Source organism: Phenylobacterium glaciei (assembly GCF_016772415.1).
Taxonomy (GTDB): domain Bacteria; phylum Pseudomonadota; class Alphaproteobacteria; order Caulobacterales; family Caulobacteraceae; genus Phenylobacterium; species Phenylobacterium glaciei.
In genome coordinates this window covers 55,299-279,966 of record NZ_JAGSGD010000001.1, presented here as the reverse complement: position 1 = coordinate 279,966, position 224,668 = coordinate 55,299, and the positions used below count along the sequence as shown (strand labels likewise).

Genomic DNA, 224,668 nt, shown 5'->3' with positions numbered 1-224,668 from the left:
CGAGGTCCGCTGCCGCCTGCGCGACGGCCTGAAGACCGTCTTCTCCAAGTTCGATGTGATCCTGGCCCCGGTCAGCCCGGTGGTGGCCTTCCAGCACAACCATCGCGCCTTCGCGAGCCGTAAGCTGGTCTGTTCCACGGGCCAGACCCTGCCCTACGCCGCGATGCTGGACTGGATCGCCCTGGCCACCGCCTGCTACCTGCCGGTGACCACGGTCCCGGCCGGCCACGCCATGTCAGGCCTCCCGGTGGGCGTCCAGCTCATCGGCCCCCAGGGCGGCGACGCCAAGACCCTGGCCATCGCCCAGGCCATTGACGAGAACATCCGCGGCTTCGTCGCGCCGACGATAGATTTCTGAGGATCAAGCGGCCCCAGTAGACCCGAACCCGCCAGCGCCGCGCGCCGTCTCGTCGAGGTCGCTGACCTCGGCCACCGTCGCCTGGATCACCGGGGCGATGACCATCTGGGCGATGCGGTCGCCTCTGCGAACGGTGAAATCTTCTGCGCCGAGGTTGATCAGGATGACCTTCACCTCGCCCCGGTAGTCGGAATCGACGGTGCCGGGCGTGTTCAGGCAGGTGATCCCGGACTTCAGCGCCAGGCCCGAGCGCGGCCGCACCTGGCCCTCGAAGCCGCGGGGGATCGCCATGGCCAATCCGGTCGGCACGGCGAACCGGTCGCCCGGGCGGATCACCACCGGCTCGCCCTGCGGCACAGCGGCCCGCAGGTCCATGCCGGCGGAATCGGCGGTCTCATAGGCCGGCAGCGGCAGTTCCAAATTATGCGCCAGGCGCTTGATAGGCAGGTTCAAGAGAGCTCCTCGGCCATGCGCGTCGCCAGCTTGCGGGCGACGTCGGACTTTGCGGTCCGCTCCCATCGCTCGATTCCCTGGGGCGTGACGATGGAAACGGCATTGTCGTCGCCGCCCATCGTGCCCGTGATGCTGACGTCATTGGCCACGATCCAGTCGCAGCCCTTCTTGGCCAGCTTGGCCTGGGCGTAGGCCTCCACATTGTCGGTCTCGGCGGCGAAGCCCACCACCAGCTTGGGGCGGGGGAAGCCGTTGGAGAGGGTGGCCAGGATGTCGGGGTTCTCCACCAGCGTCAGGGCAGGCGGGCCATCGGCCCCCTTCTTCATCTTGGAGCCGGCCTCGGTTTCGGGCCGCCAGTCGGAGACCGCCGCCACGCAGACACAGATGTCGGCCGGAAGGGCGGCCTCGCAGGCGGCCAGCATCTCGCGGGCCGTCTCCACGTCCACGCGCTTGACCCCCAGCGGGGTCGCGAGCGCCACCGGACCCGCCACCAGGGTGACGTCGGCCCCGAGTTCGGCCAGGGCGGCGGCGATGGCGAAACCCTGCTTGCCGCTGGAGCGGTTGGTGAGCACGCGGACCGGGTCGATAGGCTCGGCGGTGGGGCCGGCGGTGACGATGGCCCTGCGTCCCGCGAGCGGCTTCGCCGCGGGGCCCTCCAGGGCCTTCATGATGGCGGCGAAGATCTCCGGCGGCTCGGCCAAACGGCCGGGCCCGAACTCGCCGCAGGCCATGGCGCCTTCATCGGGACCGACGAAGGCGACGCCATCGGCGGCCAGGGTCGCCAGGTTCCGCCGGGTGGCCGGGTGGTTCCACATGCGCACGTTCATAGCCGGCGCCATCAGCACCCGCTTGTCGGTCGCCAATAGGGTCGTCGACGCCAAGTCGTTGGCCAGACCATTCGCGGCCTTGGCCATCAGGTCGGCGGTGGCGGGCGCGACCACCACCAGGTCAGCGGAGCGGGAGAGCTGGATGTGGCCCATCTCCGACTCGTCATCCAGCGAGAAGAGTTCGGAATAGACGCGGTCTTCGCAGAGCGCCGAGAGGCTGAGCGGCGTAACGAACTGGGCGCCGGCGGCGGTCAGGATCGGCCGCACCGCGACGCCGGCCTTGCGCAGCAGCCGCACCAGTTCGAGGCTCTTATAGGCCGCGATCCCGCCGCCCACGATCAGGAGAATTCGCTTTTCCGACAAGGCTTCGCGCCCCCTTGGTGAAGGTCCCCGGTCATAGGCCAAACAGACCGGCTGGACAAACCCGCCGATCTGTTCTTAATTTGTTCCAGCTTCACTTGGCCGTGCAGGGAGAGAACACGATGGCTGGGTTCAAGGTCTGGTTCAGCGCGGGCGCCGCGCTGCTTTTGCTGGCCGCCTGCGAGCGGCCCTCGGCGGTGGCGAGCAAGTCCTCGGACAACGCATCTTCGACATCCTCATCTTCCGCCTCCGACAGCGGGCGAGATGCGAACACCACGGTCAGCGCCGACCGCCGGGACGAGGCCGTGCCAGAGGTGGACGGCAAGCCCATGTGGTCCTCCAGCCGCAAGGGCACGGCGCAGGAGAACGCCGCCAAGAGCTTCGAGCGCAACGGCGAGGCCTTCGGCGCCGACAATCTGGACGCCTTCGTGAAGAAGGCCCACGCCTTCGTCGATCATCCTCCGGCCGGGACCCAGACGCTGAAGCGGTCCAACGGCGACACCCTCTTCTATGACCCCAAGAGCAATGTCTTCGCGGTGGCCAACAAGGAGGGCGCGCCGCGCACCATGTTCAAGCCGGACGAGGGGCAGGCCTACTGGGATGAGCAGAAGGCCCGCGAGGCCAAGCGCCAGACGGCCAAGTCCGACCGCCGAAACCGCGACGATGGATAGGCACATCATCCGCACCCGCGACCTGGACTGGTCGTCCCTGCCCTCGGGCCGCCATCCGTTCAATCCGGACTCGGAAATGAAGATGGCCCGGCTGGGCGACCAGACCGGGATGAAGCGGGTGCTGACCAACCTGGTCCGCCTGCCGCCCGGCAAGGAGAGCTTCATCGCCCATAGCCACGCCGTGGAGGAGGAGTTCATCTTCGTCCTGGAGGGGACCGGCGAGGTGACCCTGGACGGCGAGGCCCATGCGGTGGGGCCGGGAGACTTCGTAGGCTTCCCCACCGACGGCGTGGTGCATGGCTTCCGCAACACCGGGGCCAGCGACCTGCTCTACCTCACCGCCGGGGAACGGGCGCGGGTGGAGATCGCCGAAATGCCCAGCATCGGCAAGACCACGGTCTTCCGTCCCGGGCGGATCACGATGTTCGGAGACGGCGGCGTCGAGGAACTGACCCCCGAGGAATGGGGCGCGCGGACCAAGCTGCCCTAGAAGAGCCAGGACGCCAGCAGGAAGACCGCCGCCGCCGTCAAGGCCCCGAAGGCGAACCAGCGGGCCGGATGTGACGCCTCGACCTCCACCACCGCCACGGCGGGCTGCGGTGGGTTTTCCAGCAGGCGGGCGAGGTTGCGCAGGGCCTGCAGCCCCTCGTCGGCGAACCGCTTGACCTTGGCGGCCGGAGACAGCTCCCGCAGCATCCAGCGGCGCACCACCGGATCGGCGGCGGCCCAGATGTCGTGATCAGGACAGATGCGGCGGGCGACGCCCTCCACGGTCATCATGGTCTTCTGCAGCAGCACCAGTTCGGGCCGCAGCTTCATGTCGAACAGGGCGGTGATCTCGAACAGCTGGATCAGCACCCGGCTCATGGAGATCTCGTTGGCGGGCCGCCCGAACACCTGTTCGCCAACCGCCCGCAGCGCCTGGGCGAAGGCCGCGGGGCTGTGACCGGCCGGCACATAGCCCGCCTCGAAGTGGACCTGGGCCACCCGGTCGTAGTCCTTTTCCAGGAACCCCCAGAGGATCTCGGCCAGATACCGCCGCTCGGGCGCGCCGAGCCGGCCGATGATCCCGAAGTCGACGGCGATCACCTTGTCCGGCGCGGCGACGAACAGGTTCCCCTCGTGCAGGTCGGCGTGGAAGACCCCGTGGTCCAGAGCCTGGGCCAGGAAGGCGCGGATCAGGTTGTCGGCCAGGGCCTGGCGGTCGAGGCCCGGCAAGGTCAGGGCCGCCTCGTCGGAGAGCGGCGCGCCCGGCGCCCATTCCTGGGTGAGGACCCGCTTGCCGACCCCTTCCCAGACGATCTTCGGCGTCGACATATAGCCGTCGCGGGCCATGACGCCCGCCAGTTCGTCGGCCCCGGCGGCCTCGAGGCGCAGGTCCAGCTCCAGCTCAGTGGCGCGGATGACGGTGGCGGCCAGGGCTCTGGGTTCAAGCCTTCGCGCCACCAGGCTCCAGCGCTCCACCAGCCGGCCGGCCAGGGCCATGACCTCGGCGTCCTGGGCCACCCGCAGGGCGATGCCCGGCCGCAGCACCTTCACGGCGACCCTGCGACCGTCCAGCAGGGTGGCCTGGTGGGCCTGGGCGAGGGAGGCGGCGGCCACCGGCGGACCGAAGCTGGAATAGAGGCTCTCCACCTTGCGGCCCAGGGTCAGCTCCACCTCGCGGCGGGCCTGGTCGGTGGGGAAGGGATCGAGCTTGTCCTTCAGGCGGGCGAGGTCAAGGGCGAAGGTCTCACCGAAGATGTCGGCCCTCGTGGAGAGAAGTTGACCCAGCTTGATGGCCACCGGGCCCAGCCGTTCCAGCGACCGCGCCAGGCGTTCCCCCGGGCGGCCGAGGCGGGCGGACGGACCGGCGGCGATCCGCGACAGATTTGCGAGGAATTTCAGGCCCGGCGGATAGAGGGCGGCCAGTTCACGGGGCAGGAGGGCGTCATTGCGCGCCAGCAGCAGGCCGGCCGACATTAGCCGACAAGTGGCCGTCAGGGTCCCCACCGATCAGACAGCCCAACCGTGGTGCAGGGCCGCGACCCCGCCGGTGAAGTTGGTGTAGCCGGCGCGGCTGAACCCGGCCTTGGTGATCAGGTCGACGAAGGTCTTCTGGTCGGGGAACCGGCGGATGCTCTCCACCAGATACTGGTAGGAGGCGCGGTCCTTGGCCACCAGTTCGCCGATGGCCGGGATCACCTTGAAAGAATAGGCGTCATAGGCGCGGCGCAGGGCCTCGGTGGCCGGCTGCGAGAACTCCAGGCACAGGAACCGGCCGCCGGGCTTCAGCACCCGTCGCGCCTCGCGCAGGGCCGCGGAGATGTCGGTGACGTTGCGGATTCCGAAGGAGATCACATAGGCGTTGGCGCTGGCGTCCGGCAGCGGCAGGCGCTGGGCATCGCCGACGGTCCAGGTGATCTCCGGCTCCCCGCCGCGCTCACGGCCCGCGGCGATCATCTCGGCGTTGTAGTCGATGATGTGGATGGCCGCGTCGTCCCCGCCCCGGCGCAGCTGGGCGGCTCGCGCCATCTTGGCGAAACGGCGGGCCATGTCGCCGGTGCCCCCGGCGCAGTCGACGATCACCTCGCCCGGCTGCGGGTTCAGGCGCGCGGCGACAGCGTCCTTCCACAGGCGGTGGACGCCGGCGCTCATCAGGTCGTTCATCAGGTCGTAGCGGCTGGCGACCTTGTCGAAGACTCCGCGCACCAGACGCGGCTTCTCGGCGGGGTCCACGTCGCGGAAACCGAAGGTGGCGGCAGGTCCTGTCATGGCCTTGGGTCTTAGACCGCAAGCCCCGCCCGCGCCAGCCTCCCGCTTGAGCCACAGGGCGACCCGTGCCACTCCAGCGTCATGCCTGAACTTCCCGAGGTCGAGACCGTCCGCCGCGGCCTGGCGCCCGTGCTGGAGGGCGCCAGGCTCTCCCGCGTCGAGGCCCGCCGCGCCGACCTGCGCTTTCCCTTCCCCGAGGGCTTCGTGCAACGTCTGACCGGGGCGACGATCCAGCGCCTGGACCGCCGGGCGAAATATCTGATGGGGGAGCTGGACCGCGGCGAGACCCTGGTGATGCACCTCGGCATGAGCGGCCGCTTCGAGATCGCCCGGCCGGAGGGGACGATCCGGCCCGGTGAATTCGTCTACGCCCAGGACCCGGACCCCAAGCACGCCCATGTGGTGTTCGAGACGCAGGCCGGGGGGCGGGTCACCTATTACGACCCCCGCCGCTTCGGCTACATGGCGCTGATTGAGACCGCCAAGCTCCAGGAGCATCCCTGGTTCGCCGGCCTCGGCCCTGAGCCGTTGTCCGACGCTTTCAATGCGGATCGGCTGAAGGCCGCCTTCGCCAACCGCAAGCAGGGGCCCAAGACCCTGCTGCTGGACCAGCGGGTCGTGGCGGGACTGGGCAACATCTATGTCTGCGAGGCGCTGAACCGGGCGCGGATCTCCCCCTTCAAGCCGGCGGGCTCCATTCCGGCCAGGAAACTGCCGGGCCTGGTCACCATCATCCGTGAGGTGCTGGAGGAGGCGATCGCCGCCGGGGGGTCCACCCTGCGCGACTATGCGTCCGCCGACGGCGCCCTGGGCTATTTCCAGCATCGGTTCCGGGCCTATGGCCGAGAAGGGCAGCCCTGCTTGAACGAGGGTTGTACGGGCGTCATCGCCCGCGAGGTGCAGGCCGGCCGCTCGACCTTCTTCTGCCCCGTTTGCCAGAAATAACCCCGCTCATCCCGGCGACGGCCGGGACCCAGATTCACCCAAGGCGCCTGGAGGTGATCCCAGGTCCGCCCGTCGGATCGTCTCGGAAAGCCCGTGGGCCTCACCTGGATCCCGGCCTTCGCCGGGACGAGCGGAGGGGTAAGGTGATCGGCGAGCCATTCCACTGCGTCTGAAAGCCCCCTAGATTCCTCCCATGTTCAAGCTTGGCCTGCTCGCCCTGGCGGCGTTCCTCGTCTCCGGACCCGCCCTGGCCAAGCCGCCGGTGTGGATCGTGCGCGACGCCGATTCCGAGGTTCTGATCTTTGGCTCGGTGCACGTCCTGCCGCCGGGTCGGGACTGGCGGCCCACCAAGCTGGACTTAGCCCTGACCGCCGCCGACGACCTGTGGTTCGAACTGCCCATGGGCCAGGCCACAGAGGCGGAGATCGCGGGCCTGGCGGCGTCCAAGGGCGTCCTGCCCCCTGACCAGCACCTCAGCGCCCTGCTGTCGCCGGCCGGCGCCGCCGCGCTGGCCAAGGCCGGCCAGACCTACGGCCTCATGCCAGGCTTCCTCGACCGGCTGGAGCCCTGGTTCGCCGAGGTCGCCCTGGCCGGCGCCCAGTTCCGCGCCGAGGGCGCCGACACCGACTCCGGCGTCGAGAAGTCGATCAACGGCACAGCGCCCGCTACCGCCCAACGCCGCGCCTTCGAGACCGCCGCCCAGCAGATCGCCCTGTTCGACGAGGCGCCTGTGGCCGCCCAGGTCGCCTCGCTGGAGGACAGCTTGACGCAAATGGACAAAGACCCCGACGCCTATGACCGGCTGATCGCCTCCTGGATGGCCGCCGACACCGCCGCCCTGGAGAAGGATGCGCTCACCCCGCTCAAGACGGCCTCGCCGGTGCTCTATGCGCGGCTGGTGAGCGACCGGAACGCCGCCTGGACCAAGGTGCTGGATGAGCGTCTCAAGGGCCACGGCCACACCGTCGTCGTCGTGGGCGTCGGCCACCTGCTCACCGCCGACGGCGTGCCCGCCCGGCTGCGGGCGCTTGGCTATTCCGTCGAGGGGCCGTAATCCGGCTTTCTACCCTCTTACAAGGAGCCGGCCATGGCCTATGAGACCCTGATCGTCGAGACCACGGACGCCGTCACCCTGATCCGGCTGAACCGGCCCGAGGCGCTGAATGCGCTCAACAGCCAGCTTCTGTCCGAACTGACCGCCGCGTTGGACGCCGCCGAGGCCGACGAGACCGTCCGCTGCCTGGTGCTCACCGGGTCGGACCGCGCCTTCGCCGCCGGCGCCGACATCAAGGAGATGTCGGACAAGACCTACGCCCAGATGTTCGCGGCCGACTTCTTCGGCGCCTTCGCCCGGCGGATGGAGCAGTTCCGCAAGCCGATCATCGCCGCCGTCGCCGGCTACGCGCTTGGCGGCGGCTGCGAACTGGCCATGCTGTGCGACTTCATCATCGCCGCAGAGACCGCCAAGTTCGGCCAGCCTGAGATCAATCTTGGCGTCGCGCCGGGCATCGGCGGCACCCAGCGCCTGACCCGCTTCGTCGGCAAGTCCAAGGCCATGGACATGATCCTCACCGCCCGGATGATGGACGCCGCCGAGGCCGAGCGTTCGGGCCTGGTTTCCCGCGTTGTCCCTGCCGACAAGCTGATCGAGGAGGCCATGGGCGCCGCGACCAAGGTCGCCAGCCAGTCGCCCCTGGCGGTGATGATGAACAAGGAACTGGTGGAGGCGGCCTACGAGACCACGCTGGCCACCGGCGTGGCCCTGGAGCGGCGCCTGTTCCACTCCCTCTTCGCCTTCGACGACCAGAAGGAGGGCATGGCCGCCTTCGTCGAGAAGCGGAAGCCCAGCTTCAAGGGATCGTAGTCTAAACCCTCCCCCGCTCGTCCCGGCGAAGGCCGGGATCCAGGTGAAACCCCCTACGGTTTCAGATGAGGCCATGTCGGAATGTCGGATCACCTCCCCCCGCTCAGGATAAATCTGGGTCCCGGCCTTCGCCGGGATGAGCGGTTTTTGGGGAACGCGATTGAACCTGGAATAGCGGCATGCGGCTGATCGCGTTCGGAGAGTCCTTCGTCCAGGGCGCAGGCGACCCCGACCATCTGGGCTGGGTGGGGCGGGCCATCTCGGGGCGGCGCGAGATCAGCCTCTATAACCTCGGCATCCGCCGCGAGACCTCGACACAGCTGCTGGCGCGCTGGGAGGGCGAGGCCCGCCTGCGGCGGGTGGACTATGAGCCCATGCGGATCGTCTTCTCCTTCGGCTGCAATGACAGCCACCTGGAGGACGGCGCGCCGCGGGTGGCGGTGGCGGAAACCCTGAAGAACGCCCGCGCCCTGCTGACGGGCGCCCTGGCCTTCGCCCCGGTGCTGATGGTCGGGCCGCCGCCGGTGGCCGATCCCGGGGTCTGCGCCCGCACCGAGGCGCTGAACGCCGCCCTGCTGGCGCTGTGCGCCCGGCTGCAGGTGCCCTTCATCGACGTCTTCCAGCCCCTGGAGGCCGGCGGTCTCTGGCAGGCGGAAGCCGCCGCCTGGGACGGCGCGCACCCCGGCGCGGCGGGCTATCAGCAGATGGCCGACCTGGTCTCCGCCCACCCCGCCTGGCGACGTTTCATCGAAGGTGGCGAATAGCGTCGCGACCGCATTGACCCGCAAGGAACCTTCCCGTATATCCGCGCCTCCAATTTACCCGCCCGAGCAAAGGTTCGGGCGAGAGCCGTTTTGAGAGCTGAAGCATGGCCAATACGCCTGGCGCCAAGAAGGCCGTTCGCAAGATCGAACGCCGCACCGAAGTCAACAAGGCCCGCCGCTCGCGCGTGCGGACCTATCTTCGCAAGTTCGAAGAGGCTCTGACCTCGGGCGACGCCGCCGCCGCCAAGACCGCCTTCGTCGAGGCCCAGTCGGAACTGATGCGCGCCGTCACCAAGGGCGTCGTTCACAAGAACACCGGCTCGCGGAAAGTGTCCCGCCTGGCCGCCCAGCTCAAGAAGATGGCCGCTGCTTAAGGTTGCGGCGCCGAACGTCTAGCTCGGCCGCTAAGCGCCTGAAATAGCTATATTTTACAATGCACCCGCTGGTCGAAAGACCGGCGGGTGTTTTCGTGCGCTGCAGCATTTCATCCACAGCCCTGCGGCGAATCTTCTCAGTTAACGGAAGGTCGAAATCCAGATTCCCTTGCCGCGCGAGGGGTCGATTTGAGTCAACGAAAATATCGACTTGAGCTGCGAAGAATCTGCGTTGACCGCCTCGGCCCGCTGACTAGTGTTCAGGTCTTAAGCGCGTTCTTCCATCCCATCTCGGATGAAAAACAGCGGCGGGAGGAGTCTACCCTCTCGCCGGGTAAGAACTTGTGTTTGTTGAACAAAGATCCGGAAAGGCGCGGGGCCTCGATCCGGACGGGCAGGTGATGGTTGGTGATGACGATGACGACCGGGGGCATTGCGGGCAATATGGCCGAAGCTGCGGCTGGCGCGGTCTGGACTAAGACCTGCGTGGCGCTGAAGCGCGAACTTGGCGACGCCACCTTCGGGTCTTGGCTGGGCCAGGCGGCGCTGCGCGAACGCGGCGATGACGTCTGCCTGGTGGCCGCCACCGGCGTGGCGCGCGACTGGATTCGCCGTCATGCCTGGCGCCGTATTGGCGAGCTGTGGGCCCAGAACGACCCCATGGGCCGGGCTCTGGACCTGAAGTCTCGCATGGAATTCGACCAGGCCGCTCCGGCGTCGCCCATGGTCACGGCGTCGGGCCTTTCGGCGGCTGTCGCCGTCACGCCCGTGGAAACCGGTGTCACCGGAAATGTCATTGAAATCGAGGTCGACCTGACCGCGCCCCGGGCGGCGCGTCAGCAGGGCCTGCAGGAGCGCTTCTCCTTCGACACCTTCGTCGCCGGCCCCGCCAACGAGTTCGCCTTCGCGGTCGCCCGCCGGGTCGCCTCCTGGGCCGACGGCCACTTCAACCCCGTGCTCTTCCACGGCCCCTACGGCTTCGGTAAGACCCACCTGCTGAACGCCATGGCCTGGGAGGCCATGCGCACGGCGCCGGGCAAGCGGGTCGTCTATCTGACCGCCGAGCGCTTCACCTCCACCTTCGTCAAGGCCGTGCAGGACCGCCAGACCGCGGCCTTCAAGGAAGAGCTGCGCAACGCCGATTTGCTGCTGATCGACGACGTGCAGTTCGTGGCCGGCAAGACCTCCACGCAAGAGGAACTGTTCCACACCCTGATGGCCCTCATCGAGGACGGCCGCCGGGTGGTGATGACCGCCGACCGTTCGCCGGCCGAGCTGTCGGAGATGGAGCCGCGCCTGCGCAGCCACCTGCAGGCGGGGCTGGTCTGCGGCATCGAGCCCGCCGACCGCACCCTGCGTCTAGGCATCCTGGAGCGGAAGCTCGCCACCCTGGCCGGTCAGGGCCGCTTCGTCCCCTCGGCCAAGGCCGAGGTGCTGGAATTCCTCGCCGACCGCTTCACCGACAGCGTGCGCGAGCTGGAGGGGGCCCTGAACACCCTGGTGGCCCGAGTGGGCGGCGAGGTCGCCCGCCTGTCGCTGGACGAGGCCCAGGCCATCCTGCGCCCCAACCTCTCCTGCACCGAGAAGCGGGTGACGGTGGACCAGATCCAGAAGGCCGTGGCCGAGCACTATGGCCTCAAGCAGGCCGACATGATCTCCGAGCGCCGCGCCCGCGCCGTCGCCCGGCCCCGCCAGGCGGCCATGTGGATCGCCAAGCAGATCACCACCCGCTCCCTGCCCGACATCGGGCGCAGGTTCGGCGGCCGCGACCACACCACCGTCCTGCACGCCGTGCGCCGCATCGAGGCCCTGAAGGCCGACGACCCGGTCCTGGCGCGTGATCTCGACACCCTGCTGCGCAAGCTGCGCAGCTAGGCTTCAGCCCGATCTCCGAGGTTGAAACGAAGGCCCGCCACCCCCGGCGGGCCTTTCGCTTTGGGTAGCGCTAGGCACGATGCGAGCGCCGCTCGCGTGGCGGGGCATAACGAAGTCTTTATGTGACGAATACTGTGGATGAGGCGCTGGACTCGATTGGTCGAGGCGCCGTATCTAATAGCGGTTGACGGACGAAGATGGATTCGTCCGTCCCGGGCCACGCTGATCCTGCAAGATCGCCGTGGTTCGCAGCGGCAAAGTCCGTACCGAGCTAACTGAAGCGGATTCGTTTACGAGTCCGCTTCTTTTTTGTGCGGTGTATGCACAGCGAATTCTGTCCCACATTCGTGGACTCTTCGTCAAGAGTCGCTTTCTAAGAGCGTCTCTTTAAAGGCGCTGCGTTTTCAAAACTGCTGCGACAAATTTCAGGCTCTTTCGCAGGCCCGGTGACCATGAGGACTCGTACGAATTCGGAGCGAGGAAACTGGCTCCAGATTTCGGAGTCCTATTTGGAATTCGAGAGCCCTTTAGAAGAGGGAATCTCCCTCGTTCGCTGATAGCGAGAAGCGCTGACAAAGATCTCCGCCCGGCGAGAGGTTCTACGCCAGCCACGAGGGAGCATTTGCACGTCGCCCAAACAAAAAGGGCGGCCGCATCGCTGCGGCCGCCCTTCGATGTCTACAGGTGAAGAGCGCTTTACGCGTCTTCGCCCTGCTTGAGCGAGAGGTCTTCGCCGGTTTCCTGGTCGACGACCTTCATGGACAGACGGGTCTTGCCGCGATCATCAAAGCCCAGGAGCTTGACCTTCACGGACTGGCCTTCGACGAGGACGTCGGAGACCTTGGCCACGCGGTCGCTGGAGATCTGGCTGACGTGCACCAGGCCGTCCTTGGCGCCGAAGAAGTTCACGAAGGCGCCGAAGTCGACGATCTTCACGACCTTGCCGGTGTAGATGGCGTTCAGCTCGGGCTCGGAGACGATTGACTTGATCCACTCCTTGGCGGCGTCGATCTTGGACTGATCCGACGCCGAGACCTTGATGGTGCCGTCGTCCTCGATGTCCACCTTGGCGCCGGTCTTTTCGACGATCTCGCGGATGACCTTGCCGCCCGTCCCGATCACTTCACGGATCTTGTCGACCGGGACCTTCATGGTCTCGATCTTCGGGGCGAACTCGCCGAGTTCCTCACGCGGGGCTTCCATGGCCTTGGCCATTTCGGCGAGGATGTGCTTGCGGCCACCCTTCGCCTGTTCCAGCGCCTGCTTCATGATCGCTTCGGTGATGCCGGCGATCTTGATGTCCATCTGCAGGGAGGTGATGCCGTCCTCGGTGCCGGCGACCTTGAAGTCCATGTCGCCGAGGTGGTCTTCGTCACCCAGGATGTCCGACAGAACCGCGAAGCCGTCCTTTTCGAGGATCAGGCCCATGGCGATGCCGGAGACCGGCTTCTTCAGGGGCACGCCGGCGTCCATCAGGGCCAGGGACGAGCCGCAGACCGAGGCCATCGAGGACGAGCCGTTGGACTCGGTGATCTCGGAGACCAGGCGGATGGTGTAGGGGAAGTCTTCCTGGCTCGGCAGCATCGGCCGGATCGCCCGCCAGGCGAGCTTGCCGTGGCCGACTTCGCGGCGGCCAGGGGCGCCCATGCGGCCGGTTTCACCCACCGAGAAGGGGGGGAAATTGTAGTGCAGCATGAACTTCTCGTAGTACTTGCCTTCCAGGGCGTCGATCATCTGCTCGTCGTCGCCGGTGCCCAGGGTGGCCACGACTAGGGCCTGGGTTTCACCGCGGGTGAACAGGGCCGAACCGTGGGCGCGGGGCAGGACGCCCACTTCCGAGACGATCTGGCGGACCTTGTCGACGGTGCGGCCGTCGATGCGGATGCCGGTGTCGAGGATGTTGCGACGCACGACGTCGGCTTCCAGTTCCTTGAACACGCCGCCGAGCTTGTCGGGGCCGATGCCGGCGGGATTGGTGTCGGACTTGCCGAACTTTTCCGTCGCCTTGGCCTTGGCCTTGCCGACCGCGTCCTGGCGTTCGCCCTTGGCCACGATCTTGTAGGCGGCGGCCAGGTCCTTGCCGATCAGCTTCTTCACTTCGGCCTTGATGGCGTCGGTGTCGTCGGGGGCGAAGTCGAAGGGCTCCTTGGCGGAGTGCTCGGCCAGTTCGATGATCGCGTCGATCACCGGCTGGATGCCGGCGTGGGCGAACATGACGCCCTTCAGCACTTCGTCTTCGCTGAGCTCCTGGATCTCGGACTCAACCATCATCACCGCCTCGTTGGTGGAGGCGACGACCAGATCCATGGTCGACTCCTTCATCTCGTCGAGGGTCGGGTTGAGGACGTATTCGCCGTTGATGTAGCCGACGCGGGCCGCGCCGATCGGGCCCATGAAGGGGGCGCCGGAGATCACCAGGGCGGCCGAGGCGGCCACCAGGGCGACGATGTCGGGATCGTTTTCCAGGTCGTGGGCCAGCACGGTGCAGACCACCTGGACTTCATTCTTGAAGCCCTTGACGAACAGCGGGCGGATCGGACGGTCGATCAGGCGGCTGGTGAGGGTTTCCTTTTGCGACGGCGCGCCTTCGCGGCGGGGGAAGGAGCCCGGGATCTTGCCCGCGGCGTAGAACTTCTCCTGGTAGTTCACGGTCAGGGGGAAGAAGTCCTGGCCCGGCTTGGCGCTCTTGGCGAACACCGCGGTGGCCAGAACCATGGTCTCACCGTAGGTCGCCAGCACGGCGCCGTCGGCCTGGCGCGCGATGCGGCCGGTTTCCAGGGTCAGCGTCTTGCCGCCCCACTCGATGGTCTTGCGTTTGATATCGAACATTTTGTTTCTTTCTCATCCCGCGGGCGTATTCCCGGCGGGGGCGGACAGGGCGGGGTGTCCCGAAATCCTCTCCAGTCAAACAGGCGGGGGTGAGGATCACTTTGGAACCCTCGGCGTGTTTGGGCGCCCACCGAAAGGGGCGGCCCGGACCGCTTTTGATCCTCCGGCCTGTCGCGGAGGAAGCGGGAAATAGATAGAGCCTGATACGCAAAGCCCCCGCTTTCGCGGGGGCTGGACTTGGTGTCCTAGCGGCGCAGACCCAGCTTCTCGATGATGGCCTGATAGCGGCCGGTATCGGTCGACTTCAGGTGATCGAGAAGGCGGCGGCGCTGGGAAACCATCTTCAGAAGGCCCCGGCGCGAGTGGTTGTCTTTCTTGTGCATCTTGAAGTGCTCGGTCAGGTTCGCGATCCGCTCGGTGAGGATCGAGACCTGCACTTCAGCCCCACCGGTGTCCGCCTCGGAGCGGCCGTGGGTCTTGATGAGTTCGGCTTTGCGTTCGATCGTAATCGACATCGGTTAGTCTCCGCTCTTTGTCAGATGAAAGACTCGCGACGGCTCGAGCTTGCCTGCGCGCATCTCGCAGAGCGCCACCATCATCCCCTCCGACAGCACTGAAACGGTTCGAGAACCCAGAGTGAACCGGGCTTTCAGGGCTTCAACCTGTCGGGGAACGAGAACGATGGGCCGTCCCTGCTTAAGTCTGAAAGCGTCTTCGGCGGTCACGGCCAGCTCCGGGATGTCGTCCAGGGCGGTCTCGACCGGAAGCAATGCCTCCAGATGGCCGGGCTTATGCCCCAAATCCTCAAGCAATTCCAGTGTTATCGCCCGGTCTTCGGAGAAGGCCCCGACCCGGGTGCGGCGCAGCGCGCTGACATGGGCGCAGGCCCCCAGCATTTCCGCCAGATCGCGGACGATGGCGCGCACATAGGTGCCCTTGCCGCAGCTGACCTCGATCTCGATGTGGTCGGGATCGGGGGCCTCCACCACCCGGGCCGAATGGATGGTGACCTTGCGGGCCGCCAGCTCCACCTCGAGGCCGGCGCGGGCCAGGTCATAGGCGCGCTCGCCGTCCACCTTGATGGCGGAGAAGATCGGGGGCACCTGCGAGATCTCGCCGACGAAGGCCGGCAGCCTGGCCTCGACCTCCGCCACGGCCGGGCGCACGTCGGAGGTCGCCGTCGTGGCGCCCTCGCGGTCGAAGCTGGCGGTGGTGCGGCCCCACTCGATGACGAAGCGGTAGGTCTTGTCGGCGTCCATCAGGAAGGGGACGGTCTTGGTGGCCTCCCCCAGCGCGATGGGCAGGATGCCGGTGGCCAGCGGGTCCAGGGTGCCGGCGTGGCCGGCCTTCTGGGCGTTGAACAGCCGGCGCACACGGCCGACCGCGCTGGTGGACGTCAGGTCATAGGGCTTGTCGAGGCAGATCCAGCCCGAGACCGGATCCCCCTTCTTGCGTCGCGCCATGTTGTAAAATCAGTCCTGGTCAGAGGAGTCGGCGGCGAGGTCCTGGGCGACCTTGGGGTCGTCGAACAGCGCGTTGATACGGCTGGCCTCGTTGAAGGTCTCGTCATGGACGAACTTCAGGTCCGGCGTGAACTTCATCTCGATGGCGCGGCCCAGGCAGCCGCGCAGGAACTTGGTGTGGCGGTTCAGGGCGTCCACCACGACCGAGGCCTTCTCGCCGCCCAGGGGCTCGACGAAGCAGATGGCGTGACGCAGGTCCGGGCTCATCCGCACCTGGGTGAGCGTCACCGGCACCCCGGCCAGGTCCGGATCCTGGATCTCGTGGTCGCGCATCACCTCCACGAGGGCGTGGCGGGTGAGTTCGCCGGCGCGCAGTTGGCGCTGGCTGGGGCCGGAGGGCTTTCCGGGACGTTTCATGGCTCTACCTTCGCAGGCCTGGCTCACGGATCGGACGTGGAGCTCAGGGAAGCGCGGGCTTCTAGTGGTCCGGCGCGGCCAAGTCCAGCCCTAGGCCCCTGTGCGGTCCCTGAAGAAGGCGATCACCCGCTGCTCGGCGGCCTTCGTGGGGCCGTCCGGCCGCAGGTGCAGGGTCAGCACCGAGTGCGGGGCCATCTGGGCGGGAGCGGCGTCTTCGTCGGCCAGCTCGATAGCCTCGAACCGGTCGCCGAACTCGCGGCGCAGCGTCTCGAACCGGGCGTCAGGGACAAAGGCGTCGCTGGTGAAGCGCAGGCCGATCATCGACAGGTCCTCGTCCTCGAACCGCTGCCGGGCGCAGGCGATCTCCTTGGGCGAGACTCCGATCGCCGCCCCGCGCCTGGCGTTCTTGCCCGCGAGCGGCAGGGAGGGCTGCGACAGGACCGGGGCCACGACCGACGGCTCGGTCATCATGGCGAGCGCGAAATTGCCGGTGAAGCACATGCCCACGGCCCCCACCCCCTTGCCGCCGCAGTCGGCGTGGGCCTGGCGGGCGAGCGCGCGCAGCCAGTCGACGACGGGGCTCGACTTGTCGGTGGCCCAGACATTGAACTCGCGACGGATACAGATCGTCCAGGCGATGGTGGAGAGCGCGTAGCCTGGGCTGACGGGGCGGCCGGGCTCACCGAACAGGCTGGGGCAATAGACGCTCATGCCGGCGGCGGCGACCCGGTCGGCGAAGGCGATGACCAGGGGATGCAGGCCCGGCATCTCGTGGATGACGATGACGGCGGGGCCGGAGCCGCGTCGGTAGACGTCACGGACCAGACGACCGTCGCCGAACTGGAACTTCTCGTAGTCGCTCAGCGCGGCGTCGTAATCCATGGCGTCCCCCACCTGTTGGGGACAGCCTAGCCTGCTAGAGCTTGAGGCGCAGGGACGAAATATCGCCCTCGAAACCCGAGAGCTTCCAGACGCCCTCCTCCTGGGTGAAGACCAGGACGCAGGGGCCGTCCTTGGACTTGGTCGCGCAGACCCGGCCGTCGTCCATGGCCTTCAGCGATCCGGCGATGGCCACCCGGTTGGGGATCGGCTGGCCGGCCTTGTAGCCGTAGGATTCCGCCACCTTGTGGAAGACCTTGGGCTGAACGAGCGCGTCGCCGGCGATGTCGGCCAGGGCGGGCGCCAGGATGGCGCCCAGCGCCTGCCAACCCTTGTCCACCTTGGGGCTGCGGGCCTCGGCGGTCAGGCGGGCGGAAATCTCCTGCTTGAGCGCCGGGCGGTCGACATGGGCGTCGAAGGCCGCCTGGTCCTCGTCGCGGATGGAGACCAGCAGGGCGTGGACGTCGCCGGCGGCGTCCAGGCGCTGGGCCGTGGCGCAGGCCGAAAGTCCCATCGCCAGGGCGATCACCAGAAAGATGCGCATCGTCGTCTCCGCTCTGCAGGCCCGGCTGAATGGGCGGAAAATGGGGTGTCTTGATGGCCTTGGCGAGGGGCTAATCGCAGGCGCGCGAACTTCGACAGCGGTGGCGCGCTGAGCGGCGCGCCGCTGAACAGGCGTAGATCAAGCCTGGGCCACGCCAACATCAAAAAAGCCTCCCCGTCGCCAGGGAGGCTCTGATGAATTCGCGGCGACGCCAGACAACGGCGCTCGGCGGCGAGCCCTAGAGGCTGCGCTTGACCTCTTCGAGGCTGAAGCACTCGATGGTGTCGCCTTCCTTGATGTCCTGGAAGCCCTGGAAGAACATCCCGCACTCCTGGCCGGCGTTGACCTCGTTGACCTCGTCCTTGAAGCGCTTGAGCGTCTGCAGGGTGCCGAGTTCGAGGACCACGATATCGGCCCGGATGATGCGGACGCGGGCGCCCTTGCGGACCGTGCCTTCCGTGACGCGGCAACCGGCGACGCGTCCGACCTTGGTGATGTCGAAGACCTGGAGGACTTCGGCGTTGCCGAGGAAGGTTTCGCGCTGTTCCGGCGCCAGCATGCCCGAGAGCACACCCTTGATGTCGTCGATCAGGTCGTAGATCACCGAATAGTAGCGGATCTCCACGCCTTCACGTTCGGCGAGCTGGCGGGCCTGGCTGGAGGCGCGGACGTTGAAGCCGAGGATCGGCGAGTTCGCTCCCTTGGCCAGCATCACGTCGCTCTCGCTGATGGCGCCGGCGCCCGACAGGATGATCCGCGCGCGGACCTCGTCGGTGCCGAGCTTGTCCAGCGAGGACACGATGGCTTCCGCCGAGCCCTGGACGTCGGCCTTGATGATGACCGGCAACTCGGAGATCTTCTTGTCCTGCAGCTTGGCCATGAAGTCGGCCATGGTGACGCCGCCGGCGACCGGCGAGCCGGCCTTTTCACGCTTCACGCGGGTGCGGTAGGCGGTCAGCTCGCGGGCGCGAGCTTCGCTCTCCACCACCGCGAAGGGCTCGCCCGGCGAGGGCGTGCCGTCGAGGCCGAGGATTTCCACTGGCACCGAGGGACCCGCCGCGTCGAGTTGCTCGTCGCGTTCGTTGAACAGCGCGCGGACCCGGCCGAAGCTGGAGCCGGCCACGACGATGTCACCGCGCTTCAGGGTGCCGCGCTTGACCAGCACGGTGGAGACCGCGCCGCGGCCCCGATCCAGCTTGGCCTCGATGACGGTGCCGTCGGCGGTGCGGTCGGGATTGGCCCGCAGGTCCATGACCTCGGCCTGCAGCAGGATACCCTCGATCAGGTCGTCGAGGCCGAGCTTCTGGGTCGCCGAGACCTGGATGGCCTGGGTGTCGCCGCCCAGGCTTTCCACGACGATCTCGTGCTGCAGCAGCTCATTGATCACCCGTTGCGGATCGGCGCCGGGCTTATCGATCTTGTTGATGGCCACGATGATCGGCGCGCCGGAAGCCCGGGCGTGATGGATGGCCTCGATGGTCTGGGGCATGACGCCGTCGTCGGCGGCCACCACCAGGATGACGATATCGGTGACGTCGGCGCCGCGGGCCCGCATCGCCGAGAAGGCGGCGTGGCCAGGGGTGTCCAGGAAGGTGACGGCCTGGCCGCTTTCCAGGCGCACCTGATAGGCGCCGATGTGCTGGGTGATGCCGCCGTGCTCGCCCTTGGCCACGTCGGCCGAGCGAAGCGCGTCCAGCAGCGAGGTCTTGCCGTGGTCGACGTGACCCATGACCGCCACCACCGGAGGCCGGGGCAGCAGGTGATCGTCGACATCCTCGTCGCCGATGAAGCCTTCTTCGACGTCAGCTTCCGACACGCGCCGCACGGTGTGGCCAAACTCGGTGGCCACCAGCTCGGCGGTGTCGTTGTCGATGACGTCGTTGATCTTCAGCATCACGCCCTGACGCATCAGGAACTTGATGATCTCCACGCCGCGGGTCGCCATCCGGTTGGCGAGTTCCGCCACGGTGATGACGTCGGGAATGATGACTTCGCGCGCGGCGCGGGCGGCTTCCTGGCCGCCGCCCTTGCGCTTTTCGCGCTCACGCTCGCGGGCCCGGCGAACCGAGGCGAGCGAACGCATGCGTTCGACGGCGCTCTCGTCATCCCCGGCCACGGCCTGGATGGTGAGACGGCCCTCGCGGCGCTGCTGAGCGCCCTTGACGCGGGAGATGGCCTTGGCCGGCGCGGCGCCGGCCTTGCGGCGGGAATCCTCTTCATCGTCACGGCGGGCGATGGTGTCGCCGCCGGGCCGCGGGGCCTGGCGGGTGGCGCGCTGAACCTCAGGCGTCGCGGGCGGCGCGTTGGGGGTCGGACGACCGGCGCCGGGACGCGCGCCGCCGGGGCGGGCGCCGTCGCGGGGCGCGGCGGGGCGGGGCGCGAGGGCCGAATAGCGGACGGTGTCGCCGCCGGCGGCCGGGGCCGGAGCCGCCGGACGCGGGCCGCGATCACCCTGGGGACGGTCGCCGCCGGGACGGGCGGTAGCCGCGGGGCGGTCGTTCTGCGCAGGACGGTCCTGACCGGGACGCGGGGCGCGCTGGCCGAAACTGGTGTTCTCGAACCGGCCGGGCGCCCGTTCAGGGCGATAGGTGGTGGTCGAGGGCCGGTCATCGCGGCGTTCGCGCGACGGCTCGTAGGTCCGGGTCTGACCGGGCTGGACAGCAGCCGACGGCGAGGCCGGACGCGGCGCGGGGGCTGACGCCACCGGCTGTTGCGGGGCCGGTGTGGCGGGCGCAGGGGTCGGGGCCACGGGCGCGGCAGGCGCCGCGGCCACGGGGGCGACCGGGGCCGGAGCGGCGACGACGGGCGCCGGAGCCGGAGCGGCCGGAGCTTCAGCCACCGGAGCCGGGGTCGGTGCGGCGACGGCGGGGGCCGGGGGCGCGGCTTCCACCGGCTTGGGCGCGGCGGCCTGGGCGCGAGCGCTGGCCTCACGGGCCGCCTGCTCGGCGGCCTGACGGGCCTGATGTTCGCGGGCCAGCTCGATGGCGCGCTGACGGGCGCGTTGTTCCTCGGCCGACAGATTGCCGTCGGCGCTGGGGCCGCCGGCCGGACGCGGCGCCGACGGCGCCGGCGGGGTGAAGACCCGCTTCTCGGCGGGCGAGGGCGCGGCCAGGTTACCCTGGGGCGCGGAGTGGGTGCGGGCGCGCTTGGTCTCGACGACCACGGTCTTGGACCGGCCGTGGCTGAAGCTTTGCTTCACCGTACCCGCGCTCACCGAGCCTGCGACGCCACGCGGCTTCAGGGTGAGAGGTGTGCGTCCGCCAGGGGCGGGGGGCCGGCCGTTGTCGTTCTCGTCGCTCATGCGCTCGCTTTACATACCGGTCGGGCGTTCCGACTACGTTCAATAGCTTTAGGCGCGCGGAACGAAGTTCGTTCCGCCCGCCTCTTCAGGGCTCCTCGCGCCAACTCTCGGGAAGGAGCGGGCGGAAGCCAGAGAGTCTGTGGACATCGAATGTCCACTGATCGGCGCCGCGCCCCGCAAGGAAGGCGGTGTGTATCACATTCTCTCCGCCCAAGGCCAAACCCAATTCCTCATTGGAATAGAGTCCGAGAAGCTTGGGCGCCCGCGGTGACTTGCGGGCCACATTGAGGATCTTGCGGCGACCGTCCGCCGCGCCGTCGGCGGCCTCGATCACCCAGGCCGCGCGGCCGGCGTTCAACGCCGAGGCGACCTTTTCATAGCCAGAGATAAGATCGCCGGCCCGCTTGGCAAGACCCAGCCCATCCAGGACCCGGCGCCGCAACAGGCTGTCCACCTGGTCGGCGAGATCGGGGCTGGCGTTGAGCTTGGCCTTGGCGGAGCGGGAGAACAGGCCCTTGCGCGCCGCGGTGTCCACCGAGGCGCGATCGGCGGCGACCCAGATCCCCCGGCCCGGCAGCTTGCGCGCCAGGTCCGGGACCACGATCCCGCCTGGACCCGCCACGAAGCGGATCAGGCGGTCCTCGGCCATCACCTCGCCCGTGACGATGTCGCGCCGTTCGCGCGCGACCTGCGCCAGGGTGGTGGGGACGGTGGAGGCGGTCACGCTGAGGCTTACGCCTCCTCGCTGTCGGCGGCGGGCGCTTCGGCTTCGGCGTCAGCCTCGATCTCGGCGGCGGCTTCCACAGGAGCCGGGGCCGGGGCATGGGCGCCGCGGACACCGAACACCTGTTCTTCTTCCGAGAGCACGACCTCGGGCGCCTCCTGGACTTCCGGCTCCGGCGGGGCCTCGACCCAACCCATCACCACGCGGGCGCGCATGATCAGGGCCTCGGCGTCGGCCGCGTCCATGTTGAAGGCTTCCAGGATGCCCGGCTCGCGGACCCGCTCGCCGTCCTTGCTCTCAAACCAGCCGCGCAGGTCGTCGGGGATCAGGCCGGCCAGGTCCTCGACGCTCTTCACGTCGCCGGCGCCCAGGGCCACGGCCACCGGCAGGGTGACGCCCTCGATCTCCAGCAGGCTGTCCTCGACGCCGTATTCGCGGCGCTTGCCGTCCAGCTCGGCGGCTTCCTTTTCCAGGAAGTCACGGGCGCGGGCCTGGATTTCCTCGGCGGTGTCCTCGTCGAAGCCCTCGATGGCGGCGACTTCGGCGTTCTCGACGTACGCAACATCTTCAACGGTGGCGAAGCCCTCGGTGACCAGCAGCTGGGCGATGACCTCGTCAACGTCCAGGGCTTCCTGGAACAGGGTGGTGCGCTCGGAGAACTCGCGCTGGCGGCGCTCGCTCTCCTGGCTTTCGGTCATGATGTCGATCTGCCAGCCGGTCAGCTGGCTGGCGAGGCGCACGTTCTGGCCGCGGCGGCCGATGGCGAGCGACAGCTGCTCGTCGGGAACCACGACTTCGACGCGCTCGTCCTCCTCGTCCATGACAACCTTGGAGACTTCGGCGGGAGCCAGGCCGTTGACGATGAAGGTGGCCTCGTCCGGGCTCCACTGGATGATGTCGATCTTCTCGCCCTGCAGCTCGGCCACCACGGCCTGGACGCGAGACCCGCGCATACCGACGCAGGCGCCGACGGGGTCGATGGAGCTGTCGTTGGAGACCACCGCCATCTTGGCGCGCGAACCCGGATCGCGGGCCACGGCGCGGATCTCGATGACGCCGTCGTACACTTCAGGAACTTCCTGGGCGAACAGCTTGGCCATGAAGCCGCCGTGGGCGCGCGACAGCAGGATCTGCGGGCCCTTGGTCTCGCGCCGCACGTCGTAGATGTAGCAGCGGATGCGGTCGCCGATATTGAAGTTCTCGCGGGGGATCGACTGGTCGCGGCGCATGATGCCTTCGCCGCGGCCCAGGTCGACGACGGTGTTGCCGTACTCGACCCGCTTGACCACGCCGTTGACGATCTCGCCCACGCGGTCCTTGAACTCCTCGTGCTGGCGCTCGCGCTCGGCTTCGCGGACCTTGCCGGTCACCACCTGGCGGGCCATCTGGGTCTGCACCCGGCCGAATTCGAAGGGCGGCAGCACCTCTTCGTAGGTCTTGCCGACGAAGGCGTCCTTGTCGACGCTGAGGGCTTCCTTCAGGCGGCGCGAGCCCATGGGTTCGCTGGGGCCGTCCTCGCTGTCCTCGGCTTCATAGACCAGATCGTCGGGGATCACGGTGATCACGCGCTTGATGATGGTCTCGCCGGTCTTCGGATCGATATGGACCCGGATGTCATGCTCGGCGCCGTAGCGCGAGCGGGCGCCCTTCTGGATCGCCTCCTCGATCGCCTCGATGACGATCTCCTTGTCGATCGACTTCTCGCGGGCCACGGCCTCGGCGATCTGCAGGAGTTCAAGCCGGTTGGCTGAAATGCCGGTCAGGCTCATGATCTTATCCTCTTACTCGGGCGTCTGTTGTGGGGTGTCGGCCAGCCGTGCGGCGCGCTCGTCGGCGCCGCGCTTCATCAGCTGGTCGGTCAGGATCAGTTTGGCCTCGACGATCCAGGCGAAGGGGACCAGGGCGGTCTCCGCCTCCCCCTCCAGATCGATGGCGACATTGTCGCCCTCGACGCCCGCCAGCAGGCCGCGGAAGCGCTTGCGGCCGTCGGCGACGCGGTCGAGTTCGAGGCGGGCCTCGTGGCCCTCGTAGTTGGCGAAGTCCTTCATCCGGGTCAGCGGCCGGTCGACGCCGGGGGATGAGACTTCCAGGGTGTATTCGCCGGTGATCGGATCGGCGGCGTCCATGATCTCGGAGATGGCGCGCGACAGCTTGGCGCAGTCCTCGACCACCATCTCGCCATCGGGGGTCTCGGCCATGATCTGCAGCCGCCGGGCATGCTCGCCGCCCATCAGGCGCAGGCGGACGATCTCGTAGCCCGCGGCCTGCGCGACGGGGTCTAGCAGCTCCAGGAGCGTCCTATCTTCTGTAGTCTTGCCTCGCATGGGCTCGGCGGCTCTCCGGCAACAAAAAAGCGGCCGGGCCGAAGCCTGCCGCTCATAGGCGCTATCCAGCGCTTACGGACGATGTGAGCGCTTCTATAGCACTCCGTCAGGAGCTTGTCAGCCCCAGGGCGCGCGCCATCTCCGCGGCGATCCGCGCCGGCGACTCCGGCTCAGGGCTTGCGGTTGGACCAGATGCTGACCAGCAGGGTGGTGATGATCAGCGCCGCGAAGCTGACAACGACGAGGCGAGCCATACGTCCTTTCCCTGGCGGGTACGCGTTTACTCGGAAGGGGTTGGTCCGGCGCGCCGAATAGTCCAAAGACCGCGCCTATTCTTCCCGTGTGTGAAAAGGCCATCTCCCCATGGACATTTCCAAGATCTCGGTGGGCTTCAATCCGCCTTACGACGTCAACGCCATCATCGAGATTCCGCAAGGCGGGGAACCGGTGAAGTACGAACTCGATAAGGAAAGCGGCGCGATCTATGTCGACCGCTTCCTGCACACCGCCATGTTCTATCCCGGCAACTACGGCTTCATCCCCCACACCCTGTCGGGGGACGGCGATCCCATGGACATCCTGGTGGTGGGCCCGACCCCGGTGGTGCCTGGCGCGATCATCCGCTGCCGTCCGATCGGCTGCCTGATGATGGTGGACGAGGCCGGCAACGACGAGAAGATTCTGGCCGTCCCGGTGGACAAGCTGCACCCCTTCTATGCCGGTCTCGACAGCTGGCGCGGCCTGCCCTCGATCCTCACCGAGCAGATCGCCCACTTCTTCCAGCACTATAAGGACCTGGAAAAGGGCAAGTCGGTGGACATCCTGCGCTGGGCTGATCCGGAAGAAACCGGCGAGCTGATCCGCCAGGGAATTGAGCTGCACAACCAGACCGAGGCCGCCAAGCCAGCCAAGCTCCTCAAGTAGGGTCGGCTAGGCCTTCACGAAGTCCAGGAACACCGGCGCGCAGTCGCCCAGGCGCTTTTCCTCGTAGCGCGTGGTGATGTGGTCGGCGGGCGGGACGCGCCAATCCTGCGCGCGTTCCGCCGGCCAGGCGAACTGACCGCCGGCCAGCACCCGCTCCAGGGTCCAGTCGGCATAGTCGGCCCAGTCGGTGGCGAAACGCAGCCGCCCGTCGGGTTTGAGCAGGCGGGCCAGCTCGGCGATGGTCTCGGCCTGGATCAGTCGGCGCTTGTTGTGCCGCGCCTTGGGCCAGGGATCGGGGAACAACACGAACACCCGGGTAAGGCAGGCGTCGGGCATCCGCGCCATCAGCTCGCGCACATCATTGTCGTGGATGCGGACGTTGCTCAGCCCCGCCTCGTCGACGTGCCGCAGGGCGCTGGCCACACCATTCAGGAACGGTTCGGCGCCGAGGATGAGAGTGTCGGGCGCGCGGGCGGCCTGGACGGCCATGTGCTCGCCACCGCCGAACCCGACCTCCAGCCAGACCTCACGGGCCGTCGGCATCAGAGCTTGAGGGTCGAAGTTATCCAGCGGCGCGCGGATGGACGGCAGCAGGCTATCCATCAGGGCGGCCTGGCGCGGCTTGATCGGCCGCGACTTGAGGCGGCCGAAGGACCGGAGGGGCGGGTGACTTTCCATTTGCTCCGGCTCTAGCCCAGGCGCAGGTGGCGAGCCAGCAGCATCCCGCCTCCGACGGCGAAGGCCAGCCAGATGAGGATCACAGCGCCGGCCGCGACCTTACTCACCGGGCGACGCGCCGCGGCCTCGGCGGCGGCGCGGTGATCGTCCATCACCTGCTCCGGGATCATGCGGATCGCCAGCCAGAGGCCAAGCGGGACCAGGATCAGGTCGTCGAGATACCCCAGGACCGGGATGAAGTCTGGGATCAGGTCGATCGGCGACAGGGCATAGGCCGCGACGGCCAGGCCCAGAAGCTTGGCGGCAAGCGGCGTGCGCGGGTCCCGCGCCGCCAGCCAGACGGCGTGGGCGTCCCGCCGCAGCGAGAACGCCCAGCGCCGGAGCGCCTCGATCAGAGCGCGGCCCTCAGCTTTTCCACGAGGTCGGTCTTCTCCCACGAGAAGCCGCCGTCCTTGTCGGGCGTACGGCCGAAGTGGCCGTAGGCGGCAGTGCGGGCGTAGATCGGCTTGTTGAGACCCAGGTGCTCGCGGATGGCGCGCGGCGTGGCGCCGCCCACCAGCTCGGGCAGGATCTTTTCCAGCTTCGCCGCATCGACTTCGCCGGTGTCGTGCAGGTCGACATAGAAGGACAGCGGATTGGCGACGCCGATGGCGTAGCTGATCTGGATGGTGCACTTCCGGGCCAGGCCCGCGGCCACCACGTTCTTGGCCAGGTAGCGGCAGAGATAGGCCGCCGAGCGGTCCACCTTGGTGGGATCCTTACCGGAGAAGGCGCCACCGCCGTGGGGCGCGGCCCCGCCGTAGGTGTCGACGATGATCTTGCGGCCCGTCAGGCCCGCGTCGCCGTCCGGCCCGCCGATCAGGAACTTGCCGGTCGGGTTGACGTGCCACTTGGTCTTCTTGGTCACCAGGCCGTCAGGGAAGACGCCGAGCACATAGGGCTTGATCAGCTCGAGGATGCGCTTGGACGAGGCGGAATTCTCGCCGATCTTCTTGGCGTGCTGGGTGGAGACCACGATCTGCATCACCTCGACCGGGCGGCCGTCCTGGTACAGCAGGGTCACCTGGCTCTTGGCGTCGGGCTCCAGGCCCTTGGCTTCGCCGGAGTGACGGACCTGGGCCAGCTTGCTCAGGATGTTGTGCGAGTATTGCAGGGTGGCCGGCATCAGTTCCGGCGTCTCGTCGCAGGCGTAGCCGAACATGATGCCCTGGTCGCCGGCGCCTTCGTCCTTCTTGTTGGACGAGTCGACGCCCTGGGCGATGTCGGCCGATTGGGCGTGCAGGTGGTTGGCGAACTTCGCCTTGGCCCAGTGGAAGCCCTTCTGTTCGTAGCCGATGTCCTTGACCGCGGCGCGCACCAGGGGCTCCAGCGTGCCAAGGATATCCTTGGTCATCTGCTTGTTCTCGGCCTTGGAGGCGCCCGGCTTACCGGCGCGGACTTCACCGGCCAGGATGATGCGGTTGGTGGTCACCATCGTCTCGCAGGCGACGCGGGCCTCGGGCTCCGCGGCCAGGAAGGCGTCGACCACGGTGTCGGAGATACGGTCGGCGACCTTGTCCGGATGGCCTTCGGAAACGCTTTCCGAGGTGAAGATGTAGGAGGAACGGCTCAAGTGAAGGCTCCGGGAAATGCGCGATCGCCACCGGCAGGGGCGGCGATCTGGAACGTCGCGGAAATCCTATAAAGAAATCTTTATATCCCGCAAGCGGCGCCTCGCAACGCGCGACGGTTTAACCCAAAGAGCCTTCCCGGCAGGTGAATCTCGGGCAAACCGTCGGTTTCCCCTTTGTCGGAGGGATTCGGCGCACGCTAGATGGAGGTCGCCTTCCTCCACCCTGGACCTCGACCCCGCATGCTGAGCTGGATTCACTCGACCCTGGGACAGGCCTGGGGACCGCTGCGCCTGTTTGATTCCTTCTTCTTCCTGGCGGCCATCGGTTTCGCCACCAGCGCGCTGGCCACCTGGCTGGCCCTGCCCCGTCTGTGGTCGCGCCTGCCCACCGACCGGGGCCGCGCCTTCGCCGTCAACGCCGAGCTGAGCGTCGGCAAGCCGGTCAGCGCGGGCCTGATCTTCGTCAGCATCTTCGTGCTCGCCTGCCTGATCTTCGTGCCCTTCGGCGCGCGCTGCCTGCTGACCCTGCCCCTGATGCTGGCCGCCATGCTGGTGGGCTATTTCGACGACCGGCGGGGCGGCTTCTCAGAGTACCAGCTGGCCCTGATGGACGCCGTCATCGCGGTCGGCGCGGCCATGGTGATCTGCGGCTTCGAGCCCACCACCATCTGGCTGCCGATCTGGAAGGGGACCCTGACGCTCGGCCCCTGGCTCTCCATTCCCCTGGCCACCGGCCTCATCTGGCTCTCTATCAACGCCACCAACTGTTCCGACGGCGTCGATGGGGTTTCGGGCAGCCTGACGGGCACCGCCATCCTGCTGCTGGGCGGCCTGCTCTACGCCGTTCTCGGCAACGAGGTGGTGGCCGGCCACCTCAACGTCCCCTTCACCCGCGAGGGCGCCAACTGGGCGATCATGGCCTTCCTGATGGTGGGCTGCGTGGCGGGCTATCTCTGGTACAACGCCGCCCCCAGCCTGGTGCTGATGGGAGATGCCGGATCCCGACCGCTGGGCCTGCTGATCGGCATGCTGGTGGTGGCCACCAACAACCCGCTGTTCCTGCTGCTGGTGGGGTCGGTGATCCTGATGAACGGGGCCACAGGCCTGGTGAAGGTGGCCCTGCTGCGGTTCTTCGGCCTGAAGATTCTGGCCGGTGTCCGCTTCCCCCTGCACGACCACTGCCGCAAGGAGCTGGGCTGGTCCAACACCCAGGTGCTGGTGCGGTTCATGCTGGTCCACCTGGGGCTCTCGGCCCTGCTGGTGATCCTGGCCCTCAAGGTCCGCTAGCAGGCGGACACGAAGCCCGCGAAGATGCGATTGCCGGGATGGTCGGTCCCGGCGAACAGTTCCTGATGCCACTGAAGGCCCAGGGCGAAGCCTGACCCCTCCAGTTCCACGGCCTCGATGACGCCATCCGGCGCATGGGCGACAGCCCGCATACGGGGCCCGAGCTCGGCGATGGCCTCGCGGTGGAAGCTGTTCACCGACAGGGTCGAGGCGCCGATCAGGCCAGCCAGCCGGGAACCAGATTCAATGGTGATGTCATGCGGGGCGTCGCGGTTGTCGTGGTCCAGCACCTGCCCCAGGGTCTTCACGTCGGCGGTGAGCCGCGATCCGTGCAGGCAGGCCAGCATCTGCATCCCGGCGCAGATCCCCAGCACCGGCTTGCCCGCCGCCAGGAAGCCCGACATCAAGGCCTGCTCCACCGCCAGCCGAGGTGACTCCGGGGCGAAGGAGGCCTCGCCCTCGCGATACCACGCCGGCGGATAGGCGAAGCGGCCGCCGACGCTCAGCAGGCCGTCGAAGTCGGCGACGACGCCCGGGACCATCTCGGCGAAATAGGGCAGACCAAAGGGCGCGGCGCCCGCACTGCGCAGGCCCTGGAAGTAGCCCTTGTGGGCTTCGTAGCGGGTCGCGCCGCTGCTGGTGTTCTCATCCAGCAGGACGGCGATCCGCGCGGCCATGGTCAGGCGGCTTGCGCGGGCTCGCGGGGCGCGGCCGGTTCGGGTTCGCCGTCGTCCTCGTCGACCATGGCGCGGACCAGGTCGAGGATGCGGCGGCGCACGCGGGCGCGGCGCACCTTGGGGAACACCGCGGCCAGTTCCATGCCCTCAGGCGTCATCAGGAAGGCGTGGGCCGGCGACGGACCGTCGCTGGAGGCCGGCGCATTCAATTCCGCGTCCGGCAGGCCGTCGAAGAAATAGGAGATGGAGGTCTGCAGCGCGCGGGCCATATCCCACAGCTTCGAGGCGCTCACCCGATTGGCGGCGCGCTCATATTTCTGGACCTGCTGAAATGTCAGGCCGATCGAATCCGCCAGCTTTTCCTGGCTGACTCCCAGCTCCTTGCGCCGGAGCCGGATACGCAGTCCCACGTGAAGATCGACCGGATTGGGGGATCGGTCGACGTCGAATTCCTTAGCCATGTGCTTCCCAGTAGACGAGGTCGATCGCCGTCGTCAAAAATGATGACGCCTGCGTCAACTCAACGTGCTCGCCGAATACGTCCCGCCACTGCGATGGACGCGGATAAGAGCAACATGATGGCGAATCCCCCGTCGCCGAAACGCGAATACACCGTACGGGCGAGCGCCGAAGGCAGCCGAACGTCGATATTTCCTTCTTCGCCAAGGGTTAAGCGGGCGCCCAAAATGGGGCGCCCATAGGCGTCGATCATGGTCGACACCCCAGTGGGAGTGGCGCGCGCGATCGGCAGGCCCTCCTCGATGGCGCGGTAGGAGGCGATATTGAGGTGCTGCCAGGGTCCGCTGGTGGCCCCGAACCAGGAGTCGTTGGACACGTTCAGCAGCCACTCGGCTCGCCCACCGCCGCGCCGGGCGGCGTCCGACGCAAAGCCCGGGAACAGAGCCTCGTAACAGATCAGCGGCTGGAGGGCGGGGACGCCGTAGGGGTGGATCGGCCGGGGCGGCGGGCCGGCGGTGAAGTCCTCGGGCATGTGCACCAGACTGCGGATGCCGAGCTTCCCCGCCAGGTTTCCCAGGGGCAGGAACTCGCCGAACGGCACCAGGCGGTGCTTGTCGTAATAGCCGGTCACCCGCAGGCCCGGCGCCTCGCGGCGTAGCACCACCAGGCTGTTGAAGTAGGAGACCCCGCCAGAGGGCGTCGGCTCCACCCGGTTGGCGCCCATCATCAGGGTCTGGCCGGGCGCAAGGGCGTCGGTGAGACGCACCGCATAGGGGCTGCCCGGCGCCAGCAGGTCATCGATCACCGCAGGCAGGGCGCCCTCGGGCCAGACGATGATGTCGGGACGGGTCTTGGAACCTTGCGTGCTCAGCCGGACATAGGTGGAGAACACCATATCCAGGTTCTCCGGCCGCCACTTTTCCTTCTGGTCGATATTGCCCTGGACGATCCGCACCAGGGGCGCGTCGGGACGGGCGGCCACGCCGTCCGACAGCCGCAGGGCGCCGAAACCATAGAGGCCCGCCAGCATGGCGACGATGGCCACGGCGCCGACGATCCGGGTCCTTCCGGCCTCCCACAGCAGGGCCACGGCGGCGCCCAGGGCGATGGTGATCCAGGACAGACCATAGGTCCCCACCACCGAGGCGGCCTGGGAGGGGGCCGACCCCGCCCGCCAGGTCTCGCCGGGCAGATCCCAGGGGAAGCCGGTCAGCACGTGGCCGCGAAGCCATTCGCAGAGCGCCAGGGCGCCGGCGAACACCAGCACCCGCCACGGCCCCTTGATCCCGGCGGCGCGGTAGATCAGGGCCGCCAGTCCCCAGAACAGGGCCAGGCCGCCGGACATGGCGATCAGGGCGAAGGGCGCCATCCAGCCCTGGTTGGCGGCGTCCACCAGAAAGGGCTCGGTGATCCAGTGGGCGCCGACCGCGAAATAGCCGACCCCGGCCAGCCAGCCCCGGAAGAAGGCCGAGCGCAGGGGCTTAGGGCCGTCGGTCTCCGACAGCCACATCAGCAGCCCATAGGCCGCGACGCCCACGATCAAGCCGAAGGGCGGATGGGCCAGCCCCGCGCCGACGCCAGCCAGGACCGCCAGGATGCGCGCGCGCCAGGCCGCCGTCAGGGCCACGGTCAAATGATGATGTCCGGCTCGGGCAGCTTGCGCACCCGCACCCGCTTCACCCGGCGCGGATCGGCGTCGGTGACCTGGAACTCAAAGCCGCCCGGATGGCTGATCACCTCGCCGCGCTGCGGCACCCGGCCGGCGAGCGCCGTGACCAGGCCGGCCACGGTGTCGATCTCTTCCTCAAGGTCGGGCGGCGCCAGGTCGGCGCCCACGGCGGCCTCCAGCTCCTCCAGGGGCGCGCGGGCGTCGACCTCGAACACCCCGCCTGGGCGGGCGACCACGCCGGCCGTCTGGGCGTCGTCGTGCTCGTCGTCGATCTCGCCGACCACGGCCTCCACCAGGTCTTCCAGGGTCACCAGGCCGTCGGTGCCGCCGAACTCGTCGATCACCAGGGCCATGTGGATGCGGCTGGTCTGCATGCGCAACAGCAGGTCGGCGGCGCGCATGGAGGCCGGGACATAGAGGGCGTCGCGGCGCACTTTCTGCAGGATGACGTCCTCAGGCGCCGGCGGCTTGCCGCCCTTGGTCTTGGGGCTGGCCAGCAGCTTGAAGACGTCCTTCACGTGGACCACGCCGACCGGGTCGTCGAGGGTCTCGCGATAGATCGGCATGCGGCTGTGCTCGGCCTCGACGAACCGCTCGATGACGCCGGCGAAGGAGGTGGTGAGCTCCACGGCGACGATGTCGGCGCGGGGGGTCATGACGTCCTCGACCCTCAGGGTCTGGAAGGCGTGGGCCTGGTCGACCATGCGGTCGCCCACCAGGTCCACCGGGGTCGGCGCAGGCTCCAGGCCGCCCGTGCCGCGCAGCCGTCTCAGGAAGGCCCGTATGCCGCGGCTCTTGCGCGCGGCTGCGGGCGGGTCTTCGGAACTAGCCATCGTCTCCCTGTTCGGCGCCGTAGGGATCAGGCGCCCCCAGACCGGCCATGACCACGCGCTCCAGACCTTCCATGTCCTCAGCCTCGTCGTCGGTTTCGTGGTCGTACCCTACAAGATGCAGCACCCCATGCGCCACAAGGTGTTGCAGATGGTGGGCGAGGCTCTTGCCCTGCGCGGCGGCCTCGCGCACGCAGACCCCGTGGGCCAGGGCCACGTCGCCGAGATGATCCTCGGGATTCTCCGCAGCAGGGAAGGACAGCACGTTGGTCGCCATGTCCTTGCCCCGAAAGCGGCTGTTGAGGTCCTGGACAGCGGCATCGTCGGTCAGCAGCACCACGACGGCGCCTTCGCGCTGAGCGGCGGCGAGGGCGGCGTTGGCGGCGGCCGCGACCAGGGCTTGAGCGTCGGGTAGGTCCCGCGCCCAGGCCTCGTCCTCGATCTCGATCTCGATCAAATGGCGCGTCCGCGCTTGGCGGCGTCGGCGTCATAGGCCCGCACGATGCGCTCCACCATCGGGTGGCGGACCACGTCGTCGGCGGTGAAGCGGTTGACGCCCACGCCCTTGACCCCCTCCAGCAGACCCACGGCGTGGGCCAGCCCCGAGTCCGACGAATTCACCAGGTCGATCTGGCTGGGGTCGCCGGTCACCGCCATGCGTGAGCCTTCGCCGATACGGGTCAGGACCATCTTCATCTGCAGGCGGGTGGTGTTCTGGGCCTCGTCGACGATGACGAAGGCGTGGCTCAGCGTGCGGCCGCGCAGGAAGGCGATGGGCGCCACCTCGATCTCGCCCTTCTCGCGCCGGCGCTTGAACTGGTCGGCGCCGAGGATATCGGTGAGCGCCTCCCAGACCGGGGCCATATAGGGGTCGACCTTTTCCGACAGGTCGCCGGGCAGGAAGCCGAGGCGTTCACCGGCCTCCACCGCCGGGCGGCTGACGATCAGGCGCTCCACCTCGCCGCGCAGCAGCATGCCTGCGCCATGGGCCACGGCCAGGAAGGTCTTGCCGGTGCCGGCGGGGCCGAGGCCGAAGACCAGCTCGCAGGCGGCCAGCGCCTGGAGATAGCGGGCCTGGCCCGGGGTCTTGGGGGCCACCTGGCCGCGCTTGCCGGTGGGCAGGCTGCCGGGGGCGCCGCCGCGACCCACCCGTCCCTGGCCGATGGCCACCCGAATATCGGCCTCGGTGATCTCGAGGCCCTGGTCGGCGCGCTCGGCGATCTGCTCCACCACCCGCCGGGCGGTGGCGCGGTTCTTCGACTCGCCGGTGATGGAAACCCCGCCGCCGGGGGTTTCCATCAGCACGTCGAAGGCGTCCTCGATCAGGGCCGCGTGCCGGCTGGCCGTCCCGCCCACCGCGCGCACGGCGATGTCGGACAGGGGAATGAATTCAGGCGCCTTACTCACGCAAACTCCAATGCCAGGGACCCGGCGAGGCTCATCTTGGCCGCGCTGTCGATACGCACGGGAACGATCTGGCCGATCAGATGATCGGGCCCGCTCACATGCACCGCCTGTAGATAGGGGCTGCGGCCGGAAAGTTGACCCGGGTGACGGCCGGCGCGCTCGAACAGCACCGGCAGGGTCCTGCCCGCCTGGCTTTCGTTGAAGGCGGTCTGCTGTTCGTCCAGCAGGGCGTTGAGGCGGGCCAGCCGCGCGTCCTTCACCTCGTCGGCCACCTGGCCCGGCAGGGCGGCGGCCGGCGTGCCGGGGCGGCGGGAATATTTGAACGAGAAGGCGCCGGCATAGCCCACCTCGCGGACCAGCTGCAGGGTGGCCTCGAAATCGCTGTCGCGCTCCCCCGGGAAGCCGACGATGAAGTCCCCGGCCATGGCGATGTCGGGCCGCTGGCTGCGGATCTTCTCCACCAGCCGTAGGTAGCTGTCGGCGGTGTGGGCGCGGTTCATGGCCCGCAGGATTCTGTCGGAGCCCGCCTGCACCGGCAGATGCAGATAGGGCATCAGGGCCTCGACCTCGCCGTGGGCGGCGATCAGGGCGTCGTCCATGTCGGCGGGGTGGCTGGTGGTGTAGCGGATGCGGTCCAGGCCCTCGATCTTGGCCAGCCTGCGCGCCAGACCGGCCAGGCCGCCTTCGCCGGAGTAGGCGTTGACGTTCTGGCCCAGCAGGGTGACCTCGCGCACACCCTGGTCGGCGAGGCTGCGGGCCTCGGCCAGGATCGCCTCGACCGGCCGCGAGAACTCCGCGCCCCGCGTATAGGGCACCACGCAGAAGGTGCAGAACTTGTCGCAGCCCTCCTGGATGGTCAGGAAGGCGGTGACCCCGGAGGGATTGCGGACGGCGCCCAGCCGATCGAACTTGGCGTCGGCGGCGAAGTCGGCCGACAGCCGCTCGCCCTTGGCGCGGTGGGCCCGCGCGATCAGTTCGGGCAGCTGATGATAGGCCTGGGGTCCGATCACCAGGTCCACCGCCGGCTGGCGATGCATGATCTCCTTGCCCTCGGCCTGGGCCACGCAGCCGGCCACGGCGATGGTCATGGACTGGCCGGCCGCCTGTCGGGCCAGCTTCATCTGCTTGAGATAGCCGAGCTCGGAATAGACCTTCTCTGTGGCCTTCTCGCGGATATGGCAGGTGTTGAGCACCACCAGGTCGGCGTCCTCCGGACGCTCGGTCATGGCGTAGCCCAGCGGGCTGAGCAGGTCAGCCATCCGCTCGCTGTCATAGACGTTCATCTGACAGCCGTGGGTCTTGATGTAGAGACGCCGGGTGGGCGCGGGGTCGGACATGGCGTCAGCTTATGCGGCTGTGGAAAAACGCACGCAAGCCGCCAGCCGGACCCTATTCCTCGACCGGGACGCCGTAGAGCTCCAGCCGGTGATCCACCAGCTTGTAGCCGAGCTTGCGGGCGATGGCCTCCTGCAGGGCCTCGATCTCGTCGTCGACAAACTCGATGACCTTGCCCGACTTCATGTCGATGAGGTGGTCGTGGTGCACCTCGGTGGCTTCCTCATAGCGCGAGCGGCCGTCACGGAAGTCGTGGCGGGCGATGATGCCGGCCTCCTCGAACAGCCGCACCGTGCGGTAGACCGTGGCGATGGAGATGTGCGGGTCCACCTGGTGGGACCGGCGGTACAGTTCTTCCACGTCGGGGTGGTCATGGGCCGCCGACAGCACGCGCGCGATCACGCGGCGCTGCTCGGTCATGCGCATGCCCTTTTCGACGCAGAGATTTTCGATCCGGTCCACGAACCGACTCCTGATTTCCAACTACCGTAGGGGTAGGTCTAGAGGGACGTGCCGCCAAGGTCGAGACGCATGACGGCCGCGTCCACATAGATGCCGCCACCGCGATCATAATAGCTTGGCCGCCGGCCGGCGCGAACAAAACCGTGGGCCTCGTACAGGGCGATGGCTGGGTCGTTGTCCACGGCCACCTCCAGGAACATCGCCGCCGCGCCTGCCGCCCGCGCGGTAATGGCGGCGGCGGCCACCAGGGCGCGGGCCACCCCCTGGCGCCGGGCGGCGGGATCGACGGCCAGGGTCAGGACCTCGGCCTCCCCGGCCAGGGCTCGACAGAGGATCATGCCCAGCGGGGTTTCGGCTTCCACGATCAGGCCGAAGGCGCCGGGGCCGCTGGCCAGGTCGGCGATCTCCTCAGGCCCCCAGCCGGGGGTGAAGGCGCGGCGATGCACCGCCGACAGGGCCTCGAGGTCGGCCTCTTCGGCGGCGCGGAGCTTCATGCCGGCAGGTCACGGCCGCCCGGCAGCTTGGCGTCGGGGGCGCGGAGATAGAGGGGGCGAGGCGGAACCGCGGGACGGCCGGCGGCGATCTGGGCCACAGCCACCGGATCGGCGTGGTCGGCCGCGACAAGGATGGCGCCCGGCAGCAGGTCGCAAACCAGGGCCGCGCCGGACCCCACCAGGGTCACGTCGCCCGCGCCAAAAAGTTCCGCCAGCCGCGCGGCGGCGGTTCCCAGCGGCAGGGCGTCCGGCGCGCTGACCGCCACGCCGTCGGCGAAGGCCTGCAGGTAGACCTGGTCACGCTTGGCGTCGAGGACGGCGAAGACGGTTCCGGTAAGCGGCTGGGCCAGGGCCTCCAGCACGCCGACCCCGATGACGGGAATAGAGAGCGCCGCGCCCAGGCCCTTGGCGAAGGCGAGACCGACCCGCAGGCCGGTGAAGGAGCCGGGACCGACGGTGACGCCGACCCGTTCAAGCTGGGAAAATTCAACGCCGGCTTCCGCCATGACCTCCGCCACCAGCGGCGCGAGCCGTTCCTGGTGGCCCCGGGCCATGGGCTCGACGCGGGACGCCAGCACACGCACGCCGTCGAGGACGGCGGCCGAGCAGGCGCCCAGGCAGGTATCGATAGCCAGCAGGATCAGAGGGTCTGCTCGACCCGGGTGACCTCGGGCACATAGTGCTTGAGCATGTTCTCGACCCCGGCCTTCAGGGTGGCCGAGGAGGACGGACAGCCCGAGCAGGCGCCGCGCATGTGCAGCCACACGACACCGGTGTCGGGCTCGAAGCGGTTGAACAGGATGTCGCCGCCGTCCTGGGCCACGGCCGGACGAATTCGAGTGTCCAGTAGATCCTTGATCTCGGCCACCACCTGGGCGGTGTCGGCGTCGTAGACGGTCTCGTCGTCATGGCCGCCGCTCTCGGCATCAGCGGCCACCGTGAACAGCGGCCGGCCCGAGGCGAAGTGATCCATGATGGCGGCCAGGACCGGCGCCTTCAGGTGCGGCCAGTCGGCGTCGGGCGCCTTGCCCACCGTGACGAAGTCGTTGCCGAAGAACACCCGATCGACGCCGTCGATGTCGAAGAGGTCTGAGGCCAGCGGCGAGGCCTCGGCCTCAAGCGGACTGCGGAAGTCCCGCGAGCCCTCGGCGAGGACTGTTTGTCCGGGCAGGAACTTCAGGACCTCGGGGTTCGGGGTGGGTTCGGTCTGGATGAACATGGGCCAGATGTGGCGTTAGAACAGGCAATGCGCAAGCTTTGGCGAACCTGTGGACCCTCGCGGGCGTTCAGATCGCGACCAGCCGCCGCATGAGGGCGTCAAGCTGCGATTGAACGGCGGCGGGAAAGGGTGTATCGCGCCCGCCGCACAACGGCATCGTGCCGACCAAGGGCGCCGCTTTTTCGGTCCCGGAGACTTTGGATGGCTGATCCGGCCAGCGTCGCCACTGAGGCGACGGAGGATTCGCTGCACGCCCCCCACAAGGAGAGCTTCCGCGCCCTGGCGCTGGGGGCGATCGGCGTGGTGTTCGGCGACATCGGCACCAGCCCGCTCTACGCGATGCGCGAGGCGCTGCACCACACCCGGGGCACCGTCTCCAACGAGATCGCGGTGCTGGGCGTCGTGTCCCTGGTGACCTGGGCGCTGATCCTCATCGTCACCATCAAGTACGTCGTCTTCCTGATGCGCGCCGACAACAAGGGCGAGGGCGGGACGCTCGCCCTGATGGCGCTCGCCCAACGTTCCCTCGGCCGCCGTTCGACGGCGGTGTTCTTCCTGGGCGTGATCGGCGCGGCGCTGTTCTATGGCGACGGCATCATCACCCCGGCGGTGTCGGTGCTCTCGGCCATCGAGGGCCTGAAGGACGCGCCGGGCGTCGGCCACAGGATGGCGCCCTTCGTGGTGCCGATCTCGGCGGCCATCCTGGTGGCCCTGTTCATGGTCCAGGCCAAGGGCACCACCAGCATCGCCAAGTTCTTCGGGCCGATCACCGCCCTGTGGTTCCTGGTCCTGGCCGGCCTGGGCATCTACCACATCATCGAGGACCCCTCGATCTTCCGCGCCCTTCTGCCGCACTACGGGCTGATCTTCCTGTGGGACAACGGCCTGCTGGGCTTCATCATCCTGGGCAGCGTCTTCCTGGCTGTGACCGGGGCCGAGGCCCTCTATGCCGACATGGGCCACTTCGGGAAGAAGCCGATCCAGGCCGCCTGGGTGATCCTGGTCCTGCCGTCCCTGCTGCTGAACTATCTGGGCCAGGGCGCCCTGGTGCTGGCCCATCCGGCGGCCCGGGCCAATCCGTTCTTCGCGATGATCCCCGAGGTCATCTACTGGCCGGTGCTGCTGCTGGCGACGGCGGCCACCGTCATCGCCAGCCAGGCGGTGATCACCGGCGCCTTCTCCATGACCCAGCAGGCGGTGCAGCTGGGCCTGTTCCCGCGCATCGACATCCGCCGCACCAGCGAGACCCAGGCCGGCCAGATCTTCGTGCCCCAGGTCAACACCATCCTGATGATCGGGGTGCTGGTGCTGCTGTTCACCTTCCGCAACTCCTCCAACCTGGCGGCCGCCTACGGCATCGCGGTGACCGGGGCGATGTTCGTCGACACCCTGCTGTTCTTCGTGATCATCAAGCACATGTGGAAGCGGCCGACCTGGCAGGCCTGGCTGGCGGCCATCGGCTTCGGCGCCCTGGACGTCACCTTCATCTCCTCGAACCTGCTGAAGATCCCGCAGGGGGCCTGGCTGCCCCTGGTGCTGGGCCTGGCCCTGGTGATCATCATGTGGACCTGGACCCGCGGCGCCCAGATCCTCACCGACAAGACCCGCCGCGACTCCGTGCCGCTGCTGGAACTGTCGGAAATCCTCAAGGCCCGCGCCCCGCACCGGGCGCCCGGCACGGCGATCTTCCTGACCTCAGACCCCGACATGGCTCCGGTCGCGCTCATGCATAATCTCAAGCACAACAAGGTGCTGCACGAGAAGAACATCATCCTGACGGTCCACACCGCCGAGACCCCGCGGGTCAAGGAAGCCAACCGCGTGGAGATCACGCCGATCAACGATGACTTCAAGCGGGTCACGATCAACTACGGCTTCATGGAGAGCCCCAACCTGCCCAAGGCGCTCGGTCTCTGCCGCAAGCTCGGCCTGAAGTTCGACATCATGGCCACCAGCTTCTTCCTCGGCCGCCGCTCGGTGGTGGCCTCGGCCCAGAGCGGCATGCCGCTCTGGCAGGACAAGCTGTTCATCTTCCTGATGCGCAACGCCGCCAACCCTACCGACTTCTACAAGATTCCCCCCGGCCGCGTGGTCGAGCTCGGAACCCAGGTGACCGTCTGATGCTGCTGTCCCTCGTCGGCGACGCCCTGTGGATCATCGCCATGTCGATCATGGCCTCGGCCACCCTGGCGGCCTGGCGACGGATCGACCCCGAGACCCGGGTGCCCCTGCAGTTCGCCCTCAGCGGCGCGCCGACCTTCCGGCTGAAGCGCAACATCGCCCTGCTGCTGATCCCCGCGGCGGCCTTTGTCCTCGGTCTGGGGCTGGTGGCCTTCAATCGCAACGCCGCGGCCAACATGGAGCAGGCGGTGATCCTGTTCGGCGTGCGGGCGACCGCCGCGGCCCTGATCACCATCGGCCACCTGCGCTGGCTGAAGGCGGCCATGGACTTGCTGCAGAGTGAAGGCGCGCTCAAGCCTTGATACGGCGGGCCTTTGGCCCCTATACGCCCGCGACGTCCATTTCCTGCCGAAAGTCCGCACGCCCATGTCCAAGCCCGCGATCAAGAAAGTCGTCCTGGCCTATTCCGGCGGGCTGGACACCTCGATCATCCTGAAGTGGCTGCAGACCGAGTACGGGGCGGAGGTCATCACCTTCACCGCCGATCTCGGCCAGGGCGAGGAACTGGAACCCGCGCGGGCCAAGGCGCTGGCCGCCGGGGTGAAGCCCGAGAACATCTTCATCGAGGACGTGCGCGAGGAGTTCGTGCGCGACTTCGTGTTCCCGATGTTCCGCGCCAACACCGTCTATGAGGGCCAGTACCTGCTGGGCACCTCCATCGCCCGGCCGCTGATCGCCCAGAAGCAGATCGAGATCGCCCGCAAGATGGGGGCCGACGCCGTCAGCCACGGCTCCACCGGCAAGGGCAACGACCAGGTCCGCTACGAGGTGGCCTATTACGCCCTGGAGCCGGACATCCACGTGATCGCCCCCTGGCGGGAGTGGGACTTCAAGAGCCGCGAGGCCCTGCTGGAGTTCGCCGAGCAGCACCAGATCCAGATCGCCAAGGACAAGCGCGGCGAGGCGCCCTTCAGCGTCGACGCCAACCTGCTGCACTCCTCCTCCGAAGGTAAGGTGCTGGAGGACCCGGCGGTCGAGGCGCCCGAGTTCGTCTATATGCGCACCATCGCTCCGGAGGACGCCCCCGATAAGGCCACCGTGTTCACGATGGACTTCGAGAAGGGCGACCCCACCGCCATCGACGGCGTAAAAATGAGCCCCGCTACCCTGCTCACCAAGCTCAACGAGCTGGGCTACGCCAACGGCGTCGGCCGGCTGGACCTGGTGGAGAACCGCTATGTCGGCATGAAGTCTCGCGGTGTCTACGAGACGCCCGGCGGCACGATCCTGCTGGCCGCCCACCGGGGCATCGAGTCCATCACCCTGGACCGCGGGTCCATGCACCTGAAGGACGAGCTGATGCCGCGCTATGCGGAGCTCATCTACAACGGCTTCTGGTTCACGCCGGAGCGCGAGATGCTGCAGGCCGCCATCGACCACAGCCAGGCCATGGTCAACGGCCAGGTGACGGTGAAGCTCTACAAGGGCAACACCACCATCATCGGCCGCACCAGCCCCTACTCCCTCTACGACCAGGACCTGGTCACCTTCGAGGAGGGCAAGGTCGCCTACGACCACAACGACGCCTCGGGCTTCATCAAGCTCAACGCCCTGCGCCTGCGGGTCGCCGCCAAGCGGGACAAGCGCGTCAAGGGCTAGCCCCTATCCTTGGGATCGTCATGGCCGGGCTTGTCCCGGCCATCCATGATCTCCGAGATTCAGCAAGCCTCCACGACGCCCGCCGCAAATCCTGCGTCGCGGCGGAGATCATGGGTCCCCGGGACAAGCCCGGGGATGACGATGACGTTGTGGCTTAGGGCTGGGCCGGGCGCAGGACCCTAGGGCCGAGGTTGTCCATCACCGCGCGGGCATCGAAGGCGTGGGTGTCGCCTTCGGGCTTGGCGCCCTTGTGCATCACCACTTCCGCGCTGGCCTCGAACTTCTCCACGGTGCGGACGTCCATGCGGTCGCCCCAGAAGGGGTCGCCGAAGAAGGGATCCCAGGAGCGCCAGCCGTAGCCCGCGCCGTAGTAGCGCCAGGACGGACGCCAGAAGCCGTAGCTGGGGCCGTACCAGGGCCGGTAGAAGGGATCGGGCTCGACATAGGTCCGCGCGTCGCGGTCGGTCTGGCGGTCCACCACCGAGAACCAGTCATAGCCCTGGGCCACCGTCAGCTCGGCCGAGCGGTAAAGCAGATAGCCCTCCACCGTCTCGCGCGAGGTCAGGCTGTTGCCGGCGAAGTTCACCCGGAAGCGGTCGGCCTCCAGGCGCACCTCGGAGAAGCCCCCAGAGGTGGCCTGGCCGCGGACATTGGGCTGGTAGGGGGTGGCGGTGGCGCAGGCCCCGAGCGTGGCCAGCAGCAAGGCGCTGGCGGCGAGGGCGGCATATCGGCGGGTCATGTCTGTGGGCCCTAGTGAAGCGTCTGGAACATACCAGCCGAACAGATGGGCTTTATTTTGGTTGCCGCCAAGGGTTTGATGTCAAAGTCGAAATGCGAAAAAGTCGGGGCGCGCCTGTCTTGAATCAGGCGCGCCCCAGGTTTTTCCTCGGGGGAGGAAACCCGCACCGACGCTGGGGAGCGCCGGGTCAGGATCTCGTCAGACCAGAGCCTCAGGGTCAGATGAAATCATCTGACCCGTTGGAAGGGCTCCTGCTCAAAGTAGGGATCAGAATTCCTCCCAGTCCTGGGTCTTGTGCTGGGTGGCCGCAGCGCCGCCGAAGTTGGCGCGGATCTTCTCGGCCATCCGGCGCGGCGGGGAGGCCGCGGGACGCGAGCCCGGTCCGGCCGCCTGGGGCCGCGACGCCCGCGGCGGAGCGCTCTCGGCGCCCGTGCGGAAGTCGCCCATCAGCCGGCGCAGCTCGGTGGCCTCGCCGTTCAGGGCGTGGGCCGCGGCGGTGGATTGCTCCACCATGGCGGCGTTCTGCTGGGTCACCTGGTCCATCTTGTTGACCGCGGCGTTGACCTCGTTGAGGCCGACAGCCTGTTCCTTGGCCGAGGCCGCGATCTCCCCCACCAGGCCGTCGATCTCATCGACCTGGGCCACCAGCATCTCCAGGGCCTGACCGGTCTTGCCGACCAGTTGTACTCCTGAGCCGACCTGGGTCGACGAGGCGCTGATCAGGGCCTTGATCTCCTTGGCCGCTTCCGCCGAGCGCTGGGCGAGCGCCCGGACCTCGGAGGCGACGACGGCGAAGCCCTTGCCGGCTTCCCCGGCCCGGGCGGCCTCGACCCCGGCGTTCAAGGCCAGCAGGTTGGTCTGGAAGGCGATCTCGTCGATCACCCCGATGATCTGGCTGATCTGGGTGGAGGACTTCTCGATCTCGCCCATGGCCAGGACGGCCTGGCGGACGATATCGCCGCCGTCCGCCGCGCCGGTCTTGGCGGTCTGCACCACCGCCCGGGCGTGGCTGGCGCCTTCCGCGGACTTCTTCACCGTGGCGGTGATCTCGTCGAGGGCGGCGGCGGTTTCCTCCAGGCTGGCGGCCTGCTGCTCGGTGCGCCGCGAGAGGTCGTCGGAGGCGCCGGCGATCTCCTCGGAGCTGGAGCCGATCTGCGAGCTGGTGGCGACGATGACCTGCATCGCCTCCCGCAGCTTGTCGACCGCGGCGTTGAAGTCAGAGCGCAGGGCCTCGTATTCCTCGGGGAAGGCCTGGTTGATGGAGTGGGTCAGGTCGCCTTGGCTCAGGCGCGACAGGCCATCGGCCAGGGTGCTGACGACCGCGGCCTGGGCGGCCTGGGTGTCGGCCCGTTCCTTTTCCGCCTGGGCCCGGGTCGCCTGTTCACGGGTGGCCATGGCTTCCTGCTCCTCGCGCATGGCGGTGAGGCGCAGCTGGTTGTCGCGGAAGACCCCCAGGGAGCCGACAATGGCCCCCAGCTCGTCCCCGCGGGCGATCTTGTCCAGGTCCTGCTGGTTGTCCCCGGCGGCCAGCTTCTCGGTGGCGCCGGCGATGCCCTGAATGGCCCGCTTGACCCCCAGGATGGTGGCGATCGAGATCCCGGCGACCGCCAGCAGCGTGATGAGCGCCCCGCCCATCGCCAGCTTTCCGGTCATGGCGGCCTCGTCGGCGCTGGCCTTGGCGTGCGCCTTGGCTTCCTTCTGGACGAGCGCCGTGGCGCCATCCAGGGTCTCGGTCATGCGGTTGTACTGAACCTCGAAGGGTTCGACGAAGGCCGCGGCGGTGGCGAAGTCGATGCCCAGCATGGAGCCCACAACCTCGATCCCGCCGCGATAGTCGGTCAGGTCCTTGATCAGCGAGTCGAAACGCTTCTGCTCGGCGGGCGGCATCTTGCCCTTGAGCTTGCCGAGGTCGGCCTTGATGGAATCCACGTCGGTCATCAGCTTCTGCAGCTGGGCGGTGGGGTCGGTCCCCGGGGTGGCCGCCGTGTGGGTCATCAGCAGGTAGAGGTCGCCGTGCACCGCGGTGATGCGCTTGGAGATGCGCGCCAGGTCAAGGCTGACGGCCATGTCCTGGGACACGATGCGGTCGATGGCCCTGGACTGTTGCTGCTGGCTCCAGACAGCCCCGCCGGCCACCAGGGCCAGCATGAGCACGGCGAAGGCAGGAGCGAACGCCATCTTCACCACGAGTGAGAGGTCGGCGAGGCGGAAGGTCTTCATCTCAATTCTCCGAAGGAAGCGTGACCCCGCCGCGGCGCGGCGGGGTCGGCTTGGCTCACCAGGTCTTGCTGACGGTGAAGAGAACCCGGCGCTCGGCTTCAAGGCCGCCGGTCTGCTTCTGACGGGCGCTGGTCAGGTTCTGGCCCGAGATGGCAAGGGTCAGGCCGTTGTCGAGCTGGCGGCCGAGGCGGGCCGAGAGGCTGGCATAGGCCTTGACCGGGGTCAGCGTGCCCGAAACCACATCCCAGCCGTCATAGTCGCCGACATAGTGCAGGTTGGCGTCGGCTTCCCAGCCGGCCTTTTCCCAATCCATGCCCAGGTTGCCGCGGCCCGAAGGGGTCGTGCGGGCGAAGGCCACGCGGCGGTTCAGCGGATTGATCCCGGGGAAGTAGCTGTCCTTGACGTCCGTCCAGGTGTAGTCGGCCCGCCAGCCGAGTTCCGGCGTGACCTGGCCGGAGGCGGTCAGTTCAGCGCCCTTCAGCTTGGAGTCTGAGGCGTTGATATAGGTCGCCGCGCCATTGGTGGTGGCTGTCGGCATGATATCCAGCCCCGCCGTGGAGATGGCGCTCTTGATATCCTTCCAGTCCTGGGCGAACAGCCGCACGCCCAGCTTGGCCTTGATAGGCGCGAAGTCGTGGTCATAGGCCAACTCGTAATTGGTCACGATCGACGGTCGCAGGTTCGGATTGCCGATCAAGTCGATGGTGAAGCCTGGCGCGATCGCGTAGGGGGCCTGGATCCCACCCAGTTCGATCAGGCTCGGGGGCTGGACGCCGCGGGCGTAGGACAGGCGGAAGGTGTCGGCGCTGGTCGGCCGCCAGGCCGCCGTGGCGTTGGCGCTGGTCTCGGTGATGTCGCGGTTCCAGAGGCCATTGTTGGCCTGGGGCGCGCGGGGCGCAAAGACCCCGCTGCGGTCCAGAGACATCTTGTCGACACGCAGCGCCGCGGTGGTGGTGAACTGGTCGGTGATCTGCCAGTTCCACATGCCTGACAGGGCGGCGACGTCGTAACTGACGTCGGCGCCGCCATAGGGCGCGACATTGAGCGTGTTATGGCGGAATTCCCCGCTCAGCCGCACCGTATGGGCGGTGCCGATCTTGAAGAGATCCTGCAGGCTGGCGACAGTGATGGTGTTGTCCCACCGGATTCCGCCGACCAGATTGTAGTTCACCTTCAGCTTGTTCTGGTAGACCTGGGCCTGAATCGAGCCAAAATCGGTCTCAGACGTCAGAGTCGCCTTGCCGGAGGTCGTGATCATCTTGGCGATGGTGTAGTAGGCGCCGCCGGTCAGCGAATCCTGCTGGGAGTTCGACCAGGAGCCTTCCATCCGCAGCTCGGTCTTGGGGTTCAGCTGGGCCACCAGATCCAGGTTGGCCGAGGCCCTCTTCGGATCATGTAGCTCAGACTTCTTCGGGCTGGCGCGGGTGGCGCGCCATTCGTCCGCCGATTCACCGCCCGCCGACAGCCGACCGAAGATCGCCTCGCCCAGCTTGAAGGTGGCGACCGCCGACCCGCCCGTTGCGCCGCCATTGCCGGCATGGGCGGTAACGATGTTGGTCGCGTCGAACTTCGGATTGTAAGTGATGATGTTGACGACGCCGGAGACGGCGTTGAAGCCGAACAGGGCGCTGTTGGGGCCCTTGACCACCTCGATCTGCCGGATTTCCGACAGCTGCACCGGGATCGCCGCCCACTGGGTCAGGCCGTAGTGGTCGAGATAGACTTGGCGGCCATTGACCAGCACCAGCAGGCGCGGCGAGCTGATCTGATTGTAGCCACGCACGTTCACGTCCGACTGTCCGGCGGAGTGGTTCAGCACGTCGATGCCGGCGGCCCGCTGCAGGATGCCGGGCAGGCTGGTCTCGCCGGAGCGGCGAATCTCGTCGGCCGAGATGATCTGCATGTCGGCCGGGGCTTCGGTGGAGCGCTGCGGCGAACCGGTGGCCGAGGTGGTGACGGCCTCGCCGAACAGCTCCTGCAGGGAGCCGTAGTCGATGGACTGGGCGTTGGCGGCGGAGGCGGCGAGCGCGAGGCCCGCGGCGGCGCCGGCCAGAAGAAATTGCTTTTTCATGGGTGCTTGTTCCAAGCCGGTTCGGCTCAGACCTCCTTGATCATCATGCGGAAGGCGGCCTTGAAGGTGGCCCCCACGGCGGCGGCGGCGGCGCGGTTGACGGTGATGTCGACCTTCGGGTCGGTGGAGACCCCCATGACGCAGGCGCCGGAATTCACGCAGGCCGGGTCGGACCCGATAGTCACCAGCTTCTTGGCCTTGCCCGCCGCGCCGACCGGGCCGTAACCGACACCAGTGGTGACGTAGAGGGCGGCGACGCCGCTGGCCCCGCCGACGGCCGAGGCTTCGATGGGCTTACCCGTCAGGGTGACCGCGCCAGCCGCGTAGCCCGCGCCCAGAGCCGCCATGATGGCGTTCTTCTCGGCGACGGATCCCGGCTTGCCCGGATCGAACACGACCCCCAGCACGGCCCGGCCCGTGGGGCCGTTCTCAAGGAAGGTCAGGGCGCGGCCGGCGACCGCCAGGTCCTTGGCCGGGTCGGCGTGGCCGACCATCGGCGTCGCCAGGACGAGGGTCATGGCCCCCGCCGACAGCAAGTGTTTCGTTGAAATAGACATTTAGCCCCTCTGTCTTGGTCCCGCGCCATTCTGGCGACGGTGGGTGGTTCGTTCGGGAAGGAAGCCGCCGATCACTCGGCGGGCGGGTTTTGGAGTTTCACCCGGCCATGCGGACCGGGAGCAGCGCCTGCCGTTTGGCTGCGAGGCCGAACGGGGAGGTGTGGGATCGGGCGGCGGGGTCCTGCACGGAACCCGCCCAGCGCGCAGCGGGGATCGATGGAGCCAAGGCCCCAGTCGCGATCAGGTTTTCATCGTGTTCCGACATCGTCGTCCCCTCGCCCACCGTGGGCTGAACGAGGGCCGTTCTGGACATCTCAATGGTAAATAGAAGTTAAGGCGCTTTGACCTGATGCGGCAAAACGCGTCGTAATTCAGACTGGTTATGTGTATAATTCGGCAATACTATAATATATGCTCGTGTTGTTCAGTCGGCAATACCGCAGAATAGAGGCTAATATTAATGCGGATGACCATCGAATACATGATTTTGAATACGACTTTTCCTGCGATGAACTCTGGAATTGAGCTTGGATAGCGGTCTTTATCCTTGGCCCTACCGCGGTAGGGCTGCCCTTGAGAACTGGCGCCGAAGCTTAACCTTACTGGTTTGGAGCCTTTTGTCGCACCCACCATGGTGGCGGTTTGTCGCAGCCTTTAAGGCGCTGAATTTCCTGCGATATACCCGGATCGGGGATGTGGCGGCGCCCCTAGGGATCCGACGTCCTGACGGAGCGGTCTGACTCTAGTGGCGCAGGGCCATGAGCGCCGCCGCCGTGATCAGCAGCACCCCCACGACGAGCTGGAAGCCCCGCCGGAAGCGCGGTTGCGCCATCTTCCGGGCCAGGGCCGCGCCGCCCAGCCCGTAGGCGCTCATGGAGATCACGTCGAAGCCGATGGTGCCGCAGGCGAAGCAGGCCAGCTGCGGGGCCAAGGGCCTGTGCGGGTCCAGGAAGGGCGGCAGGACGGCGGTGAAGAACAGGATCGCCTTGGGATTGGAGATCTGCACGGTGAACCCGTCGCGCCAGGCGCGGGCGCTGGGCTGGATGGAGGCGGGCTTGAGCTCGCCCAGGGTCTCGATGCGGGCCGCCAGCAGGCTCTTGAGCCCCAGCCAGGCGACATAGGCCGCCCCGGCGTAGGCGATCAGGTGGAAGACTTGCGGAAAGGCCAGGACCGCGGCCCCCAGCCCCAGGGCCGCGACCCCGAACCAGACCAGGGTGGCGCTGTTCATCCCGGCCACGGCGATCAGGGCGGCGCGCTTGCCGCGCTCGGCCCCGATGGCGATGGCGAAGACGTTGGCGGGCCCCGGCGTCACCGCCATCACCGCCATCACCCCCAGGAAGGTGGCGTAGCGGGCGGGGTCGACGGGAAGGATCATGGGGCGGGGCCGGCGGCGATGGGGTTCAGCGCCCAGCTAGCCGCTTCGCCGCCGCCGCGAAAGCCCGGCGCGGCGAGTCCGGGGGCCGCAACCCACGCGGCGCGCAATAAAAGGGCTCCAGGGCGGGGAGCCCTGGAGCCTTGGGGACGCGGCCGAGAGGCTGCGTCCAGCCGGGGATCTGCCGGCCGCCTGGGAGGGCGGCGGCGGCCGTCAGATCACCAGGTCTTGCTGACGGACAGCAGGATGCGGCGTTCACTTTGCAGCCCGGTGGTCTTGGCCAGGACCTGCCGTTCGCGCAGCAGGTTCTGCCCGCTGAGCGAGACGGTGACGCCGTCGGCGCGTTCATAGGCCACTCTTCCGGCAAGGGTCGTGTACCCCTTCACCGGCTCGAGGGTCTGGTTGCTGGTATAGGAGTTGAACTTGGAGACGCGATGCAGATAGCCGTCCGCCGTCCAGCTTCCGTGGGTCCAGCCAAGGGCCAGGTTGCTGCGATACTTGGGGCTGGTGTCGCCGAAGGCCACCAGGCGGCGCACAGGGCTGTAACCGGCGACGGGCGTGTCGGTGATGTCGGTATAGGTGGTGTCGGCGCTCCAGCGGAAGCCCGCCTGAAGTTGGCCGGAGGCTGACAGTTCGACCCCCTTCATCTCCGAGTCGCCGATGTTGAGATAGGTCAGGGCGGCGTAGGTCGTGGCGGTGGCCGGCACGTCGATCTGGAACTTGCTGACCCCGCTCTTGACGTCCTCGGTGCGCTGCGCGAACGCCTTGACGCCGATCCGGGCGTTGAGTTCCGGCAGGGCGCGTTCATAGGTCAGCTCATAGCTGGTGACTATGGCCGGCTGCAGGGTCGGGTTGCCGACCGTGGCCACGCCGACCGGCGGCGCGGTGGTAGGGAAGACCTGGCGCGAGCCCAGCTCCACCAGGGTCGGCGCCTGGACGCCCCGGGCGTAGGTGGCCCGGAAGGTGTCGCGGTCGGTGGCGGCGAACACAGCGCCCAGATTGAGGCTGACCTCCTCGATCGATCGGTCCCAGTCGCTATTTCGGTTCCGCGGCATCCCGGCTGGGAACGTCCCCGAACGGCGCAGGGTCAGGCTGTCGAACCTCACAGCGGAGGTGACCGACACCTTGGGGTTGATCACCCAGTTCCACATGACCGAAGGGGCCCAGACCGAGTACCCGACCTCGGCGCCCTCGACGGGCGTCGTATTGACCTTGTTGTCGCGGTACTCGAGGCCAAGCCGGAGGGTATGCGCCGTGCCGATCTTGATCAGATCCTGCACCTTGGCCACGGCGATGGTGTTCTGGTAGTGCAGGGGCGTGGCCCGGGAATCGAGTTTGTTCACATAGGCCTGGGCCTGGATGGTCCCAAAGCCGGTGTCGGCGTCCAGGGAAACCTTGCCCGAGGAGGTCTGCACCCGGTGCCGGGCGTAGGTGTAGCCCGAGAGCATCTCGCTCTGGCCCGAGTTCGACCAGGAGGCCTCGACCCGCAGATCGGCCTTCGGCGAAAGTTCGGCCACGGCGTCCAGGGCGGCGCGGACACCCCAGGGATCGGAGAGCTGGGCGGCGGTGATGGCCGGGTTGGTGTTGGCCCACTCATCCTGCTTGTCGGTCCCCGCCGAGACGCGCACGGCGATCTTGTCGCCGAGCTTGAGGGTCTTCACCACCGTGGCGGCGCTATAGCCAAGGTTGCCGGCCTGGACGGAAACGACGTCAGTGGCGTCGAATTTCGGATTGTAGGTGATGATGTTGACCACGCCGGAGACGGCGTTGAACCCGAACAGGGCGCTGTTGGGACCGCGCACCAGTTCGATCTGGCGGATCTCCTCCAGGGCGACCGGCAGGGTGTGCCAGTCGGTATAGCCGAAGTGGTCGAGATAGACCTGGCGGCCATTGATCAGGACCAGCATGCGCGGTGAACGTGACTGGTTATAGCCCCGCACGCTGATCTCCGAGGCGCCGGCCGCGAAGGGCAGGATATCGACCCCGGCCACCCGGCTGAGGATGGTCGGGATGTCGGTGGCGCCCGAGCGCTTGATGTCGGCGGCGCTGATGATGGTCATATCCACCGGGGCCTCGGTGGACCGCTGCGGCGAGCCGGTGGCCGAGGTGGTGACCGGTTCGTTGAACAGCTGCTCCAGCGAGCCGTAGTCGATGGACTGCGCCTGGGCGGCGGTGGCGGCCAGGGCCAGACCGGCGGCGGCGCCGGCCAGAAGGATTTGCTTCTTCATGTGGGTTTGTTCCAAGCCGGCTCGGCTCAGACCTCCTTGATCATCATGCGGAAGGCGGCCTTGAAGGTGGCGCCGACGGCGGCGGCGGCCGCGCGGTTAACGGTGATGTCGACCTTCGGGTCGGTGGAGACGCCCATCACGCAGGCGCCGGACGTCACACAGGCCGGGTCTGATCCGATGGTGACGATCTTCTTGGCCTTGGCGGCGGCGCCGACCGGCCCGTAGCTGACGCCGGTGGTGACATAGAGGGCGGTGACGCCGCTGGCGCCCCCGACAGCGGAGGCTTCGATGGGCTTGCCGGTGAGGGTCACGGCCCCGGCCGCGTAGCCCGCGCCGAGCGTGGCCATGATGGCGTTTTTCTCCGCCACCGAGCCCGGCTTGGACGGGTCGAAGACCACGCCCAGGACCGCCTTACCCGTGGGGCCGTTCTCGAGGAAGGTCAGGGCCCGGCCGGCGACGGCCAGGTCCTTGGCCGGGTCGGCGTGGCCGACCATGGGCGCGGCCAAAGCCAGGACCAGGGCCCCCGCTGGCAGAAGTTTCTTGTATCGGTTGAACATGGTGCTCCCCTCGCCCGGCGGGCTGAATGACAGAAGGGGATAGCAACCTTGCGGCGCTTGGGTAGTCGTTGCGACAAAATGACCCTTGTGTAAAAGGATACGGTCCGTGACTGCTGAATGTATTAGCGAGAATATTTGGTTAAGTTACAGTATAGCTTTTGGTACTACTTATTTTCCTTAGAGGTATGAAGCTGTTTTTCCTGAATTCCAACGCGCGGCGCAGCTTCGTCTCCTGCCACTTTCCAATCGCTGCCGGTCTCATGCCGCATGGCGACCTAGCCCTACCGGGGTAGGGCCACGGCTCGAAACTGACGCTGTTGTGAAATTCTACTGTGAAGGTTCATAGTGTCGCACCCGCGCAGGCAGGGCCCCTGAAAGGGCTTAAGCCACTGATTTTGAGAGAGAATATCCCCGATCCGGGTATAGCCCACCGACCTGGTCGGTGGCTTTCGTCAGGCTCGGGATAGGCGTTACGGGGCGATTCGGGGGTACGCGAGAGCGATTCGCCGGGCGCGCGGTGCGGGCGCCCGGCGTGACGCCTTCGCCTAGACCGTGCCGGTGGTGGCCATGATCCAGATGATGCGGCCGAGCGCCCCGAACAGCAGGACGGCGGTGGCCAGGGCCTGGATCATGAAGCCCGCCTCGCGCTTGCCGGGATCGGCCACATAGCCCAGGGCGTAGACGATGCGTCCGACAATCCAGACCAGACCTACCGCGGCGGCGATGCGATCATCCCAGTAGATGGCGAACAGCCACAGGCCGGCCAGGAAGACGGGCAGCCATTCCAGGGTGTTGTAGTGGACCCGGATGTTGCGCTCCAGGTGCGGATGGCCGTGCATGGCCGGCGCGGCGATGCCGGAAACTTTACGGGCGCCCCCCACCCGGACCCCCATCCAGAGGTAGACGAGCAGGGCCAGGATGGTGACGATGGCGACTTCGTAGTGCGGTTGCATTGATTTCCCCCGAAAATTGGCCAGCGCGACGCGCCGCCTTTGTCCCTCAGGGTGACACGCGTCGAGGTCGGCGGGAACCATCCCCCACGGCTGGGGTGTTTTAGGTCGTCAACGGAGACTTTGGAGGTCCCGGATGCAGGTCGAATCCGCCGCTATCAGCGATATCCGCTATGACGAAGGCCGCGCCAAGCTGTTCGTCAGGTTCCTTGATGGAGACGAATACGTCTATGTCGGCGTGCCGGGGGAGGTGCACCGCAGTTTTGTCGACGCCGACTCGAAGGGGCAGTTCTTCGCCTTCGAGATCCGCGACCAATATCCCTACAACAAGATCCGGGCCTGACCAGGCTCGGCGGCGAGCCTTCTTCAGGTCAGGCAGGGTCAGGCCGCTCCGCGCCTGGGCGAGGGTCAGAACTGCGCGCAGATTGCGATGCGGCGTGCAGATCTCGGAGTGCGTCACGTTGGATCTTGGCCATGGCGTTGCGGGGGATTTCCGCCACGCGCATCAGCTGGGGGTCACGCCCTCCCAGCGCGCGGGTCACCAGAATCTTCAAGGGGGTTAGGTCCAGGTCCCCGGCCGCCACATAGGCAATGTGCGGGATGTCCAGGCCGTCGGCGTCGGGCGCAAGGAACACCCCAGCGTCCGATACCCCTTCTACCCGCAAGACCAGGGCCTCCAGGCGCGAGGCCAGGAATTTCGCGCCGCCGATGTTCAGCAACTCGTTGGTGCGGCCCACCACCTTCAGCAGCCCGTCGGGAGACAGCACCCCCAGGTCTCCCGGCCAGAACCAGCCGTCTCGGAACATCTCGGCGGTGGCCGCCGGATCGTCAAGATAGCCGCCGGCAAGGTCCCCAGCCCTGAGGCGAAGCTCTCCCACCTGGCCTGGCGGCAGGCGCGAGCCGTCCGGGCCGAGAACCTCGATCTCAGCCCAGGGGCAGAGGAAGCCCGCCGCGTCGTCGGCTCCGCCCAGCTCATTCAGCCGTCCGATGGCCACCGTGCCGGCCTCCGCGGACCCGTAGTTGACCACGATATTCGCGGTCAGGCGCCGGCGGGCCTCGGCGGCCAGGGCGGGAGAGAGCGAGCCACCCATCAGGCCCAGGGTCAGGCCGGGCTGGGGGGCGAAGTCTTCAGGCAGCTCGCGGAGCAGGCCCTGAAGGTGGAAGGGCGCCAGGCGGATCAGGGTGATCTTGCGGGTCGCCAGGTCCTGCGCCCAGCTGGATCCGGAACTGAGCTCGTACATTGCGCCCCCCTGAGCCCAACAGCGCAGGCGGGTGAGGAAGCCCCCCACCGAGCCGACCCCGATGGTGGAGACGGCCACCAGGTCGGGGCTGGCGTACATCTGGGCCATGATCAGGTTCTGGATGCGCTCGTCGATCATCGCCCGGGTCAGCAGGATCTTCTTGGGGACTCCGGTGGTGCCCGAGGTGACGATGATCCGGCACGGATCCTGCGGCGCTGGGGGCCGGCTCCGCGTCCAGGCGGCCGGTTGGTCCGCCAAGGCGTCGATCCAGGGCTGATCGATGAGGTGCAGGGGAACGTCTAACGGCTTGTCCGGCGCCTGGCTGGAGAACACCAGGTCGGCGCGCAACAGGGCCGCGTCGCCGGCGATCTGTCCGGCCAGGGCTGTGGAGGCCGTAATCAGTCCATGCTGTTCGAGCCCAAGCGTCACGATCCAATGGGCGTAGGGGTGGGGAATATGCAGCAAGGCCCGCCCCTCTGGTGGCAGGTTCAGGGTGGCCAGCCAGTTGGCGCAACGGCCAATGTCGGCGGCCATCCGCGCGAAGGTGAAACTGTCCTGCGCCTGGGCCAAGGCGACCCGTTGAGGGAATTGGCCTGCGTTGAAGGCGATCAATCGTTCGAACATGCGATACCGGAACGCGCGATGGCGTGAAGGCGACCATCATAGCGTGACATGGCGCGTGGACAGTGAACGCCGTGCACCCCCGGTCTGGGCCAGCGGGGTCGGCGGAATGAAAACGCCCGCGTCCTTGCGGAGGCGGGCGTCGGGGTCCGGGGCTGCAGGCCCTCGCCTACTTCCGCTTTTGCTTGCGGGCGGCGTAGCGCAGGTCGCGGGCTTCTTTCTGCTTGGCGCGCAGGTCCAGGTCGCGGGCTTCCTGGGTGATGGCTTCGTCCTCGATGCGCAGGCGTTCCAGCTCGGCGGCGGCGGCGCGCTTGGTCTCGCGCTCAGCGTTGCGTTCGGCGCGGACCTTTTCGAGCTCGGCGGCCTCGGCGGCCTTGCGGGCTTCGATATTGGGGTCGGTGACGGTGGGCTTGGGCTTGAAGCGTTCCAGCAGCGCCTTCTTGGCCGCGGCGGAGGTCGCCTGGCGGTCGGCGTGCTTCATGCCTTTAGGTTCGAACATGCGGTCTTAAAGTTCCTAGTCAGGGCCCGGTTCCGGTTCGCCGTCCCGTCCCCCGGATGGGGAGGTACGCCGGGCCTGCGGGTCGTTCGAATTTCTGGAGCGGGCGAAGAGATTCGAACTCTCGACCCCAACCTTGGCAATCGAGAGGGCGATACGTCTCGGTATTTCAAATGGGTGCTGGGAATTACCGATAATTGCAAGGACACGTCGTGACGACCACTTGCAGCGCAACGGAGTTGCAGGATTTGAACGATTGGTGAAGGCTGCAACCAAGGTGGAATTTTGAGCAGCAGCCAAACTGCGACCCGGTTGCAGCCAAGCTCGTCCTCGCCACCTCAGTCCCGTCAGCCTGCCAGGTCGCTAGCGCTTAGCTATCAGCGGTCATCGCGCCTGAGACTGCAGTAGTTGCTCAGGACCCAGGAGCAGTTCCCAGCCACCGACTCGCAAAGCGGCCGCGATACGCTCGATGTTGTCGATCGAGACGTTTCGCTCTGCGCGCTCGATGGACCCAATATAGGTGCGGTGCAGGCCGCAGGCGTCGGCGAAGGCTTCCTGGCTCAGGCCGGCGGCTTTGCGAAGTCGCCTGACGTTCGCAGCGAACACCTTCCTGAGACTGATTGAGGGCCCGTCCACGTTCCGGACGGTCGAGAAATGATGACTTTACATCTACAGACGATACGTAGCATCTCGTTGATGACTATAGGTAGCGAATGTCCGTTTGTCCCTCTCAGCCATAGCCCCCTCCAAGCCGGAAAAGTACCTGGTCGTGCGGTCGGCCGCTGACGTGGATCAGCAGTTGGACTTGATCCGGGCCTCTGCTGCGCGGGCGCAGTCATGGGTCATATCCCACCGTGGTGATGCGCTCGATCTCCTGCGCCAGATGAAGTTTCATCCGGTCGGCTTCCATCCCATCGAGGATCGCCCGCTCAATTTGGTCGAACAGTTGAACCAGACGTGGACCTATACAGTCGCCCTAATCGCTACTCGCAAACTCCTTGAGCTTCATCCGGACGCGGGCGGCTTCAAGGTGGCCCCTGGCGCTCACATGTCCATTCCGCTGGACATTATGAGCATGGAAGACGGGTTGGTCGGGGCCGAGACCTTCGCGGTCACCCGCCCGAGTAGCAACGGCAAGCTCGCCGCGGATCTGACCAAATTGGCCACCCGGCCGGAGCGGCACCGCTACGTGTTCTTTTGTGCGCCAGGTTTTGTTCTAACCGAGCGACTGACCCAGTTCGAGCGGAACGGCGTGCAAGTCTGGTCCGTCGAGATCTAGGCGGTGCCTGGCAAACCGCTGCTGGAAAAGGTGTCGCCGTTGCTATTCGCCCCAAGAGGCATGGGAGGCCGGGGATCGTAACCCAGGGCCATTTGAAACCGGGGATATACGGGGCGATTCGCTAGGCAGCGGAAGTCCCCCCTAGGGCGCCTCCGTCCCAAGCGAAACGAATCAGGTTGGATATGTCGGCTCCTCTAACAGGAGCCTCCAATGTCTACGACGATCCTTAAGCCCTCCCCGAGCCGGGGACCCACCCAACACTGTCACGATCTGAGCAAGGATCAGCCCAGCTATGGGGCTGGTGGCCCCCCGGCCGATGCATTCCAACGCCTCTACACCATCCGCGAAGCCGCGGAGCTGACCGGCCTGAAATATTGGCTTCTGCTGCGTGCGGTGAACAGCGGCGGCGTGCCGAGCTATCAGTTCAGCAACGCCCGGCGGCGCGTCCGCCTTCCCGATATCGAAGCCGCCATTGCCACGGCCGGCCAAACCCGGGGGCGCGCGTAATGGCTACCCTCAACATCACGCCGCGGACGATGATCGAAATGATCTATGGCCCCAACTTTGAAGGCTTTATCGCGCTCTGGGAGCGGCAAGGAAAGACCACACAATTCTTCTCCGCCGCTCGACTGGAGCAACTGGAGCAGGAGATCGAGAGGCTCGCGCCTACCAACGACCTCTACGTCGGCGTAGCGACGCAGGAGCAGGATCTAGGCCCCAGGAGCCGCGGAAAGGCGAGCACCACCGTCACGGTGGGGAGCTTCTTCGCTGACATCGACTTTGCGTCGAGCAAAGAGGGCCACAAGGCCTATCCCCCTGACGAAGAGACCGCCCTGCGCGTTTTGGACGGTTTCGTGCACCGACCCACGATGGTCTTCTGGACCGGCAACGGCCTTCACGCACACTGGGTATTCAACCAGCCGCTTTCGTTTGAGGACGCCAGAGGCAGGAAGGCTCACGAGGCAAGCCGCCGGGCTTTCGCGCGCGAACTCAGCCGAGCCTTCAAGGCCGAAGGCTACGAGATCGACGCCGTCTATGACCTGGCTCGAGTGTGCCGCATTCCGCGTACCTACAACCACAAATCGAAGCCCCCCAAGCCCGTCGAGACGATCATCTTCGACCCCAACGCACGAATCGATCCTGCGCTCTACGAGACGCTCGCCGCCCGTGAGAAGAGGTCCGGAGCGAGGCGGGAGGCGCCGCCCGCACGCCACGATCGCATCCGTCAGCGTTGCGGTTGGTATGCGCACTACACCGGCCCCGGGGCGGCGCATTGTCCCGAGCCGGACTGGTATGCCCTGGCCTCCATCACGAGCCGCACCATCGACGGCGAGCAGAACTTCCACGCATACAGCCGGCAGCACCCCGGATATGACGAGCGTGAAGCGACGGCCAAGTATGCGCGAGGCCTTAGCGAAGCCGGACCTAGAACCTGTCAGGCGGTCCGAGATGGCGGAAACGAACAGTTCTGCGATCAATGCCCCGCTTGGGAGAAGATCACCTCACCGATCGAACTCGGCCGCGCTTATCATGCAGGCGAGCGCGGACCGGTGGCGATGGGCTTCACCAGCCATGGCGACTACGCCTTGCTGGATCAGCAGCGCCAAATTCTCTTGCTGCTATCGGCCAACCAGTTGCTGGATCACCGCACCTTGCTCGGCCTCGCCGATCGCGGCTTCTGGGAAGCCAGCTTTCCACATGACCGCAGAGGCTACGATGCCCAAGCGGCGGGGGAGGCGTTGATTGCCGCCTGCAAAGCCCGCGGGCCGTTCGATCCGGCCAAAGTCAGGGGGCGCGGCGTATGGCTCGAAAGTGACCGGGTCATCGTCAATCTCGGCGACAAGATTCCGGACGATACGAAGTACGTATACCTGTGCTTCGAGCCGCTTGATGTGCCGATTTCGACGGGTTTTCCCGCGGATCGCCTCCTCGCCCTGCTCCGCAAGTTCCCCTGGCGCCACCCTCAAGACGCCTTGCTTCTGTTCGGTTGGTTGGCGGTCGCCGCCATCTGCGGCGCTCTGCCTTGGCGGCCTCACAGTTTCGTCTATGGGCCGCCGAATTCCGGCAAGACGACCATACACGGGCTTGTTAGCGACATCCTGTACCCGCTTGGCCTGCCGGCCGACGGTCAAAGCACCGAAGCGGGGATCAGGCAGAACCTGGGACCCGACAGCAGAGCGGTGATCCTGGACGAATTTGAAACCGACCACCGCCAAGAAAGGCTGGCGGCCGTAATGAGGTTCGCCCGAAGCGCATCGTCTGCGCAGGTTCCAGTCTTGCGGGGCACCCAGAGCGGCCAAGCCCTGCAATACAGCGTGCGCACATCCCTGTTCTTCTCGGCCGTCAACGTCGGCAAAATGAGCCCGGCCGACGAAACCAGGGTGCTCATGTTGGAGCTTGTGGCTCACGGCGACGATCCCGAGGCCGGGCGGACGATCACCAGGGAGCGGCAATTCTTCGCGTCCATGGGGCCGCTCTGGTGTTCGTGGATGGTCAAGAATGTTGGGCACATCGCCGGCGCCATCGCCGCGTTCGAGGTGGCGCTTGCCAGGGAGAACAGCCGGCATAGGACCAATATGTCCACGCTATTGGCTGGTGCCTACGTCGCACTGCACGGGAGGTTGCCCACGCCTGAAGAGGCTGAGAAATGGGTTTCCGATGCGGCAGGCGCGGTCCGCCTCCATGCCCAATCTCATGAGCGCGACGACGCGGGAGACGCCTTGTCGCACCTCTTGGGATACCTGGTCTCGGACAACAACGGGATCACCTTCCCGCTCGGCCACTGGATCGCTTGCGACCTTGCCGCCCACAAAGGGAGCAAACGGCCGAATGACCTAGGAGAACCCGGACGCATCGTCGCGATCCACGACATGCGCTTCAGCCCCGAAAGCGAACGTGAGGGGTTGATGATCCGCCATGGGTCCCCGGCCATCGACAGGGTCTTCCAGGGCACCAAATGGGCCAATGGCGGGTGGATACGAGCACTAGGCCAAATTCCAGGGGCCTTCACCCCAACGAATCCGATGCGTTTCCCGAACACGCCAGGAAAGGTTCGCGCCGTCGGCCTTTCGCTCGACCTGATCCCGCCGCCCCTCGATTACCGCCCGAACACAGAGGACTACTGATGGGGACGGGACGGGACGGAGGCATAGGGGTGGAGAGGGGGGAGTAGGGTAGCGGCTACATGCCTCCGCGCCGCACTCCACACCCTGCGCCATGTCTCTGCGCCGCCCGTCCCGCCCCGCGTCCCGTCCGCGATTTCACCCCCTGCGAGGTTGAAATCGCCGGCCCGGGTGGGGCTCCGCGCCCCAGAGAGACGCGTTCCGCCGCCCCGCAGAGCCATCCGGTTGCTGCCTTGGTTGCAGATCGGAACCGTCCTGAACATTGGGGGAAATTATGTGGCGGCCTTCGATGTGTTTTAATTTCAATGGGATAGTGGCCCGTGATGCGCGGCCGGTCCCTGAACCGGAGTTTGAAAATGACGATCATCGCCCACCCCGCCAGCGCCGCCAGCGGCGACCTCGAGCAGGCCCGTCAGGCGGCCGTGGAGGCCCACGAGGCGGCCTGCGCGGCCTGGGGACGCGCCGCTGCCCCCGAGGACGTCATAGTGGCCCGTCGCCTCAGCCGCGCGGCCGTCGTACTGGCCTCGATGGACGCCGACTGGCTGGAACAGCTGCACGCGGCCACGCTCGACTGCGAGGTCGAGCACGCCGCGGATCTACATGCTGAGGCCGCGGCCCGCCTGCAGACCGCGTGGGCTCCGCCCTACCCGCCGGTGGGAAGCCGGTAGGCGGTGCACCCATGAACGACTTCAAGATCACCATCACCAGACGCGAACGCCGCCGGCCTACGGCGGACGGGGGCAAGGTCAAGCAGGTCCGCTACTTCCTGAACTACAACGACCCCAAGACCGGCCGCCGCATGCAGCCGTCGTTCGAGCGGCGCGGGGACGCCGAGGCCGCGCGGAACAAGGTCGTCGCCGCCATCCACGGCGGCACCTACAACGACCGGCGCGGCTCGCCGACCATCCGCATGCTGGTCGATCACTGGCTCAAGTTCAGCGCCGGCCGGGTCAAGCCCAGCAGCCTGAAGGGCTACGAGATCGTCGGCGACGTCATCAGTGGTCCGCTACTCGTGGGCACGCCGAGGGAGCGCTACGCCTACAGCCGCTACGGCGAAACGGCCAAGGACGCCGTCTTCGAGCCTATGCTGGGCGACATTTTGGCGACGGACCTGACCACATCGGAGATACGCATGTGGCACACGCTTCTGAAGGATCAGGTGGGCTACTACACCGCCAACCGCGCCAAGTCGGTCTTGAAGAGCGTCCTGGCGTTGGGAGAAGAGGATTTCGGCATCCGGCCGCCCTCCATGCCCACGTTGACGGGGCGCAGGGCGTCGCGTCCGCGAAAGACCATCCTGACGTCGGACCAGATCGCGACGGTGCTGGAGGCCGCCCAGGCGGACCCCGAGCGGGGCGTCTACTATGCCTTTCCCTTCCTAGCGGGGACGCGGGCCAGCGAGCAGCTTGGCCTGCTGTGGGAGGACGTGGACTTCAAGGTCGGCGTGATCCGCATCCGCCGTGTCCAGGAGCGCGACGGCTCCCTGTGCAATATGACCAAGACCGCGGCCGGCAGCCGGGAGATCCCGATGATGCCGATGCTGCGTAAGTTGCTTGCTGACTGGCATGGGCGATGCCCCAGGGACCCGGAGTATCCCGACCGCGTCTTCCCGTCTCAAGGTCGTCCTCAGCCCTGGCCCAGGCCGCGGATCATGGGTGGGCGGCCCTTGAGCTACCAGAACTTCAGAAGCCGCTTCTGGGGCCCGATCTTCGCGGAGCTGGGCCTGCCATATGTCGGCCTACACACCGCCCGCCACAGCTTCATCTCCACCCTGCAGGCGCAGGGCGTGGAGGTGGGTCTGGTGGCCAAGCTCGCCGGCCACGCCAACCCCAACGTGACGCTAGGTCACTACACCCAGGCCGTTCGGGGCGGGGGCGAGGCCGTAGAGCTGCTGCAAGAGGCCTACAGCGGCCCGAACGCCGCCGCCGCATAACACTCAGAATGGAGACCCACGTGGACATCGACGACTTCGTCAAACTGCCCGCCCGCCAAGCTGCCGAACTCTACAGCGCCGCCCGTGACGCGGGCGATGACGCTGAGGCTTCGCGCCTGCACCAGGCCTATTTTGAAGCGCACCGGGTTCGGCTTTCCGCCGACCGGCAAGTCGCGGAGGCGATGGTCGTGCGCCCGCCGCCCAACACAGGCGCGGCGCGATCCGCGGCGCATCAGCGATCGACAATACGGCGCGTTGGCATTGTCCTGACGGCGCTAGGGGTCGCCTTCGCCATGTTCAGTATGGCGGCAGGCATCGGCGGTACTGGCCTCGCCTTCGGCCTGGCGTTCACGAGCACGGGCTTCATGTTGTGGCTGGTCGGGGTCGTAGAGGATCGCCTCATTGAGATCCGACAAGCGGTCGCTACTGGGCCAACTTGGGCGGCAGTGGGAGCGCCGCACGAGGCCCCCCGCGGCCCGTAGCGCGGGTCGGACCCGGACGCGCGCCCAGCACGGCCGATCTACCCCTCCGGCGCCACCTGACGACCAGAGAGGGGTGGGGGTCCGTCCCCCTATACAGCCCGCCCCCTACATAGGTCATCGACCGTTGGAGACTGTGCAGGTTGTGCAACATGTGCTGCGCAAGGGGGGCTATTGGCGGACGACCAGGCCAGCTTCTGTTGCGAGACTCAGCATCGTAGCGAGGCGATCCGGCGTGGCGTTCGGAAGGCCCGGTTGTGCGCCTGGCGACCTGGCCCAACCACCTTCCTCGAGCACTACCCTAAGGCGAAGCAGCCGCCGCCGGCCCGAGCGAGCGTCCGCCAAGCCGCGTCCGACGCTCCAATACACATGCTGACCAAATACCCACGCCTCGATCACATGGGTCATAAGGGAAGCTGACGAGGCATCTAGGCGCATACGGACATCCCGAGCGGCTACCGTTAGTGGGAGCCGATCTAGACTTTCTCCTGCTGGGGTCTCTGGCGCTTCTGCGACACACAGGGCCATAGCCCGCCGGAAAACGGCCGGAAACGCCTCCCGGTCTTCCGACCAGACACAGGCTTGTAGCTCCTCCATCAGTTCCACCGGCCCCGTCTCTGGCGGCACGTCGAGCCACGTCTGCACGTCGGGGTCATCTTCCCCTGCGGATTTCAAAAACATCGCGACAAGACGCTCGGTGTGCATCGGCGCGTCGAGTTTGGCGACGCACCAGGAGAAGAGCCCCTCAAGAGCGAGGCGGAAGAGTTGTCGCACCTGAAGCGTGCGCCACGCGGCAGTAGCGCTGGAGACGCCTTCGGAGGCGGGGAGCGAGCCTGGCAGGGCGCACATCGCGCGGCGCACGTTTGCCTCTTCCAGCGTCGCGGAGGCTGAACAGGTTTGGATCAAGAGTTCGAGGCCATTGCGGCGCGCGGCATTCGCGGCCGGGCCGGCAAGTAGATCCGCCATCACCTCCCGCTCATCAGGCGCAAGGTCGTCAAGCGCCCATGCACCGCTCCAGGCCTTGACGTCCAACTCCGTCACGATGACGGGCCCCAATTGGGAAAAGGCTTCGTGGCCCAAGTGCGGACGTAGACGCTCTTCCAAAGCGTCGATCGCGCGCGCCACACCCGATCCAAGCTTCAACGCGCCGCTGTGGAGCAAGTCCGGGGTCAGCCACCCCAGGCTCCGCGTTGCGGGGCCGTAGTTGATTGGCGCGCTCAGCGCGGTTGAAAGCTCCCGCACGTTTCGCCGGGTCGTCCACTCGGCACCGCCGAACTCGTAGATGCCATTTGCGAGGATAGGGGCGAGTACATCTCGGCCCGGCAGATCAGTGCTGGGATTGCTCGCGAACTGCGACCACACGAAGATCACTTCAATACGGTCTACGAAGTCCTGCAAAATCTCGGCGGCGACCTGATGCATTCCCGATCGCGCGGCCAGCTGCGCTGCACGCCGCCAGGCCCAGGTCACCACTACAAACGGTCGTATATGTCGTGCGACGTTGTTCACGCCGGGGAACACGCGGTCCATCAGATCAAAGTTGATGGCTCGAAGCCCAAGAGGGTCCACGCCGCCTGGCTTTATCTGACTTGCCGCCGTCCGCCGGGCCTCGGTTGCCTCGCGCGCCGCGGCGATAAGGTCCCCCATGGTGGCCACGTTCAGAACTCCTCCGAGAGGAGTACATGGTCGCAAGGCGTGGTCACGATCGCGGCGCTGCGGAGTTCAATTCGGACGCCGCTTGGCAGGGCCGTGTAGGAGCAGGGGCAGCGTAGCGCGTCTGCCGATACAAAGTAGATTTCACGCCGGGCACGTGCGGAGCCCTTCAGGGCGCTCTCTAGCCGGGCCCATTCTGGTCGCAGGCGGAGGATGGGGTATTTGTTAGCCAGCCCCCCGGCCTCCATGTCCCGTTTGAAAGCCCGCACTTCCTCCTGGGTGGTAGAACAGCCAACCACCTCCGCCCAAAATTTGTCGGTGTCGGTCTCAGGACACAGAAGCGCTCGGAATCCTGAAGCCCGCTGCAAGTCAGGGGGCGCAACCTCTGGCACCCATCCCCGCGTCAACAACCTGCGCCGCGCGACCCGGGCACGAATTGGCCAACTATGGCCAACGTCGCTTATTGCGTCGACGACCACGACCGCCGTGGCGGCATCCCGATCTATATCGCCATCTCGAACCATGGCCGACACTAACGCCTGCAAATACCCGCGAGTGCGGCCCTCGCTCGCTCCCAGGGCGCCGCAAATATACTGGGTTATTGCAGCTAAGGACTCGAGGCCGCCTTGAGCGGTTGGGTTTCCTATCACGCGCTCGAAGTGGCGCTCAAAGTTCGCGAAGGCCTTCTTTTCAAAGGCTACGCGCCGTCGCCGCCGGTCCTCGGCGCGTTTTCGTGCCGCTTCAAGTTCCTTAGTCGTAGGCGCGTCGCCCGTCTCTTCCTTGTCATCGTCATCACCGGCATCATCGCGAACCGCGAAGGTTTCGCGGGGGGCCGTCAAAGCGGCGAACATGTTGTCGAGGAAGCGTCTCCACGCGGCGTCGTGTGCGGGCGACCCGTCTGACGGCGGTCTTCCGGGCAGGTGCGATCCGGCCGGTGAGAGCAGTTCGTGGGTGTTGGCAAGCGGGCGCGCACGTGGTTCCGATGGCCCCCAACCACCGCCGCTGGCCGGGCCACGAGAGAGCGCCTGAGGGTTGTCCCAAACCCACGCCATGAGCGCGGCAGCGTCTTCGGGGGTGTCGGTATGTGCTAGCACAGCGAGCAGCCTGGCAGCGGCCGATCCAGTACGTCGGCGAATCTCGGCCAGATCGGCAAAGGCCACGAAGCCTTGGGCGACCTTCGAGTCCCTCACCAAGCGAAGCACAACACGACCCACCGCCCAGCCCTGGCCTTCCAAACCATCAGCCTGCCAGGTGAACCGCCCTTCAGGGTCGATGTCTGCGAAGCCCAACTCATGCACGACGCCCCCGGCCAACATCTGAAGGTGGGCAGGCCCGGTCGGGAATGAGGTCAAGACACGCCCGTCTACCCGGCCTGCGCTCAGCCGGGCTCGCAGGACTCCATTGACCGGTTGCTCGTCCGCTTCGGCGTCCTTTGTCGAGGTCGGTGGCGTGGGCGGAGCTGCCGCAACCCATGTCCACCCAACCTGGGGAGCGCGCGACATTCGAAGGACGCCAGCTTCAATGTTACGCCCACCACCCAGCGCAGCTGCTGTGCCATTGGCGCTGCCTGAAAATAGCAGCCGCCCGCGCCTACATTGGATCTCGAAAACCTTCGCATGAAGGTGCCGCTCGTCGGCCGCCAGCCATTCCACGGCCACCGGATGCACCGGCAGGGCGCACCCGCGAGGCCAGTTGTCCACGCCCAGGCCTTCCACCACGGGCTTAGGGTGGGCATGCGCGAAGGCCTCCGAGAGACGCAGGCGCCTGCATAGGGTGGCTAGGGCAGCCCCATCGTCCCAAAATGGTGATGCGGCAACCAGTCGGGTCGCGCCCCCCAGTTCGTCGGCCCGCGCGACCAGTTGGCGCGTGAGGTCTTCGGTCAGATTGTGCAAAAGCCGAACGTCGCCATTGCGAACGCCAGAGGCTGCCCCGGTTTCAAGGGCAGTCGCCAGCAGCTCCAGCCGGTCACCCGCGTCGTGCGTTGCGCGATCTGTTGTGGCGAGAGCGCGAAAGAAGCCCGCCGCGTCGTCGAAAGCGTCGGCCGCAAAGCTAGGGTGCAGGTGCTCGGCGACCTCAAGGTTTCCGCCCCACCCACCGAAGGTCAGGTTGCCTGATCCGACAACGAGATGAGCGTCATCCGACGACACAAGCGCGGCCACCTTCGCGTGGAGCACCCCATGCTTCACGCTGACGGGCTCGATATCATAGTCCTTGCCGACGACCCGCGCACCATACTCGGCAAGCGCGCCTCGAACCCCCATGACGTCTGCGATGATTAGCGGCGGCGCCGATCCGGCGCGCACCAGCGCGTCTAGGGCCACGGCCTCGAAGAACGAAAGGCTTAGCGCATAAGTCGTGAAGGCAGCGTGGTCCCACCGTGCCGCCCCCAACAAATCCAGTGCCGACAATTCTTGGGCGGCCAATTGCCCCTCGATCTTCACCACTTACGCGCGTAGAGACCAACGGGACCGAGCCGGGCCACTTGGTCAAGCCTCAAAGAGTCAGACCACCGACCGCGCGATCATCGCTTCGATCAACTTGGCCCTCTCAAGCGGCGCACCGTCCAGCTTCACCTCGCCAAATGTATCGTCAACGATCCGGCTGGTTCCGTCGTGGACGTGGACATGGATGCCGAATTCTTGCGGCCGTTCGGCCGTCCAGACGATGGCAGGCGTCGAGGCCCAGACCGTGTAGTGGCAGCCCTTGTACTGATCCAGATCGAGGGTCCGAGACGGCGTCTCGTACTTCAGGTTCTTCGCAAAGGTATCGTGGAGCGGCTTCAGGGGCGTTGAGACGATAGGCCCTTTGCTCCAGGTGCTGTCCCTCCCGCAGTTGCCGCAGAAATGCTTGCGGTGTGGCGTTCGCGCGAAGTCGGCCAGATCCAGGTGAGGGTAGCCGCACGATGAGCAGTTGATGCAGTCCATCTCCTGGCCGCGCTCGACCGCGTAGACATAATCAAACGCCGCCGGGGGCGTGATGTTTACGCGGGTGATTTCCTGATTGCCGAACAAGCCAAGGCTGCTGCTGTAGAGCGTCGCTATGGCGTCGAAATCCTTGTCGATAACCTTCTTCTCACCGGCGACCTCCCTCACGTGAACATGGATTTTGGGCGGCCTGGGCTTGATCTCTTCCGTCGATAGAGCGGCCGGAAGTGAGCACCAAATACCCACTTCAGCATGCTGGTTGACGTTCACCGTCAAGGGCGAGACGACATAGTTCATCTGTTGGGCGTGGTTGGCGCACCGCATCTCGCCAGCTTGGTCGTAGGCCTCCAGGTCGGCCTTTGTGCCCCAATGGGTTTGGTGGGTTCGGCACCAGAGGCGATCCGCGCCGTGTCGGAACTTCCCCGCGTGGGCGAAGTCGCACGGCAATACGGCGTCGTTGCCCGACCTTCCGGGGAAGTGCCCAAGGAGAGATGGCGAGAAGACGGCGATATTGCCAAGCGTGCGCCCGTACGCCCAGCAGATCGCGGCCTTCTCAGAAAGGCCGCCGTCGGCGTCTGGGTTGATGGGCTGCTCGTCGCAGATTTTGCTGAGATAATGTTTCTTCGCGGGGCTGCCCTCATGGTTTTCCCACTGGCAGCGCCAGAGTTCGACCGCGCCCGTAGAGGTGTTGACCCGACGTTCAATGAACATGATTTCAGCCCTTCCGAGCCTTCCAGATGGCGTCCATTCCCACGTCGGTCAGGGCCGCCTTCATCGCTGTCACCGCGTTGTCGGAGAAGCAGGGGAACTTTGATTTTCCGAACTTGAAGACGTGCCGGCAATTTTGGTCATCGTCGATTTTCAAATGCGCCCGGACCGCTGCAGCCTTAGGCGTGGTTAGCCCGACCACCTTTGCAAGATGCGCCGGCGTCAGGTGATATTTCTTCTGCAAGTCGAGTTCGCGAACCGCAGCCGCATCCCCCGGATCATTCGCCGGTACGAACTTTACGGGCGCGCCGTGCTTCTTGGTGAAATGAACTTTGACGTCGATCCCCTCACCCTCCGTGGCCGTACCCAATGCGGTCAGCCGGGGAAACACATCCGGGAATGCTTTCTTGGCGCGGACCGCCTTCTCGATGCGGTCAATGTCCTTCTCGGACACGTTCACCTCGTCAACAATGTGCGCCTCCATCGCCAAGAGCGCACGGATGCGGCCCCGGGCCTCGTCGCGCGCGCGGCGGCCAGGCGCCAGCAGCGCGGTGATTTGGGCATATTCCTGGTCCATCAGGACCTCGATATTGACCGGCGGCGTCGTGGATACCGGCAGCACCCGGGTCGGCAGGTGGTTGATGAGGGCGTCGTCGAACGACCGCTTCAGGACAGTGTCGATCACCGTCACCAGCGCCTGGGCGTGCATATAGAGAAGCTGTTCTGCGACGACGACGAACCAGTGCTGTTCCGCGTCTCGGAGTGAGTCGACGGCGCGCATCGCCCCGGCCTCTTCGGGCGTCACGCCACAATGCGCCTGCGCGAGGGCCAGGCATTTGCCGAACCCCAACGACGTCGCGCTCTTCTTGTCGAAAATGGCGACCCGCTTCTGGACCAGAGCCGCCTTGATCAGCATCTCGCAGGTGTGTTGGAGGTGGAGGAGGACCGCCGTCGTTCGTCCGTCCTCCTCATAGGAATTGAAGGCGGACAGACCGCGACGCAGGGAGCACAACGCCTTCGTCTTCAGCGATTTCGCGTCTCGAACCAGCTTCATGGTCACGCCCTTGACGATCTAAGTTTCACAGCTCATATAGCAAACATGACAAACATAACAAGTGTTCCAAACCTGATGCGCGCCATTCGCTCGGCGCTGGACCTGACGCAGGAGCAGCTCGCCGACCGGCTCGGCGTGTCATTTGCAACCGTCAACCGATGGGAGGGCGGGGCCAACAAGCCTCAGAAAGCGGCGCGAGAAACCATCCTGACTCTGGCTGCGGAGGCCGGCATCGACGTTGGCGCTGATGCCGAGGTTTCGGACGGCGCGGCCGACATCACACGCCGCCGACGAGGCGCACCAGCGGGCGCGCCATCGACGAAGTCCATGGAGCAGATGCTTTGGGACGCAGCTTGTTCGATCCGCGGGGAGAAGGACGCCCCAAAGTTCAAAGACTACCTGCTCCCACTGCTCTTCCTAAAACGGTTGTCAGATGTCTTCGACGACGAAATCACCCGCTTGTCGGAGGAGTATGGTGATCTCCAAACGGCGCTGGAGATCGCTGAGAGCGACCATTCCCTTCTTAGGTTCTACATGCCGCCCGAAGCCCGTTGGGCCGTGATCAGTGGCCGCGATAATTTCGAATGGCCACTTGATAAGGATGGCAAGAGCACCCGACCCAAGGACATAGGCGAGCATTTGACCAAGGCGGTGCGCGCTGTCGTCAAACAGAACCCCGACCTGGCCGGCGTTATCGATGTTGTGGATTTCGCGGCCGAGCGTAACGGCGAGCGTGACGTCAACCCCGCGAAATTGAGGCTCGTCGTCGAAACCTTTTCCGGTCCCCGCTATCGGCTCGGATTGGCGGACGTGCAGCCAGATTTCCTCGGCCGCGCCTACGAGTACCTGCTGCGCAAATTTGCCGAGGGCTCGGGCCAGAGCGCGGGCGAGTTCTTCACGCCGACTGAGGTCGGTTTTCTCATGGCGCACATTATGCGGCCTCGGCCGGGCGAGGAGTGTCACGACTACGCATGCGGTTCGGCAGGCCTTCTAGTGAAGCTCCAGCTTGTAGCGCGCGAACTGGATCCCACCAGCAAGGTGCCCCTGAAGCTGTACGGCCAGGAACTCCAGGCCGAGAGCTACGCCGTAGCCCAGATGAACGGGATCATCCATGACATGGAGATCGCCATGGCTCGCGGCGACACCATGATCAATCCGAAATTCCGAACGTCAGACGGTAAGATAAAAACCTATGACATCGTGGTCGCGAATCCGATGTGGAATCAGCCGTTTGCCTCAGAGGTCTTCGCCAACGACCCCTTCGACCGATTTCGAACGACCGGCGGCGTCACCACAGGCCGGGGCGATTGGGCCTGGTTGCAGCACACGCTAGCCTGCATGGGCGACAACGGTCGGGCGGCCGTCGTGCTCGATACCGGCGCCGTTACTCGCGGATCGGGATCGAAAAACGAAGATAAGGAGCGGAATATCCGCAAATGGCTCGTCGATCACGATCTGATCGACGGAGTAATCCTCCTGCCAGACAATCTTTTCTACAACACGAATGCGGCTGGCGTCATTGTCATTTTGAATAAACGCAAGCCGGCCGCCAGGAAGGATAAGATTTTCCTTCTCAACGCGAGTAAGCGTCTAAAGAAGGGTAAGCCGAAGAACTACATCCCCGACGACGCCATTCGCCCGCTTGCAGCCGCCTATCTCAAGGGCGAACCTGTGGACGGAGAGATCGCTGTTGTCACCCGCGAGCGTGCAGCAGAGGCAGACTACAATCTTAGCCCTAGCCGTTGGGTTGGACACACCGAGGCGAGGGAGTTCGGCTCAGTGAGCGAACTGCTTCGTGAATTGGTCCAAATTGAAGATGAGGCCTCGGTACTGACTGCTCGCTTGGCGAGTCTCCTGAAAGGAGCCCGAGATGCTGCCTGATGCGTCGGCGCCTCCTCCCGGCTGGGCAATGACCCCATTAGCTGACCTCTGCAGGATTATGAGCGGAGGCACCCCGCCCAAGTCTGAATCCCGCTACTGGACCGGAGATATCCCTTGGGTTTCTGGCAAGGACATGAAGTCGCCTCGGCTCGTCGATTCAATCGACCATGTTTCGCCGGAGGCCGTCGGCGCTGGCACACGCATCGCGCCCGCCGGAGCAGTATTCCTGCTAGTTCGAGGCATGGGCTTGGCGAAAGACCTGCCGATAGCTGTCGCGACACGCGATATGGCGTTCAATCAGGATATTAAGGCACTTGTTCCGAACGAGCTAGGTACGGGTGCATTCCTCCGTGCGGCCATATATGAAAACCGAGCCCGGTTACTCGGGCGGATCGTTCCGTCCGCACATGGAACGATGACGCTGAACCTCGATGACATCGAGACTTTCTCAATTCCCGTTCCGACAGATACTGCCGATAGGATTGCCATCGGTGATGTTCTTGATTTCCTTCAAGACAAAGCAGAGCAAGCGAGTATCGAGCTTACGGCCGTGGAAGCCGTGAAACGTGCAGCGGTCCGTGACCTATTCACAAAAGGCTTGCGTGAAGAATCACAAAAGGAAACTGAAATTGGCCTTATTCCGGAGAGTTGGAATCTAGTAGAATTCGAACATGTTCGCGAATGGCTCCAGTATGGGACGTCAATTCCGTGCACCTACAAACACACACCATTTCCTGTACTACGTATTCCAAACATCCAAACTGGGCGCGTCAACTCCGGTGACATAAAATACGGTAACCTCAGAGAGGAGGAAGCCGTCCGATACCGCCTGACAAACGGCGATCTGATCTTCATTCGCACCAACGGTGTCATCGAAAGGCTGGGGACCTGCGCGGTTTATTCTGGGCAGCCGGCGGATGCGCTGTTTGCGTCCTATCTAATCCGCGCCCGATTAAAGCTTGATCGAATTGACCCCTACTTTGCAGCTCAATTCTTTGCGTCGGAGCCTGGCACACAGATAATAGGTGGACGCGCCACACCTGCGGCAGATGGCAAATACAACCTGAATACTGGGACAATCGACAGCCTTCCAATCCCGTTGCCACCGACGCTGGACGAGCAGCGAGAGATCGTCGAAATCCTGGACGCACTCGACCGCAAGATTGATCTTCACAAGCGCAAGCGCACCGTCCTCGAAAGCTTGTTTAAGGCGCTGCTGCACAAACTTATGACCGGTGAAATCCGTATCGCCGATCTCGATTTATCGGCGCTCGCCAAAGCTCCTCTTGAAGGAGCCGCCGCATGAGCGATCTTAAGATAAGCGAAGCCGGCACGGTCCAATTCCCGATGGTGAAGCACGCCATCGAAATCGGCTGGACGCCGCTCACTCCTGAGGTCGCCAAGCAGAAGCGCGGTGGCGAAGCTGGGATGCTGATGCGGGACGAGCTTGAGGCCAAGCTTGTTGAGTTCAATCCATGGCTGAGCCCCGACTCGGTTCGTTCAATCATCGAGACCCTCGACGCCCTCCCGGCGACGGTAGATGGCAATCGCGAAATCCTTATGTGGTTGCGCGGGGAGCGGGGCTGGTACGACGAGGAAGAGAAGCGCCACCGATCTGTCCAGCTGGTCGACTTCGAGAACGTCGGGGACAACGCGTTCCACGTCACCTGGGAGTGGGCATTGAAGCCGCCGGCCCGGAAGGGTAATCGGGCGGACGTCATGTTTCTGGTGAATGGCGTGCCCGTGTGCATCGTCGAGCACAAGAATCCTAAAGACGGCGATGCCATCGAGCGGGGCATCAAGCAGCTTCGACGCTATGAGATTGAGACGCCGGAGTTGATCGGCGCGCCACAGCTGTTCAACGTCACCCACCTTCTCGAATACTGGTACGGCGTGACGTGGAATGCTTCGCGTCGCGACATGGCGCGTTGGAAGGAGACCAGAGACGAGACCTATCGCTTCGCGGTCCAAGCTTTCTTTGAGCGCACCGACTTCCTACGCACCCTCCAGCACTGGATCCTGTTCTACGTTCAGGACAGTGAGACGCGGAAATCTGTCCTGCGCCAACATCAGCGGAGGGCCATCGACGCCGTCGTCGCGCGCTGCGCCGACCCCGTGAAAACGCGGGGGCTCGTCTGGCACACCCAGGGCTCAGGCAAGACCTTTACCCTTCTGACGGCTGCCCGGTTGATCCTGGAACAGAAGGAGCGGTTCAAGAACGCCACCGTCATTCTCGTGGTGGACCGGACCGAGCTGGAGGGGCAGCTCAAAGGGTGGGTCGAGCGGCTGCTTGGAGAGATGCAACGCCAGGACATCGCGGTGAAGCGCGCCGATACCAAGGCGGTGCTTCAAGGCCTGTTGGATGATGATTTCCGAGGCCTCGTGATCTCGATGATCCACAAATTCGAGGCGGTCCGGAAGGACAGCTCTACGCGGGACAATGTCTTCGTTTTCATTGACGAGGCCCACCGGTCGGTCGCGAAGGACCTGGGGTCCTATCTGATGGCGGCCGTGCCCAACGCGACCATCATCGGCTTCACCGGCACCCCAATCGCGAAGACCCACCAGGGCGAAGGTACGTTCAAAATCTTCGGCCAGGACGATGAGCGAGGCTACCTCGACAAATACGCGATCCGGGAGTCGATCGAGGACGAGACAACCCTCCCCATCAAGCACGTGCTGGCGCCCAGCGAGATGACGGTCCCGGTGGATCGTCTGGATAAAGAATTCTTCGATTTGGCAGCGTCGGAAGACGTGACCGACATCGACGAATTGAACCGAGTTCTGGAACGCGCGGTCAATCTTCGCGCGTTCCTCAAAGCGGACGACCGGATAGCCAACGTCGCGGCCTTCGTCGCCAACCACTTCAAGGAGGCCGTGCTTCCGCTGGGCTACAAGGCCTTCGTGGTCGCGGTCGACCGGGAGGCGTGTGCGAAATACAAGCGCGCGCTCGACAAGCTTCTCCCGCCAGAATGGACCGAAGCGATCTACACGGAGAACGCCGCCGATGTCATCGATCGGCCCCTGGTCGCGGAACTCCAGCTTACGGATGAGCGCGAAGAGGACGTCCGCCTACTGTTCAAGAAGGCCGATCAGGACCCCAAGATCCTGATCGTCACCGACAAGCTGCTGACCGGCTACGACGCGCCGTTGCTCTACTGCCTGTATCTCGACAAGCCGATGCGCGACCACGTCCTGCTTCAGGCCGTCGCGCGCGTAAATCGCCCATACAGCGACCCTGAAGGCATCCAGAAGAAGATCGGACTGGTCGTCGATTTCGTAGGCGTCTTGCGGGAGCTGAAAAAGGCGCTCCAATTCGACTCGGAGGACGTCAGCGGGGTCATCGAAGACCTTGACCTCCTCCTCCAGGACTTCCTCGGCAAGACCGCCAAGGCCAAGACCGACTATCTCGATGCGGGCGAGGGCGGCGATGCCGACGAGAGGCTCGAGCGCCTGGTGTATGGCCGGTTTCTTGAGATCGACGCGCGCAAAGAATTCTTCGAGGCCTACAAGGACATCGAGAGCCTCTGGGAAATCCTCTCTCCGTCGAAGGAGTTGGTTGACCACATCCCGACCTTCAAACGGCTGGCACAGCTCTACGCGACCGTTCGCAACGCCTTTGCGGAACAGGTCGGGTTCATCGCCGACCTCGCCCACAAAACCCGGCGTCTCGTTGAGGAGAACGCGACCCAGGATGGCCTTGGCCGCCTGACGAAGAGCGTCACGTTTGACGTGAAAACCCTGGAGGGGCTCAGAGGCGAGAAGGGCACCGATGAAGGCAAGGTCTTCAACCTGGTTCGTGGTTTTAGGCGTGAGCTCGACGAAGACCCGAACGCCGCCGCGGTGCTTCAACCCCTCAAGGAGCGCGCAGAGCGTATCCTAAAGGGCCTTCAGGAGCGAAACACCACTGGTCTTGCCGCAATGGACCTATTGGCCGCGCTGGCGGCCGAGAAGGAAGCGGCGGAAAGGGCGGCAAGGGACATAGGTCTCTCTCCGCAGGGCTTCTCGGTCTATTGGCTGGTGCGCGAGAACGCTGACCTCAAGGCCGCCAATGTTGCCCCCCTCGACCTTGGGAGAGAGGTGGAGAAGCTGCTTGAGCGTTTCCCGAATGCTCGGGTTAATCCAGACGAACAGCGGCAGTTGCGGGCGGCGCTCTATCGCCCACTGGTGACGCTGGAACGTGAGGCGCGAAGCGCATTGGTCGATTTGATCGTTGCAACGATCCTGCGATGAGCGAGCCGCCCTGTCCGGAGGTAGAAGAGCTCAAGGCCAAGGTTGCGCAATGGGCTCAGCGCCTGGGGGTTCAGCCAAGGGCCGTGCGTGTTCAGAAGATGACGAAGAAATGGGGTTCGTGCTCCACATCAGGCACGATCTCGTTGGCGCTCGACCTGTCGGACCAGAGCCTAGAATTTCAGGACTTCGTGATCGCCCACGAGCTGCTGCATCTGAAGATACCAATGCACGGGCGGCTATTTCACGCGGTCTTGGGGGCTCACCTGCCAGGCTGGCGGGCCCAGGAGTCGGTGCGACGCGGTCACAGGCCCTGAACCCTTGAATTTCGTCGTGCAACCGAGCTGCAACCCGGGAGGCCGAACCCCCCAACGAAAGGGCGTCTGGTGGTCTCGGAGGCGAGGCTCCCGCCTACTTCCGCTTCTGCTTGCGGGCGGCGTAGCGCAGGTCGCGGGCTTCTTTCTGCTTGGCGCGCAGATCCAGGTCGCGGGCTTCCTGGGTGATGGCCTCGTCCTCGACGCGCAGGCGTTCGACCTCGGCGGCGGCGGCGCGCTTGGTCTCGCGCTCGGCGTTGCGCTCGGCCCGAACCTTTTCCAGCTCGGCGGCCGCGGCGGCCTTGCGGGCTTCGATATTCGGGTCGATGACGGTGGGCTTGGGCTTGAAGCGTTCCAGCAGCGCCTTCTTGGCGGCGGCCGAGGTGGCCTGCCGGTCGGCGTGCTTCATGCCTTTAGGTTCGAACATGCGGTCTCAAAGTTCCTAGTCAGGGCCTGGTTCCGGTTCGCCGTCCCTTCCCCCGGATGGGGAGGTACGCCGGGCCTGCGGGTCGTTCGAATTTCTGGAGCGGGCGAAGAGATTCGAACTCTCGACCCCAACCTTGGCAAGGTTGTGCTCTACCACTGAGCTACGCCCGCACTCCGTGAAACCGATCCCCGTGAGGATTGGCCCCGAAATTCGAGAGCGGGCTTATGGCAGAGGGTCCGGGGCTTGGCAAGCGGGGCTGGCGTCTTTCTCAGCCCATGAAGCGCGGGGCCTTCAGCCGGCGCTTGTTCACGTGGTCCTTGGGGGCCTCGTTTTCGATCTCCGGCGGGAACTCACCCTTGAAGTAATAGCGCTGCCAGGCCTCCTTGGTGGCCTCCGGATCCAGGCGGAAAATCTTGGCGTTGAACTCCGCCCGGTGCTTCTCCCAGACGTCGTACTGGTCGCGCAGTTCCGGGTTGCGGGCCATCGACCGGATCACCGGCTGAACATCGGCCAGGACCTTGTCCTGGGTGAGCGTGATGAAGCAGAACGGCTCGCCCTTCTCGAAGCGCACCTTGCCCGGCCGGGTGAAGATCCAGTTCATCGTGAAGGGGAAGGGCAGCCAGTCGGTCTCCACCAGGCCCGCCAGGGGCTGGATGCCGTCCTTGACGTGGTTGGGCGGGCCCTGGGCGATCATCGACCAGCCGGGCGGGGTACGGAACAGGTAGCCCGGGTGGAAGGTCACCACGCCATGGCTGAAATGGCTTTTGACGAAGTTGTGGAAATCCGGGTGCGGGTAGTCGGTCTGCAGCTTGATGTCGTCCTGGTGGCTGCCCCCGGTCCATTCGGCGGTGAAGGCCATGGGGCAGAGGATTTCCCAGCCCGTGGTGTTGGCCATGGACAGCGGCAGGCAGCGATAGGGGTGGCGCTCGGCGAAATGGTCCATCCAGGCGCGTTGCGGGCGGCCCGGCACGATCTCCGGCGGGCGCTCGGCGGTGGGGTAGCACTCAAGTTCCATGGCGGGCTCTCAACGCAATGACCAGAGTCCTGGTCTAGCCAGCCTGTCGCACCCGCGTCCAGTTCGCTAGTTATTGGGGATGCAGACTCGCCCCGACCTGATCGCCTTTTTCGACGCCCACGGCATCGACCACGCCACCACCGAGCACGAGGCGGTATTCCGGGTCGGCGAAGGCGAGGAGATCAAGCACGGCATCGCCGGCGCCCACACCAAGAACCTGTTCCTGAAGGACGCCAAGGGCCGCCTGTGGCTGATCTCGGCCCAGGACACCACGGTGATCGACCTCAAGCGCCTGCACCCGGTGATCGGCGCGGCGCGGCTGTCCTTCGGCAGCGCCGAGCTGATGGTCGACACGCTCGGGGTGACGCCGGGCTCGGTCACCGCCTTCGCCATGATCAATGACCCTGACCGGCGGGTGACCTTCGTTCTGGATCAGGCCCTGGCCCGGTCCGAACGGGTAAATTTTCACCCCCTGACCAACACCGCCACCACCAGCATGAGCCAGGCGGGGCTGCGCAAATTCCTTGCGGCGCTTGGGGTTGCGCCCCTCGTGGTGGATTTCGAGGCGATGTCGGTGGTCGAAGACGGTTTCGTCCGTTGAAGACCGCGCCGCTTGGGACCATTTTAGCCGCCACGACGTTCAACCCCCTGAGACGGGAAAGACCCAGACCATGACCCTGATCGGCGAGACCGCGCCCACCCCCGGCGGCGACCTCATCAAGGACGGCAGCGACGCCGGCTTCATGGCCGATGTCATTGAGGCCTCCAACGCCGTCCCGGTGATCGTCGACTTCTGGGCGCCCTGGTGCGGCCCCTGCAAGCAGCTTGGCCCCTCCATCGAAAAGGCGGTGCTGGCCGCCAAGGGCAAGGTCAGGCTGGTGAAGATCGACATCGACCAGCATCCGCAGTTCGCCGGCCAGCTGCGCGTGCAGTCGATCCCCGCCGTCTTCGCCTTTTCCGGCGGCAAGCCCATCGACGGCTTCATGGGGGCCCTGCCCGACAGCCAGGTGAAGGCCTTCGTCGACCGCATCGCCGGCCAAGGCCCCGCCAACGAGACCGATGAACTGCTGGCCATGGCCAAGGAGTCCCTGGGCCTCGGCGACCTGGGCGGCGCGGCCCAGGCCTTCGCCCAGGTGCTGCAGGGAGACCCTGAGAACCTCAAGGCCCTCGGCGGCCTGGCGCGGGTCTACCTGCAGGGCGGCGAGCCCGAGAAGGCCCGCGAGATCGCCGACATGGCGCCTGAAGGCGCCAAGGACCCCGACCTCGACAGCGTGCGTGCGGGCCTCGCCCTGGCCGACGCCGCGCCGGAAGAGACCTCCGACCTGGAAAAGCGCCTGGCCGCCGACGCCAACGATCATGAGGCCCGGTTCGAGCTGGCCGCGGCCCTGGCCGGCCGCGGGGCCTGGGAAGCGGCGTCGGATCATCTGCTGAAGATCATCGAGGCCGACCGCGCCTGGAACGACGAGGCGGCCCGCAAGCAGCTGATCACCATCTTCGAGGCGGCAGGGCCCGGCTCCGACGTGGCCCGCAGCGGCCGGCGTCGACTGTCAGCGATCCTGTTCTCATGAAGGGCGAGCGGGCCATACCCGGCGGCTATCAGAGCCCCAGCGACCTGCCGCAGGTGATCCCGGTCTTTCCGCTGGACGGCGCCCTGCTGCTGCCCGGCGGCGACCTGCCCTTGCGCATCTTCGAGCCGCGCTACCTGAACCTGATCGATGACGTGATGGCGGGCGACCGCATGATCGGCATGGTCCAGACCCGGGCCGGCGGCGAGCGGGCGCGGCCGAACCTCGCCCACGTCGGCTGCGCGGGCCGCATCACCAGCTTCAACGAGACCTCGGACGGCACCTATCTGATTACGCTGACCGGGGTCTGCCGGTTCGAGGCGGGCGAGGAGCTGGCGGTGAAGACCCCCTATCGCCAGGTGCGCACCAGCTTCGCCCCCTTCTTCGGGGACCTGGCCGACGAGGAGGTCGATCCCGATGAATTCGACCGCAAGCGCTTCGCCGCGGCCCTGAAGAAGTACCTGAACCGTCGCGAGCTCGACATCGACTGGGACACCGCCGAGACCGCGCCCCTGGAGAGCCTGGTCACCAGCCTGGCCATGGGCCTGCCCTTCGAGCCCCTGGAGAAGCAGGCGCTGCTGGAATGCCCCACGCTGGTCGAGCGGGTGGACGCGCTCACCACCCTGCTGGAGATCGACGCCCTGGATGACGGCGATGACGCCGGCCATTCCATGCAGTAGGGATGGCGCCCATGACGCAGCCTCTCCCCGCCCTCACCGTCGACATCGATCCGCGCCTGCTGGAAATTCTGGTCTGTCCGGTGACCCACGGGCCGCTGACCTATGACCGCGAAAAGGCCGAACTGGTCTCCAAGTCCGCCAACCTGGCCTATCCGATCCGCGACGGCGTGCCGATCATGCTGCCGGAAGAGGCGCGCGAGATCGCCGATTAGGTCCAATTCACTGGGGGGCGGCCCTACCGCAGCCAGAGGCGGAAGGGTTCAAGGAAATCGGCGACCCTGGCCGCGTGGCTCGGCGCGCCGGGGGCTCTGACGTCAAGGGTTCGGAGGTCCTGAAACCCCGCCAGCTGCGCGGGATTCAGCCTGCTGGTGCGCACCAGAGACATGCTCCATTGCGGAAACAGCCGCGCCTCAATGGGCTTGTCGTGGACCTGGATGATTCCGGTGTGGCGCTCATCCCTTCGGATCTTGCCCATCAACTCGTCGAGGGACGACCGCGCGCCCTCGATGAACTGCAGGAATGTGCCATCGTGGTAGCAGAGCATGCCCGTCACCTGGCGCGTCTTGTTGGCGTGCGACGCCTGGGCGACCAGGGCGGTGACCGCGAGCGTGGTGAGCAGCTCCCGCGAGGTGCTCAAATATCCGATACAGTGAAGCATGAACGACTCTTTCTCCGGCATTGTTTGGCTCCCCGTGCCGGGCCGGGAACAGGCAAATCAACCTTGGCGCCTCACCCTGACCTCACCCCCGTGATCGGGTCAGCAGGACAGGCCGCCGATCTCGCAAGAGATCAGCGCCCGCAGGACGCCAGGGCCTCCTTCAGAACTCTTCCCATTCATTGGCCGAGGGCGCCGGCGCCATGGCCGCCGCCAGGCGGCCCTGGGCGCGGGCCACCGGATTGGCGGCGGGCGCGTGGCGGCCGGGCTGGGCGACCACCGGTCGGGACGCGGCCCTCACAGTGGGCTTGCCGGTCTGGAAGCGCGCCACAAGCCGGTTGAGGTCGTCAGCCTCCGAGCGGAGGCTGGAGGCTGCGGCGGTGGCCTGCTCCACCATGGCGGCGTTCTGCTGGGTCACCTGGTCCATCTGGTTGACGGCGGTGTTGACCTCGGCCAGGCCGGTGGCCTGCTCCTGGGAGGACAGGGCGATCTCGGAGATCAGGCCGTCGATCTCGGTCACCCGGCTGACGATGGCGGTCAGGGCCTCGCCGGTCTCGCCCACCAGCCTGACCCCTCGCTCCACCTGGGAGGAGGAGGCGGCGATCAGGGTCTTGATCTCCTTGGCGGCCTCGGCGGAGCGCTGGGCCAGGGCGCGAACCTCGGAGGCGACCACCGCAAAGCCCTTGCCGGCGTCCCCGGCCCGGGCCGCCTCGACCCCGGCGTTCAGCGCCAGGAGGTTGGTCTGGAAGGCGATCTCGTCGATGACGCTGATGATCTGGGTGATCTGACCCGAGCTTTCCTCGATCTCGCCCATGGCCGAGACGGCCTCAGTGACCACCTCGCCGGAACGGGCGGCGTCACTGCGGGCGGTGGCGGCGGCCGACGAGGCCAGTTTCGCGCCCTCGGCGCTGCGGCGCACCGTGGCGGTGATCTGGTCCAGGGCCGCGGCGGTCTCCTCCAGGCTGGCGGCCTGCTGCTCGGTGCGGCGCGACAGGTCGTCCGACGCCGTGGCGATCTCGTCGGAGCCGCCCTTGATGCCGTCGGTGGCGGTGGTGATGGCCGCCATGGCCTGCTCCAGGCTTTCGACGGCGGCGTTGAAGTCGGTCTTGATCTGCAGGTACTGGCCGGTGAAGTCGGCCTCGATGCGCGAGGTCAGGTCCCCCTGGGCCAGGCGGCCCAGGTTGGCGGCCAGGGTGGAGACCACCATGGCTTGTTCGGCCTCCACCTTCTTGCGTTCGGCCTCGGTCATGACCCGCTCACCCTCGGCGGCGGACCGCAGCTCGGTGGCCTCGGTCTCCAAGGCGCGCGCCCGCAGGCCATTGTCCTTGAACACCTGCACGGCCTTGGCCATCAGCCCCACCTCGTCGCCGCGGTCCTGGCCGTCGACGTCGACCTCCAGGTCGCCGCCGGCCAGACGGCCCATGCGCTCGGCCAGGCGGTTGAGGGGAACCGAGATCTTGCCGTTGGCGATCCAGACGCCGAGCCCCAAGCCGGCCCCGATGCCGATGACCGCCATCACGATATTCGTGGTCAGCGTCCTCCTATTGGCGGCGGAGAGCTTCGCCGTGGTCTGAGCGTCCGCGGCGGAACTGGTCTCATTGAAGGCCCGCAGGTCCTTGGTAAGGGCGGCGATCTTGGGATCCAGCGCCCGCAGGACCGCGTTGCCGGCCTCCGCCTGGTTCTGCACGCCGAGCTCCACGGCCTTGCCGCCCTCGGTGATGATCTCTTCGGCGCGGGTGCTGAACTCCGCGATCTTGGCGGCGTCCTCGGGTTTCAACTTGGCGGCCTTGTCGAGATTGTCCCGCAGCTTGGTCACGGACTCCTCGTAGGCGGCCTTGGCCTCCTGGGCCTCGGCGCTGGCGCCGTCATAGGCGATGGTGCGGTAGCCGGCATAGCCGATCTGGTTGATCCGGCGGTTGGCCCGCGCGATCTCCAGGGCGGACGGCGCGCTGTGCTGGGTGAGGGCCTCATAGGCCTTCTCGGTCTTCAGCATCTCCAGGCTGCTGAAGGCCGCCGAGGCTGCGAAGGCGATCGAGACCACCAGCAGCGCGCAAAGGATTTTTGTCGAAATCTTCCAGTGATCGAGGAACTTCATGTCGCTGCCTCTGCGATCCCTGGCGCGAGTCAGCGCGGCGGATCCTGTGTCAGGCATCCAGAGCAAAATCACGGTTTAGAACGGGTTAACGCAAGGTCTTGAGCCTCGGTGCGGTCAGTAATCCTACCCGATACGAGTATATCGCCGGGAGGCTTTTCCTGCTTCTGCTTGCCTGATTTTGAGGCGCCCGCGCCCGCTGTCAGGTAGACTGGCGTGCAAACGCTCGCACGATGCCTTGAAAACCAGTGGTTTATCAAACCAACAGGGCGCCCCTTGGCGTTGCGCGCTCTGAGCCGCACCGCAGCGCACCTGCCCAGAATAGAGCGACCTTTTGACGCACGACACCTGAAGTCTTGTCCGGACCCGGTCAGGTGGCGGCCAAGACCCGCGCGACGCTCGCCTCCACGCTCGGCGCATCCCTGATTTCCAACACCGGACAGGCCACGGTCGAAAGCCACGCCCTATGGCTGGCCAGACTGCGGCCGCCGGTGGAGCCGTCGTCATAGCCCCGCGACCAGGTCATGAACGTCTGGTGGGCCTCGTGCATGTCGCCGCCGGGCGCGATCCGGGCGCCAAATCGGGCCTGTTCCCGGGCGATGCTGCGGGCCATGCGGATCTCGGGGTCGAGGTAGAGGAAGACAATCAGGTCGAACCGATCCTCAACCTCCCGCCCCCAGGAGAGCAGGGAGCCGGAGATCACCCAGCTTTCGTCGGCCGGCAGGGCGGCCTTCAGCATCGCCACCCGCTCCTCCTGCGACCGCTGGGTGGTGAAGGGCGGATCGGTGGGCAGCCAGAAGAAGTGGTCGCTATCCTGATGCGGCACGCCCATCGCCTGGGCCAGGGCCGCGCCGAGGGTGGTGGTCCCCGAGCCCGAGGCCCCGACGACGTGGATGCGCCCCGCGGTCATGATCGTCCTCCCCTGGCCTTCCGATACCCAGGCCGGCGGGTTGGCGCAATTGACAGGCGCCCAGACCCCGCGCACCGTTCCGACCTCGATGGCGATCAGGGAGCGGTTTCATGAAGGCTCGTTCGTCCAAGCGGACTGTCCTGCGCGCCTAGGCGCCCATGCGACCTCCGCAGGTTTTCGTAGCGCCCGGCCGCCCTTCTCGGGGCCCGGCGCATGCCCGACACCTCGCGACGACGAGACATCATGACTGAAACTCTCAACCGCTACGGAAGCCTCTGCGCGGAGATCTACGACCTGGACAAGCCTGTCGGGTCACTGTTCGACATCCCCTACTATTCAGGCCGCCTGAAGGAATTGGACGGCCCGGTCCTCGAGGCCGGGGTCGGCACGGGCCGGCTCTACGTTCCCCTGCTGGAAGCCGGGCTGGACGTCACCGGCTTCGACCACTCCCCCGACATGCTGGCGGTCTGCCGCCGCAATGCCGAGACGCGTGGCCTGACCCCGAAGCTGACCCAGGCGCGGTTTCAGGACTTCGCCCTCGACCGAGCCTTCACGGCCGTCATCGTCCCCACCAGCTCCTTCACGCTGGTGGACGACTTTGCAGACGCCCTGGCGGTGCTGAGGCGGTTCCGCGAGGCCCTGGCGCCCGGCGGCCTGCTGCTGGTGGACCTGCCGCCCCTGAGCTTCTTCGAGGCCCCGAGCGGCGTGCGGGCCTGGACGGCGGTCAATGGCGATTTGCTGCGGATGCGGTCCGAGCGCGTGGTGACCGACCCCATCGGCCAGCGCCGGGTCAACCACGACACCTATGAACGCTGGCGGGACGGCCGGCTGATCGACAGCCAGCTGGAGCTGTTCGCCTACCGTGTCTGGGGCTGGAAGGAGTTCGAGATGGCGCTGGCCGTCGCGGGTTTCACCGATATCGAGGTCGCCGCCAACTACCGGCCCGGACGCACGCCCAAGCCGAATGACGGCATCCTGAACTTCGCGGCGCGGAGGCCGGGCTAGAGCCCTTTCCCTTTAGACGGACTCGTCCAAAGGGGATAAAAAGGGCTCTTATTCAAAATGTTAGAGCCTGTTTCGATCCGATAACCGGTTCCCACTTATCGGAACAGGCTCTAAAGCGCCTCGCCCCGCAGCAGCCGGGGCAGGTCGCCGGAGGCTCCGCCCGCATCGTGCATGAAGAAGCGGCGGGCGGGGCCAATACGGTTGACCACCGACATGCCGGCCCCGCGCACCAGGCGCAGCAGGGGATTGTCGTTCGAGAACAGCCGCACGAAGACGTCGGTGGCCGCCGCCAGCATGGTGTTGTCGAAGCTGCGCCAGCGGGCATAACGCTGCAGCACCAGCTCCGAGCCGATGTCCTCGCCCAGCCGCGAGGCGTCCACCAGCACTTCGGCCAGGGCCGCGGCGCCCTTCAGGCCCAGGTTCAGCCCTTGGCCGGCGATGGGGTGGATGCCGTGGGCGGCGTCGCCGAGCAGGGCCACGCGCGGCGCGCAGAGCCGTTCGGCCAGCTGCAATGACAGGGGGTAGGTGAAGACCGGCCCCTCGACGTTCGCTTCCCCCAGGAAGGCGCCGAACCGGCGCTGCATATGGGCGTGAAAGATTTCAGGCCGGGCGGTCTTAAGCGCCGCGGCCTTGGCCGTGGTCTCCGTCCACACCAGGCTGGCGCGGTCGTCGGTGAGCGGCAGGATGGCGAAGGGGCCGCCCGGCAGGAAGAATTCGTGGGCCACGCCCTCGTGAGGCCGTGAAAGTTTCACCGTCGCGACCACGCCGGTCTGCGGATAGTCCCAGCCGATGGCGTTGATCTTGGCCGCGGCGCGGACCACCGAATTGCGGCCCTCGGCGCCCACCACCAGGGGGGCGGTCAGGACGCGGCCGTCCTCCAGAGTGACCCGGGCGCAGTTCGGCTCGAAGTCCACCGAGGCGACCCGGGCCGGCGCCAGCACTGTGATCCCCGCCTTGGCGATCGCCTTGGCCAGGGCCGCCCGTGACCGGCGGTTCTCCAGCAGGTAGCCCAGGGGCTCGCCGTCGGAGCGGTCGGCGATCTCGGCGCTATCGAAACGCAGGTAGAACGGTGAAGGATTACCCGCCGAGGCCCCCGGACTGCGGCCGTCGGTCACCAGGATCTGCTCGATCCGCTGGGCGTGGGGCTCGATGTCGGCGGCCAGGCCCAGGGTGCGCCACTGGCGGAAGCTGGCGAAGGCAACCGCCGAGGAGCGCCCGTCGAAGGTGGGCGCCAGCTGGGCGTCGAAGATGATCGGGTCGATCAAGATCGGGGTCAGGCCGCCCTGTTTCAGGGCCAGCGCCAGGGTCGCCCCGGCCATGCCGGCCCCGGCGATGATGACATCGGCGTCGTAGGTCTCGCTCATGTCGCGATATGCCGACGAAGCGGGCTTGGCGTCCAGCCCCGGCCGGCTCTGGATGATTTTTGGACGGCTGCGTCCATTTTATCCATTGCCGCGCCCCGTCGAACGCTGTTTCCTGGACGCTCGGGTCTAGTTTTGCGCGCCCGCGGGTTGGGGAATGAACGAATGGCGGGCGTGCCGGGCAACAGACGCGTTCCAATCCTGGTCGGGGGCGTCGTCGCCCTGGCCCTGATCATCGGCGGCGCATTCTGGTGGACCAACAAACAGCGCTATGAGGCCACCGACAACGCCTTCATCGCCGCCGACAAGGTGGTGGTCGCCCCGCAGGTGGACGGCTATGTCGCGCAGGTCCTGGTGAGCGACAACCAGCGGGTCGCCGCCGGCCAGGTCGTGGTGCGGCTGGACGCCGCCACCTCCCAGGCCAAGCTCGCCCAGGCCATAGCCAATGCTGCGGCCCTCGACGCCGCCGTGCGCGGGGTCGACGACAGGTCGGCCCTGGAGACCGCCATGATCGCCCAGAAGGCCGCCGGCGTGGATTCCGCCCATGCCCAGGCCCAGATGGCCGCCGCCGAGCTCGACCGCTATGGCGTGCTGGCCAAGCAGGGCTGGGCCTCGCCGCAGCGGGCCCAGTCGGCCAGGGCCGCCGCCGGCGCCGCCGCGGCCGGAGTCGCCCAGGCCCAGGCCACCCTGGAGGCCGAGCGCCAGACCGCCCAATCCCTGGGTTCCGCCCGCGCCCAGACCTTCGCCCAGGCCCAGGCCGCCCACGCCGCTGTCGACTCCGCCCGCATCGATGTCTCCCGCACCGAGATCCGCGCGCCCGTGGCGGGCGTCGTGGGGGCCCGCGCCGTGCGGCCGGGCCAGTATGTCCGCCCGGGATCGACCCTGATGAGCGTCGTGCCCCTGGGCCAGGCCTATGTGGTGGCCAATTTCAAGGAGACCCAGGTCTCACGCCTGCGCATCGGCCAGCCGGTGGAGATCCGGGCCGACGCCTTCGGCAAGCAGACCATCAAGGGCCACATCGACTCGTTCGCCCCGGCCACCGGCTCGGAATTCGCCCTGATCCCGGTGGAGAACGCCGTGGGCAACTTCACCAAGATCGCCCAGCGCCTGCCGGTGAAGATCGCCGTCGATCCGAAGGAGCCCCTGGCCGGCGCCCTGCGGCCCGGCCTGTCGGTGGAGGTGAAGGTCGATGTACGCGGCCGCTCGGGCCAGGGCTTCGCCGACGCCGGGCCCCAGGCCGAGCTCGCCCGCCGCGGCATCGCGCGCTAGAGCATGTCAGGCGCAAGCGGGAACCGGTTCGCCGCCCGGACATGCTCTAACTTCAAGGAGATAGACCCTTTTTGTCCGGTCAGGTTGATTCAACCTGATCCGGAAAGGGTCTAGGCGCTCGCCGTGGCCGACGCCACCCTCACCCAGGCCCCGCCCGGCGGCCATCTCATCCAGGCCGGCGAGATCGACTGGCTGAAGGTCTTCCTGGGCTTTGGCGGCATGGTCATCGGCCAGTTCATGGCCGTGCTCGACGTGCAGATCGTCGCCTCGTCCCTGTCGCAGATCCAGGCCGGGGTCGGCGCCAGCTCCGACGAGATCAGCTGGGTGCAGACCATCTACCTGCTGGCCGAGGTGGTGATGATCCCGCTGACCGCCTATTTCTCGAAGATGTGGGGCACCCGGCCCTTCTTCATGGCCGCGGTGGCCACCTTCATCGTCGCCTCTATCCTCACGGGCCTGTCGACCACCTTCGAGATGATGATCGTCACCCGCGCCCTGCAGGGCCTGGCGGGCGGGGCCATGATCCCCCAGGTCTTCGCCTCGGCCATGACCGTCTTCCCGCCCGAGCGCCGGGTGACGGCCAATGTGGTGGTGGGCCTGATCGTCACCCTGGCCCCCACCGTCGGGCCTACCATCGGCGGCCACCTGACCGAGGCGCTGGGCTGGCGCTGGCTGTTCTACATCAACGTCATTCCGGGCCTGCTCTCGCTGTTCCTGGTCAGCCGCTACGTCAATTTCGACAAGGGCGATCCCAGCCTGTCCAAGGGCATCGACTGGATCGGCCTGGCCCTGATGGCGGTCTTCCTGCTCTCCATGCAGTACGTGCTGGAGGAAGGCGCCGGGGACGGCTGGCTGAAGGAGGGCAAGATCCTCTGGCTCAGCGTGCTGGCCCTGCTGGCCGGCGTCGCCTTCGCCTGGCGGCAGCTCACCTATCGACAGCCGATCGTCTCACTGGCTCCGTTCACCGACCGCAACTTCGCGCTCGGCACGGTGATGAACTTCGTCTCCGGCATGAGCCTCTATTCCGGCACCTTCGTCCTGCCGCTCTATCTGGCCCAGGTGCGCGGCTTCTCGCCGGCGCAGGTGGGGACCACCATGCTGGTCTCCGGGCTCACCATGTTCCTGGCCGCGCCCATCGCCGGGCGGCTGATCCGCACCATGGACCTGCGGATCGGCCTGGTGGTGGGCTTTTCCCTGGTGGGGATCGGCCTCGGTCAAGGCCTGCATGTGGGCGCCGACTGGGGCTTCAACGAGTTCCTGGTGCTGCAGGTCTGCCGGGGCCTGGGCGCCATGATCGGCATGATCGCCGCCTCCCAGATGAGCATCTCCACCCTGCCGCTCAGCATGATGAAGGACGGGTCTGGGCTGCTGAACCTGATCCGCAACGTTGGCGGCGCCGTGGGCCTGGCCATGGTGACCACCATCCTGGCCCACCAGAGCGCCGTGCACCTTGGCGAGCTGTCGGCGTCGCTCAACAGCAGCAGCCTGGAGGCCCAGGGCATGATGACCCAGCTGTCGGGGATGATGCAGGCCTCCGGCGCGCTCGATCCCGACGGCGGGATGCGCAAGCTGATGGGGATGATGCTGCGGCGTCAGGCCCTGGTGATGGCCTTCGCCGACGTCTTCATGTTCCTGACCGCCGGCTGCGCCGTGGCCGTGGGCCTCGCCCTCCTGGCCAGGCCGGCGCCCGCCGTGCCGGTCCAGCCCCCCGGCGGCGGCGGTCACTGATGCCCAGGCTGGCCGGACAGATCGACCTGGCCAAGGGGGAAGCCATCCTCGACGCCGCCATCGCGGTGCTCGGCGAACGGGGCCTGTCGGCCTCCATGGAGGAGGTGGCCCGCCGCGCCGGGGTCTCCAAACAGACAATTTATAACCACTACGGGTCCAAGGCCGAGCTGATCCGCGCCCTGGTGGACCGCCGCGTCGCCGACATCACCGCGTCCCTGGAGACCCCCGGGGCCGACGAGCACCCGGAAGAGGCCCTGGCCGGCTTCGCGCGCACCATGCTGCAGGCCATTGTCAGCCCCCGGGCGACGGCCATGATGCGGCTCTATATCCAGGGAGCAGCCGACGCGCCGGACGTGGCCCGCGCCGTCTTCGAGGCCGGGCCCAAGGCCTCGCGCCTGCGCCTGGCCGCCTTCCTGGCCAAGGAGACCGCCGACGGCCGCCTGGCGGTGGACGATGCGGCCATGGCGGCGGAGTTCTTCGGCGGCATGGTGGTGGGCACCTACCAGCTGGCCGATCTGCTGGGAGTGGACCGGGGCCTGACGGAGAACCAGATCGACGACATCGCCGCCAAGGCCGCCCACCGCTTCATGCGGGCTTATTCGGTTTAGGTCTCGGACTTGTGGCGCCAGGCCTTTTCTTCCAGGCCCGAGCGGCCCTCTCGGCTTTCCAGCCAGGTCGCCACGTCGTCCAGGCTGACCCCCGACGCGGCCAGCACCACCAGGAAGTGATACATCAGGTCGGCGCTCTCGGCGGCCAGGCCGTCGCGGTCCTTCTGGACGGCGGCGATCACCACCTCGACGGCCTCTTCGCCCAGCTTCTTGGCGGCGCGCTCGACGCCGTCGGCCAGCAGCTTGGCGGTGTAGGAGCTTTCAGGACTCGCGCCCTTTCGCTGTTCGATGGTGGCGGCCAGCCGCTCCATCGTCTCGGAAAAGCGGCTCATGCGACAGCCTCCGTCAGGCGAACAGGAATGTGGGCGTCGGCCATGGCCCGCTTGACCTGGCCGATGGAGACTTCCCCGAAATGGAAGATCGAGGCGGCCAGGACGGCGTCCGCGCCCCCCTTGGTCACCGCCTCGACCATGTGGGCCGCGCTGCCCGCGCCGCCCGAGGCGATCACCGGCACGTTCACCGCGCCGGTGATGGCGGCCAGCAGGTCGATATCGTAGCCGGTCTTGGCGCCGTCGCGGTCCATGGAGGTCAGCAGGATCTCGCCCGCGCCACGCTTCACGGCCTCGACGGCGTATTCCACCACGTCCAGCCCCGTCGCGGTGCGGCCGCCATAGGTATAGACCTCCCAGCCGTCATTGCGGCCGCCGGAGCCCGCGCGCGCCGTGCCGTGCTTGGCGTCGATGGCCACCACCACGGCCTGGGACCCGAAGGCGTCGGCGCAGGCGCTGATCAGGTCGCGGTTCTCCACCGCGGCGGTGTTGACGGAAATCTTGTCGGCCCCGGCCAGCAGCAGCCGGCGGGCGTCCTCCACCTGGCGGATGCCGCCCCCCACCGACAGCGGCATGAAGCAGACATCGGCGGTGCGGGCGATGACGTCGAGGATGGCGCCGCGCCGCTCGTGGCTAGCGGTGATGTCCAGGAACATCAGCTCGTCGGCGCCGGCCGCATCATAGGCCGTGGCCTGTTCGACCGGATCGCCGGCGTCGCGCAGGGCCACGAAGTTCACGCCCTTCACCACGCGGCCGTCCTTGACGTCCAGGCAGGGGATGACGCGAACCTTGAGCATCAGGCGGCGACCTTCAGGGCCTCTGACGGCGTGATGGCGCCGTTGTAGAGGGCCCGGCCCAGGACGGCGCCGGCGATCGGCACGCCCTTGCGGGCCCGCAGGCGGACGATGTCGTCGACGCTGGCCAGGCCGCCGGCGGCGATGACCGGGATGTTGACGGCGTCGGCGATGGCCCCGAAGGCCTCGACATTGAAGCCCATCACCGTGCCGTCGCGGTCGATGTCGGTGATGATCAGGGCGCCGACGCCGGCATCCTCGAAGCGCTTGGAGACGGTGACGGCGTCCAGGTCCGAGCTCTCGGTCCAGCCCTGCGTCGCCACCTTGCCGGCCCGCACATCGACGCTGACGGCGATCTGCTCGGGCCATTCGCGGGCCGCGGCCTTGACGATCTCCGGATCGGTGACGGCGATGGTGCCGAGGATGACGCGAGAGACCCCGGCCTCGATCCAGCGCTCGATGTCCTTCATGGAGCGGATGCCGCCCCCCAGCTGGACAGGGATGGAGACGCTCTCGAGGATCGCCTCGACGGCCTTCTCATTGATCGCCCGGCCCTGCACGGCGCCGTTGAGGTCGACGACGTGGACCCAGTGGAAGCCGGACTCCACGAATTGCCGCGCCTGGTCGGCGGGCGAGGAATTGAAAACGGTGGCGGTGGTCAGGTCGCCGTGCAGGACGCGGACGCACTGGCCGTCCTTCAGGTCGATCGCGGGATAGAGGATCAAGGTCGCCACTCCAGGAAGCGCGCCAACAGGGCAAGGCCGGCGCTCTGCGACTTTTCAGGGTGAAACTGTACGCCCGCGACGTTGCCGTTGGCGACTGCTGCTGGGAATTGTCCCCCGTGATCGACCCAGGCGGCGACGTCGTTCTCGTCGTCCGGGTAGAAGGCGAAGGAATGGGTGAAGTACATGGGCTGATCGCCGATCTTGGCGATCATGTCGGGGCCGCTGGCTCCGACCAGGGTGTTCCAGCCCATGTGCGGGATCTTGATGGCCGGATCGAGGCTCTCGATCTTGCGGACATCGCCGCCGATCCAGTCCAGGCCGCGGGTCTCGCCGAACTCCAGGCCCCGCGTGGCCAAGAGCTGCATGCCGACGCAGATGCCCAGGAAGGGGCGGCCCTTGGCGCGCACCGCCTCGGTCATCGCCTCGATCAGGCCGGGACGTTCCGACAACGCGGTCATGCAGGCCAGGAAGGCCCCGACGCCGGGCAGCACGATGCGGTCGGCGGCAGCCACGATGTCGGGATCACAGGTGACAACGATCTGGCTCGCGCCATCGGCGGCCTTGCGCAGGGCCTTTTCGGCCGAGCGAAGGTTGCCCGACCCGTAGTCGATCAGGGCGACAGTCTGCATGGATCAGATCCTACAGGACGCCCTTGGTCGACGGAGCGTGACCATGGGTCTTGGGGTCGAGCTCGACGGCGGCCCGCAGCGCGCGCGCCAGAGCCTTGAAGCCGCTCTCGGCGATGTGGTGGCTGTTGTCGCCATAGAGGGTTTCCAGGTGCACGCAGGCGCCCAGGTTCATGGCGAAGGCGTGGTGGAATTCCTTGAACAACTCGGTGTCGAACTCGCCGATCTTCGGGGTCTTGAACGCGACCTTCCAGATCAGGTACGGGCGATTGCAGAGGTCGAGGGCGCAGCGCGTTAGGGTTTCGTCCATCGGGACATAGGCGTGGCCGAAGCGGTAGATGCCCTTGAAGCCATCCAGCGCCTGCCGGATCGCCTGGCCGATCGCGATCCCGGTGTCCTCCACCGTATGGTGGAAGTCGATGTGCAGGTCGCCCTGGGTGCGGACCTTCAGGTCGATCCCGCTGAATCGCGTGAAGGCGTCCAGCATATGGTCGAAGAAGCCAATGCCGGTCTGGACATCGGACACGCCGGACCCGTCCAGATCGACACTGACGCTGATCTGGGTTTCCTTGGTGTTGCGGACGACTTCGGCTGTGCGGGCCATGGGCTTAGAGTCCTTTCGACGCCGCCAGGTCTTTCAGATTGACCAGGGGGCGCGGGCCGTAGTGCGAGATCACTTCCGACGCCGCCAGCGAGCCGAGCTGGCCGCAGACATTCAGCGGCCGGCCCTTGGCGAGACCGAACATGAAACCGGCTGCGTATTGGTCGCCCGCGCCGGTCGTGTCCACGACTTTTTCCACGGCATAGGCCGGAACGTCGAAGGTTTGCCCGGCCGCGGCGATGGTGGAGCCGGCCGCGCCCCGGGTGACAGCGGCGATCTTCACCTTGCCGCGCATCTGGGCCATGGCGTCATCGAAATCGGTGGTCTGGAACATCGCCATCAGCTCGGTGTCGTTGGCGAACACCAGGTCGACCTGGCTCTCGATGAAGCCCAGCAGGGCCTCGCGATGGCGGTCGACCACAAAGCCGTCGGAGAGCGTGATGGCCATCATGCGGCCGGCGCCCCGGGCCAGGCCGGCGGCCTTGGCGAAGGCGCGGCGGGCGGCCTCGGCGTCGAACAGGTAGCCTTCGAGATAGACGATCTTGGCGCCCTCGATCACCGCGGCGTCGACGTCAGCGGCGGCGAACTCGGTCGAGGCGCCCAGATAGGTGCACATGGTGCGCTCGCCGTCGGGGGTGACGTTGATCAACGAGCGGGCCGTGGCCGGGCCGCCGGTAAGCGGCGGGGTGTCGAAGTGGGCGCCGATGGCGCGCATGTCGTGGGCGAAGACATCGCCCAGCTGGTCCTTGGCCACCTTGCCCAGATAGGCCGCGCGGCCGCCGAAGCTGGCGACGCCGGCGATCGTGTTGCCCGCCGAACCGCCCGAAGCCTCGATGCCCGCCGCCATCTTGCCGTACAGTTCCACGCCGCGCGCTTCGTCGATCAGCATCATCGCGCCCTTGTCCAGCGCGTTGGCCGAGAGGAAGTCGTCGGTCGCCGGGGCGATCACATCGACGATGGCGTTGCCGATGGCGGCGACGTCGTAGAGTTCGGTCATGAGGCTTTCCGGGGAAACGTAGGCGCGCTGACTACAGGGAAAGACAAGCTTGAGCAACGCGGTGACGGCTTTAGACAGGGTATGGCATGCGGCTTTTTCACTTCAGCGACGATCCGGGCATCGCCTGCTTTGTCCCCAGGCCGGTCCTCGTCCCCTCGACGCGGCCGCCGGGTCGCGACTGGCTGAACGGCCCGCTGGTCTGGGCGATCGATGAGACGACCCAGCCGCTCTACTTCTTCCCTCGCGACTGCCCGCGCATCCTGCTGTGGCCGACGCCCGCCACCACCGCGCAGGATCGGGACCGATGGTTCGGGACCAGCGCGGCAAGGATGATCGCCCATGTGGAGTGGGCGTGGTTCGACCGGCTGAGCCGCGAAAGCCTTTACCGCTACGAGTTGTCCGCCGAGACCTTCGAGGATCTGGACGACGCCGGCATGTGGGTCTCGCGCCAAGCCGTCACGCCCCTCGCCGTCGAAACTCTAACCGATCTGCCGGCCATGATGGCGGCGCACGGGGTGGAATTGCGGCTGGTGGAAAGTCTGGTTCCCCTGCGCGAAGTCTGGTCCACCAGCCTGCACGCCAGCGGAAACCGCCTGCGCAATGCTCAAGGTTGGGCGGCAACTCCTGACGCGCCCACACGTTAGGTGCCCAAGGCGGACCATCCGCCAACAGTTCGGAGGACCTGCACATGGGCATTCTCAATCAAGACAAGACCAAGGACGCCAACCGCGCCGCCAGCGACAAGCAGAGCATCAAGGACGCCGAGGTCCCGCACGCCCGTAAGGTCGCGCCGCTGAAGGAAGGCGAAAAGCCCGACCAGCTGGCGCACAAGGAACACGAGGCCGAGGACCGTCAGGAAGCCCTGCTGGACGAGGGTCTGGAAGAGAGTTTCCCCGGCAGCGACCCGGTCAGCGTCAAGCGGATCACCTGATCCAAAATCCTCTGAGTTAGGGCCTGTCTGAAAAGATCGGCTTGGCGAGGGGCGGCGGAGAAGCTTCACTGGATCGCATGATCGGTAAGCTCTCCGCCGCCCTTTTCGCGTTTGGCCTGCTCGGCGCCGCCCCCGCGCCAGACTGGCGCCCCCTTGATCCTGAAAACCTGCTGGTCATCGACACCACCAGGGGCCGGATCATCGTGGAGATGGCGCCGGCCATGGCGCCGCAAAGCGTGGCCCGGGTGACGCTCCTGGCCCGCGAAGGCGTCTATGACGGCCTGCAGTTCCACCGGGTCATCGAGGGCTTCGTCAACCAGACCGGCAATCCCAACAACAAGGACGGCGGAACCTCCAGCCATCCTGACCTGCCGCTGGAGGCGACCTTCAAGCTGAAGATGGCCGGCTACCGGGCGGTGGCCGCGCCAACGGACGGCACTGTCGGGTTCCTGGGGACGGTTCCGATCCAGACCGTGTCGGGTCAGGAAGCGCTGCGCTCAAAGGACGGCACGGTCCGCGCCTGGGGCGCCTATTGCCCCGGCGTCGCCGGGATGGGGCGGCAGGCGGGCGAGGACACCGGCAACAGCGAGATCTTCTTCATGCGCGGATCGAGCCGACGGCTGGACCGCGACTATGCGGTCTGGGGCCGGATCGTGGTGGGGTCGGACGTCAACAGCGTCATCGCGGTGGGAGAACCGCCGGCCAAGCCCGACCTGATGCTGAAGGTGCGGGTGGCGGCCGACATCCCGGCGGCGGAGCGGCCGCATCTCTCGATGCTCAGCCAGGACAGCGCCGCCTTCCGCACCCTGGTGCGCCAGACGCGCATCGCCAGGGGTGCGGACTTCTCGATCTGCGACCTTGAGGTCCCGGTCAGGGTCGACCCCTAGACCGGTTCCACCGACCGCTCATCGCCCCACGAACAGGCTCTTCGACGGGCAGAGGTCGTCGATGGGGCAGTCCTCGCACTTGGGCCTTCGCGCCACGCAGGTGTAGCGGCCGTGCAGGATCAGCCAGTGGTGGGCGCGGGTCAGGTAGGGCTCGGGCACGATGGCCATCAGATCGGCCTCCACCTGGTCCGGAGTCTTGCCCGCCGACAGCTTCAGCCGGTGGGAGACCCGGAAGACGTGGGTGTCGACGGCGATCGCCGGCTCGATGCGCAGTTCGTTGAGCACCACGCTGGCGGTCTTCCGCCCCACGCCCGGCAGGGCCATCAGGGCCTCGCGCTCCAGGGGCACCTCGCCGCCGTGCTGTTCCATCAGGATCGCGGCCGTGGCGATGACGTTCTTGGCCTTGGTGCGGAAGAGGCCGATGGAGGCGATGAAAGGGATCAGGCCCTCTTCGCCGAGCGCCAGCATCTTCTGCGGGGTGTCGGCGACGGCGAACAGCCGGGTCGTGGCCTTGTTCACCGAGACGTCGGTGGCCTGGGCCGACAGGGCAACGGCGGTCACCAGCTCATAGGGGCTGGCATAGTTTAGCTCGGTGCGCGGATCGTCGCTGAGGGCCAGGAAACGGTGAAAGATTTCCTCCACGCGGGCCTGTTCGGCGGGACTGACGCGCTTCTTCCTGGGCTTCGGGGCTTTGGCCATGGCCGACCATCGCCCGGCGGCGCCTGCTTCGCCAAGAGCCCGCGCACGTGGCGCCTGTTTGCAGGTCCGCAAATCGCCTAGGTTGATGAGGTCATGGATGATCTGGTCTTCATGGACGCCGAGATTCGCCCCAACCGCAGCCTGTCGCAGCGGGGGTTCATGGTGCTGATCACGGTGGTGACGGTTCTGAACTGCGCCTCGGCCGCGGTCTTCATCTCCATGGGCGCCTATTTCGTGCCGATGTTCCTGGGGTTGGACCTGATCGCCATCGTCGTGGCCTTCCTGGCCAGCTTCGCCGCCGCCAAGCAGATCGAGCGCGTCCTGGTCACCGACCGGCGGGTCCAGGTGTTCCGCGAGACGCCCAACTGGCGAAAGCTGATGTGGGAAAGCCCCACGGCCTTCACCCGCGTCACCCTGCTCACCGAGGACGACCACGCCGTCGATCTGCGCCTGGCGCTGTCGGGCAAGGAGGCCCAGGTGGCCGCGGCGCTCAGCCCCTCCGAACGCGCCGAATTCGCCCGGGCCCTGGAAGACGCGATCTACAAGGCGCGCCGAGGTTAATCGAGCCTCTTGCAGAAGCTTTAGCTCTAAACTATATAGTTGAGATCTCAACGAAACGGAGCCAGCCCATGCCCACCCGCCGTGGAATCCTGCACTGGCTGGCCGCCGCCGCGCCCTTGACCGCCGCCGGCTGCTCGGCGACCTCCGCCACCGACCCCGCCGCTGCGTGGCGAGCTCCGGGTCTGGGCGAGCGCGATCCCCGGCGGTTCGCCCTGGCCCACGCAATTCTGGCCCCCAATCCCCACAACCGGCAGCCCTGGCTTGTGGACCTGGTGGGTGCTGACGAGATCGTCTTCTACGCCGACACCGCCCGGCTGCTGCCCTTCACCGATCCGCCCAACCGTCAGATCACCCTGGGCTGCGGCGCGTTCCTGGAACTTCTGAGCCAGGCTGCGGCCGAGGCTGGGCATCGCGCCGAGATCGCGCTGTGGCCGGAGGGCGAACCGCAGCCCACCCTGGACGCCCGCCCGGTCGCACGGGTCCGGCTGGTCCCCGACGCCGCCGTCGCCCGCGACCCGCTGTTTGGCCAGATTCTCAATCGCCACACCAACCGCGCGCCCTTCCAGATGGACGCCCCGCCCAACCCCGCGGAGCTGACCGCCGTGATCGCGGCCGCCAGGAGTCCGGGCCTCGCGGCGGGCGCGGTGACGGAGGACCGCGCCCGCGCGCGGCTGATCGATCTGGGTTGGCAAGCCTGGGAGGTGGAGACAGCGACCCCCGCCACCCACATGGAGTCGGTGCGGCTGATGCGCATCGGCGCCGCGGAGATCGCCCAGCACCGGGACGGCATCGCGCTGGACGGCCCGATGATTGAGGGGCTGAAGGCCTTGGGGCTGATCAGTCGCGAGAGCCTGGCCGACGCCAACTCCTTCGCCTCGAAAAGCGGCGCCGACATGTGGCGCGACATGCTGAGGGCGACCCCCGCCTTCTTCTGGCTCAAGGGCGGCGACAACAGCCGGACCACTCAGATCGCCGCGGGCCGGGCCTATGTCCGCGCGCAATTGGCGGCGACGGGCCAGGGGCTTTCGATGCATCCCTGGAGCATGTCCCTGCAGGAGTTTCCACAGATGGCGGGGCTCTACGCCGCCACCCAGTCGGCGCTGGGGGCGACGCCGTTGGCGCCCCTGCAGATGCTGGTGCGGATCGGGCGGGCTAAGCCGGCCGGCCCCGCGCCGCGCCGCGGCCTCGCCGCCCATATCCGCCCATGAGCCTGGCGCCGCCGACGGTCTTCGTATTCTTCAACGAGATCGCGATCATCGAGCACCTGTCTCGAACCGCTTTCGAGCGCGTCCTGCCGCGGGGTCTGTCCCTGGCCGGTTTCACGGTGCTGAACCATCTGATCCGCCTTGACCATGGGCGCCGCGCCCCGGCGCAGATCGCCAGCGCCCTGCAGGTGACCCGGGGCGCGATAACCGGAACCCTCAAGCGGCTGGAGAGCCAGGGCCTGGTGTCGATTGCGCCAGACCCGACCGATGGCCGCGGCAAGGGCGTCAGCGTCACCGCCGCCGGTTGCGCGGCACGGGACGCGGCGATCGCGGCCCTGGACCCGGTGTTCGCCGAGTTGTTGGGGTCCATCGCCGAGACGGACCTTCAACAGCTGCTGCCAACCCTGCAGCGGGTGCGCCAGATCCTCGACGCCGCTCGCGACTAGAGGATGAACCGCGACAGGTCGGCGTCCTTGGCCAGGTCGCCGACGTGGGCCTTCACGTAGGGCGCGTCGATGCTGATCGTTTCGCCCGAGCGGTCCGAGGCGGTGAAGCTGATCTCCTCCAGCACCTTTTCCAGGATGGTCTGCAGCCGGCGCGCGCCGATGTTCTCCACCGAGCTGTTCACCGCCACGGCGGCGTCGGCGAGGGCGTCGATGGCCTCAGGCGTGAAGGTAAGGGTCACGCCCTCTGTGGCCAGAAGGGCCTGGTGCTGGACGATCAGGTTGGCCTCGGGCTCGGTGAGGATGCGGCGCATGTCGTCGCGGCTGAGCGGCTTCAGCTCCACGCGGATTGGCAGGCGGCCCTGCAGTTCGGGCAGCAGGTCCGAGGGCTTGGCCACGTGGAAGGCGCCCGAGGCGATGAACAGCACATGGTCGGTCTTCACCGGCCCGTGCTTGGTGGAGACGGTGGTGCCCTCGATCAGCGGCAGCAGGTCGCGCTGCACCCCCTCGCGGGAGACATCGGCGCCGCCGGAGCGCTCGCGGCTGGTGGCCACCTTGTCGATCTCGTCGAGGAAGACGATCCCGTTGTTCTCGGCCAGCTCGATGGCCTCCTGGGTCAGGGCCTCCTGATCCAGCAGCTTGTCGCTTTCTTCCTGGATCAAGGGCGCGTGGGCTGCGGCGACGGTGGTCTTGTGGGTCTTGGTCCGGCCGCCGAAGGCCTTGCCCATCATCTCGCCGAGATTGAGCATGCCCATGTTGGGCTGGCCGGGGATTTCGAACATGCCCGGCCCGCCGCCGGTGTCGGCCAGGGTCAGCTCCACCTCCTTGTCGTCCAGCTCGCCAGTGCGCAGCTTCTTGCGGAAGCTTTCGCGGGCGGCGGTGGAGCCGGGCCCCGTCAGGGCGTCGAGGATGCGCTCCTCGGCGGCGGCCTCGGCCTTGGCGCGCACGGCGGCGCGGCGCTTCTCGCGCACCATGGAGAGCGAGATCTCCACCAGATCGCGCACGATCTGGTCGACGTCGCGGCCGACATAGCCGACCTCGGTGAACTTGGTGGCCTCCACCTTCAGGAACGGCGCCTGGGCCAGGCGCGCCAGGCGTCGGGCGATCTCGGTCTTGCCGACCCCGGTGGGGCCGATCAGCAGGATGTTCTTGGGCGTCACCTCGTCGCGCAGAGCCTCTGGCACCCGGCGGCGGCGCCAGCGGTTGCGCAGGGCCACGGCCACGGCCTTCTTGGCCTCGGGGTGACCGACGATGAAGCGGTCGAGTTCGGAGACGATTTCGCGCGGTGAGAATTCAGTCATGCCGGCCTTAGATAGGCATGGATCGGCCGGTTCAAGCCTGGGTCAGCTTTTCGGGGGCGCGGCCAGGATCTCGTCGAACACCAGGGCCCAGCCCTTGGGATCGAGCCGCCAGACCCGCACATAGTGGCCCTGGCGCGCCTTGCCGTCGCGGGTCCAGGCCGCCTCGCCATAGGTCCAGGCGAGGTCGCCCGCCTTGGAGGTCTCACCCCCAAGGGTCGGGCCGAGGGTCATGACGGGCGGGCGGGTGGCCAGTTCGGCGGCCTGGGCGGCCGGCCCATTGCCGGGGGCGGCCGGCGAGCCCACGACCCGGCCATCGTCGGCCAGCACCGCGCTGTAGGCCGCCGCCGTTCCGGTCTTGGCGGCTGCGTTCAGGGCCGCCTCGGCCTTGCGCGCGTCGGCGAAGGCGGATTCGGGATATTTCCCCTTGGTGGTCGAGACCTGCAGATAGACCGGCCGCGACCCCTGGGGCGGCGCACCTGCAGTGCTGGAGGGCGCGCCGCCGTCGAACACCCATTTCCACGTGCCGTCCGCCTGTTTCTTCCAGACCGTGAAATAATACGCGCCCGGCTTGCCGTCATAGGTGGAGGGGCCGGTGGTGAAGCCCAGATCGCCCGACCGCGCGATCCCCGCCCACAGGGGCCACCAGACCAGGGGCGGCCCGCCACGGTCGCTGGGCCGCTTCGGGAAGGTCTCGTGCACCTTGCGGACGTCGGGGGCGAAGACGATGGCGTCCGGCGCGGAATGCTTGAGGAAGGAGTCGCGGATGCCGAGCGCCAGGCCATCGGCGGCGAAGGCCCGCTCGGCGGCCACCACAGGGGCGGGATCAACCGCGGCCGGGGCGGCCAGGACGGGGCCTACAGCCAGGGTCAGGGCGGCGATCAACAGCAGTCTGGACAACGAGGCGTCTCCCCGGCGGGTCAAGGCTGCAGCTAAGCCGCGGGACGGCGCATACTCAAGCCCTCCTGCGCCAGGCCTGACGATCCTCCGGCCGCCGCCGCAGCGGCGCCACGGCTCGGCCGCGCCGACCTCGCCGCGCGGTTAGTGACGCTACCTGCCTAGAGGACTTCCACCGTCAGGGCGCCGTTGGTGTAGACGCAGATCCTGGCGGCGATCGCCATGGCGTCCCGGGCCAGGGCCTCGGCGCTCTTGTCAGTCTCCATGAAGGCGAGCGCGGCGGCCAGCGCATAGTTGCCCCCCGAGCCGATGGCCGCGACCCCGGTCTCGGGCTCCAGCACGTCGCCGACCCCGGTGACGGTGAAGATGTTGTCCTTGTCGGCCACCAGCAGCATGGCCTCCAGCCGGCGCAGGTAGCGGTCGGTGCGCCAGTCCTTGGCCAGGTCGACACAGGCCCGGGCCAGCTGGTCGGGATACTGTTCCAGCTTGGCCTCCAGCCGCTCGATGAGGGTGAGCGCGTCGGCGGTGGCGCCGGCGAAACCCGCGATCACCTTGCCGCCGGCCAGGGTGCGGACCTTGCGGGCGTTGCCCTTGACGATGGTCTGGCCCATCGACACCTGACCGTCGCCGGCGATGACGGTATGGCCGTCCTTGCGCACGGCCAGGATGGTGGTGCCGTGCCAGTCGGGAAAGTTGCTAGGATTGCTCATGTCCGCCGATGTGAGCAGGCGAAGGGTCCAGGTCAAGGTCGATGAGTTTTTCCGACGACGAGGTCGAACGCTATGCCCGCCATCTGGTGCTGCGCGAGGTGGGCGGTCCGGGCCAGCAGCGGCTGAAGGCCGCCCGCGTGCTGATCGTGGGAGCCGGGGGCCTGGGGGCGCCCGCCGCCCTCTATCTCGCCGCCGCCGGGGTCGGGACCCTGGTGCTGGCCGATCCGGACAGGGTCGACGTCTCCAACCTGCAGCGGCAGGTGATCTATACGCAGGGCGATGTGGGCCGCTGCAAGGTGGAGGCCGCCGCCGATCGGCTGACGGCCCTGAACCCCCACGTCCATATCGAGCGCGTCCCCGTCCACCTGGAAGAAGCCAATGCGCGGGCCCTGGTGCGCGGCTGTGATCTCGTCTTGGACGGCACCGATGACTTCGCCACCCGCTTCACCGTCAACGCCGCCTGCGTGGCCGAGCATGTGAGCCTGGTGTCGGGCGCCATCGGCCGCTGGACCGGCCAGGTGGGGGTCTTCCGCCGCGCCCCCTGCTACCGTTGCCTGGTGCCCGAGATTCCGCCGGACGCCGAGACCTGCTCGGCCGTCGGCGTGGTGGGCGCGTTGGCCGGCGTCATCGGCTCGATGATGGCGCTGGAGGCCATCAAGGTCCTGACCGGCGCAGGCGATCCGCTGACGGGACGCCTGCTGATCTATGACGGCCTGTCGGGCGAAACCCGCACGGTGCGGATCGGCCCCGATCCTGAGTGCGAGGTCTGCGGGGGGCGAGCTTGAGCCCGTTGCGCCTGTCACAGGGCGCGCCTAGCTGTGGGGAAGCCCAAGGAGCGCCCTCATGAAGTACAACCAGCTTGGCCGGACCGGCCTGTTCGTCTCGGAAATCTGCCTGGGGACCATGACCTTCGGCGGCGACAGCGACGCGGGAATCTGGAAGATGATCGGGGCCCTGGACCAGGGCGAGGTGGACGGCATCGTCGGCCAGGCCCTGGCGGCCGGGGTCAACTTCATCGACACCGCCGACGTCTATTCCTTTGGCCAGTCGGAAACCCTGCTGGGCCAGTCCCTGAAGAACCTGGGCGTGGCCCGCAAGGACGTGGTCCTGGCCACCAAGGTGTTCGGCGAGATGGGGCCTGGCCCCAACGACAAGGGCGCGTCGCGCGGCCACATCATGGATTCGGTGCAGGGCAGCCTGGATCGCCTGCAGACCGACCATATCGACCTCTACCAGATCCACGGCAACGACACGGTCACCCCCATCGAGGAGACCCTGCGCGCCCTGGACGACCTGACCCGCCAGGGCCTGGTGCGCTATGTGGGCGTCTCCAACTGGACGGCCTGGAAGATCGCCAAGGCGCTGGGGATCAGCGCGGCCAAGGACTATGCCCGCTTCGAGACCCTGCAGGCCTACTACTCCATCGCCGGCCGCGACCTGGAGCGCGAGCTGGTCCCCATGCTGACCGAGGAAAAGGTCGGCCTGATGGTCTGGTCTCCCCTGGCCGGGGGGCTTCTCTCCGGCAAGTTCGGGCCCGGAGCTCCTGCCGTGAACGGCGCGCGGCGCACCAATTTCGACTTCCCGCCGGTCAATACCGACCGCGCCTGGCCGGTGGTGGCCGCCATGCGCGAGATCGGCGAGGCCCACGGCGTCTCCGTCGCCCGCGTGGCGCTCGCCTGGCTGCTCTCCAAGCAACACGTGATGAGCGTGATCATCGGCGCCAAGACCCTCGAACAGCTGGAGGACAACCTTGCGGCCGTGGACCTGGTCCTGACGCCCGAGCAGATCGCCCGCCTCGACGAGATCAGCGCCCTGCCGTCGGAATATCCCGGCTGGATGCTGGAACGCCAGGGCGGCGCGCGGCGGCCCAAGCCGTTCGCGAAGACATAATTTCTCTCCGCTCGTCCCGGCGAAGGCCGGGATCCAGGTGAAGCCCACCAACCGCTCCGGATGAATCTGGGTCCCGGCCGTCGCCGGGATGAGCGGTGTGGTAAGCCCGAGCCCTACAGCATCGACGTCAGCACCCGGTCTGGGGGCTTGTGCCCGTCCATCCAGGTCTTGATGTTGATGATCACCTTCTCGCCCATCTCGGTGCGGGCCTCCACCGTGGCCGAACCCAGGTGGGGCAGGAGGACGGCGTTGGGCAGCTTGAGCAGCTTGGGATTGATGGCCGGCTCGAACTCGAAGACGTCCAGGCCCGCCCCGCCGATCTCGCCTTTGGCCAGCTGATCAGCCAGGGCGCCCTCGTCGATGATCTCGCCGCGGGCGGTGTTCACCAGGATGGCGTGGGGCTGCATCAGCTTCAGCCGGCGGGCCGACAGCAGGTGATAGGTGGCCGGGGTGTGCGGGCAGTTGACCGAGATGATGTCCATCCGGGCCAGCATCTGGTCGAGACTCTCCCAGTAGGTGGCCTCCAGGTCCTCGGCGATGCGCGGGCTGACCGGCTTGCGGTTGTGGTAGTGAATCTGCATGCCGAAGGCCTTGGCCCGGCGCGCCACGGCCTGGCCGATACGCCCCATGCCGATAATTCCCAGCCGCTTGCCCGAAATCCGGCGGCCCATCATCCAGGTGGGCGCCCAGCCGGTGAAGCCCCCGGCCTGAGCGACATTGGCCCCCTCCACGATGCGGCGCGACACCGTCATCATCAGGGCCAGCGTCAGGTCGGCGGTGTCCTCGGTGAGCACGCCCGGCGTATTGGTCACCGCGATGCCCCGCGCATTGGCGGCGGCCACGTCGATATGGTCCACGCCGGCCCCGAAATTGGCGATCAGCTTCAGCTGCTCCCCGGCATGGCTCAGCAGTTCAGCGTCGATCCTGTCGGTGATGGTGGGGACGATGACGTCGGCGCTCGAGACCGCCGCGATCAGGCCCGCGCGATCCAGGGGCTCGTCATTGAGGTTGAGCTGGGTGTCGAACAGCTCACGCATCCGGGTTTCCACGGGATCGGGGAGCCTGCGCGTGACGATGACTTTGGGCTTTCGGGCGGGCATGGGCGGATTCGCGGAACTCGAAAAAGGGCGGGCGGCGCGGCGGTGACTGGCGCGTCGTGAGATGAACCTCTAGCAAAGGGCATATGAGCGGCCAAGGCGAGGCGGAAACGGCGATGAGCGCGCGGGCGTGGGCGCCGATCTTTGTGGCGGCCCTGGTCTGGGCGCTGGGAATAGGGCCTGCCCTGGCCGCGGCGGACCGACCGACCCCCTCCGGATTGCCGGTTCCACGCTATGTGACCCTGAAATTCGGCGAGGTGAACGCCCGCTCCGGCCCCGGCGACGACCATCGGCTGCTGTGGGTCTATCGGGTCAAGGGCCTGCCGGTGCAGGTGGTGGCGGAAAACAGCGAGTGGCGCCGGGTCTGCGACCCCGAACACGGCCTGGCCTGGGTGCATCGGCGCACCACCGATGGCCGCCGGATGGTGATGCGCACTCAATCGACGCCCCTGGCCCTGCATAGCGGGCCCAAGGCGAGCGCCTCCACACACGCCTTTTTGAACGCCCGGTCGCTGGCCGCGTTGGTGCGGTGCGACAGCAAGGCTTGGTGCAAGCTCCGGGTGGACGGCGTATCGGGCTGGGCCCCGGCCGCCGAACTCTGGGGAACCGACGACAGGCCCCAATGCCGTTGAGCGACGCGGCCGGCTCTGATAGGCCCTGACCCTCTTTGAAAGCCGGAAGGCCAACTGCATGACGATGGGTGTGAAAGCCAAGGACCACTACAGCTTCGAAGAGCTGTTGGCCTGCGGCCGCGGAGACATGTTCGGACCGGGCAACGCGCAATTGCCGTCGCCGCCCATGCTGCTGTTCGACCGCATCATCACCATCAATGATGACGGCGGCGCCCACGGCAAGGGCTACATCGAGGCCGAGTTCGACATCAATCCCGACCTCTGGTTCTTCGACTGCCACTTCATCGGCGACCCGGTCATGCCGGGCAGCCTGGGCCTCGACGCGCTTTGGCAGCTCGTGGGCTTCTATCTGGGCTGGATCGGCGGCAAGGGCCGCGGCCGCGCGCTCGGCTGCAACGAAGTGAAGTTCGGCGGCGAAGTGACCCCCAGCATTAAGAAGGTCACCTACAAGGTCGACATGAAGCGCGTCATCAACCGTCGGCTTGTCATGGGCATCGGTGATGGTGTGCTGGAAGCCGATGGAACCCCCATCTATTGGGCGACTGACCTGCGGGTCGGCCTCTACCAACGGTAAACGGTAAAAGCCGTCCGGATCTGGGAGCAAACATGCGCCGCGTCGTTATCACGGGTATCGGTATCGTCTCCTCAATCGGCGTGAACGCCGATGAGGTTCTCGCCTCGCTGCAAGAGGCCAGGTCAGGCATCCGGGCCGCGCCGGAATATGCTGAGCTGGGCTTCCGCAGCCAGGTCGAAGCCAAGCCCCAGCTCGACTGGGAATCCCTGGTGGACCGCCGCGCGGCCCGCTTCCTGGCCCAGGGCACCGGTTTCGCCCACATCGCCATGGAACAGGCGATCGCCGACTCCGGCCTGGAAGAAGCCGAGGTCTCCAATGTGCGCACCGGCCTGATCGTCGGCTCGGGCGGCCCCTCCACCCGGGCCATCATTGAGTCGGCCGAGACCGCCAAGACCCGCGGGCCCAAGCGCGTGGGGCCCTTCGCGGTGCCCAAGGCCATGAGCTCTGGGCCCTCGGCGACGCTCTCGACCTGGTTCAAGATCAAGGGCCTGAACTTCTCCATCTCCTCGGCCTGCGCCACCTCCACCCACTGCATCGGGGTCGGCTACGAGCAGATCGCGATGGGCAAGCAGGACGTGGTGTTCGCCGGCGGCACGGAGGAACTCGACTGGACCCTCAGCGTGCTCTTCGACGCCATGGGCGCCATGAGCTCCAACTTCAACGACACGCCCTCCGTGGCCAGCCGCGCCTATGACGCCGCCCGCGACGGTTTCGTGATCGCCGGCGGCGCGGGCCTGGTGGTGCTGGAGGAGTACGAGCACGCCAAGGCGCGCGGGGCCAAGATCTACGGTGAGATCGTCGGCTACGCCGCAAATTCCGACGGGTTCGACATGGTCGCCCCCTCCGGCGAGGGCGCCGCCCGCTGCATGAACCTGGCCATGGCTGACCTGGGTGGGCGCAAGATCGACTACCTGAACCCTCACGGCACCTCCACGCCGGTCGGCGACATGAAGGAGATGGAGGCCGTGCGTTCCGTGTTCGGGGACAAGGCGCCCCACATCTCCTCGACCAAGTCCCTCACCGGCCACAGCCTGGGGGCGGCCGGCGCCCAGGAGGCGATCTACTCCCTGCTGATGCTGAACAACGGCTTCCTGGCCGAGAGCGCCCACATCGAAAACCTCGACCCCGCCTTCGCCGACCTGCCGATCCTGAGGAAGCGCCTCGACCTGCAGGTGGAGACGGTGATGTCCAACAGCTTCGGCTTCGGCGGCACAAACGGCTGCCTGGTGATGGCCAAGGTCTAGGCGCTTGAGCGCGCCGACCTTTCGGCCCGCCCGCCGCGAGGATGTGGCGCGGATCGTCGAACTGCTGGCCGGTGACCCCCTGGGCGCGGGCCGCGAACGGTTCGAAGACCCGTTGCCCGACAGCTACTACGCCGCCTTCGACCGCATTGAGGCCAGCGACGGTAATGTTTTAACCGTCGCCGAGTTGGACGGTGTCGTGGTGGGCTGCCTGCAGATGACCTTCATCCCCGGTCTCTCCAACCAGGGGGCGGACCTGGCCCTGATCGAGGGCGTGCGCGTCGACACCACCCTGCGCAGCCAGGGTCTGGGCGGCCAGTTGATCGAATGGGCCCTGAACGCCGCCCGAGCCCGCGGCTGCCAGGCGGTGGAGCTGTTCACCCACAAGACCCGAACCGACGCCCACCGCTTCTACGACCGGCTCGGTTTCGAGCAGAGCCATGTGGGCTACCGCATCAAACTCTAGGAGAACCGCTGTGGCCGACGACTACGCGCTGCCCAAGGGCGACCTGATGAAGGGCAAGAAGGGCGTCGTCATCGGCGTCGCCAACCACCAGTCCATCGCCTGGGGTATTTCCGCCCAGCTGGCGGCCCAGGGCGCCGAACTGGCCTTCCTGCACCTGCCGGGCATGGAGCGCCGCGTTCAGCCCCTGGCCGAGAGCGTCGGCGTGAAGACCGTGGTGGCCGTCGACGCCACCGACGACGCCCAGATGGACTCAGCCTTCGCCGCGATCGAGGCCGACCTCGGGACCATCGACTTCTTCGTCCACTCCATCGCCTACGCGCCCCGGGATGAGATCAAGGGCTCCTTCGTGGAGAACACCACCCGGGCGGGCTTCCTCCAGGCCATGGATATCTCGGTGTTCAGCTTCGTCGACTGCGCCAACCGCGCCGCGCGGCTGATGCCCAACGGCGGCTCGATCATCTGCATGACCTATCTCGGCTCGGAGCGGGTGATCCCCAACTACAACACCATGGGCGTCGCCAAGGCGGGCCTGGAGGCCGCGACCCGCTACGCCGCCCGCGACCTCGGGCCAGCCAAGATCCGGGTGAACGCCATCTCGGCGGGCGCCATGCGGACCCTGTCCCTGGCGGGCATCGCCGGGGGCCGGGAGAAACTGTCCCAGGGCCGGGCCATGTCGGCCCTGAAAGAGGACACCTCCATGGAGGGGGTGGCGGGCGCGGCGCTATGGCTGCTGTCGGACCTCGGCCGCTCCACCACCGGCGAGGTGGTCCATGTCGACGCCGGTTTCCACATGATCGGCCTGCCCGACGACTTCGGCGCGGAAGGGTCCTAGAAGGGCCACCAGCTCCAGAACCAGGCGACGATCCGCGCCCAGAGGCCGTCGAAGGACTGGCCAACGGCCCTTTCCACCGCGTTCCTCGGCGGGGTCGGCACGAACCAGCTGGGGGCGGCGGGCGGGGCGCAGTTCATGCGCATGCCGACGCCCTTGAGGTAGCCCCGGCGGATTTCGCCGGCGCGGATGGCGGCCTGGACCTTCTTGTCATGGCGCGCGGCGCCGGTGAGCTTGCGGATCCAGCCGCGGAACGGCAGCAGGTGGCCGCTCTCACTGCGGACTTCCGAAATACCGGCGTCCTTGAGCGCCCCGCCGACCTTCTGGGCCCGGGTGCGGGTGTCGGGCGCCGGCGCCTCGTCGAGATCGGGACCGAGCGCGCCATCCAGCTTGCCGATCTCGGCGGCGATGGGTTCGCAGCGGCCGAGCCCCTCCATGTCATAGGGGTCGGCGCGGGCGCGCAGCAGGACATCGGGGATGCCCTTTTGCTTGAGGTTCAGGTCCTCCAGCGGGGCCATGGCGGCGTCGCGGAAGGTGTCCTTGTCCTGCATGACGCCGCGATCGGCGGCCTGGGCGGCGCCGGCGACGGACAAAAGAGTGACGGTGACGGCGAAAGAGACGGCGCGCATGGGGCCACCATAGTCGAGCTCTGCGGCGCGCGCTAACCTGCGCCCCCATGACCACCGCGCTTGATCTGCTCGCCGGCCGCGCGCCGCCGCCCTTCCTGGCAGAGACGACCGCGCGCGACCGCAATTGGCGCTGGGTGGCGCTGATGGCCGTGGTGGGTCCGCTCGCCACCATCATCATGAGCTTCCTGGTGGTGCTGGCCCTGTTCGCCAGCGGGCAGTTCGCGGGCCTGCCGCTCAATGTCATCGGCGGCGACCTGTCGGACATGCCGCGCCTGCTGAAGTCCTCGGTCTATATCTTCGAGGTGGGGATCGGCCTGGCGGCGGCGGCGGCGGGGCTGCTGCTGGCCGCGCGGCTGATCTTCAAGCGGCCCCTGCGCAGCTGGATCACTGTGGCGACCCGCTTCCGCTGGACCCTGCTCGCCTGGGGGGCGGTGGCGGGAGTCGTGGCCATCATGGTGCTGAACCTGCTCTCGGTCTTCCTGCCGCAGGGGCCCGGCGAGGCGCCGATCCTCGACGCCGGTGAACCCCTGACCCAACGCCTGGCCTATGCAGCGGCCTCGGCCCTCGGGTTCCTGATCGCCGGCTGGGCCGAGGAGGTGGTGTTCCGCGGCTACCTGCTGCAGCAGGTGGGCGCCTTCACCCGCCGGGTCTGGCTCGTGCTGCTGATCAACGGCGTGGTCTTCGCCCTCTTCCACCTGGAGTTCGATCCCGGCGCCCTGGCGGCGCGGGCCCTCCTGGGCATGGTCTTCGCCTGGGCGACCCTGCGGCTGGGCGGGCTGGAATTCGGCATCGGGGCCCACGCCACCCAGAATCTCGGCGTGGCCATGTTCGGCGAGGTGCTGCTGCCCGGCGCGCCGGAAACGACCCTCAAGCTCAGCGACCTGGGCTTCGAACTGGTGCTGGCGGCGGTGATCCTGGCCTGCGTCGAGTGGCTGTATCGGCGGCGCAGCCTTGCCGTACCGGCCTTAGCCTGACAGCCGCTCATCCCGGCGAAGGCCGGGACCCAGGTGAAACCCACTTCCATCTCAGAAGGGTCCGCAACCCGGGTCCTGGATCACCCCTTTCCGCTCCGGATGAATCTGGGTCCCGGCCTTTGCCGGGATGAGCTGGAAAACGCTCAGGCGCACCTCTACTTCAGCAGCAGCTGGCCTTCCTTCTGGACCCGACCCTTGATCTTGCCGGCCAGCAGGGCGAGCACGTTGGGCAGGTTGATGGTCATCAGCACCGCGGCCTCCTGCACGTCCAGGTGGCCGGTGATCTGCTGACCCATGGCGGCGACGGCGAAGTCCATGCGGTCGCCGGTCCAGGTCTTGGTGAGCGCCTTGGCGGCGGCCTCTCCGAACTGCTGGCTGATCTTGCCGAACCCCTCTTCGATCCGCTGGCGCGCGACGGCGGCGCCCAGGTCGTGGGGGATGGTGATGGTGATGGGCTTGCTCATGACGGACCCTCTGACGTGACCCCTAGTAACGGCCTGGAGCGACTTCAGGTCCACCCCGGAACAAACGCCGTCCCTGTGGATTGTTTTATCAGAATCTTAAATCGGGCGGGGCCGTCGTGGCGTCTACAGTTCAGAAAATCTGCGGAATGGTCGGGGCCCTGGCCCTGATGAGCTTCGCGGGCGCCGCCCACGCCCAGAGCGTTTGCCAGGGTTCGGCCCCGTCGGTCGGCGTCGAAATCCACGGCCCGGTCCTGCAGGTCCTCGACTCCGAACGCCTCTGCGTCGCTCTGGGCGCCACCCCCGACCAGTGGGTCGAGGTCCGTCTCGCCCCCGAACCGCTGCAGAAGACCTCAGCCTACCCGGCCAATCGCGGCTCGCTGATGGCCGTGGCCTTCGCCCAGAACATCACCTGCAAGATCGTCGGCGCCGAGGGTGGCCTGCCGGTCGCGACCTGCAAGGTCGATGATCAGTCCGTCCGCGCTCTGACCCGCCAGCCCGCCGCCTATACCGCCGGCCAGGCCTGGCGCTAGCCGCTCGTCCCCGCGGACCCGCCGCTCGTCCCAAAGCGCTTTTCCGCCACCAGGTCTGACGCTCACCTGAGCCGATGACCCGACACGCCCTGCCCCTGATCGCCGCCGCCAGCCTCGCCGCCTGCTCCGCGCCCCGCGTCGCGCCCGCCCCCGACGCCGGCTGGTCCCACTACGGCGGCGACGCCGGCGGCCAGCGCTACTCAACCGCCGCCCAGATCACGCCGCAGAACGTCAAGCGGCTGAAGCCCGTCTGGACCTTCTCCACCGGCGACATGACCACCAAGGGCGGCGCCATGCGGCGCGCCGCCTTCGAGGTGACGCCCATCCTGGCGGCGGGACGCCTCTACCTCTGCTCGCCCTTCAACGAGGCCAGCTCCATCGATCCGGCGACCGGCAAGTCCCTGTGGCGCTTCGATCCGAAGCTGAAAACCGACATCGGTTACCCCAACGACTACAACTGCCGGGGCCTGGCCTATTGGAAGAACCCCACCGCGCCGGCGAACGCGCCCTGCGCCGAGCGGATCTTCATGAACACCAACGACCGGCGGCTGTTCGCCCTGGACGCGGCCACCGGCCGGGCCTGCGCCGGCTTCGGCATGGAGGGCTGGGTCGCGGCCATCCCCGGGGTGCGCCTGACACGCCCGGGCGGCGCCCAGATCACCTCGCCGCCGGTGGTGACGCGAGGCCTGGTGATCGTCGGCTCCTCTATCGACGACAACCAGAAGGTCGACGAGACCTCCGGCGCAGTCCACGCCTTCGACGCGGTGACGGGTGTGCTCAAGTGGACGTTCGATCCCCTGGACAGCGTGCGGCCGGCTGTCCGCGCGGGCGCCGCCAATGTCTGGGCGCCGATGTCGGTGGATGAGGCGCGGGGCCTCGTTTTCCTGCCCACCTCCAGCGCCAGCCCGGATTTCTACGGCGCCGCGCGGCCAGGCGACGGGGGCCACGCCAATTCGGTTGTGGCGCTGAAGGCCGCCACCGGCGAACTGGCCTGGGGCTTCCAGACCACCCACCACGACGTCTGGGACTATGACCTGCCGGCCCAGCCGACCCTGGCGAGCGTCACCTATCAGGGCGTCACCTCGCCGGCCGTGATCCAGACCACCAAGCAGGGCCTGCTCTTCACCCTCAACCGCGACACCGGCGCGCCCGTGATCCCGGTGGTGGAGCGGCCCACACCCCAGGGCGGCGCCATTGGCGAGAGCCTGTCGCCGACCCAGCCCTTCCCGCTCGCGCCAAAGTCCCTGGCGCCCAACAAAATCCGTCCCGAAGACGCCTTCGGCCTGACCCCTTGGGATCGCGCCGCCTGCCGCAAGCTGCTGGAGGGCGCTCGCAACGAGGGGCTCTACACGCCGCCCACCACCCAGGGGACGATCATCTATCCCTTCACCGGCGGCGGCTCGAACTGGGGCGGCATCGCCTTCGATCCGGGCCGGCAGATCGTCTACGCCAACACCTCCAGCGCCCTGCACAAGGTGACCCTGATCCCGGCCGGGGATGTGAAAGCCGCCAGCGCCGCCCAGCCGGACGTGGAGATCGGCCCCAACGAAGGCGCCCGCTACGGCATGAAGCGCGAGCTGCTGCGCTCGCCGCTCGGCCTGCCCTGCAATCCACCGCCCTGGGGCGAGCTCTCGGCCATCGACATGCACGACGGCAGGGTGCTGTGGCGTGTGCCGCTGGGGACCACGCGGGACCTGGCGCCCGGCTCGCAGCTGTTCATGAAGGGGACCGGCACCCCCAACTTTGGTGGTCCCATCGTCACCGGCGGCGGGATCGTCTTCATCGGCGCGGCCATGGACAACTATCTGCGCGCCTTTGACGCCCGCACCGGCCAGGAACTCTGGAAGGGCCGCCTGCCGGCCGGTGGGCAGGCCACCCCCATGACCTATGTCTGGAAGGGCCGGCAATATGTGGTGATCGCCGCCGGCGGCCACTCCAAGTCCGACACCAAGCGCGGCGACCAGGTGGTGGCCTTCGCCCTGCCCAACTAGGGACCCGCGACGGCCTGGCGCGTGTTTTCGCTGGCGTGGCGGCGAAAGCCCGGTGAATCTGACCTCATGACCCTGACGACCCGCGTTCTCATCGGCCTGATGGCCGGCCTCGCCGCCGGCGCCGCCGTCGCCAGCCTCCTCCCGGCCTACGCACCGCAGATCATCGCGGTGGCCGAGCCGGCCGGCGGAGTCTGGCTGGACGCCCTGCGGATGACCATCATCCCCCTGGTCTTCGCCCTGCTGGTGACCGGGGTGGCCCAGGCCGCCGACACCGCCCGGGCCGGGGGCGACGCGGCCAAGACGCTGGGCCTGTTCGCCGTCTTGCTGGTGCTGTCGGCCGCCTTTGCCGCCGTCGCCACCCCGGCCCTGCTGGCCGTCTGGCCCGCCCCGGCCGAGGCCGCCCAGGCCCTGCGCGCCTCGGCCCACGCCGCCCAAGGCGAAATCCCGCCGACGCCTGCCATCGAGGAGATGATCAAGAGCTTCATCCCCACCAATCCGGTGAAGGTCGCCGCCGACGGGGCCATGGCCCCCCTGGTGGTCTTCGCCCTGGTGTTCGGCCTGGCCGCCACCCGGATCAGCGCCGAAAAGCGCGCCTCCCTCTTCGGGTTCTTCGACGCGGTGAAGGACGCCATGATGACCCTGGTCCACTGGGTGCTGTGGGCCGCACCGTTCGGCGTGTTCGCGCTCGCCCTGGTCACCGGCGCGCGGACGGGCCTGGGGGCCGTCGGCATCCTGGGCCACTACGTCATCATCGTCTCGATCATGTGCCTGAGCATGGCGGTGATCGCCACGATCCTGGCGGTGGTGTTCGGCAAGGTCCCGCTCATGGCCTTCGTCCGCGCCATGATCCCGGTGGAGGCGGTGGCCATTTCGACCCAGTCGTCCCTGGCCTCCATGCCCGCCATGCTCGACACCGCCCAGAAGCTCGGCGTCCCGGAGAAAGTGCGCGGCATGGTCCTGCCCATGGCCGTGGCCCTGTTCCGCATGACCAGCCCGGCCGGCAACATGGCCGTGGTGATCTATGTCGCCCACATCTACGGCGTTCACCTGACGCCGCTGGTGCTAATGGTGGGCGTCCTGGTGGCCGCCACGGTCAGCCTGGCCGCGGTCGGCATCGCCAGCGCCGTGACCTTCTTCACCACACTGGGCCCGATCTCCATGGCCATGGGCGTCCCCATGGAGCTCTTACCCCTGCTGCTGGCGGTGGAGACCCTGCCCGACATCTCGCGGACCATCGGCAATGTCACCGCCGACGTGGCGGTCACCACCATCGCCGCGGAATGGAGCCTGGAGGAGGACGCCGAGGATCTGGCGCAGGCACAGGCACAGGCGCAGGCACGCTAGCCAAAAACCCGCTCATCCCGGCGAAGGCCGGGACCCAGATACACTCACGGTTTTCAGGTTTCCAATCCGAGATCGTGACTTACGACCTCGGCCCCGGCCTTCGCCGGGGTGAGCGGGGCTAGGTCCGCGTCTTCCGCTTCAGCGCCACATAGAGCGCGCCCTCGCCGCCGTGGTTGCGGTGGGCTTCGGAGATACCGGCCACCACCTCGCGCAGAACGGGCGCCGAGAGCCATTCCGGGGTCATCTTGCGCAGCACTCCGCCGCCCCGCGCGCCCTTGCCGGTGATCACCAGCACCGCCCGGTCACCCCGGTTCCAGGCGCCGACGACAAAACCCTCCAGCGCCGACTTGGCCTGCATCTGGTCCATGCCGTGCAGGTCGATGCGGCCGCCGATCTCCTCGCGGGCCTTGGCGATGCGGTGCTTGCGGCCCGGCTCGATCTCGTCTGGCCCCAGCCAGGGATGCGGCGGGCGCTTGGGGGGCGCCTTCTCCGGAATGGGAATGCGGGCGGCCGGCGCATTGTGGTCGATCTGGGCGGCGAGCGCGTCGCGTTCAGCCTTGGAGACCGCACGGCCCGGCATGGGGTGGACCGTGGCCGCCACCATGGACCAGAGCCTTTGCTCCTCGGGCCGGATCGGGCGTTTCACCGCCCGGGACCGACCCGGGGAACCAGGCGGTGCATTCGCAGGGTGTGGCGCACACGGCCGGCCTCGGCGCCGGCGCGCTGGCCCTGGCCCAGATAGAGGTCGGCGCGGACCTCACCCTTGATGGCCCCGCCCACGTCCAGCGCCGTCACCATCCGCCGATAGGTGGGGAAGGCGCCATTGAGGATCGGTGCGACCCCGTCGATCCAGAACAGCTCACCTGTGGCATGCCGGCTCGGGTCCACCGCGATGGCGCGGCCGGAGGGCAGAGGGATGCCCGCCGAACCGGTGGGCGGACGGCCGTCGTCGGGGGCCAGGGTGAAAAAGACATAGCGCGGGTTCAGCCGCATGACCGCGTCGGCCTGCGGTCCCCGATGGTCGGCCAGCCATTGTCGAATAGCTTCGCCCGAGGTGTTGTTGGCCGCCAGCAGACCCTTGTCGCGCATGGGATTGGCGATGCCGGTGAAGGTCTGGCCGTTGGTGGCGGAAAACAGCACCTTCATCCGCTTGCCGTCCGGATAGGTGACCACCCCCGAGCCCTGGACCTGCAGGAAGAACAGCTCCTCGGGCCGCATCCAGGCCAGCACCTGGGCCGGAGCCGAGGTTTCGATGGCGGTGCGGTCAGGATAGGGGCCGAGCTTGCCGTCGGGTCCCCGCTGCTGGGCGTCTCGGCCGCCTTGGCCGCTGGCCACCAGGTCGGCGGGCTTGGGCCGGACGGGAGCCGAGAACTCGGCGTCCGGCTTGGCGCGCGCCTCATATTCCGGGGCGTAGTAGGCGGTCAGGACGCCATCGCCGGGCAGGGCCTCAGGCCGGAAATTGTCCTCGAAGAAGGCGCGGGCCTCGGCCTCAGGCAGCAGGGGCCGCGACCGCGCCCGGCGGCAGACCTCCCCCATGGCCGCATCGCGCGAGGCGCCGCAGGTGGACCGATAGGCTTCGAAGGCGCCGGCATGATCCTCGGCGGCCCAGCCCGGCAGGTCGCTGAACTGTTCCAGGATCGGCGCTGGGGCCGGCGCGGGAGTCGGACGCGGGGCCGGATAGGGGCTGGGGCGTGGCCTGGCGGTGGCGCAGGCGGCGAGCGTCAGGGCGCAGGCCACAGCCAGGAGGATTTTCAACGGGGCCACGAGCGGGGACTCCAGGCTGGACCGGCGGCGAGCCGGGGTGAGCGGGTGGTCCTACGCCTCGGCGGCGTCGACGCGGACGAGGATCCAGTTGGGGTCGCGGCTCTTAAGATTGCGTTCGAAGGTCCACAGTTCGGCTGTGCGGCGATCGTCGACCCCCTCGCCCTCGGGGCCCTTGGTGCGGCTGCGGAACTCGGCCAGGAAGCGGACGGTGACCTGGGCGGTGTCGCCCGTCACATCGGCCTTCTCCAGGTCGGCGCGGGGCGGATGGGAAAACTCCACCACCTCGGTGCGGCCTTCGGTCTCACGCCGGGCGATCTCGGCGTCGAAGCTGGCCAGGATGCCGGGCGCCAGCAGATTGCGCAGGGTGTCGCGGTCGCCGGCGGCGAAGGCGGTGACCACCATCTCGTAGGCGCTCTTGGCGCCGCCGAGGAAGCGGGAGAGATCGAAACTGCTGTCGCGGGCGCGCACCGCAGCCAGGCCAGAGAGGGCCACGCCCTCGGCGGCCTCCGCGGCCTGGGGCTCCTCGCCCTCCAGCCGCGCGGGTTTGACGGTGGCCAGGGCTGGATCTCCCGCATTGTCCTCCGGCTGACGGCCAACCCTGCGGCCCAGCACCGAATAGAGCTGGAACAGCACGACGACCGCGAGGCCTGCAAAGATGATCAGCTCTAAGATCGGCAAAACACTATCGCTTCGTTGGAGACGGGGGGTGGAGCCTAATATAGGACGTTGCAACGCCTCCGTCAGGGGCGACGTTGCATCGGCGAAAGTCGCATGATAGCAGCGCCGGTCCAAACAGGGCGTGAATGGACGTCCTTAGAGCACGGAATCTTCGCCACCATGAGCGACACTGACGCGGCCGGCCAGGAAAACGGCGCCGATATCGGCCTGCCTGAGCCTGGAATCCGGATTCTCGCCCAATTCATCCGCGATCTCAGCTTCGAGAACCCGCGGGCCCCCGACAGCCTGCGCGCCGGCGCCAACCAGCCCTCCATCGATATGGGCGTGGAAATGAACGCCCGGGGCCGTGATGACGGGTTCTTCGAGGTGGACCTGAAGCTTTCGGCCCGCGCGACCCGCGAGGACGGCCCGGTCTTCCACGTCGAACTGCTCTATGGCGGGGTTTTCGAGATTTCCGGCGTCCCCACCGAGGAGCTGGAAGCGGTGCTGCTGGTGGAGTGCCCGCGGTTCCTGTTCCCCTTCGCCCGCCGGGTGATCGCCGACGTGACGTCGGACGGCGGCTTCCCGCCCTTCCTGCTCGACCCCATCGATTTCGCCGGGGTCTATGCGGCCCGCAAGGCCCAGGCCGACGGCGCGACCCAGGTCGGCAACGCTTAGCCCAACACCCTTCTCCCCTTGCGGGAGAAGGTGGCCCTGCGGAGCAGGGTCGGATGAGGGGTCGATAGACCTCTCGGGCTAGGGCGTTGCAGGGACTACGGAGAGGGGAGCGTGACCCCTCATCCGACCGGTCTCCGACCGGCCACCTTCTCCCGCAAGGGGAGAAGGATAATGAACTCAAAGCCCGAAACGCACCCAGAGCTCTTCGTTCTTCAGGACGTCGCGGATGAAGGCGGCGTGGATTTCGCGTTCCGCCTCGGTGGAGCGTGACGCCAGCGGCCGGGGCCGGGCGCCATAGGTCGAGGGGTTGGCCACCGCATAGGCCGCGGTGTCCTGCGCCTGGGTGGTGAGCTCGAGGCTGCGTTCGCGGCCACCCTTCAGCTCAAGATAGACCGCGGCCAGCAAGCGGGCGTCGATCAGAGCGCCGTGCTTTTCCCGCTCCGACAGCGAGATCTTGAAGCGCTTGCAGAGCGCGTCCAGCGAATTGGCCATGCCCGGGAAACGCTTGCGAGCCAGGGCCAGGGTGTCGATCCAGCGCGGCTCCTCGACCATCTGCAGGCCGCAGACCCCCAGCTCGTGGTTGATGAAGGCGCGGTCGAAGGTGGCGTTGTGGGCGATCAGCGGCGCGTCGCCGACAAAATCGAGAAAAGCCTGGCTGACCTCGGGATGAGCGAACTTCGGCTTGCCCCGCAGGAAGGCGCTCGACAGGCCGTGCACCCGCTCGGCGTCCGGCGGCATGTCGCGCTCGGGGTCGATATAGACGTGGAAATGCCGGCCCGTGGGCAGGAAGTCGTCGATCTCCAGGCAGGCGATTTCCACCAGCCGGTGGCCGAGGTGCGGCTCGAATCCGGTCGTCTCGGTGTCCATGACGATTTCGCGGGCCATGGCTTTAGATGACCCGCTTCGATCGGCGTTTCAACCGAGGCGTCACGTCGCGGGCGCGGTCTTCTGGGGACGGCGCGCCGGATCTCGGAGGGTGGCGATGATCTCATGCACCTGGGCCCGGGCGTGGTCGAGGCCATGACCGGTCTCGACGATGAAGTGCGCCCGCTTACGCTTTTCGCTGTCGTGCAGCTGGCGCTTGAGGATGTCGTCCAGACGTTCGGCGGTCCAGCCGGGCCGGGCCAGGACCCGGGCGCGCTGCTGATCCTCCGGCGCGGAGGCCACCACCACGGCGTCCATATTGGCCTGGCCGCCGGTCTCGAACAGCAGGGGGATGTCCATCACCACCATGTCGGCCTTGGCCGCTTCCGCGCGGGCGAAGAACGCCATGCGGTCGGCGCCCATCAGCGGATGGACCACCGAATTCAGCTTGGCCATGGCCGCATCGTCCCCCAGCACCCGCTGGCGCAGGGCCTCGCGGTCGACGGCGCCGTCCTTGGTCACGCCAGGAAAGGCGGCCTCCAGCGGTTCGACGGCCGCGCCGCCCTTCAGATAGAGGTCGGCCACAACGGCGTCGGCGTCATAGACGGGGATCCCCGCCTCGCGGAACATGGTCGCGGTGGTGGATTTCCCCATCCCGATGGAGCCGGTGAGACCGATCATCAGCATTGTTTCAGAGCCCCAGGGCTTGTTTGGCGAGGGTTCGGACATCGACACTGGTGGGCGGCGTCTGGCCGAAGAAGGCGTGGAAGGCGGGTATGGCCTGGCCGATCAGCATCTCCAGCCCGTCCACGGTATGGCGGCCCAGCGCTTGCGCCTGCGCCAGGAACGGGGTGAGCAGCGGCTTGTAGACCATGTCCATCACCACCGCCGTCTCCGGCGTGGCGGCGATCGGCAGGTCGAGGCTGCCGGTTCCGGACAGTCCGGCCGAGGTAGCGTTGATCAGGGCGCCGACACCGGCAAAGGCGAGCCCCGCCTGGTCCAGGCCGTAGGCGCGCACGGTCGGACCCAGATCGGCGGCGATCTCCTCGGCCCGCGCCACGGTGCGGTTGATAACGCGGATATCGGTCGCCCCGGCGCTGAGAAAGGCCGCGGCCGCGCCCCGCGCGCCCCCGCCCGCGCCGAGTATGGCCACCGGCGCGGCGGCCGGCTCGAAGCCCGGCGCCTGGACTGCGAAGGCGGCCAGCAGGCCCAGGCCATCGGTATTGTCGGCCAGGATCGCGCCGTCGGCGCGGAACACCAGGACATTCGCCGCCTGGGCCAAACGGGCCCGATCGCTGACCTCGTCGGCCAGGGACAGCGCCATGGTCTTGAAGGGCACGGTGACGTTCAGGCCTGCCACCGAACCGCCCCGCAGGCCCCGGACGAAGGTTTCGAAGGCCTCCGGCCTCACGGCGAAGGGCGCATACACCCCATCGATCCCCGCCGCCGCCAGCCAGGCGTTGTGCAGGATGGGGCTCATCGAATGGGCGATGGGCTGGCCCACCACGCCGGCCACCCGGGTGGCGCCGGTGATCCTGGTCATACCGAGAGCGCCCCGTGCTTACGCAGCAGATCCAGCAGGCCCAGCAGCGGCAGGCCCAGGATGGCGAAATAGTCGCCCTCGATCTTGGAGAACAGCTGGGCGCCGTGGCTTTCCAGACGGTAGCAGCCCACCGAGCCCAGCGCTTCCTCACCCTCGGCGATCAGGTAGGCTTCCAGGAAGTCGTCGCTGAAGTCGCGCATGGTGAGCGTGCAGGTGGCGACCTCGCGCCAGATCGGCTGGCCGTCCTTGGCGACGACCACGGCGGAATGCAGTTTGTGCGGCTTGCCGCGCAGCAGCTTCAGCCGGGCCCGCGCAGCCTCGACGGTCTCGGCCTTGTCATAGAGCCCGCCCTCGAACTCCAGGGTCTGGTCGGCGCCGATCACGAAGCCGGGCCGGCCGCGCGAGATCTTCACCGCCTTCAGTTCGGCCAGCGCATCGGCGACGTCGCGGGGCGTGCCCCCCTGGCCCAGCAGGGCGGTCTTCACCGCGTCCTCGTCGACACCGGAGACGTGGATTTCGAAGGGGACACCCGCCCCGGTCAGCACGGCGGTGCGCGCGGCGCTCTTCGACGCCAGGATAATGGGTCCACTCATCCCAGCACCTCGATCTGGCCGTGGCCGCCGTTCAGCAGGTTCAGCACCGCGGCGGCCGTCTCCTCGACGCTGCGGCGGGTGACGTCGATCACCGGCCATTCCATCCGCTCATACAGCCGGCGGGCCAGCACCGTCTCCTCGCGGACCGCCTCGATATCGATATAGCTGGAGTCGCGGTCTTCCTTGAGGCTCAGAAGCCGGTTGCGGCGGATCTGGATCAGCCGGTCGGGGGAGATGGTCAGGCCGACGATCAGGGCGTTCTTCAGGGTCAGCAGCTTTTCGGTCGGCGGCCGCCCCGGCACCAGGGGCACATTGGCGGCGCGGACCCCGCGGTGGGCCAGATAGATGCAGGTGGGCGTCTTCGACGTCCGCGAGACCCCCACCAGCACCACATCGGCCTGGTCCAGGTCCTGGCCGCCCTGGCCGTCGTCGTGGCCGATCGCGTAGTTCAGCGCGTCCATGCGGTTGAAATAGTCATTGTCCAGGGCGTGCTGCACCCCCACCCGCCGGGTCAGGGCCGCGCCCAGATAGCGCGACAGGGCCGAGACCAGCGGGTCGAGCGCCGGGATGCAGGCCATGTCCAGCTTACGGCAGCCCTCTTCCAGGGCCGCCCGCAGCTCGTCATCGACGATGGTGTGGATCACCACGCCCGGCGCGGCCTCGATATCGGTGAGCGCCCGCTCCAGCTGCCGGGGCGAGCGGACCAGGGCGTAGATGTGCTCGATGGGCAGGACATTCTCGAACCGGGCGCAGACGGCGCGGGCCATGGCGTTGAGGGTCTCGCCGGTGGAGTCGGAGACCAGGTGCACATGGAAATAGGTGGCGTAGCGCGAGGCTGAGGTCATGGGGTCTCGAAACGCTGGTGCGTCGAAATATCTGGGGACAGAGGAGTCGATACCTTCTTAGCGAAGCTGCGCGCGCTTGGGGAGAACTGCGGCCATTTCCCGCGCCAATCCGGCGGGCCGGGGATAGCGGGCGCCCTTCGGGGTGTTTGAGTCGGGCTCGCCCGCCGTCTGTCCCTGCGGCGTGGACGCGCCAACCCCAAACCGGGGGCGGCGGCGAACGACTCCTGTTCGTTCACCCCGAGCGGGGCCTTGAGGTTAATGAATCGTTAAGGCCGATCAGCACGTTAAGACTCTATTAACACAATCCACAGCGTGGCCGCTGGCCTGCGGATGAAGGTGGCGTCTCCTGGGGAAAGGGAGTCGATGCGGGGTGCGACACCGGGCTTTGTCCCCGGCTTGCCCAGGCCCTACCGCTACCTCTTCATCCAAGATTCTATTTCTTAGAAAGGTAGAAGGGCAGTCGGGAAGAACAGGCGGGCTTGAGGTTGGAGCCCGAAGCCGGTTTAACGCCGTCCATGCCGAACAGTTCAGAACCCCGCCTGCTCCGGGCGCTTGCCGGAGAAACCCTGGATCGCCCGCCGGTCTGGTTCATGCGTCAGGCGGGACGCTCCCTGCCCGAGTACCGGGAGCTGCGAACCCGGGCCAAGGACTTCATCGCCTTCTGCCACAATCCGGAGATGGCCGCCGAGGCTACGATGCAGCCGATGCGCCGCTTCCCCCTGGACGCCGCCATCGTCTTCGCCGACATCCTGCTGATCCCCCAGGCGCTGGGCCAGGAAGTCTGGTTCGAGACGGGCGAGGGGCCGAGGCTCGGCGAACTGCCCTCCATCGAAAGCATGGCTGACCAGATCGAGGCCTCCACCGGCCGCCTTTCGGCCATCGGCGAGACGCTCTCCCGGGTCCGCGCCGAGCTGGAGCCGGACCGCGCCCTGATCGGCTTCGCCGGCGCCCCCTGGACCGTGGCCACCTACATGATCGAAGGCCGCGGCTCCGACCGCTCCGGGGCCCGGACCTATGCCTACCAGCATCCGGAGAAGCTGGACCGGCTGCTTGAGGTGTTGGTGGACGCCACCGCCCGCTACCTGGTGATGCAGGCGAAGTCCGGCGCCCAGGTGCTGAAGCTGTTCGAAAGCTGGGCGGAAGGCCTGGCCGAGGATGTCTTCGAACGCATCGTCATCAAACCGCACACCGCCATCATCGAGAAGGTCCGCGCCGCCGGCGTGGACGTGCCCTTCATCGGCTTCCCGCGCAGCGCCGGGGCCCTCGTGGAGAACTATGCCGCCCGCGTGCCGGTCAACTGCGTCGCCCTCGACACCCAGGCCCCGGCTGTCCTTGGCCAGAAGATCCAGGACAGCGGCAAGACCATCCAGGGCGCGCTCGACAACCTGCTGCTGCGGGCCGGCGGCCCGGCGCTGGACGCCCGGGTCGACGCTCTGATCGAGCAGTGGAACTCCGGCCCCTACATCTTCAACCTCGGCCATGGCGTCCTGCCCGACACCCCCATCGAGCATATCGAGCGCACGATCCGCCGGGTGACCGGCAAATGAGCCGCGTCGCCGTCGTCCTGTTCAACCTTGGCGGTCCGGATGGCCCGGACGCCGTGCGGCCGTTCCTGTACAACCTGTTCAAGGACCCGGCGATCATCAGCGTGCCAGCGATCCTGCGCTATCCGCTCGCCGCCCTGATCTCTTCGCGTCGCGAGACCTCCGCCCAGGCCAACTACAACATCATGGGCGGCGCCTCGCCCCTGCTGCCGGAGACGCAGAAGCAGGCCGCGGCCCTGGATGCCGCGCTCGCCGTGGCCCGGCCCGACCTGACCGTGAAGTCCTTCATCGCCATGCGCTATTGGAAGCCCTTCGCTGACCAGACGGCCCAGGAGGTGGCGGCTTTCGCCCCCGACGAGATCGTCCTGCTGCCGCTCTATCCCCAGTACTCCACCACCACCACCGCCTCGTCCCTGCAGGACTGGGCCAAGGCCTATAAGGGCCCCGGCCGCGCCCGCACCGTCTGCTGCTATCCCACCGCCAAGGGGGTTGTGGAGGGCCACGCCACCGCCATCCGCGACACCTGGGTGAAGGCCGGAAAGCCCGCCAATGTCCGCCTGCTGTTCTCCGCCCACGGCCTGCCCGAGAAGGTGATCGCGGGTGGCGACCCCTACCAGGCGCAGATCGAGGCCACGGCCGCTGCGGTGGCCGCCCAGGTCCCCGAGCTCACCGACTGGCGTGTCTGCTATCAGAGCCGGGTGGGCCCACTGAAATGGATCGGCCCCTCCACGGTCGATGAGATCCACGTGGCCGGCGAACAGGGGGTGGGCCTGCTGATCACGCCGATCGCCTTCGTCTCCGAACACATAGAGACCCTGGTGGAGCTGGACCACGAATATGCCGAGCTGGCGGTGCAACAGGGGGTGGCCCCCTATCTGCGTGCCCCGGCGCTGGGGGTCGAACAGGCCTTCATCACGGCCCTTGTCGACACCGTCGACCACGCCCTGGCGCGGGCCGGCGGGGCCGCGCCGGAGGGGGCATGGCTTTGCCCGGCCCGCTATGGCAAGTGCGGCCGGTCTGTAAAGGGAACCTGATCGTGGACTACAACCTGCTGCGCGGCCTGCACATCATCTCGGTGATCGCCTGGATGGCCGGGATCATGTACCTGCCCCGGCTGTTTGCCTACCACGCCGAGGCCCTGCCCGGCGGCGAGATGGACAAGACCTTCCAGACCATGGAGCTCAAGCTCTATCGGATCATCATGGGTCCGGCGATGGTGGCGGCCTGGGTGTTCGGCCTGGCCCTGATCTATGTGAACGCCACCCAGATCCGCGGCGGCTGGGACTATCTCCAGCAGCCCTGGATGATCACCAAGCTGGCGGGGATTATCTTCCTGACCGGCTGGCACCACTTCCTGGGCGCCGCCCGCAAGAAGTTCGTCGCCGGGACCAATACGCGCAACGCCCGCTTCTGGAAGATGACCAACGAACTGCCCTTCATCGCCGCAGTCATCATGGTCCTGGCGGTGACGACCGAGTTCGGCAGCTAGCGGATTCATCTGCCGCGCGCCGGACGGGAATCCTTGACCCGACCCGCGCGATGTGGTTCCGCTGAACCCACATGGCGTCGCGCAACGCGAAGTCATGCCCCGCCCTATCTCCGGCGACGCGCGCTTCCCCAATTTTAAGCTGCTGCGTCCCGGCCCCTGAACACCCCGGCGAGTCTCAAGGCCCGCCCTAGACGTTTCAAGTTTGCTCGACGCCCGAGGACTGTCTCAAGTCCAGGGCGCGCCGAGCCGTATTCAAGGCAATACCCATGTCCGAAGAAAACATCTCCGATACCCTCGACGCCGAAGACTCCGCCCTCGACCAGGCGATGGACGCCCAGGTCGCCGCGGCGCAGGAGACCGGCGACGACGATGATGATGGCGAGCTTTCCGCCGCCATCGCCGCCCTGGGCATCACCCGGATGTCCCTCCAGGAGCTGAAGGACAAGTCGCCCGTCGACCTGCTGGCCTTCGCTGAGAAGCTGGAGATCGAGAACGCCAACTCCATGCGCAAGCAGGACATGATGTTCGCGATCCTCAAGACGTTGGCTGAGGAAGGCATCGAGATTTCCGGCTCCGGCACCCTGGAAGTGGTGTCCGACGGCTTCGGCTTCCTGCGCTCGCCGGAAGCCAACTACCTGCCCGGCCCCGACGACATCTATGTCAGCCCTTCGCAGATCCGGAAGTTCGGCCTGCGCACCGGCGACACCGTGGACGGCGCCATCCGCGCGCCCCGCGAGGGCGAGCGCTACTTCGCCCTCATCAAGGTCGATCTCACCAACTTCGAGAACCCCGAGAACGTCCGCCACAAGGTGCTGTTCGACAACCTGACCCCGCTCTATCCCGACGAGCGGCTGAAGATGGAAATCGAAGACCCGACCCTGAAGGACCGCTCCGGCCGGCTGATCGATATCGTCGCCCCGCTCGGGAAGGGCCAGCGCTGCCTGATCGTCGCCCCGCCTCGGGTGGGTAAGACGGTCATGCTGCAGAACATCGCCAAGTCCATCGCGGTGAACCACCCCGAGTGCTACCTGATCGTGCTGCTGATCGACGAGCGGCCCGAAGAAGTCACCGACATGCAGCGCACCGTGGTGGGCGAGGTGATCTCCTCGACCTTCGACGAACCCGCCACCCGCCACGTCCAGGTCGCCGAGATGGTGATCGAGAAGGCCAAGCGCCTGGTGGAGCACAAGCGCGACGTCATCATCCTGCTGGATAGCGTCACCCGTCTCGGCCGCGCCTACAACACCGTGGTCCCCTCCTCGGGCAAGGTGCTGACCGGTGGTGTGGACGCCAACGCCCTGCAACGCCCCAAGCGCTTCTTCGGCGCAGCGCGGAACATCGAGGAAGGCGGCTCGCTGACCATCATCTCCACGGCCCTGATCGACACGGGCAGCCGGATGGATGAAGTCATCTTCGAAGAGTTCAAGGGCACCGGTAACTCGGAAATCATCCTGGACCGCAAGGTCGCCGACAAGCGCATCTTCCCGGCCATCGACGTGCTGAAGTCCGGCACCCGCAAGGAAGAGCTGATCACCCCGAAGGACCAGCTTCAGAAGACCTACGTCCTGCGCCGCATCCTCAACCCCATGGGGGCCCAGGACGCCATCGAGTTCCTGTTGGACAAGCTGCGCCAGAACAAGAACAACGAAGAATTCTTCCAGTCGATGAACACCTAACGAGCCCGAGGGAGCGGGGGCGGTGAGCGAGAGCTACATCATCTCCGGCGGGATGGCCGGGGCCGCGCGGCTCTCGGTCCTGTCCCAGGCCATGGCCGAGGCGACGGGCAGCCTGCTCGACCGGGTGGGCATCCCTGCCGGCGCCCGCATTCTGGATGTCGGTTGCGGTGGGGGCGACGTGACCCGCGAGCTGGCGTCGCGGACCTCGGGCCAGGTGATCGGCCTGGACCTCGACGAGATCAAGATCTCCATGGCGGCCCAGGATTCGCCGGCCAATGTCGCGTTCCAGGTGGGCGGCTATGAGCGCGCCGAGCACCTCGGCCCCTTCGACGTCATCTATGCTCGCTTCCTGCTCTCCCATCTGACAAGGCCGGCAGACGCCGTGGCGGTTTTCGAGCGCGCCCTGGTCCCCGACGGCCTGCTGGTGGTGGAGGACGTGGAGTTTTCCGCCCACATCTGCGAGCCGACCCGGGCCAGCTTCCGGCACTTCGTGCAGTGGTACGTCGCTTCAGCCCACAAGCGCGGCGCGGACCCGGAGATCGGCCCCAAGCTGCCGGCCTTCCTCGGCCGCGCCGGGTTCATCGGCATTGAGGCCCGGATGGTGCAGCCGGCGGCCCTGACGGGTCCGGTCAAGGCCATGGCGGCGCTGACCCTGGCTGGAATCTCCGAAGCTGTTGAATCCATGGGTGTTTCACGTGAAACCCTGGTCGATTACATCTCCGACCTCGTGAAGGCGCGGGATGACCCGTCGGTCTTCATGAGCCTGCCGCGGATCACCCAGGCCTGGGGCTGGAAGCGGGAGGTCTGACGGAGAGGCCCTAGCCCCCTCCGTCACGCACCTGCGGTGCGCGCCACCTCCCCCGACACGGCCTGCGGCCTGGGGGAGGAACGCCTCATTCCTCCCCCAGCGCGAAGCGCGATCGGGGGGAGGTGGATCGGCGAAGCCGAGACGGAGGGGGCTGGGCCCTCCCCGCCCCACAGTCCTACGGAATCAGCAAACTCGCTCCGACCGTGTCGCGGCCTTCCATCGCCTCGTGCGCCTTGCGGGCCTCTGCGAGCGGGAAGGTCTGGCCGATGTCGATCTTCACCTTGCCCGACTTGATCACCTCGAACAGGGCGGCGGCCGACGCGTCCAGCTCGGCGGTGGTGAGCAGGTAGTCGCCCATGGTCGGCCGGGTGAGGAAGACCGAGCCCGCCTGCATCAGCCGCGCCGGCGCGATGGCCGGCGGCGGTCCCGAGGCGTTGCCGAAGCTGACAAACAGGCCGCGCTTGGCCAGGCTCGCGAGCGTGCCTTCGAAGGTGGCGGCGCCCACAGAGTCGTAGGCCACCGGCACGCCTGCCCCGTTGGTGATTCTGCGGACCTCGGCGGCGACGTCGGCGTCGCGGTAGAGGATGACGTGGTCGGCGCCCAGCGACCTGGCCCGCTCGGCCTTATCCTGTGACCCGGCGGTGGCGATGACCACGGCGCCCAGCGCCTTACCCCATTGCACCAGGATCGAGCCCACCCCGCCCGCGGCGGCATGAACCAGGATATGGTCGCCGGCCTTCACCGCATAGCAGCGGCGCAGCAGGAACTCCGCCGTCATCCCCTTCAGCAGGGCCCCGGCGGCGACCTGGGCGTCGATCCCAGCCGGCGGCTTGACTGCGCGCTCGGCGTTGACCGCGTGCAGCTCGGCATAGGCGCCGATCGGTCCCGAGGCGTAGGCGGCCAGATCGCCGACGGAAAAGCGGGTGACCCCCTCCCCCACGGCCTCGACGACGCCCGCGCCTTCCATGCCCAGGCCCGACGGCAGCTTCAGCGGATAGAGGCCGGAGCGGTGATAGGTGTCGATGAAGTTCAGGCCGATGGCCTGGTTGCGGATCAGAATCTGGCCGGGCTTGGGCTCGGGGGCCGGGACCTCCACCAGCTTCAGGACGTCGGGACCGCCGGTGGCGTCGATCTGGATGGCGCGCATCAATGTAATCCCTAGGCGAGGTGTTGCTGGAAGAAAGTCAGGCTGCGGCCGTTGGCCAGCTTGGCGGCGGCCTCATCGAAGTGCTCGCCGCCGTGGCGGGCAAAGGCGTGGTCGCAGCCGGGATAGGTGTAGGCGGTGACCTGGGCGTGGTTCTTCAGGGCCTGCAGGATGATGGCCTGGGCCTCCTTGGGGACGAACTGGTCCTCTTCGGCGATATGCAGCATCAGCGGCCGCTCCAGCTTCTCGACCTCTCCGACCCGGCTCTCGATGCCCACGCCGTAATAGCCGACGCTGGCGTCGGCGTCGGTGCGGGTGGCGGTCAGGAAGGCCAGCAGGCCCCCCAGGCAGTAGCCCACCGCGCCGACCTTGCCCGAGCAGCCGGGATCGGCACGGATGTGATCGATCACCGCGGCGATGTCCTTGACGCCGGCGTCGGCGTCGAAAGCGTTGAACAGCTCGAAGGCCTTTTTCCACTCGGCCTCGGACTTGTCGGTGATGTCGATCCCGGGCTCGATCCGCCAGAACAGGTCGGGACAGATGGCGAGGTATCCCTGGTCGGCCAGGCCGTCGGCGATCTCGCGCATCACCGCATTGACCCCGAAGATCTCCTGGATGACCACGATCGCCGGGGCCTTGTCCTTGGAGGGCCGCGCCACATAGGCGGTGAAGTCACCGTCCTCGGTCTTAAGGGTGATGGTTTCGCTAGGCATGGGGCCTCCGTTTGTCTTGCTATGCGTTGGCTACAGGAGGAACGCTAAGGCGTCCCGCCTGTATTCATATGGGTCGCGCGATGTCCGTCGAAACCGGAAGACCACTTTCGGCTATCGCGCTCTAGCGCGCAGTGGCCGCAACCGGCCATAACTATTGCTTGAGGAAGGGCCCTGCCATGAAGATGACCATCGAGATTGATTGCACCCCCGTCGAGGCGCGCAGCTTCATGGGCCTGCCCGACGTCACCGCCTTGAACGACAAGCTGGTGGAGGAGATGCAGAAGCGGATGGAGAGCAACATCAACATGCTGTCCCCCGACGAGCTGATGAAGAACTGGACCGCCTTCGGGGTCGGCGCCCAGGAACAGTTCCGCAAGCTGATGTCCACAGCGGTCGACATGGGCATGGGCGGCGCCAACCGCCCGAAATGACCGACACCATCTATGCCGCCGCCACCGCCGCCGGCCGCGCGGCCGTGGCGGTCGTCCGGGTGTCGGGGCCGCGCGCTCGGGCGGCTGTAAGAGCCTTGGCCGGCAAGGTCCCGCGCCCTCGGGTGGCGGGCCTGCGGACCCTGCAATCTGACAGCGGCCCCATCGACCAGGCCCTGGTGCTCTGGTTCCCCGGTCCTGGGAGCTATACCGGCGAGGATAGCGCCGAGTTTCACGTGCATGGCGGCCCGGCCGTGGTCTCGGCCCTGCTTGAGGCCCTGGCCGCCCTGGGTCTGCGCCTCGCCGAGCCTGGGGAATTCACCCGCCGCGCCTTCGAGAACGGCAAGCTTGACCTGGCTCAGGCCGAAGGCGTCGCAGACCTCATCGAGGCCGAGACCGAGGCCCAGCGCCGCCAGGCCCTGGCCCAGGTGGGCGGCGCGCTGGGCCGCGCCCACCTGCGCTGGCGCGCCGATCTGATCGAGGCCTCAGCCAATTTCGAGGCCGCGGTGGACTTTCCCGACGAGGAGGTGCCCGCTGAGGTCGCCGACCGGGCCCGGCCCCATCTGCAGCGGCTCATCGGCGAGCTCCACCTGGCCCTGGCGGATGTGGATCGTGGCGAGCGGATCCGCGACGGCTTCCGCATCGCCCTGGTGGGCGCCCCCAACGCCGGAAAGTCCACCCTGCTGAATGGGCTGGCCGGTCGCGAGGCCGCCATCGTCACGGCCACCCCGGGCACCACACGGGACGTCATCGAGGTTCCCATGCGCCTGGCGGGCTACAAGGTGCTGCTGGCCGATACCGCCGGACTGCGCGACACCCACGACGAGATCGAGGCCGAGGGTGTGCGCCGCGCGCGGGCCTGGGCGTCCAGCGCGGACCTGCGGATCTGGCTGGTGGACGGCTCGTCCTCGGCCATCGACCCGCCGCCGGAGGAACTCACCGCCGGCGATCTCTGCGTGATCAACAAGTCGGACCTGCCGCCGGGCGATGATACGGGGCGGGCGCTCTTGGAGGCCCGGGCTCTTGAGCTTGAAATGCACCGCATCAGCGCCCGGGACGCCACCCACGTGGGGGTGATCCTGGCGGCCCTTACCGACCAGGTGGTCCAGCGCCTCGCCGGCGACGAGCTGCCGACCGCCACACGCCTGCGTCACAAAGACTTGCTCGCCGAGGCCCTGGCCCGGTTGGAGCACGCACTCGTCGTGGAGGGCTCTCCGGAGCTCGCCGCGGAGGACGTTCGGCTGGCGGGCCGGTCCCTGGATCGCATCACCGGCCGTATTGACCCGGAGGACGTCCTCGACCGCGTGTTCGCCACCTTCTGCATTGGAAAATAAGGTGTTTCACGTGGAACAGGGCAGGGCGCCGGGCTAACGCCCCTCTCCCACTTGTGGGAGAGGGTAGGGTGAGGGCTCATTCTGAGGTTCGGCAGCTCACAACCTCAGCATTGCGCAGCGCTGCTGCACGCCCCTCACCCTACCCTCTCCCCATGAATGGGGAGAGGGACGCTAGTCTCCGCCGTCTCCGGTAAGACTCTTTCACGTGAAACGCCCCCCGCCTTCCGCTATAGGAACCCCCCGCCCATATGGGGTGGAAGCGGAGTTTGGCGTGACCTCCTGGGACGTGATCATCATCGGCGGCGGCCATGCGGGCTGTGAAGCCGCGGCGGCTTCGGCGCGGTTTGGCGCGCGGACCCTGCTGCTGACCCACAAGCTCGACACCATCGGCGAGATGTCCTGCAATCCGGCCATCGGCGGCCTGGGCAAGGGCCACCTGGTGCGCGAGATCGACGCCCTGGATGGGGTCATGGGCCGGCTCGCCGATGTGGCCGGCATCCAGTTCCGGCTGCTGAACCGCTCCAAGGGCGCCGCCGTGCGCGGGCCCCGGGCGCAGATCGACCGCAAGCTCTATCGGCAGGCCATGCAGGCCGAGTTGGCCGCCACCCCGAACCTGACCCTGAAGGCCGAAGCCGTCGAGGACCTGCTGGTGGTGGACGGCAAGGTCACCGGCGTGGTTGGGGCAAGCGGTGAAATCTATTCCGCCGGGCGCGTTGTCCTGACCACCGGCACCTTCCTGAAGGGCGTCATTCACCAGGGCGAACAGCGCCTCCCCGCCGGCCGGGTGGGCGAGGCGCCGGCCATCGGGCTTTCCGACCGGCTCTATGCGCTCGGCCTCGACATGGGCCGCCTGAAGACCGGCACCCCGGCCCGTCTGGTGGCCTCCACCATCGCCTGGGAAAAGCTGGAGATGCAGGCGGCCGACGAGGTCCCCTCCCCCTTCTCCTTCCTCACGACCAAGATCACCACGCCGCAGATCGCCTGCGGGGTCACCTACACCAATGCTGAAACGCATCGGATCATCGCCGAGCGGCTGAACGAGTCGGCGGTCTATGGCGGCCGGATCAATGGCCGCGGGCCCCGCTACTGCCCCTCCATTGAGGACAAGGTGGTCCGCTTTGCCGACAAGACGGCGCACCAGATCTTCCTGGAGCCCGAGGGCCTGGACGACGACACCGTCTATCCCAACGGCATCTCCACGTCCGTCTCACCGCAGACCCAGGACCTGTTCCTGCGCACCATCGTCGGCCTCGAGAACGTCCAGGTCCGACGCCACGGCTATGCGATCGAGTACGACTATGTCGATCCGCGCGAGCTTTCGGCGACGCTCGAGGTCAAGCGCCTGCCGGGCCTCTACCTGGCCGGCCAGATCAACGGCACCACCGGCTATGAGGAGGCGGCGGCGCAGGGCTTGGTGGCTGGGCTGAACGCGGCCCGGTCCGCGTCTGGCGCCGAGCCCGCCATCTTCGGCCGCGACGAGGCCTATATCGGGGTGATGATCGACGACCTGGTGACCCGGGGCGTCACCGAGCCCTATCGGATGTTCACCAGCCGCGCCGAATTCCGCCTGACCCTGCGCGCCGACAATGCCGACCAGCGGCTGACCGCCAAGGGCATGGCCCTGGGCTGCGTCGGTGTTTCACGTGAAACCGCCTTCAATTCAAAGGCTGCGGCCCTGGCCGCCGCGCGCGGCCGCGCCGCCGAGCTGACCCTGACCCCCGACAAGGCCGCCAAGGCGGGCCTGCCGGTCAAGGCCGACGGCCAGCGCCGCGACCTGACCCAGCTGCTGGCCTATCCCACCATCTCCTTCGAGAATCTGGCCGTCATCTGGCCTGAGATCGCCGCCTGGGACCCCCAGGTCCGCGAGCAGGTGGAGATCGACGCCGCCTACTCCGGCTATCTGGACCGCCAGGACGCCGACGTGGCCGCCTTCCGCCGCGACGAGAACCTGCGCCTGCCCCCCGAACTGGACTATTCGCGGGTGGGTAGCCTCTCCAATGAGGTGCGCGACAAGCTGACGGCCATCCGGCCTCTGACGCTCGGCCAAGCCGCGCGGATCGAAGGCGTGACGCCGGGCGCGCTCACCGCCCTGCTGGCCCACGTCCGCCGGCGGGCCGCCTGATGGACGGGCCGGAAATCCCCTTGGTCGAGGTCGTTGAGGTCGAGACCGCCGCCGACTTCGCCATGGCGACCGGCGCCGACGAAAGCGTCATCGCCGACCTTCAGCAATACCGGTCATACCTGGAGGACTGGAACCAGAGAATGAACCTGGTGGGGCCCTCGACCCTGGAGATCTTCTGGTCGCGGCACGCCTGGGACTCAGCCCAGATCCTGCCCCTGGAACCCGAGGCCCTGACCTGGGCCGACCTCGGGGCGGGCGCAGGTTTGCCGGGTATCGTGCTGGCGATCCTTCAGAAAAACCGCCCCGGCTTCCACATGCATCTCGTGGAAAGTATGGCCAAGCGCTGCCGCTTTCTGGAGGAGGTGGTTAACGGCCTGGCCCTTCCGGCGACGATTCACAATTCACGTGCGGAGGACTTGTCCCTGACTGTGGATATCGTCACCGCCCGGGCTTGCGCGCCGATGACCCGGTTGCTTGGGTATGCCCAGCCCTACCTGAAGCGCGGCGCGACCGCCCTGTTCCTCAAGGGACAGGATGTGGCGGTCGAGATGGAAGAGGCGACAAAGTCTTGGAGTTTTGAGGCGGACATCCTGCCCAGCTTCAGTGATGCGCGCGGGCGCATCGTACGCGTAAGGAAGTTGGGCCGTGGCCGCTGATCAGAAACCGCATCGGGCGCTCCGCGTCCTGGTGGTCGCCAACCAGAAGGGCGGCGTGGGCAAGACCACGACGGCCATCAACCTGGGCACGGCGCTCGCCGCCGTCGGCGAGCGCGTGCTGCTGATCGATTCCGATCCGCAGGGCAACGCGTCGACCGGCCTCGGCATCCCGCATTCGAAGCGCAAGATCACCCTCTATGACGTGTTGATGGGCGACGCGCCCCTCGCCGACGCCATCGTGGAAACCGCCCTGCCCGGCCTGGACATCGTCCCGGCCCACGCCGACCTGTCCGGCGTCGAACTGGAGCTGGGCCAGCAGGCGCGGCGCTCCTTCAAGCTGCGCGACGCCATCGATCCGATCCGCCAGTCGGGCGCCTATACCTATGTGCTGATCGACTGCCCGCCGTCGCTGAACCTGCTGACGGTCAACGCGATGGCGGCGTCGGACGCGGTGCTGGTGCCCCTGCAGTGCGAGTTCTTTGCGCTCGAAGGCCTCAGCCAGCTGGTGCGCACCATTGAGCTGGTTCGGGGCAGCCTCAATCCGAACCTGGAAATCCAGGGGGTGGTGCTGACCATGTACGACCGGCGCAACAGCCTGTCGGAACAGGTGGCCAAGGATGTGCGCGCCCACTTCGGCGGCACGGTCTACGCCACGGTGATCCCGCGCAATGTGCGGGTGTCGGAGGCGCCCAGCTTCGGCAAGCCGGTGCTGGTCTATGATCTGAAGTGCGCGGGCAGCCAGGCCTATCTGAAGCTGGCCCGCGAAGTGGTGGTGCGCGAACGCGACCGCCGCGCCCAAGCCGCCTGAGGAAAACATGATGGTCGAGAAACGCGGACTGGGCCGGGGGCTGTCGGCCCTGCTGGGTGAGGTCGAAGAAACGCCGGTGGACGCGGGCGTGGCCGGCGGCCTGCGCGACATCCCCATCGAGCTGATCCATCGCAACGAGAAGCAGCCCCGCTGGGTGTTTTCGGAAGACGAGATCGAGGAGCTGGCCGCCTCGATCCGCATCAAGGGCGTTCTGCAGCCCATCCTGGTGCGGCCCGCGCCCGACAGGGACGGCCATTTCGAGATCGTCGCCGGGGAGCGCCGCTGGCGCGCCAGCCAGAAAGCTGGCCTGCATGTGCTGCCGGCCCTGGTCCGCGAGCTGGACGATATCCAGGTGCTCGAGATCGGCGTCATCGAGAACGTCCAGCGCACGGCGCTGAACCCCATTGAAGAGGCCAATGCCTACCAGCAGCTGGTGGAGGTCCACGGCCGCAGCGCCGCCGAGGTGGCCGACGCGGTCGGCAAGAGCCGCAGCCACGTGGCCAACCTGGTTCGCCTGCTGGCCCTACCCGATCCCGTCAGGCACTACCTGATGGAGAGCAAGATCACCGCGGGCCACGCGCGCGCCCTGCTCGGCGCCGCCGACCCCCTGGCCCTCGCCGACCTGGTCATCGCCAAGGGTCTGTCGGTGCGCGACACCGAATCGCTGGTCCGCAAGGAATCGAGCGGCGGCGCGGCGCCCAAGGTGTCGGCGTCCAAGCCTGCGAAGGACACCGACACCCAGGCGCTCGAGGTTGACCTGTCGGAGGCGCTCGGCTTGACCGTCGAGGTGATCGACAAGGGCGGGGTCGGCGAGCTGCGGGTGAAGTACGCCAGCCTCGAACAGCTGGACGAGGTCTGCCGTCGCCTCACTCGCGCGTAGAGCCTGTCCGCTTCAGATGACTTCACCTGAAGCGGATGAACAGGCTCGCCGTCTTGAAGTTAGAGCGTGACGGTCGCCTGAACCGGTATCCACTTCAGGCTGTCACGCTCTAGGTCCGAAAACCGCCAATTCAAAATCGGCTCTGTGGCGCACAGCGGACGGCGCGCCGTATCTCTGCGCGGGCCTTGCGCGAAGGCCTGTGGACCGATCTGCCTGAACTCACACTAACATATTGATATAACGCAGTAATTCCTGTTTTTCGGGCGCGGGCGCAATCGGCTGTTTTTCGTCGGTTTTCGCCGCCGCCTTCGCCCGGACCGCCGCGACCACCTCGGTGACGGCGGCGACCACCACGTCGGGCTTCTCGATCTGGATATTGTGGCCGCTGCCGAGCACCAGGCGATTTGCGCCTCGGCTCGAGAGAGCGGCGGCCTCGTCGTGCGTCGTCGACCAACGCCTGGCCATGGCCAGTTGGTCGGGAAGAGGGATCCTGCGACGTACCTTCGGCGGTCCGCGCGATAAGGGGGATGTCGCCGAGGCTGACCTTGGCCGACTGGCCCTGGCTGGAGTCTGGCTCGGCGACGCTCTCGATCTCCGACAGCCGCGGACGGGCGGGCGCCGCGTCTTCGCGCTGGGCGATGACGTGGGCGCGCAGATCCTCGGCCCAGTCGGTGGGGGATCGCCGGCGAAGCGCCTGTGCTGGTTCGGGTCGCCCAGATCCACCAGCAACAGGCCCGCGACGTCGCCAGGATGGGGGGAGGCGTAGAGCCGCAGGTTCATGCCGCCTAGGGAATGACCCACCCGGACATAGGGACCGGGCATGCCGGGGATGTGGGGGGCCGTGTGCAGATCGGTCTGGGCGGCGGCGGGGGTGGCCAACAGGGCTGCGGCCAGGACAAAAAGCCCGCATCAAAGGCCCAGCCGCTTGGCGCGCCCGGCGATCTGCAGGGCCAGGCGTTCGGCGATCAGGGCGTCGGGGGAGCCGGCGGTCTTGCAGGCCTTGTCGGCGGCCAGCACCTCGGGCTGGATGCGGTCGAGTTCCGGCAGAGTCCAGGTACGGGCCTGGCGCAGGAACTCCCGTTCGCTCTTCCAGAACACGCCCGAGGCCTTGGCGGCCTCCTGCAGGCCGGCGCCCGACTTGGCGAGCGTCAGGGTGCGGCGCATGCGGCCGAGATACATGCCCAGCGCCCGGACGGCGGCGGGACCGCCCTCCCCTTCGGCGGCGGCGCGGCGCAGGCCGGCCTGGGCTTCGGCCAGCCTGCCGCCGAAGGCGTCGGCGGCGGCGTCGGAGAGCGAGGCCTCGGGTTCGACGCCGAGGAAGTCCTCCAGGTCCTTGGGGGTGGCGGTCATGCCGCTGCCGGGGCCCAGGAACAGGGCCAGGCGCTCGATCTCCTGGCGGGCGACGCCGCGCTCCTTGGGCATACGGCCGACGAAGACCTGCAGGGCCTCGCTGGTCAGCCCCACCCCGTCCTTGGCCAGGGCCTCGCGCACCAGGCGGGCGATGTCCCCGGGCTCGTCCTCGTAGCAGGGGATGGTCGCCGCGCCGGGCGCCTTCTCGGCGGCCTTGCGCAGGGCGGAGTTGCGATCGAGGTTTCCGGCCTCGATCAGCAGGAAGGCGTCGGGGTTGAGTTCACCGGCCGCGTGCCGGGTCAGGGCCTCGGCGGTCATCTTGTCCAGGGCGGCCTTCTCTGTGGCGAACTTCAGCCGCACCAGCCTGCGCCCGCCCATCAGGGACTGGGCCGCCAGTTCCCCCTCCAGCCGCGCGCCATCGCCGTCCAGGTCGCCGTCGGTGAGCAGGGCCACGTCGAAGGGATCGTCGGGGCGATCGCAGACCTTCTTGGCCAACTGGTTGGCGCGTTCACGCACCACGCCCATGTCGCGGCCATAGATCAGGGCAGCGCGGATATTCTTATCCGGCGAGCCCAGGAAGCGTTCGATGTCCGGCCGCTTGGCGAGGATCATCGCTCAGGTCCTATGACTTGGCGCTGGCCAGCCAGGTGGCGAGCTCGAGCTCGATCTTGCGGGCGGCCTCGCCGGCGGCGCGGTCCTGGGCGTCCTGCTGGGCGGCCACCGAGGCATAGGGCTGGTCGGCGCTGTCATAGGTCACCTCGACCCGGACGCGGCCGACCTTGGCCGTCTTGCCCGAGGCCGTGGAGACCAGGGTATAGGCCGCCGTCAGCACGTATTCGTAGCGGGTGGCGACGTTGTCGACCCGGATCCCGCGGGGATAGCGCTGCTCGGAGATCTGCAGGTCCATGCGGTACTGCGGCTTGAGGTTGGAGTCCCGCGACAGCGCGTCGTCCAGATGCTCGCGCATCAGCTGGCCCGCCCGCCCGGTGGGGGCGGAGACCTGCACCGAGGAGAGGGCCGCGCCGACCCCGGGGCGGCCGTAGAGCGGCGTGAAGCCACAACCCGCCAGGGCGAGGGCGACGAGCGCCAGGGCGCCTATGCTTGCGATGCGAGCCATGTGCCTCAGCTTGCCACGATGTTGACGATGCGATCCTTCACCACGATCACCTTGCGGATCGTGAGGCCTTCAAGGCGCCGTGCGATCTCGGGATCGTCAAGCACCATCTTTTCGACATCGGCCGGTTCGGCCCCGGCCGGCGCGGAAATCTCGCCCCGGCGCTTGCCGTTGACCTGGACCGGCAGGACGCGGACGGCGTCCTCGGTGAGGGCGGGATCGAAGTCGGGCCAGGGGGCGGAGACCACCATCCCCTCGCCGCCGATACGCGCCCAGGCCTCTTCGGCCAGATGGGGGGTGAAGGGCGAGACCAGGCGGGCGAAGGCCGACAGGGCCTCGGATCGCGCCGCCAGCAGGGCAGGGCTTGCGCCCTCCACTGGGGCGGCCTTCAGGCTGTTCAGGAACTCATACAGGCGGGCGATGCCGGAATTGAACCGGAAGCCCTCCACGGCCTCGGTGACCGCCTTGATGGTGCGGTGGGTCGCGACCCGCAGGGCCGCGGCCTTGGGGTCCGACGCGATATCGGCCGGTTCGTTTGTCTCCGGCTGGGCGTCGAACTCGGCCCAGACCCGGTTGACGAAGCGCCAGGCGCCCTCGACCCCGGAGGTGGACCAGATGGAGTCCCGCTCGGGCGGGCTGTCGGACAGCACAAACAGGCGGGCTGCGTCGACGCCGTAGACCTCGAAGATATCGCCCGGCGCCACGGTGTTGCGCTTGGACTTCGACATCTTCTCGATGTCGCCGATGATCACCGGCTGGCCGTCGGAGACGCGGACGGCGCGGCGGGTGTTTCCCTCCGCCGTGATCTCCAGCTCCTTGGGCTCGACCCAGTCGCCGTTCTGCAGGCGGTAGGTCTCGTGGGTCACCATGCCCTGGGTGAACAGGCCGGCGAAGGGCTCGCGGGCCTCCAGCATGCCGGCGTCGGCCAGGGCGCGGTTGACGAAGCGGGCATAGAGCAGGTGCAGGACCGCGTGCTCGATGCCGCCGACATACTGGTCCACCGGCATCCAGTAATCAGCGGCGGCCTTGTCGATGGGGTCGGCGGCGGTGGGGTCGGTAAAGCGCGCGAAGTACCAGGACGAGTCCACGAAGGTGTCCAGGGTGTCGGTTTCCCGGGTCGCCGGCCCGCCGCAGTCGGGGCAGGTGGTGGTTTTCCAGGTCGGGTGACGCGCCAGGGCGTTGCCGGGCTTGGAGAAGTCCAGGTCCTGCGGCAGTTCCACCGGCAGCTGGGCCTTGGGCACGGCGACCACGCCGCACGTGTCGCAATGGACCACCGGCACCGGGCAGCCCCAGCCGCGCTGGCGGGCCACGCCCCAGTCGCGCAGGCGGAAGACGGTGGCGCCCTGGCCCAGGCCCAGGGCCTCGATCCTGGCGATGGCCGCGGCCTTGGCGGGCTCGATCTCCAGCCCGTCCAGGTCGGCGGACCTGAAGATTGTCCCGGGGCCGGTATAGGCCTCGGTTCCCACGGTATAGGTGGCGGGATCCTCGCCGGGGGGCAGGACCACCGGCCTGACAGGCAGGTCGTACTTGCGGGCGAAGTCCAGGTCGCGTTGGTCGTGGGCCGGGCAGGCGAAGATCGCGCCCGTGCCGTAGTCCATGAGGATGAAGTTGGCGATCCAGACCGGCAGCCGCCAGGTTGGATCAAAGGGGTGGGCCACGGTCAGGCCGGTGTCGAAGCCGATCTTCTCGGCGGTCTCGATCTCGGCCTCCGAGGCGCCGCCCTTGCGGCAGGCCTCGATGAAGGCGGCAGCCTTGGGGTCGCTGGCCGCGATCTGCTGGGCCAGGGGGTGATCGGGGGCCACGCCCACGAAGCTCGCCCCGTACAGGGTGTCGGGGCGGGTGGTGTAGACCTCCAGGCCTGCGTCGAAGCCGTCGGGGGCCGCATCGGCCCATTTGAAGCTGAACTTCAGGCCCTTGGAGCGGCCGATCCAGTTCTCCTGCATCAGGCGGACCTTGTCGGGCCAGCGGTCGAGGGTCTTCAGGCCCTCCAGCAGGGCGTCGGCATAGTCGGTGATGCGCATGAACCACTGGTTCAGCTTGCGCTTCTCCACCACCGCGCCCGAGCGCCAGCCTCGGCCGTCGACGACCTGCTCGTTGGCCAGGACGGTCTGGTCCACCGGGTCCCAGTTCACCACGCCCTCGCGGCGATAGACCATGCCGCGGGCCATCAGGTCGATGAACCAGGCCTGCTGCTGGCCATAATAGGCCGGGTCGCAGGTGGCGAATTCTCGGCTCCAGTCGATGGACAGGCCCAGCTGCTTCAGCTCGGCCCGCATCTTGTCGATATTGGCGTAGGTCCAGGCGCGGGGATCGACGCCGCGCTCCATGGCCGCGTTCTCGGCGGGCAGGCCAAAGCCGTCCCAGCCCATGGGGTGCAGGACATTGAAGCCCCGGGCGCGCTTGAACCGGGCGTTGGCGTCGCCCAGCGTGTAGTTGCGCACATGGCCCATGTGCAGGCTCCCCGACGGATAGGGGAACATCTCCAGGGCGTAGTATTTCGGACGCGCGTGATCGATCTCCGCGCGGAACACGTCGGCGTCGGCCCAGGCCTTGCGCCACTTGGGTTCGACTTCTTTGGGATTGTACCGGGCCATGGCGGGGTCGTAGCGCGCTTTCACTGAGGAAGGGAAGCGGCCGGACACGCGCAAAGTGCGCCGACCAAGGTGTTCGGCGCGCCCGGTATTTGTCAGAACCCCGAACGCGCCGGAGGCGGACAGTAATCGCTTCGTTCCGAAGCGCTCAAGGTCCGCACCCTTAGACTTGTCGCGCGATGGTCGCCGAAACCGGCGGCCACTTTCGGCTATCGCGCTTCTAGCCCCGGATGTTCGAGAGCTTAAGCTGACGCGCCTTGGTCAGGATGGCGTTTTCGATGTCGGTCTCGGTCTGGCCGGCCGACGGCGCATCCACCCAGGTCCCGGTGGCGTCGCGGTTCTGCTTGAAGACGGCCACATTCAGGCCGTCGGCGCGCAGGCGCGAGTCCAGGATATAGACCGTGCACTTGAAGCGCTCGTCGGCCTTTTCCGGGTTGATATACCAGTCGGTGATCACCACGCCGCCGTAGGGGTCCGCGGACGCCAGGGGCATGAAGGCCAGGGTGTCGAGGGTCGCCCGCCACAGATAGCCATTGACCCCGATGGTCGGTTGTTCGGCGGCCGGCGCCGACTTGCCGCGGCCGAGGTGGAACAGGCCACCGCCTCCCTCCTGGGTCTGGAAGGTCTTCGGGCCACCACTCGAGCAGGCCGCGAGCGCCGAAAGGCTAAGGGCCAAGACCCCCATCGCCACGCCACGCATCCAAACTCCACGCACAAACGGCATATATCCGCTCCCAGTCGCTGTTTCGCGTCGGTATCTCGCCGCGTCGCCGCCCCCGCGCCGGATGCCTCTATAGCAACGCCCCAAGCGGCGCCAAACAGGAATCGCGTGGCTCTGCCGCCACAGGCGCCAACCATCTGCCCATCGAGGCGGCATGCGGCGCCTTGACGTGTTGACCTCGCGCCTTGCGCGACTTTAATCGCAGCAACGGTCACGCCTCTCATGGCGAGGCCGGGGCTTAGGGGCCATATAGGTGGTTATGTTCAATCGGACGGTCATGGCGCTGGTCGGCGCGGTGCTCATTGCGAGCGCCGGATCGATGGCTCATGCCCAGACGACGAAGAAGACCACAGACTTTACCGTGCGTAGCGAGACTTCGGCGTTGGCGTCGCCCCAGGCGGCCAAGGCGCTGAAGTTCGACGCGCGCAAGGGGCGCTGGGGGATCACGCTCAACCTGCAGGAACCGGATGGCCGGGACACGCAATGGAATGACGTCCAAGCGGGCGCCTATTTCCGCGTGACGCCGTCGCTCCGGGTCGGCGGCGCCGTGGCCCTGGGGGAAAAAGAAACCCCCATGTACAAGAAGACCGAACCGCAGGACGGCGCGCCGCGCGTCCGCCTCGAGACCGCCTTCAAGTTCTAAGGACGTCTTCTTTGACCGACAACAAGCCGCCCTACCGGGCGGCTTTTTTGATTCTACTCCCTCTCCCCCCGTCTTTTCGGGGGGAGAGGGTAGGGTGAGGGGGGCCTTTCGGTCAGGTGGTGGCTGTCGGGACGATCCCCTCACCCTACCCTCTCCCCTCGGAAGGGGAGAGGAGATCGGGCCGTGAACAGCTCGACGCCGGCGATGCCCACGACGCCTGTGGCCAAGAGCCGCGCGGCGGTGTTCTGGCTGACGCCGCCTAGGGCGTACGCCGGGCTTTTGGCCAGACGGACGATCTGCGCCAGGCGGATCGTCCCCAGGGGCTTGCCCGCGGACGGGCTGTTGGACGGGAAGATCGCTGAGATCACTACGGCGTCGACCCGGACGCGGGCTGCGCGCGGGCTGTGGGCGGCGGCCGTGATCAGCCAGGCGGGGTGTTTCGCCCGGATACGGGCCGCGCGAGAGGCCAGGCGCTCGGGCAGGTGGACCCCGTCGGCGCCGATCCTCGCGGCCAGGGCCTCGTCCGCGCCGATCAGCAGTTTCAGGCCGCGCCGCCGGGCGATCGCCTTGAGGCATAGGGCGACTGTTTCGGCGTCCGGCGCTCCGAAGGCCCGATAGACGATGGCTGAGCCCTTCGGCAGCCGCGCCGCCACGGCCTCCGGATCGGGGGTGCGCTGAGGGTCAGTGAAATAGAGCAGGGCGGGCAGGGGCTTTCGCTGCCGCGCACGCCGCCGTAAGCAGGCCCCCGTCCGCGCCACTGTCCAGAACCCGCCTATGACCCACTCCTTCGATCCCGCCGCCGCCCGCGCCGACATCCTGACGCGTATCGCCGCCGCGGCGAAGGCCGCAGGTCGCGAGGCCGCCGATGTGGCCCTGGTGGCGGTCTCCAAGCAACAGCCCTGGGACCGGGTGGCGACGATCCTGGAGACCGGCCAGACCGTGTTCGGCGAGAACCGGGTGCAGGACGCCATGGCCGCCTGGGAGGGCCACCGCGAGGGCGTCGAGTTGCGGCTGATCGGGCCGCTGCAGACCAACAAGGTCAAGGAGGCCGTCGCCTTCTTCGACGTCATCGAGACCCTGGACCGCGAGAAGCTGGCCGCCGCCTTGGCGCAGGAGATGACGAAGCAGGGCAGGACGCCGCGCCTCTATGTCCAGGTCAACACCGGCGAGGAAGAGCAGAAGGCCGGTGTGATTCCGACGCAGGCCGACGCCTTCATCAAGGCCTGTCGCGAGACCCATGGCCTCGTGATCGAGGGCCTGATGTGCATTCCCCCGGCCGAAGAACCGCCGGGACCGCACTTCGCCCTGCTGGCCAAGATCGCCGCCCGCAACGGGATCGCGAAACTCTCCATGGGGATGAGCGACGACTTCGAGACCGCCGTGCGGTTCGGCGCCACCAGCGTGCGGGTGGGCTCAGCCCTCTTTGGTCCCAGAGGGTGACGCCCGCAGGATCGGGCGTTGTGGTTTCCGCGCCTCGTCCATCCGCTCCATCCCCTCCAGGAACGGGTGCGGATTGACGTCGACGATGGAGATGGCCGAGCCCGGCTGCGCCTTGCCGATCAGCTCCAGCACATCCCAGGCCTGGAGGGCGATACAGCCCTCCGTGGGGTCCCAATTGGGCCGCGCCACGTGCAGGAAGATGGCCGAACCCATCAGCGGGATCACCGGATCGTCGTTGTGGGCCAGGACCAGGACGATGTCGTAGACCTTGTCGTCGCGCCACATCTGCTCGGCGCTGGCCGGGTAGGGCAGGGTGACGGGCCGGTTGTAGTTCGGGTCGCCGGCGGCGTCGCACCAGCCGTCGGTGGGGCGCAGGGCCTGAATCGGCAGGGCGGTGGCCGGCGGCGGCATCTTGTCGGGGCGGTAAAGCACCCGGAGGATCGGCCAGACGCCGAGCGGCGAACAGCCGTCACCCTCGCGCTTGTCGGCGGCCGGGATCACCCCGCCCTTGCCCAGTGCGCAACGGGTTTCGCGGCCCCCCAGATCGAAGCGGCCGTCTGACATCGCCGTGAACAGCACGCTTCATTCCCCCTGAGCGGTTGGCGCTAGGCGCCAACACGGTGCATGTTCGAGCCCATGGCCCAACGCAAGACCCTACTCGTCGTCGACGACAATGATGATCTGCGCGGCGAACTCGCCGAGCAACTGGAACTGCACGAAGAATTCTCCGCCATCCAGGCGGCCACCGCCGGCGACGGGGTGCGGCAGGCGGTGGAGGCCCGCCCCGACCTGATTCTGCTGGATGTCGACCTGCCCGACATGGACGGCCGCGAGGCCTGCAAGCTGATGCGCGCCCGGGGCGTGACCTCGCCGGTGATCATGCTGACCGCGGCCGACACCGACGACGACGCCATCCGGGGCCTGGACTCCGGGGCCAACGACTACGTCACCAAGCCCTTCAAGTTCGCCGTCCTGCTGGCCCGCATCCGCGCCCAGCTGCGCAGCCACGAACAGTCGGAGGGCGCGGTCTTCCACCTGGGCGCCTACGAGTTCCGACCCTCGGCCAAGATGCTGGTGGACGCCAACCAGAAGAAGATCCGGTTGACGGAAAAAGAGACCAACATCCTGAAGTACCTCTACCGGGCCGGCGAGAAGCCGGTGAGCCGCGAGGAGCTGCTGGCCGAGGTCTGGGGCTACAACGCCGGCGTGACCACCCACACCCTGGAAACCCACGTCTACCGCCTGCGCCAGAAGATCGAGCCCGATCCGGGCAACGCCCGCCTGCTGCTCACCGAGGCCGGCGGCTACCGCCTGGCGCCCTAAAGTCCGAAGTCGGCGCTGACCGGGGCGTGGTCGCTGGGGCGTTCCCATTCGCGGACGTCGTCGTGGACGCGGGCCGCCGCCGCGCCCTGACGGAAAGCGGCTTCCCGCAGGCCGGGCGAGATCAGCACGTGGTCCAGGCGCAGGCCGCGGTTGGAGGCGCGGAAGTCGGCGGCGCGGTAGCTCCACCAGGAAAACAGCTTCTGCGGATCGGGGATGGCCTCGCGCACCAGGTCGGTGAACTGGCCGGCCGCCATCAGCGCCGCAAAGGCCTCGAGCTCAATGGGGGTGTGGCTGACAATCTTGGACATCTGCTTGTGGCTCCAGACGTCGAACTCGCCCGGCGCCACGTTCAGATCGCCCACGATGGCCAGCGGGGCCTTGGGGTCGCGCCGGGCCATCTCGGCGGTGAGCTTCTCGTAGAAGTCCAGCTTGTGGTCGAACTTGGTGTTGATCGTCCGGTCGGGGATGTCGCCGCCGGCCGGGATGTAGAAGTTCTGGATCTCCACCCCGGCCACCTTGGCCGCGACGCAGCGGGCGTGGCCTTCGCGGCAGACGTCCAGGGGCGCGACCTCCTCGAAGGGCAGGCGCGAGGCGATGGCGACGCCGTGCCAGCCCTTCTGGCCGGCGATCTTGATGTGCGGCAGGCCCATGTCGATGAAGGCCTGGCGGGGGAACTCCCCCTCCTGGCACTTGATCTCCTGCAGGGCCAGGACATCGGGCGCCTGCTCGTCGACGAAGCGGGCGACCTGCTCGGCGCGCAGGCGGACGGAGTTCACATTCCAGGTGCAGAGACGGAGGCGCATGCGCGGGGTCTATCTGAGCTTTGGGGGAAAAGAAAACGCCCGGGCACTGGAGAAAGCCCGGGCGTAGTGATGTCTCTCATGCCGCCGCCGGGAGGGGATAGGTTCCGGCACGGAACACGCCCGCTCGCACAGGCGTCATGCGTGGCATTAATGCAACGACGAAAAGGTAATGTCAATCAGAATCACGAGGCGGGTTGCCTGTTGTCTGATTGTCACATTCGGGCGCGGCCAACTGATTTGGGCCGGGGGTCGTTGAGCACGAACAGGGTGGGCGCCAAGCCCGAGGCGCGCTCCAGGCCGGTGAGCCGGATGCGGGTCGCCTGGCCCTGCGCGTCGCTGACGGTCCAGCCGATCAGGGCCATGGGACTGTTGGAGAAGGTCAGGGTGATCTGGCCCTCGGCCTGCTTCTTGCCGTCGCGGGCGGTGATGGTGAAGCCGTCCGCCAAGCGGGTGACGTCGCTGATCACCACGCCCTTATCCAGCTTGATCTGGCGGGCCAGGAAGATCGACAGCGGCGTCGCCATCAGGGGGTAGCGGTCGAAGGTCTTCAGCCGCGAATCGGCCACCGAGACATTGGCTCCGTCGGCCACCACCAGCAGGCCCGAGGGGGCCTCGTAGGCGAAACGGGCCTTGCCGGGACGCTTCAGATAGACGGTCCCCTGGGTGGTCGTCCCCCGGGCGTCGGTCTGCACGAAGCGTCCCTTGGCCTCGGTCAGGCCCTGCAGATAGGCGCTGGCCTTGTCCACCAGGGCGCGGTCGTCGGCAGTGAGCGGGGCGATGGCCGGGCGGGCGGCGAGCGCCGGCAGCGGCAAGGCGGCCAGGCCCAGCGCCAGGGCGCGGCGGGTCAGTCGGGTCATTCAACCAGGCTCCATTTCGCGCAGAAACCTACAGGCGCGGCGCGGCGTCAATAGGGCGACAGAACGGGGCAGGGGCCGTGGCGTTCCGTCCTCAAATTCCTCCCCCATCGGGGAAGGGGACCGCGAAGCGGTGGAGGGGGCTAAGATCTTGCCGCATTCACGGGCCAAACCCCCTTCGTCTCGCAGGCCTCGCCTACGATCCACCTCCCCCGAAACGCGCTACGCGCTGGAGGAGGAATTGAGAGTTACGCCGCCTCGTGCGTGCGGCCGGGCCATTCGGAGAGCAGGGCCAGCAGGCGGGCGGGTTCGATGGGCTTGCCCAGGTGGTCGTCCATGCCGGCGTCGAGGCACTTCTGCACCTGGTCGGGCAGGACATTGGCGGTCATGGCGATGATCGGCAGGCCCTTCAGGCGCGGCAGGTCCAGGGCGCGGATGGCGCGGGTGGCGGTCAGGCCGTCCATCACCGGCATCTGCACATCCATCAGCACCAGGTCGAAGGCCTGGTCCTGCACCTTGGCCACCGCCTGCTCACCGTTCTCGGCGGTCTCGATGGCCACGTCGAACGGGCGCAGCAGGGCCATGATCAGCTCGCGGTTCACCGCCACGTCCTCCACCACCAGCAGCCGCAGGGGCTCCTCCAGGTCGAGGTTCTCGGGCTCCGGCTCGGCTTCGTCCTCCAGGGCGTCGGTATGGGGCAGGACCAGCTCGAACCAGAAGGTGGAGCCCTGGCCGGGAACCGAGCTCGCGCCGATGGTCCCGCCCATCAGCTCCACGGTGCGCTTGCAGATCGCCAGGCCCAGGCCCGTGCCGCCGTACTGGCGCGAGACCGAGGCGTCGGCCTGGGTGAAGCGCTCGAACAGGTGCTCGATCTGCTGCTCGGTGACCCCGATGCCGGTGTCGGCCACCTCCACCCGCATCCGCGCACAGTCGTTGCCGGCGGGCTCCTGGGTCAGGGTCAGGGTGACGCCGCCCTGCGCCGTGAACTTGATGGCGTTGGAGAGGAAGTTCAGCAGCACCTGGCGTATGCGTGCGGCGTCGCCCAACAAGTGCGCGGTCTCACCCCGGGTCTCGACAGCCAGGGTCAGACCCTTGGCGTGAGCCTGTTCGGTCATCAGCTCGGCGATGGCGCGGACCGGGGTCTCGGGATCGAAGGGCCGGGCCTCCACCTCCACCGCGCCGGCCTCCAGGCGGGAGAAGTCCAGCACGCTGTTGACCAGCTGCAGCAGGGTGGTGCTGGCGTCATGGATCAGGCCGGCGTGGTGGGCGTCCTCAGGCTCCAGGCGGGGCGATCGGCGTAGGATGCCGGAGAAGCCGACGATGGCGTTGAGCGGCGTCCGCAACTCATGGGTCATGTTGGCCAGGAAGTCGGACTTGGCGGCGGCGGCGGCCTCCGCCCGCTGGCGAGCCTCCACCAGCTCGGTCTCAAGGGCCTTGCGGGCGTCGATCTGGCGCGAGACCGAGATCATCTGCGGGGTTCCGTCCGCAGAGGTGACCAGGCCGAAATTGGTCTCCACCCAGACAGCGTGTCCCTCCTTGTGGACGATCCGGTACTGGAGGGTCAGGTCACCCCCCGCCTGAGCCAGCTTGGCCAGCTCCTGGGGCACCCAGGCCGCGTCCTGTGGATGCAGGAAGGTGTAGTTCTGGGTGGCGAACAGCTCCTCCACCGAATAGCCCATGGCCTTCACGATGGAGGGCGACAGGTAGCGGCGGCGGCCGTCCATGTCGTTGAGCGCGATGACGTCGGTGATGTTGTCGGCCAGCACCCGGTACTGGGCCTCGGATTCGCTTAGGCGAAGCTGGGCCTCCTCGAACTTGCGGCGCACGGCCAGCGTCCGCATCACGCCGTCGCTGGCGAAACCAAAGGCCAGGATCAGCAGGCCGGCTACGGGCAGCATCGGCAGGTGCATCGGGTTGGGTCCGAAGAGCACCCAGACCAGCATGGCCGCCCCGGGCAGGGCGCCGCCCACCACGAAACCCAGGGGTGACTGGTAGGCGTGGGTCTGGGCGAAATAGATCACCGACAGCCACAGGGCCGTGGCGCAGACCGCGCCGGCCGCCGTGCCGTCGATCCAGAGCAGGGCGCCCAGCGTCATCCACGAGATGGCGCCGGCCAGCACCGTGGAGAGCTGGGCAAGGCGCAGGGCGGGGCTGGCCTTGAAGCCGAGGAACTGCCGGCGCGAGGCCAGCAGGCAGAGGCTCTCCGAAACCGTCTGGAACCCCAGGAAGGCGGCGCAGGCCTGCCACGGCAGCAAGGTGGTCATGAGAGCGGCGACAGCGGCGGTGACCGCCATGCGCAGCGGGAAGCCTTCGTAGGTCTTGGCGGCCAGTTCATCGAGGCCGTCATCGAGCAGTGCGCGCATCGCCGTCCTCGGAATTCCTAGCCGAATCATAGGCCTGCGCGTCTTTCACGAGGGTTACTAGCGAGCGAACGACGTAATCGGACACCTAAGTTGAATTGTCGCAGGACGGCCACCATCCCAGGGTCGCGGCATGAACCTGGTCCATCCCACCGCCGTCATCGCCTCCGGCGCCCAGATCGCGCCGGGCGTGGAGATCGGGGCCTATGCGGTGATCGGCCCGCAGGTGCTGCTGGGCCCCGGAAATGTGGTGGGGCCTCACGCGGTGATCGAGGGCGCGACGGTGGTGGGGCCGGGCAATCGCTTCCTGCAGTTCTGCGCCATTGGAGCGGGCCCGCAGGTGGACGGCTGGGCGGGCGAGGCCGGCGCCCTGGTGATCGGCGCGGCCAACGTCTTCCGCGAGTTCGTCACCGTCCATGCCTCGATCGGACTTCAGCCGACGAAGATCGGGTCGCGCAATATGATCATGACGGGCGCCCACGTGGCCCATGACTGCACCCTCGGCGACGACATTCGCCTGGCCAACGCCGCGACCCTGGGCGGTCATGTGGAGATCGCCGACTTCGCCCAGGTCAGCGGTCTCGTCGCCGTCCACCAGCACAGCCGGATCGGGACCCACGCTTTCGTGGCCGGGGGTTCGATCGTCACCCAGGACGTGCCGCCCTTCTGTCTGGTGCAGGGCGACCGCGCCCGGCTGGCGGGGCTGAACGCCGTGGGGTTGAAGCGGGCGGGGTTCACGCTCGCGGAGATCGCCGAACTGCGTCGCGCCTATCGCACCCTGTTCCTGGGAACGGGGCCGATGGAGGACCGGCTGGCTGCTGCGCGCCGGGGCGCCGGCGCCTGTACGACGCTGCTTGTCGAGTTCCTCGAAAGCTCCGGCCGTGGCTGCATCTCGACGCCGCGCTCGCGGGCCAAGCTGGCGGCGTAAAACAGGGTGTCATCCCGGAAAGCCCGCAGGGCTTGTCCGGGACCCAGATGCGCGGAGCGTGCAGGAGAGATCGGTGCTTCTGGGTCCCGGTCTTCCGCTTCGCGGAAACCGGGATGACAGCCGGGGAGCGCGCTACGCGATCTCCGGAACCACCTGCGGGTCCTGCTCGGCGGCGTAGTCGACGCCGGCCAGGCCGAAGCCGAAGATCTTCAGGAAGTCGGCGCGGAAGCCGGCCAGATCGGCCAGCTCGGGCAGGGTCTCCGTCGAGATCTGCGCCCAGCGGCGTTTGACCTCGGCCTGGACCGGTTCGGAGAGCTCCCAGTCGTCCACCCGCACCCGGCCTGCGTCGTCGAGCTGCTCGGGGCCCGGCAGGACGGTGCGGAACAGGCGGTCGATCTGCTCGATGCAGCCCTCGTGCAGGCCCATCTCCTTCATCACCTTGAACAGCACCACCCCATAGAGCGGCACCACGGGAATGGCCGAGGAGGCCTGGGTCACCACGGCCTTCAGGGAGACGACCCGGGCGGCGTGGTCGCCATGCTGGGTGCGGATAGCCGCGGCGGCGCGGTCGAGGTCCTCTTTCGCCTTGCCCAGGGTGGCCTTCCAGTAGATCGGCCAGGTCAGCTCCGAGCCGATATAGGTGTAGCTCAGCGTCTTGAAGCCCGGGGCCAGGACGCCGGCCGCCGACAGCGCGGCGATCCACATCTCCCAGTCCTCGCCGCCCATCACCGCCACGGTGCCGGCGGTTTCCTCCGGGGTGGCGGGCTGCAGCTCGGTCTCGAAGACCTCGCCCTTGTCGGTGTTCAGCGTCTTGACGGTGACCGGCGCGCCCAGGGGCTTGATGGCCGAGCGGAAGGTTTCGCCGGTCTTGGGGTGGGTGCGGACCGGGGCGGCCATGGAATAGACCACCAGGTCCACCTGGCCGAGATTGTCGGCGATGGCCTTGATGGTGTCGGCCTTCATGGCGTCGGAGAAGGCGTCGCCGTCCAGGGTGATCGCCTTGCGGCCGGCCTTGGCGGCTTCGGCCTCAAAGGCCCGGTTGTTGTACCAGCCGGCCGAGGCGGTCTTGGTTTCGGACGGCGACTTCTCGAAGGAGACGCCGACCGTGTCGGCCCCGCCGCCGAAGGTCGCCACGATCCGCGAAGCCAGGCCGTAGCCGGCCGAACAGCCCAGCACCAGCACCCGCTTGGCCATGCCGGGAATCTCGCCCTTGCCGGACACATAGCCGATCTGCTGATGGACGCTCATGGCGCAGCCCTGGGGATGGGCCGTGGTGCAGATGAAGCCGCGGATACGGGGCTCGATGATCATAGGCGCCTCTTTTCGTGGAGGCGGAAGATATACGGGGTTCGCCATCCCGCGCCACCTCCCGCCGCGCGACCTTGGCGCGAGCCAAGGTTCACCCTAGACTTGCATCGGGTTGGGGGACTGACGATGATCCTAGGCATGCTGGCGGCCGCGGCCGTGGCTGGAGCGCCGACGCTGATCACCCAGCCTCTGTGGAAGACCACGCCAAACCTCATCGACTTCATACGGGCCTATCCGGAGAAGCCGAGGCTCGCGCGGATCGGCGGCCGGGCTGTGGTCCAGTGCGGCGTGAAGGCCGACGGCGGCCTGGAAGCCTGCGCGGTGGTGAGCGAGGAGCCTATCGGCCTCGGGTTCGGCGAGGCGGCCCTCAAGCTCGCGGGCGGCATGGTGCTGCATCCCCAGACCCGCGCCGGAGTCGATGTGGCGGGCGGCGTGATCCAGATTCCGATCCGCTTCGCTGCCCCACCCGCGCCTCCGGAGGGGCGGCCGATGGATTCAGCCAATGTGATCCTGAAAAAGCGGCCCACCGGCGAGGACCTGGCGCGCTACTATCCAACTCAGGCCATGCAGGAACGCGTCGAGGGGCTGGCGGTGGCGGTGTGTCGGATCACACCGCAATTCACGCTCACCGGCTGCGTCGTTTCCAAGGAGGAGCCCTATGGATACGGCTTCGGGATGGCGCTGCAGTACCTGACTGACACCTACGAGCTTTCGCCGACGGGCAAGGACGGCGCGCCGATCACGCCCGGCGATATCATGTCCGTCGGCGTGCAGTTTCGGATGGGCCGTTAGGGCGGTGATCCCGCCAGGACTTCGCGCTTTCCGGCGTGGTTGGCGGGGCTGACGACGCCCTCGTTCTCCATCCGCTCGATCAGGGAGGCGGCGCGGTTGTAGCCGATCTGCAGGCGGCGCTGGACGTAGGAGGTCGAGGCCTTCTTGTCGCGGGTGACCACGGCCACGGCGCGGTCGTAGAGATCATCGCCCGAGCCGCCCTCGTCCATCCCGGCGTCGCCGTCGCCATCCTCGTCGTCGGCCCCGGCGGTGACTTCCTCCAGGTATTGCGGCTGGCCCTGTTCGCGCAGGAACTTGGCCACGGCCTCGACCTCGCCGTCGGAGACGAAGGGACCGTGCAGGCGGGTGATGCGGCCGCCGCCGGCCATGTAGAGCATGTCGCCCTGGCCCAGCAGCTGCTCGGCGCCCTGCTCGCCCAGGATAGTGCGGCTGTCGATCTTGGAGGTGACCTGGAAACTGATCCGCGTGGGGAAGTTGGCCTTGATGGTGCCGGTGATGACGTCCACCGAGGGGCGTTGGGTGGCCATCACCAGGTGGATGCCGGCCGCGCGCGCCATCTGCGCCAGGCGCTGGACGGCGCCCTCGACGTCCTTGCCGGCCACCATCATCAGGTCGGCGACCTCGTCGATGATCACCACCAGATAGGGCATGGCCTCGGGATTGATCTTCTCGCTCTCGTAGATCGGGCGTCCGGCGTCGTCGAAGCCGGTCTGCACGGTCCGCTCAAAGTGTTCGCCCTTGGCGGCGGCCTCGCGGGCGCGGTCGTTGTAGGAGGCGACGTTGCGCACCCCGATCTTCGACATCCGCCGATAGCGGTCCTCCATCTCGCGCACGGTCCACTTCAGAGCGACGATGGCCTTCTTGGGATCGGTGACTACGGGCGCCAGCAGGTGGGGGATGCCGTCATAGACGCTGAGCTCCAGCATCTTCGGGTCGATCATGATGAACCGGCACTGCTCGGGCGGCAGGCGGTAGAGGATCGACAGGATCATGGCGTTGACGCCCACCGACTTGCCCGACCCGGTGGTGCCGGCGATCAACAGGTGGGGCATCTTCGACAGGTCGGCGATATAGGGCTCGCCGCCGATGGTCTCCCCCAGCGCCATGGGCAGGGCCGCGCCCGACTTTTCGTACTCGCTGCTGCCCAGCAGGTCGCGCAGGTAGACGGTCTCGCGTCGCGCATTGGGCAGCTCGATGCCGATGGCGTTGCGGCCGGGGACCACGCTGACGCGGCAGGCGGCGACCGACATGGAGCGCGCGATGTCGTCCGACAGGGCCACGACCCGGGCCGACTTCACGCCCGCGGCCGGGACCAGCTCATAGAGGGTGACCACGGGACCGGGGCGAATCTGGTCGATGGCGCCCTTGACCCCGAACTCGGCCAGCACGCTTTCCAGCAGCTGGGCGTTCTGGCGCAGGGCGCCCTCGTCGAACTGGCTGGCCCGCGGCTTGGGCTTGGCCAGCATGGACAGTTCGGGCAGGGCGAAGCCGCCGGTCTTGACGAAGTCGAAGGCGCCCTGGGCCTCGCGCAGCTCGCGGCCGGATTCCTTGGGCGCGGCCTTGGGGATCTTCACCGCCACCGGGGCGGCGAAGGGTTCTGGCGCGGCGGCGGCCGGCATGGGCTCGGGCGCAGGCTCGGGCAGGGGCGCAGCCTTGGGGGCGCCCGGCAGGGAGGATGCAGGGATGCGCTCCTCGGGGGTGGCCTTGGCGTTAGCGCGGCGGGCGACGGAGGGGCGGACGGCCTTGGGCTGCGGCTGGGCCTTGGGCTGCAGGGCGGTGGCCAGCCAGGTGGCGGCGGGGCCAAGGTCCAGGCGGCGCAGGCCCATGGCGTAGCCAAGGCCGCAGGCGGCGCCGAGCGCCAGCAGCAGGGCGGCGATCAGGGTGGATCCCGGCAGGCGGGCGAAGGCCAGCACGCCGGCGACGCCGTGCAGCAGGCTGTCGCCCCAGAACCCGCCCAGGCCCTTGGCCAGGGGCCAGGCGGCGGGCGCCGGGGGGGCCGCTAGCAGGCCGGCCAGGGCCAGCAGGCCCAGGGTCCCGATGGCGGCGCGCAGGCGCACCTGACCTCGGGTCTCGTCGGGCCGCGCCGACACCGCGCGATAGAGCCCGAACAGCACCATCAGCAGGGCCGCGACCCCGGCCGACAGGCCCAGGGACTGGATGCCGATATCGGCGGCGGTGGCGCCGGGACCACCGAGCGCATTGACGGCGCGGAACGGCGAGGCTGCGTTGAGGCTGGGGTCGGCGGCGTTGTAGGTGGCGAGCGCCACGGCGAAGGCCGCGCCGGAGGCCGCGATCAGCCCGCCGCGGAGCCGCGCGGTGGTCGGATGAGTCCAGGCCAGGCCCGCAATGTGCAGCCCCAACTCCAAACCCGTCTTTCGCGCCACCCGCGCCATACACCACGCTCCCATTCTGGAAGTCTCAGTCTATGGGCGTCCGTTGGTTAAGAGGCGTTTACTTCGCCTGCGACCGATCGTGCTTTCTGTGGAGGGCCGCCCCGCAATCCCAATTCCACTTTTCGGCGATCCGCATTAGGACTTGAGCCATGTGGAGCATGCCGCGCAGCGTTTTGAGAGTTGTGGCCGTGATCATCGGCCTGTGCGCCGTGGGCGGCTTTATCCTGGGCGTGCGCGGCGCGCCGGAAAAGGCGCGGCTGCCGGGGGAAGGCCCCGCTGGCGCGGCCCCGGGCGTCCAGCTTCAGGCCACCGACGCCAAGCCCCTCGACGACGCGGCCCTGGCCCCGCCGCCGCCGGTGGTGGTGGAGAAGGTCGAGGAAAAGAAGCCGGAAGCCAAGAAGCCCGCGGCCGACCCCCTCGACCTGGCCGCCGACCAGACACCGCCGGTCGCCGTCGCCAGCGTGACGCCGCCCAAGCCGCCCGCGTCCAAGACCGCGACCCCGCCGGCCGCCGACGACCGCGTTGGCGACCTGCTGGACGGCATCACCCCGGCGGATGATCCGCCGCACTAGATTTTCCGGCCCGCCCCCCGCGACGCAGGGGAGGAAACAGTCAGCCCTCCGCCTTGAACGCCTTCGGCTTCACCCCGTGGGCGGCGAAGTGGGCCAGCATGCGGGCCCAGGCGTCGGCGGCGGCCTTGGCGTCATAGGAGGCCCGGTAGTCGGCGTGGAAGCCGTGCTGGCTGTCGGGATAGACGATGATCTCGCTGCCCTTCTTCTTCGCCGCCTGGAGCGCCGCGCGCATGGTCTCAATGTCGGCCAGGGGGATGCCCGCGTCCTTCCCGGCATAGAGGCCGATCACCGGGGCGTGCAGGTCCCTGGCAAGCTGGATCGGCCATTGGCGGCCGGGCTCGCCCAGGAAGTCGCCGGGATTGGGGGCCGAGAGCCGCCCGTACCAGGCCGCGCCGGCCTTGAAGTCCTTGAACCGTTCGCAGGCGAGCCAGGCCACGGCGCCGCCCCAGCAGAAGCCGGTGATCCCCATGTGACCCTTGTCGGCGTACTTCTGCCCCTTGAGGAACCTCAGGGTGGCCTCGAGGTCGCTGGTAACTTGGCTGTCGCTGGCGGTGGCGACGATGCGGCGGATTTCGGTGAAGTCGCTGATCTTCGACGGATCGCCGGCGCGGACGAAGAAGTCCGGCGCGATCGCCACATAACCTAGGCGGGCCAACCGGCGGCACGTGTCGCGGATGTATTCGTGCACCCCGAACACCTCGCAGACCACCACCACCACCGGGAAGCGGCCCTTGGCGGCGGGGCGGGCGACGAAGGCGGGGATGGCGCGGTCGCTGGCCGCCACCTGCACGGTCTCGGTGACCAGGCCGTCGGCGGAGGTGGTGATGGGCTCGGCGGCGGCCGACAGCGCATAGACCGCGTAGCCGCCGAACACCGCGCCGGCCAGGGCGCGGCGCGACAGGTTGAGATCCGAGGCCAAGGTCCCCTCGGGACGGGTCAGGGTGATCATGGACGGCGCGCCTCCCAAGCTGCGATGCGACGCCAATTAGGGGGCCTCCGGGGTGGGAGTCAAAGGCAGGGGCGTCGCGGCCCGACCGGCGCCGCCCGGATGGCCTCAATGTCGACTGCCCGACCCCCTTTGATGTAGATCAGACCAAGGTGTCGAGATCCCGCAGTCAGATCTCCCCAGATAAAAACCCTACCCGATCCGGGTATAAGGCCTACTCGATCCGAGTACAGGTGGGGAAATGCCATAGAGTGGTTGCAGAAAACACGATCGATTAACTTGGCGAACCATATTCTGGCTGCACTCAGCGGGCCCAGCCCCGCGTGCTCAGGACACGCAAATGAATATCCGCATCGCCCAGGCGACCCGCGCCTTCGGAATCTTCATCATCCTGGGAGTGCTCCTGCTGGTGGGGGTCTCCTGGCTGACCACCAACCAGATACGGATCGGCAGCGACCTCTATCAAAACATCAAGCGGCATCAGGACCTCACCGCCGATATCCTGCCCCCGCCGCTGTTCCTGGTGGAGTCGCATCTGGTCTCCATGGAGATTCGCGACCCCGCCACCCTGGCCGTGCAAAAGCCCCGCCTCGACGTGCTTCGCGGTGACTACGAGCGGCGGATGGCCTACTGGCGGAGCCAGCCCCTGTCGCCGGAGCTGAAAAATCTTCTGACCTCGCGCCTCGATCCCACGGCGAAGGCGTTCTGGGCCCTGATCGACACCCAGCTCTATCCCGCCGCCGCAGTCAGTGACGCCGCGGCCCTCAGCTCGGCGGAAACCGCCATCGACGGCGCCTATGCCAACCATCGCGCGGCGGTGGAAGAGATTGTTCCAGTGCTGGCGGCCCAGGCCGCCGCCGATGAGCGGGCCGCGGCGCGCGCCGCCACCCTGGGCCAATACCTGTTGCTGGGGACCGGCCTGCTGGTGGGTCTGACCTCCGCCCTGGCTCTGAACTGGCTTCGCCGTCGGACCGTCACCCCGATCGAGGGAATTTCCCGTTACATGGCCGAGCTGGCCGGGGGCCACTATGAAAACGTCGTGCCCTTCGCCCAGCGCCAGGACGAGATCGGGGACATGGCCCGCTCGGTCGAGGTGTTCCGGGAGGCCGCCGTCGAGCGCCGGACAGCGCGCGAGGATCAGGAGATCGCCCGCGCCAAGGCCGAGTCCGAGCGCGGCGAGCGGGAGGCGGGTCGTCGCCAGGCCGAAAACGAGCGGATCGACGTGGTGCGCCGCCTGGCGCACGGCCTCTCCAGCGTCGCCGAGGGCCAGCTCTCGGCCCGTATTCCCGACCCCTTCCCGGCCGAGTACGAACAACTGCGCCAGGACTTCAACGCCGCCGTCGTGGCGCTGGACAATGTGGTGGGCGCCATCGGCTCCTCCATCTCCAGCGTCGATGTGGGCGCCAATGAGATCGCCGGCGCCGCCGACGACCTGTCGCGGCGCACCGAACAGCAGGCCGCCAGCCTGGAGGAAACCGCCGCGGCCCTGGATCAGCTCACCGCCACGGTCCGCCAGACCGCGAGCGGGGCCAAGGAGGCCCGCCAGTTCGTGACCAGCGCCCGCGATGGCGCTCGGCAGTCGGGGGATGTGGTCCGGCAGGCCGTGGAGGCCATGGCCCAGATCGAGCAGTCCTCCACCCAGATCAGCCAGATCATCGGGGTGATCGATGAGATCGCCTTCCAGACCAACCTGCTGGCCCTGAACGCCGGGGTCGAGGCCGCCCGGGCCGGGGAAGCCGGTCGCGGCTTCGCCGTGGTGGCCTCCGAGGTCCGGGCGCTCGCCCAACGCTCGGCCGACGCCGCCAAGGAGATCAAGGCCCTGATCAGCGCCTCCACCGCCCAGGTGGGGGCCGGGGTGGCCCTGGTGGACAAGACCGGGGTGGCGCTCGGCGGCATCATGGAGCAGGTGGCGCGGATCGATGATCTGGTGGGGGGCATCGCCGCCTCCGCCCAGGAGCAGTCCATCGGGTTGTCGGAGGTCAATATCGCCGTCAATCAGATGGACCAGATGACCCAGCAGAACGCCGCCATGGTCGAACAGACCACCGCGGCGGCCCACGCCATGCGCGGCAACGCCGGCGAACTTGCCGACCAGGTGCGGCGCTTCAAGACCAGCGCCCAGGCGCCGGCCCGCGCGCCGGCCAAGCCCGTGGCCCAGCTCCGCACGGTGGGCGGCCGCACCGCCGCCGCCGCGCCGTCCGCCACCCCGGAAGGCTGGGAAGAGTTTTAGGCGGCTCGCCGGAGTGTCAGGTTGATCCGTCCGCCACCGGGGATCAGGCGCGAAGACCCGGCGAGGATGCGATCGACGCCGTGATGGAACAGCCGGGCCTCCCCGGCCAGCAGGCAGACATCGCCGGAGCTCAACCGCATCGAGCGTGTGGGGTCCGTCCGCTTCGGCCCCCCCAGCCGGAAGACGGCGGTATCGCCCAGGGAGACCGACAGCACCGGAAAGCTGAAATCGGCCTCGTCCTTGTCCTGATGCAGGCCCATGCGGGCTTCGTGCCGGTAGAGGTTGACCAGGCAGGCGTCGGGCGGGGTCTTCGGGTCAGCCAGGTCCGCCCATAGGTCCAGCAAGGTCTGGGGGATGGCGGGCCAGGGCTGTCCCGTCTGCGGATGCTCAGCCTGGTAGCGATAGCCCCGCGCATCGGTGAACCACCCCAGCGGCCCGAAATTGGTGGTCTCCACGCTCATGGCCTTCCCGCCGGGGGTGATCGGCCTGTAGAGCGGCGCGGTTTGGCTGAGCGCCAGCACCTCGGCGACCAGGGAAGCCTGCGCCTCGGGGGTCAGCTTGCCTGGCCAGAGCCGAAAGCCTGTGGTCGTCGAAACGGTCATGACCCGCCATATAGGCCTGATGAGCGATCCCGCATCCATGGCGCCTGGCGCTTTCCGGACCTTGACCGCCGGAGAGCGGGGCCTGGCCGCCGAGATCTTCGGTGAGGCCCTGGATGGCGCCGGGGTCTGGATCTTCGCCATCCCGCTGTGGCGCCGCGCCTTCGTGCCGGGCGGGCGGCTGATCGTGTGGCCGGCGGCCCAGGCCCTGGCCGATTTCAGCCTCGCCCCGCTGGCCGTGCAGAGCGTCTTCGTCCACGAGCTGACCCACGTCTGGCAGGCCCAGTCTGGGGTCAATCTGCTGGCCGCCAAGCTGCGGGCTGGGGATGGGCCCGCCGCCTATGCCTACGATCTCTCGGAAACCTGCGATTTCTCAATGTTGAATATCGAGCAGCAGGCCATGGTCGTGCAGCACGCATTCCTGGCCGCGCGCGGCGGTTCCGCGCCCTTTGACGGTGAAGCTTATGCAAGGATTTTAGGGACTTGGCCCGTGGCAGGCGCCACAAGACCCCGCACACTTTAAGGGCATTCGCCCTTGCGGGGACGCTGCGCCATCCCATATCGCGACTCGACGGCGGTTTGCGCACAGGCTAACCGCCCGAGACCCTGATCGAACCGGGGACGGTGACAAAAGAAGTCGGGCGCTTGGAAACGAGGCCCCTTAAGCACCGTCCGCCACTAGTGGAGCGAGCAAGAGACTCGAACATGAGCAAGATTATTGGCATCGACCTCGGCACGACGAATTCGTGTGTTGCGATCATGGACGGCAAGCTGCCGAAAGTGATCGAGAACGCCGAAGGCGCGCGGACTACGCCTTCCGTGGTGGCCTTCCTGGAAGACGGGGAGCGCCTTGTCGGCCAGCCCGCCAAGCGCCAGGCCGTCACCAACCCCACCAACACTGTCTTTGCGGTCAAGCGTCTGATCGGTCGTCACAACGACGATCCGCTGGTCGAAAAAGACAAGAAGATGGTGCCCTACGAGATCGTAAAGGGCCCCAACGGCGACGCCTGGATCCGCGCCCAGGACAAGGACTATTCGCCCCAGCAGATCTCCGCCTTCATCCTGGGCAAGATCAAGGAAGACGCCGAGCGTCACCTGGGCGAGAAGGTCGAGAAGGCGGTCATCACCGTCCCGGCCTATTTCAACGACGCCCAGCGCCAGGCCACCAAGGACGCCGGCCGCATCGCCGGTCTTGAAGTCCTGCGCATCATCAACGAACCCACCGCCGCGGCGCTCGCCTACGGGCTTGAGAAGAATGACGGCAAGAAGATCGTGGTCTACGACCTCGGCGGCGGCACCTTCGACGTGTCGATCCTCGAGATCGGCGACGGCGTCTTTGAGGTGAAGGCCACCAACGGGGACACCTTCCTCGGCGGTGAGGACTTCGACCTGCGGATCGTCGACTACCTGGCCGACGAGTTCAAGAAAGAGACCTCCGTCGACCTCCGGAAGGACAAGCTGGCCCTCCAGCGTCTGAAGGAAGAAGGCGAGAAGGCCAAGAAGGAGCTGTCGACCACCACGCAGTACGAGGTGAACCTGCCCTTCATCTCGATGAACGCCTCGGGTCCGCTGCACCTCAACATCAAGCTGTCGCGCGCCAAGCTGGAAGCCCTGGTCGAGGACCTGATCGCCAAGACGGTCGGCCCCTGCGAGATGGCCCTCAAGGACGCCGGCCTGAAGAAGTCCGACATCGACGAAGTGATCCTGGTCGGCGGCATGACCCGCATGCCCCGGGTCGTGGAGACGGTGAAGGAGTTCTTCGGCCGTGAGCCCCACAAGGGCGTTAACCCGGACGAAGTCGTGGCGCTGGGCGCCGCGGTGCAGGCCGGGGTTCTGCAGGGCGACGTCAAGGACGTGCTGCTGCTGGACGTCACGCCTCTGACGCTGGGCATCGAGACCCTGGGCGGGGTGTTCACCCCGCTGATCGAGCGCAACACCACCATCCCCACCAAGCGTTCGCAGACCTTCTCGACCGCCGACGACAACCAGTCTGCCGTGACCATCCGGGTGTTCCAGGGCGAGCGGCCCATGGCGCACGACAACAAGATGCTGGGTCAGTTCGACCTGGTGGGGATCCCCCCGGCGCCGCGCGGCGTGCCGCAGGTCGAGGTGACCTTCGACATCGACGCCAACGGCATCGTCAACGTCTCGGCCCGCGACAAGGCGACCGCCAAGGAGCAGTCGATCCGCATCCAGGCCAATGGCGGGCTGTCGGACGCCGACATCGAAAAGATGGTCCGCGAAGCCGAGAGCAACAAGGCCGACGACGACAAGCGCAAGGCCCTGGTGGAATCCAAGAACCAGGCCGAGGCGGTGGTGCATTCCACCGAGAAGGCCATGGCCGAGCACGGCGACAAGATCGCTGGGCCCGACAAGGACGCCATCGAGACGGCCCTGGCCGACCTGAAGTCCGCCCTGGAGGGTGACGACGCCGAAGGCATCGCCACCAAGACCCAGACGCTGATCCAGGCCTCGATGAAGCTCGGTGAAGCCATGTACGCCGCCCAGCAGGGCGGTGAGGGCGATCAGCCTGAAGCCTCGACCGACGACGACGTTGTCGACGCCGAATTCGAGGAAGTCAGCGACGACGAGCCCAAGAAGTCCGCGTGACCTTGCGCCCCAGGGCGGTTTCTCGCAGCTTTCGCGAGGGATCGCCCTGGGGTTTCGCACATCTGCGGGCGAACCCTCTCTCTGACCGGCGCGACTGGCGTAAGCCTTGCAGCCGGGGCAGGGTGTTCCCACCTCAGTTTAAGATCAATTTGAACGCCTGATGATTTGATGCGGGACTATTACGAGATTCTGGGCGTGAGCCGCGGCTGCGACGAAGCCGCGCTGAAGTCGTCCTTCCGCAAGCTGGCCATGGAGCACCACCCCGACCGCAATGGCGGTTGCGAGGAGGCCGAGGGCCGCTTCAAGGAAATCAACGAAGCCTACTCGATCCTGTCGGATCCCCAGAAGCGAGCGCGCTACGACCAGTTCGGCCATGCCGGGGTCAATGGCGGCGGTGGCGGCGGGCCTGGCAGTGGCCAGTTCCACGACGTGAACGACATCTTCAATGAGGTGTTCGGCGACGTCTTCGGCGACATGTTCGGCGGGCGCCGCCAGCGTGGCGGTCCGGCCCGCGGGCAGGACCTGCGCTACGATCTCGAGATCAGCCTTGAGCAGGCCTATGCCGGCTCGGAGGTGGAGATCGTGGTCCCCGCCTCCATCCAGTGCGAGGCCTGCGACGGCTCGGGCGCCAAGCCCGGCACCAGTCCCACGGTCTGCGGAACTTGCGGCGGGGCCGGCCGGGTCCGCGCCAGCCAGGGCTTCTTCTCCGTCGAACGCGCCTGCCCCCGCTGCGGCGGCTCGGGCCAACTGATCCTGGACCCCTGTGTCGAGTGCCGTGGCCACGGCCAGCTGCGCAAGGAACGCACCCTGCAGGTCCGCATCCCGGCCGGCGTCGATGATGGCGCGCGTATAAGACTTGCGGGAGAAGGGGACGCTGGGGCAAGGGGCGGCCCGCGCGGCGACCTCTACATCTTCCTGTCGGTGAAGCCGCACGAGCTGTTTGACCGCGACGGCCTGGACCTGCTCTGCACCGTGCCGGTGCCGATGACGGTAGCGGCCCTGGGCGGCGACATCGAGGCCCCCTGTCTGATGGGCGGCGAGAACTGCGACGGCGCCTGCAAGATCGAGGTCAAGGTGCCGGAAGGCTCCCAGACCGGCCGCACCGTGCGCCTGAAGGGCCGCGGCATGCCCTCCCTGCGCTCCCGCGAGCGCGGCGACCTGATCGTCGAACTGTTCGTCGAGACCCCGACCCGCCTCAGCGCCCGTCAAAAGGAACTGATGCGCGAACTGTCGGACCTCTGCGGCGAGCAGCAGCACCCCAAGTCCGCCAGCTTCATCGGCAAGGCCAAGCGCTTCTGGGAAGAGGTGACGGGGGTCTAGCTCTCGTCCGCCGCAAGGATTAGCGGGTCAAGACGCCGATGTCAGCCCAGCGGTAGCTGACCTCGTACATCAGGCCGCCGGGTCCCGGCTCCTTGCGGGGCGCGTCAGCCTCGCCGCCCAGGTGTTCGTAGAAGCCGCGGGCCGGAATGTTGTCGCGCAGGACCGAGATCATCAGGGATTTCGCCCCCTGGTCGGCGAAGACCCGGGCCGCCGCCGTCAACAGGCGCCGTCCCAGGTCGTAACCCTGATGCGGGCGCAGGACATAGAGGGTAGTGACCTCCGCCTCGCCGGCCACCCGGGTGCGCGATGGGCCGCCGGCCAGGTAGCCGACGAGGCCGTGACGGTCGGCGGCGGCCAGGGTGATCTCATGCTCGGAGGGCGTGACCAGGGACTTGGAAAACCGCCGGGCGTTCACCGGCACGCTCATGCGGTCCAGGAAACTGTCGGGCAGCAGGCCGCGATAGGTCTCACGCCAGGAGGTCACGTGGACCTGGGCCAGGGCCTGCGCGTCGTCGGGGCCGGCGGGGAAGATGACGTGCATGGGGTGACCTCCCGAACTTAACCACAGCTTGGACCTCGTGCGGCTTTGTTCAAGAGGCCCGTGGGGATGACGTGAGCGGCGGGCGCCGTTAACCTCTGACCCAAGCATGAACGCCCAGATCCCCACCCCCGCTGACGCGGCCGCCGGCGCCACCCCGGTGATGATGCAGTATTTCGAGGCCAAGGCCCGTCAGCCCGACGCCCTGGTGTTCTTCCGCATGGGCGACTTCTACGAGCTGTTCTTCGAGGACGCCGAGAAGGCGGCCGCCGCGCTCGGCATCACGCTCACCGCGCGGGGCAATCACGGCGGCGCGCCGATCCCCATGTGCGGGGTGCCGGTCCATGCCGCCGAGGCCTATCTGGCCAAGCTGATCCGCTCAGGCTTCAAGGTCGCCGTCTGCGAGCAGATGGAAGACCCTGCCGAGGCCCGCAAGCGGGGCTCGAAATCCATCGTGCGACGCGACGTGGTCCGGGTGGTGACGCCGGGCACGCTGACCGAGGACGGCCTGCTGGACGCGCGCGGCGCCAATCGGTTGGCCGCCGTCGCTGTGCGGGCTGGGGCCGCGGCCGTGGCCAGCGTCGAGCTTTCCACCGGCGAGGTTGAGTGCTGGGCGGTGGTCCGCGAGAACCTGGCCTCGGCCCTGGCGGCGCTTGGCCCGTCGGAAATCCTGGTCCCCGACCGGCTGTTCGCCGACGAGGGCATGAACACCGCCCTGCGCAGCGCCGGTGGGGTGGTGCAGCCCATGCCCTCGGCCCTGGCCGAACCCGCCGCCTCCGAGGCCCGCCTGAAGCGGCTCTACGGCGTCGACACCCTGGACGGCTTCGGGCCGCTGTCGGGGGCGGAGATCTCCGCGCTGGGCCTGATCGCCGCCCACCTGGAAACCACCCAGGCCGGTCGTCTGCCGGCCCTGACCGCCCCGCGAAGAGCCGGCGAGGCCGACGTCATGGCCATCGACCCGGCCACCCGGACCAGCCTGGAGATCGAGAAGAGCCTGTCGGGCTCCCGCGAAGGCTCCCTGCTGGGCGCCATCGACCGGACCATCACCGCGCCGGGCGCCCGCATGCTGGCCGCGCGGCTGGCCCGGCCGCTGCTGGACCCGGCCGCCATTGAGGTACGCCTCGACGCCGTCGGCTGGTTCGTGGAGCGCCGTCCCCTGCGCCAGAAGCTGCGGGAGGACCTGAAGGGGCTGGGGGATATGGCCCGGGCCCTGTCGCGCCTGGCGCTCGGCCGAGGCGGTCCCCGCGACCTGGGCTGCCTGCGAGACGGCCTGGCCCGGGGCGAGGCCATCGCCGGCCTGTTCGCGGGCGCCCCGGCCCCGCTCGACCCGCCGCCGCCATCGGAGGTGGAGAGTGCGCTCTCCGTTCTGCACGCCTTCGACCACTATGAGCTCGGCGCCTTCCGCCAGATGCTGGCCGACGGGCTGGGGACCGAACTTCCGGCCCAGGCCCGCGATGGCGGCTTCGTGGCCGCCGGGGTCCGGCCCGAACTCGACCAGGCCCGCGCCCTGCGCGACGACAGCCGCCGGGTGATCCTGCAGCTGGAGGCGCAGCTGCTGGCTGATAGCGGCGTGGCCCTGAAGATCCGCCACAACGCCGTGCTGGGCTATTTCGTCGAGTGCACCGCCAAGGCCGCCGAGCCGCTGATGGCGCCGCCGCTGAACGCCACCTTCATCCACCGCCAGACCCTGGCCAACCAGGTCCGCTTCACCACCGTGGAGCTGGCCGAGCTGGACGCCAGGATCGCCCAGGCCGCCGAACGGGCGCTGGCGATCGAGGTGGCCACCTTCGAAGCCTGGCGTGAGGCCGCCATCGGAGTCGCCGCCGCCATCCAGGCCGCCGCCGAGGGGGCCGCCCGCCTCGACGTCGCCGCAGGCCTGGCCGAATGGGCCGACGATGTGGGCGGGACCCGGCCGATCCTGGACCGCTCCACCGCCTTCGAAGCCGAGGCCGCCCGACACCCGGTGGTGGAGGCCGCCGTCAAGCGCAGCGGCCAGCCCTTCACCCCCAACGACTGCCGCCTCGACGGCGCCGGCGCCGTGGGGCCGCGCCTGGCCCTGGTGACCGGGCCGAACATGGCCGGCAAGTCCACCTTCCTGCGCCAGAACGCCCTGCTCGCCGTCCTGGCCCAGGCCGGCTGTTATGTGCCCGCCAAGCGCCTGCGCCTTGGCGTCGTCGACCGGCTGTTCAGCCGGGTCGGCGCGGGCGATGACCTGGCCCGGGGCCGCTCGACCTTCATGGCTGAGATGGTGGAGACCGCCGCCATCCTGACCCAGGCCACCCCACGCTCCCTGGTCATCCTCGACGAGATCGGCCGGGGAACGGCCACCTATGACGGCCTGGCCATCGCCTGGGCCTGCGCCGAGGCCCTGCACGAGACCAACCGCTGCCGGGGCCTGTTCGCCACCCACTATCACGAGCTGGCGGTGCTGGAGGGCAGGCTGGCCCACGTCGCCAACCTGTCCCTGAAGGCCAAGGAGTGGAACGGCGACCTGATCTTCCTGCACGAGGCCGGTCCCGGCCCCGCCGACCGCTCCTATGGCGTCCAGGTGGCCAAGCTGGCCGGTGTGCCCGCCCCCGTGGTGATCCGCGCCCGCGAGGTGCTGGAGCGCCTGGAGCGCGAGACCGGCGCGCCCGCGCATCTCGACGACCTGCCCCTGTTCGCCGTCACGGCCCCCGGGGTCGCGGAACGCTCCGGTCCCAGCGCGGTGGATGCGGCGGTCGCCGAACTCGACCCCGACAGCATGAGCCCGCGCGAGGCCATGGCGGCCCTCTACCGGCTCAAGGGATTGCTCAACTGACCCAGGCCCAACCCCCACATCGCGTCGTCGTCGTGGGGGGCGGCTTCGGCGGGCTCTCCGTGGTCAAGGGCTTGGCCGGCGCGCCCGTCGCTATCACCCTGATCGACCGCCGCAACCACCACCTGTTCCAGCCCCTGCTCTACCAGGTGGCCACAGCGTCGCTGGCCACCTCGGAGATCGCCTGGCCGATCCGGTCCCTGGTTCGCGACCGGCCGGAGGTCACCACCCTGCTTGCCACGGTGACCGGTGTGGATGTCGCGACGCAAAGGGTGCGCTTCGAGGACGGGACCGCGATCGCCTATGACACCCTGGTGCTGGCCACCGGGGCCCGCCACGCCTATTTCGGCCATGACGAGTGGGAACCCTTCGCGCCAGGTCTCAAGACCATTGAGGACGCCACCACCATCCGCCGCCGGATTCTGATGGCCTTCGAGGACGCCGAGCGGGAGAGCGATCCCGCCCGCCAGAGGGCCTTGCTGACCTTTGTCATCGTCGGCGGCGGTCCCACCGGGGTGGAGCTGGCCGGCACCATCGCCGAGCTCGCCCGCCACACCCTGCCCCCCGAATTCCGCAATATCGATCCGGGCAGCGCCCAGGTGGTGCTGGTCGAGTCCGGGCCCCGCGTCCTGCGCGGCTATCCCGACAGCCTGTCGGACTACGCCAGTCGCTCGCTGGCGGCGCTGGGTGTCGAGGTGGCGTTGGGCCGCGCGGTGTCCGAGGTCGCCGCCGACCACGTAATCTTCGGCGACCGGCGGTTGGAGACACGGACGGTGCTCTGGGCCGCGGGCGTACGGGCCTCCCCGGCCGCTCAATGGCTGGGGGCGCCGACTGATGGAGCGGGCCGCGTGAAGGTGGCGCCGGATCTCACGGCGCCGGGACATCCGCAGGTGTTCGTGGTTGGCGATACGGCCAGCGTGCTCGACCGCAAAGGCCGGCCTGCCCCAGGCATCGCCCCGGCGGCCACGCAAGAGGGACGCTATGTCGCCAGGGCGATCAAGGCGCGGCTCCGGCGCGCCTCGCGGCCAAGGCCGTTCCGCTACCGCCATCCCGGAAGCCTCGCCCAGATCGGCAAGCAGAGCGCGGTGATCGACTTTGGCGTCGTGCGGCTGAAGGGCGAGATCGCCTGGTGGCTCTGGGGATTGGCCCACATCTACTTCCTGATCGGCGCCCGCACCCGGCTGGCGGTGGCCCTGAACTGGGTGTGGATCCACGCCCGCAATCAGCGCAGCGCCCGGCTGATCACCCAGGGCAAGAGTTAGCCCACCCTCCGCCGGGATGAGCGGTGTTAGCGCGCCGCCAAGAAAATGGTGCGTCGCAATATTCTAATCATCGCACTGCACAACATTTTAATCTCGCGAGTACAAAAACACCTCCGACGAGCGCGGACCTCTCCTCCCCATTTTCCCGCGCCGCTGGAGATTTAGATCATGATCCGCATCGCCCTTATCGCCGCCGTCGCCGCCGTCGCCGCCTTCGCCGCCTCCTCGGCCAGCGCCACTGAAGTCCGCGTCTCCCTGGTCGGCAAGTCCGCCGAACAGATCAACGCCGACATCCTCGACGCCGCGCGCACCGTCTGCGCCCGGGACGTCGCCGGCGAGACCCTGATCCTGGGCGCCTACGGCCGTTGCGTGAGGGACACCGTGCAGGTCACCCAGCAAAAGCTCGCCGCGCTCTAAGACCGCGAGCTTTCGACCAGACTAAGGAAGGCCGGGGCCCCAGGGCGCCGGCCTTTTTCTTGACCTGCGTCCTCCTGCGGGCTTCGCGCCCGGGACGGCGCGGCCCTATATGTGGGCGACCGGTTTTCCTTAGGTTTCTCATGCCGCCACGCCTGCGTCCCACGCGCCTCGAATATGTTGTCGACGGCCTGCGGCTGCGCGCCCAGCTCTCGGCCGCGGCCCTGGATGCGGCGGGGGATGCCCCAGAACAGCGGCGCCGCGCCCTAGACATCCTCAAGCAGGCCCTGTTCCGCGGCCGGATGATCGCCAAGGAGCGGCTGGAGAACGGCGCCGGCGGCATCGAGACCGCCCGGCTCTTGTCCGGCGTGACGGACGAAGTCGTCACCGCGTTGTACGACTTCACCACCGTCCACGTGTTCCGGGCGCGCAATCCCACCGAGGGCGAGCGCCTGGCCCTGATGGCGGTGGGCGGATATGGGCGCGGGACCCTGGCGCCCTTCTCCGACCTCGATCTGCTGTTCCTGCGCCCCTACAAGCAGACGGCCCATGCCGAGAGCGTGATCGAGTTCATGCTCTATGCCCTGTGGGACCTGGGCTTCAAGGTGGGCCACGCCTCGCGCACGATCGAGGAGTGCATCCGGCTCTCCAAGGAAGACTTCACCATCCGCACCTCGATCCTGGAGGCGCGCAAGCTGACCGGCGACGAGAAGCTGGCCGAGGAGCTGACCCGCCGCTTCGCCAACGAAGTGGTGAAGGGCACGGGCGCCCAGTTCGTCGCCGCCAAGCTGAAGGAGCGCGATGAGCGCCACTCCCGCGCCGGCGCCAGCCGCTACCTGGTGGAGCCCAACGTCAAGGAGGGCAAGGGCGCCCTGCGCGACCTCAACACCCTGTTCTGGATCGCCCAGTACCTGAACCCCTCGGCCCAGGCGCGGACGGACGGGATCGTGCATCTGGAGATGTTCGAGCGGCAGGAGGTTGCGGCTTTCCTGCGCGCCTTCGACTTCCTTTGGGCGGTGCGGTGCCACCTGCATTTCGCCACCGGCCGCCCCGAGGAGCGCCTGACCTTCGACCTGCAGCCGGAGATCGCCCGGCGCATGGGCTACGGCGATCGGGGCGACGCGCCGGCCGTCGAGCGCTTCATGCGGCGCTACTTCCTGATCGCCAAGGAGGTCGGCGCGCTCACCCGCGTCTTCGCCGCCAAGCTGGAATCCGAGCGGGTGAAGTCCCATCCCAAGGGCATCTCCCGCCTGCTGCCGGGCCGGGGGAGGCCGCGCAAGACCATGCTGGAGGCCGGCTTCCACGAGGAGGGCGGAAGGCTCAACATCGACACGCCGGAGATCTTCCAGGCTGATCCGATCAACCTGCTGCGCCTGTTCCGCACCGCCGACCGCCGCGACCTGGACCTGCACCCCGACGCCTTCACCGCCGCCACGCGGTCACTCACGCTGATCACCTCGAAGACCCGGCGCGATCCGCGCGCGGCCAAGGTGTTCCTGGACATTCTGGCCCGGGGCCGCGATCCGCAGCGGACCCTGACCCTGATGAACGAGGCCGGGGTCCTGGGCCGCTTCCTGCCGGAGTTCGGCCGGGTCGTCGCCCAGATGCAGTTCAACATGTACCACTCGTACACGGTCGATGAGCACACCCTGCGGGCGGTGGGCGTGATCGCCGAGATCAAGGCCGGCCGTTTCGCCGAGGACCATCCGCTGTCGACGGCCATCATGCCGCTGATCGATGATCCGGAGGCCCTGTTCCTGGCCATGCTGCTGCACGACACCGGCAAGGGCGGGGCCGGCGGCCAGGAGAAGGCCGGGGCCCGGGCCGCGCGCCAGGCCTGCGAACGCCTGGGCCAGGACCGCAAACGCATCGAGCTGGTGGCCTGGCTGGTGGAGCATCACCTGGTGATGAGCGACTACGCCCAGAAGCGCGACGTGTCGGACCCGCGCACGGTGGTGGACTTCGCCCGCATCGTGGAGACGCCCGAACGCCTGCGGCTGCTGCTGGTGCTCACCGTCGCCGACATCCGCGCCGTGGGGCCTGGCGTCTGGAACGGCTGGAAGGGCCAACTTCTTCGTGAGCTCTATGCCGCCACCGAGGCCGTCTTCCGCGGCGGCCGGGGGTCGGACGCCGCGGCCGCCGTGCGCCGCTATCACGAGAACGCCGCCTATGACGCCCGCATGCGGCTGGTGGCCGTCGACCCCGCCGCCACCGCCTGGGCCCAGGCCATGGAGGACGCCTATTTCACCTCCTTCGCCGAGAGCGAGGTCCAGGGCCACGCGGCGCTGGCCCGCCGCGCGGAAAAGGGCGGAGCCGCCGCCGAGGGCCATATCCGCCCGGGCCTGAACGCGTCCGAAGTCGTCGTGGCCGCCCCCGACCGGCCGCGCCTGTTCGTCGACCTGGCCCAGGCCGTCACCGCCGCCGGGGCCAATGTCATGGGCGCCCGGGTCTTCACCTCCCGCTCGGGCCAGGCCCTGGATGTCTTCTACGTGCAGGACGTTACTGGCGCGGCCTATGGCTCCGACAACGCCAAGGCGCTGACCCGCCTGGCCGCCGCCCTGGAGGCCGCCGCCCGCGGCGAGCCGATCAAGACCGAGACCAAGCGCCTGTCCGACCTGGGCCGGGCCGCGGCCTTCTCCATCATCCCCACCGTCATGCTGGACAATGACGCCTCGGAGGTCTCGACGGTGGTGGAGGCCTCGGGCCGCGACCGTCCGGGCCTGCTGGTGGCTCTGGCCCAGCCGATCTCCGAGGCGGGCCTCTCCATCCTCTCGGCCCATATCGACGGCTATGGCGAGCGCGCGGTGGACGCCTTCTATGTGGTGGACGCCGACGGCAAGAAGCTCACCGACCCCAAGGCCATGACCAGCCTGAAGGCCGGGCTGATGCTGGCCTTGGACGAGGCGGAGGCCTCGGCTTCGTCGAAGTCACGCTCCAACCTGCAGCGGGCTCGGGCCAGCGTGGCGCGCTGACGGCTTGACGGCGTGCCCGGCCCTGCGCACAGAGCGAGCGTGACCGAACCCGCCGCGCCCCCGACGCCCGCCCCCGCCAAGTCCGGCGGGATGATCCGCTCGTCGATGATCTATTCGGCGCTCACCCTGGTCAGCCGGTTCATGGGCCTGGCCCGGGACCTGGTGATAACCGCGCGCCTGGGGGGCAGCAGCAATATCGCCGCTGACGCCTATTTCACGGCGCTGACCTTCCCCAATCTGTTCCGTCGCATCTTCGCCGAGGGCGCCTTCGCCGCGGCCTTCGTGCCCGACTACTCGCGGCGCCTGGCCAGCGACGGCAAGGAATCGGCCGACGCCTTCGCCGCCGACAGCCTGGCGACCCTGGCGGCCGCCACGGTGGTGGTCACGGTCATCTGCCAGCTGGCCATGCCCTGGCTGATGATGGCCTACAGCCCCGGCTACATGAGCGACCCGGCCAAGTTCAAGCTGGCGGTGCTGCTCACCCAGATCACCATGCCGTATCTCGTCTGCATCTCGATCGCCTCGCTGTTCGCGGGCATCCTGACGGCGCGGGGGCGGTTCGTGATCTACGGCCTCTATCCCACCATCCTCAACGTGGTGATGCTGATCGCGGTGCTGCCGCAGAAGGATCCGACCCGGGCGGCCTTCGCCGCCTCGGTGGGCGTCGTGGTCGCCGGGATCGGCCAGGCGGCCATCTGCTGGTGGGGCGCGCACCGCACCGGCGCCCGGGTGCGCCTGAAGGCCCTGCGGTTCACGCCCGAGATCAAGGCCCTGGCCCGCCGTGCGGTGCCCGGCGTCATCGCCTCGAGCGCGGTGCAGATCAACCTCTTCATCTCCGCCATCCTGGCCTCCCAGGTGGCCGGCATGCGCGTCTGGCTGAACGTCGCCGAGCGCTTCTACCAGCTGCCGCTCAGCCTGGTGGGCGTCGCCATCGGCGTGGCCCTGCTGCCCCGGCTCGCCACCGCCTTCCAGCTCAACGACCACGAGGACACCCAGGGGGCCATGGACCAGGCCATCGTCTTCGGCCTGGCCCTGACTCTGCCCGCCGCCGCGGCCCTGATGGCCATGCCGGTCTATCTGGCCGACGGATTCTTCGCCCGCGGCGAGTTCACCCATGCCGATGCGGCCTCCTCCGGCGCCCTGCTGTTCCACTACGGCTGGGGCCTGCCGGCCTTCGTGTTGATCAAGATCCTGCAGCCGGCCTTCTTCGCGCGCGGGGACACCAAGACCCCGATGCGGTTCTCGCTGATCTCGGTGGGGGTCAATATCGTGCTGGGCGTGACCCTGTTCTACACCATCGGCTTCCCCGGCATCGCGGTCTCCACCGCCATCGCCTCCTGGGTCACCGTGGCCCAGATGGCGGTCCTGCTGTGGCGGGAGAAGGCCTATCGCCCCTCGGCCCGCACGATCGGCAAGATCATCCGAGTGACCGCCGCCAGCGTGATCCTGGGGATCGTCCTGGCCCTGGCGAGCCACTTCCGCGCCGTGCTGGAGGCGCCCCTGGCCGGGATGAGCGGCGCCAAGGAGATCACCGTGCTGCTGGTGGCCCTGGTGGGCGGCCTGCTCTATCCGGTGGTGTTGCTGGCGCTCGGCGGCGTCACCCCGGCCGAGGTGCGCGGGGCGCTGAAGCGGCGCAAGGGCGACGTGGCCGTGGCGGTTCCCGAACTCTGACGGGCTTGCCCAATGGTCAGCCACGGACTATTCGCATCGGTCATGGCTTATCTGGACGCATTCACCTGGCGATGGCGCAGCGCCTGATCCCGCTCCCGCGGCGCGAGGTTTCGCGCCTCCACGTCCTCAAGTTCAAAGCCTGATCCCATGACCGAACAAGCTCCCGCCGCCTATGCCGGCAAACGACGCGTGCTCTCCGGCGTCCAGCCCTCCGGAGCGCTGCACCTGGGCAACTATCTCGGCGCCCTGGTGAAGTTCACCCGGCTGCAGCACGAGATGGAGACCTTCATCTTCGTGGCCGACATGCACGCCATCACGGTGTGGCAGGACCCGAAGCTGCTGACCTCGCAGGTCCGCGAGATCGCCGCGGCCTATCTCGCCTCGGGCCTCGATCCGGCCAAGGCCACGATCTTCCCGCAGTCGGCGGTGCCGGAACACGCCCAGCTGGCCTGGGTGTTCAACTGCGTCGCCCGCCTCGGCTGGCTCGACCGGATGACCCAGTTCAAGGACAAGGCCGGCAAGCACAAGGAACGCGAGAGCGTCGGGCTCTACACCTATCCGGTGCTCCAGGCGGCCGACATCCTGGTCTACAAGGCCACCCATGTGCCGGTGGGGGAGGACCAGCGCCAGCACCTGGAGCTGACCCGCGACATCGCCGCCAAGTTCAACCACGACTTCGACGTCCCGGGCTATTTCCCGCTGCCGGAGGCCCTGACCGAGGGGCCGGGCGCGCGGATCATGTCCCTGCGCGATGGCTCGGCGAAGATGAGCAAGTCCGATCCGTCGGACAATTCCCGGCTCAACCTGATGGATGACGCCGACGCCATCTCGCAGAAGATCCGCAAGGCGCGCACCGATCCCGATCCCCTGCCGGAGACCCTGGAGGAGCTGAAGGATCGGCCCGAGGCGCTGAACCTGATCGGCATCTATGCGGCGCTGTCTGAACGCACCGCCGCCGACGTGTTGGCCGAGTTCACCGGCCAGGGCTTTGGCCAGTCGTTCAAGCCGCTGCTGGCGGACCTGGCGGTGGCCAAGTTCGGCGCCATCAGCGGCGAGATGCGCCGGCTGATGAGCGAGCCCGACGAGATCGATCGCATCCTGGCGGCCGGCGCCGAAAAGGCCCGGGAGGCCGCGGCCCCGACCCTGGCTGAGGTGAAGAAGATCGTCGGCTTCTGGGGCAGCTAAACCCTAGCATCCGAGGTGGCTTGCATCCGGAGACGGGGCAAGCCACCGTCGCCCCATGAGCCAACGCAAGTTCCTGGTCATCGCCGACGACAGCGCCGAGTTCATGGCCGCGCTGAAATTCGCCTGCCGCCGCGCCCGCTCCACCGGCGGTCATGTGGCCCTGCTGCGGGTGATCGAGCCGGCGGTCTTCGAGCACTGGTCGGGCGTGCGCGAAGAGATCGAGCGCCAGGCCCGCGAGGAGGCCGAGGCCGCGCTGCAGAAGATGGCCGAGTTCGTCATCGCCGAGACCGGCATGGCGCCGGAATTCATCATCGAACACGCCGACAACACCCGCGCGGCCCTGCGCAAGGTGATCAGCGAGGACCCCGCCATCAAGATCCTGGTGCTGGCCGCCGCCGTGGAGGGCCGGGGGCCCGGTCCCCTGGTGGCCTCCATCGCCAAGGAGGGGGTCAAGTGGGGCTCGCGAAAGGTCCCCGTCACCCTGGTGCCTGGTGATCTGACCGACGACGAGATCGCCGATCTGGCTTAACTAGGCCGTATCGAGACTCGCGAGGCACGCATGGACCGCAAACTGGCGCTGATCACCGGGGCTTCGGCCGGGATCGGGGCGGCCTTCGCCAAGATCTACGCCAGCCACGGCTATGACGTGGCCCTCACCGCGCGGCGCGCCGATCGCCTGGATCGCCTGGCCGAGGACATCGGCCTGCGCCATGGCGTCGAGACCCTGACCGTTCCCGCCGACCTGGCCGATCCCGCCGCTCCGGCTGCGATCCTGGACCATCTCACCGCCCACGGCCGGGTGGTGGACGCGCTCATCAACAACGCCGGTTACGGCCAGCCCGGAACCTATGCCGACACCACCTGGGAGCAGCAGGCCGCTGTCCTGCAGGTGATGCTGACGGCGCCCAGCGAACTGGCGCACAGGGTGTTGCCGGGCATGGTGGACCGGCGGTTCGGGCGTATCGTCAACGTCGCGTCCCTGGCGGGCCTGATCCCGGGCTCGGCGGGCCACACCCTCTACGGCGCCACCAAGAGCTATCTGGTGAAGTTCTCCCAGAGCCTGCACCTGGAGAACCTGGCGACCGGGGTGCATGTCAGCGCGCTCTGCCCCGGCTTCACCTACTCCGAATTCCACGACGCCAACGGCACGCGCGAAAAGATCAGCGCCTCGACCCCGCCCTGGCTGTGGCTGGGCGCAGACGAGGTGGCCGCAGCGGGCTACGAGGCCGTTGAGGCCAACCGCGCCGTGGCGGTGCCGGGCGCCCCGAACAAGGCCATCGCCGGCCTGGTGAAACTGATCCCCGACGAATGGGCCCTGGCGCTCATGGCCGCCCAAGGGCCGCGCTTCCGCAAGGTTTAGTGCGCCGCGTAGGGGGCCGCGGCCTTGCGCAGGATGACGTCGTGGGTGCTATCGGCGATGCCGATCATCACGAACTGCACGGCCAGCGCGCAGAGGATCAGGCCCAGCACCCGGACCACGATGGTCAGGCCGATCTTGCCCAAGAGGCGGGTGATCAGCGGGCTCGCCCAGAAGGCCAGCATGGTCGACAGCGCGGTGGCCGCGATGACGGCGACGCCGACGGCCGCGCCCACCAGGCCGAAGCGCTTGGCCTCGCTGGCGTAGATGATGACAGTGGAGATGGCGCCCGGCCCGATCAGCAGGGGCATGGCGAAGGGCACGATCATCCGCTCGAAGCGCTTGCGGGCATGGGCCCGGCCCTCGCCCGGGGTGTTATCGGCGGCCTCGACACTGGTGGCCATGTCGCCGCGCACCATGTCCAGGCCCAGCAGGAACAGGATGATCCCGCCGGCCATGCGGAAGGCCGGCAGGGAGATGCCGAAGAAGGCCAGCAGCGACAGGCCCGAGAAGTAGAAGAAGGTCAGGAAGAACAGGATAAAGAAGGCGATATAGACCGCGATCAGCCGCGAATCCTTGCTCTTCACCCCCACTGTGGCCGCGGCGAACAGCGGCACCGTGCCGATCGGGTCGATCAGGGCGAAAAGGGCGACGAAGAAGTTGACCGCGAAGTCTGCCGGGCTCATTGCAGCGTCTTAGCCCAATTCGTCACCCGCGCCGACCCCGTGAGAGGGGCGCTCTCGCCTGCCCGGAGCTAAGCCATGTCCGTCGCCGACACGCTCGTCAAAGCCGACCCTCGCCTGATCATTCCGCTGGACCTGCCCACCGTGGACGAGGCCCGCGCCATCGTGGACGCGCTCGGCGACACCGTCAGCTTCTACAAGGTGGGACTGGAACTGTTCGCCACCGGCGGCGGCATGACCCTGGCCAGCGAGCTGAAGGCGGCCGGCAAGCAGGTGTTCCTGGACTGGAAGCTGCACGACATCGGCACCACGGTGCAGCGCTCGGCCGCTGTGTTGGCAGATAGCGGTTGCGACTTCCTCACCGTCCACGGCGAGCCCCAGGTGATGGAGGCCGCCGTGCGCGGCAAGGGCCGCTCCGGCCTCAAGATCCTGGCGGTGACGGTGCTCACCAGCCTGTCGGACGCCGACCTCATCGAGATGGGCTTCTCCGAGACCGCCCGCTCGCTGGTGGAGCGCCGCATCCACCAGGCGGTGGCGGCCGGCTGCGACGGGGTGGTGGCCAGCCCGCACGAGGCGGCCCTGGCGCGGGCCATCGGCGGCAAGGACTTCCTGGTGGTGACCCCGGGCGTGCGTCCCGACTGGTCGGCGAAGAACGACCAGGCCCGCGCCGCGACACCCGCCGATGCGCTCAAGGCCGGCGCCTCGCACCTGGTGGTGGGTCGGCCGATCACGGCGGCCAACGATCCCCGCGACGCCGCCATGCGGGTCGCCGCGGAGATGGCGGGAGTCTAAACCCCTACCACGTGCCGCCGCCGCCCGTGTGGCCGCCGCCGCAGGTGTTGCATCCCCCGCCGCCGCCCTTGTGACCGCCGCGGCCGCCGATATTGACGCTGACGTGGCTGCTGGAGCTGGCCGAGGCCGAGGCGCGCGCGCTGGCGCTGGCTCCCGCGCCGGCTCCCGCTCCAGCGAACCCGCCACCGGAGGCGTAGCCGCCGCCCCCGCCGCCATAGCCACCCTCGGGATAGGGGCCGACGCCGTAGTCGTAGGTGAAGTTTCCGCCCAGGATCAGCTCGCCGCACTGCCGGCAGTCGCCGCAGTCCTGGGCCCGGCAGGGGCCGCGCTCGTCGTAGCGCTCGTTGTAGGCGCGCTCGTGGGCGAAGGCGGCGCATTGGCCACAGCTCGGATAACCGTAGTGCTGGGCGACATCGCCGTAGGTGCGCAGGCTGTAGCCGCCGCTGCGGCGATCGCCGTCGCCGCGCCTATGGCCGCTGCAGGTCTGGCAGCCGGGGCGCTGGCCGCCGTTGTCATAGGCGTAGCCGCCGCTGGCGACGTACCCGCCCCCGTCATAGGCATAGCCCGGAGGCGGGCCGCCCATGTCGTAGCTCCCGCCGCCCGCGACATAGCCGCCACCGTCGTAGACGTCCTGATAGCCGCCGCTCGGCTGCGCGCCCTGCCCGCAAGGGGCCGGGCATCCGGCCAGGGCCGCGCCCGCACTGAGGGCCAGGGCCAGGCCCAACATCGTCCGCGTTAACCAGGACATCGCGCTCTCCGCCATAGGTCGTCCGCGCAAACCTAGGCGGCATAAGCCTTTGCGGCGACCATTCACCCCTCAGGGGCGAAACCCCCGGCGCGAAAGGTTAACAGACTTGAGCGTGTCAGAAGTCGACGGCGATGCCCTTGCGTTCCCAGTCGCCGAAGCGGGTGGGCTCGAGACCGGCGGGGCCGCCGTTCTCCGCGGCAAGCTGCGCCTCATGTTCGGCGGCGTGGCGCGCGGCGGCCTCCTCAAGCGCGCGGCGGGCGGCGGGCGTCAGCGGCTTGCCGGGGGCGGCGCCCGGCGGATCAGTGTCTTCCATGGGTGAAATCTAGGCGCTTGTGGCGCGCCGCGCCAGTTCCGGCGCCACGTCGGGGCTTGCCTCAAGGCCGGTTTGCGGGCACGCCGCCCGCGTGACCGACCTTTCAGCCTCCGACGCCGCCGGCCTGCCCGCGCGCCGCGCCGCCCTCGACCTGCTCGCCGCGGCGCTCAACCGCCGCACGGGCTTCGACGAGGCGGCCGCCACGCCCGCCTTCCGCAACCTGGAGCCCCGCGACCGGGGCTTCGCCCGCGCCCTGGTGCTGGCGACCCTGCGCCATCTCGGTCCCATCGACCGCGCCCTGGACGGCCGCATCTCGCGCGAGCCGCCGGAGGTGGTGCGCAACATCCTGCGGCTCGGTGTCGCCCAGGCCTTCGTGCTGGGCACGCCGGCCTTCGCCGCGGTGGGAACCAGCGTCGACCTGGTGGCGGAGCTCAAGGAGGGCCGCGCCTTCAAGGGCGTCATCAACGCCATCCTGCGCGGCCTGACCCGCGAGCCGCCGGACATGACCGACCCGGAACTGCTGGCCCCGCCTTGGCTGTTCAGCCGCTGGGCCGCCGCCTTCGGCGAGCCCGCCGCCCGCGCCATGGCCACCCTGATCGCCGCCGAGCCGGCCACCGACCTTTCCGTCAAGGCGCCGTCGCCGGATCTGACGATCGCCCTGGAAGCCGAGGAACTGCCCGGCGGGACCCTGCGCTCGGCCCTGCGCGGCGAAATCTCCACCTGGCCGGGCTTCGCCGACGGGGTGTGGTGGGTGCAGGACGCCAGCGCCGCTGTGCCCGCGCGCCTGCTCGACATGAAGCCGGGCGAGACCGCGCTCGACCTTTGCGCCGCGCCCGGCGGCAAGACCCTGCAACTGGCCGCCACCGGCGCCTCGGTGGTCGCTGTCGATCGATCCGCCGCCCGCCTGGTCCGGGTCGCCGAGAACCTGGCCCGCATGGGCCTCACTGCCGAGACCGCCACCGACGACGCTGGCGGTTGGCCCGACCAGCGCACCTTCGACGCTGTCCTGCTGGACGCCCCTTGCAGCGCGACGGGCACCTATCGCCGCAACCCCGACGTCCTCTGGGCCGCCAAGCCCGGCGATGTCGCGGCCCTGGCCGGGGTGCAGTCGCGGCTGCTGGATTCGGCGGCCAGGCGCGTGAAGCCGGGCGGCCGCCTGGTCTATTGCGTCTGCTCTCTGGAGCCGGAGGAGGGTGAGGCCCAGACCCCGGGATTCCTGTCCCGCAATCCCGAGTTCGCTCTGGCCCCCATGACCCCCGGCGAGGGTGGCGCGCCGGAGGCCAGCCTGCGGTCGGACGGAACGCTCAGAATCCTGCCACATCACCGGGTCGGTGGGACGGACGGCTTCTTCGTCGCGCGGTATGTGCGAGCGGGCTAAGGTCCGCCTTGTCGCGGCCACCTGCCCCCGTTAAGTCGGAACCCATGACCGCGCGCACCCCGATCATCGCCCCGTCCATCCTGGCGTCCGACTTCGCCAAGCTCGGCGAGGAATGCCGCGCGGTGGCGGCGGCCGGCGCCGACTGGCTGCATATCGACGTGATGGACGGCCACTTCGTGCCCAACATCACGCTCGGCCCCGACATCGTGAAGGCGCTGAAGCCCCACGTCTCGATCCCCTTCGACGTCCACCTGATGATCGCCCCGGTGGACAACTACCTGGAGGCCTTCGCCGACGCCGGCGCCGACATCATCAGCGTCCATCCCGAGAGCGGGCCCCACCTGAACCGCACGCTCAAGCGCATCCGTGAGCTGGGCTGCAAGGCCGGCGTGGTGTTCAACCCGTCCACTTCCCCCTCGGTGATCGAGTGGATGATGGACGAGATCGACCTGATCCTGGTGATGTCCATCAACCCCGGCTTCGGCGGCCAGAAGTTCATGCACTCCCAGCTGGCCAAGATCGCCAGGCTCCGCGAGATGATCGACGCCACGGGCCGCGACATCGATCTGGAGGTCGACGGCGGGGTGACGGTGGAGACCGCGCCGCTCTGCATGGCCGCGGGCGCCACGGCCCTGGTGGCCGGGACCGCCGTCTTCAAGGGCGGGCCCAGCGCCTACGCCGCCAATATCGCCGCCCTGAAGGGCGGGTAGGGCCCCGGTATGGCGGGCGGCCTTCCGGCTCTGTCGCGCCTGCCTGGCCGAGTCTTCCTTCTCGCCCTCGCCCAGGGCCTGCAGCGTCAGATGCGCCGGGAGTGGTTCGGCAATCCCCTGCATCGCTGGCTGTTGGCGAGGCCGCGGCCTGAGGGCCTGGCCGCCGGTCCGCGCAACCCCCGCCCGGTCAATCCGGAGGCTGGCCGCCGCATCCTGGACGGCCGCTTCGTGTTCGGTGGCGCGACCCTGGAGACCGGCACGAGGGGCGATCCCTGGGACCGGCCCAGCCCGACGCGACGGTTCGCCGCGGTTCTGCACCGGTTCGACTGGATGCCCGACCTGCTGTCCACCGGGGACGCCGGCGCGGCCGAGGGCCTGCGCCTGACCCTGGACTGGTCTCGGGTGTTCGGTCGATGGAACGGGTTTTCCTGGGCGCCCGAGGTTCTGGAGCGGCGGACCTTCAACCTGGCCTGCGCGGCGACCACCCTCTGCGCCCGGGCCTCGGACGCCGAGACCGCCCTGATCACCCTGGACCTCGCCCGCCAGGCTCGCCACCTGCTGGACTCGATCGACGGCCCGGTCCGCGCCGCCGAGCGGGCCGTGGCCGCCACCCTGGCCGGGACCGTGCTGTCGGGGGAAGCCGGTGAAAAACTCATCGATCGCGGCCTGATCGCGCTGGAACGCGCCCTGCACGTCACCGTTCAACCGGACGGCGGCCACGCCTCGCGCAGTCCCCGGGCCGCTCTGGAGTTGTTGCTGGACCTCCAGGCCCTCGACGAGGCCCTGGTCCAGCGCGGCATCGCGGCGCCCGACGAGATGATGCGGGCCATGGACCGCCTGACCGGGGCGGTGCGCTTCTTCACCCTGGCCGACGGCGGCCTGCCCGATCTGCAAGGGGGGGAGGCCGCCAACCGTCCCTACGTCGCCGCCGCCCGCGCCAGCGAGGCGGCCACCCAGCGCCCCCCCGTGGCCCGCAACGGCTACCAGCGGCTGGAGGCCCGCAGCCTGCAGATCCTGGCCGACTGCGCCCCGCCCGCCCAGGGCGCGTGGAGCGTGGCGGCCTGCGCCCAGCCGCTGGCCATCGAGGTGCTGGCGGCGGGCCGCCGGATGATCGTGGCCTGCGCCTGGTCGCCGGAGGCCAACGGTCCCCAGGCCCTGCGGCTGGCCGATGCCAGTTCCACCGTCTGCGTCGGGGACGCGTCCTGCGGTGAACCCTTACGCGGCTTCCGGGCCAATGCGCTCGGACCCCGGCTGATCGACGCCTATGACGCCGTCGCCGCCCAGCGCCACGAAACGCCCCAAGCCCTGTGGCTGGAAATGTCTCACGACGGCTGGGTTCCGCGCTTTGGCCTGCGCCACGAGCGGCGGCTGTTCCTGGATCTGGCGGCCGACGAACTGCGGGGCGAAGATCGGCTGACACCGGTGGCGGAGCCCTCTGGCGACCCCGAGGCCCGACGCTTCGTGCCCTTCATGGTCCGCTTCCACGTTCACCCCGATGTCCGCGCCAGCCTGGCCCGCGACGGCAAGAGCGTGCTGCTGCGGGCCGAGGGCGACGAGACCGGCTGGTGGCTGCGCAACGACGCCCAGGAGGTGTCGGTGGAAACCTCGGTCTATTTCCAGGACGGCCTGCCCAAGCGGACCCACCAGATCGTGCTGCGCGGCGCCGCCCGCCTGGACGCCGGCGCCCGGGTGCGGTGGAAGCTCGCGGCGGCCGAGGCCTGGCCCCCGCCGCATTGACGAAATCGGCTCGTGGGCCTACAGCCACCGCGACCTGCGTGACTGGCGAAACTGAGGTGGGAGACCACCGGGGAGCGCAGGGTCCATATGCCGCTCGCCTGGGCAAAGCCTCTTCAAACGATGAAGGATTTGCCGTGCCCGCAGCCCCCGACTTCCCCAAGCCCGCCGACCGCGCCTCCGTCAAGCGCGCCCTGATCTCCGTCTCCGACAAGACCGGCCTGGTGGAGGCCGCCAAGGTCCTGGCCGAACTCGGCGTCGAACTGGTCTCCACCGGCGGCACCCGGGCGGCGATCGCCGGCGCCGGTCTGGCGGTGAAGGATATCTCGGACCTGACCAACTTCCCCGAGATGATGGACGGGCGGGTCAAGACCCTGCACCCCATCGTCCACGGCGGCCTGCTCAGCGTCCGCGACGCGCCCGACCACGCCAAGGCCATGGCCGACCACGGCATCGGCGGCATCGATCTGGTCTATGTGAACCTCTACCCCTTCGAGGCCACGGTGGCGGCCGGCGGCGACTTCGAAACCTGCGTCGAGAACATCGACATCGGCGGCCCGGCCATGATCCGCTCGGCGGCCAAGAACCACGGCTATGTCTGCGTCTGCACCGAGATCGCCGACCTGGAAGAGGTGCTGGCCGAACTCAAGGCCACCGGGACCACCAGCCTGGCGCTGCGCAAGTCGCTGGCCGCCCGCGCCTATGCCCGCACCGCCACCTATGACGCCGCCATCTCCGCCTGGTTCGCCGCCGCCCTGGGCGACATCGCCCCCAAGCGCCGGGCCATCGGCGGTGAGCTGGTCCAGACGATGCGCTATGGCGAGAACCCGCACCAATCGGCCAGCTTCTACCGCTTCGCCGACCCGCGTCCGGGCGTGGCGACGGCCAAGCAGCTCCAGGGCAAGGAGCTCAGCTACAACAACATCAACGACACCGACGCGGCCTTCGAGCTGATCGCCGAGTTCGATCCCGCGAACGGCCCCGCCTGCGCCATCATCAAGCACGCCAATCCCTGCGGCGTGGCGACCGGAAAGACCATGGTCGAGGCCTATGAGCGGGCGCTGGCCTGCGATCCCACCAGCGCGTTCGGCGGCATCATCGCCCTGAACCAGAAGCTGGACGCCGCCACGGCCACCGAAATCCTCAAGCTGCTCACCGAGGTGGTGATCGCGCCGGACGCCGACGCCGACGCCGTGGCCCTGTTCGCCAAGAAGAAGAACGTGCGCCTGCTGACCACCGGCGGCCTGCCCGATCCCCTGGCGGCCGGGACCACCTTCAAGTCGGTCTCCGGCGGATTCCTGGTGCAGAGCCGCGACGACGCCCGCCTGACCGCCGCCGACCTGACGGTGGTCACCAAGCGTGCGCCGACCGAGGCGGAAATCCGCGACATGCTGTTTGCCTTCACCATCGCCAAGCACGTGAAGTCCAACGCCATCGTCTATGCGCGCGCCGGGCAAACCCTGGGCGTCGGCGCCGGCCAGATGAACCGCAAGGATAGCGCCCGTATCGCCGCGCTACGGGCCGCCGATTTCGGCCTGGACCTGAAGGGCTCGGCCTGCGCCTCGGAAGCCTTCTTCCCGTTCCCCGACGGCCTGATCCAGGCCGCCGACGCCGGTTGCACCGCGGTGATCCAGCCGGGCGGCTCCATCGGCGACCAGAAGGTCATCGACGCCGCCGACGAGCGCGGCCTGGCCATGGTCTTCACCGGCGTGCGCGTCTTCCGGCATTAGAGGCCGATGGCTTCTCTCGAAGCCTGAATCCGGCTCTGCATCTTTGAATTTGGAGCCCGGGGTGTCAGGCCGCCCGCGTGTCCCACCAGCGCCACAGGGCCGCGAGGCCCCAGAAGATCTCGATCAGCCCGAAGGGCCAGGCGCCCTGCAGGAAGGCGTAGGACGAGGCCGCGAAGTTGGCGAAGGCGAAGCCCAGGGTCCACCAGGGGCTCCGCTTCTCCATGATGTAGCAGAACAGGCTGGCGCAGACGGCGGCGAGGCCGAACAGCGACAAGGCGTCGAAGTGAAATCCCATCAGGGGGCTTTAGCAGCTTTCCTCAAGGACGGACTGTCGAGATCGAGGTCGGCGGCGGGGATCACCTCCAGGTCCGCTCGGCGGGTCTTCAGGCCATCGGCGAAACTCTTGGCGTCGCCGGCCACGATGACGCTGACACTGGCCGGATCCAGGCGGGTGGCCGCGAAGTCCTGCACCTGGGCGCCGGTGACGGCTTCCACCTTGCCGGTATAGGCGTTCATCTCGCTAAGCGGCACGCCGTAGAGGGCGAGGTTCCCCAGGATGTCGGCCAGGCCGTCGGTGGTCTCCAGCTCGCGCCCGAAGCCGCCGATCAGCACCGACTTGCGGGCCTTGAGCTCTTCGGCGCCCGGCGGCTTGGCGGTCAGCCCCTTCATCTCGGCCAGGATCAGGTCCAGCACCTGGGGCGCGGACTCGTTCTTGGTCTGGGCCGCGGCGCGGAACAGGCCGGTGGTCCGGCGCGGCGTCAGCGACGATGACGCGCCATAGGACAGCCCGCGCTTGATGCGGATTTCCTGGTTCAGCCGGGCCGAATAGCCGCCCCCCAGCACGGTGTTGGCGACGATGCCGGGATAGTAGGCCGGGTCATTGCGGGCGATGCCGGGTTTCAGCACGCTCACCGCCGCCTGGCCGGTGCCGGGCAGGTCGATGGCGATGGCGCGCGGCTTGGCCGCCGGCGTGATGGTGGGCGCCGCCGGGGTCGGTGTGGCAGGCTTCTTCCAGTCGCCGAAGGTCTTCTCCGCGAGCGCGAAGCCCTGCGCCGGGGTGATCTTGCCGGTCAGCACCAGGACGGCGTTGTCGGGGCGGTAGTAGGCGGCGTGCAGCTTCACCAGGTCGCCGGTGGCGAACTTGGCCACCGAGGCCGGGGTGCCGCCCGCCACATGGCCGAAAGCGGTGCCGGCGAAAACGGTCGGGCCCGCGGCGAAGGCGGCGAGCTGGCCGGGTTCCTGATAGGCCACCGACAGGCCGTCCAGGGCCTGGGCCCGCTGGCGTTCCAACTCCTCGCTGGCGAAGGCCGGGTTCTTGGCCACGTCGGCCATGATCGCCATGGCGGCGTCGAGATTGCCCGGCATAACATTGAGGGTGACGGAGCTGCTCTCCTGGCCGCCGCCCGAGGACAGGGTCGCCCCCAGGGCCTCGGTCTGCTGGGCGATCTCCGGGGCGCTGCGGGTCTTGGTGCCCTCGGTGAGCATACCCGCGGTCATGCCCGCGACGCCCGCCAGGCCGTCGGGGTCCGCCCAGGCGCCGGTCTTCACGGTGAGGTCTGCAGTGACCAGGGGCAGTTGCGTCGACTGGGCCACGATCACTCGCAGGCCGTTGGCCAAGGTCTTTTCGGCCGGCTTCGGCAGGACCGGGCTGACCGGATTGGCGAGCGGCGGCGGGGCGACGCGCTGACCCTCGGGGGCCAGCACGCTGACCGGGCCGGTGTACTTCACCGAGGCGACGGTCGGGGCGGCGACGACCGCCGTGGTCTCGCCCTTGGGGCGGTCGCTTTCGGGCAGGTAGCGGATGGTCATTCGCCGGTCATCCGGCAAATATTTCTGCGCTACCCGCTGCACGTCGGCGGCGGTGACGGCCTGAAGGTTGGCCAGCTCCTTATTGGCCTGGGCGGCGTCCCCCTCGGTGCGCAGGGCGTAGCCCAGGGCGAAGGCCCGGCCATCGATGGTTTCGAGTTCCCGCAGCTTGCCGGCCACCAGTTCGTTCTTGGCTTCCGACAGTTCGGCGGCGGTGGGCGGGGCGTCGCGCAGCTTGGCGACCTCCCCCAGCAAGGCCTTCTCGCCCTCTTCGAGGGTGTGGCCCGAGGCCATGATCGAGCCCACCCCAAACAGGCCCGGCTGTTGCGGCAGGTCGGCCTGGGAGAAGACCTGGGCCGAAATCTGCTGGTCGTAGACGAGCGCATCGTAGAGCCGCGACGACTTGCCAGAGGACAGGATGGCGTCCAGCACCGTCAGGGGGGCGGCGTCCGGATCGGCGGCCTTCGGCCCCAGCCAGGTGATGGCCACGGCGGGCAGGGGGACATTGGGGCCGTAGCCGGTGAAGACGCCGGGACCCTTGCGTGGCGGCTCGACGGCGGTGACGCGCTTCAGCGGCGCGGACGGGGGCTTCAGAGGGCCCATATACTTGTCGACCCAGGCGTCCAGGGCCTTCGGGTCGAAGTTGCCCACCACGATCAGGGCGGCGTTGTCGGGGCGATAGTAGGCGTTGTGGAAGGCGCGCACGTCGTCGATCGTCGCGGCGTCCAGCTCCTCGATGGAGCCGATGCCCGGGCGCTTGTAGGGGTGAACCTGGTAGCTGGCCTGGGGCAGGTAGAGGCCAAACAGCCGGCCATAGGGACTGGCCAGGATCCGTTGGCGCAGCTCCTCCTTCACCACGTCCCGCTCGGACTTGAAGTTCTCCTCGTCGACCACGAGCGACCCCAGCCGCTCGCTCTCCACCCAGATCAGCCGCTCCAGGTGATTGGCCGGCACCACCTCGTAGTAGTTGGTGAAGTCGTCATAGGTGGACGCGTTGTTGACCCCGCCGACATCCTCGGTGAAGCGGTCGATGCTCTCGGCCGGGAAGTCCTTGGTGGCCTTGAACATCATGTGTTCGAAAAGGTGGGCGAAGCCCGAGCGGCCCTGGGGGTCGTCCTTGGAGCCCACCCCGTACCAGACCTGCACGGTGACGTTCGGCGTGGTCCGGTCGACGGACGAATAGACCTTCAGCCCATTGGCCAGGGTCCGTTCCTTGTAGGCGATGGGCGGGACCTGGTCGGCCGCGAGGGCGGGGGCCGTGGCGGCCAGGCCAAGGCTCAGGGCGGCGGCGCAGGCGAAGGTGCGGAACATGGGCGCGTCTCGGGAGGGGCTGGGTCGGATTGCGAACCTAGCACCCGTAACGCGCGAAGAAAGCTTACGGGATTGTCATGCGGCGTTCCCAACAACCTGACCGTCATGGCCGGGCTTGTCCCGGCCACCCATGATCTGCGCAGCTCAGCAAGTATCACTGGCGCCTGCCGCGCGGACTGCGGTCAGGCGGAGATCATGGGTCCCTTGGACAAGCCCGGGGATGACGATTGATGGAGTTTAAGCCGCCAGACCCAGCCCTTCGCTGAGGTGGGCGAAGTCGTCGGCCGAGATGTTGGGCTGGACGGCCACGGCCAGGATCGCGCCGAAGGCCTCAGCGGGCGCATTGGCGCGCATGGCGCTGAGCATGCCAATGCGGTCGGTGCGGGTGGCGGCCGGGATCATCAGGCCGGCGACCGCCATCATCTCCTCAGGCGGGATCTGGCTGACGATGGCGTCCTCCAGGGCCATCAGCTCCTCGTCGGAGAACAGGCTCTGCAGGATCGGCAGCATCAGCTGCTCCTCTTCCGCCATGTGGGCGAAGTCGTCGGCCACGAAGAGCGAGAAGCGCAGGTACAGGGCCCGCAACAGGGAATTCTTCTCCGTCCCGTCGGCGCGCTCGACGCGGCCGATCAGGGCCTCCAGGTCCTCGAAGCTGGCCCTGTGATGGTCGTGGGCCTGCTCCAGGCGCGAGGTGGCGCCGGGCGCGCGGGCCTCCAGGGCGGTGTGGATCACAGCGTCCTCGTGGGTCAGATGCTGGTCTGACAGGGCGAGTTGGGCGCGTAGGTCGGCCAGCATCCGGATGAGGCCCGGATCGCCGGCGTCAGCGGCGCCCAGGCGGGTCAGCATCTGGCACAGACCCAGGCGGATACCCTTGTGGATCGGGGCATAGAAGTCGTGGGTGGAGCGGTCACAATTGAGTTTCATTTGTCGTCTTGTTCTTGTGAAGGTTGCAAGGAGGCGGGGGTTTAGTTCGCTGAACGCAGGTCATCAATCAGCGGTCTTGCAGTGGAGCTCTGCACAAATGCAGAATGGAGAACATGTTCGACTGGAATGACCTGAAAGCCTTCCTGGCCGTGGCGCGCGGTGGCTCGACCCTGGCCGCCTCCAAGACCCTGAAGATCAACCAGACCACGGTGGCGCGGCGGATCGAGGCCCTGGAGGCCTCGGTGGGCCTGAAGCTGTTCGAGCGCGGCCAGACCGGCAGCCGCCTGACCGAAGCCGGCGAGGACCTGCTGGCCGAGGCCGAACGCATGGAGGCCGCCGCCGAGGCCTTCGGCAGCCGCGCGAGCGCCCATCAGCGGGGCCTGGCCGGAACCCTCAAGGTCACCTCAACCGAAATCCTCGCCAACCTGGCCATCACCCCGGCGCTGGGGGAATTCCGGCAGCTGTTTCCGGATGTGAAGATCGACCTCATCGTCAGCGACGTGGCGCTGGACCTGGCGTCTGGCGAGGCCGACGTGGCGATCCGCTCCGGCATCGCGCTCACGGTCTCCGACCTGGTGGCCCGCAAGCTCGCTGACTTTGACTTCGCCCTCTATTGCAGCCGCGACTACGCCGCCCGGCGCGGGGTGCTGGTGAACTTCGAGGACTTGAAGAACCACGACCTGATCGGCGGCGACGGCAGCCACCTGCCCCTGCCCGGCATGCGCTGGATGTTCGAGCGTGCGGGCGGCGTGGAGCCGGCCCACACCTCCAACTCCATGACCAACCTCAATATCGCGGTGAAGGCCGGCCTGGGGATCGCGCCTGTCGGCTGCCTGCTGGCCGATCTCGATCCGGATTTGATCCAGTGCTCAGAGCCGATCCCTGAACTGCGGGCCGGATCGTGGGTGGTGACCCGGCCCGAGCTGAAGGACGCGCCGCGGGTCCGCGCCTTCATCGACTTCATCGTCCCCCACTTCGCCGCACTGCGCCGCAGCCTGGAAGCCAAGGGCGCGGCCATCAGGGCGGAGAAGGCCGCCGCTGTGGTGTCCTTCCCGAAGACGGCCTGAGCAACTTTCCCCCCCGGTGCATGGGGGAGGAAAAGGAGCGCGCTTTAATCCGCCAGCTTCACCAGCATCTTGCCGGCGTTGAGGCCGTTCAGCAGGCCGATCAGGGCGGCCGGCGCGTTGTCGATGCCGTCCAGGACGGTCTCCTGGTACTTGACCTGGCCGCTCTTCAGCCAGCCGGCCATGTCGCGCTGGAAGTCGGCGTACATGTGCATGAAGTCGGTTCCGACGAAGCCGCGCAGCATCACCCGCGAATAGATGATGTTGGAGAGGTTCGAGACGTTGGAGTGGCCGGAATTGTAGCCGGAGATGAAACCGCAGACCGGAATCCGGCCCAACGTGTTCATGCGGCGCAGGGCCGCCTCCAGGTGATCGCCGCCGACATTGTCGAAGTAGACGTCGATGCCCTTGGGGGTGGCGGCCTCCAGCTGGGTGCGGATCGGGGCGTCCTTGTAATTGATCACCGCGTCGAGCCCGACCTCGTCCTTCAGCCAGGCGGCCTTCTCGGCCGTGCCGGTGGAGCCGACCACGTAGCAGTTCTTGATCTTGGCGATCTGGGCGGCGATGGAGCCCACGGCCCCGCCGGCGGTGGAGACGAAGACCTGCTCGCCTTCTTTCAGGGCCCCGATGTGCAGCAGGCCGCCGTAGGCCGTGAAGCCGGTCATGCCCATGGCGTGCATGTGGGTGGTCAGCGACAGGTCGGGATCAGGGGTGAGCTTGGTGAGGCCCTTGCCGTCGGAGGTGAAGTACTCGCGGAAGCCCAGACGGTTGGAGACCAGGTCACCGACCGCATAGTCGCCATTCTTGGACTGGACGACGCGGCCCAGAGCCCCGCCCATCATGGCCACGCCCAGATCCTGGCCGGCGGTCAGGCGCGGCCGCATGGCCGGGTCCACCGACATGTAGAGGTTCTGCACCAGCACCTCGCCGTCGGCGGCGTCAGGCACATTGGTCTCGACGATCTGGAACTGATCGAGCGTGGGCATCGCCTTGGGGCGCTCGATGAGGTGGACTTCGCGGCTGACGGGCATGGCGCCCTCCCATTTGGAATTTGAAAAACAGAATTCTTTAGCGCCGGCCCGGAAATGCGGTGGGCGGCGACCCCTGTTCTCTCACATCGCCGTCGCCCTAGGGAAGGGCGTCGCCCCAGTCGAGCCGGCGCGCCCAGGCGTAGGCGGCCTTGTCACGGCGCGGCACGTCGGCCAGCTCGGCGGTCCCGGCGGGCGTGCAGAGCTTGAAGGTGATGGCGGGCTTGGCCACGCGGGGCGGGGCCAGGATGCGGGCAGTGCGGGGCTGGGCCACGATGCCGGGCCGGACGGCCACGAGGTAGCTGAACTTCTCGTCCTCGAAGGGCAGGTCGGCGCCCTTGGCCAGGCGATGGTCGCGCGAGCGCGGCAGGCGCTGAACGAAGTGGCACCAGTCTGGCGCCACCAGGGGACAGGCCAGGGCGTGCGGGCAGGGGGCGAGGATCTCGGCGCCCGCCGCCAGCAGGGTCTCGCGGGCGGTCAGGATGCGGCGATAGCCATCGGGCGTGCCGGGCTCGATCAGGGCCAGCATGCCGTCGGTGGCGGCCCACAGGGCCTGGACGGTCCGCGCCTGTTGCGCGGCGGCGATCTCGGCCAGGGCGTAGCTGGCGGTCACCAGGTCGGCCTGGGGCCAGTCGGTGGCGGGCGCGGTCAGGTCACCACGCAGGAAGTTGGCGTTTTGCAGGGCCTGCCCACCCTCGGCGGCCAGCTTGGCGGCCATGTCCAGGAGGGGGCGGCTGGAATCCAGCAGGGTGGCGGCCTCGATTCCTGACCAAGTCTCAAGCGCCGCCCAGCTCGCCCCACCGGGCCCCGCGCCGGCGTCCAGCAGGCGTTTGGGGGCGAAGTCCGGCGCCATCCTCTGGGCCTCGGCAAGCACGAAGGCGCCCGCCGCATAGGTGGCGGGCAGGCGCGACAGCACATAGGCCACGGCGTCGGCCTCGTCGGTGACCACGACCCGCGAGGTCTCGCCCCCCCGGTAGCCGCTGGAGATCTTGGCCGCGCGCTCGGCCAGGCCCTTGCGGGCGACGCCCTCGAGCAGGCGGTCGGCGGCGAGGCGTAAGGCGGGCGGCAAGTCGGGGCTCATGGGCGAGACCCTTAGCGCGGCGAGGCGGCCCGCGCCAAACTCTCCCGCTTCAAGGCGGCCATGGCGGTCAGCACGTCACGGCGCAGGGCCAGGCGCGCGAGGCTGGCGGGGACAGCGTAGGGACTGGCGGCCCGGCTCTCGTAGACCACCCGCGTGGCGCGGCCGCCGTCCAGGGGCGCGAGCCGCCATTCGCCCTCGAGGATCTTGAGGTCGCCGCCGGTGCGCCGGAACCTGAGGCGCCTGGGCGCGTCGAAATCCGAGCGCACGACACTGCGGAAGCGCGGCATCAGGCCGGGGCGCACGATCTGCTCGCGCAGGTCCCAGCGGCCGGCGGGATCACGCTCCAGGATGCGGCAGCTCTTCAGGCTGGCGGCCATCCGCGGGGCCAGGTCGCAATCCACCAGCACGGCCCAGACCACTTCGGGCGGCGCGGCGATCTCTTCGGCCGCGCGGATCAGCCCCGAGGCGCCGTCGGGATCGGGGCGGACCTCCACATAGGCGCCGCGCGACAGCCCCGCCAGGATTTGGCCGGTCGGCTCCCAGGCCCAGGCGGGGGACGCGATCAGCAGCAGCAGGAAGGCCAACCGCATCGGTCTTCCTAGGCGGCCTGGGATCAGCTGCCGATCCGGTTCTTGACGAGGTCGTCCACCACGGAAGGGTCGGCCAGGGTGGAGATATCCCCCAGGTTGGAGAGGTCGTTCTCGGCGATCTTGCGCAGGATGCGGCGCATGATCTTGCCCGAGCGGGTCTTGGGCAGGCCGGGCGCGAACTGCACCACGTCCGGCGCCGCGAAGGGCCCGATCTCCCGGCGCACCCAGCCCTTGAGCTCGGCCTGCAGGATGTCGGTGGGGACCACGTCGGCCTTCAGGGTGACGAAGCAGTAGACGCCCTGGCCCTTGATATCGTGCGGGAAGCCGACGACCGCGGCCTCGGCGACGTTCTCGTTGCTCACCAAGGCGCTCTCGATCTCGGCGGTGCCCAGGCGGTGGCCCGAGACATTGATCACGTCGTCCACCCGGCCCGTGATCCAGTAGTAGCCGTCCTCATCCCGGCGGCAGCCGTCGCCGGTGAAATATTTCCCGGCATAGGTGGAGAAATAGGTGTCGAAGAAGCGCTGGTGGTCGCCATAGACCGAGCGCATCTGGCCCGGCCAGCTGTCGGTGATCACCAGGTTGCCGCTGGTGGCGCCGTGCAGGACCTGGCCCTCGGCGTCCACCAGCTCGAACTTTATCCCCGGCAGGGGCTTGGCGCAGGAGCCGGGCTTCAGGGCCGTCGCGCCCGGCAGGGGCGAGGCCAGGCAGGCCCCGGTCTCGGTCTGCCAATAGGTGTCGACGATCGGGCAGCGGCCGTCGCCCACCACCCGGTGGTACCAGAGCCAGGCCTCGGGATTGATCGGCTCGCCCACCGTGCCCAGCAGGCGCAGGGACTTGCGCGAGGTCTTCAGGACGGGTTCGTCGCCGTCGCGCATCAGGGCGCGGATGGCGGTCGGCGCGGTGTAGAAGGTGTTGACCTTGTGCTTGTCGATCACCTCCCAGAACCGGGAATTGGTGGGATAGTTGGGCACGCCCTCGAACATCACCGTGGTGGCCGCATTGGCCAGCGGCCCGTAGACCACGTAGCTGTGGCCGGTGACCCAGCCTACGTCGGCGGTGCACCAGAACACCTCGCCGGGCTTGTAGTCGAACACCAGTTCATGGGTGTGGGCCGCCCAGACCAGGTAGCCGCCGGTGGTGTGCAGCACGCCCTTGGGCTTCCCGGTCGAGCCGGAGGTGTAGAGGATGAACAGCGGATCTTCGGCGTTCATCGGCTCGGGCTCGCAGGTATCGGCGACGCCCTGCTTGAGGTCCGAATAGAAGGCGTCGCGGCCGGCCTTCATCGGCACGTCGGCCCGGGTGCGGCGCACGACGATCACGTCGGTGACGCCCGGGCACTGCTCCAGGGCCTCGTCGACATTGCGCTTCAGCGGCACGGTCTTGCCGCCCCGCAGGCCCTCATCGGCGGTGATGACGATCCTGGAGTCGCAATCCTGGATGCGGCCGGCGATGCTGTCGGGCGAGAAGCCGCCGAAGATCACCGAGTGGACCGCGCCGATCCGGGCGCAGGCCAGCATGGCCACGGCGGCCTGGGGGATCATCGGCAGGTAGATGGTGACCCGGTCGCCCTTCTGGACCCCGCGCGCCTTCAGCACATTGGCCATGCGGCAGGTCTCGGCGTGCAGCTGGCGATAGGTGAGATTGTCCCAGGGGGTCCCCTCGTCGCTCTCCCAGATGATGGCGACCTGGTCGCCGCGCGTGTCCAGGTGGCGGTCCAGGCAGTTGACCGAGACGTTCAGCACGCCGTCGGCGTACCAGCGGATGTGGAAGGGGTGCTTGTGGAAGGAGGTATCCTTCACCTGGGTGAAGGGCGCGATCCAGTCCAGGCGTCCGGCGACGTCGGTCCAGTAGCCATCCGGATCGGTCTCGACGCGCGCGACAGCGGCCTCATAGGCCTGCGCGTTCATCTTGGCCCGCTTGGCCCAGGCCGCGGGAACCGGGAAAACTTCGCCCTCGCTCACCGTTCTTAACTCCCATCAAAACTTGGCTGCGAGTTATGCGGAGCAGGCCCGCCCGGCGCAACAGGCTGCGCCAGAAATCAGCGTCGAGGGATCAGCTGTTCGAACCCCGCGATCAGGCAGTTCAGGCCGAAGTCGAACTGGCCCTCGATATCCCCGCCCAGCTCGAAGGCTCCGATCACCTGGGCGAAATAGGGATAGCGGCCGGTGGCCACCAGCCTGTGGGCGAGTTCGTCATTGCCGTCGTGTCCGGTCAATCGCCGTTGCAGGATGTCGGCCTCCCCGATCACCCAGGTGATGATGTAGCTGACCCCCGTGCTCATGGCGTAGGCGGCGTCCTTGGGCGTCATCCCCGCCCGGATCAGGATGCCAAGGATGGTCTCAGCCTGCTCCATCATGTTGGGGCCGACAAAGAAGCCGTGGGGCAGCAGCTGAGCCGAGTCCCGCCGCGCCAGCAGGTGGCGGCGCAACTGATGGCACATGAGATGGATGTCCTCGCGCCAGTCGCGCCCGTCGATCGCAAAGGCCAGATCGGCCATCAGGTGATCGAACAGCGCCACCTGCAGGGCGTCCTTGTTGGGGAAGTGCCAGTAGAGGGCCGGCGCTTGGACCTTCAGTTCGGCGGCGACGGCGCGCATGGTCAGGCCGTCGATCCCGTCTCTCTCAAGAACCTTGGCGGCGGCCTCCACCACCAGGTCGGGGCTGAGCTGCGGACGGAGCTTGGCGGGCGCGGGCATGGGCTGTTGGTCGGTTATCGACGCCGGCTTGTAAATCTAATTTAACCGCGTAAAGTCAGATTAACGACGTTAAATTGCCCTGGGAGGGCGCAATGAGTCTCGCCGAGCCGACGCCGAAACTGGCCGCGTCCGACCCGCCCCCCGCCCGCATGCCGCTGTTTGGCATGGAGAAGGCGGGGCGCAAGCATCCCTTTCCCAACATCCCCCCGCAGGCCTACGAGGTCCCTGTGCTGAAGGTCCCGACCATCACCGGGATCAGCTACTACGTGGTCAGCGACCCCGCCGGCGTGAAGCAGGTGCTGCTGGACAAGGTGGCGAACTATCCCAAGACCGAGCGGGAGCGGCGCTACTTCTCGGCGATGTTCGGCGACGGCCTGCTGTCCACCGACGGCGAGCTGTGGCGGACCCACCGCCGGACCATGGCGCCCTCCTTCTCGCCCCCCAGTGTCGCCGCCTACGCGCCGGCCATGGCCGCCAGCGCTCTGGCCTTCCGGACGCGCTGGGACCAGCAGCCAGAGGGGGCGGAGATCGAGGTGGCCGAGGCCATGACCGACCTCACCCTGGAGATCATCGCGCGGACCATGTTCTCCACCGACGGCGCGAGCGTCTCGGCCACCGTCCGGCACAGCATGGAAGGGGCCATGGCCGAACTGAACATGAACCTGCTGGATATCCTGCCGGTGATCGGCGACGTCCGTTTCCGGGCCCGGGAAAAGCGCATCGCCGCGGTCTTCGCCGAGATGGACGCCGACATCGCCCGGATGATCGAGGACCGGAAGGCCAACCCGACCGACGGACCCCAGGACCTGCTCAGCCGACTCATCGAGGCCCGCGACAGCGAGGGGGGTGAGACGATGAGCGCCAAGGAAATCCGCGACCAGGTGGTGACCATCTTCCTGGCCGGTCATGAGACCACGGCGGCCACCATGTGCTGGGTCTGGTATCTGCTCTCCCAGCACCCCACCGTCGCCGCCCGTCTGCAGGCCGAGCTGGACACGGTGCTGGCCGGCCGCCCCCCGACCCACGAGGACCTGCCAGGCCTGACCTATACCCGGATGGTGGTGGACGAGGCGCTGCGGGTCTATCCGGCCGCGCCGGGCATCTCGACCCGCGTGGCCCTGGAGGCCGACGAGATCTGCGGCATGAAGATCCCCAAGGGCGGGATGGTCGCCATCGCCCCTTGGATCCTGCACCGGCACAAGCTCCTGTGGGATGATCCCGGCCGATTCGATCCCGAACGCTTCGCCAAGGACGCGCCGGAGCGGCCGCGTTTCGCTTACATGCCTTTCGGCGGTGGTCCGAAGGTCTGTATCGGGGCGTCGCTCGCCACCACCGAAGTTATGCTGATCCTGGCCACCTTGGCCCAACGCTACAGCTTGGAGCTCAAGCCCGGACACGAGGTTGAGGTCCAGCAGCAGATCACCATGCGCCCGCGGGGCGGTCTGCCGATGATCCTGCATCGGCGCTGAACGCTTTCAGGCGACGTGACGCCGGTTCGCCGCCCGGAAAGCGCCACCAGCAAAGACGTCGCAGCCGCTTACGGACGATGGACGAACCGACTATGTGGGAAGGGACGCACTCATCCCGCCTAGGACCGCCCACATGCTGCTGCACCTCTCCACCTGGCCCGAGATCGAAGCCTTCCTGGGCCGTTCCAAGACGGTGGTGATCCCAATTGGCTCCAATGAGCAGCATGGGCCAACGGGCCTGCTGGGCACCGACTGGCTGTGCCCGGAGATCATCGCCACCGAGGCCCAGAAGACCGGCGACATCCTGGTGGGGCCGACCTTCAATATCGGTATGGCGCAGCATCACCTGGGCTTCCCGGGCACCATCTCGCTGCGCCCCTCGACCTTCATCGCCGCCATCGGTGACTGGTGCCGGTCGCTCGGCCACCACGGCTTTGAGAAGATCTATTTCCTTAATGGCCACGGCGGCAACGTCGCCACCATCGAGGCGGCCTTCTCTGAGCTCTATGCGGAGGCCAGCTTCGCCGGCAAACCGCGCGGCTTCTCGCTGAAGCTGAAGAACTGGTGGGAGCTGCGGGGCGTCCTGGCGCTCGCCAACCGGCAGTTCCCGGTGGGCCACGGCAGCCACGCGACGCCCTCGGAGATCGCGGTGACCCAGTGGGCCTATCCCGACGCCATCAAGACCGCCAACTACGCGCCGCAGATCGCGCCGACCGGGCCGATCCGCGAGGCTCTGGACTTCCGCGCCCGCTATGCAGATGGCCGCATGGGGTCCGACCCTGCGCTGGCGACGCCGGAAAAGGGCGGTGAGCTGGTGGCCATGGCCGCGGCGGGCCTGATCGAGGACGTGAACGCCTTCTCGGCGGAGGTTGCGCCGTCCTAGACAGCAAATCCCCGTCATCCCGGGCGATCCGCAGGGGAGACCCGGGACCCAGGGGATTGATTGCGGCCCCTGGGTCCCGGCTCTCCGCTTCGCTGCGGCCGGGATGACGAATGGATTGGGATCGGCGGCTGACGGGCTGCCGGGAGGGTCGGAAGAGCTCGCGCCCTAGAACATCGAGCCGGGCATGGCCAGGCGGGGCGGACCCTTGCGCTTGGGCTGGCCGGTCCAGTCGAGATCCTCGGCCTTCAGCAAGGCGCCGGCGTCCTTGGCGACGTCGGCCACGGTGACCAGGGCTTCCTGCTTGACCGTCTCGGTCTGGTTCGAACCGGCCGGAGTCTTGCCGTCGGCGCCCTTGGGGGCCTTGCTCAGGACGGCGTCCTCCACGGGAAGGGCCTCTTCAAGGTTATCCTTGGCGGTCGAGGCGTCGATCTTCGGCGTGGTGGCGTAGCGGTCGAGGGCGGCGATCTGCATGCCCTCGGCCTCGGTGCCGAGATACTTGCCGGAGAAGGCGGGGGGCAGGCCCGAGCCGCCGGTCCAGCGATAGAAGATGTGGGCGCCGATGGTGCCGACCTTGACCAGGCTCGGGCTCCAATACGCAGCGACATAGTTGGCGTGATAGTGGGTGGCGGTGCCGACGTTCTTCATCACGTAGCCGTTCAGGGCCGCCTGGGCGACGCTGCGGGCGCGCAGCCAGGCGGCTTCCTGCGGCTGGCGGTTCATCGCCCCGTCGCAGGTGAAGCTGAACTGGCAGCCGGTGGTGCGGTTGGAGCCCTGGAAGACCACGCCGCAGACCGTCTTGGGGAAAGCCGGGTGACGCATGCGGTTCAGCACCACCTGGGCCACAGCGCGCTGGCCGTCGACGCTTTCCCAGGCGGCTTCGTAATAGATGGCCGCGGTCATGCAATCGATGGCGCGGGCCTCGTCCAGCATGCCGCCGGTCTTCAGCTTGAAGGGCCGCGCCGCCGGATTGGGCAGGGTCGAGGTCGGGTTGGCCAGATTCCAGGCGCGGGCCTGGTCGGGGTCGAGGTCCTGCAGGCGGATGACGGCCGGATCGGCTGCGGCGCCCTCGGGCAGGGCGGCGGCGTCGGGATTGAGCACCCCGTCGGAGGCGCGCATCAGCCCGCCCATACGGGGCTCGACGCGGCTGGCCAGGGTCAGCATGGAGGGATCCATGCCGGCCTTGAGACGGGCGAAAGCCTGGGCGGACACCTCGCCCTTGGTCAGGCGGGCCAGGCGTTCATTGCGGCCGTCCGGGGCCGCGGCGAAGGCGACGCCAGCGGTCAGCGCGCCCACCAGGGCAAGCTCGACACCCACGAGATGAATGGCGTCGCGTCGCGGCAGGCGGCTGATGGCGGTCTGCAAAATGTGACGCAAGCGGTTCAACACAGCGGTGTTCTCTCCTGGGACAGTGCGCTGCAGCAATTGCAAGACCGACGCCATAACCCCGAATTGTGAAGGGCGCTACCTGGAAACTTTTATTTTGCATTAACTATGGCGGGTTCCGCCCACCAAACAGTCAGCCCTCGCCGGGAGTCCCCGGGCGGGCGTGCAGAACAAGCCCTCAGCAGAGCTTGGCAGTAATCAGCGCGGGATTTCTAGGATCTTGGTCAGGGCCACTTGCCGGTAGACGGCCGTGATGTCGAAATAGCGCCGGAAGACTCCGTGGAAGGCGTCCACCGCCTGCTTGACGCCCGGCCCCCCAATCTCGCTCTCGTGGTGCCAGTAGTCGTCCAGCACCATCATGCCGCCGACGTTGAGCAGTGCGGCGCAATAGGCGAGGTCCACGCCCACGGCCCAGGCGGTGTGCGAGCCGTCGATATAGATCAGGTCGTAGGCCTCGCCCCGCTCCAGCATCCTGGGCAGCTCGTAGGTGGAGAACCCCTTGTGGGTGGTCAGCTTGGAGAAGCCGAGCTTGGCGGTGTTGCGGGCGAAGCGCGGCTCGACGGCGTGGTACTTCTCTTCCGGGTTCAGGTCCTGGTCGAACCAGGGATCGATCACCGTGACGTCCAGCTTGGCCGGCAGCAGCCAGTCCATGAAGGCCAGGTTGCGCCCCTCATAGGCGCCGATCTCCATGTAGCGGACCGAGCCGCGCTGGGCGGCGAAATCGCGCAGCAGGGGCGAGACGAAGGGGATGTTCTGATCGGCCCAGCCCTCTGTGAACTCGAAGCCCTTGGCCTCGCAGTGGCGGGCGAAGGCCGCGGCGTCCGCGTCGGCGCGGGGCGTGGCCAGCATGGTCTTGGCGAATTGCGGGGCGAACCGGTGGTTCATGGTCGCCAGGGCGCGAAGGGCGTCAGCCATGACAGGCTCCTCTTTATTCCAGGAGCAGAGGCTTAGCCGTGGCGGGTTAAGGAAGAGTCAGGCGGTGACGACTTCGCCGTCGACGAGGGTCACCGCCCAGGGCCGCAGATGCTCGTCGGCGCAGGGCCCGGCGACGCAGAGTCCGTCGGAGGGGCGAAACATCGCCCCGTGCGCCGCGCAGATGATCCGGTCGCCCTCGCGGGTGAGGTAGCGGTCGTCCATGACGGCCAGCGGCCAGCCGTTGTGCGGGCAGCTGTCGACATAGCCCGCGACGCTGTCGCCCTGGCGCACCAGGAAACCGGCGAACAGAGAACGGTCATTGCGGAACCGGAACCCCTTGGACCCGGGATCGGCCAGGTCGGCCAGCGCGCAGAGCCGCTGGCCGGCGGGGGGCCTGGCCGGATTGTCGGGGTCTTCCCGGGTCACAGGGTCCCGATGGTGGCGCGGAAGGGCAGGATCTGCACGCTCTGGAACAGGCCCGCGAGCGTATAGGGGTCGTCGCGGTTGAAGGCGCGCGCCACCTCTTCGGTCTCGCCCTCCATCACCAGCAGGGAGCCGGCCATGTCGCCCTTGTCGTCCAGGATCGGGCCGCCCAGCTTCACGACGCTGGCGAAGGTCCCGGCATAGGCCAGGTGCGCGGGCCGGGTGGCCATGCGCAGATCGAGCGAACCCGGCTTGTCGAGGCAGATCATCACGAAGAGGGCCATATGCGGTTCCTTCAGAATTCAGTCTTGAGCGGCCGCGACAGAAGGCCGGCGATGGCGGTGTCGATATCGGCCTCGCCGGCCAGTATGGCGGCCACGGCGTCGCAGATGGGGATCTCCACGCCGTGCTTGGCGGCCAGGCCGCGCACGGCGGGCGCCGAGGCGACGCCCTCGGCCACCGCGCCACCCAGGCTGTCCAGGGCCTCGTCCAGGGTCATGCCCTTGCCCAGCGCCAGGCCGATACGGTTGTTGCGTGACTGGGCGCTGGAGCAGGTGAGCACCAGGTCGCCCAGGCCGCAGAGGCCAGCCACGGTCTCGGCCTCGCCCCCCAGGGCCTCGGCCAGGCGGGTGAGCTCGGCGAAGCCCCGGGTGATCAGGGCGGCGTGGGCGCTGCGGCCCAGGCCCCGGCCCTCGACGACGCCGCAGGCGATGGCCAGGACGTTCTTCACCGAGCCGCCGATCTCGGCGCCGATCATGTCGGTAGCCAGGTAGGGCCGGAACAGCGGGCTGGCGATGGCCTCGGCCAGGTCGCGCCCCAGGTCCTCGTCGGGACAGGCCAGCGTCACGGCGGTGGGCAGGCCGCGGGCCACCTCGCCGGCGAAGCTGGGTCCCGACAGCACGGCGGGGCAGGCGTCGGGCAGGGTCTCGGCCAGCACCTCGGTCATCAGTTTCAGCGACCCCTGCTCCACCCCCTTGGCGCAGAGCAGGATCGGCACGCCCTTGCGCGCATGGGGGGCGAAGGCCTTGAGGCTGGCCCGCAGGTGCTGGGCCGGAGTGACATTGAGGATCAGGTCGCAGGCGGCCAGGTCGGCCATGTCGCCGGTGGCGGTGATGGGGCTGTCGAAGGCGACGCCCGGCAGGAAGACGCTATTCTCGTTCTTGTTGCGGATGGCGTCCACCACCTCGGCCTCGCGGGCCCAGAGGGTGGTGGCGAGACCGGCGCGGGCGCAGACCAGGGCCAGGGCCGTGCCCCAGGCGCCGCCGCCGATAACGCCCGCGGTGGTCATGCTCATGCCTTGGCGCCCTTGCGTCCGAATGCGTGTGTGGGATGAGACAACGCGGCAGCCGCATCCAGGGGCCAGCGCGGCCGGGCCGGCGCGTCCAGGGGATCGGTCATGCCCAAGGCCAGCCGCTCGGCGCCGGCGAGCGCGATCATGGCGGCGTTGTCGGTGCAGTAGATAAGCGGCGGGGCGTTGAAGCTGAAGCCCCGCGCCGCGGCGGTCTCCATCAGCTTGGCCCGCACCGCGCCGTTGGCCGCGACGCCGCCGGCCACGACGAAGCGCAGGTCGCGGTTTCCCCGGGTCATGGCGTAGGCGGCCATGGCGCGGTCGGTGCGGTCCGATAGCTGGCGGGCTATGGCGGTCTGGACGGCCGCGGCCAGGTCCTTGCGCTGGGTTTCGCTGGTGACGGTCTCGGCCAGCCGCGCGGCGGCGGTCTTCAGGCCGGAGAAGGAGAAGTCGCAGCCGTCGCGGCCCAGCAAGGCGCGGGGCAGGGTGAAGGCGGTGGGATCGCCGCCGACCGCCAGCTTTTCCAGGGCCGGGCCGCCGGGATAGGGCAGGCCCAGGCTCTTGGCGATCTTGTCGAAGGCCTCGCCGGCGGCGTCGTCGATGGTGGAGCCCAGGCGCTTGCAGGCGCCCACGCCCTCCACGGCCAGCAGCTGGCAATGGCCGCCGGAGACCAGCAGCAGCAGGAAGGGATAGGGGATGTCGGCGGCCAGCCTGGCGGAGACCGCGTGGCCCTCCAGGTGGTTCACCGCGATCAGCGGCAGGCCACGGGCGAGCGCCACGGCCTTGCCGAAGGCGAGCCCCACCATCACCCCGCCCACCAGGCCCGGGCCCGCGGTGGCGGCCACCCCGGAGAGGTCGCCATAGATGACGCCGGCCTCGCTCATGGCCTGGCCGGCGATGGCGTCGATGGACTCCACATGGGCGCGGGCGGCGATCTCCGGCACCACGCCGCCATAGGGGGCGTGGGCGGCGATCTGGCTGGCGATGACGCTCGACAGCACCTCGACGCGGCCGTCGGCGGACCGGCGCAGCACCGAGGCGGCGGTTTCGTCGCAGCTGGTTTCGAGGCCCAGGAGGATAAGGTCGGTCATCTGCGTTGCGGCTTGGGGTTCCGTCCTGTAGCGAACGGCTCAGTCCCCGCCGAGGTAGCCCTCCCGCCGTGTCCACGCAACCTGTCCGGATCGGAGCCCGCGGCTCCAAGCTTTCGCTGGCCCAGGCCGGCATGATGCAGCGCCGTATCGCCGCCGCCCTTGGGGCGCCGCCCGAGGACGCCGAGCGCGTCGCCCCGCTGATCATCATCACCACCACCGGCGACCGGGTGCAGGACCGCCGCCTGCTGGAGATCGGCGGCAAGGGCCTGTTCACCAAGGAGATCGAGGAGGCGATGCTGGAGGGGCGCATCGACTGCGCCATCCACTCGCTGAAAGACATGCCGTCGGTCTGCCCCGAGGGCCTGACCATCGCCGCCATCCCCGATCGGGAAGACCCCCGCGACGCCTTCCTGTCCTTCAAGGCCGACCGCCTGGAGGACCTGCCGCAGGGCGCGATCCTCGGCACCGCCTCGCTGCGCCGCCAGGCTCAGTCCCTGCATCGCCGCCCCGACCTCGACGTCCAGATGTTGCGGGGCAATGTCGACACGCGCCTGGCCAAGCTGCAGGCCGGCAACGCCGACGCCATCCTGCTGGCCATGTCGGGCCTCAACCGTTTGGGCCTGGGTCACCTGCCGCAGAGCCTGATCGATCCCATCGCGGTCCCGCCGGCCCCGGGCCAGGGGGCGCTGGCGATCGAGACCCGGGTCGGCGACACCGGCCTCGCCTGGCTGGACGCCGTGCGCCACCACGGAACCACCGTGGCCGTGGCCGCCGAGCGCGGCGCTCTCGCGGCCCTGGAGGGGTCCTGCAAGACGGCCATCGGCGCCCACGCCCGCATCCTGGGGGACCGCATTCACCTGATCGTCGAGGCCCTGTCGCCCGACGGGATCCACCGCTTCCGCCGCGAAGGCGAGGCCCTGCTGGCCGGCGACCACGAGGCCGCGGCCCGGGAGTTGGGCCTCATGCTGGGCGCCCAGGTGCTCGAAGAGGGCGGCGACCTGCTCGCCCTCCACGAGATATGAGGACCGCCCTGGGTTGCGTTATGGCTGAGCTTGGCTCAACCGTGTGCGGACAATGAGCCCCCGCAAGATCTGGATCACCCGCGCCCAGCCCGCCGCCGAGACCACGGCGGCCCGCGTGCGCGCCCTCGGCCACGAGCCGGTCATCGCCCCGCTGCTGACCGTGCAGCCGGTTGAGGGTGTCGAAGTGGACCTGCGGGGCGTCTGCGCGCTCGCCTTCACCAGCGCCAACGGCGTGCGGGCCTTCATCGAGGCGACGCCGGACCGCTCGCTGCGGGTGTTCGCGGTCGGCGCCGCGACCGCCCAGGCCGTGCGCGCGGCGGGCTTCAAGAACGTGCTATCGGCCGATGGCGACGTCGAGGCCCTGGCTGAGGGCATCGCCGCCCGCAAGCGCGACCTGAAGGGCTGTGTCCTGCATCCCGGCGCCGCCGAACCGGCCGGCGATCTGGTGGGCGCGCTCGAGGGCCACGGCATCGAGGCCAGGCGGCTGATCCTCTATGACACCGTCCCGGCGCAGCTCACCGACGACGAGCTTGCGGTCCTGGCGGAGGTGGACGCCGTCCTGCTGCACTCCCCCAAGGCCGCCGAGGCCCTGGCCCTGATGCTGAAGACCACCCCCCTTCCGAAGCTGCGGGCCCTTTGCCTCTCCAAGGCGGTGATGAAGCCGCTTACCCGCACCAGGATGGCGGCCAAGGTGTTCGCGCCCTTTCCTCTCGAAGCGGCGCTGCTGAATCTGATAGACCGCTAGATCATGAGCGTGACGCCGGACCCGACTGAGCCTTCGCCGCCCCCCTATGGCCGCTCGCGGCTGTTGGGGCCGATGTTCTGGCTGATGATCGTGTTTGGCCTGATGTGCGTCCTGGCCGGCTACGCTCTGTCGCGGTTCGGGCCGCACCTGTTCCCGGTCAAGCCCAAGCCGGCCGTCAGTTCCGACCTGGCGGGCGTGCGGCCCCTGGCGCCTGCGCCCGCCTCTCCAGCCGACGAGCCCGCGCGGCTCGATATCGCGCCGGCCGCCCCGAACTCGGCGGCCATTTCCGAGCTCACCGAGCGGATCGACGCCCTGGAGGCCGAGCAGTCACGCACCGCCGAGGCCGCGGCCTCGGCGCTCGCCGCCGCCGCCCTGATGGAGGCGGCCCAGACCTCGCGGCCCTTCGCCGATGAGCTGGCCGCCCTCGACGCGGTCTCCCCACCCTCGGCCGAACTGCGCGCCCTGCGCCGGATCGCCGAGCGCGGCGCCCCCAGCCGCGCGGCGCTCGCCGCCAGCTTTCCCGACTATGCCGCCCGCGCCGCCGGCGCCGCCCGAGCCCCCGGCGAGAGCGCCGGCCTGATGACCAGGCTCGCCGCTGCCCTGTCGCGCGTGGTCACCCTGCGCCAGGTGGGCGAAGTCCCCGGCGTTGGCGTCGACGCCCTGCTGGCGCGGGCCGAACGCCAGGTGGAGGAGGGCGACCTTGACCACGCGCTCAAGACCCTCGACGGCCTTCCCCCCGGCGGCCGTGATGCGCTCGCCCCCTGGCGCGCCGCCGCCGAGATGAGAGCCGATATCGACCGCCGTATCTCCGCGGTCCGCGTCCAGGCGCTGGAGGACCTCGCCCGGCTGGCCCGGAGCGGCGCATGATCCGCACGGCCCTGGTCATCTTCCTGGTGGTGGCCGTGGCTACCGCGATCCTCGCCGTCACCGGCGAGCCGGGCCATGCCAGCATCGTCTGGCTGGGCTGGCGGGCCGATATGACCGCCGCGGCCATGGTGCTGATCACCCTGCTCGGCGCGCTCGCCACCATGATCGGCTGGCGGCTGCTGCTGTGGATCCTGGAGGCGCCGCGCCGGGCCGAGCGCGCCCGAGCGGAGGACCGCCGCCGCCAGGCCAATGAGGCCCTGACGCGCGGCTTCCTGGCCGCCGCGGCCGGGGATGGCTCCGAGGCCCGCCGTCTGGCCCTGAAGGCCGCCGACCTCGCCGACGAGGCGCCGGGCCTGGTCAGGGTCCTGGCCGCCCAGGCCGCCGAGGCCGCCGGCGACGCGGTCGCCACCTCGGCCGCCTATTCCGCCATGCTGGGTTTCCCGGAGATGCGCCTGGCCGGCCACAAGGGCCTGATGGCCCAGGCGCTCGCCCAGGGTGACAAGGCCACAGCCCTGCGTCACGCCGAGCAGGCCTATGAGATGGGCCGCACCGCCCGCTGGGCCTGGCGCGCCGTGCTGGAAGCCCGCCTTGAGGCCGGCGACTGGGACGGGGCGCTGGACCTGGTGAAGAGCGCGCTGGACCGCAAGATCGTCTCGCCCATCGTCGCCGAGCGCGCGCGGGCCGCCCTGCTGGCCGCCTCGGCCGCCCAGCTGGAAAACTCAGCTGAGCCCAAGGCGCGGTCCCAGGCCACCGACTACGCCGTCGAGGCCGCCAAGCTGCAGCCGGGCTTCGCGCCCGGCGTAGTGATGGCCGCCCGCCTGCTGGCCGCCGACGGCAAGACGGGTCGCGCCGCCCAGGTGCTGGAGACCGCCTGGAAGGTCGCGCCCCACCCGGCCCTGTGGCTGGCCTATCGCGACCTGAAGACCAACGAGACGCCGCGCCAGCGGGCCGAACGGCTCAGCGGCCTGGCCGAACTCAACCCGACGGCCCGTGAGAGCCGCATCCTGTTTGTCGAGCAGGCCCTGATCAACGGCGTGCCGATCCGCGCCCGCGAGGCGGCAAAGGCCCTGGAGGACGAGCCGCTGACGATCCGCATCGCCGGCCTGTTCGCCCGCGTCGCCTTCGCCGCCGGCAAGCCCGATGAGGCCCGGGTCTGGATGGCGCGCGCGGTCGGCGCCCCGCAGGAGCCGGACTGGACCGACCTCGACCCCGAGGGCCAGGCCTTCGCCTACCAGCCCGCCGACTGGGCGCGGCTGACGGCGGTCTATGCCGAGACCGGGGAGCTGATCCACCCGCGCCACGAGCGGGCCGAAAAGACCATGAGCGAGCTGCCCGAGCTGCCGATCTCCTACGCCGACAGCTCCCCGTTCCTGGCGGGCCAGGAGGCCGCCCCGCCGCCCTACGGGGTGGAGGAGGGCCGCTATGACGACGATGAGCCGGAGCCCCCGCCGCCCCCGCCGGTGAGCCAAAGACGCGCCCCTGCGAGGCGCCGCTTGGCGAGCGGGCCGAGAGCAGCTAAATAGGCGCTCCCGCGCGGGCCGGTTCGCCGCTCCGCCGCGTCAGGCCGCTTTAGCTCAGCTGGTAGAGCACATCATTCGTAATGATGGGGTCAGGTGTTCGAGTCACCTAAGCGGCACCACTTTTCCCAGTGAAAACAGATAACTGAACCCCACGGCGCGGCCGTATGTCCGCCTGTGCCGGGCGATCGAGGCGAGGCGCGTATGGCGCGGTACATACTCACCGGCACACCCGGAGCCGGAAAGACCACCCTGCTGCGGCTGCTGGAACAGCGGGGCCATCCCGTGGTGGAGGAGGCGGCGACCGATGTCATCGCCCTGGAGCAGGCGCTCGGACGGGACGAACCCTGGGCGGACGCCAGCTTCATCGACCTGATCGTGGCCTTGCAGAAACAGCGGCAGATGGGGGCGGGGCCGGGGTTCTTCGACCGGTCGCCGGTCTGTACCTGGGCGCTGAGCGAGTTCCTGGGGTTCGAACCCTCGGCAGTGCTTCGGGCCGAGATCGAGCGCATCGAGGTCGAGCGGACCTATGAGCGCAGCGTCTTCTTCGTCCAGAACCTGGGTTTCGTCACGCCCACGGCGGCGCGGCGGATCAGCTATGAGGACGCCCTGCGGTTCGAGCAGGTCCACCTTGAGGCCTATCGTCGCTTCGGATACGACCTCGTGCTCATTCCGCCGGGCGACCTCGCCGCCCGGGCCGATCAGGTCTTGGCGAACACGCCTTTCCAGTAGGCGCGCATGGCCTCGACGGCGGGGCGCAGGCCTTGGGTCTGGGACTGCGCGTGGGCGCCGACCCCGTGGTGCAGGTGGGGGCTGGAGATCGACTCCCAGATCACCTTGGTGACGTCCTCCACCGAGCCCGGGACCGACTGAGCCTCCTCGATGGCCGACCGGAACACCTGGCCCTCGGCGTTGGCGGTGGAATCCAGCAGGGGGGTGTCGATATAGCCCGGCATGATGCAGACCACCCGGACGCCGTACTGCGCATATTCCAGGTCCAGGGCTTCGGAGAGGCCGCGCACCGCGAACTTGGTGGCGCCATAGACGGCCAGGCGCGGCGGGCCCGACAGGCCGGCGCTGGAGGCGATATTGACCAGGACGGAGCCCTTGGTGGCCTTCAGCAGCGGCAGGGCGGCGTAGCTGCCATAGATGACACCGCGCAGGTTGACGTCGATCTGCAGGTCCCAGTCTGCCGAGGTCTGGGTCTCGAACCAGCCGTAGCGGGCCAGGCCCGCATTGTTGACCATCACGTCCAGCCGGCCGCCGCTGGCCTTGCCGAAGCGGGCGAGCGCCAGGCCCCAGGCGGCCTCGTTGCGCACGTCCAGGCGGATGGCGACGGCGGTGTCGGGATCGAACTCGGCGGCGGCCTTGGCCAGGGCGTCCTCGTCCACATCCGACAGGCCGACAAAATAGCCCTCGGCGGCGAAACGCTTGGCGGTGGCCAGGCCGATGCCGCTGGCGGCGCCGGTGATGAAGCAGGCTTTGGTGGCCATGGTCGAAGTTCCCCGTCCAGAGCCCTTGCCGATCTGACTGCGTCAATCAGATCGGATAAAAAGGGCTCTAATTCAAAAAGTTAGGGCATTTTTCGACCCGATAACCGTTTCACACTTATCGGAAAATGCTCTAGCCGGCGAGCATGTCGGCCCTGGGGGTCAGGCCGTCAAGCGCGGGCGCGTAACAGGACGGCCCCGGTCCAGCCGGCCTCGGCCAGCAGCTTCACGCCGTTGGTCTCCAGGGCCCTGGTCAGGCGCTGCTGGGTGGTTCCGTGGGCGGGGCGGCCGTTCTCGAACTGGGAGATGGTGGTGAAGGCGACGCCGGATTTCTCGGCCAGGTCCTTCAGGCTCCAGTCGAGCAGGGCGCGGCCGGCGCGGCAGCATTCGGGGGTCAGCATGGCGGGGGCTCCATGGGGAATCAGTCGCGAATCCTCGGCCTCGAGCGTTAAAAATTCATCGCCAACCTTGGTTGGCATGCGACCGGGCGTCGCCTACGCCTTGCTCCGCCGCGGCAAGAGGCCTAGTTCCGGAGGCGGCGCCTGTCGCCCAAGACCTAAAAGCGCCATGACCGACGAACCTCGCCCCCGCAAGATCCTCAGCCTGAAGAACCCGCCGACGCGGCCGCTCGGTCCCGAGCCGATCCGCAAGCCCGCGCCGCCCGCGCCCCCTCCGCCGCCGCCCGCCCAGGTCTTCGCCTGGAAGTGCAAGCCCTGCGGCGCCGGCTTCAATGTGGGCGACGAGCTGGCTGACGACGTCGTGATCCGCTGCCCGTCCTGCAACGCCAAGATCGGCCTCGTCGCCGACTTCCGCGCCGATCCGATCCCCACCAAGCTGCGGGCCCGGCCCGTCGCGCCTAAAGCCTAGCGCCTTCAGGCGCAGTGGGAACCGGTTCGCCGCCCGGAAGGCGCGACCAAGCTTAGAGACTTGCGGCCACTTCGCTCATCGCCGGGCCGATCTCGTCGTTGAGGACGAGGTCCGCCATACTGTCGATATCGGTAGGCTCGCGATTGAGGATGGCCAAGGCCGCGCCGTTGCGCTTGGCGATCTGCGGCAGGGCCGCGGCGGGATAGACCACCAGGGATGAGCCGAGGACGAGGAACAGGTCGCTGTTCAGGGCTTCCAGCTCAGCCTTGCGCAGCACCTCGGGCTTCAGCTGCTGGCCAAAGGAGATGGTGGCGGTCTTCACGATGCCGCCGCAGGCCTGGCAGACCGGCAGCTCATCGGTCTCGACAAAGCGCGCCTTCAGGTCGGCCAGCTCGTGGCGCATCCCGCAGTCCAGGCAGGTGGCGTAGCTGGCGTTGCCGTGCAGCTCGATGACCCGGCTGGCCGGGATGCCGCTATCCTGGTGCAGGTTGTCCACGTTCTGGGTGATGACGCTGGAGAGCTTGCCGGCCTCCAGCAGGCGCGTGAGCGCGTAGTGGCCCTCGTTGGGTGAGGCGCCCACCCAGCCGGCGCGGCCGGAAAAGGCCCGGCCCCAGGCCTCGCGGCGCTTGGCGCGATCGGCCACGAAGTCCTGGAACAGGATGGGGCTCATCTTGCTCCACACCCCGCCGGGCGAGCGGAAATCGGGAATGCCCGACTCCGTGGAGATGCCCGCCCCGGTGAAGGCGACGATGCGGCGCGCCTCACCGATCATCCTGGCCAGATCTGTACGAGTCACAGCGCCTCCGAGCATGGGGGCGCAGTTAAGCAGCCCGCCCTCGCCCCGCAACCCTTTGGATCGACTCCGAAAAACCAGCGTCGCTGTTAATGGAATCGAGGGGGTTGATGGCGATAATGCGCGAAATCGACCCCGAACAGAACGATTGGGACGTGTTCAGAGCATGAGCCACTCCATCCCCCAGCCGGGCGCCGAACTGATCTCGGTCCGCATCGGCGCCCAGGCCTACGCCATCGACATCATGGCGGTGCGTGAGATCCGCGGCTGGACCGCGGCCACGCCCCTGCCCCACGCCCCGCCTCACGTGCTGGGCATGATGAACCTGCGCGGCGCCATCCTGCCGGTGATCGACCTGGGGTCGCGCCTGGGCCTGGGTCCGGCCGAACCCAACTCCTCCTCCGTGGTGGTGGTGGCCCAGATCGGCGAGGCCCAGGTGGGCCTGGTGGTGGACGCGGTCTCCGACATCCTGACGGTGACCCAGGGCCTGATCCAGTCGCCCCCAGACGTCGGTGGCGAGATCCTCAACTACGTCAATGGCGTGATGACCACCGACACCGGCATCGTCAGCCTGCTGTGCCTGGACAATGTCCTTCCCGCCGAGCCGATCGTCCTGGCGGCCTAGCGACCTAGCGGGGTTTTGCCCGCTTTTTGCGCGCCGCCTCGAAATTTCTGCCTGCACAACAGGCAAAGACTCCTGTAGCCAAGCCCTCTGACCAGTTGGGGGGACGGGGCATGAGGGTTCGGACGCTGGCGCGCGTGGGCGCGCTGATCGCAGGCTTGGCCCTGGCCGCCCCGGCCCTCGCGCAAACCCCGGCGCCCGCTATCGACCACGGCGACACCGCCTGGATGCTCAGCGCCACGGCGCTCGTTTTGTTCATGACCCTGCCGGGCCTGGCCCTGTTCTATGCCGGGCTGGTGCGGTCCAAGAACGTGCTGTCGGTGATGACCCACTGCGTGGCCATCGCCTGCCTGGCCTCGGTTCTGTGGCTGCTGGTGGGCTACAGCCTCTCCTTCTCCGGCTCCAACCCGCTGATCGGCGACCTGGCAAAGTTCGGCCTGGTCTCGGTGGGCCGTGACGCGCAGATCGGCGTCCTGCCCGAAAGCGTCTTCTTCGCCTTTCAGATGACCTTCGCCATCATCACCCCGGCCCTGATCGTCGGCGCCTTCGTGGAGCGGATCAAGTTCTCCGCCGTGCTGATGTTCTCGGGCCTGTGGCTGATCGTGGTCTATGCGCCGGTCTGCCACTGGGTCTGGGGCGGCGGCTGGCTGGCCCGCCTGCACGTCATGGACTATGCCGGCGGCCTGGTGGTCCATGCCACGGCAGGGGTCTCGGCCCTGCTGGTCGCCTGGCGCCTGGGCCCGCGCGACGGCTTCCCGCGCGACCTGTCGCCCCCGCACAATCCAGGCATGACCATGATGGGCGCGGGCATGCTGTGGGTCGGCTGGTACGGCTTTAACGCCGGCAGCGCGCTGGCCGCCGATGGGAACGCTGGCGCCGCCCTGATCGCCACCCACCTCTCGGCCGCCACGGCGGGCCTGGTCTGGGCGGTGATCGAGTGGAAGCGGTTCGGACGGCCCAGCATGGTGGGCCTGGTCACCGGCGTGGTGGCGGGCCTGGCCACCGTCACCCCGGCCTCGGGCTTCGTCGGCCCCCTGGGCGGGGTTGTGCTCGGCGCGGCGGGTTCGTTGGTCTGCTATCAGGCCGTGGATTTCGTGAAGCACCGGATGAAGGTCGACGACAGTCTCGACGTCTTCGCCGTCCACGGGATCGGCGGCATCCTGGGCACCCTGCTGGTGGCGGTGCTGGCCAGCACCGGCCTGGGCGGGGCGGGCTATGCCGACGGTGTGAACATGGGAAGCCAGGCCGTGACCCAAGTGATCGGCGTGGTGGCGGTCTGCGCCTGGTCGGGCATCGCCACCCTGGCCCTGGTCTTCGTGGTGCGCCGGACGGTCGGCCTGCGGGCCGGTGACGACGCGGTGGACGAGGGCCTGGACATGTCCGCCCACGGCGAGCGGGCTTACAACCCGTAGCTAAGGTCTGACGCCAAAGGCCAGGTCGAAGTCCGCCTCGGTCGCGCCCTCGACCTCGACCATCTTCACCCGCGCGCTCTCGCCCGAGACGATGCGCAGGGCCGACTTGGGCCGCTTCAGAGTCTTGGCGAGGAAGGCCAGCAGGGCGGCGTTGGCCGCGCCCTCTGCGGCCACGGCGCTGACCCGCACCTTCAGATAGGGCCGATCCTCGGCGTCGAGGGCCCAGCCGTCCAGTCCGTCCCGGCCGCCCTTGGGCGTCACCCGGACAGGCAGGCGCATCAGCCCATCAGGGCGACGAGGGGCGCGAACGCCATCGGCAGCAGGTAGGCCTTGATGCCCTGCAGGATCAGCAGGACGATGATCGGGCTGATATCCACGCCCCCCAGCGGCGGAATGATCCGCTGGAACGGCGCCAGGATCGGCCGCGTCACCGCGTCCAGGAACTTGGCGATGTTGTAGACCACCTGGTTGCGCAGGTTGATCACATCGAAGGCCACCAGCCACGAGATGATGGCGTTGGCGAAGATCGCGAAGATCATCAGGCCCAGAAGCGAACTGACGATGAAGTAGAGGAAGCTGCCCATGGCCCCGGTTTAAAGGGCCCTGTGTGTCGCTGGCAAGGCGCTGCGTCGCTGATGCGCATTTCTGCCGCTTGACAGGACGGGTCCGAAAACGCTTATTCCGCGCCTCCTGGGGCCGTAGCTCAGATGGTAGAGCGCCTCGTTCGCAATGAGGAGGTCAGCGGTTCGATTCCGCTCGGCTCCACCAGGAACCTTTGTGTCGAAAGGCGCGACCATGTGGGCGCCGACGTCGCCATCTCTCGTGCATTCCTCTCGATAAGCGCTGGATAAGCAGCTCCTGAATGTCCGAAGATCCCAGCCCTTCAGCTCCTATCCCCAGCGACCGCAACCCTCGGCTCGGCCTGGCCGCCTTCGTCTGCCCTCATTGCAAGGCCTACACCCAACAGCGCTGGTTCACGATGACAGCGACCTACGTCGAACAACCGCCGACCGAGTCTGATCCGAAGAAGGTTCGCGAGCTGCTCGCCAAGCAAAAGGCGGCGGATAAGCGGGGCGAGGATTCGGCGTTCCCGACCGCTCGCCTCGAGAATTACCTGGCGGCGCTGGAGGATCGTCGGCCGCTGGTCGACCGGGTAAACGAAGCCGAGTACGTATACTGGCACGTCAACAACGCTCTGCTGTCAGACTGCTTCGTTTGCAAGAAGGTGGCCGTCTGGGTCGGCGGTCGGCTGCGCTTCCCCGTCGACAATCCCGATGTCCCAGAGCCGAATGAGGACCTGCCGGGCGACATTCGTAGGGACTACGTCGAGGCCGGTGAGATCGTATCGGCCTCTCCTCGAGCGGCTGCGGCGCTGCTGCGTCTGGCGATCGAGAAACTTTGCGCGCACCTGCTGGAGCGAGAAGCCAAGATCAACACCATGATTGGCGACCTGGTGGCGCGCGGGCTGAACCCGATGATTCAGCGGGCGCTGGACATCGTCCGGGTGGTGGGGAACGAGGCGATCCATCCAGGCTCGATTGATCTGCGCGACGACCAGGCGACCGCCATGCAGCTGTTTGGCCTAGTAAACCTCATCGCCGAGCAGATGATTACGCAGCCCAAGCACGTCATGGCGCTGTACGGCACGCTTCCTCCTGACAAGGTGGCCGGGATCGAGCAACGTGACGCCAAGGCCAAACAGGGGCGGGAGACTCCTGAATAGGTAGCGTGGGGCCTGGGGCTACCCACCATCCATGGACCGCGCCCTGCCCTCCGCTCGGCTCCAACCTCCCGACACCATGAATCCGGGCGGGCCCGGCTTGCCGCCGGCGCGTGGGCCTGCCACAAACCGCGTCAGTCGGCCTTGGGGGGCGGATGGTCTTCTCGTCCATCATCTTCATCTTCTATTTCCTGCCCGTCTTCCTGCTTGGCTACTATGTCAGCGGCTGGCGGACCGGCGCGCTGCTGGTGGGCAGCGTGGCCTTCTATGTCTGGGGCGAGGGGGCCTATGTCTTCCTGCTGCTGGGACTGATCGGCGCCAACTATGCCGGGGCCCGGGCGATGGATGCGGCGCAGGACACCGCCCGCCGCCGGCTGATCCTGGCGGCCATGATCGTGCTGGATCTCGGGGTTCTGGCCTGGTTCAAATATGCCGGCTTCCTGGCCCATACGCTCAATGAGGTCCTGCCCGGAAACCCGCTGCCGGAGCTGACTCACCGCCTGCCCCTGGGCATCTCCTTCTTCACCTTCCAGCTGATCAGCTACGCCATCGACATCCACCGCCGCGCCGTGCCGGTGGAGCGGTCGCTGCTGAGGTTTTCCGCCTATATCCTGATGTTCCCGCACCTGATCGCCGGGCCCATCGTGCGCTATGCCGATATCCGCGAAGAGCTGCAGGGCGAGCGGAAGGGCTCGGGCCGCATCGGCCTGGGGTTCCAGTACTTCATCGTCGGCCTCTGCCAGAAGGTGCTGATCGCCAACACCGTGGCGCCCGTCGCCGACCAGGCCTTTGGGTTGGAGCCGGGGATGCTGACCGCCACGGCGGCCCGGCTGGGGGCGCTGGCCTACAGCCTGCAGATCTATTTCGACTTCTGCGGCTATTCGAACATGGCGATCGGTCTGGCCTTCATGCTGGGCTTCACCTTCCCGAAGAACTTCGACCACCCCTATGCGGCGACCTCGCTGACCGACTTCTGGCGGCGCTGGCACATGTCGCTGTCCTCGTGGTTCCGGGACTATGTCTACATCCCGCTGGGCGGGAACCGGGGCGGGCAGGCCAGGACCATCCGCAACCTGCTGATCGTGTTCTTCCTGACGGGCCTCTGGCACGGGGCGGCCTGGAGCTTCATCGTCTGGGGCCTCTATCACGGCGCCTTCCTGATGCTGGAGCGGTTCGGATTGCGCCGCGTGCTGGAGGCCGCGCCGAGGGTGCTCCGCCACGCCTACGCCCTGCTGGTGGTGATGATCGGCTGGGTGTTCTTCCGCGCCGCCGACCTCGGCGCGGCTCTGCACTACCTGTCGGTGATGCTGGACCCTCGCGCCTTCAAGCCGCTGGGCCTGACCCTGCGCTATCTGCTGGACACCGAGGTGCTGCTGGCCTTCGCGGCGGGGATCGTCTTTGCCTTCCCCACCCTGCAGGTGCTGATGACCCGTCTGAAGGCGCGGCGCTCCGACGCCCCCTCGCCGCACCTGCCGGCCCACCTGGACACGCGGGCCGCCCACGTTCTGCCGACCCCGGTGCTGGCGGCGGGGTTCGTGATCGCCATCGCGGTGCTGGTCAATTCGACCCTCAACCCTTTCCTCTATTTCCGGTTCTGAGGGGGTCATGGAAAAGCCCGTCCCCCGTCCCGGCCTGATCGCCACCATCCTGATCCTGATGGCGGCGGCCTTCCTGGTGCGGGGCGCGCCGCCGCAGCTGCAGGAGGGCCGCGTCCTGGCCGGGCCGCCAGCCTGGAGCGGGGGCAAACTCGACGATCTGCGCCGTCAGACCGACGCCTGGGTGGCCGACCGTTTCCCGGCCCGGCCCTATCTGATCGGCCTCCTGAACTTCGCTCGCCTGCAGATCGGCGACAGCGGCTCGGACCGGGTGCTGGCCGGGCGCGAGGGCTGGCTGTTCTACAATGACGGCAGCAAGCTGGGGCCGGCGCGCGGCCAGCCGCCCCTGACCGACGCCGACGCCGCCGAATGGCTGCGCGGTCTGTCGGGGCGGATCGAGGCGCTGGAGGCGGGCGGTGCGGCCTATCTGGTGGTGGCGCCGCCGGCCAAGGAGACCATCTATCCGCAGTTCGGCCCCGCCTGGTATCGCGGCCCCAATCCGCAACGGACCAGCCTGAGGCTTGCGGCCCTGGCCGACCGCACCGCGCCGGGCCACGTGGTCCACCTGCACGATCCCGTCATGGGGGTTGCAGCGTCCGGAACCGAGGCCTTCAGCCGCCACGACACCCACTGGACCGGCGACGGCGCCTATGCCGGCTACGCCGCGATCATGGACCGGCTGCGGGCGCTCGGGGTCGATCAGCCGACCCGGCCGCTCAGGGACTTCCGGCCGGCGGTCAATGGCGTCAATCCGCCCCGTGACCTCGCCCTCATGCTGGGGGTGGCGAGCTTCGTGCCGATCCACTATCGCGGCTATGTCGACCCCGCCGCCGCCGGCTACAAGACCACCTGGCTCTCCGAACAGCGCGGCTGGACCGCGCCCCAGGTGGTGGACACCGGCCTGGCAGGCAAGCCGACCCTGCTGCTGACCAGAGACTCGTTCTCGAACGCCCTGACGCCCTTCCTGCTCGGCCACTTCAGCCGGGTGGTCCTGACCCACATCGACGATGGTTTCTGGCGCCAGGACCTGATCGACCGCTTCCATCCCGACCTGGTGATGCTGGAGGTGCAGGAGCACGGCCTGGGCTTTTCCATGCGCGGCGCGCCCTCCGTGTCGGAGGCCGCCGAGCGCCGGATCGAGGCGGTGCTGCCCAAGGCCCCGACCCACGGGCCGCTCGCCCGCTCGGCGCCCTCGCGCGGCCGGTTCAAGGCGCTCGGCAGAACCGACCGGGCAGGCCTGGACGCTTCGGTCGCCGCGCCGGGCTGCGCCGTCGATCAGGCCCTGCTCGATGTCCGGGGCCTGGCGATGGCGGGCTGGATTTCTGATCTTTCGGACAGGCACGCTCCCCTCGCGGGCGCCGTGCGCCTCACGAGCGCGGCGGGAGACTTTGTCCAGCCGCTAGAGATGGACCAGGACCGCCCCGACGTCGCGGCCTTCTTCAAGCGGACTCTCGCCCAGCCCCTGGGCTTCACGCGCACGCTCAACGTCACAGGCCTGCCGCCCGGAACCTATAGCCTGCAGGTCTACCGCCGAACGGCGACGGGCTGGATAGGGTGCCGGGGGCCGAACGCCTTGTTCATGCCCAAAGGCTAGGGTTGTTCCCCTAAGCGGCTTTCGCGCGTTGAAGACATCGCAGGCCCTTCCTAGAGTAGGGTGATCACTCAGAGGCTCCGTCCACTTGTTCTCCCGCCTGTTCGGCCGAAAGGCCCCGGAAGTCACCCCCACCACGGACGGACGGCTCGTCTATGCCGTGGGTGACATCCATGGGCGGCTCGACGCTTTTGAGACTCTGTTGCACGCCGTGGCCCAGGACGCCCTGGCGTCCGCCCCCATCCACAGGCCGATGCTGGTCCTGCTGGGGGACTATGTGGATCGAGGCCCGGCCTCGGCCGAGGTGATTGACCGGATTCTGAAGCTGCGGAGTGAGCCCGCCTTCGAGGTGCGGGCCCTGAAGGGCAACCACGAGGAGGCCCTGCTCGAATTCTACGAAGAACCGGGCTTCGGCCCGACCTGGGTGGAGCATGGTGGTGCGGCGACCCTCGCCTCCTACGGCGTCCAGCCCCCGGCCATGCGCACCGACGTCGAGGCCTGGGAAGTCGCGCGCCTGGCCTTCCAAAAGGCCCTGCCGGCGTCGCACAAGGACTTCTATGAGAGCTTGGAGTTGATGATCCAGGTCGGAGCCTACGCCTTCGTCCACGCCGGCATCCGCCCCGGCGTGCCCCTGGAGCGCCAGGTGGAACGCGACCTGCTGTGGATCCGGGCGGAATTCCTGCAATCCAACGCCAGGTTCGAGAAGATCATCGTCCACGGTCATACCCCGATGGAGGAGCCGCAGATCACCGGCCGCCGCATCGGCGTCGACACCGGCGCCTATGCCACCGGCCTGCTGACCGCCGTGCGGCTGGACGATGCCGGTCACCGGATCATCCAGGGCCGCGCCGTCAAGTCGGCCGCTTAGCCTAGCACCTGGTCCACCGCCATGCGGCGGTAGCGGGCCTCGATGAAGGCGAAGACCCCGAAGGCGATCAGGCCGAGCGCCACGGTGGTCATCAGGGCGTCGCCATAGGGCTGGCCCTCCATCATCTGTAGCGCCCCGCCGATCCCGGTGGCCTCCTGGCTGCGCGCCTTCAAGCCCGCGGCCAGCATCAGGGCGCCCACCGGCAGGAAGGCCAGGCCGCGCCCCAGATAGCCCGCGCGGCCGACCCAGGGGGCCCAGACGCGGATCACCTCGTCGCAGGCCAGGGGCTTGCAGAAGTCGCGGCCGAACACCTGGACGATGTTGCCGACCCCGGCGCCCAGGATGAAAAGGCCCGCCGCGGCGATCAGCAGTTCGCCGCCCGGCAGTTCCAGAACCTTGGCGACGGCCTGCGGGGTCTGCAACTGGTCGTCGGTCTGGGCGAGGTCCTCCAGGGTGTCGATCAGGCGGAACACCGAGACACCGAGCGCGCCATAGACAACGCCGCTCACCGCCTGGCCCAGGCGCGAGCCGATGGCCTTCAGGCTGCCGCCCTGCTGGTCAGCGTCGAACACGGACTGCAGCAGCCGCCAGCCGGCGAAGGCGTAGAGGCCCAGCCCCGCCAGCCACAGCAGGATCACGCCGAACGGCCAATGGGCCCAGGCCTCCAGCACGCCGCGCGAGCCCTGCGCCTTGGGCGTCAGGTCCAGGGCGGCGGCCACGGCCATGGCCCCGATGCTGAGATAGATGAAGCCGCGCGCCAGATAGCCCGCCCGGCAGGCCAGTTCCGCCAGCGCGCTCCACGGCGCCACCCGCAGCCAGGCGCGCACCTGGGCGAAGGCGGTGGCGGAGGGTTCGGTGTCGTCGGTCAGCACGCAAGCACGCCCTGCGCCCAAGCGGCGCCGCAGCGGGAACGTCAGCCCCGACCGCCGGTTCCTGTTCGTCTACGGATAGATCACCGGCAGCACGATGGCCGAGGGATGGCTTGAGTCCATATAGACGCTGTTGGTGGCCACCCGGGGTTTCTGGGTCGGCTTGCCGGGCGCCTCGCCGGTATTGGGGTTCACTTCAAACCGCGGCGCGTTCGAGGAGGTGATGTGCACAGCGATGCGGTGGCCCTTCTCGAAGGTGATGGCGGTGGACCACAGGTCGATGGTCATCTCTTCCGGCGCGCCCGGCGTCATCATCTTCACGTCGTCGGGTTCGCGGCCATTGCGGTAACGGGTGCGGATCGGGGCGTCGAGGACAAGCGCCTCGTAGCCGTCGGGATAGACATCCACCAGCTTGGCCATGAAGTCGGTGTCGAGGCCGTCGGTGGCCCCATAGAGCTCCACCTTCACCGGGCCCGCGATGGCCACGTCCTTGTCCAGGACCGGGGTCTGGAAGCGCAGATAGTCCTGCCGGGCCGGGACCTGACGCTGGTCCTCCGGTCCGCGATCAAAGGTCAGGTTTGCGCCGCCGAAGGTGGCCACCGGATTGGCCGGATCGAATTTGTAGCTGAGCTTGGCGTCGGTCGCCGCCGGAGCCTTGGTGGTCAGCGCCTTGTCGGGCGACAGGTAGTAGCGGACCTCGCGGTTGGCCGGCGGCCAGTTGGCCGAGGTCAGCATGCGGTTCTTCGGCGAGGCGGCCCCCTTCCGGGCGCCGGCCATCATGAAGTAGCTGACCGGCGGCTCGTCCATGATCCCGTTGTCGACCCCCTTCAGCCAATAGTCGAACCAGCGCAGCTCGTTCCCGAAGGCGCCCTGCAGCTGGTCCTGGCCGGGATAGGCCAGGTCGCCCGACAGCGGCCCGTGGCCGAAGGGCCCCATCAGCAGCTTCTGATTGCCCCGCGCCCCTTTGGAGCCTTGGTTCTGCAGGTAGGTGAAGTTGGACGTGTTGCCCTGGTTGAAGATGTCGTACCAGCCGCCGACATTGTAGATCGGCACGGCGATGTACTTGCGGTTGGTGCTCATGGCGAACCGGTTCCAGAACACGTCGTCGGCGACCCGGCCCCGCGTCTGCTCGATCTCGGCGTCCGACACGCTCTGACCCTTCAGCCAGCCCACGGTGTCCTTCTCCTTGATCACCCCGCCCATGAAACTGGAGTGCAGCCGGTCATAGGGCGCCACCACCACATAGGCCGCCTTCAGGTGGGGCGGGTTGGCCATGGCCGCCGAGTTGGCGGTGACCCCGAGCGCCGAGGCGCCGGTGATCCCCACGCGGCCGTTGGACCAGGGCTGCCCTGCCGCCCATTCGACGCTGTCGTAGCCGTCCTCGATGTCGGTGACATAGGCCTGGTAGAAACCCTGGCTGTGGCCCTTGCCGCGCACGTCCTGCAGCACGAAGACATAGCCGGCGTCGGTGTACTTCCTGGCCGCCGCGGCCAGCTGGTCTGCGGTTCCGCGCCCATCCTTTAGATAGGGGGTGCGGCTCAGCACCACCGGCCAGGGGCCCTTGCCCTGCGGCTTGAACACATTGGCCGCCAGCTTCACCCCGTCGCGCAGGGTGGCGAATTCCTCCGTCGCGCCGGGGGGCGGGGCATAGGCGGCGGGCGGGGCGGTCTGGGCGAACGCGCTCATCGGCGCGATGCAAAGGGTCGCGGCCAGCAGGACCTGCTTCAACGTCATCGTGGGCTTCCCCCCGCGCCGACATGGGGCGCGAAAAATTTCTGTCTTTGAAATCGCGGCGCGAACGCCACGGGGAGATTAGACGCCGCTATCTCGCGTTCGGCTAGTGCGCGTCGTCCCAGTTCTTGGCGGCGCGGGCGTCGACCACCAGGGGGACCGAGAGCGCCACCACCGGTTCGGCGGCGTGTTCCATGACCTGCTTGGCGAGCGTGATCAGGGCGTCGGCCTCGGCTTCGGGGGCCTCGAAGACCAGTTCATCGTGCACCTGTAGCAGCATGCGGGCCTTCAGCCCTGACGCCTTCAGCGCGGCGGGCATGCGGATCATGGCGCGTCGGATGATGTCGGCCGCGGCGCCCTGCAGGGGGGCGTTGATGGCGGCGCGATCGCCAAAGGCCCGCTCGGCCTGGGACTTGGAATAGACCGCCGGGATATTGATCTTGCGGCCGAAGATGGTGCTGACGAAGCCCTGGGCGCGCACCGCCTGCTTGGTGCGATCCATATAGGTGCGGATGCCGGGGAAGCGCTCGAAGTAGGTCTTGATATAGGCCCCGGCCTCGTCCTGCGGGATGGAGAGCTGGTTGGCGAGGCCGAAGGCCGAGATGCCGTAGACGATGCCGAAATTGATCGCCTTGGCGCGGCGGCGCGTCTCTGCGGGCATGCCTTCGATCGGCACCCCGAACATCTCCGAGGCGGTGGCGGCGTGAATGTCCTGGCCCTCCAGGAAGGCCTTTTTCAGCTGCGGGATGTCGCCCACATGGGCCAGCAGGCGCAGTTCGATCTGGCTGTAGTCGGCGCTGATCAGCACATGGCCCGGCTCGGCGATGAAGGCCTTGCGGATCTTGCGGCCCTCCTCGGTGCGGACCGGGATATTCTGCAGGTTGGGGTCCGACGACGACAGCCGCCCCGTCGTGGTGGCGCCCAGGGCATAGGAGGTGTGGACGCGGTTGGTGCGCGGCGAGATCGCGGCGGCCAGGTTGTCGGTATAGGTGCCCTTCAACTTCGACAGCTGCCGCCAGTCCAGCAGGACTCGGGGCAAGGCGTGGCCGTCGGCGGCCAGGTCCTCCAGGATCGAGGCGTCGGTGCCCTGGGCCCCGGTGGCCGTGGTCTTCTTCGAGGCCAGGCCCATCTCCTGATAGAGCACCTCGCCGATCTGCTTGGGGCTGCCCAGGTTGAAGGGCCGTCCGGCCAGTTCGTAGGCCTGAGCCTCCAGCTCGGTCATCCGCACCGAGAAGTCGTGGGAGAGGCGGGCCAGCTGGTCGGGATCGATGCGGATGCCCTCGATCTCCATCTGGGCCAGGACCGCCGGCATCGGGCGCTCCAGGGTCTCATAGACGGTGAGCAGGCCCCCGGTGATCAGGCGCGGCCGCAGCAGCAGATAGAGCCGCAGGGTGACGTCGGCGTCCTCGGCGGCGTAACAGGTCGCCGGCTCCAGGGGCACGTGCTTGAAGCTCTTCTGCGCCTTGCCGGTCCCGGCCACCTGCTTGAAGGGGATGGGCTCATGCTCCAGCCAGCGCTTGGACAGCTCGTCCATGCCGTGGCTTTTGTGCAGGCCGGCTTCCAGCACATAGCTGATCAGCATGGTGTCCTCGATGGGGGACACGTTGATGCCCTGTCGCGACAGGACGGCGATGTCGTACTTGGCGTTCTGCGCCACCTTCAGGACCGCCGGGTCCTCCAGCAGCGGCTTGAGCCGGGCGATCACCTCGTCGTGGGTGATCTGGGTCAGGTCGGCCGGGGCGTCGAACTCCAGTCCGCCCTCATGCTCGTGGCCCACCGGAATGTAGCAGGCTTCGCCGGGCGCGATGGCCAGGGACACGCCGCAGAGGCCGGCATTGGCCGAGGACAGCGAGTCGGTCTCGGTGTCGAAGGCGATGACGCCCGCCGCATGGGCCTTGGCGATCCAGGCGTCGAGGGTCTCCAGGTCGCGGACACAGACATATTTGGTGACGTCGATGGGGCCGTGGTCGGTGACGCTCGTCGGGCGCGGCGCGGGGGTGCTCGGCGCGGCCGGCGCCGTGGCCCCGCCGCCGCCGCTGGCCACCCGGCGACCCAGGGTGTGCAGGCCCATCTCCTCCAGGAAGGCGGCCAGCACCTCGGCTGTCGGTTCGGCCACCCTCAGGTCGTCGATGGGGGAGGGCAGGGGGGTGTCGCAGTCCAGCTGCACCAGCTGCCGCGATAGCCGGATCTGGTCGGCGAAGTCGATCAGGGTCTGGCGGCGCTTGTCCTGTTTGATCTCGCCGGCCCGGGCCAGCAGCGTGTCGAGGTCGCCATATTCGTTGATCAGCAGGGCGGCGGTCTTGATGCCGATCCCCGGCGCGCCCGGCACATTGTCGACGCTGTCGCCGCACAGGGCCTGGACCTCCACCACCTTCTCGGGCTGGACCCCGAACTTCTCCACGACCTGCTCACGGCCGATCAGCAGGTTCTTCATGGTGTCGAGCATAAAGACCCGGTCGCCCACCAGCTGCATCAGGTCCTTGTCCGACGAGATGATCCGCACCTCGCCCCCCATGTCGCGGACCTTGCAGGCATAGGCGGCGATGATGTCGTCGGCCTCATAGCCCGGCAGCTCCAGGCTGTGCACGCCGAAGGCTCGGGTAGCGTCCCGCACCAGGGGGAACTGCGGCACCAGGTCCTCCGGCGGCGGCGGGCGGTGGGCCTTGTACTTGTCGTAGAGCTTGTTGCGGAAGGTCTTCTCCGAATGGTCGAACACCACGGCCAGGTGCGTGGGCGCGTCGTCCTGCGCCTTCATGTCCACCAGCAGTTTCCACAGCATGTTGCAGAAACCCGAGACCGCGCCGATCGGCAGGCCGTCGCTCTTGCGGGTCAGGGGCGGCAAGGCGTGGAAGGCCCGGAAGATGAAGCCCGAGCCGTCCACCAGATAGAGCCGGACCGCGGGCCCGTCCTGGGTGGCGTCGCGGGGCAGGTCGGGGATGGGCGGGGCGTCGGCGATCGGCGTGTCGGTCATCGGGCCAAGATAGGCGCGCGAAGGCCGATGGTCACCTGCGCAGACCCGTCCGGCGCGGCCCAACGCCACATATCTTCGCCTTCCACAAACGAGGGGCCCTCGCCCCCTTCCGCACGGCAGCATTTCGGTTAAAGTCGCAAGTCCCTTCCTCCTCGGGAGGCGGCGGCGCACGGGCGCGCCGTTGGCCACAGGTTCGGACTGACCATGAAATTGACGATCGAGCGGGCGGCGCTTCTGAAGGCGCTCGGGCATGTGCAAAGCGCGGTGGAACGCCGCAACACCATTCCGATCCTCTCCAATGTGCTGCTCTCTGCCGAGGGCGAGCGTCTGACCTTCTCGGCCACCGATCTCGACATGGAGATCATCGACGAGGCCTTCGCCCAGGTGGAGCAGCCCGGCCAGATCACCGCGCCCGCCCACACCCTCTATGAGATCGTCCGCAAGCTGCCCGACGGCGCCGACGTGTCGCTGTCCTTCACCGGCGAGGACCCGCGCCTGACCGTGGCCGCCGGCCGCTCGCGCTTCAACCTGCCGGTGTTGCCGGCCGGGGACTTCCCGGTGATGTCGGCCGACGGCCTGTCGGGGCGCATCGGCGTCGATGTCGGCGACCTGATCCGCCTGATCGACAAGACCAAGTTCGCGATCTCCACCGAGGAGACCCGCTATTACCTCAACGGCCTCTACCTGCACTCGGTGGTGGAGGGCGGCGTGGCCAAGCTGCGCGCCGTCGCCACCGACGGCCACCGCCTGGCCCTGGCCGAGATGATCGCGCCTGAGGGTTCGGCCGGCACGCCCGGCGTCATCGTGCCCCGCAAGACCGTCAATGAGGCCCGTCGCCTGCTGGAGGACGCCGGCGAGACCGTCGACCTGGCGCTCAGCCCCCAGAAGGTGCGATTCGAATTCGGCGGCGCGGCCCTGACCTCCAAGGTCATCGACGGCAACTTCCCCGACTATGTCCGGGTCATCCCCAAGGACAACGACCGGGTGATGATGGTGGACAACAAGCTGTTCGCCAAGGCCGTGGACCGTGTTGCAACTATCTCTGCCGAGAAGAGCCGCTCCGTGCGCATGGCCATCGAGCCGGGCCGCGTGATCCTGACGGTCCGCAACATGGAGGCCGGCCAGGCCGTCGAGGAGATCGAGGTCGACTACGACGGCGAGAGCTTCGAACTGTCGTTCAACGCCCGCTACCTGCTGGACGTCACCGACCAGATCGGCGCCGAGCTGGCCGAGTTCCGCTTCGGCGGCCCCAACGACCCGGCCCTGGTCCTCGACCCCACCGACCCCGATGTCCGCTACGTCCTGATGCCGCTGCGGGTCTAGGGCGTCGGCTCAGGTGCGATGCGTTTGGCGACGCAGTCGTGTCGGGCGCAGAGCGAGATCCGGGCGGCCTCACGCATCTTCAGAACCTCTGCGCCGACTACACGATCATCGCGCATCCGGGTGAACTGCAGCGTTTTGGGGGTCCGGCCGGGCCCATTAGCGGGATCGAACATTCGTAGAAGATCTTCGTCACTGTACTCTGTGATGTTTTCGAGAACGACCGCCTCAATCAGGCTTGGAATGCCCTCGCGTATCGCCGCTCGTATGGCGAGGTCGGCATCCGACCACAGGGACGGGCTCATGCCCGGCGAGGGGCTTGAGGTGAACAGTTTTCCTATCGAAACCTCAGCGTCCGCCGAGGTGGTGCCGCGGACATCCGCAAGCGCGGCCAGGGCCCTGACCAGTTTCAGCCGCGTGGCAGAGGCTTCTGGCGGCCGGTAACCTACCGAACTTGCAAGTCCCGGGGGGATGGGAGTGACTAGGCGCAAGGGAACGCGGATTTCCCCACCGGGAACCGCCCGTCCGTCGACGGTCTTAGGCCGAAACCGGAACGATTGGCTCATGATGAGAGCTGCGTTTCCAAAACCCCAACCCGACGGGGACTCGCCCACAACCGTGCAAGCGTCGGCACGTCCCAACACTGTGATCTGGCAACGGATCAATGCGTATCCATCAACGCCAAGCAAACCAGCTACCTCTGGGAAAGCCTTCGCCATTGCGTCGGAATCGGGCGTTTGGAGCCAGTCTGGATTAACCACGACGGGGCTCCTGGCGAAGGCAGGCGCTGCCAATAAGCTCGCGCACAGCCCAATAGCGATGAGATTCCTTTGCACGGCGCCCCCTCAACCCAAGGCGGTATCCTAGCGGGCGTATCGCCCGGCTCAAGCCCATTGCTGCGTCGCGCCCGTCGCCAAATCCTGGAGGATGCCTCCGTGGTCTGCACGGCCTTCGCCGGGCCTGACGCCGACCGACTTCCGCTCCGACGGGCGTGCGCCTTCCTCGGCGGTTGGGGCCCAGCCACGCCGGCACGCACCTAAGGGCAGGGCCCCTAGTCCGCCGCGCAGGCGTGGGCGGCGCAGAAGGCGGTGCGGGCCTTCGCGTCGGCCTGGGTCTGGACTTCGGCAAGCGCCACGGCCAGCCGCAGATTGAACGCGTCGTCGCGGCCGGTGGCGAGCTGGCCGGCGCGGCTGTGCAGGAAGGCGGCGGTGCTGGCGAGCTCCGGCTCGGTGAGGGTCGCCACATAGACTGCCGCGTGGGCGTCCAGCAGGTCGGGGAGATCTTCGATCACCGCGCCGCGATAGGCTTCGCCGGCGTCGCGGGCCACGGCCTCGTCCAGGCCGGGCTGGTGGCTCAGCAGCCATTGGCCCAGCTCACCGGCCTGGTCGGCGGTCGCCTCGACCCCCTGGGCGCGGACGATCTCGCGGGCCAGGGTCAGGGCGCGGGACGGGCGGGGCCGCACGGGCTCAGGCGGGGTCTCGCGCGCGATGCTGAAGAAGGTCGGCAGGTTGACCCGGTCGCCCGCCGCCCCCTGGGCCATCAGGTCGGGATCGAGGCGGTAGCTGCCGGCCACCTTCAGGCCCGCCGCGCCGAACCCCAGGCGCCTCGGCTCCTGGGCCAGCACCTGGCAGTCCTCCAGGGCCCCGGCGACGGCCACCCGGCATTGCAGCATGGCCCAGCCGTTGAGGCGGAAGGCCTGGGCGCCCAGGGGATAGGCCGCCTGGGCCTCGATCAGGCTGGGCGCCTGGGACCACCGGGGTTTGTCGATGAGGACCTCGGGCGCCTCGGCCAGGGCGTGCAGGTCAGGCAGGGTGGCGTCGCTGCTGCAGTCCTGGCGGCCGCAGAAGGTGTCGCGGGCCCGGGCCAGCACCAGCTGGGTATGGGTCGCCTGCACCGCGGCGAAGGCCTGGTTCATCTGCGGCCCCTCGGCGTTCAGCGTCCGCAGCGCCGGACCCTTGAGATAGGCCAGCCACTGCGCCACCTCCGCCGGGCTCAGGGTCGCGGCGATGCTGCGCGCGGCGGCCTCGGCGACCTGGGGCGCGGCCGCCGCCCGCGCGTCGGCCAGGGCGGCCAGGCCCTGGGCCAGCACCATGGGTTCGGCGCTGCCGCCCGCGATCTTGTCCAGGTCCTCCGTCAGGCCCCGGGCCAGCCGTCCGGAGATGCCGCTCAGGTCCGCGGCGCGGCGCGCGGCGTCCAGAGCTGTCGGGGACGCGAGGGGCTCAGGCTCGCCCTGGCCCGGCGCGGGCAGGGCGAAGCGGATCGGGATCCGGACCGTGCCGCCTGCCACCGGCTTGCCGTCCACCCGCTTGGGCTGCATCGCAAACAGCTTGCTCATGGCCAGGGCGGCCTTGTCGAAGCCCAGGCCTGCGGGCGAGGCCGCTACGCTGACGCAGGTCTGAAGCCGTCCCTTGAGGTCCACGGTGCAGCTGAGGGTCGCCCGGCCCTCGATCGCCAGGGTTCGCGCCAGGCCCGGATAGTGGTCGGCCAGGGCCTCGGCGTCGGGCCGGGCCACCCAGTCGGGCGGCGACATGCGCGGCGGGTCGGCCCGCGCCGCCCCCGCCACGGCGAACGCGGCCAGTCCCATCGCCAACAGCCGCACGCGCACGCCACCCCTTGGAAGTCGCCCATACCCTAGCTTGGCGCGGGCCGCGCTCAAGGCCATGCCGCTTCGCGCGCGAGTGCGAAGCCTGTATGACCCGACCGTGACCCGCACGGCCCTTACCCGCCTGACCCTGACCGACTTCCGCTCCTACGGCCGCGCCGAGCTGCCGCTGGACGGTCGTCCTGTGTACCTGATCGGGCCCAACGGGGCGGGGAAGACCAATCTGCTGGAGGCCGTCAGCCTGCTGACGCCGGGCCGCGGCCTGCGCGGGGCGAGCCTGGCCGAGGTGGGGCGCCGGATGCCGGGGGAAACCCAGGGCCGCGCCTGGGCGGTGGCCGCCACCCTCGAGATCGACGGCGAGCCGGTGCGGATGGGGACCGGGACCGAGGTGGCCGGCGCCGCGCGGCGCACCGTGCGGCTGGAAGGCGAGTCCGTGCCGCCCGGCCGGCTGGCCGACCACCAGCGACAGGTCTGGCTGACGCCCGCCCAGGACCGGCTGTTCCTGGAGGGGGCCGGCGACCGCCGCCGGTTCTTCGACCGCCTGGTCTTCGCCGCCGAACCCGCCCATGCCGCCCACGCCACCGCCTATGAGAAATCCCAGCGCGAGCGGATGCGTCTGCTCACCGACGGACCGGCCGACCCCGACTGGCTGAGCGCCCTGGAGGCGCGGCTGGCGGAGGCCGGGGCGCTGATGGCGGCGGCTCGGGCCAGGACGCTGTCGGCCCTTCAATCGGAGATAGACGAGCGGGGCGACCGGCCCTTCCCCCAGGCCCGGCTAAAGCTTGCCGGCGCCTGGGAGCAGATGGCCGCCGAAGGGGTCGAGGTCGAGGAAATCGAGGCTCGACTGGTCGCCGCCCTGGCCGTGGCCCGCGAGCGCGACGCCGCCGCCGGCCGCATGCTGACCGGCCCGCACAGGGGCGATCTAGAGGTCATCCATGCCGAAAAGGACCGGCCGGCGGCGGAATGCTCAACCGGCGAGCAGAAGGCCCTGATTCTGAACCTGGTTTTGGGTCAGGCGGCGCGACTTTCACGTGCAGAATCAGGACCAAACCCTATATTGTTGCTAGACGAAGTCGCAGCGCATCTGGACCGCCGCCGGCGGGCCGCATTGTTCGACGAAATCACGGCGCTCAAGCTGCAGGCCTTCCTCACCGGCACCGATGAGCACCTGTTCGAAGATTTGAAGGGCCGGGCCCAGGGCGTCCATGTGGACGGCTCCAGCCTGACCTATCTGGATACCGAATGACCGACGAAACGCAGATCCCCGACAACACCCCCGAAAACAACGGCCAGGCCGAATACGGCGCGGAGTCCATCAAGGTCCTCAAGGGCCTGGACGCCGTGCGCAAACGCCCCGGCATGTATATCGGCGACACCGACGACGGGTCGGGCCTGCACCACATGGTCTATGAGGTGGTGGACAACGCCATCGACGAAACCCTGGCCGGCTGGGCCACGCGGGTCGAGGTGATCCTCAATCCCGACGGCTCGGTCACCGTCACCGACGACGGCCGCGGCATCCCCACCGACATTCACGAGGGCGAAGGCGTCTCGGCGGCCGAGGTCATCATGACCCAGCTGCACGCCGGCGGTAAATTCGACCAGAATTCCTACAAGGTCTCGGGCGGCCTGCACGGCGTCGGCGTCTCGGTGGTCAACGCGCTTTCCGACTGGCTGCGCCTGAAGATCTATCGCGGCGGCAAGGCCTACGAGATGGAGTTCCGCCGCGGCGACGCGGTCTCGCCCCTGATCGTCACCGGCGATGCGCCCTTGCGCGAAAACGGCGAGTTCCTGTCGGGGACCGAGGTCACCTTCATGGCCTCCACCGAGACCTTCGCCTTCGTCGAATTCGACCGTAAGACCCTGGAGCATCGCCTCCGCGAGCTGGCCTTCCTCAATTCCGGCGTCACCATCTGGCTGAAGGACAACCGCGAGGCCGAACCCTTCGTGGAGGTTCTGCACTATGAGGGCGGCATCGAGGCCTTCGTGCGCCACCTGGACAAGGCCAAGACCCCGGTCCTGAAGACCCCCATCGTGGTGCGCGGCAAGCGTGAGAACGTCGAGCTGGACCTGGCCCTGTGGTGGAACGACGGCTACCACGAGAATGTCCTCTGCTTCACCAACAACATCCCGCAGAAGGACGGCGGCACCCACCTGGCCGCCTTCCGCTCGGCGCTCACCCGCATCATCACCAGCTATGCCGAGAGCTCCGGCGCCACCAAGCGCGAGAAGGTTTCCCTGTCGGGTGAGGACAGCCGCGAGGGCCTGACCTGCGTTCTGTCGGTCAAGGTGCCCGACCCCAAGTTCTCCAGCCAGACCAAGGACAAGCTGGTCTCCTCCGAGGTGCGCCCCGCCGTCGAGGGCCTGGTGTCGGACGGCATCGGTCAGTGGTTCGAGGAGCATCCGGTCGAGGCCAAGCTGATCGTCCAGAAGATCGCCGAGGCCGCCGCCGCCCGGGAAGCGGCCCGCAAGGCCCGAGACCTGACGCGCCGCAAGACCGCGCTGGATATCTCCTCCCTGCCCGGCAAGCTCGCCGACTGCCAGGAACGCGATCCCGCCAAGTCTGAAATCTTCCTGGTGGAGGGCGACTCCGCCGGCGGCTCGGCCAAGCAGGCGCGCAACCGCGAGAACCAGGCCGTCCTGCCCCTGCGCGGCAAGATCCTCAATGTCGAGCGCGCCCGCTTCGACCGCATGCTGGGCTCCGATCAGATCGGCACCCTGATCACGGCGCTGGGCGCCGGCATCGGCCGCGACGACTTCGATATCGAGAAGGTCCGCTACCACAAGATCGTCATCATGACCGACGCCGACGTCGACGGCGCCCACATCCGCACCCTGCTGCTGACCTTCTTCTACCGGCAGATGCCGCAGGTGATTGAGCGGGGTTACCTCTATATCGCCCAGCCGCCGCTCTATAAGGCGGCCAAGGGCAAGTCGATCACCTACCTGAAGGACGACCCGGCGCTGGAGACCTATCTGGTCAATGAGGGCCTGGAGGGCGCGACCCTGGACCTCGCCGGCGGCGAGCGGCTGTTTGGCCAGGACCTGCTGGCCCTGATCCAGACCTCCCGTTCGGCCAAGGCCAATATCGAGCGCCTGTCGTCGCGCGCGCCGGCCTTCGCCATCGAACAGGCGGCCCTGGGCGGCCTGTTGGCCGAGGGCCAGAACATCGAGGCCGCCGCCAAGCGCCTCGACCTCTATGCCGAGGAAAGCGATGGCAGCTGGAGCGGCGAGCCTGGTCCGGCCGGCGGCTTTGTGTTCAGCCGCGTGAAGCGGGGCGTGTCCGAGCGCGTGGTGCTGGACGACCTGCTGCTGCAGGCCGCCGACGCCCGGCGCCTGGCCGAACGCGCCGCCACCATGGCCGACACCTTCTCGGCCCCGGCGGTCTTCACCCGCAAGGACAAGGTCACCACGGTGCGCGGACCGCTCGACCTGGTGGGCGCGATCATGGACGCCGGCCGCCGGGGCCTGGCCATCCAGCGCTATAAGGGTCTGGGGGAAATGAACCCCGAGCAGCT

Annotated in this window: 216 protein-coding genes, 3 tRNA genes, 1 pseudogene and 1 riboswitch (2 of these 221 only partly in view); of the genes and pseudogenes, 105 read left to right on the top strand and 115 right to left on the bottom strand. The window is 68.1% G+C overall.

The features are described from left to right. On the top strand, positions 1–358 hold the 3' end of the coding sequence (locus JKL49_RS01360; protein WP_215337718.1) for an amidase family protein. It extends 1,088 nt beyond the left edge of the window; the window shows 358 of its 1,446 coding nt (coding positions 1,089–1,446); its start codon lies beyond the left edge, outside the window; the stop codon is at positions 356–358. A gap of 3 nt (positions 359–361) precedes the next feature. On the opposite strand, the gene dut is transcribed toward JKL49_RS01360, so the two are convergent. Together dut and coaBC are read right to left on the bottom strand one after the other, a co-directional pair. Further along, positions 362–811, bottom strand: coding sequence for a dUTP diphosphatase (gene dut / locus JKL49_RS01355; RefSeq protein ID WP_249778003.1), 450 nt, complete (start codon positions 809–811; stop codon positions 362–364). Then, positions 808–2,001, bottom strand: coding sequence for a bifunctional phosphopantothenoylcysteine decarboxylase/phosphopantothenate--cysteine ligase CoaBC (gene coaBC, locus JKL49_RS01350; RefSeq protein ID WP_215337714.1), 1,194 nt, complete (start codon positions 1,999–2,001; stop codon positions 808–810). The genes dut and coaBC overlap by 4 nt, the downstream gene beginning before the upstream one ends. A gap of 119 nt (positions 2,002–2,120) precedes the next feature. Between coaBC and JKL49_RS01345 the strand changes: the two genes are divergently transcribed. Both JKL49_RS01345 and JKL49_RS01340 read left to right on the top strand, forming a co-directional pair. Beyond that, positions 2,121–2,669, top strand: coding sequence for a hypothetical protein (locus JKL49_RS01345; protein WP_215337712.1), 549 nt, complete (start codon positions 2,121–2,123; stop codon positions 2,667–2,669). Further along, entirely contained in the window at positions 2,662–3,159 is a 498-nt protein-coding gene (locus JKL49_RS01340) for a cupin domain-containing protein (protein ID WP_215337710.1), read from the top strand. The genes JKL49_RS01345 and JKL49_RS01340 overlap by 8 nt, the downstream gene beginning before the upstream one ends. On the opposite strand, the gene ubiB is transcribed toward JKL49_RS01340, so the two are convergent. After that, a complete protein-coding gene (ubiB, locus tag JKL49_RS01335; RefSeq protein WP_215337708.1) occupies positions 3,156–4,631 on the bottom strand; it encodes a 2-polyprenylphenol 6-hydroxylase in 1,476 nt (491 codons plus the stop codon). The genes JKL49_RS01340 and ubiB overlap by 4 nt on opposite strands. A gap of 33 nt (positions 4,632–4,664) precedes the next feature. Continuing rightward, positions 4,665–5,423, bottom strand: a complete 759-nt coding sequence (locus tag JKL49_RS01330) for a class I SAM-dependent methyltransferase (protein ID WP_215337706.1) — start codon at positions 5,421–5,423, stop codon at positions 4,665–4,667. 81 nt (positions 5,424–5,504) lie between these two features. On the opposite strand from JKL49_RS01330, the gene mutM reads away from it, so the two are divergent. From mutM to dnaA, 6 genes are all read left to right on the top strand, one after another. After that, positions 5,505–6,368, top strand: a complete 864-nt coding sequence (gene mutM, locus JKL49_RS01325) for a bifunctional DNA-formamidopyrimidine glycosylase/DNA-(apurinic or apyrimidinic site) lyase (protein WP_215337704.1) — start codon at positions 5,505–5,507, stop codon at positions 6,366–6,368. Between the two features lie 193 nt (positions 6,369–6,561). After that, complete coding sequence (locus JKL49_RS01320) at positions 6,562–7,422, top strand: TraB/GumN family protein (RefSeq protein ID WP_215337702.1); 861 nt, start codon at positions 6,562–6,564, stop codon at positions 7,420–7,422. Between the two features lie 33 nt (positions 7,423–7,455). Continuing rightward, positions 7,456–8,232: an enoyl-CoA hydratase gene (locus tag JKL49_RS01315; protein ID WP_215337700.1), complete on the top strand. Its 777-nt coding sequence runs from the start codon at positions 7,456–7,458 to the stop codon at positions 8,230–8,232. A gap of 179 nt (positions 8,233–8,411) precedes the next feature. Beyond that, positions 8,412–8,996 carry a GDSL-type esterase/lipase family protein gene (locus JKL49_RS01310; protein ID WP_215337698.1) on the top strand — a complete coding sequence of 195 codons (585 nt, stop codon included), beginning with the start codon at positions 8,412–8,414 and terminating at the stop codon, positions 8,994–8,996. A 104-nt stretch (positions 8,997–9,100) separates the two neighbouring features. Beyond that, positions 9,101–9,370: a 30S ribosomal protein S20 gene (gene rpsT, locus JKL49_RS01305; protein ID WP_215337696.1), complete on the top strand. Its 270-nt coding sequence runs from the start codon at positions 9,101–9,103 to the stop codon at positions 9,368–9,370. Between the two features lie 411 nt (positions 9,371–9,781). After that, the gene (dnaA, locus tag JKL49_RS01300; protein ID WP_215337694.1) at positions 9,782–11,245 is read left to right on the top strand and encodes a chromosomal replication initiator protein DnaA; all 1,464 of its coding nucleotides are present in this window, start codon (positions 9,782–9,784) and stop codon (positions 11,243–11,245) included. Positions 11,246–11,941: 696 nt separating this feature from the next. Here the strand turns inward: dnaA and pnp are convergent. From pnp to rimP, 10 genes are all read right to left on the bottom strand, one after another. Beyond that, the gene (gene pnp / locus JKL49_RS01295; protein WP_215337692.1) at positions 11,942–14,074 is read right to left on the bottom strand and encodes a polyribonucleotide nucleotidyltransferase; all 2,133 of its coding nucleotides are present in this window, start codon (positions 14,072–14,074) and stop codon (positions 11,942–11,944) included. A gap of 245 nt (positions 14,075–14,319) precedes the next feature. Further along, positions 14,320–14,589 carry a 30S ribosomal protein S15 gene (rpsO, locus tag JKL49_RS01290; protein WP_215337690.1) on the bottom strand — a complete coding sequence of 90 codons (270 nt, stop codon included), beginning with the start codon at positions 14,587–14,589 and terminating at the stop codon, positions 14,320–14,322. 3 nt (positions 14,590–14,592) lie between these two features. Next, complete coding sequence (truB, locus tag JKL49_RS01285) at positions 14,593–15,537, bottom strand: tRNA pseudouridine(55) synthase TruB (protein WP_215337688.1); 945 nt, start codon at positions 15,535–15,537, stop codon at positions 14,593–14,595. 9 nt (positions 15,538–15,546) lie between these two features. Continuing rightward, complete coding sequence (rbfA, locus tag JKL49_RS01280; protein ID WP_215337686.1) at positions 15,547–15,954, bottom strand: 30S ribosome-binding factor RbfA; 408 nt, start codon at positions 15,952–15,954, stop codon at positions 15,547–15,549. A 90-nt stretch (positions 15,955–16,044) separates the two neighbouring features. Then, positions 16,045–16,836, bottom strand: coding sequence for a dienelactone hydrolase family protein (locus JKL49_RS01275; RefSeq protein ID WP_215337684.1), 792 nt, complete (start codon positions 16,834–16,836; stop codon positions 16,045–16,047). A gap of 34 nt (positions 16,837–16,870) precedes the next feature. Next, positions 16,871–17,377: a DUF2939 domain-containing protein gene (locus JKL49_RS01270; protein ID WP_215337682.1), complete on the bottom strand. Its 507-nt coding sequence runs from the start codon at positions 17,375–17,377 to the stop codon at positions 16,871–16,873. Between the two features lie 238 nt (positions 17,378–17,615). Beyond that, a complete protein-coding gene (infB, locus tag JKL49_RS01265; RefSeq protein WP_215337680.1) occupies positions 17,616–20,678 on the bottom strand; it encodes a translation initiation factor IF-2 in 3,063 nt (1,020 codons plus the stop codon). An 85-nt stretch (positions 20,679–20,763) separates the two neighbouring features. Next, positions 20,764–21,402, bottom strand: a complete 639-nt coding sequence (locus JKL49_RS01260; protein WP_215337678.1) for an RNA-binding protein — start codon at positions 21,400–21,402, stop codon at positions 20,764–20,766. 8 nt (positions 21,403–21,410) lie between these two features. Then, positions 21,411–23,171: a transcription termination factor NusA gene (nusA, locus tag JKL49_RS01255; RefSeq protein WP_215337677.1), complete on the bottom strand. Its 1,761-nt coding sequence runs from the start codon at positions 23,169–23,171 to the stop codon at positions 21,411–21,413. A 12-nt stretch (positions 23,172–23,183) separates the two neighbouring features. Further along, complete coding sequence (gene rimP, locus JKL49_RS01250) at positions 23,184–23,726, bottom strand: ribosome maturation factor RimP (RefSeq protein ID WP_215337676.1); 543 nt, start codon at positions 23,724–23,726, stop codon at positions 23,184–23,186. 363 nt (positions 23,727–24,089) lie between these two features. Here rimP and ppa point away from each other — a divergent pair, with 363 nt between their 5' ends. Then, a complete protein-coding gene (ppa, locus tag JKL49_RS01245) occupies positions 24,090–24,650 on the top strand; it encodes an inorganic diphosphatase (protein WP_215337675.1) in 561 nt (186 codons plus the stop codon). 6 nt (positions 24,651–24,656) lie between these two features. Here the strand turns inward: ppa and trmB are convergent, their stop codons facing one another. From trmB to metK, 3 genes and pseudogenes are all read right to left on the bottom strand, one after another. Next, a complete protein-coding gene (gene trmB / locus JKL49_RS01240; RefSeq protein WP_215337674.1) occupies positions 24,657–25,328 on the bottom strand; it encodes a tRNA (guanosine(46)-N7)-methyltransferase TrmB in 672 nt (223 codons plus the stop codon). A gap of 11 nt (positions 25,329–25,339) precedes the next feature. Continuing rightward, a pseudogene (locus tag JKL49_RS01235) lies at positions 25,340–25,708 on the bottom strand (YkvA family protein); the annotation flags it as partial. A gap of 11 nt (positions 25,709–25,719) precedes the next feature. Beyond that, complete coding sequence (metK, locus tag JKL49_RS01230) at positions 25,720–26,940, bottom strand: methionine adenosyltransferase (RefSeq protein ID WP_215337672.1); 1,221 nt, start codon at positions 26,938–26,940, stop codon at positions 25,720–25,722. A 240-nt stretch (positions 26,941–27,180) separates the two neighbouring features. Between metK and JKL49_RS01225 the strand changes: the two genes are divergently transcribed. Then, on the top strand, positions 27,181–28,227 hold the full coding sequence (locus tag JKL49_RS01225; protein ID WP_215337671.1) for an MraY family glycosyltransferase: 1,047 nt from the start codon (positions 27,181–27,183) through the stop codon (positions 28,225–28,227). On the opposite strand, the gene JKL49_RS01220 is transcribed toward JKL49_RS01225, so the two are convergent. From JKL49_RS01220 to JKL49_RS01170, 11 genes are read right to left on the bottom strand one after another with little or no spacing between them, the layout of a single operon-like run. Next, positions 28,224–28,904, bottom strand: a complete 681-nt coding sequence (locus tag JKL49_RS01220) for a gamma-glutamyl-gamma-aminobutyrate hydrolase family protein (protein ID WP_215337669.1) — start codon at positions 28,902–28,904, stop codon at positions 28,224–28,226. The two genes, JKL49_RS01225 and JKL49_RS01220, sit on opposite strands and share 4 nt — an antisense overlap. 2 nt (positions 28,905–28,906) lie before the next feature. Then, entirely contained in the window at positions 28,907–29,365 is a 459-nt protein-coding gene (locus JKL49_RS01215) for a helix-turn-helix domain-containing protein (protein WP_215337667.1), read from the bottom strand. A 59-nt stretch (positions 29,366–29,424) separates the two neighbouring features. Continuing rightward, on the bottom strand, positions 29,425–30,996 hold the full coding sequence (lnt, locus tag JKL49_RS01210; RefSeq protein WP_249778002.1) for an apolipoprotein N-acyltransferase: 1,572 nt from the start codon (positions 30,994–30,996) through the stop codon (positions 29,425–29,427). Further along, complete coding sequence (locus tag JKL49_RS01205) at positions 30,993–31,865, bottom strand: hemolysin family protein (protein ID WP_215337666.1); 873 nt, start codon at positions 31,863–31,865, stop codon at positions 30,993–30,995. The genes lnt and JKL49_RS01205 overlap by 4 nt, the downstream gene beginning before the upstream one ends. After that, the gene (ybeY, locus tag JKL49_RS01200; protein ID WP_215906448.1) at positions 31,858–32,319 is read right to left on the bottom strand and encodes an rRNA maturation RNase YbeY; all 462 of its coding nucleotides are present in this window, start codon (positions 32,317–32,319) and stop codon (positions 31,858–31,860) included. Before ybeY ends, JKL49_RS01205 begins: the two co-directional genes overlap by 8 nt. Further along, positions 32,316–33,269, bottom strand: a complete 954-nt coding sequence (locus JKL49_RS01195; protein WP_215337664.1) for a PhoH family protein — start codon at positions 33,267–33,269, stop codon at positions 32,316–32,318. The genes ybeY and JKL49_RS01195 overlap by 4 nt, the downstream gene beginning before the upstream one ends. Then, positions 33,266–34,606, bottom strand: a complete 1,341-nt coding sequence (miaB, locus tag JKL49_RS01190; RefSeq protein ID WP_215337662.1) for a tRNA (N6-isopentenyl adenosine(37)-C2)-methylthiotransferase MiaB — start codon at positions 34,604–34,606, stop codon at positions 33,266–33,268. Before miaB ends, JKL49_RS01195 begins: the two co-directional genes overlap by 4 nt. 52 nt (positions 34,607–34,658) lie before the next feature. Beyond that, positions 34,659–35,066 (bottom strand): Fur family transcriptional regulator, encoded by a 408-nt coding sequence (locus JKL49_RS01185; RefSeq protein ID WP_215337660.1) that lies wholly within the window; start codon positions 35,064–35,066, stop codon positions 34,659–34,661. A 38-nt stretch (positions 35,067–35,104) separates the two neighbouring features. Continuing rightward, positions 35,105–35,560 (bottom strand): GNAT family N-acetyltransferase, encoded by a 456-nt coding sequence (locus JKL49_RS01180; protein ID WP_215337658.1) that lies wholly within the window; start codon positions 35,558–35,560, stop codon positions 35,105–35,107. Further along, complete coding sequence (gene tsaB / locus JKL49_RS01175) at positions 35,557–36,201, bottom strand: tRNA (adenosine(37)-N6)-threonylcarbamoyltransferase complex dimerization subunit type 1 TsaB (RefSeq protein WP_215342635.1); 645 nt, start codon at positions 36,199–36,201, stop codon at positions 35,557–35,559. The genes JKL49_RS01180 and tsaB overlap by 4 nt, the downstream gene beginning before the upstream one ends. Continuing rightward, a complete protein-coding gene (locus JKL49_RS01170; RefSeq protein ID WP_215337656.1) occupies positions 36,201–36,779 on the bottom strand; it encodes a NifU family protein in 579 nt (192 codons plus the stop codon). The genes tsaB and JKL49_RS01170 overlap by 1 nt, the downstream gene beginning before the upstream one ends. A gap of 201 nt (positions 36,780–36,980) precedes the next feature. Between JKL49_RS01170 and JKL49_RS01165 the strand changes: the two genes are divergently transcribed. From JKL49_RS01165 to JKL49_RS01155, 3 genes are all read left to right on the top strand, one after another. Further along, the gene (locus JKL49_RS01165) at positions 36,981–38,900 is read left to right on the top strand and encodes a potassium transporter Kup (protein ID WP_215337654.1); all 1,920 of its coding nucleotides are present in this window, start codon (positions 36,981–36,983) and stop codon (positions 38,898–38,900) included. Next, complete coding sequence (locus JKL49_RS01160; protein WP_215337652.1) at positions 38,900–39,262, top strand: hypothetical protein; 363 nt, start codon at positions 38,900–38,902, stop codon at positions 39,260–39,262. The genes JKL49_RS01165 and JKL49_RS01160 overlap by 1 nt, the downstream gene beginning before the upstream one ends. A 64-nt stretch (positions 39,263–39,326) precedes the next feature. After that, on the top strand, positions 39,327–40,559 hold the full coding sequence (locus JKL49_RS01155; RefSeq protein WP_215337650.1) for an argininosuccinate synthase: 1,233 nt from the start codon (positions 39,327–39,329) through the stop codon (positions 40,557–40,559). 154 nt (positions 40,560–40,713) lie between these two features. Here the strand turns inward: JKL49_RS01155 and JKL49_RS01150 are convergent, their stop codons facing one another. The 8 genes from JKL49_RS01150 to JKL49_RS01115 all read right to left on the bottom strand — a co-directional run bounded on the left by JKL49_RS01150 (position 40,714) and on the right by JKL49_RS01115 (position 51,256). After that, on the bottom strand, positions 40,714–41,298 hold the full coding sequence (locus tag JKL49_RS01150; protein ID WP_215337648.1) for a CC0125/CC1285 family lipoprotein: 585 nt from the start codon (positions 41,296–41,298) through the stop codon (positions 40,714–40,716). Positions 41,299–41,565: 267 nt separating this feature from the next. Beyond that, a complete protein-coding gene (locus JKL49_RS01145) occupies positions 41,566–43,518 on the bottom strand; it encodes a HAMP domain-containing methyl-accepting chemotaxis protein (protein ID WP_215337646.1) in 1,953 nt (650 codons plus the stop codon). Positions 43,519–43,573: 55 nt separating this feature from the next. After that, entirely contained in the window at positions 43,574–45,589 is a 2,016-nt protein-coding gene (locus JKL49_RS01140; protein ID WP_215337644.1) for a TonB-dependent receptor plug domain-containing protein, read from the bottom strand. Between the two features lie 26 nt (positions 45,590–45,615). Then, positions 45,616–46,107 carry a hypothetical protein gene (locus tag JKL49_RS01135; RefSeq protein WP_215337642.1) on the bottom strand — a complete coding sequence of 164 codons (492 nt, stop codon included), beginning with the start codon at positions 46,105–46,107 and terminating at the stop codon, positions 45,616–45,618. Positions 46,108–46,888: 781 nt separating this feature from the next. Next, positions 46,889–47,521: a LysE family translocator gene (locus JKL49_RS01130; RefSeq protein WP_215337640.1), complete on the bottom strand. Its 633-nt coding sequence runs from the start codon at positions 47,519–47,521 to the stop codon at positions 46,889–46,891. A gap of 215 nt (positions 47,522–47,736) precedes the next feature. After that, positions 47,737–49,746: a TonB-dependent receptor plug domain-containing protein gene (locus tag JKL49_RS01125; RefSeq protein WP_215337638.1), complete on the bottom strand. Its 2,010-nt coding sequence runs from the start codon at positions 49,744–49,746 to the stop codon at positions 47,737–47,739. Positions 49,747–49,772: 26 nt separating this feature from the next. After that, positions 49,773–50,303 (bottom strand): hypothetical protein, encoded by a 531-nt coding sequence (locus JKL49_RS01120; protein ID WP_215337636.1) that lies wholly within the window; start codon positions 50,301–50,303, stop codon positions 49,773–49,775. A 545-nt stretch (positions 50,304–50,848) separates the two neighbouring features. Further along, on the bottom strand, positions 50,849–51,256 hold the full coding sequence (locus JKL49_RS01115) for an MAPEG family protein (protein ID WP_215337634.1): 408 nt from the start codon (positions 51,254–51,256) through the stop codon (positions 50,849–50,851). 133 nt (positions 51,257–51,389) lie between these two features. Between JKL49_RS01115 and JKL49_RS01110 the strand changes: the two genes are divergently transcribed. Beyond that, a complete protein-coding gene (locus tag JKL49_RS01110; protein ID WP_215337632.1) occupies positions 51,390–51,596 on the top strand; it encodes a KTSC domain-containing protein in 207 nt (68 codons plus the stop codon). A 28-nt stretch (positions 51,597–51,624) separates the two neighbouring features. On the opposite strand, the gene JKL49_RS01105 is transcribed toward JKL49_RS01110, so the two are convergent. The 3 genes from JKL49_RS01105 to JKL49_RS01095 form a co-directional block, all read right to left on the bottom strand. Continuing rightward, positions 51,625–53,118, bottom strand: a complete 1,494-nt coding sequence (locus JKL49_RS01105) for a class I adenylate-forming enzyme family protein (RefSeq protein ID WP_215337630.1) — start codon at positions 53,116–53,118, stop codon at positions 51,625–51,627. Positions 53,119–53,284: 166 nt separating this feature from the next. Continuing rightward, a complete protein-coding gene (locus tag JKL49_RS01100) occupies positions 53,285–53,614 on the bottom strand; it encodes a DUF6481 family protein (RefSeq protein WP_215337628.1) in 330 nt (109 codons plus the stop codon). 381 nt (positions 53,615–53,995) lie between these two features. Then, entirely contained in the window at positions 53,996–54,217 is a 222-nt protein-coding gene (locus tag JKL49_RS01095; protein ID WP_347340340.1) for a helix-turn-helix domain-containing protein, read from the bottom strand. A 115-nt stretch (positions 54,218–54,332) separates the two neighbouring features. Here JKL49_RS01095 and JKL49_RS01090 point away from each other — a divergent pair, with 115 nt between their 5' ends. The 6 genes from JKL49_RS01090 (at position 54,333) to JKL49_RS01065 (ending at position 60,427) form a co-directional block, all read left to right on the top strand. Next, entirely contained in the window at positions 54,333–54,890 is a 558-nt protein-coding gene (locus tag JKL49_RS01090; protein WP_215337627.1) for a hypothetical protein, read from the top strand. Positions 54,891–55,100: 210 nt separating this feature from the next. Next, the gene (locus JKL49_RS01085; RefSeq protein WP_215337625.1) at positions 55,101–55,397 is read left to right on the top strand and encodes a MerR family transcriptional regulator; all 297 of its coding nucleotides are present in this window, start codon (positions 55,101–55,103) and stop codon (positions 55,395–55,397) included. Then, complete coding sequence (locus JKL49_RS01080) at positions 55,397–58,015, top strand: hypothetical protein (protein WP_215337623.1); 2,619 nt, start codon at positions 55,397–55,399, stop codon at positions 58,013–58,015. Before JKL49_RS01085 ends, JKL49_RS01080 begins: the two co-directional genes overlap by 1 nt. Positions 58,016–58,368: 353 nt before the next feature. Further along, entirely contained in the window at positions 58,369–58,680 is a 312-nt protein-coding gene (locus JKL49_RS01075) for a hypothetical protein (RefSeq protein ID WP_215337621.1), read from the top strand. Positions 58,681–58,691: 11 nt separating this feature from the next. After that, entirely contained in the window at positions 58,692–59,945 is a 1,254-nt protein-coding gene (locus JKL49_RS01070; RefSeq protein ID WP_215337618.1) for a tyrosine-type recombinase/integrase, read from the top strand. 20 nt (positions 59,946–59,965) lie between these two features. Then, positions 59,966–60,427, top strand: coding sequence for a hypothetical protein (locus JKL49_RS01065; RefSeq protein WP_215337616.1), 462 nt, complete (start codon positions 59,966–59,968; stop codon positions 60,425–60,427). Between the two features lie 168 nt (positions 60,428–60,595). Here JKL49_RS01065 and JKL49_RS01060 read toward each other — a convergent pair whose 3' ends face one another. From JKL49_RS01060 to JKL49_RS01045, 4 genes are read right to left on the bottom strand one after another with little or no spacing between them, the layout of a single operon-like run. Then, a complete protein-coding gene (locus tag JKL49_RS01060; protein WP_215337614.1) occupies positions 60,596–62,080 on the bottom strand; it encodes a hypothetical protein in 1,485 nt (494 codons plus the stop codon). A 2-nt stretch (positions 62,081–62,082) separates the two neighbouring features. Continuing rightward, positions 62,083–64,521: a phospholipase D-like domain-containing protein gene (locus JKL49_RS01055; RefSeq protein WP_215337612.1), complete on the bottom strand. Its 2,439-nt coding sequence runs from the start codon at positions 64,519–64,521 to the stop codon at positions 62,083–62,085. A 57-nt stretch (positions 64,522–64,578) separates the two neighbouring features. Beyond that, on the bottom strand, positions 64,579–65,712 hold the full coding sequence (locus JKL49_RS01050; RefSeq protein ID WP_215337610.1) for a hypothetical protein: 1,134 nt from the start codon (positions 65,710–65,712) through the stop codon (positions 64,579–64,581). Between the two features lie 4 nt (positions 65,713–65,716). Then, a complete protein-coding gene (locus JKL49_RS01045) occupies positions 65,717–66,763 on the bottom strand; it encodes a hypothetical protein (protein ID WP_488225848.1) in 1,047 nt (348 codons plus the stop codon). A 75-nt stretch (positions 66,764–66,838) separates the two neighbouring features. Between JKL49_RS01045 and JKL49_RS01040 the strand changes: the two genes are divergently transcribed. The 4 genes from JKL49_RS01040 to JKL49_RS21350 are packed head-to-tail and all read left to right on the top strand — an operon-like array spanning position 66,839 to position 73,191. Then, complete coding sequence (locus tag JKL49_RS01040; protein WP_215337606.1) at positions 66,839–68,644, top strand: N-6 DNA methylase; 1,806 nt, start codon at positions 66,839–66,841, stop codon at positions 68,642–68,644. Continuing rightward, on the top strand, positions 68,634–69,950 hold the full coding sequence (locus JKL49_RS01035) for a restriction endonuclease subunit S (protein WP_215337604.1): 1,317 nt from the start codon (positions 68,634–68,636) through the stop codon (positions 69,948–69,950). The genes JKL49_RS01040 and JKL49_RS01035 overlap by 11 nt, the downstream gene beginning before the upstream one ends. Then, positions 69,947–72,877, top strand: a complete 2,931-nt coding sequence (locus JKL49_RS01030) for a type I restriction endonuclease subunit R (protein WP_215337602.1) — start codon at positions 69,947–69,949, stop codon at positions 72,875–72,877. Before JKL49_RS01035 ends, JKL49_RS01030 begins: the two co-directional genes overlap by 4 nt. Continuing rightward, positions 72,874–73,191 (top strand): M48 metallopeptidase family protein, encoded by a 318-nt coding sequence (locus tag JKL49_RS21350; protein WP_215337600.1) that lies wholly within the window; start codon positions 72,874–72,876, stop codon positions 73,189–73,191. The genes JKL49_RS01030 and JKL49_RS21350 overlap by 4 nt, the downstream gene beginning before the upstream one ends. A 94-nt stretch (positions 73,192–73,285) precedes the next feature. Here JKL49_RS21350 and JKL49_RS01020 read toward each other — a convergent pair whose 3' ends face one another. The 3 genes from JKL49_RS01020 to JKL49_RS01010 all read right to left on the bottom strand — a co-directional run bounded on the left by JKL49_RS01020 (position 73,286) and on the right by JKL49_RS01010 (position 74,630). Continuing rightward, positions 73,286–73,615, bottom strand: coding sequence for a DUF6481 family protein (locus tag JKL49_RS01020; protein WP_215337598.1), 330 nt, complete (start codon positions 73,613–73,615; stop codon positions 73,286–73,288). 95 nt (positions 73,616–73,710) lie between these two features. Continuing rightward, positions 73,711–73,785, bottom strand: a tRNA-Gly gene (locus JKL49_RS01015). 98 nt (positions 73,786–73,883) lie between these two features. After that, positions 73,884–74,630 carry a DUF6065 family protein gene (locus JKL49_RS01010; RefSeq protein ID WP_215337596.1) on the bottom strand — a complete coding sequence of 249 codons (747 nt, stop codon included), beginning with the start codon at positions 74,628–74,630 and terminating at the stop codon, positions 73,884–73,886. A 79-nt stretch (positions 74,631–74,709) separates the two neighbouring features. Here JKL49_RS01010 and JKL49_RS01005 point away from each other — a divergent pair, with 79 nt between their 5' ends. The 4 genes from JKL49_RS01005 to JKL49_RS00990 all read left to right on the top strand — a co-directional run bounded on the left by JKL49_RS01005 (position 74,710) and on the right by JKL49_RS00990 (position 77,087). Next, positions 74,710–75,231 (top strand): prolyl-tRNA synthetase associated domain-containing protein, encoded by a 522-nt coding sequence (locus tag JKL49_RS01005; protein WP_215337594.1) that lies wholly within the window; start codon positions 74,710–74,712, stop codon positions 75,229–75,231. A 70-nt stretch (positions 75,232–75,301) separates the two neighbouring features. Then, the gene (locus JKL49_RS01000; RefSeq protein ID WP_215337592.1) at positions 75,302–76,198 is read left to right on the top strand and encodes a thioredoxin family protein; all 897 of its coding nucleotides are present in this window, start codon (positions 75,302–75,304) and stop codon (positions 76,196–76,198) included. Positions 76,199–76,212: 14 nt separating this feature from the next. Then, positions 76,213–76,875 (top strand): LON peptidase substrate-binding domain-containing protein, encoded by a 663-nt coding sequence (locus tag JKL49_RS00995; protein ID WP_430700829.1) that lies wholly within the window; start codon positions 76,213–76,215, stop codon positions 76,873–76,875. 11 nt (positions 76,876–76,886) lie between these two features. Continuing rightward, positions 76,887–77,087 (top strand): Trm112 family protein, encoded by a 201-nt coding sequence (locus JKL49_RS00990; protein WP_215337588.1) that lies wholly within the window; start codon positions 76,887–76,889, stop codon positions 77,085–77,087. A 23-nt stretch (positions 77,088–77,110) separates the two neighbouring features. On the opposite strand, the gene JKL49_RS00985 is transcribed toward JKL49_RS00990, so the two are convergent. The 3 genes from JKL49_RS00985 to JKL49_RS00975 form a co-directional block, all read right to left on the bottom strand. Further along, on the bottom strand, positions 77,111–77,554 hold the full coding sequence (locus JKL49_RS00985; protein ID WP_215337586.1) for a BLUF domain-containing protein: 444 nt from the start codon (positions 77,552–77,554) through the stop codon (positions 77,111–77,113). A gap of 139 nt (positions 77,555–77,693) precedes the next feature. Continuing rightward, positions 77,694–79,625, bottom strand: a complete 1,932-nt coding sequence (locus JKL49_RS00980; protein WP_215337584.1) for a methyl-accepting chemotaxis protein — start codon at positions 79,623–79,625, stop codon at positions 77,694–77,696. Between the two features lie 367 nt (positions 79,626–79,992). Continuing rightward, positions 79,993–80,532, bottom strand: a complete 540-nt coding sequence (locus JKL49_RS00975; RefSeq protein WP_215337583.1) for a P-loop NTPase family protein — start codon at positions 80,530–80,532, stop codon at positions 79,993–79,995. 243 nt (positions 80,533–80,775) lie between these two features. Here JKL49_RS00975 and JKL49_RS00970 point away from each other — a divergent pair, with 243 nt between their 5' ends. Further along, positions 80,776–81,537: a class I SAM-dependent methyltransferase gene (locus JKL49_RS00970; RefSeq protein ID WP_215337581.1), complete on the top strand. Its 762-nt coding sequence runs from the start codon at positions 80,776–80,778 to the stop codon at positions 81,535–81,537. Between the two features lie 110 nt (positions 81,538–81,647). Here the strand turns inward: JKL49_RS00970 and JKL49_RS00965 are convergent, their stop codons facing one another. After that, complete coding sequence (locus tag JKL49_RS00965) at positions 81,648–82,901, bottom strand: UbiH/UbiF/VisC/COQ6 family ubiquinone biosynthesis hydroxylase (protein WP_215337579.1); 1,254 nt, start codon at positions 82,899–82,901, stop codon at positions 81,648–81,650. A 162-nt stretch (positions 82,902–83,063) separates the two neighbouring features. Between JKL49_RS00965 and JKL49_RS00960 the strand changes: the two genes are divergently transcribed. The 3 genes from JKL49_RS00960 to JKL49_RS00950 all read left to right on the top strand — a co-directional run bounded on the left by JKL49_RS00960 (position 83,064) and on the right by JKL49_RS00950 (position 86,503). Further along, complete coding sequence (locus JKL49_RS00960) at positions 83,064–84,167, top strand: HlyD family secretion protein (protein WP_215337577.1); 1,104 nt, start codon at positions 83,064–83,066, stop codon at positions 84,165–84,167. Between the two features lie 123 nt (positions 84,168–84,290). After that, positions 84,291–85,895 (top strand): DHA2 family efflux MFS transporter permease subunit, encoded by a 1,605-nt coding sequence (locus JKL49_RS00955; RefSeq protein WP_347340339.1) that lies wholly within the window; start codon positions 84,291–84,293, stop codon positions 85,893–85,895. Then, on the top strand, positions 85,895–86,503 hold the full coding sequence (locus tag JKL49_RS00950) for a TetR/AcrR family transcriptional regulator (RefSeq protein ID WP_215337575.1): 609 nt from the start codon (positions 85,895–85,897) through the stop codon (positions 86,501–86,503). Before JKL49_RS00955 ends, JKL49_RS00950 begins: the two co-directional genes overlap by 1 nt. On the opposite strand, the gene JKL49_RS00945 is transcribed toward JKL49_RS00950, so the two are convergent. The 6 genes from JKL49_RS00945 to JKL49_RS00920 are packed head-to-tail and all read right to left on the bottom strand — an operon-like array spanning position 86,500 to position 90,575. Then, a complete protein-coding gene (locus JKL49_RS00945) occupies positions 86,500–86,835 on the bottom strand; it encodes a phosphoribosyl-ATP diphosphatase (RefSeq protein ID WP_215337573.1) in 336 nt (111 codons plus the stop codon). The genes JKL49_RS00950 and JKL49_RS00945 overlap by 4 nt on opposite strands. Next, positions 86,832–87,629 (bottom strand): imidazole glycerol phosphate synthase subunit HisF, encoded by a 798-nt coding sequence (hisF, locus tag JKL49_RS00940; RefSeq protein ID WP_215337571.1) that lies wholly within the window; start codon positions 87,627–87,629, stop codon positions 86,832–86,834. The genes JKL49_RS00945 and hisF overlap by 4 nt, the downstream gene beginning before the upstream one ends. Further along, complete coding sequence (gene hisA, locus JKL49_RS00935) at positions 87,629–88,351, bottom strand: 1-(5-phosphoribosyl)-5-[(5-phosphoribosylamino)methylideneamino]imidazole-4-carboxamide isomerase (protein WP_215906447.1); 723 nt, start codon at positions 88,349–88,351, stop codon at positions 87,629–87,631. The genes hisF and hisA overlap by 1 nt, the downstream gene beginning before the upstream one ends. Beyond that, positions 88,348–88,980 carry an imidazole glycerol phosphate synthase subunit HisH gene (gene hisH / locus JKL49_RS00930; RefSeq protein ID WP_215337567.1) on the bottom strand — a complete coding sequence of 211 codons (633 nt, stop codon included), beginning with the start codon at positions 88,978–88,980 and terminating at the stop codon, positions 88,348–88,350. Before hisH ends, hisA begins: the two co-directional genes overlap by 4 nt. A gap of 10 nt (positions 88,981–88,990) precedes the next feature. Then, the gene (gene hisB / locus JKL49_RS00925; protein ID WP_215337565.1) at positions 88,991–89,581 is read right to left on the bottom strand and encodes an imidazoleglycerol-phosphate dehydratase HisB; all 591 of its coding nucleotides are present in this window, start codon (positions 89,579–89,581) and stop codon (positions 88,991–88,993) included. Between the two features lie 4 nt (positions 89,582–89,585). Continuing rightward, positions 89,586–90,575, bottom strand: coding sequence for an adenosine kinase (locus JKL49_RS00920; RefSeq protein WP_215337563.1), 990 nt, complete (start codon positions 90,573–90,575; stop codon positions 89,586–89,588). An 86-nt stretch (positions 90,576–90,661) separates the two neighbouring features. Between JKL49_RS00920 and JKL49_RS00915 the strand changes: the two genes are divergently transcribed. From JKL49_RS00915 to JKL49_RS00905, 3 genes are all read left to right on the top strand, one after another. Further along, positions 90,662–91,219: a DUF6886 family protein gene (locus tag JKL49_RS00915; protein ID WP_215337561.1), complete on the top strand. Its 558-nt coding sequence runs from the start codon at positions 90,662–90,664 to the stop codon at positions 91,217–91,219. A 44-nt stretch (positions 91,220–91,263) separates the two neighbouring features. Then, complete coding sequence (locus JKL49_RS00910; RefSeq protein WP_215906446.1) at positions 91,264–91,506, top strand: hypothetical protein; 243 nt, start codon at positions 91,264–91,266, stop codon at positions 91,504–91,506. Between the two features lie 77 nt (positions 91,507–91,583). Continuing rightward, a complete protein-coding gene (locus JKL49_RS00905) occupies positions 91,584–92,393 on the top strand; it encodes a peptidylprolyl isomerase (protein WP_215337552.1) in 810 nt (269 codons plus the stop codon). An 18-nt stretch (positions 92,394–92,411) separates the two neighbouring features. On the opposite strand, the gene nth is transcribed toward JKL49_RS00905, so the two are convergent. Continuing rightward, positions 92,412–93,092 carry an endonuclease III gene (gene nth, locus JKL49_RS00900; protein WP_215337549.1) on the bottom strand — a complete coding sequence of 227 codons (681 nt, stop codon included), beginning with the start codon at positions 93,090–93,092 and terminating at the stop codon, positions 92,412–92,414. A gap of 93 nt (positions 93,093–93,185) precedes the next feature. Between nth and JKL49_RS00895 the strand changes: the two genes are divergently transcribed. The 3 genes from JKL49_RS00895 (at position 93,186) to JKL49_RS00885 (ending at position 95,304) form a co-directional block, all read left to right on the top strand. Then, on the top strand, positions 93,186–93,653 hold the full coding sequence (locus JKL49_RS00895; RefSeq protein WP_215337547.1) for a DUF2244 domain-containing protein: 468 nt from the start codon (positions 93,186–93,188) through the stop codon (positions 93,651–93,653). Positions 93,654–93,721: 68 nt separating this feature from the next. After that, positions 93,722–94,861, top strand: coding sequence for an Acg family FMN-binding oxidoreductase (locus JKL49_RS00890; protein ID WP_215337545.1), 1,140 nt, complete (start codon positions 93,722–93,724; stop codon positions 94,859–94,861). Beyond that, positions 94,858–95,304: a MarR family winged helix-turn-helix transcriptional regulator gene (locus tag JKL49_RS00885; protein ID WP_215337542.1), complete on the top strand. Its 447-nt coding sequence runs from the start codon at positions 94,858–94,860 to the stop codon at positions 95,302–95,304. The genes JKL49_RS00890 and JKL49_RS00885 overlap by 4 nt, the downstream gene beginning before the upstream one ends. Here JKL49_RS00885 and hslU read toward each other — a convergent pair. The 3 genes from hslU to hslV all read right to left on the bottom strand — a co-directional run bounded on the left by hslU (position 95,301) and on the right by hslV (position 98,206). Beyond that, positions 95,301–96,602, bottom strand: coding sequence for an ATP-dependent protease ATPase subunit HslU (gene hslU, locus JKL49_RS00880; RefSeq protein WP_215337540.1), 1,302 nt, complete (start codon positions 96,600–96,602; stop codon positions 95,301–95,303). The two genes, JKL49_RS00885 and hslU, sit on opposite strands and share 4 nt — an antisense overlap. Before the next feature lie 42 nt (positions 96,603–96,644). After that, positions 96,645–97,499, bottom strand: a complete 855-nt coding sequence (locus tag JKL49_RS00875; RefSeq protein ID WP_215337538.1) for a DUF4440 domain-containing protein — start codon at positions 97,497–97,499, stop codon at positions 96,645–96,647. Between the two features lie 158 nt (positions 97,500–97,657). Then, positions 97,658–98,206 carry an ATP-dependent protease subunit HslV gene (gene hslV, locus JKL49_RS00870; protein WP_215337536.1) on the bottom strand — a complete coding sequence of 183 codons (549 nt, stop codon included), beginning with the start codon at positions 98,204–98,206 and terminating at the stop codon, positions 97,658–97,660. Between the two features lie 41 nt (positions 98,207–98,247). Here hslV and JKL49_RS00865 point away from each other — a divergent pair, with 41 nt between their 5' ends. Then, entirely contained in the window at positions 98,248–98,991 is a 744-nt protein-coding gene (locus JKL49_RS00865) for a HesA/MoeB/ThiF family protein (RefSeq protein WP_215337534.1), read from the top strand. Between the two features lie 58 nt (positions 98,992–99,049). Next, the gene (locus tag JKL49_RS00860; protein WP_215337532.1) at positions 99,050–100,096 is read left to right on the top strand and encodes an aldo/keto reductase; all 1,047 of its coding nucleotides are present in this window, start codon (positions 99,050–99,052) and stop codon (positions 100,094–100,096) included. Between the two features lie 113 nt (positions 100,097–100,209). On the opposite strand, the gene JKL49_RS00855 is transcribed toward JKL49_RS00860, so the two are convergent. After that, entirely contained in the window at positions 100,210–101,196 is a 987-nt protein-coding gene (locus JKL49_RS00855) for a 2-hydroxyacid dehydrogenase (protein WP_215337531.1), read from the bottom strand. A gap of 113 nt (positions 101,197–101,309) precedes the next feature. Here JKL49_RS00855 and JKL49_RS00850 point away from each other — a divergent pair, with 113 nt between their 5' ends. From JKL49_RS00850 to JKL49_RS00830, 5 genes are all read left to right on the top strand, one after another. Further along, positions 101,310–101,825 carry an SH3 domain-containing protein gene (locus JKL49_RS00850; protein WP_215337529.1) on the top strand — a complete coding sequence of 172 codons (516 nt, stop codon included), beginning with the start codon at positions 101,310–101,312 and terminating at the stop codon, positions 101,823–101,825. Between the two features lie 64 nt (positions 101,826–101,889). After that, a complete protein-coding gene (fabA, locus tag JKL49_RS00845; protein ID WP_215342627.1) occupies positions 101,890–102,399 on the top strand; it encodes a 3-hydroxyacyl-[acyl-carrier-protein] dehydratase FabA in 510 nt (169 codons plus the stop codon). A gap of 32 nt (positions 102,400–102,431) precedes the next feature. After that, positions 102,432–103,643 (top strand): beta-ketoacyl-ACP synthase I, encoded by a 1,212-nt coding sequence (gene fabB, locus JKL49_RS00840; protein ID WP_215337527.1) that lies wholly within the window; start codon positions 102,432–102,434, stop codon positions 103,641–103,643. A gap of 4 nt (positions 103,644–103,647) precedes the next feature. Continuing rightward, on the top strand, positions 103,648–104,106 hold the full coding sequence (locus JKL49_RS00835; protein WP_215337525.1) for a GNAT family N-acetyltransferase: 459 nt from the start codon (positions 103,648–103,650) through the stop codon (positions 104,104–104,106). A gap of 10 nt (positions 104,107–104,116) precedes the next feature. Continuing rightward, positions 104,117–104,938 (top strand): enoyl-ACP reductase FabI, encoded by an 822-nt coding sequence (locus JKL49_RS00830; RefSeq protein WP_215337523.1) that lies wholly within the window; start codon positions 104,117–104,119, stop codon positions 104,936–104,938. Here the strand turns inward: JKL49_RS00830 and JKL49_RS00825 are convergent. Beyond that, positions 104,935–105,564 (bottom strand): hypothetical protein, encoded by a 630-nt coding sequence (locus tag JKL49_RS00825; RefSeq protein WP_215337521.1) that lies wholly within the window; start codon positions 105,562–105,564, stop codon positions 104,935–104,937. The genes JKL49_RS00830 and JKL49_RS00825 overlap by 4 nt on opposite strands. Positions 105,565–105,611: 47 nt before the next feature. Between JKL49_RS00825 and JKL49_RS00820 the strand changes: the two genes are divergently transcribed. Continuing rightward, on the top strand, positions 105,612–106,538 hold the full coding sequence (locus tag JKL49_RS00820; RefSeq protein WP_215337519.1) for a CPBP family intramembrane glutamic endopeptidase: 927 nt from the start codon (positions 105,612–105,614) through the stop codon (positions 106,536–106,538). Positions 106,539–106,693: 155 nt separating this feature from the next. Here the strand turns inward: JKL49_RS00820 and JKL49_RS00815 are convergent, their stop codons facing one another. Beyond that, positions 106,694–107,002 (bottom strand): polyhydroxyalkanoic acid system family protein, encoded by a 309-nt coding sequence (locus JKL49_RS00815; RefSeq protein WP_215337517.1) that lies wholly within the window; start codon positions 107,000–107,002, stop codon positions 106,694–106,696. Positions 107,003–107,148: 146 nt separating this feature from the next. Between JKL49_RS00815 and JKL49_RS00810 the strand changes: the two genes are divergently transcribed. The 3 genes from JKL49_RS00810 to JKL49_RS00800 all read left to right on the top strand — a co-directional run bounded on the left by JKL49_RS00810 (position 107,149) and on the right by JKL49_RS00800 (position 110,867). Continuing rightward, the gene (locus tag JKL49_RS00810; protein WP_215337515.1) at positions 107,149–107,532 is read left to right on the top strand and encodes a hypothetical protein; all 384 of its coding nucleotides are present in this window, start codon (positions 107,149–107,151) and stop codon (positions 107,530–107,532) included. 74 nt (positions 107,533–107,606) lie between these two features. Further along, positions 107,607–109,523: a pyrroloquinoline quinone-dependent dehydrogenase gene (locus tag JKL49_RS00805; RefSeq protein WP_215337513.1), complete on the top strand. Its 1,917-nt coding sequence runs from the start codon at positions 107,607–107,609 to the stop codon at positions 109,521–109,523. 66 nt (positions 109,524–109,589) lie between these two features. Continuing rightward, complete coding sequence (locus JKL49_RS00800; RefSeq protein WP_215337511.1) at positions 109,590–110,867, top strand: dicarboxylate/amino acid:cation symporter; 1,278 nt, start codon at positions 109,590–109,592, stop codon at positions 110,865–110,867. A gap of 118 nt (positions 110,868–110,985) precedes the next feature. On the opposite strand, the gene JKL49_RS00795 is transcribed toward JKL49_RS00800, so the two are convergent. Genes JKL49_RS00795 through timA form a run of 3 tightly spaced genes read right to left on the bottom strand, consistent with a single transcriptional unit; the run spans position 110,986 to position 113,303 of the window. Then, a complete protein-coding gene (locus tag JKL49_RS00795; RefSeq protein WP_347340338.1) occupies positions 110,986–111,513 on the bottom strand; it encodes a Smr/MutS family protein in 528 nt (175 codons plus the stop codon). Continuing rightward, positions 111,510–112,631, bottom strand: coding sequence for an MltA domain-containing protein (locus JKL49_RS00790; protein WP_347340337.1), 1,122 nt, complete (start codon positions 112,629–112,631; stop codon positions 111,510–111,512). Before JKL49_RS00790 ends, JKL49_RS00795 begins: the two co-directional genes overlap by 4 nt. A gap of 51 nt (positions 112,632–112,682) precedes the next feature. After that, positions 112,683–113,303: a TIM44-related membrane protein TimA gene (gene timA, locus JKL49_RS00785; protein WP_215342622.1), complete on the bottom strand. Its 621-nt coding sequence runs from the start codon at positions 113,301–113,303 to the stop codon at positions 112,683–112,685. A 165-nt stretch (positions 113,304–113,468) separates the two neighbouring features. Here timA and secB point away from each other — a divergent pair, with 165 nt between their 5' ends. Further along, positions 113,469–113,966 (top strand): protein-export chaperone SecB, encoded by a 498-nt coding sequence (secB, locus tag JKL49_RS00780; RefSeq protein ID WP_215337509.1) that lies wholly within the window; start codon positions 113,469–113,471, stop codon positions 113,964–113,966. Positions 113,967–114,143: 177 nt separating this feature from the next. On the opposite strand, the gene dnaQ is transcribed toward secB, so the two are convergent. The 5 genes from dnaQ to JKL49_RS00755 are packed head-to-tail and all read right to left on the bottom strand — an operon-like array spanning position 114,144 to position 117,811. Then, the gene (gene dnaQ / locus JKL49_RS00775) at positions 114,144–114,851 is read right to left on the bottom strand and encodes a DNA polymerase III subunit epsilon (protein WP_215337508.1); all 708 of its coding nucleotides are present in this window, start codon (positions 114,849–114,851) and stop codon (positions 114,144–114,146) included. A gap of 42 nt (positions 114,852–114,893) precedes the next feature. Further along, positions 114,894–115,517, bottom strand: a complete 624-nt coding sequence (coaE, locus tag JKL49_RS00770; protein ID WP_215337506.1) for a dephospho-CoA kinase — start codon at positions 115,515–115,517, stop codon at positions 114,894–114,896. Between the two features lie 4 nt (positions 115,518–115,521). Further along, positions 115,522–116,373 (bottom strand): shikimate dehydrogenase, encoded by an 852-nt coding sequence (gene aroE / locus JKL49_RS00765; RefSeq protein ID WP_215337504.1) that lies wholly within the window; start codon positions 116,371–116,373, stop codon positions 115,522–115,524. Beyond that, positions 116,370–116,966: a Maf family protein gene (locus JKL49_RS00760; RefSeq protein WP_215337503.1), complete on the bottom strand. Its 597-nt coding sequence runs from the start codon at positions 116,964–116,966 to the stop codon at positions 116,370–116,372. Before JKL49_RS00760 ends, aroE begins: the two co-directional genes overlap by 4 nt. Continuing rightward, positions 116,963–117,811, bottom strand: a complete 849-nt coding sequence (locus tag JKL49_RS00755) for a pyruvate, water dikinase regulatory protein (RefSeq protein WP_215337502.1) — start codon at positions 117,809–117,811, stop codon at positions 116,963–116,965. Before JKL49_RS00755 ends, JKL49_RS00760 begins: the two co-directional genes overlap by 4 nt. A gap of 515 nt (positions 117,812–118,326) precedes the next feature. Between JKL49_RS00755 and hemE the strand changes: the two genes are divergently transcribed. From hemE to JKL49_RS00730, 5 genes are all read left to right on the top strand, one after another. After that, the gene (gene hemE, locus JKL49_RS00750) at positions 118,327–119,358 is read left to right on the top strand and encodes a uroporphyrinogen decarboxylase (protein WP_215337501.1); all 1,032 of its coding nucleotides are present in this window, start codon (positions 118,327–118,329) and stop codon (positions 119,356–119,358) included. Beyond that, complete coding sequence (gene hemH, locus JKL49_RS00745; protein ID WP_215337500.1) at positions 119,355–120,389, top strand: ferrochelatase; 1,035 nt, start codon at positions 119,355–119,357, stop codon at positions 120,387–120,389. The genes hemE and hemH overlap by 4 nt, the downstream gene beginning before the upstream one ends. A gap of 2 nt (positions 120,390–120,391) precedes the next feature. Continuing rightward, positions 120,392–120,844, top strand: coding sequence for a CopD family protein (locus JKL49_RS00740; protein WP_347340336.1), 453 nt, complete (start codon positions 120,392–120,394; stop codon positions 120,842–120,844). Positions 120,845–121,110: 266 nt separating this feature from the next. Beyond that, positions 121,111–122,520, top strand: coding sequence for a transcription termination factor Rho (gene rho, locus JKL49_RS00735; protein WP_215337498.1), 1,410 nt, complete (start codon positions 121,111–121,113; stop codon positions 122,518–122,520). A 22-nt stretch (positions 122,521–122,542) separates the two neighbouring features. Further along, the gene (locus JKL49_RS00730; protein WP_215337496.1) at positions 122,543–123,328 is read left to right on the top strand and encodes a class I SAM-dependent methyltransferase; all 786 of its coding nucleotides are present in this window, start codon (positions 122,543–122,545) and stop codon (positions 123,326–123,328) included. 175 nt (positions 123,329–123,503) lie between these two features. Here the strand turns inward: JKL49_RS00730 and JKL49_RS00725 are convergent, their stop codons facing one another. Both JKL49_RS00725 and JKL49_RS00720 read right to left on the bottom strand, forming a co-directional pair. Next, positions 123,504–124,475, bottom strand: a complete 972-nt coding sequence (locus JKL49_RS00725; protein ID WP_215337494.1) for a quinone oxidoreductase family protein — start codon at positions 124,473–124,475, stop codon at positions 123,504–123,506. Positions 124,476–124,486: 11 nt separating this feature from the next. After that, positions 124,487–125,185: a dienelactone hydrolase family protein gene (locus JKL49_RS00720; RefSeq protein ID WP_215337492.1), complete on the bottom strand. Its 699-nt coding sequence runs from the start codon at positions 125,183–125,185 to the stop codon at positions 124,487–124,489. 176 nt (positions 125,186–125,361) lie between these two features. On the opposite strand from JKL49_RS00720, the gene JKL49_RS00715 reads away from it, so the two are divergent. From JKL49_RS00715 to JKL49_RS00690, 6 genes are all read left to right on the top strand, one after another. Next, positions 125,362–125,616, top strand: a complete 255-nt coding sequence (locus tag JKL49_RS00715) for a DUF6489 family protein (RefSeq protein ID WP_215337490.1) — start codon at positions 125,362–125,364, stop codon at positions 125,614–125,616. Then, entirely contained in the window at positions 125,613–126,947 is a 1,335-nt protein-coding gene (gene mnmE / locus JKL49_RS00710) for a tRNA uridine-5-carboxymethylaminomethyl(34) synthesis GTPase MnmE (RefSeq protein WP_215337488.1), read from the top strand. The genes JKL49_RS00715 and mnmE overlap by 4 nt, the downstream gene beginning before the upstream one ends. A 271-nt stretch (positions 126,948–127,218) precedes the next feature. Beyond that, positions 127,219–129,069, top strand: a complete 1,851-nt coding sequence (mnmG, locus tag JKL49_RS00705; protein WP_215337486.1) for a tRNA uridine-5-carboxymethylaminomethyl(34) synthesis enzyme MnmG — start codon at positions 127,219–127,221, stop codon at positions 129,067–129,069. After that, the gene (gene rsmG / locus JKL49_RS00700) at positions 129,069–129,725 is read left to right on the top strand and encodes a 16S rRNA (guanine(527)-N(7))-methyltransferase RsmG (RefSeq protein WP_215337484.1); all 657 of its coding nucleotides are present in this window, start codon (positions 129,069–129,071) and stop codon (positions 129,723–129,725) included. Before mnmG ends, rsmG begins: the two co-directional genes overlap by 1 nt. Then, positions 129,715–130,533: a ParA family protein gene (locus JKL49_RS00695; RefSeq protein ID WP_215337482.1), complete on the top strand. Its 819-nt coding sequence runs from the start codon at positions 129,715–129,717 to the stop codon at positions 130,531–130,533. Before rsmG ends, JKL49_RS00695 begins: the two co-directional genes overlap by 11 nt. 7 nt (positions 130,534–130,540) lie before the next feature. Continuing rightward, the gene (locus tag JKL49_RS00690; protein WP_215337480.1) at positions 130,541–131,413 is read left to right on the top strand and encodes a ParB/RepB/Spo0J family partition protein; all 873 of its coding nucleotides are present in this window, start codon (positions 130,541–130,543) and stop codon (positions 131,411–131,413) included. Positions 131,414–131,632: 219 nt separating this feature from the next. On the opposite strand, the gene JKL49_RS00685 is transcribed toward JKL49_RS00690, so the two are convergent. The 5 genes from JKL49_RS00685 to JKL49_RS00665 all read right to left on the bottom strand — a co-directional run bounded on the left by JKL49_RS00685 (position 131,633) and on the right by JKL49_RS00665 (position 137,168). Then, positions 131,633–131,878, bottom strand: coding sequence for a hypothetical protein (locus JKL49_RS00685; RefSeq protein ID WP_215337478.1), 246 nt, complete (start codon positions 131,876–131,878; stop codon positions 131,633–131,635). 444 nt (positions 131,879–132,322) lie between these two features. Continuing rightward, a complete protein-coding gene (gene holA, locus JKL49_RS00680; RefSeq protein WP_215337476.1) occupies positions 132,323–133,375 on the bottom strand; it encodes a DNA polymerase III subunit delta in 1,053 nt (350 codons plus the stop codon). 10 nt (positions 133,376–133,385) lie between these two features. Continuing rightward, the gene (gene lptE / locus JKL49_RS00675) at positions 133,386–133,880 is read right to left on the bottom strand and encodes an LPS assembly lipoprotein LptE (RefSeq protein ID WP_215337474.1); all 495 of its coding nucleotides are present in this window, start codon (positions 133,878–133,880) and stop codon (positions 133,386–133,388) included. A 5-nt stretch (positions 133,881–133,885) separates the two neighbouring features. After that, positions 133,886–136,471 (bottom strand): leucine--tRNA ligase, encoded by a 2,586-nt coding sequence (gene leuS, locus JKL49_RS00670; protein WP_215337472.1) that lies wholly within the window; start codon positions 136,469–136,471, stop codon positions 133,886–133,888. Positions 136,472–136,688: 217 nt separating this feature from the next. Then, positions 136,689–137,168: a DUF3576 domain-containing protein gene (locus JKL49_RS00665; RefSeq protein WP_249778001.1), complete on the bottom strand. Its 480-nt coding sequence runs from the start codon at positions 137,166–137,168 to the stop codon at positions 136,689–136,691. 280 nt (positions 137,169–137,448) lie between these two features. Here JKL49_RS00665 and JKL49_RS00660 point away from each other — a divergent pair, with 280 nt between their 5' ends. Next, positions 137,449–137,832, top strand: coding sequence for an NtrZ family periplasmic regulatory protein (locus tag JKL49_RS00660; RefSeq protein WP_215337468.1), 384 nt, complete (start codon positions 137,449–137,451; stop codon positions 137,830–137,832). A 140-nt stretch (positions 137,833–137,972) separates the two neighbouring features. Here JKL49_RS00660 and JKL49_RS00655 read toward each other — a convergent pair whose 3' ends face one another. Beyond that, the gene (locus tag JKL49_RS00655) at positions 137,973–138,590 is read right to left on the bottom strand and encodes a thiamine phosphate synthase (RefSeq protein ID WP_347340335.1); all 618 of its coding nucleotides are present in this window, start codon (positions 138,588–138,590) and stop codon (positions 137,973–137,975) included. A 16-nt stretch (positions 138,591–138,606) separates the two neighbouring features. Here JKL49_RS00655 and JKL49_RS00650 point away from each other — a divergent pair, with 16 nt between their 5' ends. Next, positions 138,607–139,272: a YggS family pyridoxal phosphate-dependent enzyme gene (locus tag JKL49_RS00650; protein WP_215337465.1), complete on the top strand. Its 666-nt coding sequence runs from the start codon at positions 138,607–138,609 to the stop codon at positions 139,270–139,272. Here JKL49_RS00650 and JKL49_RS00645 read toward each other — a convergent pair. Then, positions 139,246–139,851, bottom strand: a complete 606-nt coding sequence (locus tag JKL49_RS00645; RefSeq protein WP_215337463.1) for a L,D-transpeptidase family protein — start codon at positions 139,849–139,851, stop codon at positions 139,246–139,248. The genes JKL49_RS00650 and JKL49_RS00645 overlap by 27 nt on opposite strands. A gap of 57 nt (positions 139,852–139,908) precedes the next feature. On the opposite strand from JKL49_RS00645, the gene JKL49_RS00640 reads away from it, so the two are divergent. Beyond that, a complete protein-coding gene (locus JKL49_RS00640) occupies positions 139,909–140,595 on the top strand; it encodes a response regulator transcription factor (RefSeq protein ID WP_215342621.1) in 687 nt (228 codons plus the stop codon). Here JKL49_RS00640 and xth read toward each other — a convergent pair. From xth to JKL49_RS00625, 3 genes are all read right to left on the bottom strand, one after another. Next, positions 140,592–141,398 (bottom strand): exodeoxyribonuclease III, encoded by an 807-nt coding sequence (xth, locus tag JKL49_RS00635; RefSeq protein ID WP_215337461.1) that lies wholly within the window; start codon positions 141,396–141,398, stop codon positions 140,592–140,594. The genes JKL49_RS00640 and xth overlap by 4 nt on opposite strands. Before the next feature lie 212 nt (positions 141,399–141,610). Continuing rightward, on the bottom strand, positions 141,611–142,255 hold the full coding sequence (locus tag JKL49_RS00630) for a LolA family protein (protein WP_215337459.1): 645 nt from the start codon (positions 142,253–142,255) through the stop codon (positions 141,611–141,613). Positions 142,256–142,500: 245 nt separating this feature from the next. Then, the gene (locus JKL49_RS00625; RefSeq protein WP_215337458.1) at positions 142,501–144,615 is read right to left on the bottom strand and encodes a hybrid sensor histidine kinase/response regulator; all 2,115 of its coding nucleotides are present in this window, start codon (positions 144,613–144,615) and stop codon (positions 142,501–142,503) included. 130 nt (positions 144,616–144,745) lie between these two features. On the opposite strand from JKL49_RS00625, the gene lpxA reads away from it, so the two are divergent. Beyond that, a complete protein-coding gene (gene lpxA / locus JKL49_RS00620) occupies positions 144,746–145,540 on the top strand; it encodes an acyl-ACP--UDP-N-acetylglucosamine O-acyltransferase (RefSeq protein ID WP_215337456.1) in 795 nt (264 codons plus the stop codon). 132 nt (positions 145,541–145,672) lie between these two features. Here lpxA and fabV read toward each other — a convergent pair whose 3' ends face one another. Beyond that, the gene (gene fabV / locus JKL49_RS00615) at positions 145,673–146,851 is read right to left on the bottom strand and encodes an enoyl-ACP reductase FabV (protein ID WP_215337454.1); all 1,179 of its coding nucleotides are present in this window, start codon (positions 146,849–146,851) and stop codon (positions 145,673–145,675) included. 123 nt (positions 146,852–146,974) lie between these two features. Between fabV and JKL49_RS00610 the strand changes: the two genes are divergently transcribed. Next, positions 146,975–147,640, top strand: a complete 666-nt coding sequence (locus tag JKL49_RS00610) for a TonB family protein (RefSeq protein WP_215337452.1) — start codon at positions 146,975–146,977, stop codon at positions 147,638–147,640. Here the strand turns inward: JKL49_RS00610 and JKL49_RS00605 are convergent. Then, positions 147,637–150,033: an FtsK/SpoIIIE family DNA translocase gene (locus JKL49_RS00605; RefSeq protein ID WP_215337450.1), complete on the bottom strand. Its 2,397-nt coding sequence runs from the start codon at positions 150,031–150,033 to the stop codon at positions 147,637–147,639. The two genes, JKL49_RS00610 and JKL49_RS00605, sit on opposite strands and share 4 nt — an antisense overlap. Before the next feature lie 149 nt (positions 150,034–150,182). Between JKL49_RS00605 and JKL49_RS00600 the strand changes: the two genes are divergently transcribed. Further along, complete coding sequence (locus JKL49_RS00600) at positions 150,183–150,605, top strand: hypothetical protein (RefSeq protein WP_215337448.1); 423 nt, start codon at positions 150,183–150,185, stop codon at positions 150,603–150,605. 40 nt (positions 150,606–150,645) lie between these two features. Here the strand turns inward: JKL49_RS00600 and JKL49_RS00595 are convergent, their stop codons facing one another. After that, positions 150,646–151,554 (bottom strand): dienelactone hydrolase family protein, encoded by a 909-nt coding sequence (locus JKL49_RS00595; RefSeq protein WP_215337446.1) that lies wholly within the window; start codon positions 151,552–151,554, stop codon positions 150,646–150,648. Positions 151,555–151,891: 337 nt separating this feature from the next. Between JKL49_RS00595 and JKL49_RS00590 the strand changes: the two genes are divergently transcribed. Continuing rightward, positions 151,892–153,781: a methyl-accepting chemotaxis protein gene (locus JKL49_RS00590; protein WP_215337444.1), complete on the top strand. Its 1,890-nt coding sequence runs from the start codon at positions 151,892–151,894 to the stop codon at positions 153,779–153,781. On the opposite strand, the gene JKL49_RS00585 is transcribed toward JKL49_RS00590, so the two are convergent. Further along, positions 153,778–154,383, bottom strand: a complete 606-nt coding sequence (locus JKL49_RS00585) for an alpha-ketoglutarate-dependent dioxygenase AlkB (protein WP_215337442.1) — start codon at positions 154,381–154,383, stop codon at positions 153,778–153,780. The genes JKL49_RS00590 and JKL49_RS00585 overlap by 4 nt on opposite strands. On the opposite strand from JKL49_RS00585, the gene JKL49_RS00580 reads away from it, so the two are divergent. The 3 genes from JKL49_RS00580 to dnaJ all read left to right on the top strand — a co-directional run bounded on the left by JKL49_RS00580 (position 154,382) and on the right by dnaJ (position 158,310). Further along, positions 154,382–154,903 (top strand): hypothetical protein, encoded by a 522-nt coding sequence (locus tag JKL49_RS00580; RefSeq protein ID WP_215337440.1) that lies wholly within the window; start codon positions 154,382–154,384, stop codon positions 154,901–154,903. The genes JKL49_RS00585 and JKL49_RS00580 overlap by 2 nt on opposite strands. A gap of 182 nt (positions 154,904–155,085) precedes the next feature. Further along, positions 155,086–156,990, top strand: coding sequence for a molecular chaperone DnaK (gene dnaK / locus JKL49_RS00575; RefSeq protein WP_215337438.1), 1,905 nt, complete (start codon positions 155,086–155,088; stop codon positions 156,988–156,990). Positions 156,991–157,158: 168 nt separating this feature from the next. Beyond that, the gene (dnaJ, locus tag JKL49_RS00570; RefSeq protein ID WP_215337436.1) at positions 157,159–158,310 is read left to right on the top strand and encodes a molecular chaperone DnaJ; all 1,152 of its coding nucleotides are present in this window, start codon (positions 157,159–157,161) and stop codon (positions 158,308–158,310) included. Between the two features lie 19 nt (positions 158,311–158,329). Here the strand turns inward: dnaJ and JKL49_RS00565 are convergent, their stop codons facing one another. Next, complete coding sequence (locus JKL49_RS00565; RefSeq protein ID WP_215337434.1) at positions 158,330–158,851, bottom strand: GNAT family N-acetyltransferase; 522 nt, start codon at positions 158,849–158,851, stop codon at positions 158,330–158,332. A 106-nt stretch (positions 158,852–158,957) separates the two neighbouring features. Between JKL49_RS00565 and mutS the strand changes: the two genes are divergently transcribed. The 8 genes from mutS to JKL49_RS00525 all read left to right on the top strand — a co-directional run bounded on the left by mutS (position 158,958) and on the right by JKL49_RS00525 (position 170,509). Continuing rightward, positions 158,958–161,648, top strand: a complete 2,691-nt coding sequence (mutS, locus tag JKL49_RS00560; protein ID WP_215337432.1) for a DNA mismatch repair protein MutS — start codon at positions 158,958–158,960, stop codon at positions 161,646–161,648. A gap of 32 nt (positions 161,649–161,680) precedes the next feature. Continuing rightward, positions 161,681–162,907, top strand: a complete 1,227-nt coding sequence (locus JKL49_RS00555) for an NAD(P)/FAD-dependent oxidoreductase (RefSeq protein WP_347340334.1) — start codon at positions 161,681–161,683, stop codon at positions 162,905–162,907. Between the two features lie 168 nt (positions 162,908–163,075). Next, complete coding sequence (locus JKL49_RS00550) at positions 163,076–163,324, top strand: hypothetical protein (RefSeq protein ID WP_215337430.1); 249 nt, start codon at positions 163,076–163,078, stop codon at positions 163,322–163,324. 140 nt (positions 163,325–163,464) lie between these two features. Then, a complete protein-coding gene (locus JKL49_RS00545; protein ID WP_215337428.1) occupies positions 163,465–166,293 on the top strand; it encodes a [protein-PII] uridylyltransferase in 2,829 nt (942 codons plus the stop codon). Between the two features lie 39 nt (positions 166,294–166,332). Continuing rightward, entirely contained in the window at positions 166,333–167,964 is a 1,632-nt protein-coding gene (gene murJ / locus JKL49_RS00540) for a murein biosynthesis integral membrane protein MurJ (protein ID WP_347340333.1), read from the top strand. A 147-nt stretch (positions 167,965–168,111) separates the two neighbouring features. After that, positions 168,112–169,149, top strand: coding sequence for a tryptophan--tRNA ligase (gene trpS, locus JKL49_RS00535; RefSeq protein WP_215337426.1), 1,038 nt, complete (start codon positions 168,112–168,114; stop codon positions 169,147–169,149). 55 nt (positions 169,150–169,204) lie between these two features. Then, a complete protein-coding gene (locus tag JKL49_RS00530; protein ID WP_215337424.1) occupies positions 169,205–169,678 on the top strand; it encodes a universal stress protein in 474 nt (157 codons plus the stop codon). 30 nt (positions 169,679–169,708) lie between these two features. Further along, positions 169,709–170,509 carry an SDR family NAD(P)-dependent oxidoreductase gene (locus tag JKL49_RS00525; protein WP_215337423.1) on the top strand — a complete coding sequence of 267 codons (801 nt, stop codon included), beginning with the start codon at positions 169,709–169,711 and terminating at the stop codon, positions 170,507–170,509. Here the strand turns inward: JKL49_RS00525 and JKL49_RS00520 are convergent. Continuing rightward, positions 170,506–171,192, bottom strand: a complete 687-nt coding sequence (locus tag JKL49_RS00520; RefSeq protein ID WP_215337421.1) for a MarC family protein — start codon at positions 171,190–171,192, stop codon at positions 170,506–170,508. The two genes, JKL49_RS00525 and JKL49_RS00520, sit on opposite strands and share 4 nt — an antisense overlap. Before the next feature lie 75 nt (positions 171,193–171,267). Here JKL49_RS00520 and pyrF point away from each other — a divergent pair, with 75 nt between their 5' ends. After that, on the top strand, positions 171,268–171,981 hold the full coding sequence (gene pyrF / locus JKL49_RS00515) for an orotidine-5'-phosphate decarboxylase (protein ID WP_215337419.1): 714 nt from the start codon (positions 171,268–171,270) through the stop codon (positions 171,979–171,981). A 4-nt stretch (positions 171,982–171,985) separates the two neighbouring features. Here pyrF and JKL49_RS00510 read toward each other — a convergent pair whose 3' ends face one another. Together JKL49_RS00510 and JKL49_RS00505 are read right to left on the bottom strand one after the other, a co-directional pair. Then, on the bottom strand, positions 171,986–172,729 hold the full coding sequence (locus JKL49_RS00510) for a hypothetical protein (RefSeq protein ID WP_215342885.1): 744 nt from the start codon (positions 172,727–172,729) through the stop codon (positions 171,986–171,988). Between the two features lie 115 nt (positions 172,730–172,844). Further along, the gene (locus tag JKL49_RS00505; protein ID WP_215337417.1) at positions 172,845–173,042 is read right to left on the bottom strand and encodes a DUF1674 domain-containing protein; all 198 of its coding nucleotides are present in this window, start codon (positions 173,040–173,042) and stop codon (positions 172,845–172,847) included. A gap of 91 nt (positions 173,043–173,133) precedes the next feature. On the opposite strand from JKL49_RS00505, the gene JKL49_RS00500 reads away from it, so the two are divergent. From JKL49_RS00500 to purH, 4 genes are all read left to right on the top strand, one after another. Continuing rightward, positions 173,134–174,420 carry an RsmB/NOP family class I SAM-dependent RNA methyltransferase gene (locus tag JKL49_RS00500; RefSeq protein ID WP_215337415.1) on the top strand — a complete coding sequence of 429 codons (1,287 nt, stop codon included), beginning with the start codon at positions 173,134–173,136 and terminating at the stop codon, positions 174,418–174,420. 44 nt (positions 174,421–174,464) lie between these two features. Further along, the gene (gene rpe / locus JKL49_RS00495) at positions 174,465–175,130 is read left to right on the top strand and encodes a ribulose-phosphate 3-epimerase (protein WP_215337414.1); all 666 of its coding nucleotides are present in this window, start codon (positions 174,465–174,467) and stop codon (positions 175,128–175,130) included. Positions 175,131–175,139: 9 nt separating this feature from the next. Beyond that, positions 175,140–176,867 (top strand): heparinase II/III family protein, encoded by a 1,728-nt coding sequence (locus JKL49_RS00490; RefSeq protein ID WP_215337412.1) that lies wholly within the window; start codon positions 175,140–175,142, stop codon positions 176,865–176,867. 28 nt (positions 176,868–176,895) lie between these two features. Continuing rightward, positions 176,896–176,978, top strand: a riboswitch (ZMP/ZTP riboswitch). A gap of 23 nt (positions 176,979–177,001) precedes the next feature. Next, complete coding sequence (gene purH / locus JKL49_RS00485) at positions 177,002–178,594, top strand: bifunctional phosphoribosylaminoimidazolecarboxamide formyltransferase/IMP cyclohydrolase (RefSeq protein WP_215337410.1); 1,593 nt, start codon at positions 177,002–177,004, stop codon at positions 178,592–178,594. Between the two features lie 64 nt (positions 178,595–178,658). Here the strand turns inward: purH and JKL49_RS00480 are convergent, their stop codons facing one another. The 3 genes from JKL49_RS00480 to JKL49_RS00470 all read right to left on the bottom strand — a co-directional run bounded on the left by JKL49_RS00480 (position 178,659) and on the right by JKL49_RS00470 (position 182,635). Further along, positions 178,659–178,889 carry a hypothetical protein gene (locus JKL49_RS00480; protein ID WP_215337408.1) on the bottom strand — a complete coding sequence of 77 codons (231 nt, stop codon included), beginning with the start codon at positions 178,887–178,889 and terminating at the stop codon, positions 178,659–178,661. Next, positions 178,889–181,711 (bottom strand): M16 family metallopeptidase, encoded by a 2,823-nt coding sequence (locus JKL49_RS00475; RefSeq protein ID WP_215337406.1) that lies wholly within the window; start codon positions 181,709–181,711, stop codon positions 178,889–178,891. The genes JKL49_RS00480 and JKL49_RS00475 overlap by 1 nt, the downstream gene beginning before the upstream one ends. A gap of 237 nt (positions 181,712–181,948) precedes the next feature. Further along, on the bottom strand, positions 181,949–182,635 hold the full coding sequence (locus tag JKL49_RS00470) for a hemerythrin domain-containing protein (RefSeq protein ID WP_215337404.1): 687 nt from the start codon (positions 182,633–182,635) through the stop codon (positions 181,949–181,951). Positions 182,636–182,748: 113 nt separating this feature from the next. On the opposite strand from JKL49_RS00470, the gene JKL49_RS00465 reads away from it, so the two are divergent. After that, positions 182,749–183,702, top strand: coding sequence for a LysR family transcriptional regulator (locus JKL49_RS00465; protein ID WP_215337403.1), 954 nt, complete (start codon positions 182,749–182,751; stop codon positions 183,700–183,702). Positions 183,703–183,746: 44 nt separating this feature from the next. Here JKL49_RS00465 and JKL49_RS00460 read toward each other — a convergent pair whose 3' ends face one another. The 5 genes from JKL49_RS00460 to JKL49_RS00440 form a co-directional block, all read right to left on the bottom strand. Continuing rightward, positions 183,747–184,730 carry an NADP-dependent oxidoreductase gene (locus JKL49_RS00460; RefSeq protein ID WP_215337401.1) on the bottom strand — a complete coding sequence of 328 codons (984 nt, stop codon included), beginning with the start codon at positions 184,728–184,730 and terminating at the stop codon, positions 183,747–183,749. Between the two features lie 97 nt (positions 184,731–184,827). Next, positions 184,828–185,808, bottom strand: coding sequence for a small ribosomal subunit Rsm22 family protein (locus JKL49_RS00455; RefSeq protein ID WP_215337399.1), 981 nt, complete (start codon positions 185,806–185,808; stop codon positions 184,828–184,830). An 11-nt stretch (positions 185,809–185,819) separates the two neighbouring features. Beyond that, positions 185,820–186,398, bottom strand: a complete 579-nt coding sequence (locus tag JKL49_RS00450; RefSeq protein WP_215337397.1) for an SRPBCC family protein — start codon at positions 186,396–186,398, stop codon at positions 185,820–185,822. A 23-nt stretch (positions 186,399–186,421) separates the two neighbouring features. Continuing rightward, on the bottom strand, positions 186,422–188,308 hold the full coding sequence (gene acs / locus JKL49_RS00445; protein WP_249778125.1) for an acetate--CoA ligase: 1,887 nt from the start codon (positions 188,306–188,308) through the stop codon (positions 186,422–186,424). 131 nt (positions 188,309–188,439) lie between these two features. Then, positions 188,440–189,096, bottom strand: coding sequence for a TetR/AcrR family transcriptional regulator (locus JKL49_RS00440; protein WP_215337393.1), 657 nt, complete (start codon positions 189,094–189,096; stop codon positions 188,440–188,442). Positions 189,097–189,188: 92 nt separating this feature from the next. Here JKL49_RS00440 and JKL49_RS00435 point away from each other — a divergent pair, with 92 nt between their 5' ends. Both JKL49_RS00435 and JKL49_RS00430 read left to right on the top strand, forming a co-directional pair. Next, entirely contained in the window at positions 189,189–190,565 is a 1,377-nt protein-coding gene (locus JKL49_RS00435; RefSeq protein ID WP_215337391.1) for a cytochrome P450, read from the top strand. Between the two features lie 133 nt (positions 190,566–190,698). After that, positions 190,699–191,448: a creatininase family protein gene (locus tag JKL49_RS00430; RefSeq protein ID WP_215337389.1), complete on the top strand. Its 750-nt coding sequence runs from the start codon at positions 190,699–190,701 to the stop codon at positions 191,446–191,448. 165 nt (positions 191,449–191,613) lie between these two features. On the opposite strand, the gene JKL49_RS00425 is transcribed toward JKL49_RS00430, so the two are convergent. From JKL49_RS00425 to tsaD, 6 genes are all read right to left on the bottom strand, one after another. Continuing rightward, positions 191,614–192,810, bottom strand: coding sequence for a cell wall hydrolase (locus JKL49_RS00425; protein ID WP_249778000.1), 1,197 nt, complete (start codon positions 192,808–192,810; stop codon positions 191,614–191,616). Positions 192,811–193,029: 219 nt separating this feature from the next. Then, positions 193,030–193,746, bottom strand: a complete 717-nt coding sequence (locus JKL49_RS00420) for a class I SAM-dependent methyltransferase (RefSeq protein ID WP_215337387.1) — start codon at positions 193,744–193,746, stop codon at positions 193,030–193,032. Positions 193,747–193,803: 57 nt separating this feature from the next. Continuing rightward, positions 193,804–194,172, bottom strand: a complete 369-nt coding sequence (locus JKL49_RS00415) for a Rieske (2Fe-2S) protein (RefSeq protein ID WP_215337385.1) — start codon at positions 194,170–194,172, stop codon at positions 193,804–193,806. Beyond that, the gene (locus tag JKL49_RS00410) at positions 194,169–194,453 is read right to left on the bottom strand and encodes a YciI family protein (RefSeq protein ID WP_215337383.1); all 285 of its coding nucleotides are present in this window, start codon (positions 194,451–194,453) and stop codon (positions 194,169–194,171) included. Before JKL49_RS00410 ends, JKL49_RS00415 begins: the two co-directional genes overlap by 4 nt. A gap of 11 nt (positions 194,454–194,464) precedes the next feature. After that, a complete protein-coding gene (locus tag JKL49_RS00405) occupies positions 194,465–195,463 on the bottom strand; it encodes an NAD(P)H-dependent glycerol-3-phosphate dehydrogenase (RefSeq protein ID WP_215337381.1) in 999 nt (332 codons plus the stop codon). After that, positions 195,460–196,548 (bottom strand): tRNA (adenosine(37)-N6)-threonylcarbamoyltransferase complex transferase subunit TsaD, encoded by a 1,089-nt coding sequence (tsaD, locus tag JKL49_RS00400; RefSeq protein ID WP_215337379.1) that lies wholly within the window; start codon positions 196,546–196,548, stop codon positions 195,460–195,462. Before tsaD ends, JKL49_RS00405 begins: the two co-directional genes overlap by 4 nt. Before the next feature lie 68 nt (positions 196,549–196,616). Between tsaD and hemC the strand changes: the two genes are divergently transcribed. The 6 genes from hemC to JKL49_RS00370 all read left to right on the top strand — a co-directional run bounded on the left by hemC (position 196,617) and on the right by JKL49_RS00370 (position 201,431). Then, positions 196,617–197,570, top strand: a complete 954-nt coding sequence (hemC, locus tag JKL49_RS00395) for a hydroxymethylbilane synthase (RefSeq protein ID WP_215337377.1) — start codon at positions 196,617–196,619, stop codon at positions 197,568–197,570. Positions 197,571–197,622: 52 nt separating this feature from the next. Further along, the gene (locus JKL49_RS00390; RefSeq protein WP_215337375.1) at positions 197,623–198,315 is read left to right on the top strand and encodes a uroporphyrinogen-III synthase; all 693 of its coding nucleotides are present in this window, start codon (positions 197,623–197,625) and stop codon (positions 198,313–198,315) included. 3 nt (positions 198,316–198,318) lie between these two features. Next, positions 198,319–199,182, top strand: a complete 864-nt coding sequence (locus tag JKL49_RS00385) for a COG4223 family protein (protein WP_215337373.1) — start codon at positions 198,319–198,321, stop codon at positions 199,180–199,182. Continuing rightward, a complete protein-coding gene (locus tag JKL49_RS00380) occupies positions 199,179–200,705 on the top strand; it encodes a heme biosynthesis protein HemY (protein WP_215337372.1) in 1,527 nt (508 codons plus the stop codon). Before JKL49_RS00385 ends, JKL49_RS00380 begins: the two co-directional genes overlap by 4 nt. 40 nt (positions 200,706–200,745) lie before the next feature. After that, positions 200,746–200,821 (top strand) — tRNA-Thr (locus tag JKL49_RS00375). Between the two features lie 82 nt (positions 200,822–200,903). Next, positions 200,904–201,431, top strand: a complete 528-nt coding sequence (locus JKL49_RS00370) for an AAA family ATPase (RefSeq protein ID WP_215337371.1) — start codon at positions 200,904–200,906, stop codon at positions 201,429–201,431. On the opposite strand, the gene JKL49_RS00365 is transcribed toward JKL49_RS00370, so the two are convergent. Both JKL49_RS00365 and JKL49_RS00360 read right to left on the bottom strand, forming a co-directional pair. Beyond that, positions 201,401–202,192, bottom strand: coding sequence for an SDR family oxidoreductase (locus tag JKL49_RS00365; RefSeq protein WP_215337370.1), 792 nt, complete (start codon positions 202,190–202,192; stop codon positions 201,401–201,403). The two genes, JKL49_RS00370 and JKL49_RS00365, sit on opposite strands and share 31 nt — an antisense overlap. A 167-nt stretch (positions 202,193–202,359) precedes the next feature. Next, positions 202,360–202,590, bottom strand: coding sequence for a helix-turn-helix domain-containing protein (locus JKL49_RS00360; protein ID WP_215337369.1), 231 nt, complete (start codon positions 202,588–202,590; stop codon positions 202,360–202,362). A gap of 166 nt (positions 202,591–202,756) precedes the next feature. Between JKL49_RS00360 and JKL49_RS00355 the strand changes: the two genes are divergently transcribed. Continuing rightward, positions 202,757–203,056: a hypothetical protein gene (locus tag JKL49_RS00355; protein ID WP_215337368.1), complete on the top strand. Its 300-nt coding sequence runs from the start codon at positions 202,757–202,759 to the stop codon at positions 203,054–203,056. Positions 203,057–203,108: 52 nt separating this feature from the next. On the opposite strand, the gene JKL49_RS00350 is transcribed toward JKL49_RS00355, so the two are convergent. Further along, positions 203,109–203,852, bottom strand: coding sequence for an SIR2 family NAD-dependent protein deacylase (locus JKL49_RS00350; protein WP_215337367.1), 744 nt, complete (start codon positions 203,850–203,852; stop codon positions 203,109–203,111). A gap of 163 nt (positions 203,853–204,015) precedes the next feature. Between JKL49_RS00350 and JKL49_RS00345 the strand changes: the two genes are divergently transcribed. Further along, positions 204,016–204,474, top strand: a complete 459-nt coding sequence (locus tag JKL49_RS00345) for a chemotaxis protein CheW (protein WP_215337366.1) — start codon at positions 204,016–204,018, stop codon at positions 204,472–204,474. Positions 204,475–204,584: 110 nt separating this feature from the next. Continuing rightward, positions 204,585–205,883 carry an ammonium transporter gene (locus JKL49_RS00340; RefSeq protein WP_215337364.1) on the top strand — a complete coding sequence of 433 codons (1,299 nt, stop codon included), beginning with the start codon at positions 204,585–204,587 and terminating at the stop codon, positions 205,881–205,883. On the opposite strand, the gene JKL49_RS00335 is transcribed toward JKL49_RS00340, so the two are convergent. Continuing rightward, complete coding sequence (locus JKL49_RS00335) at positions 205,884–206,162, bottom strand: DUF167 family protein (RefSeq protein ID WP_215337362.1); 279 nt, start codon at positions 206,160–206,162, stop codon at positions 205,884–205,886. After that, a complete protein-coding gene (locus JKL49_RS00330; protein ID WP_215337360.1) occupies positions 206,162–206,467 on the bottom strand; it encodes a YggT family protein in 306 nt (101 codons plus the stop codon). Before JKL49_RS00330 ends, JKL49_RS00335 begins: the two co-directional genes overlap by 1 nt. Positions 206,468–206,575: 108 nt before the next feature. Here JKL49_RS00330 and JKL49_RS00325 point away from each other — a divergent pair. The 5 genes from JKL49_RS00325 to JKL49_RS00305 all read left to right on the top strand — a co-directional run bounded on the left by JKL49_RS00325 (position 206,576) and on the right by JKL49_RS00305 (position 211,657). Further along, a tRNA-Ala gene (locus JKL49_RS00325) sits at positions 206,576–206,651 on the top strand. 94 nt (positions 206,652–206,745) lie between these two features. Next, entirely contained in the window at positions 206,746–207,606 is an 861-nt protein-coding gene (locus JKL49_RS00320; RefSeq protein WP_215337358.1) for a DUF4145 domain-containing protein, read from the top strand. A 152-nt stretch (positions 207,607–207,758) separates the two neighbouring features. Next, on the top strand, positions 207,759–209,201 hold the full coding sequence (locus JKL49_RS00315; RefSeq protein WP_215337356.1) for an MBOAT family O-acyltransferase: 1,443 nt from the start codon (positions 207,759–207,761) through the stop codon (positions 209,199–209,201). Positions 209,202–209,208: 7 nt separating this feature from the next. Further along, on the top strand, positions 209,209–210,792 hold the full coding sequence (locus tag JKL49_RS00310; protein ID WP_215337354.1) for an alginate O-acetyltransferase AlgX-related protein: 1,584 nt from the start codon (positions 209,209–209,211) through the stop codon (positions 210,790–210,792). Positions 210,793–210,877: 85 nt separating this feature from the next. Then, positions 210,878–211,657 (top strand): metallophosphoesterase family protein, encoded by a 780-nt coding sequence (locus JKL49_RS00305; protein WP_215337352.1) that lies wholly within the window; start codon positions 210,878–210,880, stop codon positions 211,655–211,657. Here JKL49_RS00305 and JKL49_RS00300 read toward each other — a convergent pair. From JKL49_RS00300 to polA, 3 genes are all read right to left on the bottom strand, one after another. Continuing rightward, complete coding sequence (locus JKL49_RS00300) at positions 211,654–212,529, bottom strand: DUF1206 domain-containing protein (RefSeq protein WP_215337350.1); 876 nt, start codon at positions 212,527–212,529, stop codon at positions 211,654–211,656. The genes JKL49_RS00305 and JKL49_RS00300 overlap by 4 nt on opposite strands. Before the next feature lie 69 nt (positions 212,530–212,598). Continuing rightward, positions 212,599–214,260: a CocE/NonD family hydrolase gene (locus tag JKL49_RS00295; RefSeq protein ID WP_215337348.1), complete on the bottom strand. Its 1,662-nt coding sequence runs from the start codon at positions 214,258–214,260 to the stop codon at positions 212,599–212,601. A 103-nt stretch (positions 214,261–214,363) separates the two neighbouring features. Next, complete coding sequence (gene polA / locus JKL49_RS00290; protein ID WP_215337347.1) at positions 214,364–217,228, bottom strand: DNA polymerase I; 2,865 nt, start codon at positions 217,226–217,228, stop codon at positions 214,364–214,366. A 204-nt stretch (positions 217,229–217,432) separates the two neighbouring features. On the opposite strand from polA, the gene dnaN reads away from it, so the two are divergent. Then, on the top strand, positions 217,433–218,551 hold the full coding sequence (gene dnaN / locus JKL49_RS00285; protein ID WP_215337345.1) for a DNA polymerase III subunit beta: 1,119 nt from the start codon (positions 217,433–217,435) through the stop codon (positions 218,549–218,551). On the opposite strand, the gene JKL49_RS00280 is transcribed toward dnaN, so the two are convergent. Further along, a complete protein-coding gene (locus JKL49_RS00280; RefSeq protein WP_283816648.1) occupies positions 218,548–219,267 on the bottom strand; it encodes an energy transducer TonB in 720 nt (239 codons plus the stop codon). The two genes, dnaN and JKL49_RS00280, sit on opposite strands and share 4 nt — an antisense overlap. A gap of 332 nt (positions 219,268–219,599) precedes the next feature. Then, a complete protein-coding gene (locus tag JKL49_RS00275; RefSeq protein ID WP_215337341.1) occupies positions 219,600–221,132 on the bottom strand; it encodes an energy transducer TonB in 1,533 nt (510 codons plus the stop codon). Positions 221,133–221,250: 118 nt separating this feature from the next. Here JKL49_RS00275 and recF point away from each other — a divergent pair, with 118 nt between their 5' ends. After that, entirely contained in the window at positions 221,251–222,396 is a 1,146-nt protein-coding gene (gene recF, locus JKL49_RS00270) for a DNA replication/repair protein RecF (protein WP_215337339.1), read from the top strand. After that, positions 222,393–224,668: the 5' portion of a DNA topoisomerase (ATP-hydrolyzing) subunit B gene (gene gyrB, locus JKL49_RS00265; protein ID WP_215337337.1), read on the top strand. 163 nt of this gene lie beyond the right edge of the window; only the first 2,276 of its 2,439 coding nucleotides appear in the window; it begins with the start codon at positions 222,393–222,395; the stop codon falls past the right edge of the window. Before recF ends, gyrB begins: the two co-directional genes overlap by 4 nt.

Coding starts and splice junctions, on each gene's coding strand:
- JKL49_RS01100 (WP_215337628.1), bottom strand. CDS start 53,614: ATGTTCGAACCTAAAGGCATGAAGCACGCCGACCGCCAGGCGACCTCC.
- JKL49_RS01045 (WP_488225848.1), bottom strand. CDS start 66,763: ATGAAGCTGGTTCGAGACGCGAAATCGCTGAAGACGAAGGCGTTGTGC.
- dnaJ (WP_215337436.1), top strand. CDS start 157,159: ATGCGGGACTATTACGAGATTCTGGGCGTGAGCCGCGGCTGCGACGAA.
- JKL49_RS00860 (WP_215337532.1), top strand. CDS start 99,050: ATGAAGTACAACCAGCTTGGCCGGACCGGCCTGTTCGTCTCGGAAATC.
- JKL49_RS00905 (WP_215337552.1), top strand. CDS start 91,584: ATGATCGGTAAGCTCTCCGCCGCCCTTTTCGCGTTTGGCCTGCTCGGC.
- JKL49_RS01310 (WP_215337698.1), top strand. CDS start 8,412: ATGCGGCTGATCGCGTTCGGAGAGTCCTTCGTCCAGGGCGCAGGCGAC.
- JKL49_RS00420 (WP_215337387.1), bottom strand. CDS start 193,746: ATGGCTGACGCCCTTCGCGCCCTGGCGACCATGAACCACCGGTTCGCC.
- JKL49_RS00625 (WP_215337458.1), bottom strand. CDS start 144,615: ATGCGCGCACTGCTCGATGACGGCCTCGATGAACTGGCCGCCAAGACC.
- hisF (WP_215337571.1), bottom strand. CDS start 87,629: ATGCTCAAGGTTCGCGTCATCCCCTGCCTGGACGTCAAGGACGGCCGC.
- JKL49_RS00805 (WP_215337513.1), top strand. CDS start 107,607: ATGACCCGACACGCCCTGCCCCTGATCGCCGCCGCCAGCCTCGCCGCC.
- infB (WP_215337680.1), bottom strand. CDS start 20,678: ATGAGCGACGAGAACGACAACGGCCGGCCCCCCGCCCCTGGCGGACGC.
- leuS (WP_215337472.1), bottom strand. CDS start 136,471: ATGGCCCGGTACAATCCCAAAGAAGTCGAACCCAAGTGGCGCAAGGCC.
- JKL49_RS00980 (WP_215337584.1), bottom strand. CDS start 79,625: ATGAAGTTCCTCGATCACTGGAAGATTTCGACAAAAATCCTTTGCGCG.
- hslU (WP_215337540.1), bottom strand. CDS start 96,602: ATGACTGAATTCTCACCGCGCGAAATCGTCTCCGAACTCGACCGCTTC.
- JKL49_RS00295 (WP_215337348.1), bottom strand. CDS start 214,260: ATGACGTTGAAGCAGGTCCTGCTGGCCGCGACCCTTTGCATCGCGCCG.
- JKL49_RS21350 (WP_215337600.1), top strand. CDS start 72,874: ATGAGCGAGCCGCCCTGTCCGGAGGTAGAAGAGCTCAAGGCCAAGGTT.
- JKL49_RS00320 (WP_215337358.1), top strand. CDS start 206,746: ATGTCCGAAGATCCCAGCCCTTCAGCTCCTATCCCCAGCGACCGCAAC.
- JKL49_RS01135 (WP_215337642.1), bottom strand. CDS start 46,107: ATGACCCTCGTCCTGGCGACGCCGATGGTCGGCCACGCCGACCCGGCC.
- JKL49_RS01020 (WP_215337598.1), bottom strand. CDS start 73,615: ATGTTCGAACCTAAAGGCATGAAGCACGCCGACCGGCAGGCCACCTCG.
- nth (WP_215337549.1), bottom strand. CDS start 93,092: ATGGCCAAAGCCCCGAAGCCCAGGAAGAAGCGCGTCAGTCCCGCCGAA.
- JKL49_RS00460 (WP_215337401.1), bottom strand. CDS start 184,730: ATGCCCGTCAGCCGCGAAGTCCACCTCATCGAGCGCCCCAAGGCGATG.
- JKL49_RS01220 (WP_215337669.1), bottom strand. CDS start 28,904: ATGGCCGCGCGGATCGCCGTCCTGCTGGATGAGAACACCAGCAGCGGC.
- JKL49_RS00590 (WP_215337444.1), top strand. CDS start 151,892: ATGAATATCCGCATCGCCCAGGCGACCCGCGCCTTCGGAATCTTCATC.
- JKL49_RS00370 (WP_215337371.1), top strand. CDS start 200,904: ATGGCGCGGTACATACTCACCGGCACACCCGGAGCCGGAAAGACCACC.
- JKL49_RS00605 (WP_215337450.1), bottom strand. CDS start 150,033: ATGGCGCGGGTGGCGCGAAAGACGGGTTTGGAGTTGGGGCTGCACATT.
- JKL49_RS00945 (WP_215337573.1), bottom strand. CDS start 86,835: ATGAGCCGCTTTTCCGAGACGATGGAGCGGCTGGCCGCCACCATCGAA.
- hemE (WP_215337501.1), top strand. CDS start 118,327: ATGCCGAACAGTTCAGAACCCCGCCTGCTCCGGGCGCTTGCCGGAGAA.
- JKL49_RS00565 (WP_215337434.1), bottom strand. CDS start 158,851: ATGCACGTCATCTTCCCCGCCGGCCCCGACGACGCGCAGGCCCTGGCC.
- JKL49_RS01140 (WP_215337644.1), bottom strand. CDS start 45,589: ATGAAAAAGCAATTTCTTCTGGCCGGCGCCGCCGCGGGCCTCGCGCTC.
- mutS (WP_215337432.1), top strand. CDS start 158,958: ATGAACGCCCAGATCCCCACCCCCGCTGACGCGGCCGCCGGCGCCACC.
- trmB (WP_215337674.1), bottom strand. CDS start 25,328: ATGGAAAGTCACCCGCCCCTCCGGTCCTTCGGCCGCCTCAAGTCGCGG.
- JKL49_RS00470 (WP_215337404.1), bottom strand. CDS start 182,635: ATGAAACTCAATTGTGACCGCTCCACCCACGACTTCTATGCCCCGATC.
- acs (WP_249778125.1), bottom strand. CDS start 188,308: ATGAACGCGCAGGCCTATGAGGCCGCTGTCGCGCGCGTCGAGACCGAT.
- JKL49_RS01155 (WP_215337650.1), top strand. CDS start 39,327: ATGTCCAAGCCCGCGATCAAGAAAGTCGTCCTGGCCTATTCCGGCGGG.
- JKL49_RS00685 (WP_215337478.1), bottom strand. CDS start 131,878: ATGGCCAGGCGTTGGTCGACGACGCACGACGAGGCCGCCGCTCTCTCG.
- rbfA (WP_215337686.1), bottom strand. CDS start 15,954: ATGAAACGTCCCGGAAAGCCCTCCGGCCCCAGCCAGCGCCAACTGCGC.
- JKL49_RS01125 (WP_215337638.1), bottom strand. CDS start 49,746: ATGAAGAAGCAAATCCTTCTGGCCGGCGCCGCCGCCGGTCTGGCCCTG.
- JKL49_RS01035 (WP_215337604.1), top strand. CDS start 68,634: ATGCTGCCTGATGCGTCGGCGCCTCCTCCCGGCTGGGCAATGACCCCA.
- JKL49_RS00825 (WP_215337521.1), bottom strand. CDS start 105,564: ATGCGCGCCGTCTCTTTCGCCGTCACCGTCACTCTTTTGTCCGTCGCC.
- hemH (WP_215337500.1), top strand. CDS start 119,355: ATGAGCCGCGTCGCCGTCGTCCTGTTCAACCTTGGCGGTCCGGATGGC.
- rimP (WP_215337676.1), bottom strand. CDS start 23,726: ATGCGAGGCAAGACTACAGAAGATAGGACGCTCCTGGAGCTGCTAGAC.
- tsaD (WP_215337379.1), bottom strand. CDS start 196,548: ATGACCGACCTTATCCTCCTGGGCCTCGAAACCAGCTGCGACGAAACC.
- rpe (WP_215337414.1), top strand. CDS start 174,465: ATGACCGCGCGCACCCCGATCATCGCCCCGTCCATCCTGGCGTCCGAC.
- JKL49_RS00715 (WP_215337490.1), top strand. CDS start 125,362: ATGAAGATGACCATCGAGATTGATTGCACCCCCGTCGAGGCGCGCAGC.
- JKL49_RS01150 (WP_215337648.1), bottom strand. CDS start 41,298: ATGACCCGCCGATATGCCGCCCTCGCCGCCAGCGCCTTGCTGCTGGCC.
- polA (WP_215337347.1), bottom strand. CDS start 217,228: ATGACCGACACGCCGATCGCCGACGCCCCGCCCATCCCCGACCTGCCC.
- hslV (WP_215337536.1), bottom strand. CDS start 98,206: ATGAGCAATCCTAGCAACTTTCCCGACTGGCACGGCACCACCATCCTG.
- JKL49_RS00345 (WP_215337366.1), top strand. CDS start 204,016: ATGAGCCACTCCATCCCCCAGCCGGGCGCCGAACTGATCTCGGTCCGC.
- xth (WP_215337461.1), bottom strand. CDS start 141,398: ATGCGCCTCCGTCTCTGCACCTGGAATGTGAACTCCGTCCGCCTGCGC.
- JKL49_RS00595 (WP_215337446.1), bottom strand. CDS start 151,554: ATGATCACCCTGACCCGTCCCGAGGGGACCTTGGCCTCGGATCTCAAC.
- JKL49_RS01010 (WP_215337596.1), bottom strand. CDS start 74,630: ATGGAACTTGAGTGCTACCCCACCGCCGAGCGCCCGCCGGAGATCGTG.
- JKL49_RS00380 (WP_215337372.1), top strand. CDS start 199,179: ATGATCCGCACGGCCCTGGTCATCTTCCTGGTGGTGGCCGTGGCTACC.
- JKL49_RS00720 (WP_215337492.1), bottom strand. CDS start 125,185: ATGCCTAGCGAAACCATCACCCTTAAGACCGAGGACGGTGACTTCACC.
- JKL49_RS00355 (WP_215337368.1), top strand. CDS start 202,757: ATGACCGACGAACCTCGCCCCCGCAAGATCCTCAGCCTGAAGAACCCG.
- JKL49_RS00810 (WP_215337515.1), top strand. CDS start 107,149: ATGGTCGGGGCCCTGGCCCTGATGAGCTTCGCGGGCGCCGCCCACGCC.
- JKL49_RS01075 (WP_215337621.1), top strand. CDS start 58,369: ATGACGATCATCGCCCACCCCGCCAGCGCCGCCAGCGGCGACCTCGAG.
- miaB (WP_215337662.1), bottom strand. CDS start 34,606: ATGTCCGACCCCGCGCCCACCCGGCGTCTCTACATCAAGACCCACGGC.
- mnmE (WP_215337488.1), top strand. CDS start 125,613: ATGACCGACACCATCTATGCCGCCGCCACCGCCGCCGGCCGCGCGGCC.
- hisB (WP_215337565.1), bottom strand. CDS start 89,581: ATGGCCCGCACAGCCGAAGTCGTCCGCAACACCAAGGAAACCCAGATC.
- dnaN (WP_215337345.1), top strand. CDS start 217,433: ATGAAATTGACGATCGAGCGGGCGGCGCTTCTGAAGGCGCTCGGGCAT.
- fabB (WP_215337527.1), top strand. CDS start 102,432: ATGCGCCGCGTCGTTATCACGGGTATCGGTATCGTCTCCTCAATCGGC.
- JKL49_RS00950 (WP_215337575.1), top strand. CDS start 85,895: ATGCCCAGGCTGGCCGGACAGATCGACCTGGCCAAGGGGGAAGCCATC.
- JKL49_RS00580 (WP_215337440.1), top strand. CDS start 154,382: ATGACCCGCCATATAGGCCTGATGAGCGATCCCGCATCCATGGCGCCT.
- trpS (WP_215337426.1), top strand. CDS start 168,112: ATGACCGAACAAGCTCCCGCCGCCTATGCCGGCAAACGACGCGTGCTC.
- JKL49_RS00640 (WP_215342621.1), top strand. CDS start 139,909: ATGGCCCAACGCAAGACCCTACTCGTCGTCGACGACAATGATGATCTG.
- JKL49_RS01120 (WP_215337636.1), bottom strand. CDS start 50,303: ATGTTCAACCGATACAAGAAACTTCTGCCAGCGGGGGCCCTGGTCCTG.
- JKL49_RS00960 (WP_215337577.1), top strand. CDS start 83,064: ATGGCGGGCGTGCCGGGCAACAGACGCGTTCCAATCCTGGTCGGGGGC.
- JKL49_RS00545 (WP_215337428.1), top strand. CDS start 163,465: ATGCCGCCACGCCTGCGTCCCACGCGCCTCGAATATGTTGTCGACGGC.
- JKL49_RS00965 (WP_215337579.1), bottom strand. CDS start 82,901: ATGAGCGAGACCTACGACGCCGATGTCATCATCGCCGGGGCCGGCATG.
- JKL49_RS00315 (WP_215337356.1), top strand. CDS start 207,759: ATGGTCTTCTCGTCCATCATCTTCATCTTCTATTTCCTGCCCGTCTTC.
- JKL49_RS01030 (WP_215337602.1), top strand. CDS start 69,947: ATGAGCGATCTTAAGATAAGCGAAGCCGGCACGGTCCAATTCCCGATG.
- secB (WP_215337509.1), top strand. CDS start 113,469: ATGAGCGACACTGACGCGGCCGGCCAGGAAAACGGCGCCGATATCGGC.
- JKL49_RS00475 (WP_215337406.1), bottom strand. CDS start 181,711: ATGTTCCGCACCTTCGCCTGCGCCGCCGCCCTGAGCCTTGGCCTGGCC.
- JKL49_RS01050 (WP_215337610.1), bottom strand. CDS start 65,712: ATGTTCATTGAACGTCGGGTCAACACCTCTACGGGCGCGGTCGAACTC.
- JKL49_RS01130 (WP_215337640.1), bottom strand. CDS start 47,521: ATGATCCTTCCCGTCGACCCCGCCCGCTACGCCACCTTCCTGGGGGTG.
- JKL49_RS00970 (WP_215337581.1), top strand. CDS start 80,776: ATGACTGAAACTCTCAACCGCTACGGAAGCCTCTGCGCGGAGATCTAC.
- JKL49_RS00760 (WP_215337503.1), bottom strand. CDS start 116,966: ATGAGTGGACCCATTATCCTGGCGTCGAAGAGCGCCGCGCGCACCGCC.
- JKL49_RS00610 (WP_215337452.1), top strand. CDS start 146,975: ATGATCCTAGGCATGCTGGCGGCCGCGGCCGTGGCTGGAGCGCCGACG.
- JKL49_RS00385 (WP_215337373.1), top strand. CDS start 198,319: ATGAGCGTGACGCCGGACCCGACTGAGCCTTCGCCGCCCCCCTATGGC.
- JKL49_RS00280 (WP_283816648.1), bottom strand. CDS start 219,267: ATGGCGAAGGCTTTCCCAGAGGTAGCTGGTTTGCTTGGCGTTGATGGA.
- fabV (WP_215337454.1), bottom strand. CDS start 146,851: ATGATCATCGAGCCCCGTATCCGCGGCTTCATCTGCACCACGGCCCAT.
- JKL49_RS00525 (WP_215337423.1), top strand. CDS start 169,709: ATGGACCGCAAACTGGCGCTGATCACCGGGGCTTCGGCCGGGATCGGG.
- JKL49_RS01085 (WP_215337625.1), top strand. CDS start 55,101: ATGTCTACGACGATCCTTAAGCCCTCCCCGAGCCGGGGACCCACCCAA.
- JKL49_RS01040 (WP_215337606.1), top strand. CDS start 66,839: ATGCGCGCCATTCGCTCGGCGCTGGACCTGACGCAGGAGCAGCTCGCC.
- JKL49_RS01215 (WP_215337667.1), bottom strand. CDS start 29,365: ATGGCTAAGGAATTCGACGTCGACCGATCCCCCAATCCGGTCGATCTT.
- JKL49_RS01320 (WP_215337702.1), top strand. CDS start 6,562: ATGTTCAAGCTTGGCCTGCTCGCCCTGGCGGCGTTCCTCGTCTCCGGA.
- JKL49_RS00440 (WP_215337393.1), bottom strand. CDS start 189,096: ATGCCCGCGCCCGCCAAGCTCCGTCCGCAGCTCAGCCCCGACCTGGTG.
- JKL49_RS00690 (WP_215337480.1), top strand. CDS start 130,541: ATGATGGTCGAGAAACGCGGACTGGGCCGGGGGCTGTCGGCCCTGCTG.
- truB (WP_215337688.1), bottom strand. CDS start 15,537: ATGGCGCGACGCAAGAAGGGGGATCCGGTCTCGGGCTGGATCTGCCTC.
- JKL49_RS00660 (WP_215337468.1), top strand. CDS start 137,449: ATGTTCAATCGGACGGTCATGGCGCTGGTCGGCGCGGTGCTCATTGCG.
- JKL49_RS01005 (WP_215337594.1), top strand. CDS start 74,710: ATGCAGACTCGCCCCGACCTGATCGCCTTTTTCGACGCCCACGGCATC.
- mutM (WP_215337704.1), top strand. CDS start 5,505: ATGCCTGAACTTCCCGAGGTCGAGACCGTCCGCCGCGGCCTGGCGCCC.
- fabA (WP_215342627.1), top strand. CDS start 101,890: ATGGGTGTGAAAGCCAAGGACCACTACAGCTTCGAAGAGCTGTTGGCC.
- JKL49_RS00910 (WP_215906446.1), top strand. CDS start 91,264: ATGGGCATTCTCAATCAAGACAAGACCAAGGACGCCAACCGCGCCGCC.
- JKL49_RS01340 (WP_215337710.1), top strand. CDS start 2,662: ATGGATAGGCACATCATCCGCACCCGCGACCTGGACTGGTCGTCCCTG.
- JKL49_RS00510 (WP_215342885.1), bottom strand. CDS start 172,729: ATGTCCTGGTTAACGCGGACGATGTTGGGCCTGGCCCTGGCCCTCAGT.
- JKL49_RS01180 (WP_215337658.1), bottom strand. CDS start 35,560: ATGAAGCTCCGCGCCGCCGAAGAGGCCGACCTCGAGGCCCTGTCGGCG.
- JKL49_RS00630 (WP_215337459.1), bottom strand. CDS start 142,255: ATGACCCGACTGACCCGCCGCGCCCTGGCGCTGGGCCTGGCCGCCTTG.
- JKL49_RS01115 (WP_215337634.1), bottom strand. CDS start 51,256: ATGCAACCGCACTACGAAGTCGCCATCGTCACCATCCTGGCCCTGCTC.
- JKL49_RS00800 (WP_215337511.1), top strand. CDS start 109,590: ATGACCCTGACGACCCGCGTTCTCATCGGCCTGATGGCCGGCCTCGCC.
- dnaA (WP_215337694.1), top strand. CDS start 9,782: ATGACGATGACGACCGGGGGCATTGCGGGCAATATGGCCGAAGCTGCG.
- JKL49_RS00530 (WP_215337424.1), top strand. CDS start 169,205: ATGAGCCAACGCAAGTTCCTGGTCATCGCCGACGACAGCGCCGAGTTC.
- JKL49_RS01105 (WP_215337630.1), bottom strand. CDS start 53,118: ATGTTCGAACGATTGATCGCCTTCAACGCAGGCCAATTCCCTCAACGG.
- JKL49_RS01145 (WP_215337646.1), bottom strand. CDS start 43,518: ATGAAGACCTTCCGCCTCGCCGACCTCTCACTCGTGGTGAAGATGGCG.
- JKL49_RS01315 (WP_215337700.1), top strand. CDS start 7,456: ATGGCCTATGAGACCCTGATCGTCGAGACCACGGACGCCGTCACCCTG.
- JKL49_RS01205 (WP_215337666.1), bottom strand. CDS start 31,865: ATGGCTAGTTCCGAAGACCCGCCCGCAGCCGCGCGCAAGAGCCGCGGC.
- JKL49_RS00985 (WP_215337586.1), bottom strand. CDS start 77,554: ATGCCGGAGAAAGAGTCGTTCATGCTTCACTGTATCGGATATTTGAGC.
- JKL49_RS01110 (WP_215337632.1), top strand. CDS start 51,390: ATGCAGGTCGAATCCGCCGCTATCAGCGATATCCGCTATGACGAAGGC.
- JKL49_RS00755 (WP_215337502.1), bottom strand. CDS start 117,811: ATGACCTCAGCCTCGCGCTACGCCACCTATTTCCATGTGCACCTGGTC.
- JKL49_RS01275 (WP_215337684.1), bottom strand. CDS start 16,836: ATGGATTACGACGCCGCGCTGAGCGACTACGAGAAGTTCCAGTTCGGC.
- hisH (WP_215337567.1), bottom strand. CDS start 88,980: ATGCAGACTGTCGCCCTGATCGACTACGGGTCGGGCAACCTTCGCTCG.
- JKL49_RS00520 (WP_215337421.1), bottom strand. CDS start 171,192: ATGAGCCCGGCAGACTTCGCGGTCAACTTCTTCGTCGCCCTTTTCGCC.
- rsmG (WP_215337484.1), top strand. CDS start 129,069: ATGGACGGGCCGGAAATCCCCTTGGTCGAGGTCGTTGAGGTCGAGACC.
- dnaK (WP_215337438.1), top strand. CDS start 155,086: ATGAGCAAGATTATTGGCATCGACCTCGGCACGACGAATTCGTGTGTT.
- JKL49_RS00275 (WP_215337341.1), bottom strand. CDS start 221,132: ATGGGACTGGCCGCGTTCGCCGTGGCGGGGGCGGCGCGGGCCGACCCG.
- JKL49_RS00435 (WP_215337391.1), top strand. CDS start 189,189: ATGAGTCTCGCCGAGCCGACGCCGAAACTGGCCGCGTCCGACCCGCCC.
- JKL49_RS01330 (WP_215337706.1), bottom strand. CDS start 5,423: ATGACAGGACCTGCCGCCACCTTCGGTTTCCGCGACGTGGACCCCGCC.
- JKL49_RS00585 (WP_215337442.1), bottom strand. CDS start 154,383: ATGACCGTTTCGACGACCACAGGCTTTCGGCTCTGGCCAGGCAAGCTG.
- ppa (WP_215337675.1), top strand. CDS start 24,090: ATGGACATTTCCAAGATCTCGGTGGGCTTCAATCCGCCTTACGACGTC.
- JKL49_RS00665 (WP_249778001.1), bottom strand. CDS start 137,168: ATGCGTGGCGTGGCGATGGGGGTCTTGGCCCTTAGCCTTTCGGCGCTC.
- JKL49_RS01080 (WP_215337623.1), top strand. CDS start 55,397: ATGGCTACCCTCAACATCACGCCGCGGACGATGATCGAAATGATCTAT.
- JKL49_RS00340 (WP_215337364.1), top strand. CDS start 204,585: ATGAGGGTTCGGACGCTGGCGCGCGTGGGCGCGCTGATCGCAGGCTTG.
- JKL49_RS00410 (WP_215337383.1), bottom strand. CDS start 194,453: ATGGCCCTCTTCGTGATGATCTGCCTCGACAAGCCGGGTTCGCTCGAT.
- JKL49_RS00505 (WP_215337417.1), bottom strand. CDS start 173,042: ATGGAAGACACTGATCCGCCGGGCGCCGCCCCCGGCAAGCCGCTGACG.
- JKL49_RS00820 (WP_215337519.1), top strand. CDS start 105,612: ATGACCACCGCGCTTGATCTGCTCGCCGGCCGCGCGCCGCCGCCCTTC.
- JKL49_RS00450 (WP_215337397.1), bottom strand. CDS start 186,398: ATGCGGTTGGCCTTCCTGCTGCTGCTGATCGCGTCCCCCGCCTGGGCC.
- JKL49_RS00890 (WP_215337545.1), top strand. CDS start 93,722: ATGCCCACCCGCCGTGGAATCCTGCACTGGCTGGCCGCCGCCGCGCCC.
- pnp (WP_215337692.1), bottom strand. CDS start 14,074: ATGTTCGATATCAAACGCAAGACCATCGAGTGGGGCGGCAAGACGCTG.
- JKL49_RS00330 (WP_215337360.1), bottom strand. CDS start 206,467: ATGGGCAGCTTCCTCTACTTCATCGTCAGTTCGCTTCTGGGCCTGATG.
- JKL49_RS01160 (WP_215337652.1), top strand. CDS start 38,900: ATGCTGCTGTCCCTCGTCGGCGACGCCCTGTGGATCATCGCCATGTCG.
- lpxA (WP_215337456.1), top strand. CDS start 144,746: ATGAACCTGGTCCATCCCACCGCCGTCATCGCCTCCGGCGCCCAGATC.
- lptE (WP_215337474.1), bottom strand. CDS start 133,880: ATGGCTCGCATCGCAAGCATAGGCGCCCTGGCGCTCGTCGCCCTCGCC.
- JKL49_RS00815 (WP_215337517.1), bottom strand. CDS start 107,002: ATGAGCAAGCCCATCACCATCACCATCCCCCACGACCTGGGCGCCGCC.
- ubiB (WP_215337708.1), bottom strand. CDS start 4,631: ATGTCGGCCGGCCTGCTGCTGGCGCGCAATGACGCCCTCCTGCCCCGT.
- JKL49_RS00550 (WP_215337430.1), top strand. CDS start 163,076: ATGATCCGCATCGCCCTTATCGCCGCCGTCGCCGCCGTCGCCGCCTTC.
- JKL49_RS00865 (WP_215337534.1), top strand. CDS start 98,248: ATGAGTTTTTCCGACGACGAGGTCGAACGCTATGCCCGCCATCTGGTG.
- JKL49_RS01225 (WP_215337671.1), top strand. CDS start 27,181: ATGCTGAGCTGGATTCACTCGACCCTGGGACAGGCCTGGGGACCGCTG.
- JKL49_RS00850 (WP_215337529.1), top strand. CDS start 101,310: ATGAGCGCGCGGGCGTGGGCGCCGATCTTTGTGGCGGCCCTGGTCTGG.
- JKL49_RS00465 (WP_215337403.1), top strand. CDS start 182,749: ATGTTCGACTGGAATGACCTGAAAGCCTTCCTGGCCGTGGCGCGCGGT.
- JKL49_RS00335 (WP_215337362.1), bottom strand. CDS start 206,162: ATGCGCCTGCCTGTCCGGGTGACGCCCAAGGGCGGCCGGGACGGACTG.
- JKL49_RS00405 (WP_215337381.1), bottom strand. CDS start 195,463: ATGAGCATGACCACCGCGGGCGTTATCGGCGGCGGCGCCTGGGGCACG.
- holA (WP_215337476.1), bottom strand. CDS start 133,375: ATGATCCTCGCCAAGCGGCCGGACATCGAACGCTTCCTGGGCTCGCCG.
- JKL49_RS01270 (WP_215337682.1), bottom strand. CDS start 17,377: ATGCGCATCTTTCTGGTGATCGCCCTGGCGATGGGACTTTCGGCCTGC.
- JKL49_RS00920 (WP_215337563.1), bottom strand. CDS start 90,575: ATGACCGAACTCTACGACGTCGCCGCCATCGGCAACGCCATCGTCGAT.
- JKL49_RS00895 (WP_215337547.1), top strand. CDS start 93,186: ATGGATGATCTGGTCTTCATGGACGCCGAGATTCGCCCCAACCGCAGC.
- coaE (WP_215337506.1), bottom strand. CDS start 115,517: ATGCTGATGATCGGTCTCACCGGCTCCATCGGGATGGGGAAATCCACC.
- JKL49_RS00455 (WP_215337399.1), bottom strand. CDS start 185,808: ATGAGCCCCGACTTGCCGCCCGCCTTACGCCTCGCCGCCGACCGCCTG.
- JKL49_RS00855 (WP_215337531.1), bottom strand. CDS start 101,196: ATGCCCGCCCGAAAGCCCAAAGTCATCGTCACGCGCAGGCTCCCCGAT.
- JKL49_RS00310 (WP_215337354.1), top strand. CDS start 209,209: ATGGAAAAGCCCGTCCCCCGTCCCGGCCTGATCGCCACCATCCTGATC.
- rho (WP_215337498.1), top strand. CDS start 121,111: ATGTCCGAAGAAAACATCTCCGATACCCTCGACGCCGAAGACTCCGCC.
- JKL49_RS01070 (WP_215337618.1), top strand. CDS start 58,692: ATGAACGACTTCAAGATCACCATCACCAGACGCGAACGCCGCCGGCCT.
- rpsO (WP_215337690.1), bottom strand. CDS start 14,589: ATGTCGATTACGATCGAACGCAAAGCCGAACTCATCAAGACCCACGGC.
- aroE (WP_215337504.1), bottom strand. CDS start 116,373: ATGACCAGGATCACCGGCGCCACCCGGGTGGCCGGCGTGGTGGGCCAG.
- rpsT (WP_215337696.1), top strand. CDS start 9,101: ATGGCCAATACGCCTGGCGCCAAGAAGGCCGTTCGCAAGATCGAACGC.
- JKL49_RS00885 (WP_215337542.1), top strand. CDS start 94,858: ATGAGCCTGGCGCCGCCGACGGTCTTCGTATTCTTCAACGAGATCGCG.
- JKL49_RS00600 (WP_215337448.1), top strand. CDS start 150,183: ATGTGGAGCATGCCGCGCAGCGTTTTGAGAGTTGTGGCCGTGATCATC.
- JKL49_RS00390 (WP_215337375.1), top strand. CDS start 197,623: ATGAGCCCCCGCAAGATCTGGATCACCCGCGCCCAGCCCGCCGCCGAG.
- nusA (WP_215337677.1), bottom strand. CDS start 23,171: ATGAGCCTGACCGGCATTTCAGCCAACCGGCTTGAACTCCTGCAGATC.
- JKL49_RS01000 (WP_215337592.1), top strand. CDS start 75,302: ATGACCCTGATCGGCGAGACCGCGCCCACCCCCGGCGGCGACCTCATC.
- JKL49_RS00360 (WP_215337369.1), bottom strand. CDS start 202,590: ATGCTGACCCCCGAATGCTGCCGCGCCGGCCGCGCCCTGCTCGACTGG.
- JKL49_RS00365 (WP_215337370.1), bottom strand. CDS start 202,192: ATGGCCACCAAAGCCTGCTTCATCACCGGCGCCGCCAGCGGCATCGGC.
- JKL49_RS00650 (WP_215337465.1), top strand. CDS start 138,607: ATGACCCACTCCTTCGATCCCGCCGCCGCCCGCGCCGACATCCTGACG.
- dnaQ (WP_215337508.1), bottom strand. CDS start 114,851: ATGGCCCGCGAAATCGTCATGGACACCGAGACGACCGGATTCGAGCCG.
- JKL49_RS00975 (WP_215337583.1), bottom strand. CDS start 80,532: ATGACCGCGGGGCGCATCCACGTCGTCGGGGCCTCGGGCTCGGGGACC.
- JKL49_RS00430 (WP_215337389.1), top strand. CDS start 190,699: ATGCTGCTGCACCTCTCCACCTGGCCCGAGATCGAAGCCTTCCTGGGC.
- JKL49_RS00490 (WP_215337412.1), top strand. CDS start 175,140: ATGGCGGGCGGCCTTCCGGCTCTGTCGCGCCTGCCTGGCCGAGTCTTC.
- JKL49_RS01165 (WP_215337654.1), top strand. CDS start 36,981: ATGGCTGATCCGGCCAGCGTCGCCACTGAGGCGACGGAGGATTCGCTG.
- JKL49_RS01170 (WP_215337656.1), bottom strand. CDS start 36,779: ATGTTCATCCAGACCGAACCCACCCCGAACCCCGAGGTCCTGAAGTTC.
- JKL49_RS00915 (WP_215337561.1), top strand. CDS start 90,662: ATGCGGCTTTTTCACTTCAGCGACGATCCGGGCATCGCCTGCTTTGTC.
- JKL49_RS01345 (WP_215337712.1), top strand. CDS start 2,121: ATGGCTGGGTTCAAGGTCTGGTTCAGCGCGGGCGCCGCGCTGCTTTTG.
- pyrF (WP_215337419.1), top strand. CDS start 171,268: ATGTCCGTCGCCGACACGCTCGTCAAAGCCGACCCTCGCCTGATCATT.
- JKL49_RS00480 (WP_215337408.1), bottom strand. CDS start 178,889: ATGGGATTTCACTTCGACGCCTTGTCGCTGTTCGGCCTCGCCGCCGTC.
- JKL49_RS00990 (WP_215337588.1), top strand. CDS start 76,887: ATGACGCAGCCTCTCCCCGCCCTCACCGTCGACATCGATCCGCGCCTG.
- JKL49_RS00725 (WP_215337494.1), bottom strand. CDS start 124,475: ATGCGCGCCATCCAGATCGACGCCACCGGCGGTCCCGACGTCCTGAAG.